The sequence below is a fragment of the Pseudochrobactrum sp. Wa41.01b-1 genome, assembly GCF_019464455.1.
In the GTDB taxonomy this organism is placed as follows: domain Bacteria; phylum Pseudomonadota; class Alphaproteobacteria; order Rhizobiales; family Rhizobiaceae; genus Pseudochrobactrum; species Pseudochrobactrum saccharolyticum.
This window is the reverse complement of sequence record NZ_CP080493.1, coordinates 288,358-519,043: the sequence shown is the minus strand read 5'-3', so window position 1 is coordinate 519,043 and position 230,686 is coordinate 288,358. Positions and strand designations below refer to the sequence as shown.

217 protein-coding genes, 7 tRNA genes and 1 pseudogene (2 of these 225 running past the window's edge) are annotated in these 230,686 nt (G+C 50.2%); 113 read left to right on the top strand and 112 right to left on the bottom strand.

Going from position 1 to position 230,686, the window contains the following annotated elements; all coding sequences use genetic code 11:
* Both K1X45_RS02465 and K1X45_RS02460 read left to right on the top strand, forming a co-directional pair.
* Positions 1-292 carry the 3' end of an AMP-binding protein gene (locus K1X45_RS02465; protein WP_370627057.1) on the top strand. 1,400 nt of this gene lie to the left of the window's left edge, so the window shows 292 of its 1,692 coding nt (coding positions 1,401-1,692); its start codon lies off the left edge, out of view; it ends in the stop codon at positions 290-292.
* Between the two features lie 17 nt (positions 293-309).
* Positions 310-1,221: a hydroxymethylglutaryl-CoA lyase gene (locus tag K1X45_RS02460; RefSeq protein WP_304650887.1), complete on the top strand. Its 912-nt coding sequence runs from the start codon at positions 310-312 to the stop codon at positions 1,219-1,221.
* 7 nt (positions 1,222-1,228) lie between these two features.
* Here the strand turns inward: K1X45_RS02460 and K1X45_RS02455 are convergent, their stop codons facing one another.
* Positions 1,229-2,425 (bottom strand): winged helix-turn-helix domain-containing protein, encoded by a 1,197-nt coding sequence (locus tag K1X45_RS02455; RefSeq protein ID WP_220159720.1) that lies wholly within the window; start codon positions 2,423-2,425, stop codon positions 1,229-1,231.
* Positions 2,426-2,672: 247 nt separating this feature from the next.
* On the opposite strand from K1X45_RS02455, the gene K1X45_RS02450 reads away from it, so the two are divergent.
* Both K1X45_RS02450 and K1X45_RS02445 read left to right on the top strand, forming a co-directional pair.
* A complete protein-coding gene (locus K1X45_RS02450; RefSeq protein WP_022711822.1) occupies positions 2,673-3,521 on the top strand; it encodes a mechanosensitive ion channel family protein in 849 nt (282 codons plus the stop codon).
* Positions 3,522-3,856: 335 nt separating this feature from the next.
* The gene (locus tag K1X45_RS02445; protein WP_116087301.1) at positions 3,857-4,294 is read left to right on the top strand and encodes a PACE efflux transporter; all 438 of its coding nucleotides are present in this window, start codon (positions 3,857-3,859) and stop codon (positions 4,292-4,294) included.
* An 11-nt stretch (positions 4,295-4,305) separates the two neighbouring features.
* Here K1X45_RS02445 and K1X45_RS02440 read toward each other — a convergent pair whose 3' ends face one another.
* From K1X45_RS02440 to K1X45_RS02415, 6 genes are all read right to left on the bottom strand, one after another.
* Positions 4,306-4,785, bottom strand: a complete 480-nt coding sequence (locus tag K1X45_RS02440) for a pyridoxamine 5'-phosphate oxidase family protein (RefSeq protein WP_022711820.1) — start codon at positions 4,783-4,785, stop codon at positions 4,306-4,308.
* Positions 4,786-4,823: 38 nt separating this feature from the next.
* Positions 4,824-5,210, bottom strand: coding sequence for a GFA family protein (locus K1X45_RS02435; protein WP_220159719.1), 387 nt, complete (start codon positions 5,208-5,210; stop codon positions 4,824-4,826).
* Between the two features lie 291 nt (positions 5,211-5,501).
* Positions 5,502-6,131: a hypothetical protein gene (locus K1X45_RS02430; protein WP_220159718.1), complete on the bottom strand. Its 630-nt coding sequence runs from the start codon at positions 6,129-6,131 to the stop codon at positions 5,502-5,504.
* A gap of 269 nt (positions 6,132-6,400) precedes the next feature.
* A complete protein-coding gene (locus tag K1X45_RS02425) occupies positions 6,401-6,880 on the bottom strand; it encodes a BRO family protein (protein WP_220159717.1) in 480 nt (159 codons plus the stop codon).
* Positions 6,881-6,901: 21 nt separating this feature from the next.
* Positions 6,902-8,305 carry a tyrosine recombinase XerC gene (gene xerC / locus K1X45_RS02420; RefSeq protein WP_220159716.1) on the bottom strand — a complete coding sequence of 468 codons (1,404 nt, stop codon included), beginning with the start codon at positions 8,303-8,305 and terminating at the stop codon, positions 6,902-6,904.
* 88 nt (positions 8,306-8,393) lie between these two features.
* Positions 8,394-8,470, bottom strand: a tRNA-Arg gene (locus tag K1X45_RS02415).
* A gap of 367 nt (positions 8,471-8,837) precedes the next feature.
* On the opposite strand from K1X45_RS02415, the gene K1X45_RS02410 reads away from it, so the two are divergent.
* Complete coding sequence (locus K1X45_RS02410) at positions 8,838-10,328, top strand: SLC13 family permease (protein ID WP_255560484.1); 1,491 nt, start codon at positions 8,838-8,840, stop codon at positions 10,326-10,328.
* A gap of 144 nt (positions 10,329-10,472) precedes the next feature.
* On the top strand, positions 10,473-11,657 hold the full coding sequence (locus K1X45_RS02405; protein WP_220159715.1) for a glycerate kinase: 1,185 nt from the start codon (positions 10,473-10,475) through the stop codon (positions 11,655-11,657).
* Positions 11,658-11,775: 118 nt separating this feature from the next.
* Here K1X45_RS02405 and K1X45_RS02400 read toward each other — a convergent pair whose 3' ends face one another.
* Positions 11,776-13,230 carry a S8 family serine peptidase gene (locus K1X45_RS02400; RefSeq protein ID WP_220159714.1) on the bottom strand — a complete coding sequence of 485 codons (1,455 nt, stop codon included), beginning with the start codon at positions 13,228-13,230 and terminating at the stop codon, positions 11,776-11,778.
* 102 nt (positions 13,231-13,332) lie between these two features.
* Here K1X45_RS02400 and K1X45_RS02395 point away from each other — a divergent pair, with 102 nt between their 5' ends.
* From K1X45_RS02395 to K1X45_RS02385, 3 genes are all read left to right on the top strand, one after another.
* On the top strand, positions 13,333-13,875 hold the full coding sequence (locus K1X45_RS02395; protein ID WP_220159713.1) for an RNA polymerase sigma factor: 543 nt from the start codon (positions 13,333-13,335) through the stop codon (positions 13,873-13,875).
* Positions 13,872-14,696, top strand: a complete 825-nt coding sequence (locus K1X45_RS02390; protein ID WP_220159712.1) for an anti-sigma factor — start codon at positions 13,872-13,874, stop codon at positions 14,694-14,696. Before K1X45_RS02395 ends, K1X45_RS02390 begins: the two co-directional genes overlap by 4 nt.
* 78 nt (positions 14,697-14,774) lie before the next feature.
* Positions 14,775-15,245 (top strand): PliI family lysozyme inhibitor of I-type lysozyme, encoded by a 471-nt coding sequence (locus K1X45_RS02385; RefSeq protein ID WP_220159711.1) that lies wholly within the window; start codon positions 14,775-14,777, stop codon positions 15,243-15,245.
* 11 nt (positions 15,246-15,256) lie between these two features.
* Here the strand turns inward: K1X45_RS02385 and K1X45_RS02380 are convergent, their stop codons facing one another.
* Positions 15,257-16,186: a LysR substrate-binding domain-containing protein gene (locus K1X45_RS02380; RefSeq protein WP_255561019.1), complete on the bottom strand. Its 930-nt coding sequence runs from the start codon at positions 16,184-16,186 to the stop codon at positions 15,257-15,259.
* 242 nt (positions 16,187-16,428) lie between these two features.
* On the opposite strand from K1X45_RS02380, the gene K1X45_RS02375 reads away from it, so the two are divergent.
* Together K1X45_RS02375 and K1X45_RS02370 are read left to right on the top strand one after the other, a co-directional pair.
* Positions 16,429-17,070: a hydrolase gene (locus K1X45_RS02375; protein WP_116089418.1), complete on the top strand. Its 642-nt coding sequence runs from the start codon at positions 16,429-16,431 to the stop codon at positions 17,068-17,070.
* Positions 17,071-17,177: 107 nt separating this feature from the next.
* Positions 17,178-17,474, top strand: a complete 297-nt coding sequence (locus K1X45_RS02370) for a putative quinol monooxygenase (RefSeq protein WP_220159709.1) — start codon at positions 17,178-17,180, stop codon at positions 17,472-17,474.
* 87 nt (positions 17,475-17,561) lie between these two features.
* On the opposite strand, the gene K1X45_RS02365 is transcribed toward K1X45_RS02370, so the two are convergent.
* Both K1X45_RS02365 and K1X45_RS02360 read right to left on the bottom strand, forming a co-directional pair.
* On the bottom strand, positions 17,562-18,323 hold the full coding sequence (locus K1X45_RS02365; protein ID WP_022711796.1) for an SIMPL domain-containing protein: 762 nt from the start codon (positions 18,321-18,323) through the stop codon (positions 17,562-17,564).
* 83 nt (positions 18,324-18,406) lie between these two features.
* On the bottom strand, positions 18,407-18,841 hold the full coding sequence (locus K1X45_RS02360) for an NUDIX domain-containing protein (RefSeq protein ID WP_220159708.1): 435 nt from the start codon (positions 18,839-18,841) through the stop codon (positions 18,407-18,409).
* A 443-nt stretch (positions 18,842-19,284) separates the two neighbouring features.
* Here K1X45_RS02360 and K1X45_RS02355 point away from each other — a divergent pair, with 443 nt between their 5' ends.
* The 3 genes from K1X45_RS02355 to K1X45_RS02345 all read left to right on the top strand — a co-directional run bounded on the left by K1X45_RS02355 (position 19,285) and on the right by K1X45_RS02345 (position 21,666).
* A complete protein-coding gene (locus K1X45_RS02355) occupies positions 19,285-20,076 on the top strand; it encodes an amino acid ABC transporter substrate-binding protein (RefSeq protein ID WP_022711794.1) in 792 nt (263 codons plus the stop codon).
* A gap of 133 nt (positions 20,077-20,209) precedes the next feature.
* Positions 20,210-20,890: an amino acid ABC transporter permease gene (locus K1X45_RS02350; RefSeq protein WP_220159707.1), complete on the top strand. Its 681-nt coding sequence runs from the start codon at positions 20,210-20,212 to the stop codon at positions 20,888-20,890.
* The gene (locus K1X45_RS02345) at positions 20,890-21,666 is read left to right on the top strand and encodes an amino acid ABC transporter ATP-binding protein (protein WP_220160358.1); all 777 of its coding nucleotides are present in this window, start codon (positions 20,890-20,892) and stop codon (positions 21,664-21,666) included. Before K1X45_RS02350 ends, K1X45_RS02345 begins: the two co-directional genes overlap by 1 nt.
* A gap of 150 nt (positions 21,667-21,816) precedes the next feature.
* On the opposite strand, the gene K1X45_RS02340 is transcribed toward K1X45_RS02345, so the two are convergent.
* Complete coding sequence (locus K1X45_RS02340; protein WP_370627133.1) at positions 21,817-22,785, bottom strand: hypothetical protein; 969 nt, start codon at positions 22,783-22,785, stop codon at positions 21,817-21,819.
* Positions 22,786-23,156: 371 nt separating this feature from the next.
* Here K1X45_RS02340 and K1X45_RS02335 point away from each other — a divergent pair, with 371 nt between their 5' ends.
* Both K1X45_RS02335 and K1X45_RS02330 read left to right on the top strand, forming a co-directional pair.
* On the top strand, positions 23,157-23,750 hold the full coding sequence (locus K1X45_RS02335) for a nitroreductase (protein WP_220159705.1): 594 nt from the start codon (positions 23,157-23,159) through the stop codon (positions 23,748-23,750).
* Between the two features lie 35 nt (positions 23,751-23,785).
* The gene (locus K1X45_RS02330) at positions 23,786-24,391 is read left to right on the top strand and encodes a flavin reductase family protein (protein ID WP_151159180.1); all 606 of its coding nucleotides are present in this window, start codon (positions 23,786-23,788) and stop codon (positions 24,389-24,391) included.
* Between the two features lie 41 nt (positions 24,392-24,432).
* Here the strand turns inward: K1X45_RS02330 and mazG are convergent, their stop codons facing one another.
* Positions 24,433-25,257, bottom strand: coding sequence for a nucleoside triphosphate pyrophosphohydrolase (gene mazG / locus K1X45_RS02325; RefSeq protein WP_220159704.1), 825 nt, complete (start codon positions 25,255-25,257; stop codon positions 24,433-24,435).
* Positions 25,258-25,380: 123 nt separating this feature from the next.
* Between mazG and galE the strand changes: the two genes are divergently transcribed.
* On the top strand, positions 25,381-26,391 hold the full coding sequence (galE, locus tag K1X45_RS02320) for a UDP-glucose 4-epimerase GalE (protein WP_220159703.1): 1,011 nt from the start codon (positions 25,381-25,383) through the stop codon (positions 26,389-26,391).
* 146 nt (positions 26,392-26,537) lie between these two features.
* Complete coding sequence (locus K1X45_RS02315) at positions 26,538-27,527, top strand: bile acid:sodium symporter family protein (RefSeq protein ID WP_220159702.1); 990 nt, start codon at positions 26,538-26,540, stop codon at positions 27,525-27,527.
* Between the two features lie 75 nt (positions 27,528-27,602).
* Here K1X45_RS02315 and K1X45_RS02310 read toward each other — a convergent pair whose 3' ends face one another.
* Positions 27,603-27,794 (bottom strand): CsbD family protein, encoded by a 192-nt coding sequence (locus K1X45_RS02310; protein WP_220159701.1) that lies wholly within the window; start codon positions 27,792-27,794, stop codon positions 27,603-27,605.
* Positions 27,795-27,907: 113 nt separating this feature from the next.
* Here K1X45_RS02310 and K1X45_RS02305 point away from each other — a divergent pair, with 113 nt between their 5' ends.
* Positions 27,908-28,732 (top strand): methyltransferase, encoded by an 825-nt coding sequence (locus tag K1X45_RS02305; protein ID WP_122095004.1) that lies wholly within the window; start codon positions 27,908-27,910, stop codon positions 28,730-28,732.
* 140 nt (positions 28,733-28,872) lie between these two features.
* Here K1X45_RS02305 and K1X45_RS02300 read toward each other — a convergent pair whose 3' ends face one another.
* Positions 28,873-29,226 (bottom strand): cupin domain-containing protein, encoded by a 354-nt coding sequence (locus K1X45_RS02300; protein WP_220159700.1) that lies wholly within the window; start codon positions 29,224-29,226, stop codon positions 28,873-28,875.
* Between the two features lie 186 nt (positions 29,227-29,412).
* Between K1X45_RS02300 and K1X45_RS02295 the strand changes: the two genes are divergently transcribed.
* The 3 genes from K1X45_RS02295 to K1X45_RS02285 are packed head-to-tail and all read left to right on the top strand — an operon-like array spanning position 29,413 to position 31,256.
* Positions 29,413-30,480 carry a D-alanine--D-alanine ligase family protein gene (locus tag K1X45_RS02295; protein ID WP_220159699.1) on the top strand — a complete coding sequence of 356 codons (1,068 nt, stop codon included), beginning with the start codon at positions 29,413-29,415 and terminating at the stop codon, positions 30,478-30,480.
* Positions 30,481-30,535: 55 nt separating this feature from the next.
* Positions 30,536-30,994 (top strand): GFA family protein, encoded by a 459-nt coding sequence (locus K1X45_RS02290; RefSeq protein ID WP_220159698.1) that lies wholly within the window; start codon positions 30,536-30,538, stop codon positions 30,992-30,994.
* A gap of 10 nt (positions 30,995-31,004) precedes the next feature.
* Positions 31,005-31,256, top strand: coding sequence for a DUF2283 domain-containing protein (locus tag K1X45_RS02285; protein WP_220159697.1), 252 nt, complete (start codon positions 31,005-31,007; stop codon positions 31,254-31,256).
* 35 nt (positions 31,257-31,291) lie between these two features.
* Here K1X45_RS02285 and K1X45_RS02280 read toward each other — a convergent pair whose 3' ends face one another.
* On the bottom strand, positions 31,292-31,615 hold the full coding sequence (locus K1X45_RS02280; RefSeq protein WP_220159696.1) for a hypothetical protein: 324 nt from the start codon (positions 31,613-31,615) through the stop codon (positions 31,292-31,294).
* A gap of 80 nt (positions 31,616-31,695) precedes the next feature.
* Here K1X45_RS02280 and K1X45_RS02275 point away from each other — a divergent pair, with 80 nt between their 5' ends.
* Positions 31,696-32,376, top strand: a complete 681-nt coding sequence (locus K1X45_RS02275) for a YafY family protein (RefSeq protein WP_220159695.1) — start codon at positions 31,696-31,698, stop codon at positions 32,374-32,376.
* A 5-nt stretch (positions 32,377-32,381) separates the two neighbouring features.
* Here K1X45_RS02275 and K1X45_RS02270 read toward each other — a convergent pair whose 3' ends face one another.
* Positions 32,382-33,314, bottom strand: a complete 933-nt coding sequence (locus K1X45_RS02270; protein WP_220159694.1) for a DMT family transporter — start codon at positions 33,312-33,314, stop codon at positions 32,382-32,384.
* The gene (locus K1X45_RS02265; protein ID WP_220159693.1) at positions 33,311-33,919 is read right to left on the bottom strand and encodes a TetR/AcrR family transcriptional regulator; all 609 of its coding nucleotides are present in this window, start codon (positions 33,917-33,919) and stop codon (positions 33,311-33,313) included. The genes K1X45_RS02270 and K1X45_RS02265 overlap by 4 nt, the downstream gene beginning before the upstream one ends.
* 397 nt (positions 33,920-34,316) lie before the next feature.
* Between K1X45_RS02265 and K1X45_RS02260 the strand changes: the two genes are divergently transcribed.
* Positions 34,317-35,765 carry a GGDEF domain-containing protein gene (locus K1X45_RS02260; RefSeq protein WP_255560482.1) on the top strand — a complete coding sequence of 483 codons (1,449 nt, stop codon included), beginning with the start codon at positions 34,317-34,319 and terminating at the stop codon, positions 35,763-35,765.
* A gap of 11 nt (positions 35,766-35,776) precedes the next feature.
* Here the strand turns inward: K1X45_RS02260 and K1X45_RS02255 are convergent, their stop codons facing one another.
* Positions 35,777-36,094: a DUF982 domain-containing protein gene (locus K1X45_RS02255; protein ID WP_022711774.1), complete on the bottom strand. Its 318-nt coding sequence runs from the start codon at positions 36,092-36,094 to the stop codon at positions 35,777-35,779.
* A gap of 517 nt (positions 36,095-36,611) precedes the next feature.
* Here K1X45_RS02255 and proV point away from each other — a divergent pair.
* From proV to K1X45_RS02235, 4 genes are all read left to right on the top strand, one after another.
* A complete protein-coding gene (gene proV, locus K1X45_RS02250) occupies positions 36,612-37,817 on the top strand; it encodes a glycine betaine/L-proline ABC transporter ATP-binding protein ProV (protein ID WP_220160356.1) in 1,206 nt (401 codons plus the stop codon).
* 21 nt (positions 37,818-37,838) lie between these two features.
* Positions 37,839-38,756 carry a proline/glycine betaine ABC transporter permease gene (locus K1X45_RS02245; protein WP_220159692.1) on the top strand — a complete coding sequence of 306 codons (918 nt, stop codon included), beginning with the start codon at positions 37,839-37,841 and terminating at the stop codon, positions 38,754-38,756.
* Between the two features lie 30 nt (positions 38,757-38,786).
* Positions 38,787-39,653, top strand: coding sequence for a glycine betaine ABC transporter substrate-binding protein (locus tag K1X45_RS02240; protein WP_220159691.1), 867 nt, complete (start codon positions 38,787-38,789; stop codon positions 39,651-39,653).
* Between the two features lie 283 nt (positions 39,654-39,936).
* Positions 39,937-40,557 carry a pentapeptide repeat-containing protein gene (locus K1X45_RS02235; RefSeq protein ID WP_220159690.1) on the top strand — a complete coding sequence of 207 codons (621 nt, stop codon included), beginning with the start codon at positions 39,937-39,939 and terminating at the stop codon, positions 40,555-40,557.
* Positions 40,558-40,560: 3 nt separating this feature from the next.
* On the opposite strand, the gene K1X45_RS02230 is transcribed toward K1X45_RS02235, so the two are convergent.
* From K1X45_RS02230 to K1X45_RS02215, 4 genes are all read right to left on the bottom strand, one after another.
* Positions 40,561-41,157 carry an ankyrin repeat domain-containing protein gene (locus K1X45_RS02230; protein ID WP_255560481.1) on the bottom strand — a complete coding sequence of 199 codons (597 nt, stop codon included), beginning with the start codon at positions 41,155-41,157 and terminating at the stop codon, positions 40,561-40,563.
* A 157-nt stretch (positions 41,158-41,314) separates the two neighbouring features.
* A complete protein-coding gene (locus K1X45_RS02225) occupies positions 41,315-41,800 on the bottom strand; it encodes a heme-binding protein (protein ID WP_022711767.1) in 486 nt (161 codons plus the stop codon).
* A gap of 106 nt (positions 41,801-41,906) precedes the next feature.
* The gene (locus K1X45_RS02220; protein WP_220159688.1) at positions 41,907-42,512 is read right to left on the bottom strand and encodes a response regulator transcription factor; all 606 of its coding nucleotides are present in this window, start codon (positions 42,510-42,512) and stop codon (positions 41,907-41,909) included.
* Positions 42,509-44,089 (bottom strand): sensor histidine kinase, encoded by a 1,581-nt coding sequence (locus K1X45_RS02215; protein ID WP_220159687.1) that lies wholly within the window; start codon positions 44,087-44,089, stop codon positions 42,509-42,511. Before K1X45_RS02215 ends, K1X45_RS02220 begins: the two co-directional genes overlap by 4 nt.
* A 161-nt stretch (positions 44,090-44,250) precedes the next feature.
* On the opposite strand from K1X45_RS02215, the gene K1X45_RS02210 reads away from it, so the two are divergent.
* The gene (locus K1X45_RS02210) at positions 44,251-44,748 is read left to right on the top strand and encodes a GNAT family N-acetyltransferase (protein WP_220159686.1); all 498 of its coding nucleotides are present in this window, start codon (positions 44,251-44,253) and stop codon (positions 44,746-44,748) included.
* 2 nt (positions 44,749-44,750) lie between these two features.
* Here the strand turns inward: K1X45_RS02210 and K1X45_RS02205 are convergent, their stop codons facing one another.
* Positions 44,751-45,185: a GFA family protein gene (locus tag K1X45_RS02205; protein ID WP_220159685.1), complete on the bottom strand. Its 435-nt coding sequence runs from the start codon at positions 45,183-45,185 to the stop codon at positions 44,751-44,753.
* A 126-nt stretch (positions 45,186-45,311) separates the two neighbouring features.
* Here K1X45_RS02205 and K1X45_RS02200 point away from each other — a divergent pair, with 126 nt between their 5' ends.
* Positions 45,312-46,367 (top strand): type I restriction endonuclease, encoded by a 1,056-nt coding sequence (locus K1X45_RS02200; protein WP_220159684.1) that lies wholly within the window; start codon positions 45,312-45,314, stop codon positions 46,365-46,367.
* A gap of 45 nt (positions 46,368-46,412) precedes the next feature.
* Here the strand turns inward: K1X45_RS02200 and K1X45_RS02195 are convergent, their stop codons facing one another.
* From K1X45_RS02195 to K1X45_RS02185, 3 genes are read right to left on the bottom strand one after another with little or no spacing between them, the layout of a single operon-like run.
* Positions 46,413-47,345, bottom strand: coding sequence for an electron transfer flavoprotein subunit alpha/FixB family protein (locus K1X45_RS02195; RefSeq protein ID WP_220159683.1), 933 nt, complete (start codon positions 47,343-47,345; stop codon positions 46,413-46,415).
* A 15-nt stretch (positions 47,346-47,360) separates the two neighbouring features.
* The gene (locus tag K1X45_RS02190) at positions 47,361-48,110 is read right to left on the bottom strand and encodes an electron transfer flavoprotein subunit beta/FixA family protein (protein ID WP_220159682.1); all 750 of its coding nucleotides are present in this window, start codon (positions 48,108-48,110) and stop codon (positions 47,361-47,363) included.
* A 39-nt stretch (positions 48,111-48,149) separates the two neighbouring features.
* A complete protein-coding gene (locus tag K1X45_RS02185) occupies positions 48,150-50,597 on the bottom strand; it encodes an FAD-dependent oxidoreductase (protein ID WP_220159681.1) in 2,448 nt (815 codons plus the stop codon).
* Positions 50,598-50,774: 177 nt separating this feature from the next.
* Here K1X45_RS02185 and K1X45_RS02180 point away from each other — a divergent pair, with 177 nt between their 5' ends.
* Positions 50,775-51,704, top strand: a complete 930-nt coding sequence (locus K1X45_RS02180; RefSeq protein ID WP_116089344.1) for a LysR substrate-binding domain-containing protein — start codon at positions 50,775-50,777, stop codon at positions 51,702-51,704.
* Between the two features lie 65 nt (positions 51,705-51,769).
* Positions 51,770-52,639 carry an NAD(P)-dependent oxidoreductase gene (locus K1X45_RS02175; RefSeq protein WP_220159680.1) on the top strand — a complete coding sequence of 290 codons (870 nt, stop codon included), beginning with the start codon at positions 51,770-51,772 and terminating at the stop codon, positions 52,637-52,639.
* Between the two features lie 82 nt (positions 52,640-52,721).
* Here the strand turns inward: K1X45_RS02175 and K1X45_RS02170 are convergent, their stop codons facing one another.
* From K1X45_RS02170 to K1X45_RS02145, 6 genes are all read right to left on the bottom strand, one after another.
* Positions 52,722-53,990 carry an OmpP1/FadL family transporter gene (locus tag K1X45_RS02170; RefSeq protein ID WP_116089346.1) on the bottom strand — a complete coding sequence of 423 codons (1,269 nt, stop codon included), beginning with the start codon at positions 53,988-53,990 and terminating at the stop codon, positions 52,722-52,724.
* Between the two features lie 555 nt (positions 53,991-54,545).
* Positions 54,546-57,278: a valine--tRNA ligase gene (locus K1X45_RS02165; RefSeq protein ID WP_220159679.1), complete on the bottom strand. Its 2,733-nt coding sequence runs from the start codon at positions 57,276-57,278 to the stop codon at positions 54,546-54,548.
* Positions 57,279-57,554: 276 nt separating this feature from the next.
* Positions 57,555-58,451, bottom strand: coding sequence for a PopZ family protein (locus K1X45_RS02160; protein ID WP_220159678.1), 897 nt, complete (start codon positions 58,449-58,451; stop codon positions 57,555-57,557).
* Positions 58,452-58,758: 307 nt separating this feature from the next.
* On the bottom strand, positions 58,759-60,051 hold the full coding sequence (locus K1X45_RS02155) for a TolC family outer membrane protein (RefSeq protein ID WP_022711751.1): 1,293 nt from the start codon (positions 60,049-60,051) through the stop codon (positions 58,759-58,761).
* Between the two features lie 380 nt (positions 60,052-60,431).
* The gene (locus tag K1X45_RS02150) at positions 60,432-61,100 is read right to left on the bottom strand and encodes a protein-L-isoaspartate O-methyltransferase (protein WP_022711750.1); all 669 of its coding nucleotides are present in this window, start codon (positions 61,098-61,100) and stop codon (positions 60,432-60,434) included.
* Between the two features lie 318 nt (positions 61,101-61,418).
* Positions 61,419-61,664 (bottom strand): hypothetical protein, encoded by a 246-nt coding sequence (locus tag K1X45_RS02145; protein WP_220159677.1) that lies wholly within the window; start codon positions 61,662-61,664, stop codon positions 61,419-61,421.
* A 311-nt stretch (positions 61,665-61,975) separates the two neighbouring features.
* Here K1X45_RS02145 and cml point away from each other — a divergent pair, with 311 nt between their 5' ends.
* The 3 genes from cml to K1X45_RS02130 all read left to right on the top strand — a co-directional run bounded on the left by cml (position 61,976) and on the right by K1X45_RS02130 (position 64,503).
* Positions 61,976-63,193 (top strand): CmlA/FloR family chloramphenicol efflux MFS transporter, encoded by a 1,218-nt coding sequence (cml, locus tag K1X45_RS02140; RefSeq protein WP_220159676.1) that lies wholly within the window; start codon positions 61,976-61,978, stop codon positions 63,191-63,193.
* Positions 63,194-63,301: 108 nt separating this feature from the next.
* Positions 63,302-63,697: a cytochrome c family protein gene (locus K1X45_RS02135; protein WP_220159675.1), complete on the top strand. Its 396-nt coding sequence runs from the start codon at positions 63,302-63,304 to the stop codon at positions 63,695-63,697.
* Between the two features lie 110 nt (positions 63,698-63,807).
* Entirely contained in the window at positions 63,808-64,503 is a 696-nt protein-coding gene (locus K1X45_RS02130; protein WP_220159674.1) for a glutathione S-transferase family protein, read from the top strand.
* Between the two features lie 61 nt (positions 64,504-64,564).
* Here the strand turns inward: K1X45_RS02130 and K1X45_RS02125 are convergent, their stop codons facing one another.
* Positions 64,565-64,882 (bottom strand): WYL domain-containing protein, encoded by a 318-nt coding sequence (locus K1X45_RS02125; protein ID WP_139316367.1) that lies wholly within the window; start codon positions 64,880-64,882, stop codon positions 64,565-64,567.
* Positions 64,883-65,144: 262 nt separating this feature from the next.
* On the opposite strand from K1X45_RS02125, the gene K1X45_RS02120 reads away from it, so the two are divergent.
* Entirely contained in the window at positions 65,145-65,360 is a 216-nt protein-coding gene (locus tag K1X45_RS02120) for a hypothetical protein (protein ID WP_022712067.1), read from the top strand.
* A 64-nt stretch (positions 65,361-65,424) separates the two neighbouring features.
* Here K1X45_RS02120 and K1X45_RS02115 read toward each other — a convergent pair whose 3' ends face one another.
* The 12 genes from K1X45_RS02115 to K1X45_RS02060 all read right to left on the bottom strand — a co-directional run bounded on the left by K1X45_RS02115 (position 65,425) and on the right by K1X45_RS02060 (position 79,051).
* Positions 65,425-65,838, bottom strand: a complete 414-nt coding sequence (locus tag K1X45_RS02115) for a DoxX family protein (RefSeq protein ID WP_220159673.1) — start codon at positions 65,836-65,838, stop codon at positions 65,425-65,427.
* A 3-nt stretch (positions 65,839-65,841) separates the two neighbouring features.
* Positions 65,842-67,308 (bottom strand): MFS transporter, encoded by a 1,467-nt coding sequence (locus tag K1X45_RS02110; RefSeq protein WP_220159672.1) that lies wholly within the window; start codon positions 67,306-67,308, stop codon positions 65,842-65,844.
* 197 nt (positions 67,309-67,505) lie between these two features.
* A complete protein-coding gene (soxR, locus tag K1X45_RS02105) occupies positions 67,506-67,964 on the bottom strand; it encodes a redox-sensitive transcriptional activator SoxR (RefSeq protein ID WP_022712071.1) in 459 nt (152 codons plus the stop codon).
* Between the two features lie 71 nt (positions 67,965-68,035).
* A complete protein-coding gene (locus K1X45_RS02100; RefSeq protein WP_220159671.1) occupies positions 68,036-69,787 on the bottom strand; it encodes an amidohydrolase in 1,752 nt (583 codons plus the stop codon).
* Between the two features lie 231 nt (positions 69,788-70,018).
* Complete coding sequence (locus K1X45_RS02095) at positions 70,019-71,038, bottom strand: histone deacetylase family protein (protein ID WP_220159670.1); 1,020 nt, start codon at positions 71,036-71,038, stop codon at positions 70,019-70,021.
* A gap of 130 nt (positions 71,039-71,168) precedes the next feature.
* Positions 71,169-71,993: an MBL fold metallo-hydrolase gene (locus tag K1X45_RS02090; RefSeq protein WP_220159669.1), complete on the bottom strand. Its 825-nt coding sequence runs from the start codon at positions 71,991-71,993 to the stop codon at positions 71,169-71,171.
* Between the two features lie 83 nt (positions 71,994-72,076).
* A complete protein-coding gene (locus tag K1X45_RS02085) occupies positions 72,077-72,853 on the bottom strand; it encodes a TatD family hydrolase (RefSeq protein ID WP_220159668.1) in 777 nt (258 codons plus the stop codon).
* Positions 72,854-72,929: 76 nt separating this feature from the next.
* Complete coding sequence (metG, locus tag K1X45_RS02080; RefSeq protein ID WP_220159667.1) at positions 72,930-74,468, bottom strand: methionine--tRNA ligase; 1,539 nt, start codon at positions 74,466-74,468, stop codon at positions 72,930-72,932.
* 215 nt (positions 74,469-74,683) lie between these two features.
* Positions 74,684-75,757 carry a DNA polymerase III subunit delta' gene (locus K1X45_RS02075; RefSeq protein WP_220159666.1) on the bottom strand — a complete coding sequence of 358 codons (1,074 nt, stop codon included), beginning with the start codon at positions 75,755-75,757 and terminating at the stop codon, positions 74,684-74,686.
* Positions 75,750-76,403 (bottom strand): dTMP kinase, encoded by a 654-nt coding sequence (tmk, locus tag K1X45_RS02070; protein ID WP_220159665.1) that lies wholly within the window; start codon positions 76,401-76,403, stop codon positions 75,750-75,752. The genes K1X45_RS02075 and tmk overlap by 8 nt, the downstream gene beginning before the upstream one ends.
* 100 nt (positions 76,404-76,503) lie before the next feature.
* Positions 76,504-77,718, bottom strand: a complete 1,215-nt coding sequence (locus tag K1X45_RS02065; RefSeq protein WP_255560480.1) for a D-alanyl-D-alanine carboxypeptidase family protein — start codon at positions 77,716-77,718, stop codon at positions 76,504-76,506.
* Positions 77,719-77,851: 133 nt separating this feature from the next.
* On the bottom strand, positions 77,852-79,051 hold the full coding sequence (locus K1X45_RS02060; RefSeq protein WP_255560479.1) for a septal ring lytic transglycosylase RlpA family protein: 1,200 nt from the start codon (positions 79,049-79,051) through the stop codon (positions 77,852-77,854).
* A gap of 634 nt (positions 79,052-79,685) precedes the next feature.
* Here K1X45_RS02060 and K1X45_RS02055 point away from each other — a divergent pair.
* Positions 79,686-80,087 (top strand): MAPEG family protein, encoded by a 402-nt coding sequence (locus K1X45_RS02055; protein WP_220159663.1) that lies wholly within the window; start codon positions 79,686-79,688, stop codon positions 80,085-80,087.
* Between the two features lie 200 nt (positions 80,088-80,287).
* Positions 80,288-81,088 carry a GGDEF domain-containing protein gene (locus K1X45_RS02050; RefSeq protein WP_255560478.1) on the top strand — a complete coding sequence of 267 codons (801 nt, stop codon included), beginning with the start codon at positions 80,288-80,290 and terminating at the stop codon, positions 81,086-81,088.
* Between the two features lie 11 nt (positions 81,089-81,099).
* On the opposite strand, the gene K1X45_RS02045 is transcribed toward K1X45_RS02050, so the two are convergent.
* From K1X45_RS02045 to ade, 6 genes are all read right to left on the bottom strand, one after another.
* Positions 81,100-81,651 (bottom strand): GNAT family N-acetyltransferase, encoded by a 552-nt coding sequence (locus tag K1X45_RS02045; protein WP_022712085.1) that lies wholly within the window; start codon positions 81,649-81,651, stop codon positions 81,100-81,102.
* A 100-nt stretch (positions 81,652-81,751) separates the two neighbouring features.
* A complete protein-coding gene (locus K1X45_RS02040) occupies positions 81,752-82,498 on the bottom strand; it encodes an alanyl-tRNA editing protein (protein ID WP_075655777.1) in 747 nt (248 codons plus the stop codon).
* Between the two features lie 111 nt (positions 82,499-82,609).
* On the bottom strand, positions 82,610-83,653 hold the full coding sequence (locus tag K1X45_RS02035) for a cysteine synthase A (protein WP_220159662.1): 1,044 nt from the start codon (positions 83,651-83,653) through the stop codon (positions 82,610-82,612).
* A 183-nt stretch (positions 83,654-83,836) separates the two neighbouring features.
* Positions 83,837-85,387, bottom strand: a complete 1,551-nt coding sequence (locus K1X45_RS02030; protein ID WP_255560477.1) for a DEAD/DEAH box helicase — start codon at positions 85,385-85,387, stop codon at positions 83,837-83,839.
* A gap of 353 nt (positions 85,388-85,740) precedes the next feature.
* A complete protein-coding gene (ilvA, locus tag K1X45_RS02025; protein WP_220159660.1) occupies positions 85,741-86,997 on the bottom strand; it encodes a threonine ammonia-lyase IlvA in 1,257 nt (418 codons plus the stop codon).
* Entirely contained in the window at positions 86,994-88,733 is a 1,740-nt protein-coding gene (gene ade, locus K1X45_RS02020) for an adenine deaminase (RefSeq protein ID WP_246176091.1), read from the bottom strand. Before ade ends, ilvA begins: the two co-directional genes overlap by 4 nt.
* Before the next feature lie 322 nt (positions 88,734-89,055).
* On the opposite strand from ade, the gene K1X45_RS02015 reads away from it, so the two are divergent.
* The 3 genes from K1X45_RS02015 to K1X45_RS02005 all read left to right on the top strand — a co-directional run bounded on the left by K1X45_RS02015 (position 89,056) and on the right by K1X45_RS02005 (position 91,560).
* Entirely contained in the window at positions 89,056-89,757 is a 702-nt protein-coding gene (locus tag K1X45_RS02015; protein ID WP_220159659.1) for an SDR family oxidoreductase, read from the top strand.
* A 226-nt stretch (positions 89,758-89,983) separates the two neighbouring features.
* Positions 89,984-90,069 (top strand) — tRNA-Leu (locus K1X45_RS02010).
* A 105-nt stretch (positions 90,070-90,174) separates the two neighbouring features.
* Complete coding sequence (locus K1X45_RS02005) at positions 90,175-91,560, top strand: DUF6538 domain-containing protein (protein WP_220159658.1); 1,386 nt, start codon at positions 90,175-90,177, stop codon at positions 91,558-91,560.
* Positions 91,561-91,843: 283 nt separating this feature from the next.
* Here K1X45_RS02005 and K1X45_RS02000 read toward each other — a convergent pair whose 3' ends face one another.
* The 3 genes from K1X45_RS02000 to K1X45_RS01990 all read right to left on the bottom strand — a co-directional run bounded on the left by K1X45_RS02000 (position 91,844) and on the right by K1X45_RS01990 (position 97,835).
* On the bottom strand, positions 91,844-95,455 hold the full coding sequence (locus tag K1X45_RS02000) for an SIR2 family protein (RefSeq protein WP_220159657.1): 3,612 nt from the start codon (positions 95,453-95,455) through the stop codon (positions 91,844-91,846).
* A 107-nt stretch (positions 95,456-95,562) separates the two neighbouring features.
* Entirely contained in the window at positions 95,563-96,660 is a 1,098-nt protein-coding gene (locus K1X45_RS01995; protein ID WP_220159656.1) for an ATP-dependent RecD-like DNA helicase, read from the bottom strand.
* Complete coding sequence (locus tag K1X45_RS01990) at positions 96,657-97,835, bottom strand: RecT family recombinase (protein WP_220159655.1); 1,179 nt, start codon at positions 97,833-97,835, stop codon at positions 96,657-96,659. Before K1X45_RS01990 ends, K1X45_RS01995 begins: the two co-directional genes overlap by 4 nt.
* Positions 97,836-97,873: 38 nt before the next feature.
* Here K1X45_RS01990 and K1X45_RS01985 point away from each other — a divergent pair, with 38 nt between their 5' ends.
* The 3 genes from K1X45_RS01985 to K1X45_RS01975 are packed head-to-tail and all read left to right on the top strand — an operon-like array spanning position 97,874 to position 99,435.
* The gene (locus tag K1X45_RS01985; RefSeq protein WP_220159654.1) at positions 97,874-98,341 is read left to right on the top strand and encodes an HNH endonuclease; all 468 of its coding nucleotides are present in this window, start codon (positions 97,874-97,876) and stop codon (positions 98,339-98,341) included.
* A complete protein-coding gene (locus K1X45_RS01980) occupies positions 98,326-98,637 on the top strand; it encodes a hypothetical protein (protein ID WP_113946222.1) in 312 nt (103 codons plus the stop codon). The genes K1X45_RS01985 and K1X45_RS01980 overlap by 16 nt, the downstream gene beginning before the upstream one ends.
* Before the next feature lie 9 nt (positions 98,638-98,646).
* Positions 98,647-99,435 (top strand): hypothetical protein, encoded by a 789-nt coding sequence (locus K1X45_RS01975; protein WP_220159653.1) that lies wholly within the window; start codon positions 98,647-98,649, stop codon positions 99,433-99,435.
* Between the two features lie 159 nt (positions 99,436-99,594).
* Here the strand turns inward: K1X45_RS01975 and K1X45_RS01970 are convergent, their stop codons facing one another.
* Genes K1X45_RS01970 through K1X45_RS01960 form a run of 3 tightly spaced genes read right to left on the bottom strand, consistent with a single transcriptional unit; the run spans position 99,595 to position 100,711 of the window.
* The gene (locus tag K1X45_RS01970) at positions 99,595-100,044 is read right to left on the bottom strand and encodes a hypothetical protein (RefSeq protein ID WP_220159652.1); all 450 of its coding nucleotides are present in this window, start codon (positions 100,042-100,044) and stop codon (positions 99,595-99,597) included.
* A gap of 24 nt (positions 100,045-100,068) precedes the next feature.
* A complete protein-coding gene (locus K1X45_RS01965; protein ID WP_220159651.1) occupies positions 100,069-100,446 on the bottom strand; it encodes a methyltransferase in 378 nt (125 codons plus the stop codon).
* Entirely contained in the window at positions 100,430-100,711 is a 282-nt protein-coding gene (locus K1X45_RS01960) for a hypothetical protein (protein ID WP_220159650.1), read from the bottom strand. Before K1X45_RS01960 ends, K1X45_RS01965 begins: the two co-directional genes overlap by 17 nt.
* Before the next feature lie 82 nt (positions 100,712-100,793).
* Between K1X45_RS01960 and K1X45_RS01955 the strand changes: the two genes are divergently transcribed.
* Positions 100,794-101,783 (top strand): hypothetical protein, encoded by a 990-nt coding sequence (locus K1X45_RS01955; protein WP_220159649.1) that lies wholly within the window; start codon positions 100,794-100,796, stop codon positions 101,781-101,783.
* 47 nt (positions 101,784-101,830) lie between these two features.
* Here the strand turns inward: K1X45_RS01955 and dnaN are convergent, their stop codons facing one another.
* The gene (gene dnaN, locus K1X45_RS01950; RefSeq protein ID WP_220159648.1) at positions 101,831-102,853 is read right to left on the bottom strand and encodes a DNA polymerase III subunit beta; all 1,023 of its coding nucleotides are present in this window, start codon (positions 102,851-102,853) and stop codon (positions 101,831-101,833) included.
* Positions 102,854-102,860: 7 nt separating this feature from the next.
* Here dnaN and K1X45_RS01945 point away from each other — a divergent pair, with 7 nt between their 5' ends.
* The 7 genes from K1X45_RS01945 to K1X45_RS01915 all read left to right on the top strand — a co-directional run bounded on the left by K1X45_RS01945 (position 102,861) and on the right by K1X45_RS01915 (position 108,797).
* The gene (locus tag K1X45_RS01945) at positions 102,861-103,157 is read left to right on the top strand and encodes a phage major tail tube protein (protein WP_220159647.1); all 297 of its coding nucleotides are present in this window, start codon (positions 102,861-102,863) and stop codon (positions 103,155-103,157) included.
* Positions 103,158-103,182: 25 nt separating this feature from the next.
* The gene (locus K1X45_RS01940) at positions 103,183-103,653 is read left to right on the top strand and encodes a hypothetical protein (protein WP_220159646.1); all 471 of its coding nucleotides are present in this window, start codon (positions 103,183-103,185) and stop codon (positions 103,651-103,653) included.
* A gap of 105 nt (positions 103,654-103,758) precedes the next feature.
* Positions 103,759-105,543: a phage tail tape measure protein gene (locus K1X45_RS01935; protein ID WP_220159645.1), complete on the top strand. Its 1,785-nt coding sequence runs from the start codon at positions 103,759-103,761 to the stop codon at positions 105,541-105,543.
* An 18-nt stretch (positions 105,544-105,561) separates the two neighbouring features.
* Positions 105,562-106,014 (top strand): hypothetical protein, encoded by a 453-nt coding sequence (locus K1X45_RS01930; RefSeq protein ID WP_220159644.1) that lies wholly within the window; start codon positions 105,562-105,564, stop codon positions 106,012-106,014.
* A gap of 332 nt (positions 106,015-106,346) precedes the next feature.
* A complete protein-coding gene (locus tag K1X45_RS01925; RefSeq protein WP_220159643.1) occupies positions 106,347-106,682 on the top strand; it encodes a hypothetical protein in 336 nt (111 codons plus the stop codon).
* 222 nt (positions 106,683-106,904) lie between these two features.
* Entirely contained in the window at positions 106,905-108,164 is a 1,260-nt protein-coding gene (locus K1X45_RS01920; RefSeq protein WP_220159642.1) for a HEPN/Toprim-associated domain-containing protein, read from the top strand.
* A gap of 408 nt (positions 108,165-108,572) precedes the next feature.
* Positions 108,573-108,797, top strand: a complete 225-nt coding sequence (locus K1X45_RS01915) for a hypothetical protein (protein ID WP_255560476.1) — start codon at positions 108,573-108,575, stop codon at positions 108,795-108,797.
* A 2-nt stretch (positions 108,798-108,799) separates the two neighbouring features.
* Here the strand turns inward: K1X45_RS01915 and K1X45_RS01910 are convergent, their stop codons facing one another.
* Positions 108,800-109,699, bottom strand: coding sequence for a LysR family transcriptional regulator (locus K1X45_RS01910; RefSeq protein ID WP_220159641.1), 900 nt, complete (start codon positions 109,697-109,699; stop codon positions 108,800-108,802).
* A 101-nt stretch (positions 109,700-109,800) separates the two neighbouring features.
* Between K1X45_RS01910 and K1X45_RS01905 the strand changes: the two genes are divergently transcribed.
* The 6 genes from K1X45_RS01905 (at position 109,801) to K1X45_RS01880 (ending at position 115,681) form a co-directional block, all read left to right on the top strand.
* Positions 109,801-111,009 (top strand): MFS transporter, encoded by a 1,209-nt coding sequence (locus K1X45_RS01905; RefSeq protein ID WP_255560475.1) that lies wholly within the window; start codon positions 109,801-109,803, stop codon positions 111,007-111,009.
* 54 nt (positions 111,010-111,063) lie between these two features.
* A complete protein-coding gene (locus K1X45_RS01900) occupies positions 111,064-112,407 on the top strand; it encodes an MFS transporter (RefSeq protein ID WP_220159640.1) in 1,344 nt (447 codons plus the stop codon).
* A 390-nt stretch (positions 112,408-112,797) separates the two neighbouring features.
* Positions 112,798-113,505, top strand: a complete 708-nt coding sequence (locus K1X45_RS01895) for a hypothetical protein (protein ID WP_220159639.1) — start codon at positions 112,798-112,800, stop codon at positions 113,503-113,505.
* 180 nt (positions 113,506-113,685) lie between these two features.
* On the top strand, positions 113,686-114,735 hold the full coding sequence (locus K1X45_RS01890) for an LLM class flavin-dependent oxidoreductase (protein ID WP_220159638.1): 1,050 nt from the start codon (positions 113,686-113,688) through the stop codon (positions 114,733-114,735).
* A gap of 98 nt (positions 114,736-114,833) precedes the next feature.
* On the top strand, positions 114,834-115,427 hold the full coding sequence (locus K1X45_RS01885; protein WP_220159637.1) for a histidine phosphatase family protein: 594 nt from the start codon (positions 114,834-114,836) through the stop codon (positions 115,425-115,427).
* Complete coding sequence (locus tag K1X45_RS01880; protein ID WP_220159636.1) at positions 115,424-115,681, top strand: hypothetical protein; 258 nt, start codon at positions 115,424-115,426, stop codon at positions 115,679-115,681. The genes K1X45_RS01885 and K1X45_RS01880 overlap by 4 nt, the downstream gene beginning before the upstream one ends.
* A 58-nt stretch (positions 115,682-115,739) precedes the next feature.
* Here the strand turns inward: K1X45_RS01880 and K1X45_RS01875 are convergent, their stop codons facing one another.
* A complete protein-coding gene (locus tag K1X45_RS01875; protein WP_220159635.1) occupies positions 115,740-116,864 on the bottom strand; it encodes a VWA domain-containing protein in 1,125 nt (374 codons plus the stop codon).
* A gap of 217 nt (positions 116,865-117,081) precedes the next feature.
* Here K1X45_RS01875 and K1X45_RS01870 point away from each other — a divergent pair, with 217 nt between their 5' ends.
* From K1X45_RS01870 to K1X45_RS01840, 7 genes are all read left to right on the top strand, one after another.
* A complete protein-coding gene (locus K1X45_RS01870; protein ID WP_220159634.1) occupies positions 117,082-118,371 on the top strand; it encodes an HdeD family acid-resistance protein in 1,290 nt (429 codons plus the stop codon).
* 173 nt (positions 118,372-118,544) lie between these two features.
* The gene (locus K1X45_RS01865) at positions 118,545-120,209 is read left to right on the top strand and encodes a phosphoethanolamine transferase (protein WP_220159633.1); all 1,665 of its coding nucleotides are present in this window, start codon (positions 118,545-118,547) and stop codon (positions 120,207-120,209) included.
* A gap of 100 nt (positions 120,210-120,309) precedes the next feature.
* On the top strand, positions 120,310-120,972 hold the full coding sequence (locus tag K1X45_RS01860; RefSeq protein ID WP_220159632.1) for a response regulator transcription factor: 663 nt from the start codon (positions 120,310-120,312) through the stop codon (positions 120,970-120,972).
* Positions 120,969-122,297, top strand: a complete 1,329-nt coding sequence (locus tag K1X45_RS01855; RefSeq protein WP_220159631.1) for a HAMP domain-containing sensor histidine kinase — start codon at positions 120,969-120,971, stop codon at positions 122,295-122,297. The genes K1X45_RS01860 and K1X45_RS01855 overlap by 4 nt, the downstream gene beginning before the upstream one ends.
* Before the next feature lie 85 nt (positions 122,298-122,382).
* Positions 122,383-123,078 (top strand): RNA polymerase sigma factor, encoded by a 696-nt coding sequence (locus K1X45_RS01850; RefSeq protein ID WP_220159630.1) that lies wholly within the window; start codon positions 122,383-122,385, stop codon positions 123,076-123,078.
* A gap of 82 nt (positions 123,079-123,160) precedes the next feature.
* Positions 123,161-123,682: a DUF4142 domain-containing protein gene (locus K1X45_RS01845; protein WP_220159629.1), complete on the top strand. Its 522-nt coding sequence runs from the start codon at positions 123,161-123,163 to the stop codon at positions 123,680-123,682.
* Positions 123,679-124,011, top strand: coding sequence for a cupredoxin domain-containing protein (locus tag K1X45_RS01840; protein ID WP_116087990.1), 333 nt, complete (start codon positions 123,679-123,681; stop codon positions 124,009-124,011). The genes K1X45_RS01845 and K1X45_RS01840 overlap by 4 nt, the downstream gene beginning before the upstream one ends.
* 732 nt (positions 124,012-124,743) lie before the next feature.
* On the opposite strand, the gene K1X45_RS01835 is transcribed toward K1X45_RS01840, so the two are convergent.
* The 3 genes from K1X45_RS01835 to K1X45_RS01825 all read right to left on the bottom strand — a co-directional run bounded on the left by K1X45_RS01835 (position 124,744) and on the right by K1X45_RS01825 (position 126,376).
* On the bottom strand, positions 124,744-125,148 hold the full coding sequence (locus K1X45_RS01835; RefSeq protein WP_151159197.1) for a hypothetical protein: 405 nt from the start codon (positions 125,146-125,148) through the stop codon (positions 124,744-124,746).
* Between the two features lie 111 nt (positions 125,149-125,259).
* On the bottom strand, positions 125,260-125,958 hold the full coding sequence (locus K1X45_RS01830) for a hypothetical protein (protein WP_220159628.1): 699 nt from the start codon (positions 125,956-125,958) through the stop codon (positions 125,260-125,262).
* 328 nt (positions 125,959-126,286) lie between these two features.
* Positions 126,287-126,376 (bottom strand) — tRNA-Ser (locus K1X45_RS01825).
* A gap of 217 nt (positions 126,377-126,593) precedes the next feature.
* On the opposite strand from K1X45_RS01825, the gene K1X45_RS01820 reads away from it, so the two are divergent.
* Together K1X45_RS01820 and rirA are read left to right on the top strand one after the other, a co-directional pair.
* Complete coding sequence (locus K1X45_RS01820; RefSeq protein WP_220159627.1) at positions 126,594-127,052, top strand: YbaK/EbsC family protein; 459 nt, start codon at positions 126,594-126,596, stop codon at positions 127,050-127,052.
* A 244-nt stretch (positions 127,053-127,296) separates the two neighbouring features.
* Positions 127,297-127,761 (top strand): iron-responsive transcriptional regulator RirA, encoded by a 465-nt coding sequence (rirA, locus tag K1X45_RS01815; RefSeq protein WP_022712105.1) that lies wholly within the window; start codon positions 127,297-127,299, stop codon positions 127,759-127,761.
* Between the two features lie 162 nt (positions 127,762-127,923).
* Here rirA and K1X45_RS01810 read toward each other — a convergent pair whose 3' ends face one another.
* The 4 genes from K1X45_RS01810 to K1X45_RS01795 form a co-directional block, all read right to left on the bottom strand.
* Positions 127,924-128,715: a heme ABC transporter ATP-binding protein gene (locus K1X45_RS01810; protein WP_220159626.1), complete on the bottom strand. Its 792-nt coding sequence runs from the start codon at positions 128,713-128,715 to the stop codon at positions 127,924-127,926.
* Positions 128,716-128,717: 2 nt separating this feature from the next.
* The gene (locus K1X45_RS01805; protein WP_255560474.1) at positions 128,718-129,884 is read right to left on the bottom strand and encodes an iron ABC transporter permease; all 1,167 of its coding nucleotides are present in this window, start codon (positions 129,882-129,884) and stop codon (positions 128,718-128,720) included.
* Positions 129,885-130,051: 167 nt separating this feature from the next.
* Positions 130,052-130,945, bottom strand: a complete 894-nt coding sequence (locus tag K1X45_RS01800) for a hemin ABC transporter substrate-binding protein (RefSeq protein ID WP_245293603.1) — start codon at positions 130,943-130,945, stop codon at positions 130,052-130,054.
* A gap of 192 nt (positions 130,946-131,137) precedes the next feature.
* Entirely contained in the window at positions 131,138-132,208 is a 1,071-nt protein-coding gene (locus K1X45_RS01795; protein WP_116087995.1) for a hemin-degrading factor, read from the bottom strand.
* 443 nt (positions 132,209-132,651) lie between these two features.
* On the opposite strand from K1X45_RS01795, the gene K1X45_RS01790 reads away from it, so the two are divergent.
* The 4 genes from K1X45_RS01790 to K1X45_RS01775 all read left to right on the top strand — a co-directional run bounded on the left by K1X45_RS01790 (position 132,652) and on the right by K1X45_RS01775 (position 136,653).
* The gene (locus tag K1X45_RS01790; protein WP_220159625.1) at positions 132,652-134,769 is read left to right on the top strand and encodes a TonB-dependent receptor domain-containing protein; all 2,118 of its coding nucleotides are present in this window, start codon (positions 132,652-132,654) and stop codon (positions 134,767-134,769) included.
* A 492-nt stretch (positions 134,770-135,261) separates the two neighbouring features.
* Positions 135,262-135,573, top strand: a complete 312-nt coding sequence (locus K1X45_RS01785; protein ID WP_220159624.1) for a (2Fe-2S)-binding protein — start codon at positions 135,262-135,264, stop codon at positions 135,571-135,573.
* Positions 135,539-136,024 carry a bacterioferritin gene (gene bfr, locus K1X45_RS01780; protein ID WP_022712114.1) on the top strand — a complete coding sequence of 162 codons (486 nt, stop codon included), beginning with the start codon at positions 135,539-135,541 and terminating at the stop codon, positions 136,022-136,024. The genes K1X45_RS01785 and bfr overlap by 35 nt, the downstream gene beginning before the upstream one ends.
* A 164-nt stretch (positions 136,025-136,188) precedes the next feature.
* Positions 136,189-136,653, top strand: a complete 465-nt coding sequence (locus K1X45_RS01775; protein WP_220159623.1) for a DUF1203 domain-containing protein — start codon at positions 136,189-136,191, stop codon at positions 136,651-136,653.
* A 57-nt stretch (positions 136,654-136,710) separates the two neighbouring features.
* On the opposite strand, the gene K1X45_RS01770 is transcribed toward K1X45_RS01775, so the two are convergent.
* The 6 genes from K1X45_RS01770 to pcsA all read right to left on the bottom strand — a co-directional run bounded on the left by K1X45_RS01770 (position 136,711) and on the right by pcsA (position 143,348).
* Complete coding sequence (locus K1X45_RS01770; protein WP_121992570.1) at positions 136,711-137,778, bottom strand: BMP family ABC transporter substrate-binding protein; 1,068 nt, start codon at positions 137,776-137,778, stop codon at positions 136,711-136,713.
* Positions 137,779-137,863: 85 nt separating this feature from the next.
* The gene (locus K1X45_RS01765) at positions 137,864-138,784 is read right to left on the bottom strand and encodes an ABC transporter permease (protein ID WP_075655254.1); all 921 of its coding nucleotides are present in this window, start codon (positions 138,782-138,784) and stop codon (positions 137,864-137,866) included.
* Between the two features lie 3 nt (positions 138,785-138,787).
* Positions 138,788-139,879: an ABC transporter permease gene (locus K1X45_RS01760; protein WP_151159202.1), complete on the bottom strand. Its 1,092-nt coding sequence runs from the start codon at positions 139,877-139,879 to the stop codon at positions 138,788-138,790.
* The gene (locus K1X45_RS01755; RefSeq protein ID WP_220159622.1) at positions 139,879-141,438 is read right to left on the bottom strand and encodes an ABC transporter ATP-binding protein; all 1,560 of its coding nucleotides are present in this window, start codon (positions 141,436-141,438) and stop codon (positions 139,879-139,881) included. Before K1X45_RS01755 ends, K1X45_RS01760 begins: the two co-directional genes overlap by 1 nt.
* A gap of 167 nt (positions 141,439-141,605) precedes the next feature.
* Positions 141,606-142,580, bottom strand: a complete 975-nt coding sequence (locus tag K1X45_RS01750) for a quinone oxidoreductase (RefSeq protein ID WP_220159621.1) — start codon at positions 142,578-142,580, stop codon at positions 141,606-141,608.
* 15 nt (positions 142,581-142,595) lie between these two features.
* On the bottom strand, positions 142,596-143,348 hold the full coding sequence (gene pcsA, locus K1X45_RS01745; RefSeq protein ID WP_022712121.1) for a phosphatidylcholine synthase: 753 nt from the start codon (positions 143,346-143,348) through the stop codon (positions 142,596-142,598).
* 301 nt (positions 143,349-143,649) lie between these two features.
* Between pcsA and K1X45_RS01740 the strand changes: the two genes are divergently transcribed.
* Both K1X45_RS01740 and hspQ read left to right on the top strand, forming a co-directional pair.
* Complete coding sequence (locus K1X45_RS01740) at positions 143,650-144,921, top strand: UbiH/UbiF family hydroxylase (RefSeq protein WP_220159620.1); 1,272 nt, start codon at positions 143,650-143,652, stop codon at positions 144,919-144,921.
* On the top strand, positions 144,918-145,256 hold the full coding sequence (hspQ, locus tag K1X45_RS01735; protein ID WP_022712123.1) for a heat shock protein HspQ: 339 nt from the start codon (positions 144,918-144,920) through the stop codon (positions 145,254-145,256). The genes K1X45_RS01740 and hspQ overlap by 4 nt, the downstream gene beginning before the upstream one ends.
* Here hspQ and K1X45_RS01730 read toward each other — a convergent pair.
* The 4 genes from K1X45_RS01730 to K1X45_RS01715 all read right to left on the bottom strand — a co-directional run bounded on the left by K1X45_RS01730 (position 145,253) and on the right by K1X45_RS01715 (position 148,805).
* On the bottom strand, positions 145,253-145,819 hold the full coding sequence (locus tag K1X45_RS01730) for a hypothetical protein (RefSeq protein WP_220159619.1): 567 nt from the start codon (positions 145,817-145,819) through the stop codon (positions 145,253-145,255). The genes hspQ and K1X45_RS01730 overlap by 4 nt on opposite strands.
* Positions 145,820-145,879: 60 nt before the next feature.
* A complete protein-coding gene (gene thrS, locus K1X45_RS01725) occupies positions 145,880-147,847 on the bottom strand; it encodes a threonine--tRNA ligase (protein ID WP_075655266.1) in 1,968 nt (655 codons plus the stop codon).
* 152 nt (positions 147,848-147,999) lie between these two features.
* A complete protein-coding gene (gene yidD / locus K1X45_RS01720; protein WP_220159618.1) occupies positions 148,000-148,362 on the bottom strand; it encodes a membrane protein insertion efficiency factor YidD in 363 nt (120 codons plus the stop codon).
* A 5-nt stretch (positions 148,363-148,367) separates the two neighbouring features.
* Complete coding sequence (locus K1X45_RS01715) at positions 148,368-148,805, bottom strand: iron-sulfur cluster assembly scaffold protein (RefSeq protein WP_220159617.1); 438 nt, start codon at positions 148,803-148,805, stop codon at positions 148,368-148,370.
* A 371-nt stretch (positions 148,806-149,176) separates the two neighbouring features.
* On the opposite strand from K1X45_RS01715, the gene folE reads away from it, so the two are divergent.
* Both folE and hisI read left to right on the top strand, forming a co-directional pair.
* Entirely contained in the window at positions 149,177-149,788 is a 612-nt protein-coding gene (gene folE, locus K1X45_RS01710) for a GTP cyclohydrolase I FolE (RefSeq protein WP_116088007.1), read from the top strand.
* Positions 149,785-150,195, top strand: a complete 411-nt coding sequence (hisI, locus tag K1X45_RS01705) for a phosphoribosyl-AMP cyclohydrolase (protein ID WP_220159616.1) — start codon at positions 149,785-149,787, stop codon at positions 150,193-150,195. The genes folE and hisI overlap by 4 nt, the downstream gene beginning before the upstream one ends.
* A 162-nt stretch (positions 150,196-150,357) precedes the next feature.
* On the opposite strand, the gene K1X45_RS01700 is transcribed toward hisI, so the two are convergent.
* Positions 150,358-151,035, bottom strand: a complete 678-nt coding sequence (locus K1X45_RS01700; protein ID WP_220159615.1) for an outer membrane protein — start codon at positions 151,033-151,035, stop codon at positions 150,358-150,360.
* Positions 151,036-151,373: 338 nt separating this feature from the next.
* Here K1X45_RS01700 and K1X45_RS01695 point away from each other — a divergent pair.
* The 6 genes and pseudogenes from K1X45_RS01695 to K1X45_RS01670 all read left to right on the top strand — a co-directional run.
* Positions 151,374-152,034: pseudogene (locus K1X45_RS01695) on the top strand (patatin-like phospholipase family protein); the annotation flags it as partial.
* 565 nt (positions 152,035-152,599) lie between these two features.
* Positions 152,600-152,684 (top strand) — tRNA-Leu (locus tag K1X45_RS01690).
* An 86-nt stretch (positions 152,685-152,770) separates the two neighbouring features.
* The gene (locus K1X45_RS01685) at positions 152,771-154,012 is read left to right on the top strand and encodes a site-specific integrase (RefSeq protein ID WP_220159614.1); all 1,242 of its coding nucleotides are present in this window, start codon (positions 152,771-152,773) and stop codon (positions 154,010-154,012) included.
* 253 nt (positions 154,013-154,265) lie between these two features.
* Entirely contained in the window at positions 154,266-154,781 is a 516-nt protein-coding gene (locus K1X45_RS01680; protein WP_220159613.1) for a hypothetical protein, read from the top strand.
* A gap of 58 nt (positions 154,782-154,839) precedes the next feature.
* The gene (locus tag K1X45_RS01675; protein ID WP_220159612.1) at positions 154,840-155,223 is read left to right on the top strand and encodes a hypothetical protein; all 384 of its coding nucleotides are present in this window, start codon (positions 154,840-154,842) and stop codon (positions 155,221-155,223) included.
* Positions 155,220-155,831, top strand: coding sequence for a hypothetical protein (locus K1X45_RS01670; protein ID WP_220159611.1), 612 nt, complete (start codon positions 155,220-155,222; stop codon positions 155,829-155,831). Before K1X45_RS01675 ends, K1X45_RS01670 begins: the two co-directional genes overlap by 4 nt.
* 56 nt (positions 155,832-155,887) lie before the next feature.
* On the opposite strand, the gene K1X45_RS01665 is transcribed toward K1X45_RS01670, so the two are convergent.
* Positions 155,888-156,160 carry a helix-turn-helix domain-containing protein gene (locus tag K1X45_RS01665; protein ID WP_370627056.1) on the bottom strand — a complete coding sequence of 91 codons (273 nt, stop codon included), beginning with the start codon at positions 156,158-156,160 and terminating at the stop codon, positions 155,888-155,890.
* A gap of 605 nt (positions 156,161-156,765) precedes the next feature.
* Positions 156,766-157,311: a recombinase family protein gene (locus K1X45_RS01660; protein WP_220159609.1), complete on the bottom strand. Its 546-nt coding sequence runs from the start codon at positions 157,309-157,311 to the stop codon at positions 156,766-156,768.
* A gap of 653 nt (positions 157,312-157,964) precedes the next feature.
* Here K1X45_RS01660 and K1X45_RS01655 point away from each other — a divergent pair.
* The 3 genes from K1X45_RS01655 to lipB all read left to right on the top strand — a co-directional run bounded on the left by K1X45_RS01655 (position 157,965) and on the right by lipB (position 159,699).
* Positions 157,965-158,049: transfer RNA gene (locus tag K1X45_RS01655), tRNA-Leu, on the top strand.
* A 289-nt stretch (positions 158,050-158,338) separates the two neighbouring features.
* Complete coding sequence (locus K1X45_RS01650; RefSeq protein ID WP_370627055.1) at positions 158,339-158,776, top strand: hypothetical protein; 438 nt, start codon at positions 158,339-158,341, stop codon at positions 158,774-158,776.
* A 179-nt stretch (positions 158,777-158,955) separates the two neighbouring features.
* Positions 158,956-159,699 (top strand): lipoyl(octanoyl) transferase LipB, encoded by a 744-nt coding sequence (lipB, locus tag K1X45_RS01645; RefSeq protein ID WP_151159209.1) that lies wholly within the window; start codon positions 158,956-158,958, stop codon positions 159,697-159,699.
* A gap of 70 nt (positions 159,700-159,769) precedes the next feature.
* Here lipB and K1X45_RS01640 read toward each other — a convergent pair whose 3' ends face one another.
* Positions 159,770-160,702, bottom strand: a complete 933-nt coding sequence (locus K1X45_RS01640; protein WP_075655794.1) for a DMT family transporter — start codon at positions 160,700-160,702, stop codon at positions 159,770-159,772.
* 445 nt (positions 160,703-161,147) lie between these two features.
* Here K1X45_RS01640 and parE point away from each other — a divergent pair, with 445 nt between their 5' ends.
* Positions 161,148-163,346: a DNA topoisomerase IV subunit B gene (gene parE / locus K1X45_RS01635; RefSeq protein WP_220159608.1), complete on the top strand. Its 2,199-nt coding sequence runs from the start codon at positions 161,148-161,150 to the stop codon at positions 163,344-163,346.
* A 285-nt stretch (positions 163,347-163,631) separates the two neighbouring features.
* On the opposite strand, the gene K1X45_RS01630 is transcribed toward parE, so the two are convergent.
* From K1X45_RS01630 to gatC, 4 genes are all read right to left on the bottom strand, one after another.
* On the bottom strand, positions 163,632-164,891 hold the full coding sequence (locus K1X45_RS01630; RefSeq protein WP_220159607.1) for a type VI secretion protein ImpB: 1,260 nt from the start codon (positions 164,889-164,891) through the stop codon (positions 163,632-163,634).
* 64 nt (positions 164,892-164,955) lie between these two features.
* Positions 164,956-165,429 (bottom strand): GNAT family N-acetyltransferase, encoded by a 474-nt coding sequence (locus K1X45_RS01625; RefSeq protein ID WP_220159606.1) that lies wholly within the window; start codon positions 165,427-165,429, stop codon positions 164,956-164,958.
* Between the two features lie 6 nt (positions 165,430-165,435).
* Positions 165,436-166,917, bottom strand: a complete 1,482-nt coding sequence (gene gatA, locus K1X45_RS01620) for an Asp-tRNA(Asn)/Glu-tRNA(Gln) amidotransferase subunit GatA (protein WP_220159605.1) — start codon at positions 166,915-166,917, stop codon at positions 165,436-165,438.
* Between the two features lie 125 nt (positions 166,918-167,042).
* Positions 167,043-167,330, bottom strand: coding sequence for an Asp-tRNA(Asn)/Glu-tRNA(Gln) amidotransferase subunit GatC (gene gatC, locus K1X45_RS01615; protein WP_022712301.1), 288 nt, complete (start codon positions 167,328-167,330; stop codon positions 167,043-167,045).
* 278 nt (positions 167,331-167,608) lie between these two features.
* Here gatC and K1X45_RS01610 point away from each other — a divergent pair, with 278 nt between their 5' ends.
* From K1X45_RS01610 to K1X45_RS01600, 3 genes are all read left to right on the top strand, one after another.
* Positions 167,609-168,073, top strand: coding sequence for a hypothetical protein (locus tag K1X45_RS01610; RefSeq protein WP_220159604.1), 465 nt, complete (start codon positions 167,609-167,611; stop codon positions 168,071-168,073).
* Positions 168,074-168,085: 12 nt separating this feature from the next.
* Positions 168,086-168,571, top strand: coding sequence for a hypothetical protein (locus K1X45_RS01605; protein ID WP_220159603.1), 486 nt, complete (start codon positions 168,086-168,088; stop codon positions 168,569-168,571).
* 75 nt (positions 168,572-168,646) lie between these two features.
* Complete coding sequence (locus K1X45_RS01600) at positions 168,647-169,126, top strand: hypothetical protein (RefSeq protein WP_220159602.1); 480 nt, start codon at positions 168,647-168,649, stop codon at positions 169,124-169,126.
* Between the two features lie 50 nt (positions 169,127-169,176).
* Here K1X45_RS01600 and K1X45_RS01595 read toward each other — a convergent pair whose 3' ends face one another.
* Positions 169,177-169,890, bottom strand: coding sequence for a metal-dependent hydrolase (locus tag K1X45_RS01595; RefSeq protein WP_220159601.1), 714 nt, complete (start codon positions 169,888-169,890; stop codon positions 169,177-169,179).
* A 99-nt stretch (positions 169,891-169,989) separates the two neighbouring features.
* On the opposite strand from K1X45_RS01595, the gene ruvX reads away from it, so the two are divergent.
* A complete protein-coding gene (gene ruvX, locus K1X45_RS01590) occupies positions 169,990-170,469 on the top strand; it encodes a Holliday junction resolvase RuvX (RefSeq protein ID WP_220159600.1) in 480 nt (159 codons plus the stop codon).
* 36 nt (positions 170,470-170,505) lie between these two features.
* On the opposite strand, the gene K1X45_RS01585 is transcribed toward ruvX, so the two are convergent.
* A complete protein-coding gene (locus K1X45_RS01585) occupies positions 170,506-172,248 on the bottom strand; it encodes an acyl-CoA dehydrogenase family protein (protein WP_220159599.1) in 1,743 nt (580 codons plus the stop codon).
* Positions 172,249-172,466: 218 nt separating this feature from the next.
* Between K1X45_RS01585 and K1X45_RS01580 the strand changes: the two genes are divergently transcribed.
* The 4 genes from K1X45_RS01580 (at position 172,467) to dprA (ending at position 176,605) form a co-directional block, all read left to right on the top strand.
* Positions 172,467-173,441 (top strand): aspartate carbamoyltransferase catalytic subunit, encoded by a 975-nt coding sequence (locus K1X45_RS01580; RefSeq protein ID WP_220159598.1) that lies wholly within the window; start codon positions 172,467-172,469, stop codon positions 173,439-173,441.
* Positions 173,441-174,727 carry a dihydroorotase gene (locus K1X45_RS01575; RefSeq protein ID WP_370627054.1) on the top strand — a complete coding sequence of 429 codons (1,287 nt, stop codon included), beginning with the start codon at positions 173,441-173,443 and terminating at the stop codon, positions 174,725-174,727. The genes K1X45_RS01580 and K1X45_RS01575 overlap by 1 nt, the downstream gene beginning before the upstream one ends.
* Before the next feature lie 75 nt (positions 174,728-174,802).
* The gene (gene plsY / locus K1X45_RS01570) at positions 174,803-175,414 is read left to right on the top strand and encodes a glycerol-3-phosphate 1-O-acyltransferase PlsY (RefSeq protein ID WP_116088018.1); all 612 of its coding nucleotides are present in this window, start codon (positions 174,803-174,805) and stop codon (positions 175,412-175,414) included.
* A 3-nt stretch (positions 175,415-175,417) separates the two neighbouring features.
* The gene (dprA, locus tag K1X45_RS01565; RefSeq protein ID WP_370627132.1) at positions 175,418-176,605 is read left to right on the top strand and encodes a DNA-processing protein DprA; all 1,188 of its coding nucleotides are present in this window, start codon (positions 175,418-175,420) and stop codon (positions 176,603-176,605) included.
* A 3-nt stretch (positions 176,606-176,608) separates the two neighbouring features.
* On the opposite strand, the gene K1X45_RS01560 is transcribed toward dprA, so the two are convergent.
* Complete coding sequence (locus tag K1X45_RS01560; RefSeq protein WP_022712310.1) at positions 176,609-176,788, bottom strand: hypothetical protein; 180 nt, start codon at positions 176,786-176,788, stop codon at positions 176,609-176,611.
* Positions 176,789-177,073: 285 nt separating this feature from the next.
* Here K1X45_RS01560 and topA point away from each other — a divergent pair, with 285 nt between their 5' ends.
* The 6 genes from topA to rpmG all read left to right on the top strand — a co-directional run bounded on the left by topA (position 177,074) and on the right by rpmG (position 185,069).
* Positions 177,074-179,761, top strand: a complete 2,688-nt coding sequence (gene topA, locus K1X45_RS01555; protein WP_220159596.1) for a type I DNA topoisomerase — start codon at positions 177,074-177,076, stop codon at positions 179,759-179,761.
* A gap of 146 nt (positions 179,762-179,907) precedes the next feature.
* Positions 179,908-182,307 carry a ribonuclease R gene (gene rnr, locus K1X45_RS01550; RefSeq protein ID WP_220159595.1) on the top strand — a complete coding sequence of 800 codons (2,400 nt, stop codon included), beginning with the start codon at positions 179,908-179,910 and terminating at the stop codon, positions 182,305-182,307.
* A gap of 26 nt (positions 182,308-182,333) precedes the next feature.
* Positions 182,334-182,786, top strand: coding sequence for a DUF983 domain-containing protein (locus K1X45_RS01545; RefSeq protein ID WP_220159594.1), 453 nt, complete (start codon positions 182,334-182,336; stop codon positions 182,784-182,786).
* Positions 182,787-182,827: 41 nt separating this feature from the next.
* Positions 182,828-183,601 (top strand): NUDIX hydrolase, encoded by a 774-nt coding sequence (locus K1X45_RS01540; protein WP_220160350.1) that lies wholly within the window; start codon positions 182,828-182,830, stop codon positions 183,599-183,601.
* 5 nt (positions 183,602-183,606) lie between these two features.
* Positions 183,607-184,800: an MFS transporter gene (locus K1X45_RS01535; RefSeq protein WP_022712315.1), complete on the top strand. Its 1,194-nt coding sequence runs from the start codon at positions 183,607-183,609 to the stop codon at positions 184,798-184,800.
* A gap of 101 nt (positions 184,801-184,901) precedes the next feature.
* Complete coding sequence (gene rpmG / locus K1X45_RS01530) at positions 184,902-185,069, top strand: 50S ribosomal protein L33 (protein WP_022712316.1); 168 nt, start codon at positions 184,902-184,904, stop codon at positions 185,067-185,069.
* Between the two features lie 103 nt (positions 185,070-185,172).
* Here rpmG and K1X45_RS01525 read toward each other — a convergent pair whose 3' ends face one another.
* Both K1X45_RS01525 and K1X45_RS01520 read right to left on the bottom strand, forming a co-directional pair.
* Positions 185,173-185,568, bottom strand: a complete 396-nt coding sequence (locus K1X45_RS01525) for a VOC family protein (RefSeq protein WP_255560473.1) — start codon at positions 185,566-185,568, stop codon at positions 185,173-185,175.
* 27 nt (positions 185,569-185,595) lie between these two features.
* Entirely contained in the window at positions 185,596-185,967 is a 372-nt protein-coding gene (locus tag K1X45_RS01520; protein ID WP_022712318.1) for a response regulator, read from the bottom strand.
* A gap of 235 nt (positions 185,968-186,202) precedes the next feature.
* Here K1X45_RS01520 and K1X45_RS01515 point away from each other — a divergent pair, with 235 nt between their 5' ends.
* The 3 genes from K1X45_RS01515 (at position 186,203) to K1X45_RS01505 (ending at position 190,464) form a co-directional block, all read left to right on the top strand.
* Positions 186,203-186,502, top strand: coding sequence for a DUF3572 domain-containing protein (locus K1X45_RS01515; RefSeq protein WP_220159593.1), 300 nt, complete (start codon positions 186,203-186,205; stop codon positions 186,500-186,502).
* 115 nt (positions 186,503-186,617) lie between these two features.
* Positions 186,618-187,964 (top strand): DNA polymerase IV, encoded by a 1,347-nt coding sequence (locus K1X45_RS01510; RefSeq protein ID WP_116088024.1) that lies wholly within the window; start codon positions 186,618-186,620, stop codon positions 187,962-187,964.
* A 283-nt stretch (positions 187,965-188,247) separates the two neighbouring features.
* Positions 188,248-190,464 (top strand): esterase-like activity of phytase family protein, encoded by a 2,217-nt coding sequence (locus tag K1X45_RS01505; RefSeq protein WP_220159592.1) that lies wholly within the window; start codon positions 188,248-188,250, stop codon positions 190,462-190,464.
* A 51-nt stretch (positions 190,465-190,515) separates the two neighbouring features.
* Here K1X45_RS01505 and K1X45_RS01500 read toward each other — a convergent pair whose 3' ends face one another.
* The 4 genes from K1X45_RS01500 to K1X45_RS01485 form a co-directional block, all read right to left on the bottom strand.
* Positions 190,516-191,571 carry an alpha/beta fold hydrolase gene (locus tag K1X45_RS01500; RefSeq protein WP_220159591.1) on the bottom strand — a complete coding sequence of 352 codons (1,056 nt, stop codon included), beginning with the start codon at positions 191,569-191,571 and terminating at the stop codon, positions 190,516-190,518.
* A 113-nt stretch (positions 191,572-191,684) separates the two neighbouring features.
* Positions 191,685-192,494 (bottom strand): MerR family transcriptional regulator, encoded by an 810-nt coding sequence (locus tag K1X45_RS01495; protein ID WP_220159590.1) that lies wholly within the window; start codon positions 192,492-192,494, stop codon positions 191,685-191,687.
* A gap of 145 nt (positions 192,495-192,639) precedes the next feature.
* Positions 192,640-193,467 (bottom strand): glutamate racemase, encoded by an 828-nt coding sequence (murI, locus tag K1X45_RS01490; RefSeq protein ID WP_220159589.1) that lies wholly within the window; start codon positions 193,465-193,467, stop codon positions 192,640-192,642.
* Between the two features lie 12 nt (positions 193,468-193,479).
* The gene (locus K1X45_RS01485; RefSeq protein WP_220159588.1) at positions 193,480-194,337 is read right to left on the bottom strand and encodes an RNA methyltransferase; all 858 of its coding nucleotides are present in this window, start codon (positions 194,335-194,337) and stop codon (positions 193,480-193,482) included.
* Between the two features lie 340 nt (positions 194,338-194,677).
* On the opposite strand from K1X45_RS01485, the gene K1X45_RS01480 reads away from it, so the two are divergent.
* Both K1X45_RS01480 and K1X45_RS01475 read left to right on the top strand, forming a co-directional pair.
* Entirely contained in the window at positions 194,678-195,892 is a 1,215-nt protein-coding gene (locus tag K1X45_RS01480; RefSeq protein ID WP_075655334.1) for an NADP-dependent isocitrate dehydrogenase, read from the top strand.
* 146 nt (positions 195,893-196,038) lie between these two features.
* Positions 196,039-197,238, top strand: a complete 1,200-nt coding sequence (locus K1X45_RS01475) for a YbfB/YjiJ family MFS transporter (RefSeq protein WP_220159587.1) — start codon at positions 196,039-196,041, stop codon at positions 197,236-197,238.
* Here the strand turns inward: K1X45_RS01475 and K1X45_RS01470 are convergent.
* The 4 genes from K1X45_RS01470 to K1X45_RS01455 all read right to left on the bottom strand — a co-directional run bounded on the left by K1X45_RS01470 (position 197,222) and on the right by K1X45_RS01455 (position 200,085).
* Positions 197,222-198,223 (bottom strand): GlxA family transcriptional regulator, encoded by a 1,002-nt coding sequence (locus tag K1X45_RS01470; protein WP_220159586.1) that lies wholly within the window; start codon positions 198,221-198,223, stop codon positions 197,222-197,224. The two genes, K1X45_RS01475 and K1X45_RS01470, sit on opposite strands and share 17 nt — an antisense overlap.
* A 12-nt stretch (positions 198,224-198,235) precedes the next feature.
* Positions 198,236-198,790 (bottom strand): isochorismatase family protein, encoded by a 555-nt coding sequence (locus K1X45_RS01465; RefSeq protein ID WP_220159585.1) that lies wholly within the window; start codon positions 198,788-198,790, stop codon positions 198,236-198,238.
* 113 nt (positions 198,791-198,903) lie between these two features.
* Positions 198,904-199,404 (bottom strand): GNAT family N-acetyltransferase, encoded by a 501-nt coding sequence (locus tag K1X45_RS01460; RefSeq protein ID WP_220159584.1) that lies wholly within the window; start codon positions 199,402-199,404, stop codon positions 198,904-198,906.
* A 63-nt stretch (positions 199,405-199,467) separates the two neighbouring features.
* Positions 199,468-200,085: an invasion associated locus B family protein gene (locus K1X45_RS01455; protein ID WP_075655347.1), complete on the bottom strand. Its 618-nt coding sequence runs from the start codon at positions 200,083-200,085 to the stop codon at positions 199,468-199,470.
* Between the two features lie 701 nt (positions 200,086-200,786).
* On the opposite strand from K1X45_RS01455, the gene K1X45_RS01450 reads away from it, so the two are divergent.
* From K1X45_RS01450 to K1X45_RS01440, 3 genes are all read left to right on the top strand, one after another.
* Positions 200,787-202,523: an extracellular solute-binding protein gene (locus K1X45_RS01450; RefSeq protein WP_255561015.1), complete on the top strand. Its 1,737-nt coding sequence runs from the start codon at positions 200,787-200,789 to the stop codon at positions 202,521-202,523.
* A gap of 31 nt (positions 202,524-202,554) precedes the next feature.
* On the top strand, positions 202,555-203,229 hold the full coding sequence (locus K1X45_RS01445; protein ID WP_220159583.1) for a DsbA family oxidoreductase: 675 nt from the start codon (positions 202,555-202,557) through the stop codon (positions 203,227-203,229).
* Positions 203,230-203,320: 91 nt separating this feature from the next.
* Positions 203,321-204,130, top strand: coding sequence for a class I SAM-dependent methyltransferase (locus tag K1X45_RS01440; RefSeq protein WP_220159582.1), 810 nt, complete (start codon positions 203,321-203,323; stop codon positions 204,128-204,130).
* A gap of 2 nt (positions 204,131-204,132) precedes the next feature.
* Here the strand turns inward: K1X45_RS01440 and K1X45_RS01435 are convergent, their stop codons facing one another.
* From K1X45_RS01435 to K1X45_RS01425, 3 genes are read right to left on the bottom strand one after another with little or no spacing between them, the layout of a single operon-like run.
* On the bottom strand, positions 204,133-204,945 hold the full coding sequence (locus K1X45_RS01435; protein WP_220159581.1) for an alpha/beta fold hydrolase: 813 nt from the start codon (positions 204,943-204,945) through the stop codon (positions 204,133-204,135).
* A 20-nt stretch (positions 204,946-204,965) separates the two neighbouring features.
* Entirely contained in the window at positions 204,966-208,463 is a 3,498-nt protein-coding gene (gene mfd, locus K1X45_RS01430) for a transcription-repair coupling factor (protein ID WP_220159580.1), read from the bottom strand.
* A 43-nt stretch (positions 208,464-208,506) separates the two neighbouring features.
* Complete coding sequence (locus K1X45_RS01425) at positions 208,507-208,809, bottom strand: succinate dehydrogenase assembly factor 2 (RefSeq protein ID WP_113943233.1); 303 nt, start codon at positions 208,807-208,809, stop codon at positions 208,507-208,509.
* A gap of 111 nt (positions 208,810-208,920) precedes the next feature.
* On the opposite strand from K1X45_RS01425, the gene recG reads away from it, so the two are divergent.
* On the top strand, positions 208,921-211,053 hold the full coding sequence (recG, locus tag K1X45_RS01420) for an ATP-dependent DNA helicase RecG (RefSeq protein WP_220159579.1): 2,133 nt from the start codon (positions 208,921-208,923) through the stop codon (positions 211,051-211,053).
* A 70-nt stretch (positions 211,054-211,123) separates the two neighbouring features.
* On the opposite strand, the gene glmS is transcribed toward recG, so the two are convergent.
* From glmS to K1X45_RS01405, 3 genes are all read right to left on the bottom strand, one after another.
* Entirely contained in the window at positions 211,124-212,947 is a 1,824-nt protein-coding gene (gene glmS, locus K1X45_RS01415; RefSeq protein ID WP_220159578.1) for a glutamine--fructose-6-phosphate transaminase (isomerizing), read from the bottom strand.
* 107 nt (positions 212,948-213,054) lie between these two features.
* The gene (gene glmU, locus K1X45_RS01410) at positions 213,055-214,416 is read right to left on the bottom strand and encodes a bifunctional UDP-N-acetylglucosamine diphosphorylase/glucosamine-1-phosphate N-acetyltransferase GlmU (protein ID WP_220159577.1); all 1,362 of its coding nucleotides are present in this window, start codon (positions 214,414-214,416) and stop codon (positions 213,055-213,057) included.
* A gap of 206 nt (positions 214,417-214,622) precedes the next feature.
* On the bottom strand, positions 214,623-215,369 hold the full coding sequence (locus K1X45_RS01405) for a cytochrome c biogenesis CcdA family protein (RefSeq protein ID WP_022712343.1): 747 nt from the start codon (positions 215,367-215,369) through the stop codon (positions 214,623-214,625).
* Between the two features lie 471 nt (positions 215,370-215,840).
* Here K1X45_RS01405 and K1X45_RS01400 point away from each other — a divergent pair.
* Both K1X45_RS01400 and K1X45_RS01395 read left to right on the top strand, forming a co-directional pair.
* Positions 215,841-215,916 (top strand) — tRNA-Lys (locus K1X45_RS01400).
* A 215-nt stretch (positions 215,917-216,131) separates the two neighbouring features.
* Positions 216,132-216,207, top strand: a tRNA-Lys gene (locus tag K1X45_RS01395).
* 124 nt (positions 216,208-216,331) lie between these two features.
* Here the strand turns inward: K1X45_RS01395 and K1X45_RS01390 are convergent.
* A complete protein-coding gene (locus K1X45_RS01390) occupies positions 216,332-218,440 on the bottom strand; it encodes an autotransporter outer membrane beta-barrel domain-containing protein (RefSeq protein ID WP_220159576.1) in 2,109 nt (702 codons plus the stop codon).
* Between the two features lie 150 nt (positions 218,441-218,590).
* On the bottom strand, positions 218,591-219,394 hold the full coding sequence (locus K1X45_RS01385; protein WP_220159575.1) for a hypothetical protein: 804 nt from the start codon (positions 219,392-219,394) through the stop codon (positions 218,591-218,593).
* A 466-nt stretch (positions 219,395-219,860) separates the two neighbouring features.
* Between K1X45_RS01385 and K1X45_RS01380 the strand changes: the two genes are divergently transcribed.
* From K1X45_RS01380 to K1X45_RS01370, 3 genes are all read left to right on the top strand, one after another.
* Positions 219,861-221,378 carry a VOC family protein gene (locus K1X45_RS01380; protein WP_116088038.1) on the top strand — a complete coding sequence of 506 codons (1,518 nt, stop codon included), beginning with the start codon at positions 219,861-219,863 and terminating at the stop codon, positions 221,376-221,378.
* A 209-nt stretch (positions 221,379-221,587) separates the two neighbouring features.
* On the top strand, positions 221,588-222,817 hold the full coding sequence (locus K1X45_RS01375) for a metallochaperone AztD (protein ID WP_220159574.1): 1,230 nt from the start codon (positions 221,588-221,590) through the stop codon (positions 222,815-222,817).
* Positions 222,818-222,934: 117 nt separating this feature from the next.
* The gene (locus K1X45_RS01370; protein WP_220159573.1) at positions 222,935-223,501 is read left to right on the top strand and encodes a hypothetical protein; all 567 of its coding nucleotides are present in this window, start codon (positions 222,935-222,937) and stop codon (positions 223,499-223,501) included.
* Between the two features lie 53 nt (positions 223,502-223,554).
* Here K1X45_RS01370 and lon read toward each other — a convergent pair whose 3' ends face one another.
* The 5 genes from lon to hfq form a co-directional block, all read right to left on the bottom strand.
* Positions 223,555-225,978, bottom strand: a complete 2,424-nt coding sequence (lon, locus tag K1X45_RS01365) for an endopeptidase La (RefSeq protein ID WP_213597704.1) — start codon at positions 225,976-225,978, stop codon at positions 223,555-223,557.
* Between the two features lie 403 nt (positions 225,979-226,381).
* A complete protein-coding gene (gene clpX / locus K1X45_RS01360; protein WP_075655371.1) occupies positions 226,382-227,656 on the bottom strand; it encodes an ATP-dependent Clp protease ATP-binding subunit ClpX in 1,275 nt (424 codons plus the stop codon).
* A 345-nt stretch (positions 227,657-228,001) separates the two neighbouring features.
* Positions 228,002-228,628, bottom strand: a complete 627-nt coding sequence (locus tag K1X45_RS01355; RefSeq protein ID WP_022712351.1) for an ATP-dependent Clp protease proteolytic subunit — start codon at positions 228,626-228,628, stop codon at positions 228,002-228,004.
* Between the two features lie 182 nt (positions 228,629-228,810).
* Positions 228,811-230,232, bottom strand: coding sequence for a GTPase HflX (gene hflX / locus K1X45_RS01350; RefSeq protein WP_116088227.1), 1,422 nt, complete (start codon positions 230,230-230,232; stop codon positions 228,811-228,813).
* A 263-nt stretch (positions 230,233-230,495) separates the two neighbouring features.
* Positions 230,496-230,686 carry the 3' portion of an RNA chaperone Hfq gene (gene hfq / locus K1X45_RS01345; RefSeq protein ID WP_022712353.1) on the bottom strand. It continues 46 nt past the right edge of the window, so 191 of the gene's 237 nt are visible here — the last part of the coding sequence; the start codon falls outside the window, past its right edge — the gene reads right to left on this strand; the stop codon is at positions 230,496-230,498.

Genomic DNA, 230,686 nt, shown 5'->3' with positions numbered 1-230,686 from the left:
TGAGGAATTTCTGTTTCGCCATCCTGCAATCAGGGATGTGCAGATCGTGGGTGTTCCTGATCGCAAATATGGCGAGGTGGTCTGCGCATGGATTATTCTACGCTCCAATGCCGCGTTGACGGCAGAGGATGTCCGCGCCTTCTGCGAGGGGCAGATTGCCCATTATAAGATTCCGCATCATGTCAAATTCGTCGATCAATTTCCGATGACGGTGACAGGTAAGATACAAAAATACATTATTCGCGAGCGGATGATGCAAGAATTGGGACTTGAGGAAAGCAGAACAGCGTAAGCTGACGGGAGATCACAATGGGAGAGCGTGTCAGAATTGTTGAAGTCGGCCCGCGCGATGGTCTGCAAAATGAAAAGCAGATCATTGGTACAGGTGTCAAACTTGAACTGATCGAGCGTCTGGTCGCGGCCGGTTTGCGCAATATTGAGGTGACGTCTTTCGTATCGCCCAAATGGATACCGCAAATGGCAGATCAGTCGGCGGTTATGAGCGGACTGAAAATCCATGAAGGTGTTTCCTATTCGGTGCTCACGCCTAATTTGCAAGGCTTTGAGGATGCGGTGGCCGCAGGTGCAAAAGAGGTTGCCATTTTTGCTGCGGCTTCGGAGTCTTTCAGCCGCAAGAATATCAATGCCAGTATTGCGCAATCGCTGGAACGTTTCGCGCCGGTGACAGAACAGGCTCTGAAACTGGGACTAAAAATACGCGGCTATGTCTCTTGTGTGCTGGGCTGTCCCTATGAAGGAGAGATTGATCCGCGACGGGTCGCGCAAATCTCCAAAGAGATGTTCGATATGGGCTGTTATGAAATCAGTCTGGGCGACACTATTGGTGTCGGCGTGCCGGATGGTGTTAAACGACTGATCGAAACTGTTGGTGCGCAGGTTCCAGTTACCGCGCTTGCCGGACATTTTCACGATACTTATGGCATGGGCGTGGCTAATGTCGTGGCGGCCTATGCCTCGGGCGTAAGAACTTTCGATGCCTCAGTCGCAGGGCTGGGCGGCTGCCCCTATGCGGCGGGCGCTACGGGTAATGTGGCAACTGAAGATCTGGTCTGGCTGTTTAACCGGACGGGTGTGGAAACCGGTATCGACCTGAAACAGCTGGTGGATTGCGCCGTCTGGATCAGCACGCAGCTTGATCGCTCGCCATCCTCACGGGTTGCACAGGCAATCAGCCGTCAATCTTCTGCAGGAACGGCGTGATGCAGTGCTAATTCCGCAACCAGTCCGGCTGGTAAGATAGTTCTGTCAGCTTCAGAAAGGATACGATGCGTTCCAGTTCGGCCTGTAACGCTGTAATGCGGTTTTTACCCATTTTGATGCTTTGTTCCGGCCAGAATGCCGTAATGACGAGCTTTTTATCCTCCCGCTTCGCATCGATACGGCCAATAAGCCTGTCACCTTGCATGACCGGAAATACATAATAGCCATATTGGCGTTTCGGTGCCGGTACAAATATTTCAATACGATAATAGAACCCGAACAGTTTTTCAGCCCGTGCCCGATCACGCAGGGCAGGGTCAAAAGGCGATAATATCCGCACACGTGATGATGGTTCTGGCAAGTCAGACACGGAACTCAGAAGTGTCTCTGTGGAGTAGCAACGCCGCAGAGAGCCGTCAGCCATTTCGACATCAAGCTCGATGAGACGACCCGCAGCTGTGGCTTCCACGCACCATTGTTTTGCCTCTTCGCGTGTTGCAATGTCAAAGAATGCAGCAAGTTCACCATGCGTTGCAAAGCCCAGACGATCCATCGATGCGGACATTGCCCAGTCAATTATCTCTGCTTCATGCAGTTGCGAGCGTTGAAACGGTTCCGGTATGACCCGCTCCGTCAGATCGTAAAACTTACGAAAACCTTCTCGGTGGCTGATCGACAGCCGCCCTGAACGCCACAAAAATTCCAAAGCGGTTTTTGAAGGATGCCAGTTCCACCAGCCGCCGGATGAGACAGGGGTGTCGCCACGGACATCGGAGGAGGTGGTTGGCCCGTGCTTTTCAACATGACCCAATATTTCATCAAACTGCGAAGCCCAGCCGTCCTGTCGCCAGCTTGACCATCTTTGCTTCATACGGGCTTCGTCACGGGCAAATTTCAAGCGCCACATCGGAAAAAACTGCATGGGAATGATTGCAGCATCATGGGTCCAATGTTCAAATGCATTGCGTTCAGTGGCAATCAGCTTGTTGAGTGCTTCGGGCTGATAGCGGCTGCGGCGCGACCACAAAATAAAATCATGCGCCCGCGCAAGTGTATTCACACTATCGACCTGCACAAAGCCGAGATCTGTTAAAACACCGGACAGATCCGCACCTTTACCCGTTCCGGTTTCACGACATAAAAGCTGATGCCGGTGAAGAAAAAGACGGCGCGCATCACGGTTGTTTAATAATGCGTCAGGCATTGGCTATCCTGTTCACGGAAGATATTCGCAATTTTTAACATGACATGTGCCGTTATTCCATGATGTCTTTTTCCGCGAAATATATTCAGCATTTCAGAATTTCAGGCTGAAACAAATTATGTGCCCGTACTCGCAGTGATTTCCGCGATATTCTCTTGTCTTAAACCTCTGGTGCATTAAATTATTGACGGATAAAGAGCTATTTCACCATTTTCGCTGCTATCAAACATTAAACTGAAGATGACACATGCAGGAACAGACAGCTGAATTTATTCAAAATACCAATGCCCTTGCCATCCAGATTTCCAATCTCGTTTTAAGTTATTCGCTTTCAACAATCGGCGCGATTATCATCCTCAGCGTTGGCTGGATTATCGCAGGGATTTTGCAGCGTTGGACGCGGCAATCCCTTTCCAAATTCAAAGGCTTCGACCAGACGCTCGTTGTGTTTTTCAGCGCATCTGTTCGCTATGGCATTCTGGTTGTCGTTCTGGTGATGGTGCTGGGGCAGTTCGGTATCCAGACTGCTTCAATTCTCGCCGCATTAGGTGCGGTTGGTCTGGCTATCGGCCTGGCATTGCAAGGCACATTACAGAATATTGCTGCCGGTATTATGCTACTGGTTTTGCGCCCTTTCAAAGTCGGTGAATATATTAATGCGGGTGCAATTGCCGGTACTGTTCAGGAAATCGGACTGTTTTCGACAGAGCTGAAAACCTATGACGGGTTGTTCGTTATGGCACCCAATTCGGTTCTCTGGAACACGCCGGTTACCAATTTCACCCGCCACAAAGCCCGTATGCACGATTTTAAAGTCGGGATTGGTTATGAGGATGATGTGCAAAAAGCCTTCACTATTCTCAAAACCATTATTTCCGAACAAAAAGGCGTGCTGAAAACACCAGAGCCGATTTATTTTGTCTCCCAGCTGGCAGACAGTTCTGTGGTTATCAGTTGCCGTTACTGGATTGAAGCGCCGAATTATTTCACGGTCAGCAACACGACAACGGAACGGGTAAAATCCGCATTCAGCGATGAGGGCATTAACATTCCTTATCCGCAGGTCACTTATCATCGTTCCGAGGTGACGAGTTAATTTTGTTGTTTATACGTGTTTGAAGGATGTGCGGGCGATCAAAATTTTGTCCGCACATTACTTTATTCAATTTAGCTTGATCTAATTAGTAACGGCTCATCTGTTGACATATCCGGTTGAGGCTCTTATTTCTCAATTTCGCAGATGGAAAACCGCGATCTGCTGATTTTTTCCCGTTTTTATGAGTGCCGGGGCGTGCCGGCTCACAAGTCAGATTTTCAGGATGTGTCCCCGTTAAACGGATACATTTAACGCTTTGTGGCATGCGCATCCGAGAATCCAGAACGAGCAGAGCGGGCGCAGTGAATGCGACATATTCTGCTCAGGAGCTGTCTATGTTCGTGCTTAAACCGCTTAAGCGGCGTATTGTCTATGTCGGTACTTTTGAACTTATTGCGATCGCCGCTTCAACTTTGCTGCTGATGTTTTTGAGCGGCGGCGATGCGCAGGGCTCTCTGCCGGTTGCTGTTGCCGTTTCTCTCATCGCTGTGACGTGGAATTACACATTTAATCTCATGTTTGAGAAATGGGAGGCACGCCGTCAGTCAACCGGACGCAGTGTCTGGGTACGTATTGCCCATGCTTTCATATTTGAGTTCGGCCTGTTCGTGATTATCATTCCGATTTATATGTTCTGGTATTCTGTCGGCTTCTGGAAAGCCTTTCAGATGGAAGCTGTGCTCTTGCTGTTCTTCCTGATTTATACGTTTGTTTTTACGTATATTTTTGACATGATCTTTACGCTGCCGCAGGCAATGGTTGCCGCTGAATAATTCAGCCATTCTCAGGGCTGGGCTTGATGGCCGGTCGTTTCAAGAACCGATATTCTGAAATATAAAGGTTCTAACGGCCGTTCCTCACCCCGCAAAATGGTTTTGACATATGCGGGTTCCCACCAGTTCGCACCGGCTGCCAGCAGCTCATGTGCGTGATAATACAGGCTGTCTTTGCTCAGGGATTTGGGTATTTCCTCAAAATGACCGGAAATAACCAGACAGCGCCAGTTATTGGAGCCATGAACATCTGAAAAGCTGACGCATACATTGCGGTTGGCTCTCATGAGCTCCATTTTCTTCCCCTCGGAAGTCAGGGAATAGAGATAACCGTTGCTGTGTATGAAACGGAGCGGCACTACATAGGGCTTGTCTTCAACCGAACAGGCCAGATAGCCGATGCCTACATGGCGCAGCATTTCCTCAACTTCCGGACGGGGCATGTCATGGATTAACATCGTGACCTCCGTGAATGTGCGGGTATAATTCAATATAGCACATCCGGAAGTTTACGGCTCAGATTTTATTCTTACTGACGGCGCGTAGAAGTGCGGTTTCGCTCATATTTCCTCTGAAGCGGGAAGGGCGGAAGCCATGCTTCACGGCGAATAGTCCATAATTCATAGGTTGGTATGAATTGGTTCGGCTCATCAAGTGAGCCCAGATTTATTTCAATTTCGTCATCTGATCGCCCGAAGACCGTTGAGCCGCATTGCGGGCAAAAATAGCGCTCCGCATAGCTGCGGGTATCACCGCTGACAGTGACAGCCTCCTGCGGAAAGATTGCTGATGCATGGAAAAGAGCGCCGTGATGTTTGCGACAATCAAGGCAGTGGCAAATACCAACCCGATAGGGCTTTCCCGTAGCGGAAAACCGCAGATTTCCGCAAAGACACCCGCCTGTAAACGTCTCCATGGTTTTTCTCCTTTGGGATAGGCAAGTTATTATTCCGTTTAAGCTCTGCAAAAAGCAAGAACAGGGGGGGCTGAGAGGTGTGATTGTGGGTTTTTGTCAGGTATTTGTCGAGACTTGAAGAGGTCTCAAAGTGGAGCGCAAATATCTCTTGTGCTTCACTTCTGCCAGCCATATCTGATTGTTCTGCAACGTGATTGCAGTATGTTTGAGATAAAAGCGGGGTATCAGGATGACAGTTACTTTTTCGCCGGATGCCGGCGGGCGTAAGCCGGCTGTACACGGAACAGTTTATCAGTTCCGACTGGTATCACTCATGGTGCGAATGCATGGCATACCTACGCCACCTGCATTGGTTTTTTCTGGTTGTTCCATCTTCGCCGCTTCCTTTGGAAAGTCTTTTCGCATCCATGCTGCCATTGTCTTGTGATCTCTGGACAATTCCTTGCCTATCTGCCGATATGATTTAAATCCGTCTTGGCCTTCTTTATGCTGACCAGCGAAGACATAGGCCGCAAACAACCTGCGGGTTTCTTTTGGCTTAAGTTGCAGACCGTGTGTGTTGTTCGCCATTGCTGCCCGATAACGGGCTTCACTGCGACTAAGCTTCACGGCCTTGATATTGACAGTGTTGAATTGCTGCTGACCTTCCACAACCAGCGCCTCCAAGACATTGATACGGTGGTGACCGTCGATCACAACCGGTCTGGGGTCTTCCCCTTCAATGAAGGCAACCGTGATCGGTGGAACATCAGCCCCGCTTTTATATGCAGACCTGAGGCGCTTCTTGTTTCCATCGTCCAGTTTATCCCTGACCTGCATTGTCGGGTCTGTGCGTATGTCTTGAAGGTCGACCGCGAAAGTACCGATTGTGGTTCCGGCTTCCACCTTGTCGAGCTTATTTTTAATGGCTTCTAGTTTCATGATTGCCTCATGTCTACGCCGACCACCTCCCTCAAAGTCGGGTGCATTGGATGATGCTGTGACGGCTGATTAAGTTGTGTATTTATCCAAAGGAAGGGGGCAATCAACTTCACTCAGAGTGACTCGCTGACGGCTTTCTTGACCGTGACGATCAAATTCACCTGCGACTGCCCAAAACTCCTCAGTGACTCGCTGCGGTGATTTCTGGCGCTTCGTGATGACGGGGTGATAATGCTGACAAGATCGCGCACATCTTCCTAATAGCAGGGTCAATCAACCGTACTGCTTGAGGCGTCAACCTTGCCCTGCAAGATCGTCATGGCTCTTAGCACGAACTCGTCCTCATCCATTTCACAGGACGCGACCTTCTCTTCGCCCGTGATGTAAGCACCATCTTTGCGGATAACTGGGAGGACAACACGAGTTACCCAGTTCTGGAAGTCTTGCGCTTCCGGCTTGGTTGAACGTAAGATGAGCTTATAAAGACCACTCTCTGAAAAAAGCGTGGCTTGTTTCATTCCTTTGCCCCCGATAATTCCGTGAGGAACTGGACGCTTCTCGTCACTCATTAAGCGAGACAGATATTTTCCAGAGCCTTTTTCAAGCGGCATTTCTAATGCTCGACAAGTATCAGTCGCCACGAACCAAGGCTGGTCATCAATGGTGACTACGCGAATTTCGTTGCTGTTGAAGTTGAAGGTTGTGAGGGTGGTTGAAGCTCCCCGACAGCTGCGTACAGTAATAATCATTCGTACCACTGAAGGACGAGACTAAGACTTCTCCCTGTTTTCACTAAAGGCCTTATTCATCGCCTTCGTAAGAATTCTTAGCTTGGCGTATTTCCCGCCATAATGCTGTTCGCCAACGCCAGCATTTAAGTGACCGAGTATTGAGTTCTTATCAATGGTCGGTACCTCAGCCAGTGCAAGCCTGTCAGACATGTTGTGACGAAGTGAATGAACAACAAGGCGCGGATTGTCTGTAACGAGCCGGACATGCTTCATCATCGCTGCGGAGGCGCTGGTCGAGCCTGTCGGTTTTATATATCGCTCAAACAAAGCATCACGATCACCGGCAATAACCAACGCCTCTCTCGCGGCTGATAAGGCATCACCAATAAGCGGCACTTCTCTTGAAGATGAAGCTGTCTTCAAACGTCTGTCTGTATGCACTATAATTTTCAAATGCGGCAATTCATCATCAGGAAACACGTCCACGACCCTCAATCCAGTAATCTCAGCAAGACGACAACCAGTACCTTCAAGCAAGCGCCATATCAGTTTTATGTCCTGATTGGACTTATCTAAAATGCGCTGTCGTACCTGCAAAAGAATTTCAGGCGGGAAAGGGTCACGCTCTTCCACGGGGGCATCTACACTCTTTGGCAGTTCAATGCCTTTAAAGGGATTATTGAAATGGGCTTCTTTTTCTTGAATATAGCATGAGAAAACGCCCTTAAGTGTATTGAGTTCCCGTTTGACCGAGGCAGGCTTCAAGCCTTTTTTGTGTATGTAATAGTCGCGCACCTTCTTTGCGTGGTCACGTGTCCACTGATTTAAAGGCGGCACAGTGTCTAAAGCAGTGTTAACGGCCTCAACAATCCGCTCAACGCGTCTGAGCTTCTTTCTAAACTCAAAATCAGTACCACTCAGCCTTTCCTCGACATAAAGCCGCTTGGCATCTTCCAGCGTGGCAGGCGGTGGTGGTGGTGCCTTACTCGCAAGAGATCGTATCAAAAAAGTATCTCGTGATGAGCTGACCATTGGATAGCCGGTTTCTTCATCAATAGGATACTTATTCGCTATACCGTCGATCAAGACTGACCGCATTACGTCCTCAGACTCTGTGGAAGCTCCGCTATGAGGGTCGGAAATGCCTAGTCCTTTAAGTTCGTTAATCAGTTCGTTGTATCGCTCGAGTTTAGTGCTGCCACCATCAACTCCCGACCTGCGCTGATCACGTAATAGCTGCTTTTTAGCTATTTCAATTTCACGCTCAAATGCTGCATGAATAGCCGGATACGCTTTCAATGCCTCTTGGCGGGAATTTCCGAGAACTGCAATTAGTTCTCCTTTTTGTAAATAAGGCTTTAGCGGAGCTTGGACTCGACGGCGGTATCTGTATGACTCGCGCCCCTGATTTGGCTCTTGTACGTATTTCAAAATAAGTCCCACGTGTACCTTCCTGTGTACTCATTTGTGTACCAGACAAGGTGCAATAGCATTGAATTCATTGATAAATAAAGAGAAATAACCAGTGGTATGGCGCACCCGACAGGATTCGAACCTGTGACCTCTGCCTTCGGAGGGCAGCACTCTATCCAGCTGAGCTACGGGTGCGCAGTCGCTTTTGATATAAAGCAAAGCCGTTCTAACCCAAGCGATCTTTCGTATCAATGGGGTATGGCCGAATTGATTGCAGATTATGTGCGTAACTTTGCGGTTGCTATCATTGATTTACAGCGCACTGCCTTATCCCTGTCGGATCTTTTTTATTGTGCAGCATTTATGCGAGCAGATGAGTGATTGCTTTTTCTCAAAGGGTGGAGATCGGGCAGGCTTTGATATAGTTGGAGCCGATAAACCGCGCTTATTGCTGTGTTTTTACGGTGCTTATGATTCTGCACCGATGCGATTTTGAAATAAAACGGAATAATCTCATGCCTCAGCCGTTAGCCCTGACAAGAAACATATAAGGCTCAGACTTATGGCAGAACAATCACTTCATAATATTACAAGACTTACACCGGCTAAACTGGCTGACAATTCATCAAAAGCTGTCGTGCCAGTGACTGCAATGCCGCTGAAACAAGTGAAGCAAATCATTGCGGCACTGATCCTTGGTTTTTCCGCTATTTTGATTTTTGGAGCAATTGACGGACTGACCATGCCAATGCGGGTGTCCGTTGCGGTTTTCGTCGTCACGCTTGTGTGCTGGGTGATATTGGATTTGCCGGAAACGCCGGTGGCGCTCAGTGGGGCAATCGCACTGGCCGTCACCGGAACCGTGAGTAATGAGGCTGTCTATGCGGCGCTTGGCAAAGACATAATCTGGCTGATGCTGGCGGCCTTCATTCTTGCTGCTGTCTTGCAGGCCTCGGGTCTGATTGAGAAGTTGCTGCTGCGTAATCTGACAAGGCTGAAATCCGTCCGGTCGCTATTTTATCTGCTGACATTATTTGTCTTCATGACGGCTTTCATCATTCCTTCCACTTCTGCGCGTGCAGCGATTTTATTACCTGTCTATGTGGCAATTGCCGGTTCGGCAGTCAGCGCCGGTTTTACCCGCGCTTTGGCCTTGTTGTTCCCTACGATTATTTTGCTGTCTGCCGGTGCGTCACTCACCGGTGCAGGCGCACATCTGGTAGCTGCGGATTTCATCAGCCGAACCGGTGGTCGTGAAATGGATTTTCTCAGCTGGATTGCTTTTGCTGCGCCATTCTCACTGCTTATCAGTCTGATTGCCTGCGAGCTTATTCTGCGCTTGTTTTTGAATGCTGAAGAACGCAAGCAATCGCTGCCGCAATGGACGGACAAGCAGGACGAAACAGCACTGACACGTCAGCAGAAAATGCTGTTGCTGATTATCGGCGCAACAGTGGTGATGTTTGCCACTACGGCATTACACGGCATTGATATGCCATTGATTGCCTTGATTGCCGCATTGCTGGTGACATCTGAAAAGCTCTCACCGGTTTCTTTTAAAAAAGCACTGAAACTGGTGGAGTGGAACCTGCTGCTGTTTTTAGCCGGTACTCTGGTAATCGGCGAGGCGCTGCTTACCACCGGTACTGCGGAACTGATCGCACAGCGGATGCTGAGTGCTTTTGGTGCCGGACTGGCTGGATATCCGGCGCTGATTATCGGTTTTGCTGCAATCACGGCGACCTTGGCGCATATTGTCATCAATTCCCGAACCGCCCGAGCAATTGTGCTTATACCTGCGCTTTGTCTGCCGCTGGCCGGTCTCGGAATTGCAGTCACGCCGCTCATTCTGGTGGTTACACTGGCCAGCGGATTTTGCCAGACACTGCTGGTTTCCGCAAAGCCTGTCACATTGTTCGGCACAGCCGATCCGCAGCCTTTCAGCCAGCGGGATTTGCTGAGGCTGGCACTCTGGCTGATCGTGCCATTCATTGGATTGCTGATGATATTCGCCTTGCTGATATGGCCGATGCAGGGAATGAGACTGAAATAATTCAAAGAGTTACATAGCCCCGATGAAAATCGGGGCTTTTTTTATGTTTTATGAAAATAAATAAAATTCTGCGGAATAAACTGCGTTAGCCCCCGTTCTTCCCTTGCAATTCAATTGTCACAATTTGCAAAGGAAACTGTCACAATGTCTATCACTGTTCTGGTTGCCCCATCAGGTTTCAAAGAAAGCCTGTCCGCGGATGAAGCTGCAGATGCGATTGAGAAAGGCATTCGACGGGCTGTGCCGGATGCTCATATTATTAAAGCGCCGATGGCAGACGGCGGCGAAGGTTTTACCAAGGCGCTGATTAATGCCACGCAAGGTACATTGCATGAAGTCATGGTGACGGGGCCGGTCGGCCAGCCGGTTCAGGCACATTTCGGATTTTTGGGCACGCGCGGTGCCAATGGTGACGCCAAGCGCACGGCCGTTCTGGAGATGGCTTCGGCCGCAGGGTTGAGCCTCGTACCCCGTGACCAGCGCAACCCGTGCCTGACTACCAGCTATGGTGTCGGCGAACTGGTCAAAGCCGCACTGGATGCCGGTGCCGAGCGCATTCTGCTGGGCTGTGGTGACAGCGGTATTAATGACGGTGGTGCAGGTATGGCGCAGGCACTCGGCATTAAACTGCTCGACAGTGCAGGGCGCGTGCTTGATGCCGGTGGCGCTGCTCTTGGCAAACTTGCCGCAATTGATATCAGCAATCGCGATCCGCGTCTTGAAACTGTGCAGATTGATGCGGCTGTGAACTGGCATAATATGTTGCTGGGAGAACGTGGCGTGGCTCGTGTTTTTGGCCCGCAGAAAGGCGCTACGCCGGAGCAAGTGGAAATACTGGCGCACGCCATGGAGAATTATGCACATCACATCGGTCTGGCGACCGGTATAGATGTCGGTTCTGCGCAAGGGGCAGGGGCTTCCGGCGGCTTGGGTGCTGCGGTGCTGGGTCTGCTCTGCGGCAAGCTGCATCCGCGCTATGAGATCGTTATGCAATATCTCGATCTTGACCGGTATCTGACGGATGCTGATCTGGTGATTACTGCTGAAGGCAGTCTGGACGGGCAGACACCATTCGGCAAAGTTCCTGCAGAAGTGGCCTTACGCGCCAAAAAACGCGGTACTCCGGTGATCGCGCTGGCGGGCACAATCGGGAAGGGTGTACGCCTCAATCTCGATCATGGTATTGATGCTTTTGCATCTATCCTGAGCCGCCCCTGCTCACTGGAAGATGCGATTGATGCCGCCCCTAAACTATTGGCACATGCCTCGGAAGATGCCGTACGTATGGTGATGATCGGTATGTTGATGAACCATCGTATGGCCGCCTGAACAAAACAAGTGCCTTAATTATAAGCCCTGAAACTGATGTTTCAGGGCTTAATTTTTATCAGAGCATAATTTTATAGTGTTAGAGCGACCTTTGTGCGCCAATGGGGCGCACGGCGCTCTAGCTAGTACAAAGAGACTGCGCATTAATCAGCCCCCAGCCGAAGACAGGATCATGACCTGGTTTTCCCATATCTTTGGCCTGACGGCTCAGCTCTTCCGCAATTTGCCGGTTATCCAGATCGGGATTTTCAGCTTTCAGCCTTGCAGCTGCGGCAGTGACAAATGGTGCTGCAAAAGATGTACCGGTCTTTTGCCGTGCGCCGGATATGGAAGCTGCCGTCCAGACACCGACACCCGGTGCGGCCAGATCAATATGCTCGCCGCGCACAGCACGTCTGTACGGATTGCCGTTGCGGTCAACCGCCGTGACCGCAATCACATTCTGATAGGCGGCAGGATAAACCGGTTTGGCATGAGGACCTTCATTGCCCGCAGCTGCAACCAGTGTAATTTTACGTTGTGCCGCCGCCTCAACGGCCTTTTGAAGCAATAAATTATCCGGTCCTGAAAGGCTCATATTGATGAGCGGCACCTGTTTTTCCGCCAGAAGATCAATTGCGCGGATCAGGTCATAGGTAGTGGCACGGTTATTATCGCCTTTGGTGCCGTGAAACACATCCACTGCAATCAGCTCTGCCTGCGGAAGTAAGCCCGGTGCACGGCTGTTTTCAGCCCCGACAAGCAGAGCGGCAACGGCTGTGCCATGCTGCGTGCCTGATTGCGGCAGCTCATCATCACTGAGGCGGATGATTTCCAGACGCGCCTGTTTGAGGGATTCATGATCCGGATTAACTGCCGTATCAATCAGACCGATCTTTGGCAGTGTGGTGCAGGTTGCTGCACCGGCTTTCGGCTCATTCCAGCCGATCAGATCACGCATCAGCGTGCAGTCTGTGCCGTTGCAGGCTGCGCGCGCCGGTTTCACTTCTGTTTCCGGAGCACTTGTCTGTTCCGGCTGGTAATAATGGTTGAAATCAACCACCGCATCCGGCACGAGCGCGGATACGCGCTGGCGTGCAGTTTGCAATGACATTTTTGCCGGTATTTGTAGGCGCGTGAGCTGTGCTCCTGTCAGGCGCATTTCCACTCTGTCAGCCACAGAGAAACCCTGTTGCTGCAATTGTGCAATATTTTCATCGCTGAGACCGAGTGCCACAAGCCTGCGGGGCTCGTAAACAGGTGCCGCCTGCTGACGTTTCTTTGCCGTGCTGCGGGTTCTGGGTGCCTGCGCTTTGCGGCGGTTGTCCAGATAGTCCATCAGCGTCTGCGGCCCGCGAAAGCGTTTGCCGCCGTCACTGCCGGAGCGCCCGCTATTGCCAGCACTCCCATTGTTACCCCCGTCATCACTGCCACCATCATCGCCGTCATCATCATCTGCATAAGCGGCACTGACGACAGAGAACTCAGCGGAAAGCATCAGCGACGGAGCGGTTGTTACAATACCCGTCGCAACAAATAAAAGACTGGCAGAGCGAAGAAGCCTGCCGGTATGCCTGTATAGACAATTTAACATTGATCTGTTCCAGTTTTCTGTTGATGGGCTTTATCGTAAGATTGCCCAAATGCAGAACGTATGGCTCGGTGTTTTATTCGATTTTTCGGACAGAATCCTCTTATGACAGATGACGGACTAAGTTTTTCACAGCGTTTAATAGGTTTTTTACCGAATTTACGCCGTTTTGCTATCGCTTTGTGCCGCTCCCGCGAGTTAGCGGACGATCTGGTGCAGGCCGCCTGTGAAAAAGCACTGGCCGCAGAACACAGTTTTCAGCCCGGCACGCGCTTTGATGCATGGATGTTCCGCATCCTGCGCAATATCTGGATTGATACATTACGCAGGCAGAAAACTGCCGGTATCAACGATGATATTGCCAATCATGAAGATATCAGCACACCATCAGGTGAAGATGCGGCTATTGCCCGTATGACCCTGCAAAATGTGTCGGAAGCAATCGGGCATTTGCCTGACGAGCAGCGCGAGGTGCTGCTTATGGTCTGCGTGGAAGAGCTTTCCTACAAGGAGACTGCGGAGCTGCTTGAGATACCGATAGGTACTGTGATGAGCAGACTGGCGAGAGCGCGGAAAAATCTTGCTGAACGAACGGGAATAGACAAGGATCCCATGCGTTTATCCCCTGTGAAAGGCGGTAATCAATGACACAATCCCAACCGCATAAAGATTTCAGCGATGAAGAGCTGATGGCCTTTGCCGATAGCGAGCTGGATGAAGAGACAACGGCGCGCATTGAAGCAGCTATGGAGCATGACGATGCGCTGATCTCGCGCGTGGCGCTGTTTATGGAAACCCGCGCGGCTGCACAGGACGCTTTGCGGCCGATGCTGGATGAGCCGGTGCCGGAGGCATTAATGGCTGCTGTGCAGGGCATGGTTGCGCGCCACGAACAGGAAAAACAGCAGAAAACTGCTGAGGTGGCAGAGCCAGTTTCAGCGGATGCAGAGCGCGAGAATGTCATTGTTCCGTTTCGTGCAAAGCCGCGCAAACCGCTTTTTGCAGCCAGCTGGTCGGCAGCGGCTGCAGCTGTTTTGCTGGCTGCAGTTACCGGTTTCAGCGGTTATTTCATGGGGCAGAGCGGCCTGCAAAATGCACAACCTGAAGGTGCAGGTCTTGCTTCGCTCACAGCATCTGCGGTGCAGGTACAATTGCATAAAGTGGCTTCCGGCGAGACTGTCAATCTGGCTGAACAGAATGCCTCTATGCAGGTGATTGCCAGTTTCCGTGACGGGGAAAATCATCTCTGCCGTGAGTTTCGTCTGAACAATGCGGGGCAGTCCGGCTATGTGGCTGTGTCTTGTCTTGAGCAGGAGGATTGGAAATTGCGTTTTGCTCTGGCTTCCCAACAGGATACGCAAAATTATATTCCTGCCTCAGCACAGGAAACTGTCGATATTTATTTGCAGTCCATTCAGGCCGGTGCGCCGCTGTCAGCGGAAGAGGAAAGGGCGGCACTCAAGCAGTGATGCATCACAGGAAAGTCTTATTGTGCGGGCATCTTTGGGAAATTGCTTAAAGATTTTTCAAAGATGTCAGGAAAAACAATGCGATATTCAAAGCAGATTTTAACCGCGGCCCTGGTCTCAACACTGCTGGTTGCGCCTGCATCCGCCAGAAATGCGGTGATGATGCCACTGCCGGATAAACGGATTGCAGTGATTTCAGAAGGTGATCTGGAACCTGCATCCATCGGCAGTTACACGGTTGCGCTCTATAAAGATGACGGGCAGATTGACTATCTTGGCGGCGGAATTTTTGCACGCGACGGCTCTGTTTTTGGTGACAAGGGCGAGCCGCGTGTCAGTTTCGCGGATATTACAGGCGATGGTAATCCCGAGATGATTATCGCCAAACTAACCGCAGGTTCCGGCAATTATCTGGATGTGGATGTGCTGAAACTCGGTGATAGCACGGTTGAGCGGGTATTGAATTTTGCAAGCGACACCAAGAAAGACCTGCTGATTGAAGCCAAACGTGCTTATAGCCAGCAGGAACAGAACCTGAAGAAACCATAAAACGGTTTTTATTACCGGCTCAGGCTCAGTGACTCTAACAGATAACCGACAAGAGCTCGGACATTGGGTGCCTGCGCTTTGGTTGAGGGATATACAGCATGAATTACCGGCTCATTAAGCCGGTAATCGGGAAGCAACTGTATCAGCTGTCCTGTTTTTATATCCCCGCTAACAATCCAGAGCGGTAATTGTGCTATACCCAGGCCGCGTATCACTGCATTGCGCAATGTTTCATGGCTGTCTGTTATCAGTCGCGGCACATGTCTGATGCGCTGCGCACGACCGCGTTCATCACGGAATGACCATTCATAGTGAGGACGGCCGGCGCTGACAGCACGTTCAATTTTGGGAAAGCCAAAAGCAAGGGTCGGAAATCCTGCCAGATCTTTCGGTTCTGCCGGCGGAGACGCATCGCTGAATAAATCCTTGCCGGCGACGAGACATTGCGGATTTGCGCCAATCACACGGGTCACAAGCGCATTATTCTCCTGATATCCGTTATTGTCCTCGCGAATAACGAGATCATATCCTTCGCCGATCACATCAACATTTCTGTTCATGCATTTGAGATGCACATCAATCTTGGGAAAGTGCTGCATGAATTCTGTAATCAAATCGCTGATTTTATAATTGAGCGGCCCGACGGGGCAGACAATGCGGATGGTGCCGTTTGGCTCTTCATAATTGCGGTCGATGATACGCTGTGCGGCCTCAATATTTTCGATCACAACAAGACATTGGCGGTAATATTCAGCCCCGACCTCAGTGAGTGCAAAACGGCGGCTTGACCGGTAAATCAGCGTTGCCTGCAGAAATTCTTCCAGATTGGTGATGTGTCTGCTTAAGGTCGATTTTTGCACGCCCGTTATCCGTGCCGCAGCAGCATAGCCGCCGTGCGTGACCACTTGGACAAAATAGAACAAGTCGTTCAGGTTCTGCATCGTTGCAAATATAGAATGCTGCGTTTCAGTATTCAAATCTTTTCTAATAAAGGCACCGATGTTACTATTTCACCGCGTTGTTGTTTTTTCAGAAAACAACGGTCGGTAAATTTCGTCACCCGCAAGTAACTATCATCTTATCTGCTTGAAATTAAATCAGAATTGCGTTTCGGCTGAGGCTTTGATGCTCTCGGTTCGGGACGTTGTGGAATTGTTTTCCCTGTGTTCGAGGAGACTATGCAATGACAAGCGAACCCATTCGTGATCCTGTAAAAGACCGGCTGCTCAGCCCTAAAAATTCAGCCTTTATCATTATTGATTATCAGCCTGTGCAGGTGAATTCCATTGCCTCCATGGACAGGCAATTGCTTATCAATCATATCGTTGGCGCATCCAGAGCTGCACGCGTTTATGATTTGCCGATTATTCACTCAACCGTGAATGTAAAAACCGGTCTCAATAAGCCTCCTATTCCGCAAGTCCGCAAAGCCCTTGAAGGAATTCCGACGATTGACCGCACCACAATCAATTCCTGGGAGGATGTCGAGTTTCGTAAAGCCGTAGAGCAGGCCGGACGCAAGAAACTGATTATGACAGCACTCTGGACTGAGGCCTGTCTGACATTTCCGGCGATTGATGCGCTTGCTGAAGGCTATGAAGTCTATGTTGTGGCTGATGCTGTGGGCGGTACTTCGGTACAGGCGCATGAAGCTGCATTGCGGCGCATTGAACAGGCGGGCGGCAAGATGATCAGTGTGGTTCAGCTGTTCTGCGAATTGCAGCGCGACTGGCAGCGCAAGGAAACAGTTCCGCAATTTATGGATCTGTTCATCCAGACCGGCGGTACCGCAGGCATCCAGTTCTCCTATGACAAAGCCGAGTAAGCTTTGCTTTCAATGCGGGCAGAGAACATTTCCGGTTTATTCTTAACCATTGGAAATGCTCTGTCCGGATTGAACAGGCAGGGATTTCAAATGAGAGGAGCATGTTTATGGGCGATCTCTTCGTTGTTGTCAGCCTGCGCGCCAAGGCGGGTAAAGAAGGAATATTACGGCGCGATCTTAAGGCGATCGTCGATCAGTCACGCAAAGAAGAGGGGAATATCAGCTATGATCTGTTCATTGATCGTGCCGATCCGTCCCGCTTTGTTTTCATAGAGCACTGGGCATCACAGGAGCATCAGCACAAACATCATAATGAAGGGCCGCATATTCAGTTTTTCCATGAAAACGGGGCGCAAAATGTCGAAAATACAGAATTCGCCTATTTTCTTGACCGCCTGGAATGACACGGCGCGATTTTCCCGTACAAGCCCGCGCATAATAAAAAACCCTGCCGCAAGGGCAGGGTTCTGATTGTTATATGACCGGTTCTATTATTGTGTGATTTCGAACTTTACGGTCACATTCACATTGTAGCTGTTTTCACCGGCTGAAACCGGTACTGAATCAGCCATTGCTTCCTGAGCCATTGCGACCATTTTGGTGCGTGCCATTGGCATCGGGCGCGGATTATTGCCATATTCGGTGATTTCAAGCACGCGGCCGAGCTTTGCACCGGCAGTTTCGGTCAGGACTTTTGCCTTTTCCATGGCATTTTCCATGGCTTTTTTACGGGCATCCATCAGCACTTTTGACGGATCATCATTGACGAAACGCAGGCCGCCGCTCTGGTTGACGCCGAGATCAATGGATTTATCCAGCAGGTCGCCGACTTTATCGAGATCACGCACACGCACGGTCAGGCCGTTGGTTACGTTATAGCCGATGATTTTCGGTGCTTTCAGGCCATTTTTATCGCTCGGATAAGTGTAGGTCGGCTGAATATTGACGCCCGAGGTTTGCAGATCACGGTCTTCAATACCGGCTTCTTTCATGGCAGCCAGTACCTGAGACATTGCCTTATTGTTGTCGGTCATGGCTTCACGGGCGGTTTTAGCTTCCCGCAAGACGGTCAGGTCGAGAATAGCCATATCCGGAGCGGCCTGAGCTTCACCTTCACCGGTGATGACAATGAATGCCTGCTGTTTTTCTGACACATTTTTCTCCTGTGCAAAGGCCGGTTGCGAAAGCGCACTGGCAAAAGAAACCGCAAGAAATGCTGAAGCGAAAAGGGCGGCTGTTTTACGGTGTGTCATAGTTTCTCCTGATAATGAAATCGGTTTAACTGCTATATTTCAATGAATTACGGATGTTTTTAGGCTAAAAGCAGGCAATCTGATTATAGTTTTGCGACAGGCATAAATTCCTTGCATAGCGGCAGCAAATAATTCTCCGTCAAAGGTGCCAGCGGCAGTTCCACTTTTTGCAGCGGATCAACCCAGACAATTTCTTCAATTTCTGCGGCCTTGGCGACCGGCTGGGTGAGGGCAATGCGAAATACCTCAGCTTCAACCGTATAGCCCGGTTCATTTGCGGCCGGTGCCGAGAATGCCCCGAGATAATGCGCCTGATCCTGATTGATCGTAAGTCCCAGTTCTTCACTAAGCTCACGCTGCAATGCTGCGACCGGTGTTTCTCCGTTTTCAATCTTACCGCCTGCCTGCATGAATGCGGTTGTACCCGCCTTGCGTACCAGCAAGATCCGGTTGTCCGGTGCCATCAGAATTGCAGCTGCAATGCGGATACGGTTTGTCGGGGTAGTTTCTGCGGACATGAGAAAAATTCCTGAGGGCAGTGTTAAAAGGAACTTCAGACAAGCGACGGCTTCTTATAGCGACGCAAATATGAAGCCTGGATGAATGATTTTCTGCAATATAGTCTGATTTGAGCAAAAATCTTCGTCTATCAGGCAACAAAACACCGGTTCATGCATTATTCAGAAAATCAGTGGGTAGAATAAACGTTTCTGTAGAATGTGTTTTTTCATTCTGTCAGCCTGAAGATTATGATTGGTATAAAATTCTACAACAGGACAAAATTAGGAATTTATTTTTGCATAATAAATTGCAGGACGTGGAATTATATCTGTGATGGTTTGAGTGGCCGTGACATCTTATTTGCAACACGGACTGCACCACAGCAGCTCCGCCCGGAAAGCTTTTATAAGATGAGAATAACCTTTTCAGTGAAAAGGTTGCGTTTAAAAGGACAAGGTATATGAGCTGGTTTAAGTCTATTGTTGCAGTTGGTGTGTTGCAGTCAGCCGTTCTGGCTTCGGGCGTTATGACCAGCCAGTCTTTCGCTGATGCTGCTCTGGATCGCATCAAAGCGGAAGGCGTTCTCAAGATTGGTACAGAAGGCACTTACGCGCCGTTCACCTATCATGACAAAGACGGCAAGCTGGTCGGTTTTGACGTTGAAATCGGTCAGGAAATTGCCAAGCGCCTTGGCGTTGAAGCCAAATTCCTTGAAGGCAAATGGGACGGCCTGATCGCCGGTCTTGATGCAAACCGCTATGATGCGGTTATCAATCAGGTCGGCATTACGCCGGAGCGCCAGAAGAAATATAATTTCTCCGAGCCTTATATTGCTTCAAAAGCCGTGCTGATTGTGAAAACCGGCAATACGGATATCAAGAAATTTGAAGACCTGAAGGGCCGCAAAGCCGCACAGTCGCTGAGCAGTAATTATGGTAAAATTGCCCGTGAATATGGTGCGGAAATTGTTGCCAATGACGGTTTTGACCAGTCGGTTCAGTTGGTGCTGAGCGGCCGTGCGGAAGCAACCGTGAATGCCAGCCTGTCCTTCCTCGACTTCAAAAAGCAGAAGCCTGATGTGCCGCTGGAAGTTGCTGCCGAGCTTGAAAATGCTGATCGTTCCGGCGTGTTGCTGCGCAAAGGCGAGGAAGATTTGCTTGCCGAAGTCAACAAGGCGCTTGAGCAGATCAAAACCGACGGCACTTATGCCAAAATCTCCGAAAAATATTTCGGCGCAGACGTCTCTAAATAAGTTATCCTCCCGGAACTTTGATACCGGCGATATATTATCGCCGGTTTTCCGTTGCGCAGGCAACGGGGCAGGAACCATTTTCAGCCTCAGCAATTCCGTCTGAGGGGAAACAATTATGACGGGGACGCATTCAATGTCTGACGTTTTATTGCTTATGCTTGAATCTTTGGGGCCGCTGTTGTGGGCAGCTCTGGTTTTCACTATTCCGCTGACATTATTGTCATTTCTGTTCGGCACAACACTCGGTCTTTTTGTGGCTCTGACCCGATTGTTCGCGCCGCGTCCCGTTGCAGCAATCGTCAATTTTTATGTCTGGCTGATCCGCGGCACACCGTTGCTGGTGCAGCTGTTCCTGATCTTTTACGGGTTGCCGAGCCTTGGTATCACGCTGGATGCATTTCCAGCCGCGCTGATCGGCTTTACTTTGAGTATCGGTGCTTATTCCTCTGAAATTTTCCGCGGTGTGATTGTTGCTGTGCCAAAAGGACAGTGGGAAGCAGCCTATGCAACAGGTATGAGCTGGGGGCAGGCAATGCGCCGTACAATTCTGCCGCAAGCTGCACCCAATGCCGTGCCGCCACTGTCCAACAGCTTCATTTCTCTGGTTAAGGACACATCTCTGGCCGCCGCAATTACCGTGCCTGAAATGTTTCAGGCGGCGCAGCGTATCGTTGCCGTTACCTATGAGCCGCTGATCCTTTATGTGGAAGCCGCGCTGCTTTATTTGGCACTCAGCTCCGTGCTGTCTTATCTGCAAACCCGTCTGGAAGCACGTCTGAAGCGTTATGGCGGCTTTCTGGAGGTCCGTTCATGATGATCGAACTCAAAAATATCGTAAAAAAATTCGGCGACCATACCGTACTCGACAATATATCCCTGTCGATTGCCGAGGGCAGTGTAACAGCCTTTATCGGGCCGTCCGGTGCCGGTAAAAGCACACTGCTGCGCTGTCTCAATCTGCTGGAAGTGCCGACTTCCGGTGATATTGAAATTGCGGGTGACAGGCTGAGTTTTTCCCCTGACCGCAAAGTCAGCCAAAAAGAAATCCACCTGATCCGCCGCCATTCCGGCATGGTCTTTCAGAATTTTCAGCTGTTTCCGCATCGCACAGTCACCGAGAACATCACCGAAGGTCTGATCACAGTTCAGAAATGGCCGAAGGAAAAGGCGAGGGAGCGGGCAAAGCAATTGCTTGAAAAGGTCGGACTGTCACAAAAGGCCGATGCATGGCCTGCAACCCTTTCCGGTGGTCAGCAACAGCGTGTGGCGATTGCCCGTGCGCTGGCGCCGTCGCCTAAAATTCTGCTCTGCGACGAGCCGACTTCGGCACTTGATCCGGAATTGTCCGGTGAAGTGGTGGATGTTCTGGCGCAGCTGGCCAAAGAGGGCACCACAATGATTATGGTGACCCATGATCTGCGGCTGGCATCGAGAATTGCCGAGGATGTGCTGTTTATCGATAATGGTGTGATTGTTGAGCGCGGCACCGCACAGGCCATCTTCCGCTCGCCGAAGGAAGAGCGTACCCGCCGCTTCGTGAATACGCTGACCCATGAAGGTCAGGGTTTCAGTCAGGGGGCAGGTATTTGATTGAGTATGTTACGTTAATAAATATATACAAGACATTGTTATAAATAGAAAAACCTGCAATCAGATGATTGCAGGTTTTTTATTGCTGTGTGAAATTAGTTTGGAAATGACAATGATACTTCAGAGCATTTTCCATTTTTGGGAAATGTTTTAATCAACCTGATCGCTGTCGACTTCGTTCTCGGCTTTGGCAAATACGTCGACATCTTCGTTCTTGCCGGATTCTACTGTAAATTCACGCTGATAGAGGCGGTCTTTGTTTTTGGCCACAGCGATATAATCACCGGATGCAAGCACCAGTGATGCATAGGCGCTGACGCTTTCATAGACGATATCACCATTGGTATTGACGATATTCCATGATGTATCGGCAAGCGCTTCCCCGCCGACATCGCGCAGCAATTTCAGGGTGACTTCCGCCGCATTATGCTCAACAGTTGCCTCCGTCAGTTTACCGGCGCTGACCACAATTTCAGCGCGAATTACGGCATTGGCATTGCCGTAATTGGAAACCACGTGATAGGTGCCGCTATTCAGGCGCACCACCGTATCCGGTTTGATATTCGGTACGATCAGCGAGCGCTCATTGCCTTCATCGTCATTTTCATAAATCGAGAAGCGCAGGAATTTGTCAGAAATTTCCTTGCCGTCCGGCAGTTTGGCGCTGAGTTTCAGGCCGCCTGCATCAAGGATCAGCTTTTCATGGCGGCTGGCATTGCGCACGGTAATGCGTTTGGTGGCTCCGGCGCGGCCAAAGCTGACATGCACGAGATAGCTGCCTTCCGGCAGAGAAAAGCTGGCAGTGCCGCCCGTTGCTGTTGCAATCAGCGGCAGCTTGTCCTCGCCATTCGGCTCCGGTGAGAATACACGCCATACCAGCCCCTGGCTCAGGGCAGGGCCGTCCGCTGTCAGCTGTGCTTCCAGCAGCAACTCATTTTGATTGGCCAGCGGTGAGTTCTGCAGGCTGCGCGGATCAGCGTAAGGAGTAATGCCTGCTGCCGGAGCTGCCGGCGACATAATTGCACCGGTCGGCGGTGTATTGTCCGGCGTTCCGCCTTCCGGCACTGAAATTTTCGGTAATTGCAGCTTGTCGAATTGTGCACCCGGCACAACGCGCATGGAGAACCCGTCCTGCGGTTGAGGCAGTTCCTGAGCTGACGCTGAACCACTGATCATCAGACCCGTCGAAACCAATGCAGAAGCGCAGAGATTGCGGCATTGCTTTACACGCCGTGTGTTCTTGGCTGATAAGTTTCTGGCGTGCAGAACAGGGCTGAATTTCATAAGCCGGTACTCATTTGAATTTCAAAGTCTCAAGTCTTTATTGTTTGACCGCAGTGTAAAGGCATTTTCAAGGCTGCGCCCAGCAAAATATCGCCAGTTTGCATTATAAACACATATTACTGCATATGCGCTCTGTCATTGCAGAGCAGAATTGGCAATAAAGACGGTCATAATGACGGAATCGAACAGAACAGGCAGGAAATAACGTGTCAGATCTCATTGATTTTTTGAAAACCCGCAGCTCCACACCGATTGTCGGCCTGATTGAGCCTGCACCATCGGCAGATGAACTGGCGCAGATCCTGACCATTGCCTCCCGCGTGCCGGATCACGGCAAGCTTAATCCGTGGCGCTTTATTATTTATCGCGGTGATGCCCGTATCCAGATCGGTGAAATGCTGGCAGAGCGGGCAGCACAGCGCGCGCAGCAGCAGAATGAAGAATTTAACGACAGCCATCGTGAAAAAGAGCTGAAACGCTTTTCCCGTGCTCCGCTTGTTATCGGTGTGGTTTGCAGCCCGCGTGATACAGACCGTATTCCTGAATGGGAGCAGTTCCTGTCATCGGGTGCTGCGGCGATGCAGCTTTGCAATGCTGCCAATGCGCTGGGCTATGGCAGCAACTGGATTACCAACTGGTATTCCGATGACGAGGAAGGCAAGCGCCTTCTCGGAGTTGCGCCCCATGAAAAAGTAGCCGGTTTTGTGCATTTGGGTACGCCTAAAGCTCCGGCACCGGATCGTCCGCGTCCTGAGTTGCAGGCAATTGTTTCGGATTATAGCGGGCCATATCAGGGCTGAACCGGCTTGCCTGAACGGAAAAGCAGAGTAATTTGATGTTTTATGAACCGCAAAACGGCCATGGACTGCCGCACAATCCGCTCAAGGCCATTGTTGCGCCGCGTCCGATCGGCTGGATTGGCACGCGCTCGAAAGAGGGGGCGTTGAACCTCGCCCCCTATTCCTTTTTCAATATTGTCTGCGATACGCCGCCTTTGCTGATGTTCAGTTCATCAGGCTACAAGGACAGTGTGGCTTTCATTGAGGAAACACGGGAATTTACGGCCAATATGGTCGGTGAGCATCTGGCAAAACAGATGAATGCAACATCCGTCAATGCGCCGCGCGGTGCCAGCGAGTTCGACTATGCAGGCCTGACTGCTGCTGCCTGTGAGCAAATTGCTGCGCCGCGTGTGGCGGAAGCCTATGCATCGCTGGAATGCGTTGCCGTGGATATTCGGCAGTTACAGGGCAGGGATGGCCAGCCGACGGATTCCTATATGGTGATCGGCGAGGTGGTCGGTGTGCATATTGATGAGGCTATTCTCACCGATGGTCTGATTGATATCAGCAAATCCAGACCGGTAACCCGTCTTGGCTATATGGATTTCGCCACAACCGACACGGTTTATCAGATGTTCCGCCCCAAATGGGGCGAATAATCTGTTCCATAATCTGGGGGCAGGCCGGAGAATTGTAAATTCTATTTTCCGGCCTGTTTCGCTTTATTCCAGAGTGCTTCCATCTCATCGAGAGTGGCTGCTTCCAGCGAATGACTGTCACTATTCAGTTCGTCTTCAATGAAGTGAAAGCGGCGTTTGAATTTCTCATTGGCTGCGCGCAGCGCCATTTCCGGTTCCAGTTCAAGATGGCGCCCGAGGTTGACCATGGCGAAGAGCAGATCACCATATTCTTCCGCAATATTGGCCTTGTCCTGATTGTCCATCGCCTGACGCAGTTCCTGCGTTTCTTCCGCGACCTTATCCAGAATAGGCGCGGCTTCCGCCCAGTCAAAACCGACGCGCGCAGCTTTCTGCTGATATTTCAGTGCACTGACCAATGAAGGCAGATAAGTGGGCACGTCATCGAGAAAGCCCTTTTTCTCAGTGGTTTCAAGACCAAGCGCGGTGCGGCGGGCAATGCGCTCATCTTTTTCAATTTGTTTGATACGGTTCCATGAACCTTTGGCCATACCAGCCGAGCGCGCCTCGTCATCGCCAAAGACATGCGGATGGCGGCGGATCATTTTAGTGGTGACAGCCTCAACAACATTTCCGAAATGGAAGCCGCCTTTTTCTTCGGAAATACGGGAGTGGAACACCACTTGCAACAGCAGATCTCCGAGCTCTTCACGCAGGTCGTCCATATCATCGCGCTCAATGGCATCAATGACTTCATAGGCTTCTTCAAGCGTGTAAGGCGCGATAGTGCTGAAATCCTGCTCCACATCCCACGGGCAGCCGGTTTCAGGATCACGCAGCGCCACCATAATGTCTAAAAGGGTCTGAATATCGCGGGAAGGCTGCATGTCTGGTTCCTGTCTGAACAGCGGCCGGAAATAATTCCGGTTTATGATATGGCAATTTAAACCTACTGGTGCCATAAAATCGGGCACAAGAAAACCGTCTGTAAACAAATCAGCGAGAGACGAATGACAATTCTGGTAACCGGCGGTGCCGGCTATATTGGCTCGCATACTTGCGTTCGCCTGCTTGAAGCCGGCCATGATGTGGTCGTGGTCGATAATTTCGACAACAGCCATCCTGAAGTTTTTCAGCGTATTGAGCAGATCACCGGAAGAATGCCGAAGCGCGAAACCGGCGATATCCGTGACCGCGAGTTTCTCCAGAAAGTCATTCAGACCTATCAGTGTACATCGGTGATCCATTTTGCCGGTTTGAAAGCTGTCGGTGAATCGACACAGAAGCCGCTTTATTATTATGACTGCAATATGCTCGGCACTTTGCGCCTGCTGCAGGCCATGCGCAGTACCGGCGTGAAAAAGCTGGTCTTTTCTTCCTCAGCCACTGTTTATGGTGATCCGCAGCATCTGCCGCTGGATGAAAATCATCCGCTATCCGCGACCAATCCTTACGGCCGCACTAAGCTGATGATCGAGGAAATGCTGCGCGATCTCTATAATAGTGATCCTGAGTGGAGCATTGCCATTCTGCGCTATTTCAACCCTGTCGGCGCCCATGAAAGCGGGCTGATCGGTGAGGATCCGAAGGGCATTCCGAATAATCTGATGCCGATTATTGCGCAGGTTGCCACCGGCCGTCGTGAAAAACTGAGCATCTGGGGTAATGATTATCCGACACCGGACGGCACCGGCGTGCGCGATTATATCCATGTGACCGATCTTGCCGAAGGGCATCTCAGAGCACTTGCAAAGCTGGATGAGCCAAAATGCATGGCTATCAATCTCGGCACAGGCGAGGGCTATAGCGTGCTCGATGTTATCAAAGCCTTTGAGCATGTTTCCAATCAGCAGATTCGCTATGAAATTGCACCGCGCCGTCCCGGTGATGTTGCATCCTGTTATGCGGACCCTGCTCATGCCAAAGAGCTGCTTGGCTGGAGTGCCAAGAAAACTCTGCGTGAAATGTGCGCAGATATGTGGAACTGGCAGTCAAAAAATCCGAACGGATATGCGGATTAAGATTGCCTGAAAGATATTTGCTTTGCATCACGCTGATGGTGCAAAGCAACAATTATATCTGCCGTAAAATCATTTAATTATAATGATATATGTCATTATTTTAATTGATTACATCAGATTCAGAATACAGAAATGAGTTTGGATATATGCGTTTTCTTCCCGATAAATTTATCTCGACTCTCATTCTGGCTATTCTGGTCGCTTCGCTCTTACCCGTCAAAGGTGAGGCTGCTTACTGGTTCGGACTGGCGACGAAATTTGCAATCGGATTGCTGTTCTTTTTGCATGGGGCAAGATTATCGCAGCAAGCCGTTGTGCAGGGCATTGTGCACTGGCGGCTGCATCTCGTCGTATTGGCGGTCACTTTTGTTGTATTTCCGCTGATCGGGCTTTCGCTTGGCTGGGCTATTCCGGGTTTCGCAAATTCGGCATTTTATGCGGGAATTCTGTTTCTCTGCGTTCTGCCATCTACTGTTCAGTCATCCATCGCTTTCACTTCCATCGCCAAAGGCAATGTACCTGCCGCGATTGTTTCCGCTTCCGCATCCAATATTCTCGGCATGTTTCTGACGCCGCTGCTGGTTGGGTTGCTGTTCACAACACAGGGTGAGGCGGGCATTTCGCTTGATGCATTAGAGTCCATCCTGCTGCAGTTGCTGGTTCCTTTTGTTGCCGGACAGATTTTGCAGCCATGGATCGGGCACTTTATACGCCGTCATAATAAAGCGCTGGGGCTTGTCGATCGCGGCTCTATCGTGATGGTCGTTTATCTCGCTTTCAGTGAAGCGATGGTGCAGGGATTGTGGGCGGAAGTTTCCGGTCATGATCTGGCGATTATGATTGCCGTGAATATTGGCCTGCTGGCTTTCATTCTGTGGTTCACCGGCTTTATTGCTAAAATGCTTGGCTTCTCGCGTGCAGACCGGATTACAATCATTTTTTGCGGGTCTAAAAAAAGCCTTGCGAGCGGCGCACCAATGGCCAGCGTGATCTTTCCGGCTGCGATGGTGGGCGGAATTGTACTGCCATTGATGATTTTTCATCAGATACAGCTGATGGCTTGTGCTGTGCTTGCCAGAAGATATGCGGCACAGGCGGATGCGCTTGAAAACAGTCAGGCAGAGCAGGGACTTTGACAGAACAAGAGAAGAGGGTGCATCACCCTCTTCTCTTTAAACTTATGATATATCTTGATAATTTATACGTAGCCATCAGGCCTTATCGACGAATTTTTTGATTGTATCTTTGGCTTTGCCTTTGACCTGCTGGGCTTCACCTTTCAGCTCCTGTGCACGGCCTTCAGCCTCGAGTTTTGCAGAACCGGTAGCCTTGCCAACTGCCTGCTTGACATTACCGGCGGCTTCGTTAGCAAGGCCTTTGATTTTATCTGTTGTGCTGTTCATGATAATCTCCCTTGAGGGTGTGATGTGAAATGACTTCACCGGATCAACGTATAAGCAGCGCAACGGTTCCGGTATTTGTGCAGCGTATTCCTAAATACAGAAAGTTATACAACATGTCTGAGACGCCGATATTTGATGAAGACGCGCTGGAACAAGCCTATAATGAAGCGCTGAAACTGGAAAAATCCGGTGATTTTGACGGTGCTGCAAAAGCCTATCAAAAGGCGCTGGAGATTGATCCGGCAGACCATGGCGGTGCTGCTGTAAGACTGGCCAGTATGGGACGAGGCGCTGTGCCTGTGAGCGCGCCTCCGGCCTATGTCGCCACTTTGTTCGATCAGCATGCAGAGATGTTCGACACGATCCTCGTAGACGAGCTGGGTTATGATGTGCCGCTGCAGCTGGCCGATCAGCTGGAAGAAATTGATCCTGATGCACATTATGCCCGTATGCTCGATCTGGGCTGTGGTACCGGTCTTGGTGCTGATGCCTTGTTTGAAATGACCGAGCATCGCACCGGCGTTGATATCGCTGAAAACATGATCGCGATTGCGGATGAAAAAGGCGATTATAATGCGCTCTATGTCGGCGAAGTTGTGAACTTCCTTGACCAGACAACTGCACCGGCATGGGATATTATTATCGCAACGGATGTGCTGCCATATATGGGTGAGCTGGAGTCGTTTTTCTCGAAAATTCCGCTGAATTTGAACCGCAACGGCATTTTCGCATTTTCAAGCGAAACGCTGGCAGACAAGGATTTTGCCGGCCGTGATTATACCGTCGGGCCGCATCAGCGTTTTGCGCACAAGCGGGATTATGTTGAAAAGCTGCTGCTGAGCCATGGCATTAAAATGCTGCGCGTGACGGATATCACTGTGCGCAGCGAACAAGGCAAGCCTGTTCCTGGCCATTTGTATATTGCCCGTAAGGTTTAAGCCTTAAAATCCAAGGATTAGAAGAACGGCAGATATAACATCTGCCGTTCTTTTATATAGTATTTAGTTCCATAATCTATCTTATGTGATTTAAACATGCGACTTTGACGATTGGCAGTGAGCCGCCTGACCGACTCGGATCAGTCCAGATTTTCCTGTTCGAACTTGTCGGTGACATGAATATCCGTCATCTCCAGACTATGCGGGCCGAGATTGACATATTTATGCGGAATGTTGGCTGGTCCGAAGATGATCTGTCCTGCTACAGCCTCAAACTGCCGGTCACCGACTGTGAACAAAGCGCGGCCCTGACGTATGATAAAGATCTCATCATAAGGATGTTTGTGCAGCCTTGGTCCGCGCCCGATATGCTCAGTCGTATAAAACATCACTGATACATTCGTGCCAAAGTGCTTTCCTTCAAACTCTCCGTGCCAGACATCAGGCTTTTCAGCCCATTCTGCACGCTCGAGAATTGCTGCTTGTTTTTGCATGTGGTTCACCTCAACCTCATTCTGAATGCAGTCTTTATTTACCATAAAAACGCAAAAGCCGCGGCTTTCAAGATTGTGCATCTTTGCAACTTAATATGGCCGGATTTCCGGAAAATGATCCGGTTGAAAAATGATATTCATTATCTCCCACATCTTATTGAAAATATTGATATTACGGATGGTGTCATGACCGGAAAACAAAATAAATTGCGTATTGCTGTGCTGTTTGGCGGCCGCTCGCCGGAGCATGATGTTTCTGTGCTTTCCGCGACTAATGTAATGCAGGCGCTGGATGCCGATAAATACGAGGCCGTACCGGTTTTTGTGACCCGCGAAGGACAATGGTTGCTCAGCAGCTATGAGCAGGGACAATTGGCGAAGCCCTCCTCCGGTACTGAAATTTGCCTTGTTTCCGGCGGTTACGGTCGGATTATCGGTATCGATGCACAAAAAGGGCTTCAGGAATTGCCGAAAATTGATGCTTTATTTCCTGTTTTGCACGGGCTTCATGGTGAAGACGGTGCGGTACAGGGATTGGCTGAAGTTGCCTGTGTTCCGCTGATTGGCTGTGGTATTCTTGGTTCTGCTGTCGCACTTGATAAGGACATGACCAAACGCGTTAACCGAGAGGCTGCAGTTCCTGTTGCCCATGCTGTGACGCTCCATTCGGGAAATGTACCGGAATTTTCAGAGGTCGAAAATGCGCTCGGCCTGCCCTTTTTTGTGAAGCCTGCACGGCAAGGCTCATCGGTGGGTGTCAGTAAGGTTGCAACGCCGGCAGATTACAGGCTGGCGCTGGATGAAGGTCTCCGGCACGACAATAAACTTCTCGCAGAAGAGTTTATCCGTGGCCGCGAGATTGAATGTGCTGTGCTTGAGGATGCTGACGGTACGCTTTTCGTTTCCCGTTGCGGCGAGATCACACCGGCTGAAAGTCATGGTTTCTACAGCTATGATGCGAAATATACGGATGAGAACGGTGCGGCTTTAAAAGTACCGGCCGACTTGCCGGTATCCGTTGAAACGCAGATCCGTGAGATGGCGAAAAAAGCATTCCGCGCTACCGGCTGCGATGCAATGGCGCGCGTGGATTTCTTTGTGACGGATGATATGCGTATCATACTCAACGAAATTAATACGATTCCGGGCTTTACCGATATCAGTATGTATTCGAAAGTAATGGCTGTGAGTGGCGTCAGCTATGCTCAAATTCTCGACCGGCTCATAGCTCATGGTCTGAAACGCGGCAGCTGATGAAGAATATGACTTATAAAATCAATGAAATGCCTGTTTTATAAGGAAATCAGTGATGAAAACACCGCAACTCCCTTTCAGCGGGCAATGCCGCTGCGGAAAAGTCAGGATTGAGGTCAGTGCCGCACCAATTATGACGGCGGCCTGTCATTGCACAGGCTGTCAGACAATGAGCAGCAGCGCGTTTTCGTTGACGGCGATGATCCCCTCTTCCGGCTTTAAAGTTACGGAAGGTCAGCCGGTGATCGGTGGCCTGCATGGCCCGCAACAGCATCATTATTTCTGCGCCTATTGCATGACATGGATGTTCACGCGCATTGAAGGCGTTGATGCTTTCGTCAATGTCCGGCCATCACTGTTTGATGACCATAGCTGGTTTGTACCTTTCGTGGAGACCATGACAAAGGAGAAGCTGTCCTGGGCACAGACACCGGCACTTTATCACTATGAAGCATTTCCGCCTTTGGAAGATTATGAAAAGCTGATGGGTGAATTTGCACGGCAAATGAAATGAAACTGCCCGTTTGTCTGAAATTTTATCCGGTCGGGGTGGGGTCATGAAGTTGACTTACGATGCGGCCGCTGATGTTGCTTATATTCAGTTCAAATCAGATGAAGATGAAACTGCCTTCGGCTTTACATATTGCTGTGATCCGCACGAAACGGACGGGGAAATCAATCTGGATTTCAATAGCGACGGGCGGCTGATAGGGATTGAGATATTGCAGGCCAGCAAGAAATTACCTGCATATTTGCTTGCATTATCGCAATCCTGATCTGTTCACCCGAGAGCGTCGAAACCGGACAAGTTTTATAAAATTGTTCCGAATTCCATACTCTCAGGCTCAATCAGTGCCAGAAAAGCATCACAAACGGGTTGATTACGCCAGCTTGCACAAATTGTCTTTGCATGATCCTCAGTCAGCGCAAAAGCAATATCAAGAAAAGCACCATCGCCAAGCTTTACCAGATGCTGGCTGCACCAGCCATTCTGTTTGGACAAGTGGCTTGCAATCATCAATTCATAGGCAGTGTGCATATCCGCTTCATTGACACAGTTTTTAAGACGGAACCGCCCCAATTCAAGACCGGATATTTTTGCCTGAAGAGATGTCTGGTTTTTAACTGACTGCATTGCATTAACTCCTTGTTTGAGGAGCGTTGCATACAATAATTCTCCTGACAGTTTCTGTCAGGATGCTGTATAGATACACCATGCGCACACTTCGCCTTTTTGCTCTCCTCGATCATTTACGGGGCCGAACAGAGCCGGTTTCAGCAGAAATGCTGGCACAGGAACTGCAGGTTTCAGTTCGCACAATCTATCGCGATATGGTAACTTTGCAGGCTATGGGAGCGCCCTTGCGCGGTGAGGCCGGCATTGGCTATCAGCTGGAGAAGGGGTATTTTCTGCCCCCTCTTCATTTCGATCCTGATGAACTGGATGCTTTGATGCTCGGAACCCGCCTGATCGCTTCCCGCGGTGATGAAGCGCTGGCAGCTGCTGCCCGTCGTGTCTCGGCCAAAATCAGTGCTGCTATTGGTTACGATAAAGGTGAAGCCTATACGCGCCTGCCATTACGCGCTGTTGCAAGACAAAATTCTGAGAGTGACAAGGCATCCGGACATCTTACAATCCTGCGCACTGCTTTACGCGATAAAGCCGTATTAAATATTACCTATTGCGATTTGGAGAATAAACGCAGTCAGCGAAGCGTTCGCCCGCTTGGCCTGACGATGTTTGAGCAAGTCTGGCTTCTGACTGTCTGGTGTGAGGGCCGCATGGATTTCCGTAATCTGCGCGCAGATCGTATTGAAGCCATTCAGCTTGCAGACAGAGTATTCCAAGATGAAAAAGGCAAGCGTTTTGAAGACTATCTCAAAACGCTTGCCTGACGAATTTACTGCGCTTGCTCTTTCTTCGGAGCAGAGAGAATAACAAGGCAGGATATTACCAGCAAAGCACCAAGCCATCCGAGCAGCGACAGATTTTCACCAACGATTACAACGGCCAGCAAAGCGGCAATCACAGGCTCTGTGAGTGTTATTGTTGTTGCCGTACTGACGGAAATACGCGCCAGCGCATAACCAAATAAGACATAGCCGGTAAACATCGGTATGACGGCCATATAGGCACCGACAAGTGCATTATTCCATGAGGCCAGTAATGCCCCGCCGGTCAGCAGCAATACCGGCATCAGCAACAGGCCACCTGCTCCGAAAATCGATCCCATGGCAGCTTTTGAGGAAATGCCTTTACACATCAACCGGTGTGCCGCCCATGCATAAAGGGCATAGGTCAGTCCGCCGACAAGACCCAGTAATACGCCTGCCGCAGTCGCTCCCGCAGAAAATGCAACTGATGCTGTCTGATGGTCGCCGCCACCGAAAAAGCAAAGCAGAACAATGCCGGAAAGCCCGAGAGCGGCACCGAATATCCATTGCTTGCTCAGGGTTTTGCGATCAATCACCCATTCAATCAGTGCGGAGAATAAAGGTGCGGAACCGATCGTAACAACCGTGCCGACTGTGACGCCCGCCAGATACATCGACGAGTAAAAGGCGAGCGGATAGACAGCTACAGAAACCGCGCCGAACAAGACGAGAAGCCATTGTTGCTGTAACTTGCTGTAATCGCGTTTCAATGCCCGCAAAGCGAGCAGGGCTTGCAAAAGCCCGCCTACCCCCATGGCAACCGCGCCGATGGCCATGGGTCCGACTTCGGGTGCAAAAGTTGCGGCAGTGCCGGTGGTGCCCCACAGAAAGGACGCGATTAAAACGCAGACAATGCCAAGCCCTGCACTATCCGTTTTGATAACTGATACATTGCTCATAAACCGGCCAAAATACTTTCTGCAAGACGTCTTGCATGTTGAACACGCTTACTATCGCCTTCAAGACCGGCGCGAGAGAATGAGCCTTCCAGCAGAAATGCCAGATGCTCTGCGGTCATTTCCACCTGCTCCGCAGTCAATGCTTCACCTGTTTGAGTGCGCCATTCCTGCAGGTGCTGAATAAGGAAATGCTCTACTTCTTCCTTATGGCGGCGCACAGCCTCCCTGCCCTTATCGCCTACGGTGAGTTCAGCCGCGGCATTCAACAAGCCGCAGCCGCGAAAACCGTTCTCATAATCATATTCAGCATGATCTCTGTAGGCATCAAATACGGCCATAACCCGCTCTTTCGGGCTGGCGGCAGGTGCTAAACGCGCAGCATATAAATCAAGCCACTCCTGATGCCTCAGCTCAATAAAGGCGGCGACCAGCTCTGATTTTGATGCGAAATTATTATACAGGCTCATTTTGGCCACGCCTGCTTTTGCGGTAATCATATCAATGCCGGTTGCGTTAATCCCGTAATTATAAAACAGGATACCCGCCGCATCGAGCAGACGATCACGCACAGATTGAGCTTTGGACGGCTTTGCAGAGGCAGACATAATTTCTCTTTTCAGTATTAGGTAGGTCAGTCTACATAATTAATTTTCAGCAGACAAGTGGTAATATATTTGTGAACGGAGTATTCATTTAAAAACAGCTATTTAAGCGTATCATTCATCAACAAGACATAATAATGAGAACACTTGGCGGGGCTTAAGCCGGTATAATTATGATCTCTGACTGACAGCAAACAGCGCGCAATCTGCGCGTTGCAGGGAGATTTGCATCTGCCGGAATGAACGGTTTGATACCATTATCGGGCATGCTCTTTAACAGAGTTTAAGGCATTTTCAGTTAGGGGAACTTATTGGAATTGCTTTGGTTTTTGAAATTATGCGCATTCTTAAAGCCGGAAACAGATCAAAAGTTTCGGGTTTTTAATATGCGCTCCAGCATATGAGTGATGAAGCTATGACGGTTATGAATGTCCCTGCTCTGCCTACAGAGATGTCCGGTGATGATATCCGTAATCCTCATATCTGCCTGACGCCTTCCGAAAGCGAATGGGTTCAGCTCATTCATAGTTTGCCTGATAATCTTGCAAAGCAGCTTGCCTGTCTGATTGAGGCGGATAAAGACCGTCTGGTTGGTGTTTTCTACGACCGGCTGCTGCAAAATCCGGATGCAAGTCCGTTTCTCTCTCAGGATGTGGTTCACGACCGTTTGCAACATTCAATGCGGGGCTGGCTACGCCGCCTTTTTGTTGAGCGAACCATGGATGTTGTGGTGTTCGTGGCCGAGCAGCGCAAGATCGGCGAGGTTCATGCGCGTATTCAGGTGCCTATTCATGTAGTTATGCAAGGCGCGCGCCTGCTGAAAAACGAGATTGTTTGTCAGCTGCAAAGTCAGGCAATCAGCCTTGGTGACTTTGCTGTCATGGCCGATTATGTCGGCAATGCCATTAATATTGCTATTGAATTTATGAGTCAGGCTTTTGTCAGCAATACCAAAAGCGATGCACAGACGGATGAAGCCTATCGTGCTTTCGCACTCAGTCAGGATGTGACGCTGGAACGTGAAATCCAGCGTGCCAGCCTCATGGAGTGGAGCCAGTCAGTTCTGTTCAGTCTCTATGGTAACAGACGTGAGGCTGTGCTGCCCCTGCTCTCCAGTTCTGATTTTGGCCTGTGGCTGCATCATAAAGGCGATATGATTTTTCATGGTTCGCCGGTTCTGGAAAATATTCGTGCGGATATGAAATATATCGACACCGTTTTGCTGCCGGCCATTGCCGGTGCCGATGCGGATCAAAATCTAACAGAACTGATTGAATCCTTTAAGAATAAAACCGGAGAAATCAAATTTCTGCTGGCAGAACTCTTTCAGGCCGCTGCGGCGATGGAAACCGGTCGCGATCCGCTGACACGCACACTGAACAGGCGTTTTCTGCCTTCCATTCTGTCGCGTGAGGTCAAAATGGCTTCACAAAACCGGATGGAGCTGAGCGTTATGATGGTCGATATCGATAATTTCAAACGTATCAATGACACTTACGGCCATGGCGGCGGGGATCATATTCTCCAGCAGGTGGCAGAAAGCATTTTCACGCATTCCCGTGCCAGCGATTTTGTCTTCCGTTATGGCGGCGAAGAATTTCTTGTGGTGCTGATTGAAGCAAGTGCAAAGACTGCTTTGGAAACGGCTGAAAAACTACGACTGAAAATTGCCGGTCAGCAATTCTCGCTGCCGGATGGCGGGTCGCAAAATATTACGCTGTCGATTGGTGTTTCCACATTCAATGGTCATCCTGACTTCAGCCATTTGATTAAAACCGCAGATCAGGCGCTGTATCAGGCCAAGCAAAACGGCAGAAACCGCACGGAAGTTGCTATTCCTCTGTCCTGAGGAATAGCAGTTTACTCGCTAATGGCGGTGGCTGATATGCCTGTCGGGATTGCCGGTACTATTGCATCAGCTATATGCTTGTCTGTTTTGAAGTAATAGGGAATTTTTGCTTCATTGAGCGCAGCAATGAAGTGTTTAATAATGAGTTCAATATTGGATTTCTTGTAATAATTCTGTGATAAAGTACATACTGCCACAGTATAGGATGTTCCGTATTTTACCGGCCAGTGGCACAGCAAAAACACCGATAAATCGGTCCAGCAGGATATTTTAAATACCTGCCCTTGCACCGGCTCGACAATAATAAAGAAGTTCCAGTCTTTCTCCATGTATTATCCATCGAAGATTGCGATATGCATGATGATACTTCATTTTTGCAAATATTAAAGCGTATATTTATAAAATTTAATATTGAATATTTAACAATAAAAATTTCATCTGTTTTGCGAAGTTTTTGATCTTTTACTTCATACTCAATCAATATTGCAGATTTTTCATCTGCTTTTGTATCATGGATATGGTGAGAATCTCCCCTGCATCAAACGCAGTTTCATAGGCTCATGGGGGCTTGTTTTATAGTTGCGCTACCTTTTTCTGATTATGCGCTACGCCCTGAAAACATAGGGGTTTGCAGCAATTCCCATATGTTGGGTGGACTTTTTTCGATATTTCTATATATTGTTGAATATCAGTTTAGATTTATCTGCAATTTCTAAATGAAATTTAAAGCATAATCTTTGCATTAATTTCGCAGATATTTCTCTTATTTAAATACAAAAGGAGAATAGGTCTGCCATTATGGCAGGGTTAACTTATTATATGGCTGTTTATACAATTAATGAGAGTATGAATGAGCCGAAGTCTGTAAAACTATCTTTAAAAGATGTTTTTAAAGTCTTTGGTGAAAAGCCGGAAAAAGCAATGAGCCAATTGCGTTCCGGAAAAAGCAAAACAGAGATCCACAAGGATACGGGCTGCACTATTGGCGTTGACGGTGCGAGCTTTGAAATTATGGATGGCGAGATTTTCGTCATTATGGGATTGTCCGGCTCCGGCAAATCCACACTTCTGCGTCTGCTGAACCGGCTGATCGAGCCGACCGCCGGCACCATTGCCGTTGACGGGCGCGACATTACCAAAATGTCCAAAGGCGAGCTGATCGACCTGCGTCGTCGCGATATGAGCATGGTTTTCCAATCTTTCGCATTGCTGCCAAACCGTACAGTTCTCAACAATGCTGCCTTCGGCCTTGAAGTTGCCGGCATGGCTGAGGCCGAGCGCCATGAGCGCGCAATGCAAGCGCTCACGGCCGTCGGTCTGGAGCCCTATGCCCAGAGCATGCCTGACCAGCTTTCCGGTGGTATGAAACAGCGTGTCGGCCTTGCCCGCGCTCTGGCCAATGAGCCGACAATCCTGCTGATGGATGAGGCGTTTTCCGCGCTTGATCCCCTCATCCGCACGGAAATGCAGGATGAACTGATCCGCCTGCAATCGGAGAACAGCCGCACGATCATCTTCGTGAGCCACGATCTGGACGAAGCCATGCGCATCGGCGACCGTATTTGCATCATGCAGCACGGTAAGGTTGTGCAGGTTGGCACGCCGGATGAAATCGTTTCTGCTCCGGCGAATGACTATGTGCGCTCCTTCTTCAAAAATGTTGATGTGTCTCATGTGTTTTCTGCCGGTGATGTGGCGCGTAAAACCCTGCTGACGATCTTTGACCGTCAGGGTGTTTCTGCCGCGTCCGCATTGGAACAGATGGAAACAACGGGACGTGACATTGCCGTTATTGTCGGTCGCGACCGCAGCTATCATGGCATGATCAGTCAGGACGGCCTGATTGAGAAAGTCAAAGCCAAATCCCCGCATCCGTACAGGGAAGCGTTCTTAAGCGATATCACTCCTATTGAAGCAAGCGAACCGCTTTCCAACGTGCTCGGCCGCGTTGCGGAAAGCCGCTGGCCGGTTCCGGTTGTTGATGAAAAAAACAGATATGTCGGTGCGATTTCCAAGTCGGCACTTCTGGAAACGCTCGACCGCGCCGGTTGAGCTGAAACGATTGGTATAAAAATGGATATGAATTTTAGTATCGGCAAAGGTGCCGATATCACTGTGAATTACATTCTCGACCATTTCACACCGGCGCTGGATATGATTGCTGCGGTTATCGGCTTTGTTACCGGCGGTATTCAGGGCGGATTGCTGGCAATTCCGGCTGTTGTGGGTATTGCCATTCTGACATTGCTGTCGCTGTGGCGTGTCGGCTGGAAATTTGCAATCTTCACTGCTCTCGCGCTGGCACTCGTCCATCATATGGGACTGTGGTCGGGCACGATGGAGAGCCTGTCTCTGGTGCTGGCCGCAACAATCATTGCCATTGTCATTGGTATTCCGCTGGGTATTGCCATGGCGCGCAGCGAGTTGCTGGCATCTTTCATCCGTCCTGTGCTCGACCTGATGCAGACTATGCCTGCCTTTGTGTATCTCATTCCGGCGGCCATGTTCTTTGGTCTTGGCGCCGTGCCCGGTACAATCGCGACTGTGATTTTTGCCATGCCGCCGGTTGTGCGCCTGACCAATCTCGGTATCCGGCAGGTTCACGGAGAGTTCGTTGAAGCCGGTCTGGCCTTCGGCTGCACGGCAAAACAGCTGCTGTTCAAAGTGCAGCTTCCCAATGCCCTGCCCTCCATTATGGCTGGTATCAACCAGACCATTATGCTGTCGCTGTCGATGGTGGTGATTGCCTCGATGATCGGTGCAGGCGGTCTGGGGAATACAGTGCTCACCGGTATTCAGCGTCTTGATGTCGGCACCGGTTTTGAAGGCGGACTTGCCGTGGTCATTCTGGCCGTTGTGCTTGACCGTATCACTCAGAGTTTCGGCAAACCGCAACCAGGCCTGTTCAAGCGCTTTGCAGCGCTGCGTAAACAGCCGGAAGCGGAAACCGGAACCAAGAAAACAACATCCCTGCGCAAGCAGGAAGCTTAATTCACCTATAGAAACCTTAAAGGAGAAGATATGTTCGGGAAACTGACACGTCTAAGCCTGGCGGCATTGCTGGCGGGAACCATGGCAACTTCAGCATTGGCTGCAGGCGATGCCAAAGTGGTCAAACTTGGCTGGGCACCCTGGTCCGATGCTGAGTTTGTAACCAAACTCGCGGCTAAACTTATTCAGGATAATCTGGATCAGAAAGTTGAGCTGGTGCAGACAGATGTTGCACCGCTTTATCAGGGCGTGAGCCGTGGTGATCTTGATGCGATGATGATGGCTTGGCTGCCTGCAACACATGCGGATTATTACAAGCGTGTTGAAGGTAAAGTCGAAGATCTGGGCCCGCTCTATGAAGGTGCAAAACTTGGCTGGGTTGTGCCTGCCTCCGTGCCTGAGAGCGATATCAAGTCGATTGAAGACCTGAAGAAAGCCGATATTCACGAGAAGCTGAAAGGCCAGATTCAGGGTATTGATCCGGGTGCCGGTCTGACCCGCCTTTCAGAAGAAGCGATCAAGAAATACGGCCTGAATTATAAGCTTCAGATTTCCAGTGAGGCAGCGATGCTCACGACGGTTGACCGTGCAACCCGCTCGGACGGCTGGTTTGTGGCCACAGCATGGAGCCCGCACTGGATGTTCGGCAAATACAAGCTGCGCTATCTGGAAGACCCTGAAGGTGCGCTTGGTGCCGCAGAGCATGTGAATGCCCTCGCCCGCAAAGGCTTTAAGGATGACAATCCGAAAGTCGCCTCTCTGCTGGAAAAGATGAATATCCCGCTGGAAGACCTCGAAAAAGCGATGTTTGAGGCGCAAGAAACTTCTTATGATAAGGCCGTCGATAAATATATTGCCGACAATCCTGATCGTATCAAAGAATGGCTGGCTGAATAATTTCAGCCTGAAGAGCATAAAGCGGCGGTGCGCAAGTGCCGCCGTTTTTTATTCCGGCTTGTAATATTGCTGTTTTAAAATGCTGACATCGCCACGGGGGAGTGATAAAGCACTGCGCAGATCATATTTTTCCTGCAATGAAAAGGTGATGTTATGAGTATGATACAGTGGGTATTTCTTATTCAGGGTATTATCACTTTCGGTCTGGCCGGTTGTGTTGCCTATGTTGTCCTGAACCGCAAACGCTGAGAACAGCCCTGTGCCAGTCGCATTCTTAAAGCAAATGAGTGACGGCACCCGCAATTTCAGCGGCTTAATATGTGACGGGGCTGATTTATCCGGTCAGGATTTATCTGACTGTATTTTCACAGAATGCATATTTACAAACTGCAATTTCAAAGCCGCAATCATCACTGAAACGCAATTCAACAAATGCCGTCTCAGTGGTGCGAACCTGTCCAATATTGATGGCAATAGCGCACAATTTTACGATTGCGATCTCTCCAATACATTGTGGAGCCGGTCCAATCTCAATGGCGTGAAATATTCACGCTCCAAACTTACCGGTGCGGATTTCACTGATTGCAGCCTGATCGGCACTGATTTTGAAGAATGTTTGCTGATTGCAGCTTTTCTGCCGCGCGCATCGTTTCGCAATAAAACTCTGACAAATATGGATTTCAGCGAGGCTGATCTCAGAGAATGTGATTTCCGCGATACAGTCTTTCACGATTGCCGGATGCGCGGTGCCACTTTACGGCTGAGCAAATTCAAAGGCGCTGATCTGCGTGGCTGCGATCTGGGCAGCCTGACATTTCACGATGCCGCTGTACTCAAAGGTGCCATCATTTCAAAAAGTCAGGCAACGGATATTCTCAGCGGCATCGGTCTGCTGGTTCTGTAAAGACTATTTCTCAAGCACTGCAACAATTTCAGCAAAACCGCGCTTTTTAGCGTGCTGAAGTGCTGTCACACCTTCATTATCCGGGATAGAGAGATCGGCACCGGCCGCTTTCAAAAGCTTTACAATTTCTACATGAGCAGGCCCGCCATCGCTCAGGATTACGGCTTCAATCAGCGCAGTCCAGCCGAGACGATTGACGTGATCGACATCAACACCGGCCTCAATCAGCGTGCGCACCGTTTCCACATGGCCTCGCTCGGATGCCGGAATAAGTGCCGTGCCGCCAAAGCGATTGGTGCTTTTCAAATCAGCACCATGCGAGAGCGTCATTTTCAGAATTTCCAGATGGCCGCGTGCTCCGGCATAGAGATACGGGCTGTCCTGTATCATATCCTTGGCATTTACATCGGCACCGGCATCAATCAGAATTTTAGCCGCTTCAACTTGATTATTATGAGTTGCAACCAGCAAAGCAGTCTGGCGGTGGTCGTTGCGTGTATCGGCAGTGACGCCATCTTTCAGCAGGCTCTGAATAGTTGCGACATCACCGGTGGCCGCAGCATCCAGTAATTTGCGTTCTTTGCTGGCTGAGGCGGACATGGCAACTCCCGTGATTGTCAAAATAAAACCGGCAATAAGCAGAGTGTTTCTGAAAATATTCCGCAGGGACAATAAATGTGACATGTCTCTCTCCTCATTGAAAATACATCATGCGTGAACCGCCACACTGAGACAACAGTGCGGCGGTTGGGAGCAATTATTTAAGCTGGTCTTTGACCTTGTCGAGTGCAGCAACTGCACAGGCTTCGTCCAGATGACCACCCGGTGCGCCGCCGACGCCGATTGCGCCAATGGTTGCATCGCCAACTTTAACCGGCACACCGCCAGCAAGCACGAGGAAGCCCGGAATATTGGCCAGTTCTGCCGCTGCCGGATTTTTCTGGATATTTTCAGCCATGACACCGGTTGGAGTGCGGGAAGAAGCCGAGGTGAAAGCCTTGGCGGTCGCTGCCGCTGGTGTATGAGCACCGGCATTATCAGCGCGCATCAGAGTGCGCAGCACGCCTGCACGGTCAACAACAGCTACGGCTACATTGTAGCCTTTGGCAGAGCAGGCAGCGATTGTTTCATTGGCAATGTTTACCGCAAGATCGAGCGGCATGTTCTTTTCCTGCAAAACCTGCGCGGAAGCAGCTGAGGTCAGTACAAGTGCCGCAGCACCGGCAAACAAAATGCGTTTCATGATCGTCTCCTGAGTGTTGGTGAAAGCAACCGGCTTTCTGACACTCAATCTAGTGAAACACTCATTTTGCGTGAATCCGCGATACCGCTGAAAGCTCTAGGTAGAATTACGGATGTCTTGTATTGCTGCCGGATAATTGCAGCCGCACAAAATCCACCACCGAACTGGTTTCCAGTTTTTCGGCAATATTGGCGCGATGCGCATCAATGGTGCGCACGGAAATATTCAGCGCAGAGGCAATCTCTTTGCTACCGAAACCTTTGCAGATCAGATCGAAAATCTCATATTCGCGGTCGGTCAGTCTGGCGATCAGTTTCTGTGCCTCCGCCCGTTCCAGAATTTTATCAAGCTCCTGAGAAGCTGTCTCCAGTGCCTCCAGCAAAACCTGCTCATCCACGGGCTTGGACAGAAAGTCGAGAATGCCTGCCTTGAAAGCACGACGGCAAGCATTGATATCCCCGTGACCGGTAATCATAATCGCCGGCCAGTCGATCCCGCGCTCCAGTAATTTTTGTTGCAGTTGCAAGCCGCTTATCATCGGCATACGCAAATCGAGTATCAGACAACCGGGCTTTTGCGGATCAACATGCGCCAGAAATGTCGCCGGATCACGAAATGTCTCCACATGCATGCCATAGGTCTGCAACAACAGCGATAATGCTTCGCGCACGGCTTCATCATCATCAATCAGATAAATTTTGAGATTTTTCATTCTGCTGCCTTTGAATGCTCAGGCTCAGCCATTGGAATGGTAATTGTAAAGATTGCACCGCCGGATGGTGCATTTGATGCCGATATTTCCCCGTCAATCCGCTCAATCAGGGTTGCGCAGAGTGAAAGCCCCAGCCCCATACCCGCTTCACGGGTGGTGAAAAACGGCTCGAACAAACGCGGCAGAATATCATCGGCAATGCCGCCGCCATTATCAGCGATGCTCAGGACAAGCTGCCCGCCTCTGGCCTCAGCCGTCACAGTAATGCGTTTATCGCTGATCTCACTCTGGCTCAGGCTGTCGGCAGCATTGCGGATCAGATTATACAGCACCTGCTCCATCTCAACCGGATCAGCAGTAATCAGCGGCGATATTTTCTCGGTTTGCTGATGCAGACTGATATTGCGTTGCGCTAGATCCGTGCGCAACAATTCCGCTACATCGCGGATAATCTGGTTGATTTCTACAGATTTACGCTGTGGTTCATGATTGCTCATATAATTGCGCATACGCTGTAAAATCTCACCCGCACGCGATGCTTCGCGCACATTAGCCGCCAAAGCCTGCTTCAATAATTCAGGACGCTCACCGGAAGCTTCAAGGCGCAATGCGGCCTGACTTTGGCTCAGCAAAGCTGTCAGCGGCTGGGTCAGTTCATGGGCAATGCCTGAAGCCAGTTCCCCCATAGAGTTCACCCGCGCCGCATGAGCAAGCCGTGTTTCATGTTCCGACAACTGTGCTTTCTGCTCGGCCTCTCTGGTCGCTTTTTGAAAACGCCAGAGCGCATAAGCACCGGTCAAAGCAATTAATGACAAAACCGCGAATAATATTGTGCGCAGCGGATCAATCACATCTGACAGCGCCATCGGGCGACTGAGACGCAGCAAAAGCGGCTGGTTCTGACTATCGATTTTCTGCGAAAAGACCGGTTGTTCCAGAAAGCGCGATGCCACTGTTTGCAGACCGGATTGTTGTTCAAGAATAATCTTATCATTGATGGACAGAGTCAGATCTGCCCAATCCGGCCGCTCATCCGGTTCAATCATCAGAGCCGGATTGATAGCCATGAAAATCGCATAACCGGGATTGGCATTGTCGGATTTTTTGCCAAGATAATAACGGTCTGCCAGCTTGTCTGACAGATAAGTGCGCACCTCGCCCGGTTTTTGTTCTGCGACCTGCGCGGCAAAATCAACGGCGAGATTATCATGCTCAGTCTCATCAACCATAAGCACAGGCTCAGCACTAACCTTGGAGCCGGTACGGTTCAGCAGCATGACATCTATTACGCTGATGCGCGGGTAAAAGCGGATAATATTGCGCGATACCTGCCGCAAAGCATCCACCGGTGCCGGACTGGCAGAGAGGATCAGCGCATTCAAACTGGTGAGGTGAGCATCATGCTGTGCAGCACGTTGTGACAGCACACGATGCAGCGCTGTGCCGGTTTGTTTCACCTCGTCACGCGCCTGATTAATGCTCTGGCGCGCTGTGAAAGCAACAAACAGCAATAGCAAGATCAGCCAGATAACCGATATTGTCAGATAGGATTTCCAAATCTGTTTATTGCCCGTCAAACGCTTCACCCATACACAATATTGTAATTACACTTGAATATCGCTGACATAATATAGTGCAACACGCAATGCACAGGCCGAAAAACTTCTTCATCACACAGGTTTGGGCTTGTCAGCGCGCTGTACTAAACGGCATAAAACGCATCCGGCCGGAGGATGAAATGATTAATTTGCAACCCGTCAGAAGAACAGATGCAAGCGAACTGATTGCGGGCAATCTTGCGAGCCGCAATCATCATCATCCATGGATGCGCAATTTTACTGATCTCGCCGGTTTTGAAGACTGGTTCGGTAATCTGCAAGGCAGTGCTTCTCAGGCGCTTGTTGCGCGCGATACGGAGAGCGGCAAAATTGCCGGTGTTTTCACCTTCAGCCAGATTTTTATGAAGGCGTTTTGTAGCGCCTATTTGAGCTATTACAGCATAGTGCATCTGGCCGGTCGCGGATTGATGACCGAAGGCCTGAAGCAGACGGTGGCTTATGGCTTCAGGGAAATCGGCCTGCACCGGATTGAAGCCAATATCCAGCCGGATAATCTGCGCTCCCTCGCCCTTGTCGAACGTGCAGGCTTTCACAAAGAAGGCTTTTCACCGCGCTATTTGTTTATCAACGGCGACTGGCGTGATCATGAACGCTGGGCGATTATCAACGATCAGTAGTATTATTCGCAGCGGATATATTTCAATACGCCGACATAGGGCGATCTGTTTGCGGATTTGTCATCAGACGGATGATTAATGCCGTCGGTGACAAGAACCTCGTCAAAATCAAACGGACTGACACCCTCAAGGCAGGCGGCATTAATGCCATATTGCTGCGGATTGGAACGGCGCTGATGATGGGTGTAAATCCCGCACATTGAGCAGAAATAATGTTTCGCCGCCTTGGTATTGAACTGATAGAGCGTCAGCGCATCTTCACCGCTGATAATCTCCAAACAGCCAAGTTGCGCTGAGACAGCGACAGCACCGCGCATCCGGCAATAGGAGCATGTGCAACGGCGCGCGGTGTTCAGCCCGTCGGACAGCTTCACCCGAAACCGCACTGTCCCGCAATGACAGGCACCGTTTACGGAAGTGGCATCAGTGATAGTCATAACAACCCCTGCTTTATGTTTAACTAAATTACAAAGTACAAATCTATTTTAAATTTATAATAATAGTTGAACAAAAAAACTATCTATATAACTCTTAGGCAAATATTCTTTGCGGGAGTTTTCGAATTGAGTACAATTGAAGAGAATATCAGGATTTTGTCTGATCGTGTTAAAACACAAGCCACTTCTCTCCTTACGGAAGAAGCAGCCAAGACAGCTATAATTTTACCTTTTCTTCGAGCCTTAGGCTATGATGTTTTTAATCCGGAAGAGGTTATTCCCGAATTTACCGCTGATGTTGTTGGTAAAAAAGGCGAAAAAGTTGATTATGCGATTAAGTTCGACGGTGACATTCGCATTCTGATTGAATGTAAACCAATTACGACAAAGCTTGAGAAAAATCATCTTGCACAATTGTACCGTTATTTTTCAGTCACAACAGCCAAGTTTGCTATTTTGACAAACGGAAAGATTTTCCATTTTCACACAGATCTGGAAGAGCCGAACAAGCTGGATACGAAGCCTTTTTTAACATTCGATATTAGTGATTTGCAAAATAGCGCAATTTCAGAGCTCAAAAAATTTGAAAAAACCAATTTTAATATTGAAAATATTTTAGCAACGGCAGAGCGCTTAAAATATACATCTGGCATTAAGAGTGCCATCAATCAGCTTCTCGAAACTCCATCAGAGGATTTTGTCCGGATTGTTTGTTCGGGCGTGTATGAAGGTCGCTTAACTGCTGCCGTCAAAGAGATGCTCACAAGTGTAACAAAATCAGCTTTTCAGGAAGTTATTAAAGATAACGTGCAAAATCGTTTATCAACGGCACTGGCGGCTACTGAGCAACCAACTTCAAACGAAACTCAACAGGTTGCGATCATTGAGGATGACATTGTTACAACAGATGAGGAAGTTGAAGGCTATATGCTTATTAAGAGCATAGTGCGCGATATTATCCGGCCTAATCGTGTGTTTATGCGTGATGCAAAATCTTATTGTGCAGTTTTAGTGGACGATAATAACAGAAAACCGCTGGCACGCATGCATTTCAACAGAACTATAAAATATATTGGATTGTTTGATGGTGAGACTGAGGAGCGGATAGCGATTGAAAGCCTCGATCATATTTTCGACTATAGTGACCGATTAAGAGAAACAGCACAAAAATACGCTGTATGATGAAAACAGCCCGCTGTCACAAGACAGCGGGCTGTTTTTAAAAGCTTAGCCGAGCGCTTTTTCCAGTTCCGGAATGATTTCAAACAGATCGCCAACGAGTCCATAATCGGCAACCTGAAAGATCGGTGCTTCTTCGTCTTTGTTGATTGCCACGATTACTTTGGAATCCTTCATCCCTGCCAGATGCTGGATGGCACCGGAAATACCCGCAGCGATGTAAAGATCTGGTGCGACCACCTTACCGGTTTGTCCGACCTGCCAATCATTCGGCGCATAACCGGCATCCACTGCTGCGCGGCTTGCACCAACGGCAGCGCCGAGCTTATCAGCCACCGGTAGCATGACTTCCTGAAATTTCTCTGCGGAGCCAAGCGCACGGCCACCGGAAACAATGATCTTCGCCGAAGTCAATTCCGGACGGTCACCGCCGGAAAGTTTTGCTTCAATAAATTTCGACAATTGCGGGTCATTGGCATAAGCAATATTTTCAACTGCAGCCGTCCCGCCTTTGTCTGCCGCAGCAAAACCGGCGGTACGCACGGTAATCACCTTTTTCGCATCCAGTGCCTGCACGGTCTGCAAAGCATTGCCGGCATAAATCGGGCGCTTGAATGTATCTGCCGAGATTACCTCGATAATGTCCGACACCTGCATTACATCCAGTAATGCGGCCACACGCGGGAGCACATTTTTGCCTGTGGTTGTGGCAGCGGCGATAATCACATCATAATCCGCGCTCAATGTCTGAATGAGATCGGCCAGTGGTTCTGCGAGCTGGTTTTCAAGCGCTGCATTTTCTGCAAGCAACACTTTGCGTACACTTTTGAGGCTTGCTGCTGCATCAGCCGCAGATTTGGCATTCTGCCCTGCAACCAGCACATCCACATCACCGCCAATTGTAAGTGCTGCGGTCAGCGCCTTTGCTGTCTGGTCTGACAGGGTCTGGTTGTCATGTTCCGCTAATAGTAAAATTGCCATGATCTTATTTCCCTATCAAATCAGCCCGGCTTCGTTTTTCAGTTTCGCAACCAGTTCCTGCACATTCTTAACTTTAATACCTGCCTGACGGCTTTCCGGTTCTTCGGTTTTCAGAACTTTGAGACGCAATCCAGTATCAACACCAAGTTCTGCCGCGCTTTTTTCATCAAGCGGCTTTTTCTTGGCTTTCATAATATTCGGTAGAGAGGCATAGCGCGGCTGGTTGAGACGCAGATCAACTGTCACCACCGCTGGCAGTTTCACTTCAATCGCCTGCAAACCACCATCGACTTCGCGGGTTACACCGGCTTTGTCGTCACCGAGCTCCAGTTCGGATGCAAAGGTCGCCTGCGACCAGCCCAGCAGTGCCGAGAGCATCTGGCCGGTTTGGTTGGCATCATCATCAATTGCCTGTTTACCGACGATCACCAGCTGTGGCTGCTCTTCCTCAACCAGTTTTTTCAGGATTTTAGCAACAGCAAGCGGCTCAACAGCATCATCAACTTTCACCAGAATGCCGCGATCAGCGCCCATCGCCAGCGCTGTACGTAGCGTTTCCTGTGCCTGTGTGGGACCAACTGAAGCTACAATCACTTCCGAAACCTTGCCCGCTTCTTTGAGGCGCAACGCCTCCTCCACGGCAATTTCATCAAACGGGTTCATCGCCATTTTGACATTGGCAAGATCAACGCCGCTGCCATCGGCCTTAACGCGGATTTTCACGTTGTAATCAACAACCCGTTTAACTGCGACCAGAACTTTCATGATTTTATCCTGTCAATTCAATGTATCAGACTGTTAAAATTACATTTTGCAACGTGCATTGGTCGGATCGTAGAGCGACTCTTCAACGACTTTTGCTTTGCGCCATTCACCCAGCACCTGAACTTCCAGTTCCAGCCCAACCTGATTGCCTAATTCCGGCGGCAGCAGAGCAAGGGCGATATCATGGCTGAAATGGCAGGAGTAACCGCCGGAGGTAATACGGCCAACCAGTTTGCGATTGTGATAAACGCCCTCATTCATCTGCACACTGGCACCATCTGTGGCGATAGTGATGGTGCAAATACGACGCTTCAGCCCCTCATCGCGCTGGCGGATGAGAGCATCGCGGCCGATAAAGTCACCTTTATCGAATTTGATGAAACGGTCGAGACTGCTTTCCAAAGCCGTCAGTTCGGCATTCATATCTCGATACATAGCGCGATAGGATTTATCGAGACGGCAGCATTCCAGTGCGGCCAGACCAACCATGCGGATACCAAATTCCTCACCGGCTTTGAGAATTTCATCCAGAAGATGACGCTGATAACCGATAGGATGATAGAGTTCCCAGCCAAGCTCGCCTTCATAGGTCACGCGCAGCATCCGCACATCGCTGGCCAGACCGATTGTGCCGGTCTGCATGCTCATCCACGGGAAAGCCGTATTGTTCAGATCAACCTCGGTGATTTGCTGCAAAACATCACGCGCCTTTGGCCCCACAAGTGTAAAAGCACCGCGTTCCATGGTGACATTGGTTAGCGTAACGCTGCGGTCATCCGGCAGGATTTTTGATAATTCATCAAAGTTCAGGCGTTCGCCACGCGGTGTGGAGATCAGATAAAATGCATCCGGCTTGAAGCGGATAACTGTATATTCACTGACCACACCGCCGTTTTTATTCAGATGATGACAAAGACCGATACGTCCGAGTTTTGGCAGTTTATTGGCGAGAATGCCGTCCAGCCAGCTTTCAGCCCCCGGCCCCGAAACCTCAAATTTGGTCATCGGTGTCATTTCGATCAGGCCAACGCCTTCACGCACCGCAGTCACTTCTTCACGGATATATTTAGCCGCACGCTGGGTGTGGCGGAAGCTCAGGTCAGGAATGGCTTCCTCTTTGCTTGGCGCAAACCATTGCGGCATTTCCCAGCCGTTCAGCACATCCCATACAGCGCCCATTTCGGTGAGGCGGTCATAGGAAGGCGCGGTTTTCTGCGGACGGGATGCAGGCATGGTCTGACCCGGAAATTTAATATCCGCGTGTGTGCCCCATGTTTCCTGCACCTTGTGGCGCGTCCAGGTTTTGTTGGCGTAATTGGAGAAACGACGCGGGTCGAGTTCCGACATATCTTTGGACGGCGCACCGTCGATGATCCATTCTGCCAGATGGAAGCCCAGTGTGCCGCCCCAGAGAATGCCGCCCGGCACACCTTCCGCCAACCATACATTTGGCAGATCCCATGCAGGGCCCGCCAGCGGCAATTCATCAGCAGTCATCTGGAATGGCCCGCGCACATTGGCTTTAATGCCGGTGCGGGCAAGAGCAGGCACATAATCTGTGGCTACTTCCCAGTTCCATTCAACCGCATCGAAATCCTCTTCCACCAGATCAGCGCCGAACCATTCCGGCACACCGTCCACGGCAAAGAGTTTCAGATGTTCGGTGCGCTCATAAGGGCCGAACATCAATCCGTCACCCTCTTCGCGCAGATATCCGGCAAAGCCCTCATCACGCAGGATCGGCATTTCCGGCAGACCCTGTTTTTTACGCTCAATAATTTCCGGCACCGCATCGGTGATCCAGTATTGATGCAGGATCGGGATTGCCGGAATATCAATACCGAGCAATGCGCCGGTCTGGCGGGCATAATTGCCGGTCGCGGAAACAATATGTTCGCAGATAATATCGCCGTTATTGGTTGAGACTTTCCACTCGCCGTTTGGCAGGCGCTCAAAACTGTTGACCTGCGTATTCTGATAGATTTTCTGCCCCATATCGCGGGCGCCTTTAGCCATCGCCATCGTCACGTCAGCCGGTGCGATATGTCCGTCATCCGGATGATAGAGCGCGCCGATCATATGTTTGTTATTTTCCAGCAGCGGCCAGAGTTCCATAGCTTCTTTTGGCGAAACCAGACGGGCATTGGTGCCTTGCGCTTCGGCCACATCCATATAGCTCTTATATTCATCCATACGGTCGCGCGTATTGGCGATACGCAGCTGGCCGCATTTATGCCAGCCGACATTCTGGCCGGTTTCAGCTTCCAGTCCTTCATAAATCTCAATGGTTTTTGCAATCATGCGGCCAACATTATTGCTGCGTGCATAAGAGGGAATAAGCCCTGCCGCATGCCATGTTGAGCCTGCTGTCAGCGATGTGCGTTCCAGCAGCGCACAATCTGTCCAGCCGCGTTTGGCCAGTGCATAGAGAACGGAAACCCCGACACAACCGCCGCCGACAACCACAACCCGTGCATAAGTTTGCATAATTCCACCCGATTTATTTTTATGAAAGACCGGTGCACCTCTCCTTAGTGCAATGATCTCAGACTGTTTTCATGTTTTCTCAGCGCGCAAAATTACGGCTGATTTTGATCTCACAATAGGATGCGGCAGATGCTTTGTGATCTTGTAAAAAAATAGTCCGAGGTATAACTTCAGATTATGCACAGACTCCGTAATCTCATTCCTTCCGCCAATTACCTGTTTGCCTTTGAGGCCGCAGCACGGCGTTTAAGCTTCACCGCCGCGGCCAAAGAGCTGAATGTCAGCCAGCCCGCGGTGAGTAAAACCATACGGTTACTTGAAGAATCGACTGGATTGAAATTGTTTCGCCGCGAGAGTGCGCGGCTGGAGCTGACGCCGGAAGGACAGCGGCTCTATCAGGAAGTGCAGGCCTCTTTTGATCATCTGCATATGGTGATTTCGTCCCTGCAGCGAAAATACCAAAAGGATATTGTGCGCGCCTCATTCTCGGCGGTGTTTATCTCGCTATGGCTGCTGCCGCGTCTTGCCGACTTCAAAAACCGCTATCCGGAAATTGCGCTGCATATTGAGGAAAGCCCGAAAGATTATATTGATCTCGGCGAAGAGGATATTGACCTCTCCGCCCGTCTTGGTAATGGCGAATGGCAGGGCTTGCGCTCATGGCAGCTGTGTCTGGAAGAAACGGTCTGTGTGTGCAGTCCGGAATATCTGGCCGCGCACGGCCCGATTTATGCGCCGGCCGATTTACTCAATCATCGCCTGCTGCATTTTGAAGAAAAGCACCGCTCCCGTATCGGCTGGCGTGAATGGCTTGAATATCAGGGGGTTTCCAGTGCCAAACTGCCTCATGATGTGGTGTTCAGTGATAATCTTGCTTCAATGCAGGCGGCAATTCACGGTCAGGGTATTTCGCTCGGCTGGCGGCATCTGATCGGTAGCTATCTGGAAAGCGGCAAACTGGTTATACCGCTGGAGAATTCCTACAAGGCCGGAAAGAGCATTTTTCTGGTGGCTCCGGCATCGCGCCAGATTAAATCCGGCACAGAGAAATTCCGTGACTGGATTTTGGAGCAAATGCATCGGGAGTTGCCGCTTAACAATCCGTAGCGGGTTTCTCTTTTAGAAATTACTTTATCCAACATCTTTAGAGCATTGATTAAATGGGAGTTACTATGGCTAAAGTTGCGTTTATCGGCCTCGGTGTTATGGGCTATCCGATGGCTGGCCATCTCAAAACACGCGGCGAACATGAAGTAACCGTCTATAACCGCACCACGGCTAAGGCACAGGCCTGGACGCAGGAGTTTAAAGGCAGTTTTGCGAGCACGCCGGCCGAAGCTGCCCGTGGTCAGGATTTTGTGTTCTGCTGTGTCGGTAATGACGATGATCTGCGCTCAGTCACCCTTGGCGAAGACGGTGCGTTTCAGAGCATGGGCAAAGACACTATCTTCATCGACAATACCACAGCCTCCGCTGAGGTTGCCCGTGAACTCGACAAGGAAGCCCGCAAGCGTGGTTTCCACTTCATCGATGCGCCGGTATCCGGCGGACAGGCCGGTGCTGTGAATGGCGTGCTGACAGTGATGTGCGGCGCTGATGAGGCTGTTTTCGATAAAGCCAAGCCGGTTATTTCCGCTTATGCACGGTCAGTCGGTTTGATGGGCGCTATTGGCAATGGCCAGCTTGCCAAGATGATGAACCAGATTTGCATTGCCGGTATTGTTCAGGGACTGGCTGAGGCCATTCATTTCGGTAAATGTGCAGGGCTGGATATTCAGACCGTGATTGATGTGCTGTCCAAAGGTGCTGCCGGTTCATGGCAGATGGAAAACCGCACACCGACAATGATTAAAGGCGAATATGAATTCGGCTTTGCTGCTGACTGGATGCGCAAAGACCTGAAAATCTGCCTTGAAGAAGCGGATCGCAATGGTGCCACGCTCGCTCTGACTGCCCTCGTGGATCAATATTACAAGGATGTGCAGAAGCTTGGCGGCGGTCGCTGGGATACATCGTCCCTGCTCGCCCGTCTCGAAAAATAAACCGCTAAAGTGCTGTTTAGGTACATAAAAAGGCGCTGCGATCACCACAATCGCAGCGCCTTTTCTTTATCCGATCATGCGATCAGAAACGGTATTTGGCAGAAAGTGTCATACCGCCGACAACATCGGTGCCAAAATCAGCCTTGGAACCGAACTGGCTGCCGCCATTAGGGGCACTTGTTGTGTTATCCAGAGTACCGGAGGTCAGGATACCGACAGCACCTGCAAGACGGAATTCCAGATGTTGCGTTGCCTTGTAATTTGCACCGAGACCCAGCAGCCAGACATCGGTCTGTGAGGTCAGACCAGTTGTTGTGCCACGATCCCAGGTAACAGTTGCCGCACCCGACCACTTGTCGTTAAATTTGTGACCGATACCACCCATAACAGTCCAGCCGTCTTTGTAGTAAAGATCAAGTGACGTTACTTCGGCGCCTACAGGGAAACGGCCACCCAAAAATGGTGAATCACCGGAATTGTTAAAGCCGATCTTGGTAATGCTCTTCCAGTCTGTCCATTTGATGGAAGCGAGCGCCAGCCAATCCGGAGCAATACCGGTCTGGAATTTGAACTCAACAGATTGTGGCGTGGCTACACTGCCGCTAACCGGTGTAAGGAAATTCAGAGGCGCACCAATCAGAGACACGCCAACGGTGCCATCCAGATCATAATTGACCTTGGACTGATAAACCAAACTGGCGCGCAGAGCGATTTCAGGAATTTCATAAGCTGCACCCAAGCGCCAGCCAAATGCACTGTCGTCAACATCCAGTGTACTATTTGCGAAAGTCAGGTTTCTTGGATTGTTTGGATCCAGCGGTACGCCGGAGATTTTTGTCTGCCGGCCTTTAAGTTCCTGATAGCTTACACCACCGAGAATACGGAAAAAGCCTTTTTCACCGGCAGAGAAACGATAGGCGCAGTTCAGACCATAATCGCGCGAAGAAATTTCCTGCTCAATAGCGCTGAACATACGGGCATTGTTGATGCCTGAATCTGTATCAATACCCCATGGTTCACGATACTGAACCGCACAGCCCAGTTCATCAGTCAGCTGGATTTTTGCCGAAAGCTTCGGAACCCAATAGGTCTTACCTTCGTCAACTTCTGTGTCGAAAGGTTTGCCGAAATTCTGATTTGGAACAGGATTGGCAGGAAAAACACTGCCGCGAATGTTCTTCAGTTTCCGCTGCGGCGCAACAAAAGTCGCACCGGTTTCAACCACATTGCCTTCTTCAAATAAAATATCGAAATCCTGAGAACTGCGCTCCAGACCACCGGCATGAGCGGTCAAAATTCCCCCCGACAATGCCAGCGACACGGCAGATAATTTCAAGGCAGTTTTAAGCATATTGTCCCTCAATTTTTATACTTAATTTTGACGTGAGCGTAACATGCCGAATGGGTTCTGCAAGTACAAGAAAGTTGAAAACGAACCACCGGTTCGTCACAGAGTCGGCCGAAAATCCGATTTTTGATCGTCTTACTTAGTTTTTTTGTGAGTTGCCGTATAAATTCACATCCAAAACGTGAGTTTTGACCTGATTTTGCCTTCAAAACGTGCGCTGTGCCAAATATGTCACGCAAAAAAGACAATCGTTTTTGACCTCTTGAAACCTATACTACGTCACCGGTCCTGCGCATTTTAAACATGATGTAGCAGATCAGTTTCAGCATCATTGTTTGTAAAAATGCTGCATTCGCATTAAAGAATTTCACTTCAAAACTCAATAAACATAGAAAAATCAGTCGGTTGCAAGATTTGCGAATAAACCACAGAATCAATCTGATTAACCCGCAGCCTGATTTGCCGGTTACTGTTTGAATGAGACATCAAAAGAAAGCGCCCTCAAATCAGTGTGATTTGAGGGCGCTTTCGTTCTTTAGGTATCTCTAAAAGGCCGGTTTATTCGGCATCCTTCAGGCGCTGCATGGCAACGGCAATTTTGCCCTGTGCTTCCTGCAATTCAGCGAAACGGGCACGGTCTGCTTCCACGACTTCCGGCTTGGCATTGGCAACGAATTTCTCATTCGAGAGCTTCTTGTCAATTTTCTCCATTTCGGCTGTGAGCTTGCCGCTTTCTTTTTCAAGACGCAGCATTTCCGCACCAAGATCAATCAGGCTGCCAAGCGGCATGCAATAGGTCGCCTCGCCTACAACCAGCTGTGCAGAGCCCTTTGGCGCAGCATCAGACAGGCTGATATCAGCAACACGGGACAGACGTTTGATTGCCGCATCATGATGCGCCAGACGTTCTTTGGTCAGCTCATTGGCTTCAAGAACCGCAAGCGGTGCCTGTGCTGACGGCGGAACATTCATTTCCGAGCGAACGGAACGGATACCGCTGACCAGTTCGATCAACCAGTTGATATCATCAGCAGCGGATGCATCTTCGAAGGACAAATCAGGCCATGGTGCATGGGCAAGCAGCGTCTCGCGGCTCTGGCCCTCACCGGCTGTCAGGCTCCAAAGTTCTTCCGTCATAAACGGCATGAACGGATGCAGCAGCTTGTAGATTTCATCCAGACAATAAGCTGCACAGGCCTGCGCTTCACGCTTTGCATCTTCATCATCGCCCATGAAAATCGGCTTGAGAAGTTCCAGATACCAGTCACAGAACTGGTTCCAGACAAAACGGTAGGCTGAGCTTGCCGCATCATTGTAGCGGTAAGTTGTGATGCCCTCAGTGATGGCTCTGGTCGCGCGTGTCAGCTCGGTCAGAATCCAGCGGTTAACCGCCAGTTTTGCATCTTCTGGTTTGAAGTCCGGCTGACGGCTCACACCATTCATCTGCGCAAAACGTGTCGCATTCCAGAGCTTTGTGCCAAAGTTGCGGTAACCGGCAATACGTGCCGGATCGAGCTTCACGTCGCGTCCCTGTGCGGCCATGATCGCCAGCGAGAAACGCAGCGCATCGGCACCATATTCATCAATCAGATCAAGCGGATTGATAACATTGCCTTTGGACTTCGACATTTTCGCGCCGTTCTTGTCACGCACCAGAGCGTGAACATAAACGGTGTGGAACGGCTCTTCTTTCATGAAGTGCAGACCCATCATCATCATACGGGCAACCCAGAAGAAGATGATGTCAAAACCGGTTACCAGCACATCTGTCTGATAATAGGTGTCGAGTTCCGGAGTTTTATCCGGCCAGCCAAGGGTCGAGAACGGCCACAGCGCTGAAGAGAACCATGTATCCAGCACGTCGCAATCGCGGGTCAGCGATGTCGGTTCACCATAATGTTTCTGAGCGGCAGTCAGAGCTTCTGCTTCGCTCTTTTCTACGAAAATTGTACCGTCCGGACCATACCATGCAGGGATCTGATGACCCCACCACAGCTGGCGGGAAATACACCATGGCTGAATGTTTTCCATCCAGTCATAATAGGTCTTTTCCCATGTTTTCGGTACAATCGCTGTGCGGCCTTCGCGAACAGACGCGATGGCCGGCTTGGCCATTTCCGCAGCATTTACATACCACTGGTCAGTCAGCAGCGGCTCAATCGGCACACCGCCGCGGTCGCCATGCGGCACCATGTGGGTGTGATCTTCGATTTTCTCGAGATAGCCACCTTCTTCCATCATCTCAACAATGGCTTTACGCGCCTTGAAGCGATCCTGATCGTGGAAGCGTTCAATCAACGCATCCAGCTCAGCAGATGGTGTCAGGCCTTCCGCAAAGTCCTCATTGTCCTGAAGCAATATGGTAGCAACAGGCGACATAATGTTGATTTTACGTAAGTTATTACGTTTTCCGACTTCCGCATCATTAAAGTCATGCGCAGGCGTAATTTTAACCGCGCCGGAACCGGATTCAGGATCGGCATAATCGTCACCAACAATCGGCAGCGCACGGCCAACCAGTGGCAGCACAGCATTTTTACCGATACGGGACTGATAGCGCGGATCTTCCGGATTAACCGCAATGCCGCTATCGCCCAGCATTGTTTCAGGGCGGGTTGTTGCAACAACTATATAAGTGTCCGGATTTTCCGCATCAAAAGCCACGCCTTCCAGCGGATAGCGGAAGTGCCACAAATGACCTTTGATTTCACGCTGTTCAACTTCAATATCCGAGATTGCTGTCTGCAATTTCGGATCCCAGTTGACCAGACGCTTATCTTTATAAATCAGGCCTTCTTTGTAGAGCGTGACGAAAACTTCCAGAACGGCTTTGGACAGACCTTCATCCATCGTGAAGCGTTCGCGCGACCAGTCACAGGACGCACCAAGGCGACGCAGCTGATTGAAAATCAGACCACCGGATTCTTCTTTCCACTGCCAGATGCGCTCAACAAATTTCTCACGCCCCATTTCATGACGGTTCGGCTCCTGCCGTTCCATCAGCTGGCGTTCAACAACCATCTGCGTTGCAATGCCGGCATGATCCATGCCCGGCTGCCACAGCACGTTTTTGCCGCGCATGCGCTCAAAGCGCACCATAATATCCTGAATGGTATTATTGAGGGCATGGCCCATATGCAGAGAACCGGTGACATTCGGCGGCGGGATCACCACAGCAAACGGATCCGCACCCGGCTTGGAACCTGCACCGGCTTTAAAAGCCTGCGCTTTTTCCCAAATATCAGCAATTTTTGGCTCGGTAGCCGCGGAATCGTAGGTTTTCTCTAACATAAAAAACTCTGTCTCTTTATATGAAGGCAGGCGCAACGAAAGAAGTGATCGTTCAATCCTGCCTTAGCAGCAGCAGATCCGACCACCTATCCGGTACAAACAAGTCTCAGTGATATGTTTCAAAGCAAGTTTGAAACAAAGAATCAAGGAAAACTGCGTGCCTCACACTGCAAATCACGGTATTTCCGTATTCTATATAGGATGGCTTTAAACATAAAAACAGCCCCGTTTACAGTGGTAAAGGGGCTGTAAATCCGCAATTGAACATTCTTTCCGTCAGCCGCGGCGGACGACGCGCTCGATTTCTTCACGCACCAGTCGTTCGACAAGCGGCGGCAGATTGGTATCAAGCCATTCCTGCAACATCGGGCGCAGCATAGCTTCCATTTTCTCATTAAGCAGACGCTTCTGCTCTTCGATAAGAGCCTGACTGAGACTGCCGAAAGATGCTGCAACCTGCTTTTCCGCTGCCTCTGAAATCAGAGACTTGTCCTGTGCAGGAGCGGATACAGTTTGCGGAGCGGTTTCAAATGCTTTTTCAGACACAGGGGCAACCTCTTCTTTTGCGGCTGGCTGGGTCATCGACACAACCCGCTTTTCTGCAACCTGCATAAGAAGCGCCTCTGACATTTTTATGGCATCACTCTTAGGTTGTTCGGCCGCAGCCACAACAACCGGCGGCACCGGCGGATTGACCGTCGCAATACGCACATGAGCAACATTGCGCTCATGCATTTCAGCCCGTGTCAGTTCCGGCTTTTGTGCTGGGGATGCCTGTTCCTGAATGCTGCCACGCAAGATCGCATCCAGCGTGAATGAAGGTGTGACAGGCTGAGTTTCAGCAATTGTGGCTGCGCCGGTAGTGGTTTCTGACGAAACAACAGCATTATTAGTTGGCGCTGTTTCTGGCGAAACAGCGTGGTTACTTGTTTGTGCTGTTTCCGAAGAAACAGCACGGGGAAACTGGGCAACCTCCCCGCGTTTTTCTTCTGCAGGCGGTTCTGAGGTTTTAACTGTTTCAGCGCGGTTTTCAGGCTGTGCTTTTGCAGCCGGAGCTGATGTCAGATCAGCTGTCGCCTGTTTCGTGACATCGCTGTCTTCAATAATTCTGCGAATGGAAGCCAGAATTTCTTCCATGGACGGTTCACGTGTTGCGCTGGAAGTCTGAGCCATATCGTGCAGCATCCTTTGGCTGTCGCTTATCTGCGGAAACGGCTTGCTTAGCCTTAGGTTTTCTCCGGCAGAATAATGCGTAAAATTCTTCAGTCTGAAAATTCAACGAATCTTAGCTCTAAAGTACAGAACCATTGCTGATTTGAGAATCCCTGCAGACCTCGCTGCAGCGTAAAACACAGATTTCTTAAGTGATTTTTAACTATTGCCGGAATTCTGGCCGTATAACCCTCGCGGAAATGTCAGCTGAAAACAAAAAAGCGGCGCATGATGCGCCGCTTTTTTAAAAACTTGAATCTAATCCTGATTAGCGGCCGTCCGGTGTACGCAGACCGATCCACTTATCTTTCACAGCGTCATAATGCTGTTCAGGCTTATATTCTGCAACCTGCAGACCGATCTGGCGTGCTGTAAGGCGGCCAACGGATGAAAGCACGGCATAGCTTGCCACAACAACATCGCGTTCAGCCTGAACCTGCTGGATCTGAACATCGACCAGATCATTCTGGGCGTTCAAAACATCAAGTGTTGTACGCTGACCAACATTGCGCTCCTCAATCACGCCGTCCAATGCGAGACGTGCTGCGGAAATACCGTCGCGATAAGCAGAGAGAGATGCTTTTGCGGCTTCAAGCTGCGACCATGACGAGGCCACGGCAGCACGCACCTGATCCTGCACAACATCAATCTGAATGCGTGCCTGACCAAGCTGTTCTTTCGACTTGCGAACAGTTGCAGATGTTTTGCCGCCCGAATAAATCGGAACAGTAACGCCAACGCCGATCGAAGCGGAATTGCCGTTACCAGCCATTGGCAGACCGGAATAAACCGATGAATGCGAAGCGGAAGCTGTTACGCCGACAGTCGGCAGCAATGCACCTTCTTTAGCTTTCACATTATGACCGGCAGCATCCATGGCAAATTGCATTGCCTTAACACCAGGGTGACCGGCTTCAGCAATCGCATAGGCCTGAGCAATGCTCTTTGGCAGCGATTTACCGGCAGGCTTGGCGGCCTGCAATTTATCCGGAGCAGAGCCGGTTACCTGACGGTAGACTGCTTCTGCCGATTTAACATTGGCAAGAGCGGCGTTGAGCTGCGCAACAGCAGCGGAACGCTGCGCATCGGCCTGCGCTACGTCAGTACGAGTGCCTTCACCAACATCCAGACGGGCTTTGGCTGCACGAACCTGCTCGTTCAATGCGGCCAGATTTTTCTGGCGCAGAGAGGCGATCTGGCGGTTCTGATAAACATCCATATAGGCCTGAACAGCTTCGAACAGACGGTTCTGCTCGTCATTGCGAAGATTTTCGCGCTGGGCGTATACGTTACTTTCGGCCGCCGCCACGCTGTTTTTTGTTTGGAAACCATCGAACAATGTCTGGTTCAGCTGAATGCCGACCTCGCCTGTTGTCGAATACATATCAGTCGTGCCGTTACGGCTGCGGCCATATTTATATGTGCCGCTCAATGTCGGGCGGTAGCCTGATTTGGCAATTGCCACATCTTCATCAACTGCGCGCAAACCGGCGCGGGATGAATTGAGCGAAGCATTATTGTGATATGCTTTTTGCATTGCTCCGAACAGCGTTTCCGCCATGACAGGAGCCGGTGCGAGTACCGTGCTCGCTAATAGTGCAACAGCTAAAACCTGTTTGCGTAAATTGACCACGGTTTACCCCATACAATTCGAATCAAATTTCCCAAACTCATTCGGGCATTTGCTAATAACGGGTAAAAATCGGATTTTCCACCCATCAGCTTAATTCATTAATAAACAAATTGTTATTGTTGCCAAAACAACAATTTCTGGTCTGCCACAATTTTTACCCTTTTGTAAGCGGTGGGCTAAAAATAGTGGTTTTCAACGAGTGTGACAATATCAGGTTACACAGAGATTTTAAGCTTAAATATCGGTAATAAACAAAAAGCCTGCCGCGGAGATCCGTGACAGGCTTTCTGAAAAGAATTTATTGCGTATCAGAATACGAATTCGGCCGCATGACGGAAGCCCGGCAGCAGTTTCACCGCAGCATTAAATACGCCGCGACGGGATACGATACCGTCTTCTTTCACATAAATATGCGCAACGCCCATATTGCCCTGCCCTTCGATAGCAACCAGACGGCCGCCGTCTCTGAGCTGTGCCTGCAGAGCTTCAGGAACAAAATCAACCGCACCTTCAATGATGATCACATCAAACGGGGCTTCTTTAGGGTAGCCGGCAGTCAGTTCACCGCTGACAACCACAACATTGTCGCAACCCAGTGCCTGCAGCTTTTCCGAAGCCGTGGCAGCGAAATCCGCATTGCTTTCAAGAGCGATCACCGAGCTTGCAAGCTGCGACAGAACCGCTGCCAGATAGCCTGTGCCGCAACCGATATCGAGAACCACATCCTGCTTTTTCACCGATGCGAGCTGCACCAGACGGGCTGCCGGTGATGGTTCCATCAGATAGCGTGCACCTTCCGGTGTTTCTGCCAGCAGCTGATCTTCATCAATATAGGCCAGCTCACGACGGTGCGCCGGTACAAATTCTTCACGCGGAACTGCCAGAAAAGCATCCAGAACAGCAAGATCCGTCACATCCGTCGTGCGGATCTGCGTATCAACCATATTAACACGAAGCTCGCGGAAATCGGCTGTCATAGCCCTAAACCTTTCCTGTGCGTTTGACGCACGTAATAATCTCAATCTCACATTGCAGCTTACCTGACCGCGGCAGCAATGCCTGATCGGGATTTGAAATTTGCTGCAACATTCTGCAATAAACACAGAAGCATTATACAGGCAGAAACCTGCACTTCCATGAAAATCATTTTCGCTGATTTGGCAAAAATACACCGCGCAGTCAATCAAAGACCGACATTCCTACCGCGCTCATAGTGCCGCATGGCTGATAAACCGCTCACATTTGCGTTTATCAGCGGCAAGATACAGAAATTTATCTTATAAAATTATAGTGCGTCAGTGCTGCAAAGAGATCACGACTTTTTTGTTTTGGCGGTTTTCACGAATATCCAGAACCGTCTCATAAGGCTGGCCGATACGGCTGGCAGCACAGACTGCCGGAAGATCAATCCCTTTTGCTTTTAGCTGGCTCAGCGCTGCATCCGGTAAAATACGTGCAGCTATCCGCACCAGCGGAAGCGGAACATTCGTCTTCTTCCCGAGCTGACCTTCGGTATATTTTTCAATAACCAGTTTTGCCATTGCAAACCCTCTCATTTTCGCCTGCCATATCCGGCAGGCAATCAAGCAAGTGCAATTTATATACAGGGATCGACAGCGGCAAACTGATACTTGGTTTCAGACAGAACAGAGACAGTGCTTTGACAATATGCTGACAAATATCTAAACAATGCGCATCATGAGTACAGTCGAATCCGCAACCCGCTCAGCCGTAAATTTCATCATCTGAAGAAAATTTACGGCGTAACATTCAGAAGCCACACTCTGCCGGTCGCTTAAGCGCCGCTGCATGATTGCTTTTGTATGCACGCCTCACAGCGTGGATTCGACATATGTCTTTCTATAAAAACAAGTCTTTGCAACCCGCAGAGGGCATTCTGCCGGTGCAATGGAATTTTAGTCTTGCAGCGGCACTGGTTCTCATGGCGCCGTTTGATCTTCTGGCATCTATGGGAATGGATATTTATCTGCCCGTTATTCCGCATATGTCGGAAGCGCTGCAGACCAGCCCTGAAATGGTGCAACTGACACTCAGTCTCTATCTGGGCGTTCTTGGTACAGGTCAGCTAATTTTCGGCCCGCTCTCGGATAAAATTGGTCGCAAACCGGTTTTACTGGGTGGTGCGCTGATCTTTACCTGTGCCTCTGCCGGACTGGCGATCACCGGTTCTGCGCCGGTCTTTCTGGCATTGCGTTTGCTGCAATCCGCAGGGGCTGCGGCAATGCTGGTGGCAACTTTTGCTACGGTGCGCGATGTTTATGCGCAACGTGCAGAAAGTGCGGTCATCTACAGCCTGTTCAGCTCCATGCTGGCTTTTGTGCCTGCACTTGCACCGCTGCTCGGCGCTTTGCTGGATATTCAGTTTGGCTGGCGCAGTATTTTCTGGGTGCTGGCAGTGCTTGGTGCTTTTGCAGGTTTGCATGCCGCATGGCGCTGGCCGGAAACCCGCGTGCCAAGCCTGACAAAGCCGCAGGGAAAGCTGCGTTCCATTCTCGGAAGCAAGCCGTTCTGGACCTATACAACCGGCTTTAGTGCCGCAATGGGCTCGTTCTTTGTTTTCTTCTCCACGGCACCGCTCTTGCTGGTCAACGGGCTTGGTCTGTCTTCGGTCACGTTCAGCCTGTGTTTTGCCAGTATCGCCATTGTTATGGTGGCTTTCGCCCGTTTCGCCGGTTTTTATACGCAATGGTGGGGACTGCGCGGCACATTAAGACGCGGTATGCTTCTGATTATGTGCGGTGGCGGGCTGTTGTTGCTCTTCGGCGGAGTTATGCAATTGTCTGTGCCAGCCTTCATGGTCGCCATGTGGGTGGTCGCAGCAGGCATTGCCCTCACCTGCTCGGTAACAGCGAACGGAGCGCTGAAGAGCTTCGATGACTATGCAGGCACGGCAACGGCCATTTATTACTGCATTGAAAGCCTGATCGTCAGCATTGCCGGAACGCTTGTGGTCGTACTGCTTGGCGGCAATACAATTCTGCCTCTGGTTGTTTTCACCATCACATCAGCACTCCTTACTCTGGTGCTGACAAAAACCATCAGCGCATAAAAGTCAGGATATGGCACCGGTACCATTTGTTGACCGGTGCCATATTGCGGCAGGCTGTAATCCGGCGTAGATCAGCGAAAACGGATTAAAGACTGACTGGTATCTGACATGCTCCGCCTGTTTAAAATTTCACTTCTTGCTTTTTGTTTGTCGGCACCGGCGACAGCTCAGGCGGAAGGCGACATCAAGAACGGCGAGAAAATTTACCAGAAATGCCGCTTCTGCCATATTCTCAACCAGCCGGCCAATCGCATGGGGCCGCATCTGATGCAATTGCAGGGGCGCAAAGCAGGCACGATTGAAGGTTTTCAATATTCTGCCGCTATGAAACAGGCCGGTGATAATGGTCTGATCTGGAATGATGCGACGCTCAAAGAATTCCTGACAGCGCCTAAAACCATGATCCCCGGCACAACAATGCGTTTCTGGGGGCTGTGGGAGGGGCAGATTGACGATTTGCTGGCCTATCTTAATGCGCAGGCAGAAGCTGCGCCCAAGCCATAGTTGCCGGAACTGTTTCTTTTGACCTGAATAGCGAAAAAATACGCTGTTCCTCTGTACCGGAAAGCTATTTCATGGAATGACTGTTGCATCAGCATCAGGACGGATATTTCATGTACACGCTCTATATTGCGAATAAAAATTATTCCTCATGGTCACTCCGGCCATGGCTTCTGATGAAGCAGCTGGATATTCCGTTTGAAGAAATTTTGATCCCTTTTGGCAGCGCGGACTGGGATAAAAACCCGTCTCCGACAGGGCAGGTTCCCTGCCTTTCAGAAAAACAGGCTGACGGCAGCTTTATCTCAGTCTGGGATTCGCTCGGTATCACCGAATATCTGGCGGATAATCATCCGCAAATCTGGCCGAAGGATAAGAAAGCCAGAGCCTGGGCACGTTGTGCGACAGCAGAAATGCATTCCGGTTTTCACTCTCTGCGCTCAATATGCACCAATAATATCGGATTGCGGATTGATGTCAGCGCGCAGACAACACCTGCCCTGCAGAAAGATATCAGCCGCATTGACCAGCTCTGGAATGAAGGGCTGGATGATTTTGGCGGACCATTTCTGGCGGGTGCTGAATTCAGTGCTGTTGATGCATTCTTTGCGCCGGTTGCTTTCCGCTTCCAGACCTATGGTATCAGGCTCAGCGATAAAGCCGCAGCCTATGCTGCCCATTTGCGTGAACTGCCAGTGATGCAGGACTGGTATGCTGATAGTCTCGCGGAGGTCTGGCGCGATGAGGCGCATGAGGTTGAAGCGCGCAATGCAGGACCATGGCTGCAGGATCTCAGAGCCGCCGGATAAAGAAGATCATTCCATACAGCGGTCACGCAGGATCGCTGTATGGAGATGGTTTCAATTGATCTTAATCCGTATCAATCGAGGTGTTGAAGCTCTCAAAACGCCAGACTACCTGAGCAACGGATTCATCATAGGGATTATAATCCGCCCTTGCCCGCAGAAAGCGTTTTTGGGACAGCGCAACATTCGAGATCAGCGGAACATGAAACTGCTGCCAGCCGGCCTCGCTGCGATGCGCGATAACCCAGCCATTCAGAACCATGTTTCCCTGTGCGGAATAGCCGAGCAAATATGGCTCGATGATCCAACGAAATGATTTATAAATAAAACGAACTTGTCTTCTCTGCCGGATTGCGTCGCAGAGTATTGGAAATGCCAGCATGCGGTACCCCTCCCGCGTTTGGGCGTGCAATGACAGAAGTCGGGGACAATTTCAATAAAAACCACACGAATATAGACTATAGTCGCAAATAAAATCGAATATCAATATAAGTAATATAATTAATGCCTAATATTGAATGTTTAATATATGAAATATATTCAGCAACATAGGCGGATATCATGATTCATTATTGCAATTGATGCAAAGGCCTATAGATTGAAGCTGTTGTTATTAAACAGAAATGGAAAATCAGGAGTATGAGATGATTTTCAAGGCAACCACGCTCATTGTTTCTCTTCTGTTTATCGGGCTGCCGCTGTCGGTTGTCATCGCAGCCTTTGCTGAAAAAAAATATCTTGAGGCAAAATCCGGCTCTCAATATGCGGAAATCAAAGCTTTCGGTGTCTGGGTTATTTCCCTGATCGTGATTTTCAGCATTATTCTGTTCTTCACCAATATGGTTGCGGCCTATATCTGATTGAATCAGGTATTTCAGATACAGTCACTCCCCTTAAAAGGAGTGACTGTTTGTTGCATATTACTCACCAGCAATTGCTGGCTCTGTAGCGGGAATAGAGGGCAAATATTGCCAAGCCGCCGATAACTGAGGCATGTTCCAGAGCGACAGTCATGTCGCGGAATGCCTCTTCTCCTTCCTTCGCCCAGAACGGGTGCGCAACTGGTATCGTCAGCACCGTAAAGACCGCCAGTGCGCCGGTTGCCAGCCAGACACCTTTGTTACAGATAATCATCAGCGAAGCACCGATTTGCAGGATCAGTGTCACGAGATTATAAGCCCAGCCCGGTTGCAGGCCGAAATCATCCATAATCCCTGCATTGGCAGTGAAATCGAATAATTTTGCCAGACCGCTTGTCCAGAAAACCAGTGTGAGCAGAACTCTCGCCAGAATATCAAACCAATAGGAATCCAGTATTTTTTCGATGATATCCGGCATGGCTTATCCTTTGCCTCCGGTGAGGCGCACGACTTTCATCGCCACAAATATAGCCAGAACCGGAGCCGCTGCAAAAAGACCCGCCAGCCATAGCGAGGCATTGGACGCACCGGCAACATCACCCGCATCCGATATACCGGCAAAATTGGCAATCATACCGGCGCAGGCTGTTCCGAATGCAATGGCGAATAATTGCACTGTGGTCATACCTCCGGAAGCAAGATCCTGCTCGGTTGCCGGTGCACTCTGATAAACCCGCGTGACCAGACCAGGCCATGCCAGACCAATGCCAAAGCCGATCAGAACCAGCCCGATGCAGAGAGGCAGCAAATATGTCCAGTCTCCGCCACCATGAACCGGCATGAAAATGGCAAGCAGGATTAACCCTGTCAGCACCATAACGGGACCTGAGAAAATCAGGAAACCGCCGCTCTTCTGCCAGCGTGAACTGAGAAATGATGCCGCTGTCCAGCCGATTGCCATCAGTGCTGCAAGATAGCCTGCCCAGAGCGGAGTCTGACCATGCAGTTTCTGCAACAGATAAGGCACATAAATTTCCGGCTGCATGCTCATCATCAGCAGAGCAATCATCAGATAGAGCGCCCCCAGCGGTGTGGAAATATTGAAAGCATTGCGCGGCAACAGGCGGGATCTGGCATTCATATCCACGAGAGCTATGGCGACAACCATAGTCAGCGCTCCGGCCAGACCGATCATGTTCCATGACAATTCTTTTGACAGGCTGCCGGCTGAAACCGCCAGTACTGCACCGGTCAGCAGAATAAGCTGTAAAACCGGTATGGAGGATTGCTCATTCTTATCCCAGCTGCGCTTTGGTAAAGTTGTGAAAGCTAACACGGCAAACAAAGCAGCAAAGGGCAGTAAAGACCAGAAAGCCGCACGCCATGCGCTATACTCGGCGAAAACGCCACCGATTGCGGGGCCAATCAGAGTTGCCACACCAAACATAGCCGAGATCAGGCCAATCGCCCGCCCCCATAGGCGCTCCGGCAGCACGATCCGTGTCAGGCCATAGGCAAGCGCATAGAGAAAGCCGCCGCCCAGTCCCTGTACCGCACGTCCGAGCAGCATAACCGGCATATTGATCGCCAGTGAACAAATCAGCGTGCCGGTGCCAAATAACAATGTGGCTACCAGATAGGCACCGCGCGGCCCTGTGCTTTTCAGTAATTTAGCGGTCAGAGCCGCGCCCAGAATTGAGGCAACCACGAATAATGTTGTTGTCCATGCATAAAAATCGAGCCCGCCGATTTCAACGATCACGGAAGGCATAACCGTCGTGGCGATATACATATTGACGGCATGCAAGGTTACGCCACCGGCAAGGGCAAGCGCATAGATTCCGTTTTTTCCGCTGAATAATTCACCCCAGCCGGCCGGAGCATTATCTCTTTTTACCATGGCGGCATCAGCACCGGCTGATACTGCGCCCGTCGTATCATTTCTCATGTCGGCTCTCCAAAATGCGTGTGAACGCAAAGATTCCTTTGCCGCCGCAGGCTTCACCGGATTTTCACGGAGAAATTCATGCAGCATCTCAAAAGAATGCCGTGACAACCGGCCAAAAATGACAAGTCGTCGCAAGCACCGACACGCTTATAAAACCTCAACCAAAGTTGAGGTCAAGCCGTATTTGTATTGTTGTGTTAAAGTTTTTTTCTCAGCAGGCGGCGCGGCCCTGCCCCTTGCTCACCAAGCTCATCATCCGGATTGCGCAACGGACAATCCGCCAGAGAAAGACACCCGCAGCCGATACAGGTGGCAATCTGATCACGCAGCTGCATCAGGCTGACAATGCGCTCCTCCAGCATATCTTTCCATGCATTGGTAAATTGCCGCCAGTCCCGTGCTGTCGGCACATGGTCATGCGGGAGATCTTCCAGTGCATCACGGATAATCGACAGGGAAATTCCGGCACGCTGAGCAATGCGGATAATAGCAATACGGCGCAGAACCGCACGGTGGTAGCGCCGCTGATTACCCGCGGTGCGCCATCCGGCTATCAGCTCTTTTGCTTCATAAAAATGGATAGTGGAAACAGGAACACCGCTGCGGCGGGCAACATCGCCCACCGTCAGCGTTTCTTTGAGTTTACCCGATGACATAATCAAACCTCAAGAATGGATGAGGTATGGTAAATCAGGCTGCGCAATAAATACAGGCACTCACGAAAATGTCAGGCTGTATAGCGCTGCTCGCCTGCCATCCATGTTTCGCTGACTTTGATTTTGCCGATATCTTTCACGCCGCTAGTCGGGTCCTGTTCCAGAATGGCGAAGTCCGCATATTTTCCGGTTTCAAGGCTGCCAACCTTATCATCCATATGACAATGCCATGCAGCGTCAATGGTTACAGCACGCAATGCGGCTTCTGCCGGTATGCATTCGTCGGAGAAGAAGACACCGCCGCCCTCATTCATCACACGGGCAACCGCATCCTGTACATAGCGCAGAGGTTCAATCGGCGTTACGCTCCAGTCGGAATGCAGCGAAATACGCAAACCGGCTGCCAGAGCCGAGGCGCAAGGGTCATAATATTTCGCCCGTTCCGGCCCCAGAATGCGATCACGGAAGGCCTTGCCCCACCATCGCACATGGCCGATGAGGAATGACGGTGACAGGCCAAGCCGTACCATTTTCTCCATCTGCTCAGGATGCAGAACACTGCAATGCTCAATCCGGTGGCGCAGGTCATTCGGTGCCGAGCCTTGCAGCACGGTCTGATAGGCTTCAATCACCGTATCAATTGCCCCGTCACCATTGGCATGGACACCGACCTGCCAGCCGCCATCATGCGCACGCTTTATGACTTCGGTGATTTGCTCAAGGCTGTAATTCAGTGCCCCGCGGCTATTGCTGCCCAGATAATTCTCGCGCTGATAGCCGGTTTCTGCCTGATTGGAGCCATCCGCCCAGGCTTTGATACCATCAATACGGAACAGGTCATTGCCATGACCGGGTTTGATACCAAGCTTGTCCCATTCATCCATCAGGGTTGAAATCAGCATCCCGCGATAGCGCACCGGCGGATTATCAGCCATCACGGCATCAAGAAGCGCAATATCATTGACGCCGGACAACATGCCAATGCTGCAATCATGCAGGCTTGTGCAGCCTACTGATGCCGCATGATCGAAAAGTCCGCGAATGCGCTTCTGCACTTCCGCTGCCGTTGGCTGCGGCATCTTCTCGATAAATGGTTCCTGCGCCGCGCTCTCTTCAAGCCTGCCGCTGAGTTTGCCATTTGCATCACGCACAAAGCGTGCACCGGAAGGGTCTTTGGTGTCTTCCGTAATGCCTGCCAGTTTCATGGCAGCACTGTTTGCATAGGCAATATGTCCGTTACTTTCCATCATGAAAAACGGATTATCCGGCGCCAGAGCATCAAGCTCTGCCATTGTCGGCGGGCGGGCATCTTTGGTGATGCTGGGGTCAAAATTCTTCGCCCGAATCCATTCACCTGATTTTGCCTTCTCCACACCAGCCTTCAGCTGAAGCCAGACATCCTTAAAGGTCGGTGTGGCCATCGGACTGACGTCAATCCAGTCATCCAACACCACAAAGGTCGAATGCATATGCGGATCAATCAGACCCGGCATTAATGTGCGGCCGCCAAGATCAACAATACGCGTCTTAGAACCGCTTAAAGCCTGCATATCCTCAGCCGTTCCGACACCGAGAATAGTATCGCCGCGAATGGCAATAGCTTCAGCGCGGGCATTCTCCTTATTCATGGTGAGGATAGTGCCGCCCTTAAAGATCACATCAGCGGATCCGTCAGCAGAAGCTGCGGCCAGCGCTGTTCTGCTTTCCATAACTGAGGCGGCGAAAACAGAAGTGGCCGCCACTCCCATATATTTCAAAAAATTACGCCGTGATGCGGCGTTTCTCAGAATGGCTGTAACTCCGGGATTGCAGGCTAAACACATCGGATATTTCCCCTGTAAGGATTATTTGATGTCGGATTATTCCTGAATGCACATATATGTAAGATCAAATAAAACTGAAAATAATAATAATTTCAAAATCACAATAAATACAAATGAATTTTATATAAAACAGCTTTGAATATACACAAAATCAAGTTCGTTTAAACAATTTTATTGAAGAAGCAGACGGTTTCTTAACCGTCTGCTCAGTCAATATTCATTGAGTGCAGATTATCCGCCGAAGCCGCGCAGAAAATGCGTGAGATTTCCGCCCAGCTGATCGCAGATATAACCACCTTCCTGCACAATCACTGTCGGCAGATTCAGACTTGCGCATTTCTGGGCAATGCTGGTGAAACCCTGCTCATTGACGGTAAAACCGCCAAACGGATCATGCTCGGAAGCATCAAGCCCAAGCGCCAGAACCAAAGCACCCGGCCGATAGGCGCGGATGCGATCCAATGCCAGATCCAGCGCATCGAGAAATTCCTGATTGCCGGAACCGCGTGCCAAAGGCAGGTTGTGATTATAGCCAAGGCCTGCGCCCTCACCGCGCTCTGAGGCATGCCCCCAGAAAAACGGATAGAAAACCGCCGGATCAACATGGATGGAAACAGTCATCACATCGGCACGATGATAGAAAATGCCCTGCGTACCATTGCCGTGATGCAGGTCCACATCGAGAATAACCACACGGTCATGGCTCTCGCGCAGAACTTGCGCAGCAATCGCGGAATTATTCAGAAAGCAGAAGCCGCCCGCCATATCGGCATAGGCGTGATGTCCAGGCGGGCGGCACAGAGCATAGGCCGCAGGCTCGCCATTCTGCACCAGTTTGGCTGCTTCGATTGCCGTCTGCGCACTCCAATAGGCAGAATTCCACGTATCCGCAGCAATCGGACAGGCCGTATCGGCCATATGATAGCCCGCACGGCCGACCGGTGATGTCGGATAGGAAAAATCGCGGCGGTTCGGATGGATATTCGGAATGACCTCATCGGACGCACCGCTTATCGTCTGCCATTGCCTGTAAATGACCTGCAGGAATTCCAAGTATTCAGGGCTGTGCACGGCGCTGACCGGTGCCAGACCGTGATCCTGCGCTGCAATCATTGCAAGTCCGGCATCATTGGCGCCGGTTAAAAGCCGCTGTATGCGCTCAGGCACTTCCGGATTGGGTTTGCGGGCACCGGCGGATAAAAACATGGCCGGATTATGCGCGCGCTGAGGCTCAGCAAATGTAAATTTCATAAATCAGTTTCCTCCTCATGCTGCAATTATTGCTCCATATCTGCGGATATGGCCTCCTGAAATAACTGCACGACAGGAAACTACGGAGAGGATTGCCCGATTGCAAATAAAAACAACAGGCTGAGCTAAATCAGTGATTTGCGGGAACTTCAAAAACCATACCGTCATAGGCTGGCTCAACATTCTCGGGTACAAGAGCGCGCACTTCATCATAATCCAGCGGCACATGCATATGGGTGAGAATAGCACGGTGCGGTTTCAGGCGTGAAATCCATTCCAGCGCCTCATCCAGACTGAAATGGCTCGGGTGCGGCCTGTATTGTAACGCGTCAATCAGCAAAACATCCAGATTTTCAAGAGATGCTGCTGTTTCCGGCGGAAATTCATTCACATCCGAGCAATAGGCTACATTTTCAATACGAAAGCCGAGACTGGTAATATCGCCATGCACCATCGGCATAGGTTTAAAGCGGATTGGACCGCCTGCCCCGTTAATGGTAAAACTCTCGGTATTGCCGATTTCATTGGCTTTAAGAATTGGCGGATAGCTTGAACCGAAGGGCGTGGCGAAACAATAGCCGAAAGCCTCATAAAGCCGGTTGAGCGTCAGACGGTTTGCATAAATCGGCATCAGGCTCTTGCTGTCGAGCACAAAACTGCGCAAATCATCAATACCGTGAATATGGTCGGCATGAGGATGCGTATAGATCGCCGCATCGATATGCCGGTCGGTTTTGCCTGCCAGCCCGTCAATGATTTGTGCGCGAAAATCCGGCCCCGTATCGATCACCACACGCGTTGTGCCATGAGGGCTGACACGCTCCACCAGCAGCGATGCACGACGGCGGCGGTTTTTCGGATTGTCCGGATTGCACTTACCCCAATCGCCATTCGGACGCGGCACACCCGGAGATGAGCCGCAACCAAGAACCGTAAAGCGATAGAAGTCAGACATGTGCCAGTTCCGCTTTTATACGCCTTTTAATAATTAAATATCAAAAGGTTGAAATGATTATCTGATAGTTTGAACGAATATAATCAGCGAGGTATTTTGGTAAACAGACGCAGTACATTCTCACCGGTCATCCGGCGGATATCCGCATCACTCACACCAATGACATCCGCCAGAACCGCAGCTGTATGCGCAACATAGGACGGCTCATTGCGTTTTCCGCGATGTGGCATCGGAGCCAGATAAGGCGCATCCGTCTCTACCAGCAAACGATCATGCGGCACGATTTTTGCGGCTTCACGAATTTCGGCAGAGTTTTTGAAGGTGATAATACCTGAGAAAGACACATAGCCGCCAAGCTCAACGCCGGTGCGTGCCAGTTCAATGCCGGACGAGAAGCAATGGAGAATAAACGGGAACGCGCCTTTGGCGGTCTCTTCACGCAATAATACTGCCATGTCCTCATCCGCACTGCGCGCATGGATCACAAGCGGCAATTGCGTGCGGCGTGACGCTTCAATATGTGTCAGCAGGCCTTGGCGCTGCGCTTCCGGCGTTGAATAATCATAGTGATAATCTAAGCCAGCCTCACCAATTGCCACAACTTTTGGGTGCTGTGCCAGACGTACCAGCTCATCAGCGGTTACATCCAGTTCTTCATGGGCATTATTCGGATGCGTGCCGACCGAGCAATAAACCGGATCATAGCTCTCCGCGAGCGCTAAAATCTGATCAAACTTCTTAACGCGGGTGCAGATGGTGATCATCTTTTCGACACCGGAATCGAGAGCACGCTGAATAATCGCGTCACGCTCTTCTGCAAAATCAGCGAAATCGAGATGGCAATGGCTGTCTACAAGCATAATAAAAGTCCTGCCCGAGGCTTAGCACTCGGGAAAATGATACGGGCGATAATTCGCCCGTATCTGATATAAGATATTACTCTTCAGTTTCCACATAACGCGGGAAGATCGGCTCCGGCGCAGGCAGTTCAGCACCGCTGATCAGCACATCACCGAGATCAGCAAAACTGCGCTTATCTTCTGCAACACCCAAAATATTCAGCAGTTTGGCTGAAGATGTCGGGATATAGGCCTGAGTCATAATTGCAACGCGGCGCAGCACTTCTGCGGTCGTATACAATACTGTGCCCATACGTACCGGATCGGTCTTGCGCAGTGCCCAAGGTTCCTGAGCGGCAAAATAACGATTGGCTTCTGATACAACATTGAAAATTGCTGCCAGCGCCTGATGAATGGCCTGAACCTTCATCGCATTACGGGCAAGTTCAATTGCTTCTTCAGCCAGTTTCAGAATAGCCGTATCTTCCTCATGGAAGTTGGCTTTTTCCGGCACTTTACCTTCGCAGTTCTTGGCGATCATCGACAGTGAGCGCTGTGCCAGATTGCCCAGATCGTTGGCCAGATCGGCATTGGTGCGGTTGACAATCGCTTCGTGATTGTAGCTGCCGTCCTGACCGAAAGGCACTTCACGCAGGAAGAAGTAGCGCACCTGATCCAGACCATAACGGTCGATAAAGGCAAACGGATCGATCACATTGCCGACCGACTTCGACATTTTCTCGCCGCGGTTGAACAGGAAGCCGTGTGCAAAAACACGTTCCGGCAGAGGCAGACCGGCAGACATCAGGAATGCTGGCCAGTAAACCGCATGGAAACGCACAATGTCCTTACCCAGAATATGGGCAGTTGCAGGCCAGAACTGTGCCTTCTCCGCATCCATATCCGGATAGCCGATAGCGGTGAGATAGTTGGTCAGCGCATCTACCCAGACATACATCACATGCTTGTCATTGCCCGGAACCGGCACACCCCAGTCAAAGGTGGTACGGGAAACAGACAGATCACGCAGGCCGGATTTGATGAAGCTCAGCACTTCATTGCGGCGCTCAGACGGGCCGACAAATTCCGGATGTTTTTCGAAATAATCGATCAGCGGCTGCTGGTATTTGGACAGACGGAAGAAATAGCTTTCTTCTTCATGCCATTCCACTGGTGAACCGATAGGCTCACGGCGAACGCCATCTTCACCGACGGTTGTTTCGCTCTCGTCGAAATAAGCTTCCTGACGAACCGAATACCAGCCGGCATAGCTGTCGAGATAGATATCGCCGTTAGCGACCATGCGCTCCCAGATATCCTGACAGGCTTTGTAATGACGCTCTTCTGTGGTGCGGATGAACTGGTCATGGCTGGAACCGATTTTCGCCAGCATTTCGCGGAACACGGCAGAGTTCTTATCAGCCAGTTCAAGCGGCGTAATGCCTTCCTTCTCGGCGGTCTGCTGCATTTTCAGACCATGTTCGTCTGTACCGGTCAGGAACAGCACATCCTTGCCGTCCAGACGCTGGAAGCGCGCCATGGCATCTGTAGCAATCGATGTATAAGCATGACCGATATGCGGTGTGCCGTTCGGATAGAAGATCGGGGTAGTAACGTAAAATTTTTCGCGGCTCATGTCGGATCCGTCTTGTCGAGATATTTTATCTCATGAAGTCAATATGATGATAACTGATAAAACCGGCATATCGCATGTCAGACCGTAAGTCAGCAGTAAATGCATCGAATTCAGAAACTCATGCTTGTTTATGCGGTTTCTTGATCCTGTGAATGGCATATTTCTGCCCTTTTACAGTGACCGGTTCGCTCGGCGGCATCAGCCGGTCTCAAACCTCAGACCGGCATGCCGCTGCGCATAGCGCGGTGCATCTTTTCCATCATAATCAGTGCCGCCTGTTTGCGGTCAAGATTATAGCTTTCCGTTTCCATCGCCTCGCGGCGCAGATCATCCCAGAATTGCGACCACTGACTGGCTTGCACCGCCTGCCCTTGTTCAGCAAGACTAAGTGCCTGCGCGGCAGCTTTATCCAGCAAATATTCAAGGAAAAGCTGGTTCTGCACATCGGCTTCACGGCCGCCGAGAACAGAGGCAAGCGCCTGCGCCTTTGGCAGATCAAAATGATTGCCGCTCAGCACAGCGTCAACTGTATCGGTAATTTCCAACCCGCCATGGGCAACCAGCAACAGAGCTTTACGCACAGAACCTTCCGCCCGCGCACTGAGTGCAGCGAAATAAGTCTGATCCTGTACATCAATGCCGACATCTCTGCCTGCAACTTCCAGCGCGCGCTTCAGCTCATTATCATTCAGCGGTTTGAAAGCCAGTGACTGGCAGCGCGAACGGATCGTCGGCAGCAAACGGCCCGATGAATGGGAAATCAGAATAAACAGCGCCCGTGCAGGTGGTTCTTCCAGAGTTTTCAGCAAAGCATTGGCAGCATTACGGTTCATATCATCCGCAGGATCGATAATAACGATGCGCCATGCGCCATCACCGGAAGTACGGCTCAGAAAATGCGTGATACGGCGAATTTCCTCAACGGTAATTGCCGTGCGGTATTTGCCGGTTTTCGCATCAAACGGTCGCGTAATATGCAACAGCGCAGGATGCATTCCCTGCGACATTTGACGATACGGCGCGGCATCCAGATCCGGCGTGCTCAGCTGCTGCGGTGCTGATGCACTGTCGGGAAATTTCAGCATATGTCCGGCAAGATGAAAGCCGGTTGTCGCTTTGCCTATGCCCTGCAAACCTTCAAACAGCAGCGCATGATGCATGCGGCCTTCCTGATAGGCCTGCGCGAGAAATGTGCGCACTTCCTCATGCGCAGTCAGAAAACTGGTCGCATTGGGTGCAGGAACACCATCAATCGCATCATAGGTACTGTTGGGTGTCTGTTCAGCCATGGGCAGACACCTCTTGCGGGCTCAGAGCAGCATCGGTGAGTGCTGCAATTTCAGCGCTGATTTCATGTACCGAGCGGTCTGCATCAATCACCTTGCAGCGTTGCGGCTCCTCGGCAGCGATAGCCAGAAATGCCTGACGGCGTGCTTCGTGGGTGGCAATGGTTTCTTTTTCAAAACGATCTGCCACTTCATTGCCACGACGCAAGCCTGCTCTGGCTAAGCCCTTATCTGCCGGAATATCGAGAATGAAAGTCAGATCAGGCATGGTACCATCAATGGCAATACGCTCAACCGAGCGCATGAATTGCGGGTCAAGATTGCCGCTGATGCCCTGATAAACACGGCTTGAATCAATAAATCGGTCGCAGAGTACAATCTGTCCGGCTTCAATCGCAGGGCGGATTTTCTGGTCAATATGATCGCTGCGGGCGGCGGCGAATAGCAGTGCCTCCATCGCAGGGCCGTAAGTTTCTGCCGCACCGCTCAGGATGACATGGCGCACAGCCTCTGCACCGGCTGAACCGCCCGGTTCACGCGTGACCACAACCTCATAGCCTTGAGCGCGCAGATGATCAGCCAAAGCAAGAATCTGCGTGGATTTCCCCGCGCCTTCTCCGCCTTCAAATGTGATCAGCAATCCTGACAAAGCTCTGATTTTCCTACGCTGTACACCGTTAATAATTATAAGTTTAATGAGGGATAGGCATGGCTTTGTCAAATAAAACTGACAAAGGAAACAAGCACTCTTATTTCAGCAAACGACGTATCCAGCCTGTCGCCAACTCATAGAGCGCATCCATCGACTTGTTGCGCAAAGTTCCCTCACTCACATCCTGCGCTGCAAAGACAGGGCGTTCGAGCAATATCTCCTTATCCCGCAGCACTTGAATCCGGCCGATTTCCTGTCCTTTGGAGACCGGTGCCGATACCGGCCCCTGATAAATCACTTGCGAGCGCAATTTGCCTTTATCCTGAACAGGCACAAGCACGGAAACCGCATCATGAACCACAAGCCCGACTGATCCTTGCGTTCCGCCATAGAGCGAGCCCTGAGCTACTTCTGTACCCGCAGTAAAAACCGGTAGTTTAACGAAATCATTCATCGCCCAGCGGATCAGCTTTTCAGCATCTTCTGTTCTGTCCTGAATGGTTTTGGCTCCGTTCAGCCCGATAAATAAACGTCGTCCGCCGGATTCAGCTGATGCGACAAAAGAAAAACCGGAATCCTTGGTGCCGCCCATGGCCAGCCCATCAGCACCCAGATTTAACCGCAGCAATGGATTGCGGTTGCGCTGCATAATATTATTCCACGTAAAGCTTTCCTGTGCATAAAGCGGATAATATTGCGGATAGGTTTTATGCAGATGCTGCGCGAGTTTCACCATATCGTTCAGCGTTACTTTTTGGGTAGCACCATCCAGTGGCAAACCGGTCGGATTCGCAAAAACGGAGCTTTTTAATCCCAGTTCCTGCGCCCGTTGGTTCATCAGCACGGTGAAAGCCTGCTCACTGCCGCTCATGCCCTCTGCCAGTACAATCGCACCGTCATTGGCGGATTGCACTGTAATGCCCTGTATCAGGTCATTCACGGTCAGCTGCGATTTGATTTTGGCAAACATTGTCGCTGTGCCAGATGGTGCGCCACCGGTACGCCACGCATGTTCACTGACTGTAAAACTGGCTTCCGGCTGCAATTTTCCGGTTGTCAGCGCATGAAACGCAACTTCCGCAGTCATCAGCTTTGCCAGAGAGGCCGGAGGAAACGGTGCATCGGCTTTGCGGGCGAATAAGACGCTGCCTGTATCGGAATCGAACAGCAAAACCTGTTCGGACTTCACCGTAAATGGCGGCTCGGCGCTTTGCGCATGAGATATAATAAACTGGCTCATGATCAGCACAGCAGCAAAACGCAGCTTCCCTGCAGATTTTGTCTTTTCATATGTGCCGGTAAAGCAGGCCACCTTGTTCTCCGGTTGTGATTTCTCTCTGTAACAGACTCAAAAATAGTTCACGATGATTGACGATCAATGAAGCTGAAACAAAAACGTCCGGCGTAGCCGGACGTTTAAACACGATATATCACGCTGTAAAAAATTACTCGGCACGCACCACAAAAGCATCATTTGCACCGGCAGCCCATGCGGCCTGCAACAGCGCGTCATTATTGCCGCTGCGTGATTTTGCAGTCAGGCTATATAAATCGCCCTGAGCCTGCGGGGTCATGCTGCTGCTGATTGTTCCGATATTTTTAAGCGCCGAGGCGATACGATCTGCCTCATCCTTGCTGCTGAAAGTACCGAGATCAACAAACTCACCCTGCTCCGCACTGGCCTGCAGATATTTTGCGGCCTGCGCATTGCGCCATTCGGCAGAGGCTGCATCCGGCATCAACACTTTGGAATAGATACCCTCATTGGCTTGAGCGATACGGTTTCCGGCATAGGCACTGACCAGAATATCATTCTGCGCAGATGCATAGAGACCATATGGCTTATCCAGCGGTACAGGAATAACAGATGGCAGCACAGGCGCTGCGCCGTCAGCATAACCGAAAGGCAGCTCCGGCTGTGCGGAAATCTGCTCAAATGCGCTGGCCGCCCCCTGTTCTGCACGGTTTGGCGCAGATGTCGGTGTCGGGCCGTTCATGGCCATCATCACGCCTGTCGCAGGCTGGCCGATGCTGTCACCGCCCGCCGGACGGTAAGAAGCGAGTAGGAATGCATCATCCTGACCATGCAAAGGCGCACGGCCAACATATTCGACTTTAACATTCGCGGTGCCGTGATGCTTGTAATCCAGCATTTCAGCCGCTTTTTCCGACATATCAATGATACGCTCGTTGGAATAAGGGCCACGGTCATTCACGCGTACGATCACTGAACTGCCATTGGCGGTATTGGTGACTCGGGCATAGCTTGGCAGCGGCATGGTCGGATGCGCGGCTGTCAGATGGGTCATGTCATAGACTTCGCCATTGGCGGTCAGACGGCCATGAAAGGCCGAACCATACCAGGAAGCGCGGCCGACTTTCACATAATTCGGGTCTTCCTTCGGCTTATACCATTTGTCTTTGACTTTATAAGGCTTGCCGACCTGATTGCGACCGCCACCGCGCGGGATTTTCTTACCGTTGGCTACACGCGGGCTGGCTTTTACGCCATAGACGGATTCTGCAAAATATTCCTTAGAGCGCTTTTTCTTCTTCACTTCCGGCTGGGGGGAAGCACAGGCTGTAACCAGCAATCCCACCACACCAAGACAAAGAATATGTTTCACCCGAGAAGAATGCAGCATCCGGCCCCCGCTCTTGTTCATTGCAACAGGCCCATGCGGCTGTTTCTGAAATGACTTCATTACGCTACTCAAACCCATTACAAACAACAACATTCAGTCTGCAACAAAACCGGCATTTCCCCTGTCATTTATACCAGTCAGACAATGCCAGCCTGTTACTTGTAAAACGAAACAGTTTCCAAACCTTTATCCCCGCCTTTGTTCAGAGCGGAAAATGCACAACATTTGGCGACTGTTCGCAAGAATTAATTGATAGAATCTTAAAAATCCGCACAAAGCAAATCCCCAAACCTTGCCCGCCCGTTTTTTCGCCTACATATTTAAATCAGATCTTTCATTATTTATGTGTATTTCGGGGGATGATTTCTTTTTTGATAATCTGCAGAACAACAAACCCTATTTGATTAACTCGCTTTATTAACAATGGTTTATTGCCATGAAGAAACAAACAAATATCTGCCAGCAGCTTTATCCGCCCCAAAATCGCTGTGCCGGATTTCTCTTGATGTGCCCGCGTTAACCAAGTTTATATTTCGCTGGGGACAGATGAAATTCCATTTTGATCTTTTCCTGAAATAAACCGCTGTCAGAAATGCTGCGGACATGCATCTGCCTCCGATGAAGGAAGAAGAGTTTGAGTACAGAACTGAACCTTGCTGTCGTCATGCTTATTGTAGCAATTATTCAGGTTTTGCTTCCCGCGTTTTTCCGCAACGGTGAGACAGGTCTGGACTATAATGCCGGACCACGTGATGAGGCGGGGCCACCTGTCGGCATTATCACCGCACGGCTGCAACGGGCGCAGCGCAATCTTTATGAAACCCTGCCCCTGTTTCTCGCAGCCGTGATGATTGCCCATATTGCCGGTCGGGAAAGCGGGCTCACTATTGCAGGCGCGTGGATCTATGTTGTCGGGCGCATCTTTTATATTCCCGCTTATGCTTTCGGGATTCCTTATGTACGAAGCCTGATCTGGGTTGTCTCTCTGGCCGGACTTGGCATGATAATTTTGGCACTAACGGGGCTATTCGTATAATGCAGGTTTATGTATCGCTAAAATAAAAAGCTCTTATTTATAAAGAATTTACGTCAATTCCTGATTTTAATAGGCTTGAAAGAACTATTCCTTTATGTGGAGGAGAATATCGGGTTGGCCAGTAATTTCTATTCAGCATTTCCAGTCATTAACTGAAATATTCAGACTACAGCATATGCTCAGGGATATTTGAACAGACTATGAAATCAGCTCTTATAAAAGCCTTTATTGTTTCTGCTGCGGCTGCGCTGCTTTGTGTTGCAATCAACATGATTGTCGGGCTTATCCGCAATGAGCCGGTTGGCACGCTCAGCATCAGCCTGAGTCTGATCCTCCCCCTGATTACCGCTTTTCCGGCAATGACGGTGGTGTTTCACCGTAATACGCAGCTTTCAAAAGCATTTTCCGATCTGGAGAAAGCCCATCATGAATTACAGGCGCGTTCAAAGATCGATTATATGACCAACCTCTATAATCGAGAGGCTTTCTTTGAAATGATGCGCACTGTCCGCTCCCGTCAGGATGCAGGCGCGTTACTGCTTATTGATGCGGATCACTTTAAGAATATCAATGATAAATACGGCCATACAGTCGGTGACCGCGCCTTAAAGCTGATTGCCTATGCTTTGCAGAATGTGACCCGTAAGGGTGATCTGGTTGGCCGTGTCGGCGGTGAGGAATTTTGCGTTTACCTGCCCAATGCCAGCCGCGCTGCCGCTATCAGCGTTGCCGAACGCATTCGTGTGGAAATAGAGAACACGCCGTTTTATATATCACAGAGCCATGTTGAACCGCTGACAATCAGTGCGGGCGGTGCCCTTGCCTATAAAAGCGACAGTAATTCGCAGATTTTCAGCCGTGCCGACCATTGTCTTTATGAGGCGAAAAATCAGGGGCGGAACTGTATTGTTTTTGAACCGGCAGAAGCAGCTGAAACAGATGCCAGGAAAATTCACCTGATTTCAGATGCGGAAGAAAGCCGGGACCGGCGCAATTTCTGACGGATTACGCTCTATTTCCAGAGCGTAATCACGTCCTCAGCTGTGGAAACCGGCGAAAAGCCCATGCGCTGATAGAGCTGCAAAGCACGGGGGCTATCAAGCGTATTGGTTTCAAGGCGCAGTTTTTCCGGATTATGTGACCATGCTGCCGCCAGAGCCTCGGCAAAGAAGAATTTTGCCAGACCCCGCCCCTGATAATCCGGCACCAGCCCGAAATAGAGCAGATCGACGCTCTCCGGCAGATTGAGCCGCATTTCAGCAAAACCTGCGGGACAACCATCCACATAGAGCAGCAGAATGCGGGTTTCTTCGGCCTGAATGATCGAGGTAACAGTCTCGTCATTCTGCATACGGCGCAGCATCCAGTGATGCGGCTTGCCGATGACCTCATAAAGATAGCGATAGAGATGCACCGGCATATTTTCTGCCAGCATGATTGCCAGCCGGAGACCCGCAGGCAAAGGCACCGCAACATTTAACGGCGCAGCCATTTCCAGCCGGGTAATATTAACGCTCACTTCATCAGCGAGCGTTTTATCGTCGTTATCCGTAGGATCGCTCATAGGGTTCCGATCTTCATTTCAGGGCATGCATATTTCATTATGCACGCCGGATCGCTCAACTGCTTTGTTTTCCTGATAATGACAAGGAAAAGCAGCGATATTATGCCGGAGCCTTACCGAAACGGATACGATAGCGGCGGTTTTCTTTGCCTTTTTTCTCAACCTTGCCGATATGAATCTCGCCGATTTCGGAGGTATTGGCCACATGCGTTCCGCCGCATGGCTGGGAGTCGACGGAGCCATTGTCGCCGATCAGCACCAAACGGATACGTCCCTGCCCGACCGGCGGGCGCACATTCTTGGATTTTACCAAATCAGGATTGGCAGCCAGTTCTTCATCGCTGATCCAGTTTGTAGTCACCGGCGATGCGGCATTGACCATTTCCATCAGCTTTTCACTGACCTGCTCTTTTGTCAGGTCATTGCCCTGCATGTCGAAATCAATGCGACTGTCATCAATATTGACCGAAGCGCCGGTCACCGGAAACGGACAAATCACGGAAAGCAAATGGCAGGCTGTATGCATTTGCATCAGCTTGAAACGGCGCTCCCAGTCGATCTCTGCAATCAGCTCTTCTCCGAGCTGTGGCAGTGTTTCACCTTCAGCAGGCACATGAATGAAATCATTCTTGGTCGCGCCGTTAACAGTGGTGGCAATCTGAATGATGCTGCCGTCTGCACGGCGCAGCAAACCGCTGTCGCCGGGCTGACCACCGGATGTGGCATAGAACACAGTCTGATCGAGAATAACGCCGCCTTCATCCGTGAGACCGATCACCTTGGCCGGTGTCGCTTTCAGATAAGCATCTTCGCGGAAAAGCGGATTGGTTTCCAGACTCTGTGTCATCATACCCTCATGCAAACATTTAAGAAAAAGTCTTTTGCGAGAGGTTTAAAGCAGTTTCAGGAAAAGTAAAACCGCTTTTCCTGAAACTATGATAACAACAAAGAGACTAGGTTATGCCTCGTAAGGAACTGCAATGTCTGAACGTGTCAGAAGCCATTGCGGTACCGGCAGGCCACGCTCTTCAAGGAAGGCCGGATTATACATTTTTGACTGGTAGCGATTACCGTAATCAGCCAGAATTGTCACAATCCGTGCGCCTTTGCCAAGATCTTTCGCCATGCGGATAGCACCGGCAATATTGATAGCTGATGAGCCGCCAAGGCAGAGGCCTTCTTCCTGCACCAGATCAAAAGCGATTTTCAGAGCATCTGCATCGCTGATCTGATAGGCGAAATCCGGCTTGAAACCTTCGAGATTACCGGTAATGCGTCCCTGCCCGATACCTTCCGTGATGGAGGATCCCTCAGCCTTCAGTTCACCCGTGGTGTAATAGGAATAGAGCGCCGCGCCTTCCGGATCAGCCAGCCCGATTTTGATATCTTTGCTGAAGCCGCGCAGACCCTCTGCCACACCGGCCAATGTGCCACCGGAACCGACCGCACAGATGAAACCGTCAATTTTACCTTCTGTCTGCTGCCAGATTTCCGGTGCTGTTGTCTCAATATGCGCCTGACGGTTGATCTGGCTGTCAAACTGGTTTGCCCAGATCGCGCCATTCGGCTCGATTTTGGCCAGTTGCTCGGCCAAGCGGCCGGAGAGCCGGACATAGTTATTCGGGTTCTTGTAAGGAACAGCCGGAACTTCAAGCAACTCTGCACCCAGCAGACGCAGAGCATCTTTCTTTTCCTGACTTTGTGTTTCAGGGATAACGATAACAGTGCGATAGCCAAGTGCTTTGGCCACCATGGTCAGGCCGATACCGGTATTTCCGGCAGTGCCTTCCACAATCACGCCGCCTTTTCGCAAAAGCCCGCGTTTTTCCGCATCGCGGATAATATAAAGCGCTGCACGGTCTTTGACGGACTGTCCCGGATTGGCAAATTCGGCCTTACCGAAAATCTCGCAGCCGGTGAGCTCTGAAGCTTTATTCAGGCGGATCAGCGGCGTGTTGCCGATCGCCTCGATCACAGAATTTGTTACACCTGACTGCACCATTATATTTGTCCTTTAATTCTGCGCAGAAATACGCATTGCTGCGCCGAACCTATTGTTGCTGAACAGCTTATTCAAGGTACAGTTTTCCGGCAAGCCTGCATCTGACAAATAAAAACACCGCCGGAAAGCGTTCCGGCGGTGTTTTATTTCACTATTATGCAAGGTTTAGAACAGGCTTATAAATTAGCTGTTCCAGTCCTGACCCGCACGTTTCTTGTTGCGGTGGAAGGTCTTTTTATTCGCAGGCTTGCCGCTATTGGCCTGACCGGAATTATAACCGGCGCCCTGAGCGGAGCTTTTACCGCCACGACCGGAATGATTGCGGTTCTGACGGCCACGTTCGCCCTGTGCAGGCTTTGCTTCGCGTGGCTTGGCAGGTGCGGCATCATCATAAAGCTCACGCACATCGGAAAAACCAGTGGTGCGCTGTGGTGCTTTATCCAGATTTTTATACGGGCGCGAGGTTTTACGCTTGCCGACAGCACGCGGATCAGGCTTTGGCCATTCGTGCTCGAAGGTTGGCTTTTCTGTGCGCTCAGGCAAAGGACCAAACTGCGGCGGCAGGTCTTTCAGTGTCAGCTTATTGCGGATAACACGCTCAACAGCCTTTAGCTTTGCATGTTCTGTACCGCCGTCATAAAGCGTAATCGCTGCACCGGAAGCACCATTACGACCGGTACGGCCGATACGGTGTACATAGCTTTCCGGCTCATCCGGCAGGTCATAATTGATGACATGGCTGATGCCCGGAACGTCAATACCACGCGCTGCAATATCAGTAGCAATCAACACACGCACGGAACGGTCTTTAAAGCCGTTCAGCGCACGCTGACGGGCGTTCTGCGATTTGTTGCCGTGAATGGCTGCAACGGAATAACCGTCTTTTTCCAGCGTGCGTGTCACCGCATCCGCGCCATGTTTGGTACGGGTAAAGACAATAACGGTTTCCAGCTTAGGATTGGTCAAAAGGCCGGACAGCGCCTTTTTCTTATCCTTGGTCGGAACGGTATAAACAACCTGTGTAATTTCAGCCGCAGTTGTACCGGCAGGCGAAACTTCAACACGCACCGGATTACGCAGCAGGCCTTCAGCCAGTGCCACGATTTCCTTAGGCATAGTAGCCGAGAACAAAGCAGTCTGACGGTCAGAACGTGTTGCTTTGGCAATGCGCTTCACATCATTGATAAAGCCCATATCCAGCATACGGTCGGCTTCGTCCAGCACCAGCCATTTGGTGGCGGACAGATCAACGCATTTATCACGCACCAGATCGGTCAAGCGACCCGGTGTTGCCACCAGAATATCCACGCCCGGCACCATTTTGCGCACCTGAGAGGCGCGGGAAACACCGCCCAAAATCAATGCGGTCGAAAGATGTGCGCCTTTGGTGAGCACACGAACGGTTTCTTCAATCTGCACAGCCAGTTCGCGGGTTGGCGCGAGGATCAGAGCACGACAGGTCTTTGGCAGGCGCTTATCGCCAAGTGCCAAAATCTGCTCGATGATCGGCAGGGAGAATGCTGCAGTCTTGCCGGAGCCGGTCTGCGCGATACCCAGAATGTCTTTGCCCTTAAGCTGGGCTGGCAGGGATTGCTGCTGAATTGGCTTTGGCGAAGTCATGCCCGCGGCATCCAGATTTTTCAGCAAAAGACCGGTAATGCCCAAAGCGGCAAAGCCAGAAGTTTCCTGAATTTCCGCAACTGCGGTCAGGTCGGTTTCATTTTGATTTGTCAAAATATAAGCTTTCGATATGCGCCGCCGGTCGGGAGAACCGGGCACACGCATCATCAGACCACCATGCGCAGCTGGCAATCCGGAAACAAATTTTTATACGACGAAGCGCCGGAACATTGATGTTCTCACGCGACTTGCGCTGCCGTATCCGGTACGGAATGACCGGATTATTTCACCTCTTCATGAGGCAAAGTTTCAAGACGCAACGAAGTCCAGCATGGAAAGCCCTAATGCAATATCTCGCATCAGACCCAAGCGCCTGACCTGCATATGGGCGCTTTCGTTTTAAAAAGCAAATGAAATAAACAGTAGTGTCCTATGCAAATAAACATAGGACACTGTTTAAACCTTCATCAGATGATGAAATCAGCCAGAACCTGATTATCGGTAATATCCTGATAAGCCCAGCCCGCTTCCTTGAATTTCTTATCAAGAATAGCGAAGTTCTTGGCGTCTTTCGTTTCGATGCCGATCAGCACAGAACCGAAATTTCGTGCCGATTTCTTCAGATATTCGAAACGTGCAATATCATCTTCCGGCCCGAGTAAATCAAGGAACATGCGCAATGCTCCCGGACGTTGCGGGAAGCGGAAAATGAAATATTTCTTCAGCCCTTCATAGCGCAGAGCGCGTTCTTTCACATCCGGCAGACGTTCAAAGTCGAAATTACCACCGGAAACCACTAGAACAATGGTTTTGCCTTTGAGCTCGCTCTTCTTGAAATCTTTCAACGCATCAATCGCCAAAGCACCGGCTGGCTCCAGTACCACGCCTTCAACATTGAGCATTTCCGTCATCGTGCCGCAAAGACGGTTCTCCGGCACATTAATAACGGATGATGCCGGATAGGTTTTGAGAATTTTGAAATTCTCTGCGCCCAGCTCACCAACAGCCGCACCGTCAACAAAATTATCAACAGTCTGCAGCTTGACGCGCTTGCCTGCTTCAAGGCTGAGTTTGAGGCTTGGCGCACCCTGCGGCTCGACAAAGCGAAACTCTGTCGGCCAGCCCAGTGCCTTCACATAAAGTGTAACACCGGCAGAAAGACCGCCGCCGCCAACCGGCAGCATCATCAGATCGGGGATTTTGCCTTCCGGCAATTGCTCGGAAATTTCCTGCGCAACCGATGCCTGACCGGTGATGATGCCCATATGATCGAATGGCGGCACCATCACTCCGCCTTCGGCCTTGGCATAATCCTGCGAGGCGGCATAGCACTGGTCAAAAATATCGCCGACCAGACGAATTTCGATAAACTCGGCACCGAAAGCGCGGGTCTTGTCGATCTTCTGTTGCGGTGTTGTCACCGGCATAAAGACCACGCCCTTGCGGCCGAAGTGGCGGCAGACATAGGCGAAACCCTGCGCATGATTGCCCGCAGACGCGCAGACAAAAACCGCATTCGGATCGGCTTTTTTAATCGCGGCAGAAATAAAGTTGAATGCACCACGGATTTTATAGGAGCGTACCGGCGTCAGGTCTTCGCGTTTCAGCCAGATATCCGCACCATATTTGCGCGACAGATAATCATTACGTAGCAAAGGTGTTTCGCCGAACAGGCTGCGCATTTGCTGCGTAGCCTGTTTTACCGATTGTATAAAATCACTCATAGGAACAAATCAACTTTCTCGAAGCTACGCACATCCACCAAACCGATATCGGAAATGCGCAGTTCCGGTATCACCACAAGAGCCAGCAGCGAATGCTGCATATAGGCATTATTCAGCGTGCAACCCATCGCAGCCATGGCCTTCACCAGCTTGTCTGCTTTTGCTGCAACGATCTCGGCACGTTCATCGGACATCAGTCCGGCAATCGGCATTTCCACACATGCCAGTTCCCTGCCCTTGGAATAAAGCACCACGCCGCCACCGATCTCACCCAGACGATTAACGGCTTTCGCCATATCTTCCTTATTGGTGCCGACAGCGATGATGTGATGGCTGTCATGGGCAACGGTTGAAGCCAGCGCGCAATCCAGCGTATAGCCAAAGCCGGACACGAAAGCATTGGTAATCTGTCCTGAACCGCGATGACGCTCAACCAGAGCAATCTGGCAAACATCATTACGACGATCCATCTGCACAATGCCGTCACTCACGGAAAGCTCGGCTTCCAATGCGCGGGTCGGCGCCTGATTTTCAATCACGCCGATAACGCGCGCCGTTACATTTTTAGTTGGCTTTGGTGATTGAATATCAAAGTCTTGTGCCGAGAACTTACGACCAAGCTTTACCGTGTTCTTCGCTTTTGCCGGATATTTATATGGTGCAATTTCCGCAACCAGTTTGCCCTGCTCGGCCAGCAACACACCGCGTCCGTAAACGCGCTCAATTGTCAGCGCAGAGAGATCAGACACGATCAGGAAATCCGCACGGCGCCCCGGTGTAATAGAGCCGATTTCACGCTCTAAGCGAAAATGCTGAGCCGTATTAATCGTCGCCATCTGGATCGCGGTGACAGGTTTTAGCCCTTGCGCAATTGCATGGCGCACAACACGATCCATATGGCCTTCATGCACCAGAGTGCCGGAATGGCTATCATCGGTGCAGAGCACAAAATTACGAGAATCCAAACCCTGCTCGGTAATCGCTTTGACCTGTGTTGCCACATCGAACCATGCGGAACCAAGGCGCAGCATTGCGCGCATCCCCTGACGCACACGGGCAATCGCATCTTCCGCGCGTGTGCCTTCATGGTCATCCTCAGGGCCACCGGCCACATAGCCGTGGAACGCACGGCCGAGATCAGGCGAAGCATAATGGCCGCCGACCGTCTTACCGGCATTCATGGTGGCATCAATCACGCCGCGCATGGTCGGGTCATTATTGGCAACGCCGGGGAAGTTCATCACTTCACCAAGACCGATAATATTCGGCCAGCTCATGGCTTCCAGCACTTCTGCCGCACCGATTTCCGCACCGCCATTTTCCAGCCCCGGTGCAGAAGGCACACAGCTTGGCATCTGCACATAGACATTGACCGGCATAGCCATGGCTTCATCATGCATCAGCCGCACGCCTTCAAGCCCAAGCACATTGGCGATTTCATGCGGATCAATAAACATGGAGGTCGTGCCATGCGGAACAACCGCACGGGTAAATTCTGTGACTGTCACCATGCCGCTTTCGACATGCATATGCGCATCGCACAGACCCGGCACCAGATAACGGCCTTCGGCATCCACAACCTTGGTTGTCGCACCGATGCAATGGGTTGCATCATGGCCGACATAGGCAAAACGCCCTTCGACAATAGCGATATCAATGCCCGCAACAATCTCGCCAGAGTAAACGCTGACCAGACGACCGTTGCGCACTACCAGATCAGCCGGTTTGCGCCCCATGGCAACATCAACCAGAACAGGCGCAGATGCTGCCCATGATTTGATTTCAGTTTTTGACTTTTTAAGATCTGATGATGACAAGATAGCCTCCATGGCATGACCGGTCATAAATATCCGGCGCAGGCAAAAATCAGTTTTGCCAAGTTTAGCCGGAAATTACCAGTTTGTTTTGATTGTTTAAGCAATTATCTCATCGGATTACACAGCTAAGCCGCGTCTCTCAAACGGCACAATAATTATTATAACACTGACTATATAATACTTTACAGCAAAAGCATTTTCATGGCAGCTTCAGGAAAATTCAAATCGGGAGCGATAGAATATGGACGGAAAAGTAGCGATTATTACTGCCGGTGGTTCAGGCATGGGCGCAGCGGCAGCACGCAAACTGGCGGATAACGGCTATAAAATTGCTGTTTTATCCTCATCTGGCAAAGGTGAAGCGCTGGCAAAGACCTATGACGGCATCGGCGTAACCGGCAGTAACCAGTCCAATGATGACCTGCAAAAACTTATCGACAGCGCGCAACAGAAATGGGGTCGCGTAGACGTATTGGTGAATAGCGCGGGACATGGTCCGCGCGGCGGTCTGCTGGATTTTTCTGATGAAGACTGGCATCGCGGTATGGATGTGTATTTGATGAATGTGGTGCGGTCTGTGCGACTGGTAACGCCAATCATGCAGGCGCAGAAAAGCGGTTCGATCATCAATATCTCGACATTTGCAGCCTTTGAGCCGGATCCGGCTTTTCCGGTTTCCAGTGTGTTCCGTGCAGGCCTCGCCTCCTATACCAAGCTGTTTGCCGACAAATATGCCGCCGACAATATCCGCATGAATAATATTCTGCCGGGCTTTATCGACAGTCTGCCGGAAAAGCAGGAATTTAAAGACCGTATTCCGATGCAGCGCTACGGCACCGAGCAGGAAATTGCCGAAACCATCGCATTTCTAGCGTCTGACGGTGCGGGTTATATTACCGGCCAGAATATCCGCGTTGACGGCGGCATTACGCGTTCAGTTTAAGATTATCTTGCCGCGGCCGGTATAGTCCGGCCGCTGCCACTCTTATGTGATGTGAGTTACATGAAACTAAATTATTGATTTCAATCAATATTGATTTTTGCAAAATATATTTATGCCGAGTGATATTCCGGCAGATTTTTCACTCAGCACACAATCTGCGCCTTGACTTCCGCCAGCAAATCACGGATCAAAAGGCAGGTTTCAGGTGCATAAATCATCTTGCACTGCGGACGTGGAGAAATCGGTAAACTCAGCAGACTTAAAATCTGCCGCTCTTAGAGCTTGCGGGTTCAAGTCCCGCCGTCCGCACCACCCCTCCACCTGCATTTATTGTTTTTATTGAGCTTTTTCATTACGATTTGACAAAGCTATTTCATTCTGCAATTTTCTGTACCGGATTTCGTACCGGAAACTGTGATGGAAATGCAGCGGATGAAGACTCTGAAGGCGCGCTATAAAACTGGCAATCATCCTGATCGCTATCTGTCACAGCGAGGCGGGAAGTATCAATATAAACGGCATGTGCCGGAAGAAGTGAAGCACCTTGATACCCGTGCGCCAGAGATTCGTATCTCATTAAGAACCAGTGATCTGGCTAAAGCGAGAGCATTGCGCGATGTCCACGAGGAGGCAGACAACATCCTTTGGGCTTCACTAACGATGAATGCGGATAGTCCGTGGGAGAAGCATGAGGCGCGTATACGCCTTGCACGGGCTATGGGCTTCAGCCATCGACCGGCTACCGAAATTTCAACCGGTTCGATCGAATCTATTCTTGAGCGCATTGAGGCTTTACCAAAGGGTTCACAGTCAAAGCCCGCCATAGAGGCCATCCTTGGGGATGAGGATACGCCTTGCGTATCCGTGCGTGATGCATTCGATATCTATGTTGAAAAAATTGAGGCGCATAAGTTGCGCAGTAAAAGTGCAAACCAAAAGATCCGGTGGCGCCAGAGTAAGCTGCAGTCAATCCTGAATTTTATAGAGGTATGCGGGAACCTCGACATTCATCTGATCACCAGGGCTGAGGCTCGTAAATATTACGACCACTGGATGCAAAAAATTGCTCCTATGGATGGCCAAGGCACGCACTCACCAGATACTGGCAATCGTCGCCTCGGTGATATGAGTGAGCTTTACAAAGCCTATTTCACATACATTGAAAATCCGGACAAAGAGAATCCATTTGAGGCTCTCAGATTTAAGCGAACCGGTAAACTGCGTCGTAAGCGCCTTCCCTTTTCTCATGAATGGATAACAAACAAACTGCTGAAGCCGGGAGCATTGGCCGGCTTGAATGATGAAGCCAGAGGGATATTCCTCGTCATGGCCAATATCGGCGCGCGCCCAAGTGAGATCGCCAACCTCTCGACTGAGAGGATCATACTGGATCATGAAGTCCCTCACATTAAAATTGAGCCTGATGATGATCCGGATGATCCTCGTGAAATTAAAACGGAAACGTCGATCCGCATCATCCCACTTGTTGGACTGGCACTTGATGTAATGAAAAAGTATCCAAACGGGTTCCCGCGTTATCGCGACAAGGGTGACACTCTCTCAGGCGCCGTTGGAAAATATCTGCGTGAAAATAAATTATTCGAAATGCCGCGGCAAACATTCTATTCGCTGCGGCACTCCTTTGAAGATCGAATGAAGAACGCAAAGATTGATGCGGAAGTACGTAAAATTTTGATGGGGCATTCCATCGATCGGCAAAGCTATGGCGAAGGTGGATCACTCAAACTTCGTCAAGAGGCTATGCAAGCAGTGAGCCTGCCTTACGATCCCGTGATCGTTTAAGTCTGTCATGTACTGCTGACATTTTATTTTCAGCAGTACGCAAATGCTCCAGTTCCTGTTCTAGCCGCTCATATATTGGGAGATAAATATGACCTTTATCTCCCATGAAAACCATGATCTCGGCCAAACGATCGAGCGCATTGTCTATCCGCTCTGGTGTTACAATCATCTCATAGGTTCCATAATTGGAGGGGGTATTTAACCAAAGTATGCTGGTAAATATTCCAGTCAGAAAAGGTGGACTTTGCTTACAGATAAAACAAAGCCCAAGATGCCATTTGGATTATTTATATTGTGTGGTACGTCGTTCTAAAGACTGAAATCTTCGATCAATTTTAATATTATTATCTGCAGCATAAATACGATCAAGTAACTCTGCTACATGATAATTAGTTTCTCCTTCTGTCCCACAGACTAACCAAAGCAGGTCAAGAACAGATGCAGGGAAATTCTCTGGCACTTTACTCTTTATAATCCAGTGAAGTCCCGCCAACTCACCTGAACCAACATGAAAGTATGGTCTTAATCTAGCGCAAGCTTCAGGAAAAATTTGACCTGCATATGCCACTAAATAAAAAAAATGACGATTATGAGCCTTATCAATATAGCGACGCTCCTTTGGCCATATGAGGTCAAAGAATGGGAATATAGTTTTCTCCCAGACCTTGGCTGGTTCATGTTTCAAATTCTGTATCCATCGCACAAATGCATCAAGCATACCGGAGCGGATATAATTAGGAGCTTCTTTTAACGCTTGCCTTACATCAACAAAGTTAATACCCCATCCATCAGAATTATCGCCGTGTAGTGTGTGAATGGCTGGTCGCAACACACTTAATGCAGTCTGCGTAGAGAGGTTTGAATTTACTCCTCCTTCAACAACTCCAAGCAACACAACATCACGCGCAAATTTAGTTATTTCAGGTGTGATATTGCTATGAGAAACTAATACTGCGCGCAATGCACGCGCTTCATCAGTATTTTGATTAAGCAACGGTATCAGATATTTCACAGCCAACGCTTCATCAGCGTGCAGTATAAATGCAAGATCATGAATTAAAGCCGAACGGGCGATTACTCCAACTTGGCTTTTGTCCAGAGATATAGAAATTAACCGTTCACACTGACGTTTCAGGTTCGGTCCACTGTTCTTAATTGTATGATTTAACTCGGAAAGGAGTACGTGAACGAGCCTACCTGCCGAACAATTTATGGCACGCTCATAAATATTTCGCTTAAAGTCGACCTGCTGGTCAGTTTTTTTGATTGCAGCCCAAAGCCGATCACACCAATTCTCTAAGTTAGAGATATCTCGTCTCGGCCCTGAGACTAAAGTTTCTACAATATTGCTTGCAAGGATTTCAAGAGAGGAATCATCAAGCTTTTCAAGGTGAGCCAGAGCTTGAACAATCAAAACGCGACCTGTATCCTCTTGTTTTGGATCATTTTGATACGCTAATAATGGAAGAAAAATATTCCACAATTCGAGATTAGAGCCTTCTAATGAAGAGCCCTTCAGTACTTGAAACGCCCCCTGTAGGTCAGAACGACAATAATTTTCCCACCCCATTTTCTCATGTATATTAGGGCTACGAATTAAATCTGTTGCAACTTTTAGACGATCCGCAGGTTCAGCCTCAATAATTTGACTGCTATCACCTTCAACAGTGGTGATTCCACTACTGTAAGAATTGAAAAAATCGCTATCCTCAACCTTTCGATTTAGATATGAATGTCGTATTACTATTGCTTCAAGCTCCGCACGTCCTTGCTCAGAGAGTACCTCGGCCTCATCGAGCATGTTGAGATGTAACCACACTTTAATATCTAGAGAGTGTTTTCGCCAATCAACCTCTCCTTCAGCTATTGAATAGCGAGAATAGTAGTCTTCACCAGTACTTAAAATACGCCTTACAACAGCATCTAGAATTTCGGGATCGGCCTCAGCAGCTCTGTCACGTAGCAGCAAGGCGAACTCCCGGCGGATGGTCCAAAAATCAGTTTCGTTCAGGTCAAGTAAGAGCTGTAACGCTTCATCTGCAGAGCACGTCTGTGTATTACGAGCAGCATGAAGCATTAGTCGTTTACCCAAACGGCCCGGTAATGAGCGCCATTGCGATATCAAGTCTTTAGTGCGGTTTTGATCCACAGCAATAGCTTTTGGTAGACCTTGCACTATCATACTAAGAAGAAAAAGCATTCCATTGTGATGCTGATTTTGTTTATGCCTCTCAATAGAAGGCACTGTATAATCAGTGATATCGTAATCTTGTAAGATTAACTCAATCTCTACTGCCTGGTACAATGTAGATCTTAGGGATTCAGTGCATAGTTCAAGGACGCGCAACATATGTTCTTCGCGTTCAATCAAAGTCTCAATAGTTTGGTTCGCGTCATATTCATCAGTAACTATTAATTCTAACGATACATATTTTGAAATACGCAAGTTGGAACTGTGCACATCCTCTGGTGTAACATAGGGCCGCCTTGCTCTTAGCACAGGTGTAAGAAGCGCTATAGCTTGTGTTAATTCACGATCTAGAATCAAACCACTTCCAAATGCATGCTTAAACTCTAGAGCTCCACGATCGAATATGCGATGTCCAACGTGACTATCTGGTTTCGTTAAAAATAAAAGGCGCCATAACTTAAGCCAGAAAGGTGAGACTGAAGGAGTTTGCCTTAAAAACTGATCGAGCTTTGCAAGAAAATCACGTTCAAGAATATTACTCCACTCAATGGCAACCATATAACGTTGCCGGTCTTCAAAATTGCGGGCAACCCAAGAAGCGATCACCCTGGATGCATCTGTTTTGGTCCATAATTTATTCTCATTAAGTAAGTGAAACCAGCTTGGATCGGTCACAGCTGTAATAACAACCGGCCAAAGATCGTTGTGATCTGATAAAAGCCAAGAAAGTTCCCTTAACTGTTGAGGGGAGATATCAGCATTTTCCCTGGAGAGCATTTGCTTTGTGCGCTCAGCACTCAATAGCTGTGGAGTCTCAACAAGGTCTGCTAGTTGCGCAAGATCTTGCCATAGCGGCGAATGATCTTCTCCTCCAGTCTGGGGATTGCGTTTACAATATGCTAAGGGGGTAACTGCTAATGTACCCCACCTCGCTTCTGCTTCACTAGGATCATGCTCGAAGGTATCGAACGCATAAACCGGTTTCAAATCGGGAAAGCGTGCTCGATCAGATTCAAGTACATTGAGAAAATAACGTACCGGAGCATCGTTAGCACTATAACCAATCAGAACAATTGTTTTGCAACGGGCAAGGTCAAAGAGAAAACGGGAAGCCCAGCCTGATCGCATATAAGCATCACCGTAATCTGCACTAGTCAGAATGAGTGGCGTTGAATCCAGATCAAGCTGCGTGTCTTCTAACCTACCGTGAATGTGAATGACGCCAGAAAAACTTGCTCCTCCTGGGGCAGGCAATGACTGCCCTGCATAACTGGGTGTTCGAATATTCTCTGCTAAACTCTCAGAAGCGCGCTCAAGCAAAGTGTCGAAATTGGTAGTAACAACGACAATTTTGTTATTAATATCACGTGAAAGTCTTAATACAATGTTGTGTTGATTGAGGTTTATATTATCTGGAACCGCGAGTAATTCTGAGACGGTGCTGATCATGTTCTCAGGCTCAGCTAAACGGCGGCTAAGTGATCCTAGAACCTCTTCATATCGTCCTCCTATGAAAGAGCTTTCCTCAGAAGGATTTTTGTCGATTCCTAGTTTGCTATATGTATCTGCAACCAATGTTGCAAAACCTGGCAGCTGCGGCGCACTAATACCTGCACCACATAAAAATACTACTTCACCAGCCTTTAGCGCCTGAATAAAAGGACGAGGGAATTCGGGGCCAAGATTAGAAAAGCGCAAAGCCATAACGAAACCTTTCAATAATTCGATTATCTAAAGCGAATTCACACTGCGATTTATTGTTTTTACTCATAACTGATTCACAGGATTTTACTTCAATCATAAGGCCGACTTTAAATAACAAGCGTTAGGTGTTCGGCTGCCCGTGTGACTGCGGTGTAAAGCCAGCGTGCTCGGTCATCACGAAACACGGAGGATTCATCGAACACACAGACGTTGTCCCACTGAGATCCCTGTGACTTGTGGCAGGTAATGGCATAGCCGTAGGTGAACTGTTGAGTTCCGCGGAGCTCTGAATATGGAAGCTGAAGAGCAGCAGCTTCATCTTGAAAAAACTCTTTTCGGACTTGAACCTTAAACGCTCTACGATCTGAGTCCGGATCATCAAGCAGCAGGTTAACCTTGGTTTTATGAAGCCGACTTTCCTGCACTCGTAGAATGTCGCCATTGAATATCTTGACGAGCTTATCGTTCCGAAGACAGATCAATGGTTCGCCCTTATCGGGTGTGCTTTTCGTGTGGCCTGCCAGTTCTCTGAGCCGGTCATTGTACCTTTGCCGCGTATCATTACGGCCTACGATAACCATATTGGCATGGGTGACAGCATGGGGATCTAGGTGTTTCCGCTCGGTGACAATCAAGCCATCGGTCTGCATTTCATCAAATTTCGTAGTACCGGTTCTGATTTGAGTAGCGAGCCAGATGATAGGTGACTCCGCCGCTTGGCGATGCACTTCTGTCAGCATGTGATCGGGCTTGCCTGATGTGAAATAACCACCGCCAGTTACAGGTGGAAGCTGTGCTGGGTCACCAAGGACAAGAACGGGGATATTAAACGCGAGCAGATCTTTACCAATCTCCTCATTCACCATAGAGCACTCGTCAATCACAATAAGACTGATATTCGACAAGTCAGATGAAGGACGGCGCTGGAAACGCACTTCCCCATCTTCCATTTCCTGCGGCGAATAGATTAACGAGTGAATTGTTCTTGCCCCAACACAGCCTTTGGACTGCATCACTCGTGCGGCCTTGCCGGTGAAGGCAGCAAAAGCCACCTTCCCTCTGGTATTTCTTGCAAGGTCGATTGCAAGTGTAGTTTTACCTGTGCCGGCATAGCCGGCCAGATAAAAGACAGGTTTGGAACGCGTGCGCATCCATGCACTACACTTAGCAAGCGCGCTCTCTTGTTGTGGAGACCAGCTTCTCATGATGGATCCCTCCACCCTTTGAAGCCTTCCATCTCTTCACCTAACGCATTAAGTTTGCGGATGGAGGTAATGCGGGTATAAAAGCCCCCCCTGATGTACTTGATGGCCTCTTCCATACACTCAGAAAGTTTGCTCATGTAATGGCGATTGTATTTGTCTGCCGCCAGATTGTTGGCGTTGGCCTTACGCAAGAGCACCACTTCATCTTGTAATCTACGGAGTTCGCCTTTCATGCCACCCGACATAGTGACATCAGGAAGTGGGGCGTAATCCTCATCAACCTTAGGCAGAACATTTGTCTTTACCGGTTCCTGTTTCTGCTTTTGCGCATGGGCTTTTTTGCCGGATTGTTCCTGCACCGGCTGACCATTTTCAATAGGCTGCATTTCCTTGGCCTGAGATGCAGTGAACGGCAGAGCTTCAGATTGCTGATGCGAAATAGAGCGTGCTGGTTCATGCTCAAGGACTTGTCCAGTAAACGGATTTACCCGTTCGGCAACACGTTGCTGACTGTAATCAAACATCTCATCCTGACGCTCAATTAATGCACGGATCTTGTCGTTGTTAATTGAGATGTACTTTGCGCCACGACGAAGTACCGACTTACGATACATTTCGGTTGGCCAAGTGGTCCATGCCGGACTATTCGGCGCCTTTGATGCTTTTCGCACTGCCTCAAAGTCAGCCATTGTCATAACTTCCGTGTGCATTACACGGCGCAGATTGTCACGAAACACTGCGTAACCACCAATGATAGCTCCACGTTCTTCAATTGAGGCAAAGCGATCTGGCTTATGGCTCAGCGCATCTGGATCCGCCTCGTCATAAATAAACTCGTCATTCTTATGAACGACACTACAAGCAATCGAGAATACCCCACCAAGTTCTTTCATGCGTTTGATGATGCCCATTACCATTGGTTGGTAGTTGGCCAAGAAAACGCCGCTGGAATTTTTATAGGGTAAGATAACGGCTTCTTTTGAATCTGGAACAAGACCATCAGCTGCACATTTTGAAATCTCGCGGCGAAGGCTTTCCTCAGAGCATTTCAAAATGTCAGGGTTTTGCTGAACAGCAATCAAGAAGACCGATTTAAGCCTGTCGAATGTCTGACCATTATCAATGACAAGCGGCTCAACGACGGCGCGGATGTTGTCAAGTATGCGTCCACGCAATGCACGAATTCGATCTCTGACATTGAGACGGTGATCTCATGTCATGGGGCCGCTTATCGAATTACCAGCAGCGTAAATTAAACAAAGCCTTTGAACGTGCTGACAAAGAAGCAGCACTGAGAGAACAGAACGGTCGGTGCAAATACTGCCTTGACCCTCTCTCTGTTAAAGCAGCCACCCGCGATCATGTAATCCCGCGGGTGGCAGGTGGTCTAAACCACAAAGAAAACATCGTCGCCGCATGTGCGCCCTGCAATCAAGCCAAACCCATCATGAGCAAAGGTGGGCGCCCGGAATTGTTTCCAAATAAGTTGGCAGCAGTTGAAGCTGTGATGTTGCACCTCGTACGGTATGTGAACGGCCATCTTTACCGGCACGGTGAGGTTGCCGGCGAGACAGCCGCGACAGCAGATGCTGCGTTCAATCAGGTACTGAAACAAAAAGGTAAGACGCGGGTCATTACCGTTGCATACAGGGGGAAAAGCTCCAGATGTCAACGCAAGTAAATGGCAAAGGCAAACACTCAGAACGCGATCTCTATGTAGCTTGGGTGCTGTGGCTCATAGGAATGTCGGAGCCCAAAATTGCAACGGTTCTTATGAAGCGACCAAAGCAGATTTCTGGGATCATCAATAGATCACCCTACGCCAACCGCTCTGCGATGAGTGATGATGAACGTCAAGACAAGCTCAATGAGCTGCTGCTGATCAGAATAGATAGTAGCGGTCAGCCGGTCGATGGTGGCCTCCTGGACCGAATACCAATGCAGGTTATTCAACTCCGAGGCAGGCAAAAGAAATAAGGGATTGATATGACTGTAAACAAAAGACTTATCGACCGGCTGAGATTAGTAAAGGAGCAGGCGGCAGCTGAACCAAAAGCTGGCGTTCTGCCCTTGGTCGCGTTCTACGGCCGTGATCCGGCATCGGAAGTAACGCGTACCAAAATGTACGATATGATGTCGCGAGCTATGGCTGCAGACATGATTATTGCTCCTCCTTTGGCACAGCAAAACAATTACCTGTACCTTGACATGCAAGATGCCATCACCATCCTCAACGCCAAGGCCAGCCCGATTGAATTTTTAGTATCCAATGGAGAGATGGAACTTGGCGAGGATGAGGATGGTATGGGCGGTGTCAGATTTCACACAGCAATCCGGTTCCGCGATCTTGTTAATGGAGCGCAGATCAAGGGATTGAAGTCAGCAAATCTGGATGGTGTTGGCGGCGGCGGTTCTGCTCCGATCGATATCATGGCGTACCAAGTAGACTGCAGAAAGATACTGCGAAGGTTACGCGAAATCGTCAGAGAAGAATGGGTTTACCGAATGCTCGAAGCTGTTGTCGTCATGGATGAATGGCTGGACTTATGGCCAGAAGGACGCAGCTCGGACAAGCGTGGTGTGAAACGTAAGCAGAGATTGAAGACAATCATTGCTTTGCACTACGGATTAGATATCGCAGCTAAGGCGTTGGGGTATATGAATGAAGAAGCATTCATTCAGAGGTGGCATCAGGGGCCGCCCGTGATACCGCAGTCAGTACGTCATCATATGCGGGATCCCAGGGTTGCAAACCAGCTCGCACTGCTGACATAGCGAGACGCTCGGTAAGTGTAAGCTCTCGCTTTCCTCTATATGTAAGGCTGGCCGTGGTGGTATTTTTGATACCAATCTTCTGGCCAGCCATCAGAACCTGCTTGTTGTGAAAGCCCATGCGTGTAGCCCAAGCTCGAAATAGCGGTTCAATATAAGCCATTATGTTTCCTCATAATCTTCTGTGATCGCTTCAGCGATTTTAAAATTCTCGTCGTTACGAGCAATCAATTTAGCCAGAACGTGAACGGAATGCGGAATGTCCTGTTCACCATCCAGCCACTTCATAACCCGATGCTGTGGCACGCCGGCAATTTCAGCAAAGTATGTCGGGGTGATGTTGATATCGTTCAGAACATTGGCAAGTTCAGCACCGGTCAGTCGGCGGTATCCGCCTGCCTTACGGGTATCAATTGTCCGGCTGTTGTAGAGACGAATAACTGCCTCCATTGCGGCAATCTCTGCAGAACGCTCATCATTGAATAGCTCAATGCCCCCGTCCCTTGTCCGCACCAATGCTGGTACGAGGCCTGGCAGAGAAAACTGACCCGCAAATTTATCATTACGAGGCAATGCCTTAGCGATTAGTTTTGAAGATGGTTTCTCTGCCATAATATGTACCCTATGAGCTATAGTTTAGCCGACGGCCGGCCAGGTTGGGCGACCGTAACGACTGCCCTTTGTTCCATTCTTACTGACAACGATGAAGCCGGTATTAACATTCGTTCCAACAGACGAGAATGAGTTCGGCGGCAAGTCGTTCCAATTAGCCCCCATGTCCTCCATTATCTGACGGAAAGCAATCGACTTTTTGGTTTGTCGAAACTCAGTACCGGCAGACATAATCGCTACAAGCTGGCCATCAGGCTTGAGAAAATTAAGAGCATGCACAACGTGATCAATGTCTCGCTCACGATCAAATGGAGGGTTCATTACGATTAAATCATATTGCCCTGTCGTTACAGGATCTATCTGGAGAAAGTCGGCATTGATTACCTTACCAAGCCCACACATTCAGATCAATGATCCGTTGTCGTTCCTTAATGTAATCATCGAAAGGAACCTTGCTGATTGGAGTCATCGCGATACGTGTCGATACTGTGTGTGCAGCGTTGTAAGCATTAGTGTTTGGAAATGCTCGGCGTGCCATGGCGATGGCTTCCACTTCCATTTCATATGCCTGTTCAATGGCGGAATGTGCAGTCTTAAACATTTCAATTGCTTGATTACGAGCAGTAACGATCTGCTCAATGGTATCTCGTGGAATAATAGCGTTCATGTTTTCTCCAGTGTGCCATATGTGGCGGATTTATTTTGTCCTATGTATTAAAAATGAGCTTTAGATTCGGCGGGGTAATAAAATGACTAATCAAAAATCAAACAACGTAAAAAGAGAAGAGATGAGCAACATCATTACAATTTTCTCGTTGCTTTTCTTTGCCATGCTGCTTTGGTTTGCAAAAGATTATTTCGCAAATATATTTAAGATAGACTCAACATTATTATTCCTTTTTGGAATGTTTACAGTACTAATGATGTACTTAGTATACATCAGAAATACAATTCCTTTGGATGAAGATGAAGTTCTAAGAGCAAGTGCTGATGAAATAGAAAACACAGAAAGGCGAATACTCTCCTCTGCGGAATCTATGATTCAATCTGCAATTGAGGAGAAACTTAATAATAAAAATATCCTTAGTCCAACTATCAAAGAAATAGTGAATGAAGATTTAATATTATCAATCGACCATTCATTGCGTGAACGGATAACAACAGAAGCTAAGCCTATGAGACTGTTGTCTTACATGGATAAAACAACTTCTGAAATGAGAATACGTTTAGAGGCGGCAGGTCACAGAGAAGAAAGACAAGCTGCTCGCGCAAGAACATATGCATTTATAGCAGCATATACGGGGATATTTTTCGCCATCATTAGAGTCGGTTTAAGCCTCATTGATAAAACGACTTTGCTACCGCTGTTTAACATTATTTCCCCTAATTTCTCTGTATGGCCATACATATTATCAAGTGCGGCTCCCTGGGTTGGGGTAATTCTAGTTTGCGAATTCACAGCAATACTGCTTTTTAAAGACAGCAATGGGTGTAGCAGGCGTCAGAGATACTTCAGTGAAGCCTATGTCGAATTACGAGATCGTCACATGGCTTTAAGAACGATAATCGAATATGGCACACCCGAGCAAATTACTGCCTCAGCACGATCAATGATTATTTACAACGCACATACCAATGAGGCTGTTAAAGATACCGAAACTATATCCGCTTCAGCGAGGTTCATAGAATCTTTGACCGGCCTTTTTAAAGAAACGGCGGATAAGCTCGGTTCCAAATAAATATGTGTAGCGTGGCTGAAATCATGACAACCACGCTACACATAACTTCATACACGTACCGGCATGAGTACGTACGTTACTGCATCGTCCTTCGTGTCCTTAAATAACGCAGGTGTACCCGCATCACCGAAGAGCATTTTTACATCACCATCGATTAATGAGAGCATGGCCAACAGGTAGTCGCAGTTAAACCCGATGAGCAAATCAGTCTTATTGAATGCAACAATCTCTGTTGTTGCCGATCCGAAATCCTTATCGGTGCAAGTGAATGATAAAGCTTCGGGTTTGAGGTGAAGATTGACCTGCTTGCTTTCAGAAAGAATTGCAGACGCCTGCTTAATTCCGGCGATCATATCCGAAGCCATAGCAGCGGCCGGATGATCATTGCCGGTTGGGACGACACGGATATAATCAGGGAACTTCCCATCAATCACCTTGGACTCCAAAACTTCATCCTCTCCAACAAGGAATGAAACTCCGATATCCGCGACGGTGATGAGCGTACTTTCTGGGCAGGACTTTCGACTTAATAGCCGCAATAGCTCAATGATCGTTTTACGCGGAATGATCACACCAGTATCAGGCATAGCCTCACTTCCATCCGGCGCAGGCAACTCATAGCGTGCTAAACGGTGACCGTCGGTCGCAGCGAATGTCAGCTCATTACTGTGGTCTGGGGTGTGCATATAGACCCCGTTCAAATAATAGCGTGTCTCCTCTGTGGAGATTGAAGGAGCCACCTTTGACAAAGCCTTATGCAACTGCATTGAGGAAATTTTGAAAGAGCAATTTGATCTCTCAATTGCATACCGGAATGACCCTTCCTGATCAGCGACGGGAAAATCGCTGGTATCATGATCATGCTTGAGGTCGAGGTTCAGCCCGCCAATTACAGCGACTACCCTGCTGTCCTCTTTGACAAGCATCACATGAGATGATGCTTTTACTTTCTTGATTGTATTGAGAAACTTATTTGCATCGATGATACATTCGAAATCACGGGTGACATCGCCAGGGACAAACTTTGCAGTATAAATATCAAGGTCTGTTCCGGTTAACCCTGACATCATGAAACGTATGGCACTTGCCCCGGGCAAGACCACGCGTGTTTTCTTTCGCGGCGGTGTTCTGCGTGAGCTTGACGGCGGCATTGCTCCACACGTCTGTGTTGTCGAAGGGGCGATCAATGGTGGCACGCGCGATCGTTGGCAGCGCGGTGAAAAATCAGGCATCGAATTCGTCATGAATAGCCTGAAATATTTTCGCTATGAAGCTGATTCAGATGTCATTCATGAGCTTCAGGCATGGCCGCCTAAGCGTATCATCGATGGCGTAAACCAGCTGGCCGATCTTAATCGCGCACTCGGCTACTAACATACATTTCTGATTGGAGACTGGAATGAACCGGGTCACGAGAGCCTTGACGGCTGAGGAAATCGCGAGGGTGGAAGCTCGTACAACCAAACAGAACTATGTGGGAGAGGAACAGAAAGCCTCTCCCACATTTGTTTCCAATGATGATAACGCGCGAAAAATAACTATCCCTCTGGAGTTTCCAGTCAAATACGAAGGTGTCACTTACGAAGAGATCACTGTTCAACGACCAATTCTTAAGGTCTGGAAGCAGTATTTGCTCGACTGTGCAGAAGCTGTGCAAAAATACGGGCTTGGCGCGGATGATGACATTGATCAGCCTTGGGTCAGCGCACCCGCGTGGGTAATCAACCATCTCGATTTTGTTGATGGCAGCCGTGTTGAGGCGGCACAAGAAGGTTTTTTCGCTGCACTTCCTTCATCACAAGCGGTGGAGGAAGCACGGCTATCAAATTCAATGCCAGATATCACTGGCGAGAACTCGCCTTCCGGGTGATGCGCGAAAGCAAAGGCGGCATAACCTATCTGGCAATCCTCGATATGACATTTCATGAACTCGTCTACCTCTGGGAGGAGACAGTTAAATTCAAGTAGGTGAGCGATGGTTACGCGTACAGCAGCACTCCGCCTGCAGTTAATTGACTCCGCATCAGGCCCTGCCAAAGGTACAACAGCTGCACTGAAAGGTCTGGAGAAGACGCTTTCCAATCTTGGTAAATCTGGGACTCCTGAAGTCAGGAAACTTGGCAAAGAGTTTGACTATCTCCAGCGTAAATCAAAAGCTGTCGGTGAGTTTCGTGAGCTTCGTAGAGGCTTAAAGGACACCTCCCGCGAAATGCAGGCTGCTCAGGCGAATGTCCAGCGGCTTGAGCGTGCATTACAAGCCGCCACGAAACCCACAAAAAAGATGGAAGCTGATTTACGATCAGCTCGTTCAGCCCTCAAGCTGGCGACCTCTGCTTTTCGCGAACAAGGCGCAGCAGTGCGCAATGCAGAAAACGCATTGCGTTCTTTCGGACTTGCAGGACGGACGGGCATCGCTCGTTCTCAGCGTGAAATCCGGAGTCAGCTGGCTCAAACCATCAGAAAGATGAGAGAGCTTGACCGCGAGGCACGTAAACCTCGACCGCAACGCGGTGGCGGAGGACAGCGCTCAGTCGCGGTTGAATCCGCTATCGCTGCTGGTGGTGCGGCAACCGTTCACACAAGTAAACGTGCTGCAGCCAAAGGCTTTAATGATGCGGTCGAATATAACCGTGCCAAGGCTTATCGTGATGCGTTGGGTTATGACGTGTTTAACCCCAGCGGCATCAACAGCATGAACAAGCAGGCTGAGCAGATCGGTAAGGACACACGTTTCACAAACAGTGACGTTGTCTTGGCGCAGACAAGCGTCCTGCAGGGCGGTGTACGTGATGCAAAACTGATCATGAACATGGTCGGTCCTATTACCGATTACGCACTCGCCATGGGGGTAACCCTCGAAGAGGCTGCTGAAACGATCCGCTCTTCATCTCAGATCCGAAACATCCCTATGGAGGATATCGAGGGGATCAAGTCTTTCGTGGACCAGATTGTATGGATGGCTAAGAACGCCGGTATGAACGACTCCGACGTACGTCAGTACATCCGTTATGGCGGCGGTGCTATGCGATCAGTTGGCCTCTCAGATCCTGTGGCAAACGCAATCGGCGTCATCATGAGGCGCTCTGGTTATGCCGGCGATGAAGCTGGTGTTTTCACACGTACCGCAGCTGCGAAACTCGGTGCTCCAACAAACCCTGGGCGCTTAGCATTGCAGGCAATGGGTCTTAATTTCGATGATTATGTAACTCAGCCAGATGCTTTCAAAGTACGCGGCATCGATAAAATGATGCAAGAAAACTTTGGCCTCCGGATTGACAAGGCATTGCAGGACAAGATCACACAGTATCTTGATAATGCTACTTACTTCAACGACGAGCTCAATGAAGATATGCCTGTCGGTAGTGACCGAGGTCAGTTTACTACTGGTGTCATGGATTTAATGGAGCCCGTTCTCAAAGGAATGACTCCTAAAGACCGAGCCGCAGTAGCCAAGAAGCTTGGTGATTTCCATAAATTCAGCGCGGAGAGCGTGGATTCTGAACAGTTATTGATGGACATCATTAAGTCCAGTCCAACACTTGCTCAGCTCAATGCGTTCTTTACACAGAGACAGGGTTCACGAGCCAACATCTTATCCCAAAGATTCCCTGAGTTCTTGCAAGCCATTGAGCTGATGAAGAACACGCCCGAGGGTATTACCAATAAGATTGGTACCAAAGCCAATGAAGGCCTGTATGGGGATTATACCCGTGCAACCGGCGCCATCGAGAATGCGCTTAACCTTTGCCGTAATCGCTAATTCATTTGGAGTATAAAAATGTACAGTAAGCTCTTCGCCTGTGCGGTACTGGTTCTTGCGGCAGTTCTGCTCGTTCCATATTTTGCGATGGCTCAGGATATCGGCACGCAAGTCAGCCTCGATCCGCTGATTGACAGCTTGTATCCATACGTTCTCACCATCGTCAGTGCGATCATTGCTGCTGCAACGGCATGGATTACAAAGAAGATCAATGAATGGACAGGGATTTCAATTGAAGCCCGGCACCGTGAAGCTCTGCAATCCGCATTGATGAACGGCGCACGATACATTGCTGCCGAACATAAGCCCACCGGTGTATCGGTCGATTTAAAAAACAGGCACCTTGCGGCAGGTGTACGCTTTGTTCGGGACTCCGTACCCGATGCCATCAAGCATTTCGGTCTCACAACTGAAGATATTGAAAAACATCTGATCCCTAAAATCAGTCAGCTCGTGGCCGAAAGCAAATGAGCGCACTCTCAATCCTCACAGTCCTCCTGAAGCTCGCTGCATTTTTCGCGCGGCGAGCTGAGCGACTGGATATTGAAAAGGCAGTCCTCAATGAAATTGAGAGCATCCATTCCAAGCGCGTCGATCGCGCTGTCAGCGCTCGTGATGACGTCAATGCTGGTCGGGTGCCAGTCGATAAGCCTGACCCCTACCAAAGGGACTGAGGCGGCTATCGCAAATGATGTCTGCCGTGCGTGGCAACCAACAACCTACTCCAGCCGCGACACTCCCGAAACACGGCAGGAGGTAAAAGCAAATAACGCGGCAAGAACCGCTTACTGTGGGGACATGAAATGAGCTGGCAAGATCTCCTTCGCGACTTCGGAGTTAATCCGGAAGTCTTCATTGCCGGTGGTGCCGGTGGTGTCCTTCGAGCACTATCCCGCAAGAAGATTAGCCTCGTTGAACGAATACTGTCTCCACTATCGGGAGCTCTGGCTGCTGCCTATCTTACAATTCCGGTCGTGCATTATGCTGTGAAACTCGGCTTCCCTACACCAGATGACCCACAACCTGCTGTACTGGCGACAGGCTTTCTTGTCGGTACCAGTGCAATGTGGATTAGCGACATTGTCTTCGCAGTGATCACCCGGCGCTTAGGGCTGAGAGAAATTAAAATAAATAATTGATTTATGCCCCGCTGCCATTATTGGTGGCGGGGCTTTTTTGCGTTTTTGATACTTCAATTATTAAGCTGGATACATAGCATAATTCATTATTAAAAAAACAAGTTCATTAGTATTCTAGGATAAAACAATTCTGATAAACATTTTAGGTTACTGACTATTAAACGATAAGTATTTTTTGATTATAACGACAAATAGCAACATTAGAGAATCTGGGAAAAACTTGTGGGAACTTTAATCGAGTTAACGGTTGGCGGTTTAGGTATTGATTGGTCAAAGAACCGTCTTGGCAATGATCATGGTCCACTATTTCAGGATCGTGATAATGCTTTATATAATTCTGAAGACGGCTCATCGTTTAGTGGCGACATCCAAACATCTGAATACACAGCATTTATTCGACCATTATCTCAAGTAATACCGAGACTGAATTTATTAGGTATCACCATCGATACAGCACGACATGCCTATAATGCTAACATAACTCAGTTGAATCAGTTCAATTTAGATAACGAAGAAAATGAAGTAAATTATTTAAGCTTTGATGATTATTGTGAGTTAATTAAAAAATTCCCTATAAAATCATTAGACACCAAACCTAATAGTGATGATGAAAAATCTAAAAAACGCTTTCTGAAATATAAAAAACAATTAGAACGAATACCGTATGATGATCGTGATGATTCATACTGGTCGGAATTAAGTTATTTTGGAACTGTATTCAACATTCTACCTCCTTATGAAATGTTACAAGTTTACAATACATGTAAAGAAAATCACGATACACCAGTTGCGTGGGAGTATGGTCCCATCGTTGAGGCAGGTTATGTGCTCCCGGAGGAAATCAAAAGCGGCGCTGGACGTAAGAGTAGAATACTGATTGTTACTGAAGGGTCTTCAGATGTTCATATATTACAGCACGCCTTGAAATTATTACGACCGGACATTGTTGATTTTTTTCATTTCATAGATGTTAAACAAAGGCACCCGTTCTCAGGAACAGGAAACTTGGTCACCTTTGCTGAAGGTCTAGTAAAAATTGATATCGAAAATAAAGTGATTTTTATATTGGATAATGATGCTGAAGGTTACAGCACGCTTCTAAAAATGGAAAAGCTTAATTTCCCATGCAATATGCGTGCGATGATATTACCAGAAATAGAGTCTTTCAAAGATTTTATAACTTATGGGCCTGACGGTATTTTTAAAAGCAATATCAACAAGCGCGCGGCAGCTATAGAATGTTATCTTGATTTAAATCTAAAGTCTTATCCGGAAGCACATGTTGTATGGAGCAACTTTAAGGCAGACATCAAAAAATGGCATGGTGCGTTGGCACATAAAGATAGCTATTCAAAAAAATTTCTAAAACTCAGAGCCTCTGATTTAGCAAATAACTCATATGATATCTCTAAACTGGAAATACTGCTTGCAGCAATTACGCATGAAGCAATTTTGATTGCTTCACATAGCCAAGAACTCTAACTCATCTTCCTCCCCGCCTGTTATAAATGGCGGGTTTTTGTATTTTATTGGCTGATCTGCGTAGTAAAATTGTGATGGAAAACGTACTGGAAATTGTACCGGAAATAATTGAATGCAATTCCGTAACCATTTGATTTTATTTACGTACATTATCAGGTTTAGGTCGCGCCGTCCGCACCAGCTGTTTCAATGATTTAGCTGGTGCTATTATTTAAGCGTTCCTATACGCCTGTTCTGCGTACGTTTTCTTAAAGTTATCCCCGCGAATCCCTATGAAATATTTTTGCTGGATTAAGTGAATTGACTTTCACTTCAACTTAGAACATTTAATGAACAAACTATAAGATTTCGGCAAAAGGGAATATCTGAAACTTTGCGCACTCGTTTGCGCCACGGATTTGTTGTGCCATGCGTAAGCCAGAAACGATTGAACGCCTATACCTCGACTTTGACGGCTTCTTCGCCAGCGTTGAACAGCAATGCGACAAGCGCCTGCGCGGCAGGCCGGTCGGTGTTGTACCGTTTGTCTGGACAGACCGCACGGCAGTTATTGCTTGTTCGAAAGAGGCTAAGGCTTATTTCGTGAAAAACGCCATGCGAATTTTGGCCGTTAAAGCGCTTTCAGATTTTTGACACTAAACTTCTGCCTGTACTTCTCTGCCTCTTGCCATATCCAGAAAGCCGGCGAGGTAATCAATCTTTTCTTCACCGTCCCGAACACCGAGATGAATGTTTTTCATGATGCCTTTTGGACCGAGGCGAATGGACTTAAGTGGAAGCTCTGCTCCCTCCTCGCGCAACAACCAATCGGGAACCACACTAACACCGCGTTTGGCAGCGACCAGTTGTAACATCAACTCAGTAGTTTCCGCAGTCCTGTGGCGGCGCGGGCGGCAATGGCCGGGAACGAGGAACTGTGTGTAAATGTCCAGCCGCTCAAAGCTCACTGGGTAAGTTATCAACTCCTCGTCCGTCAGATCATCGGGAAGTGCAATCCTCTGCGTTGCGAGACGATGGTCAGCATGAACCGCTAACACAAGCTCATAACCGAACACCGGCGTGTAACGCAGACCGGGCAGTTCAATCGGATCAGGCGTAATCAGCACATCAATCTCGTAATTGACGAGCGCGTTGATACCATTGAGGGGAAAGCCGGTGCGTAGTTCGAATTCCACATCCGGCCACGCTGTCAGATAAGGGGCTGTTACTCGCATCAACCACTTCTGACATGGATGACATTCCATACCGACCCGCAACACGCCACGCCTTCCGGATGCATAATCCGCAAGAACCCTCTCCCCTTGTTCAATCTGGGGCAGCACGCGCTGAGCCAGTGCAAGAAGATATTCCCCAGCCTGCGTGAGACGTAAATTGCGCCCGTGTTTCATCCAGATTTTGATCCCATGCCGCTCTTCCAGCTTGCGGATGAGATGACTCAACGCCGGTTGAGTGACATTCATGCGCTCGGCAGCGGCTGTCAGACTGCCGAGGCGGTCGACCTCCCGAAGAATGGTAAGGTGTTGACGGTCAAGCATTTATTATTCCTGCTAATGGAAACATGAGTTTTGAACATTTCTGTTTATGATAAAATATCGGTAGAGCTATTGCTAATCATTAGTTTCTTTAAGGTATCAATATGATCGGCAAATCCATGATGCATCGGCAAGTCTTCCTGCTTGCTGTCGCACAAGCCTTGTTCCAAACAGTTTCCGTGCTCGTCATGACCATTGGCGGTCTGGCTGGCAGCTTGATTGCACCACGTCCGGAGCTGGCGACAATGCCCATCGCCGCCATGTTCCTTGGAACAGCAGTGGTCACTTTCCCAGCCTCGATGTGGATGACCCGTGTTGGCCGGCGTACCGGCTTCATAGCGGGTGCTTTGATGGGGATCGCGGGCGGCCTTATCGCAGCGCTAGGCATATGGTTCAGCTCTCTGCTCGTCCTCTCCCTAGGAACCTTCTGTGTTGGCGCATATCAAGCCTTTGCACAATTCTATCGCTTTGCCGCAAGCGAGGTCGCCGATGAAGCGTTTCGGCCACGTGCAATTTCACTCGTGCTGGGGGGCGGCGTGCTCGCGGCGCTAGCAGGACCTTTGCTCGGCCGGCTTGGCGGCCCCTTGCTCAGCCCGGAATATCTCGGCTCCTTCCTCCTGCTGGCCTTGGTTTCGCTAGCGGCAACCGGCATCTTGTTCGGCCTGCACATTCCGAATTCAACAGTCAGCACTCATGCCAATACAGAGAAAAACCGGTCTTGGAAGGAGATCGTTATCCAGCCGACCTATCTCGTAGCATTATTCGGGGCTCTGACCGGATATGGCATCATGATTCTTGCTATGACAGCCACCCCGCTGGCTATGACCCATCATCAGCATGATCTGACGGACACGGCTACCATCATCCAGCTCCATGTACTTGGGATGTTTCTGCCATCTTTCTTCACCGGATCGCTGATCGCCAGATTTGGCGTGCTAAAGATTATGATGACAGGGCTGCTATTGTTCGCCGGACATGTCACTATGTCACTGACCGGAACTAGCTTTGGCTCTTTCGCAGGAGCGCTCATCCTGCTTGGGATCGGCTGGAACTTCCTCTACATTGGCGGCACTGCCCTGCTAACGAGCACCTATACACCAGCCGAGAAGGGCAAAGCACAGGCCATTAACGATATGACCATATTCATGGTGGGTCTGGCCTGCTCCTTCAGCGCCGGCGCTTTATTGCAGACACTCGGCTGGCAAATGCTCAATCTTGTACTCCTGCCGTGGATGGCAGCGGCAGCGATGGCACTTCTCTGGTTTGGCTGGAAGCAGCGCAAGACCATCAAAATTGCACAGGTGGCTGAGTAAATGTGATAAACAGACAATCTAACATCACGGCACAAAGACCTGAAGGCTTCAAGCATGTTAAAGATACTAGAGAACCGTACGTATCGGCACTTATTTTTAGCCCAGGTCATTGCTCTTATTGGTACAGGGCTTGCCACTGTTGCTCTCGGCCTGCTGGCATATGATCTGGCTGGGAATGAAGCCGGTGCAGTACTTGGCACCGCTCTCGCAATTAAGATGATTGCCTATGTAGGTGTAGCGCCGGTAGCCGCAGCATTTGCGGATCGCCTGCCTCGTCGTACCATGCTTGTATGTTTGGATCTCGTACGTGCATCCGTAGCTCTGCTTCTGCCTTTCGTTACAGAAATCTGGCAGGTTTATGTTTTGATATTTGTACTGCAATCTGCATCGGCAGGCTTCACGCCAACTTTTCAGGCCACTATTCCGGACGTGCTTCCCGATGAAAAAGAATATACCAGAGCCCTCTCACTATCGCGTTTAGCTTATGACCTTGAAAGCGTTGTTAGTCCGATGCTGGCCGCTGTGTTATTGACAGTCATCAGCTTTCACAATCTCTTTGCCGGCACCGTGATTGGCTTTCTTGTTTCTGCTGCTTTGGTCGTCTCAGTTATTCTGCCAACCCCTAAGCCTGCCGAAAAACGTGGCGTTTATGATAGAACAACGCGGGGCATGAGAATCTATCTGGCCACGCCACGTCTGCGCGGCTTATTAGCACTTAATCTGACCGTGGCTGCTGCCAGCGCCATGGTCATTGTAAATACCGTGGTTATTGTTCAGGGGATATACGGCCTTGATCAGAGATCGACGGCCATAGCTCTTGCAGCGTTTGGTGGTGGCTCAATGATCGCAGCATTTGCGCTACCAAAACTACTCGACAACATACCGGATCGTAACGCAATGTTCGCCGGTGCTTCTATTCTGATTATTGGCCTGATCGCAGGAACAATCGTCGCAAACTACTGGGCGTTATTACCGCTTTGGTTTGTTCTGGGTTTTGGATACTCGCTGACACAAACGCCTTCAGGACGCTTATTACGCAGATCGGCTCATGCCGAAGATCGTCCGGCGATCTTTGCCGCACAATTTGCCTTATCACATGCATGCTGGCTGATTACATATCCTGTAGCCGGATGGTTCGGTGCCAAAGCAGGAATGCCAGCAACATTCGCTATTCTTGCTGTCATAGCAACTGCCGCAGTGATACTGGCATCCCGCGTCTGGCCGTCTGCCGACCCGGAAGAACATGAGCATGAACACAAAAATTTAGACCCGGAACATCCGCATCTAGAAGGTGCACACCTCCATAACGGAGTTTATAAACATTCACACGTCTATGTTATAGACAGCTATCATACACGCTGGCCCAGCTCTGCTATGAGAGACGATGCTGTTCATTGATTGATATTCAGAACCTTGGTTACGAACACTATTGCTGAACCATCGAAGAAAAGTTCCTATCTTGACTAAGGTGCTACCCCTTTTCAGGGAATGTTAAACCCGCCCCTGAGCATAAATCCAAAAAACCAATACTCCGGTAATGAGACGGACAACTCAGACCAGTGTGTCGCTTAACCGGAGATTTTTTCAGAGTAAGAAGAAACGGGGCGAAAATCGAAATTATTCTCTATTTGTGACATCATCAGCACTTTACCCTTCTGCCAGTCCGTACAATTGCCCGCACTGATTGCGCAGCCCGTTAAGCTCAACACACCGAGCAACACTCCCTGTTCTTATGAAGTGACATAATCTCACTCAAAGTAATATGTTTTACCCAAGCAGGATCCTGAGATGATGAATAATGAGCTGCTTCAATTGGCGGTGGATGATAATACTGAATGGTGCACAGCTATATGTGAAAGCCATCAGGCAGATATACATCTCTCAAAAAGCACATGGATTAACTGCCAACCATCACCCAGATACTACCCCAATATAATCACGCGCGTACCACGGGCGCAGGCGGCGACATTAAAAGCTATTAATCAGTTTCAAACGCTTCACCCTAGCCGCAGCTTCGGCATCAAAGACAGTTTTGGCGATATTGATCTGACACCCCAAGGGTTTCGCTGTGTTTTGGGTGGTACGTGGTATGGGGGATATTTTTCAAACACCAAGCAAACAACTATCAATGACTGGCAAGCCGTTCAGTCTGCCGATGAACTTGCACTCTGGGAGCTTGCTTGGGGTGGGAATATTGAGAACCGTATATTCAAAGATAGTCTCTTATCAGACACTCGAATAAAATTCTGGTTTGTTAAAGAAAATGAAAATATTCATACGGGTTTCATCTCATTTCACTCAGAGAAATGTATCGGGATATCTAACTGGTTTTCCAATAAAAACTCTGTTTTTGAACTAAGTATTTCTGAAGATAGTGCACCAGTTTTCCGTGATTTGCCTGTTGTGTTCTGGCAAGCGGACAATGAAGCGATCAATGCAGGCACAGCAATATCCCCTCTCGGATCAATGCGAGTATGGCTGGCGCCTGAAACCTGACGCTGAAATCGCGTGTCTCATGCAGACAATGGCAAGAATGCTTCACTAAATCATATCAGATATCACTATAGGTCACATGATGAACACAGTGTCCTATTTGCAAGCTTTGCGCCTCTTCCACCCGCATACTATATCAAGACCAATTGCTATTGAAACCGCTTGAGCGGCAGGAGTAACTCTATGAGAGCCTTTGGTTTTTTAAGTTTTGGTCACTATGTGAATGCACAGGGTTCGCAGGCTCGGACAGCCAGTGACATGCTGAAACAAGCCGTTGATATCGGCGTTGGTGCGGACGAGCTTGGTGTGAACGGCGCTTATTTCCGCGTGCATCACTTTGCCCGTCAGCAGGCATCGCCAATGCCATTGCTGGCAACGATTGCAGCGAAGACAAAACATATCGAAGTCGGTACCGGTGTTATCGATATGCGCTATGAAAACCCGCTATATCTGGCTGAAGAAGCTGCTGCTCTCGATATTCTCGCAGACGGACGTATTGCACTGGGGATCAGCCGCGGCTCACCGGAAACAGTGGTGCGCGGTTACGAAACCTTTGGCTATACCGGCTCAACCGATCCGCGCGGTGCTGATATTGCACGCACCAAATTCGATTTGTTCATGCGTTCAATTGAAGGCGAACGACTGGCACCGGGCGAACGCAGCACGACCGGCGGTCAGATGATGCCGATTGAACCGCGTTCTTCTACGTTGCGCGATCATATCTGGTGGGGTTCTGCGACCCGTGAAAGTGCTGAATGGACAGGACAACAAGGCCTGAACATGATGTCGTCTACTTTGTTGACGGAAGATGCGGGAATGCCTTTTGACGAGCTTCAGGCGGAACAGATTATTCGTTTCCGCGAAGCCTATCGTGCGGCAGGTCATACCGGCGCTCCGCGTGTTTCTGTCAGCCGCAGCATCTTCCCGATTGTGAACGAACAGGATGCCGCTTATTTTGGTAATGCATCTGAAAGATATGACGGTGTTGGTATGATTGACGGTTTCCGTTCAACATTCGGTCGTACCTATGCTGCCGAACCGGACCGGCTGATTGAAGAGCTGAAGAATGATCGCGCCATTGCACTGGCTGATACTCTTATGCTGACAATTCCGAACCAGCTTGGGCCGGATTATAACCTGCATATGCTGGAATCTTTTGCCAAATATGTAGCTCCTGCCCTTGGTTGGAAACCGAACTGGGAAGGCCCTGTCACCGGCGATATAATCGGCTAAAAAACTATCCCTCAAGCCAGCGATGGTTTGAGGGATTATTTTTGAGTATTCTCATCACTGCGAAAACTAAACAGCCTTGGACTCAGGAGCAAAGCAGCGTGATTTATTTAGTTCGTCACGGCCAAACGATTTTCAATGCTGCCGCACGCTGGCAGGGACAAGTCGACTCTCCGCTAACCGCGCTCGGATTGCGTCAGGCTGCTGCTGCAGGTGTAACTCTTCGCAAAAACATCATCTCCGATGATATTGCGCTCTTTTCCAGCCCGCTAGGCCGTGCACATAGCACTGCAAAAATAATCGCTGAGAAACTGGGAAAACCGGATGACATCATACTCGACCCGCGCCTGATGGAAATTGGTATGGGTTCATGGGAAGGTCTTACGGATTACGAGATAGAGCAGGAATGGCCGAATGCCCGTGATGGATTGGAACGCCACGAATGGTTCTTTCACTCTCCTGACGGTGAAAGCTTTGAAGATATGTCCGCCCGCGTTCAAGACGTGCTGACTACTATTGAAGAACATCAGGCTCAGATCAAAATCATTGTTTCGCATGGTGTGACCGGCCGGATAATTCGCAGTATTTATGCCAATATCCCGAGAAATGAAGCGCTGAAACTTGAAGTGCCTCAGGATGTTCTGTTCGGATTATCCGGTGACGGGGCTATTGAGCGGATTGCTTACGACATATGAGCCAGCAAACATCCTCCCGCAAACAAAACTGGTGCCTGTCTGCAATCATATCTGTGATTTTCGGCGCACTGACGGCCTTTATATTCTATTATCTGGTCTTTTTCGGTGCGGGAAATGACGGTTATGCCATCATATATTGCGTTTTTACGGCGCCAATCGCTTTAGTTACCGGCCTGTGGGGCGTGTTTTACTGGCGCAGCAGTATCGCCGTTGCCGGCCTGCTTCTGGGGCTTTCACCGCTTATATATTTATAAAATGTCTTACGGCATGAGGCACCCTGCCCGCTATGAACAGAGTGCCAAAATCAGAGTATTATTTCAGCTGTTCAACCAGAGTTTCCTTAACAACAGTATCGAATGAATCTCCGCCACTGTCTTTGCTCAGCTCAGCTGTTTTCTTGGCTATGTAATCATCACGCTTGCTGATGAGACCTGCCATTTCCCCTTCAAGCTTCGTGCGTTCCTGTGCATTGCGGTCGAGAATTGCCTGTTTCTCCTGACCGGATTTGCCGCGCATATTTTCCGGCAATTCCTCATCTTTAACAGCATCCAGTTTTTGTTTGCCGTTTTGCACATCCGCCACAAGATCGCCGCCGCCGGTTACAACCTCTTTAGCGCCGCCTTTTTTCGAGTAATAGCGTGAATTATCAACCTTTACAGCTGCAGGAGCGGCAGATTTTGCATCCATCTTGCTGAAAAGCTCAGCCTGAACTTTTGAACTGCCATAGGCAATCACAGTCTTATCGAGATTTTGCTGAACAACGATAATTTCGTTGTCAAACGGCGTCTCCATAACAGTGATATTACCGCCGTCCTGCGGAATTTCTATATATCGCCCGTGCCCAAGCTGCGCGATTTCCCGCCAGACTTTGGTCGTGTCAGGATCATCACCGGCCTGAATTGTATTGACGGTGATTTTATCTTCTTTCGCACGTTTCAGAATTTGCGGATATTGCCATGTATTCGGATAATCCATATGCGGCGGTGCATCTCCGACAAGGAAGATGATCCGTCTGGTATTATCATTTTTAGTCCATTGCAGCTTGCGGACAGATTCATCCAGCGCTTCATTCACCGATTCTGGTGTATCGCCGCCGCCGTCTGCCTCAAGCTTAATCAGCTTGCCGTATAGTCCCTGCACATCCGCGCTCATATCATAGGATTTAACGACATATTCATCGCCCTGGTCACGATAGGCCACCAGTGCCATACGGATATCCGCATCGGGATTCACATCAATGATGGTATTGGCAATCGACCAGATCTTCTTTTTGGCCCCGTCAATAAGGCCGGCCATTGAGCCGGTTGTATCGAGTACAAAAGCGACCTCAATACGTTGGTTCTGGTCATTACCGGCTGCAAAAACCGGTGAGGCCAATGCAGTGACAGCAAGACCGGCAGCAAGTGTTTTTCCGAAAGCGCGCAAAGAACGAACCATTATTTTCCCCGAAGAATAAACGATGCCTATGCTTTGCGGCAGAATGAGGCATAATTGGGAGCCTGACCGGACAATATTATGACCCGCAGTTTTTTATTCTTTTTTGCAATATTTATTTAGCTGTCTGTACAATTTTAAATGTAATAGTAAATTCTTCGCGCTTAACTGAATAAAAGCGCCGCTATGACAATTACAAGAGAACAACCGAGATCAACGCATGATACGTATTCTGTTTCTTTTTCTGGGTCGTGAAATCATCCAGAGACATTGGAAAACACTGTTCGTCATCGGCGTTGTCTGGCTTCTTGTCGGCCTTGCTATTCTGATTGATGCACTGGACGGAGATACCCTGCTCCGCCCGTATCTTTTTGCTTATTTTCTGGTGCCGGAAGCCGCTCTCAGCCTGCTTGCCGCAGCCGGTAGCGAAGGCACAGCCAGACAGATGCGCATAGTGCAAGGGATTGCATTATTCGCTGTCGGTATTCTTATTTACACTTCCAGTGCCGCCAGCAATTTCTTTCTGGCCATGGTGTTTGGCCTGTGTTTTCTCGTTGACGGCAGTATGCGTATCGCCAGCGCGTGGGTTGTGCGCTATCCGCGCTGGAAGGCCGGTATTGCGGGTGGTGTGCTGGAACTTATTCTGGCCGTTGCAACCTTGCAGCCATGGCCGACCTGGTATGAAGGCACTGTCGGCGCCAATGTCGGCGCTGTTATCATGCTCACCAGCTTCGGTATTATCCATGTTGCGCTTCGCATTCATAGTCTTGAGGCCGGTGCGCCGCTTTCACGTCTTTTCGGGCGCAGCAGCCTGCTCTCGGCAATGACCGCGCATCATGAGACGGATGAGCAAAACCCTAAACGCGGCGAATTAATCGTTCATGTCTGGACACCAACCGGCACGGCCATGACACCGCTGCGCCAGCGCGCGATCAGCCGTTATATCGCTGCCGTTGATGCCAATGGTGTCATCTCCACCGGCCATGCGGCTCTGGAGCTGGTGCCTGATGTTTATATCAGCCACTATCCGGCGGTAGAGATTGACCGTTCTCCCAATGAGTTCAGCCGCACTTTGCGCGCCACAGCCGATAATAATATCGAAGGCAGATTTTTACCTGATTATAAATCGGAAGCCGCAGACTGGTGTGAGTCTACGGTACAGGTGGTTATCAATAATATTGATGAAGATAAGCTGCGTGCTTTCTGGAAGACCTACAAGGCCGACAATACCTATAACCTGACAAACCGCAATTGCTCCAGCGCAGTGGCTGATGCTCTGGATGCCGCATTGGAAGGTGTATACCGGAATAAACGCTGGCCGGTCTTCTCAGCATTCCGTGCGATTGTTTATCCGGAACTCTGGGCTGCCAGCATGATGCGCAAGCGCGCAGAAACCATGGCATGGACACCGGGTCTCGTTCTTGATTATGCCCGTGCGCTGAGTGCCATCGTTGACCCGAAACCCGGTTTCTGGGTGCCTAAAATATTCCTGAAAACAAGATCGGAATAAAACGCAGGCATATATTGGATATGCACGCGCCGGAGCAAACGCACCGGCGCGTTTTATTTTTTATATGCAGATCAGGCTTTCATATAGCGATCAAGGAAAGCCGCGTTCAGGTTCCTGTCAGGAAAACCATTCACTCGTTTGTCCAAAGTACAGAACTTCAAGGACGACGAGTCATGGCATTGAATATTCCGGCAGAGTTGCGCCGCCCGCATATCGAGAGCGTAACCTTAAGCATCATCACAGCCGGCTATCTTACCGCAGTAAACAATGCAACATTCTGGCACCGCTCAGAGGAGTTGCTGCCAACCGGCGCGCTTCTGGCTCTTGTTGCGGGCATATTCTGCCTGTTAACAGCGCTTTGCATCACTGTTTCCGTGAAATATCTCACCAAACCGCTGTTTATTTTTCTCATTATGGTTTCGGCTACGGCATCATGGTTCATCGATCAGTTCGGAACCATCATTGATGTGGAAATGCTGCAAAGTGCCATCGACACAACCAATGCCGAAGCGGGACATCTCATCAGCTTCGGCTTCATACGCCATGTTGTTATATTTGGTATTCTGCCTTCCCTGCTGATTTTATGGGTAAAAATCGAGCACCGTTCATTCCTGCAAAAAGTGAAGCAGAATTCTGCTTTTATCTTTCCTGCGCTTTTTGTTGCTGTGGCGCTCTTTATGCTGATTGCCAGCACTTTTACCTCGCTGGGGCGCGAACATAAGGAATGGATTGCAACGCTCAATCCGGTGATGCCGATTGGCAATGCTGTCAAGCTGGGCATCCGCTCCGGTAAAAATCAGAATATTATCGTGCAGCCGCTTGGCACAGATGCCAAGGTTGCCAATGCCGGTTCTGGTAATAGAAAACCACGCCTGACGATTGTTATTGCAGGTGAAACTGCCCGTGCGGAAAGCTTTTCCCTTGGAGGCTATAAGAAAAACACCAATCCTGAACTTGCCCGTCAGGACATCACCTATTTTTCCGATACCAGCAGTTGCGGCACCATCACAGCGGTGTCCCTGCCATGTATGTTCTCTGTCTACACGCGCGATGAGTACACCCATGAGAAAGGCCTGGAGACGGAAAACCTGCTCGATGTGCTGAAACATGCCGGTGTGCATGTAGAGTGGTGGGACAATAATACAGGCCACAAATCTGTTGCTGATCGTGTGACAAGTGAAGCGCTGTCGACATCAGACAATCCGAAATATTGTAAAAACGGAGAATGTCTGGACGGGATTTTTCTGGATAAGCTTGATACATGGATGTCCGGCATAACACAGGACACAGTGCTGGTGATGCACCAGCTTGGCAGCCACGGACCGGCTTATTATCTGCGCTATCCTGATGAATATCGCCGTTTTACACCGGATTGTCAGAGTGCTGAATTTTCAAAATGCAGCCGCGAAGAAATTCTCAATGCCTATGATAATAGTATCGCCTATACGGATCATATTATTTCATCGGTTATCGACCGGCTGCGCGACAAGCAGGACAAGCTCGATACTTCGCTGATTTACATGTCAGACCATGGTGAATCCGTTGGTGAATTTGGCCTCTATCTCCATGGTGCACCCTATTTTGTAGCACCGTCACAGCAAACTCATGTGCCTTATGTGCTGTGGCTCGGAAAAGATGCCAAAGCCACAATCAGGCAGGATTGTCTCGCGAAAGAAGCAACCGAGCCGCAATCTCATGACAAGCTGTTTCACACAGTGCTCGGTCTGATGCAGGTGAAAACACAGGTTTATTCTCCGGCTCTAGATACGCTCTCTTCATGCCGCATGAACGCTAAGGCAGATTTGCAGGTTGCTAATTCTGTGGCTGTGCGCAGATAAAAATCACATTATATACTTGCAACAGGTTACAGGGTGACGGATTGTCCGCTGACACTTCATCACCCTGCCTGTTTTCAGACTATCCGCCGGAGATTGCTGCTTGAGAGTTCTTCTTGTTGAAGACGATGATACACTTGGTCAGGCCGTGCGCGATCATGTTCTGGCAAGCGGTCATGCAGTTGACTGGATGCAGACGGCTGAAGATGCGGCACTGGCTGCAACAAGCGTTGCTTATGGCCTGATCCTGCTTGATCTGCGCCTTCCTGACGGCAGCGGCCTCACTATTCTCAAAGATTTGCGGAGCGCCAATAATCCGGTGCCAGTTATCATATTAACGGCGCATGACCAGATATCAGACCGTATTGAAGGCCTGAATGCAGGCGCAGATGATTATCTGGTGAAACCGTTCAATCTCGATGAGCTGACTGCACGTATGCTGGCCGTGTCACGCAGATATGGCGGCAACAGCGCATCGGTTCTGCATGTCGGTGATCTCGAAATCAAAATCTCCGAGCGCAATATCCTGTCCCCGCAGGGTGAAATTATCCTCTCGGGACGCGAATGGGCAGTGCTGGAATGTCTGCTCCACCGCTCCGGTGCTATTGTTTCCAAAGCCCAGATTGAAGAAGCGCTTTATGCATTCGGCTCGGAAATTGAAAGCAATACGGTCGAGGTCTATATCAGCCGCCTGCGTAAAAAGCTCGGTCATGACCGAATAAGTACGGTGCGTGGTGTGGGTTACAAAGTTGAGGACAGAACATGAAGTCTCCCAGCCTGATCGGACGTCTCATGTTTTCTGTAACCACGGCTGTGGTGTCGTTCTGGATCGTTGCTGCTGTCGGTGGCATATTGGTGATGCGGGACGAATTTGCTGAAATTTTTGACAGCGCTTTGCAGGAAACCACCGAGCGGCTGACACCGCTCATCGTCGACGACATTATGCATCGTGACCAATCCGGTGCAGTTCTGTCGCTGGACAACGGCGCTCAATCCTCATCCCGCCAATATCTGACCTATCAGGCCAGAGACGCCAGCGGCAAAATCCTTGTTCACTCCTCGGATATTATAGACGGTGCCTTCCCTGCACCATTGGCTGAGGGTTTTTGGGAAGATGATACTGCGCGCTACTATACTGTAGCAGCAGTCGATAATACGATCTTTGTTCAGGTCGCAGATCAGATGAAAAACAGGCGCGAAGCCATCAATGAAGGTGCGCTTGCCCTGCTGCTGCCGATCCTCGTGCTTGTGCCGCTCAGCCTCTATATTATCCGCCTTGTTGCACGGCGTTCGGTTAATCCTATCGGCGATTTGCGGCAGGCAATATCCGAAAAAGACAGCGGAGATCTGACACCGATAAAAGCTGAAGGACTGACGATCGAGCTTCAGCCGATCGTGCATTCGGTCAATATTCTGATGGGACGCGTGCAATCCGCTCTTGAAGCAGAGCGGGCATTTACCGCAAACAGCGCCCATGAATTACGCACGCCGATTGCCGGTGCATTGGCACATACGCAATTGCTGATGACAGAAGTGAAAAGCGCACCGGGCAAAGCGCGGGTCGAACAGATCGAAGCATCGCTGCAAAAACTGAAACGACTGGTTGAAAAACTGATGCAGCTGGCACGCGCAGAAGCCAATATAGCGCTTGCGGATAAGCCGGTGAATCTCCTGAGCGTCCTTGATCTTCTGGTGGAGGAATTTCAGCGTAAAATGGCTTCCAATGACCGGATTATTTATCAGCGCCATGCTGAAGCCAGTCTGATGAAGCCGGTCAATGAAGACGCTTTTGCTATTGTTATAAGAAATCTGCTTGAAAATGCATTGCTTCATGGTGCGCAGAATGAACCTGTTATCATTCAGGCTGATAGAAACGGTACGATCCGTATCATAAATAGTGGCAAGAACCTTACTGCGGAAGAATTACTGCGTGTTCAGAAAAGATTTGGCCGCGGGACAACCGCAGCACCGGGTTCAGGACTTGGTATTCCCATTGCCACTGAAATTGCCGGTCAGATGCACGCCCGCCTGCAATTTTCCTCCCCGCCAAGCGGGCAGAAAAACGGCTTTGAGGCTATACTCAGTTTCTGACAAGCTGAATGATGTTTAAATTTGTAAAAACTGCGGAACCTTATGGAACAACCGGCATCTAATAGTCTCTAAGAGGAGAAAATTCATGTCTGTTTTGCTGCCCGCCGCCGAACCGCAAGAAGCGGCTCTCGTTTCCCGCGCTGCCGCCGGAGAAACGGAAGCCGTCCGTCAGATCATCAAGACGCATAACCAACGCCTCTACCGGCTCGTCCGCGCGGTGTTGCGCAATAATGCAGATGCCGAAGATGTGCTTCAGGAAGCCTACCTGAACGCCTTTACCCATCTTGATACATTTGAAGGCAGTGCTTCGCTCTCAACATGGTTGTCGCGCATCGCGCTCAACGCGGCACTGATGCGACTTCGGGCACAAAAGCGCCTGAAGCGCACAGCTGCCACTGTGCCAGCTCCAACAGCGGGACACATGGATGCAGAGATTATCCCCTTTCCGCTTTCCCATTCCACCACTGCCGATCCGGAGCGTATCATGGCGCAGCGCCAGCTTCTCACTCTCGTCGAGGAAGCCACCGATGCGCTTCCTGAAAGCTTCCGCCTTGTCTTTGTCGCCCGTATCATTGAGGGGCTTAGTGCTGAGGAAACTGCCGCTGTGCTCAATATTCCGGTCGCCACGGTCAAGACCCGCCTGCACCGTGCCAGAAAACTTATCCGCACGCGGCTTGAAGAACAGATCGGACCGATATTGATCAACGCCTTCCCATTTGCCGGCACGCGTTGCGCCCGGCTGACTGAAGCCGTGATTACAAAACTAGCTCTCGAAAAATAACGGGAACCTCTCCGGCGGGCTGACATCAAATGTAGTGTCAACCAAAACAGGCGCTGAGCAAAACGGCGCCAAGGAGAGTCCGATGAAAACTCTGATCGCTGTACTCGGCACTGCCGCCCTTGCATTCACCAGCTCACTGGCGATGGCAGCTGACAAACCGACCGATCCTCAGATCGCCCATATCGCCTATAGTGCCGGTGCCATTGACATTGAAGCGGCCAAGCTTGCCCTGTCAAAAACGACGAATCCCGAGGTTAAAGCCTTCGCGGAATCGATGCAGAAAGACCATGCGGCCGTCAATGAAATGGCTCTGGCGCTCGTCAAAAAACTCAATGTAACGCCGGAAGATAATGCCACCAGTCAGTCACTGGCCAAAGCGGGTGAAGAAGAGCGCGCCAAATTGCATAAACTTCAGGGAGCGGCCTTCGACAAAGCTTATATTGATAATGAAGTCGCCTATCACAAGCAGGTGAATGGCGCACTGGAAACGCTGCTGATCCCTTCTGCTCAGAATGCAGAGCTGAAAGGCCTGCTGGAAACCGGTTTGAAACTGTTTCAAGGCCATGAACAGCATGCCGAACATGTTGCGGCCAGCCTGAAATGACCGCGCTCCTTCTCAACCGACGGCAGCTACTCGCTGCCGGTGCGGCGACACTCGCCGCAACACAATTGGCTCGCGCCCATAACGGCACTGTCCACGTGGTCATTGAAAAGCTGGCCTTCGTGCCAGCCACGATCACAGTAAAGGTAGGTGAGACCATTGAATGGACAAATAAGGATCCTTTTGCCCACACTGCCACTGTAAAAGGCGGCTGGGAGGTGATGATCCCGCCCGGCAAAGTAGCAACTCACATCGTTACCGCTGACGATACGGTTGATTACTACTGCCGCTTTCATCCCAATATGAAGGGCAAGATTACGGTATCGGGTTAGAAAAATACCCCTGCCGGAATAAAACCGGCAGAGTCATTGCGATATGTACTGGCAGTGGCTGCACTGCTTGGCGGCCACTGCCATAACTCTTAATGTCTTACAGGCTCTTGGAGGGTTATGGCCTGATCCGGCCAATACTGCGTTTGAAACCAATCTCACCATAAGTCTGAGCTCGAAAAACATGGGAGATTTGTAGCCATATCGAAAAATGGCTGCGGGAGCGCAAGAACTGCTCTCTGGTCCTCAACATGGCCCCTGAGCAGGCGCGAGAGCGTGTCATCCTCCCTCTTTCTGGGAAAACCGGTCTGCGGCTGACACGCTCCATGCTTTCGATTATTGTCTGCACGGAGATTTGCAGGGCCTGAATTGGGGCAGTAATTGCTCGAATGTGGATTAGCTAGTCACTAGTCAAGAATGAGATCCAGGCCGTCTCGTACTTCGCCATTTGGAAGATGGCAGTACACCTCCTTCGGTTGGACCTCCAATCGCCCACCCAAGCGCGTGCAGTCCGCTCTGTCCTGATCAAGGGTTGTCATGCGATGTTGAGTATTGGCACAAGAGGTAACGATCAAAACAACAGAAATAGCCATGACTATTCTCATATTGACCTCATCGACAAACAACTACCGCCAGGACGGCGCAGGAAGTGAGCACACAAGTGTTACACAGGATGCGGACAGTTATAACCGCAGGGAGCTTTCTGGAAAGGGCAATTAATGAATTGCAATCTAGCTAAATCCCGCTGGCTTCGTGCACGAGGGTGCCATCAAAGCTGCAACTTGCGCCATGATAAAAGGTACAGCCGGAACCCTCTTCGATTTGCAACGTATACTTATCGCTGAATTTGAAGTTCACTTTGCAGAGTTTGCTGTTCAGTACGGATTCAGCTTCTGATGCGATGAAACCCTCATTGGGAATCGATAGCGTTCCTGCACCGGCCTCGATAGCGAGCTCCCCCTTGAGACCGCCGCCGCAACCGGGCCGCTCGCCACTGATGGGGACTGTCGTGGAAAGTTCGACCGAATAGCGATTGCCAGAGAGATGGGTCAGGTCCGCTGTGAGGGACTGCCCCCCTTCGCTTTCATAGCGCCCCGCGTGATTGTTTTCTTCGTTCTGAGCAAGAGCCGGTATGATCATGAGCGCCAGCGATGTCGCTATTACAGTGCATTTAAACATAGAACCTCCAATGATAATGATCTGCCAGACTGATGTTGATTCAGTGCCAGAGGCATCGGGTTGTAAAGGGATTCAATCCAGCTCGTAGGGCATTTGCGCGGATATCTTTTTTGCTGACATTGTAATCGAAAAAAACTCATCTCCATGCTCACGCCTGACAGCCTCTTTAAGGGAATCGTCACCGAAGTCGCGAAAGCGTTCCATTTTGGCGCGAGGGTAGTAACCCTCCCAAAAGTACCGGGTATCTGTGCCTTCAGCGGTAATGAGATTCGCAGGAAGGCTCATAATATAGGTTGTACTGACATTGTCGGCATTCGCCTTGAACGATGCACTGACATTCGTTAGTTTCCAGTGGCAGACATCGCGGCCGTAATAGCTTTCATCAATGAGCTGGTCGGCATAGACGATGCCTCGATAGGTCGTGTCGGATATTTTTGTCAGCTTGATTTCCTGATGGCTGGTAGCACGGGAGATTGTGCCAGCCAGAGGAATTAATTTGCCGCAGCGGGCATAGTTTTCAGCATCATATTGAGCGCCGGCGGTGACGACTTTGAATGGACCGGGAGCTTCAGCAAGGGTGACTGTGAATTCATAGCCTTGCGACGGTGCCGGGTTGAGTGCGGGCTGATCCGAGCCTGCGGCTTGGGCCGGTGTAACGACAGAGACTGCCACAAGAGCCAAGGCAGCCGCGTAGGTGACGCGGACAATAAATCCAGCATCGGCGATATGGTGGCGCGCAGACGAAATAGCGTTGATCGAAATTACAGCCAAACTCTTACAGCTCCCGCTAAGTGCATGCAGCACATCGAATACTTATCGCAACGGACCACAAAAAAAATGTTAGCGCAACGCAAAAGCGATGGCAGGCACTATCGCTACTATGCTTGTTCGATCAAGGCGCGGCAGTGCTCGACCGCAGGCAAGAGCGCTGCGAGCATATCACCGCGATCATCTGCACGCTTTCGCGCAGCGCGTCGAGATTGTCGAGCGCGAGGTGTTCATGAGGTGTTCATAAAGGGATCGAAAGACGAGTTATTGCGGATATTTGTTGTAGTAGACAGCGGGAAATTGGCTGGCTCAGGAGTGTTCTGCATTGAAATGGCGGAGGGGGTGGGATTCGAACCCACGGTACGGTCTCCCGCACGCCGGTTTTCAAGACCGGTGCCTTAAACCACTCGGCCACCCCTCCTCAGGCAAATCAGCCTGAAACGCACTGTGATGGCGAATGAAGGCTACATACAGGCACTCTTGTCGTTTCGTCAATTGCCTCCGCTTAAATTATTGTGCTTGTTTGCAAATAATTGTTGAGACTGGATGATGTTCTGTACCATCATGCGAGCAATCCCGAAATTCAGAACCATTCCCCTTTGATGTGACTGTTCTGACGAAAGCGCACAGGAAATCTCATGAGCCTTGAAACTGTGAAAGCCTTTTTCGCTGAAAAAGCACCGGATGTGCAGGTTATTGAGATGGAAACCAGCACTGCAACTGTTGCTGAAGCGGCTGCCGCTCATAATGTGGAGCCGGCACAAATCGCCAAAACACTTTCACTCAAACTTGGTGAAGATATCATCCTGCTTGTTGCCCGCGGCGATGCACGGCTCGACAACCGCAAGTTCAAAGATCAGTTTCAGAACAAGCCGCGCATGCTGGATTTTGATTCTGTTTTGGAGGCCACAGGCCATCCTGTCGGCGGGGTCTGCCCTTTTGGTGTTGCTGAACATCTGAAAATCTATTGTGACGTTTCGCTGAAAGCTTTTGAAGAGGTTTTGCCTGCGGCCGGTGCTGTTAACAGTGCTGTGCGCATTAATCCGCATCGTCTGGCTGAACTGACCAATGCAAAATGGGTGGATGTGTGTCAGTAAGCCTCTGACAGATATTGCAACTCACTTGCGGAATCAGCAGTTTCGATTTGGCTGAAGTCAAAATTACGGCCTGTAAACGCTCACCAGAATGTGACTTTAAAACAAGGGCTGTGCAAAATCACTAAAACATGATTAATTTTAGTGACTTTAATTTCAAAACAGGACTTCATATTTATTCAGAATAGTTCTAAACTGCGCTCATGTTTTTAGCAGCGCCCTGATGCGCTGCGGGAAAGGACCTGAAATGCGTCTTACCAGACAGACCAATTATGCTATTCGGATGCTGATGTATTGTGCAGCAAATGAAGGCAGTCTCAGCCGTATTGCTGAAATCGCCAAGGCCTATACGGTCTCGGAATTGTTTTTGTTCAAGATTTTGCAGCCGCTCGTTGAAAACAACATTGTCACAACAGTACGCGGACGCAATGGCGGTGTGAAACTCGCCCGCCCTGCTGCGGAAATTTCGCTGTTTGATGTGGTGCGTGTGACTGAAGATAATTTTGCGATGGCAGAATGCTTCGACAGTGACAGTGAGTGCCCGCTGATTGACAGCTGTGCGCTAAATTCTGCTTTGCGCGAAGCACTGAATGCTTTCTTCACAGTGCTTGGCAAATACAGCATTCAGGATCTGATTGATGCACGGCCGAATGTACGCAAGCTGCTGGGTATTGATGAGCTGGAAGTCCGCGCAGTCGCTGCGGCACACTAGAGCATTTCACAGTCAAGTTGGATCAACTTGACGCCCGTGATAATGCGACCAAATAAAGAATCTAGAGCGAGCACTATGATTCAATCCGGACGTAAACCGCTCTAAACCCGTTTATCCATGAATTTTAAAAGCCCTGAAACTAAAGTTTCAGGGCTTTTTATTTTAACCGAATACCGAATGCGGCAGCACAAAAGGCTGACCGGCAGGCGGCGCGACACCGACCTGCAGCGGACATTCATAGACCCGCAGCAAACGCTCATTGGTCAATGTTGTTGCCACGGAGCCGCTGGCATCTATTTCACCATTATGCACCATCACAACATGATCTGCATAAAGGGCTGTCAGATTAAGATCGTGCAGAATCGTAATGACGCCGCCGCCTTTGGCCGCAAAATTACGGGCAATATCCATCACCACGATCTGATGGCGGATATCAAGACTGGAGACCGGTTCATCCAGCAGCAGGAAGCGTGGCTGACCATCGAGCACCGGTTTCCATACCTGACACAGCACGCGCGCGAGTTGCGTGCGCTGCTGCTCTCCGCCGGAAAGCTCCTGATAATATCGGCCGCCAAAACCGCTCAGATCGACCAGCTCCAATGCCTGATCCGGCAAACGGATTTCTTCCGCTGCTGTCAGGCCGGAGCGGCCGCCTGTCAGGCCGAGATTAACAATCTCACGTACCGTAAACGGAAAAGACAAAGCGCTGTTCTGAGGAAGCACTGCGCGGCGTTCAGCCATTTGCCAGGGCTTATAGGTTTCAAACAATGCGCCATCAAGCAGCGCCTGCCCCGTATAAGGCAGATCGCCTGAAAGTGCACGGATCAGCGTTGTCTTGCCGGAGCCGTTCGGCCCGACAATGGCTGTCACCTCACCGGGTCTGGCAGTGATATTGACATTTTTCAAAATGGTTTTGCCGCTGAGCTGAACGGCCAGATTTTTTGTTTCTATCATAATTATAAGTCCAGCAAACCACGGCGACGCAGCAAAATCCAAAGGAAGAACGGAGCACCGACAAATGCAGTGACAATGCCGATCGGGATTTCAGCCGGAGCAACAATAGTACGGCTGACAGCATCCGCCAGCAGCAGCATCGAAGCCCCCAGCAATGCAGAGGCAGGCAGCAAATAGCGGTGATCGGGCCCGATGGAGAGGCGCAGCAGATGCGGCACCACAATGCCGACAAAACCGATACCGCCACTGACTGCAACTGAGGCACCGGTGGCTGCGGCCACAAGAATGATTGCTGTGTTTTTAATACGCTGAATTGGCAAGCCCAGATGATTGGCTGTCGCCTCCCCCAGAGCCAGAGCATTCAACCCGCGTGCCAGAAACGGAGCAGCAAACAATGTCAGCGCAATAATCGGTCCGGCAGTCAGAATTTTAATCCATGTAGCACCGGCCAGCGAACCCATTCCCCAGAAAGTGAGATCGCGTAACTGTCTGTCATCCGCAATATAAACCAGCACTCCGCTGAAAGCGCCGGTCATGGCACCAAGCGCAATACCGGCAAGCAGCATTGTGGCAATTGAAGTTCTGCCTCTGCGCGTGGCAACACGATACAGGATCAATGTTGTCGTCAAGCCGCCGATAAAGGCTGCCAGCGGCAATGTATACATGCCGAGAAATCCGAGTACCGGTGCAAGGAAAGTGCTGCCTAAAACAATAACGACAATCGCACCAAGGCTGGCGCCGGAAGAAACGCCAACCAGTCCCGGATCAGCCAGAGGATTGCGGAACAGACCTTGCATAACCGCACCGGAAACAGCCAGTGAAGCGCCGATCAGAATGCCGAGAATGATACGCGGCAGGCGGATATCCATAATGATGATATGATCGCGCTGCGCTGTAATATCATCCGGATTGATCTGTGATGAGAACAGAGATTTCAGTACCGACCAGCTCGACGCTTGCGAAGCACCGGCTGTCAGGCTGAACAATGCAACAGCCACCAGCAGAACTGCGAGAAGTGCTATCAGAATACGCGCCTGACGCGAGCGGTCACCTTGCAGGGCAGCTGCGCCTTTGCCGCTCTCAGCAGGCTTTATCACATTTGAGGATGCCGCGACTGTGTTGCGTTTGGCAAAGTGGGAAGCAGGCATATCGCCAACAGTATCAGTCAAAATCTTATGCTTTCCGTTTCAGCCATGCAGCAGGCAGATCGAAAAGCTGCTGCAAATGTGAAATTTGATGAAAACACATTCCGGCAGAAGACAGCTTCATACCTTTTCAGAATGCGTTACCCGCTGCCGTATAATTTTCCGGCAACGGGCTGAACCAATTCAATGTCTTATTGAACAGCCTTGCCATAAAGGCCTTCTGCCAGATCACGCGCGGCTTCTGCAGCGCGCGGTCCAAAGCCGAGCAGATAGAGCCCGTCCATGGCCAGAATAGCTTTGTTGCGACCTGCCGGTGTGGCAGCCAGCGCCGGATTGGCAAGCAGATCCGAATAATCATTCGACGCTTTGTCAGGACCGGTATTCATCAGCAGGATCATGTCCGGAGCAGCTTTATCAAGCGCTTCATCGGTCAGCTGTTTGTAGCCCTGAAATTCGTCAATCGCGTTGATGCCGCCGGCCATTTTAATCATGCCGTCAGCCGCAGTCTCCCGCCCTGATGCCATGAGACGTCCGCCCTGACGGGACAGAATAAACAGGACACGCTTTTTCTCAGTGATTTTGCTGGTGGCGGCCTCAACAGCCTTCAGATCAGTGCGGACTTTTTCCGCCAGAGCCTCGGCTTTATCCTGAGCACCTAATGCCTGCCCCACAGCATTGATTTTATTGGTAATGCCTTCGGCGGTATATTGATCCTGCACAATAATCATCGGCACAGAAGCGCGTTTCAGCACATCCATAGTTTCCGCAGGGCCGCTGCCTTCAATCACCAGCATGGCTGTCGGTGCAACAGACAAAATACCTTCGGAGGAAAGCTGACGCATATAACCGATATCAGGGAGCTTTTTGACTGTTTCCGGATAAATACTGGTACGGTCGCGGGCAATAAGCTTGTCTTCAAGACCCAGCGCATAGATGATTTCTGTCAGCGCGCCGCCAACACTCACCAGCCGTGTTGTATCCGTAAAGGTTTTGACCTCTTCTGCCTGTGCAGGTGAGATCATACCGGCGACCGGCAAAACGCCTGTGGTGGCAGTAAGCAGACCGGCAGCAAAAGCTGCAACCAAACGATAAGACCTGATCCGGGATGAAAAAAGAGTGCTGCGGGCAAAAGACATTGGTCAATCCGAGACTGTTCCGGCCAAAGATAACTATCCTGACCGTCATTGATGATATTCACCGCCAAGGGAGACAGCGGGCAACTTTAAAAGTGAACCATGCAGAGCGGCATAAACCGCCCTGCATGGCTTTCAGAGTTTTCAGGCTGCTGCGGAGCGTGCCAGACGCGGCAGCGCTTCAACCAGTTCACGCCAGTCTGTGCGCTCTGCTTCACCTTCGTGACGCTCGCCGAAGAACTGGGCAATCATTTCGCCCTGCTCGTCATAGGCTTCCAGCGATGTTACATGGCCGTCTTTGGTAGGCTTACGGACAGCCCAAACGGTGTGAACATGGTCGGTGCGGAAATGCATGTGGAAAGTCGGATCCATAACATTGAGCCACGGGCCCATCATTTTGATCTCTTTAACCGGACCGGTATGGATCTGAATGCAGCCGTTATTGCCGACAAAAACCATGATCGGCTGGCCGGTTTCGGAAACCGTATTCATCATGCTTTCAACTGTACCGGCTTCCAGTTCCCAGGCAAATTCTTCACCGGCAAGCTCAACAGCCTGTTTGCGGCTGACAGCGTAATCACGCAGGATCATCACGAACTGATGTACGTCAGTCATGTTTGTCCAGCGTTCACGGAAGCCGTTTACATCAACTGTATCAATGTCTGTCGGCTCTTTTTGCGCTGCAGCTTTGGTTTCAACTGTCTGGCTCTGATCGTCTGAGCGCAGCTGAGCAACCAGTGTTTCATAGGCGGCCAGATCGGACGCATCGCGCAGATGGATTTTGTGAACCGCATCACCCGCCTTGTTGAAGAACTGCAGTGAGCGGCGGATATTATTTTCGCTGTCAGTTTTCTCTACAGCAAAACCATAGGCCCATGCTTTCGGAAAAATACGCAGATCGATCTGCTTGCCGAGCACGAGAGACGCATGCGGTCCGACGGATACTTTTTCATAAGGTCCGATTTTTTCGTGCACAACGCTTTCATTGCGGGTCAGCGCCATAACTTCGCCGAGTGTGGTTGCGCCGTTCAGAATTGCAGCAATGTCCACATTCAGGCGAATAGCAGATGTGCCGACATGGGCAGCAACATAATCAGCCTCGGTAATGCCATGAGCCTGAGCAAAGTCCCTCTCACGGGATTTCGGATTTTCACTGCGCAGACGCAGGATATCTTGCGGTGTCAGGGACTGAGAATGTGTTTGCGTTGCAGTCATTATTATACGCCTGTACCGACCACATCCCCCGGATGCAGTCTATTAGTGTCATCGTCAAATCCGGCTTTTCAGCAAAACTGCCGGATCAGTTTATCGGCGCCTTCTGGCCCCCGTTGCATCAATGCAACCATCCTGTTTATTTTCAGGAAGTTTTCTTGACACAAAATATCATATTAATTATTGGAAGCAATAGTGGACTTTAAACGTCATATTAAAAATCACGTGATTGTCCATAAACTTGTGTGGAAAAACAGAGGATATCTGGCCTCCGCATAGTACAGAATTGAACCTGCATCATCGGGAACAGGGAACTCGCAGATCAGTACGGAAAAGCTGCTGATTGTTGCTGAGAACATTTTTCCGGTGCAAGCGCCAAGGTTCCGAACGCAATTTTAATGCCTTGCTTGCCCCGCCCATAAGCGGCAACGATGCGGAGACTTTCAATGCAGCAGCCTTCCAACCTCTCCAGATATCTTAAAATCGGTCTCGGCAGCACGGCTATCAGCCTTGTGGTAATGGCTGGCGCAGCCAATGCCCAGCAGGCACAGGCTCAGACTGCAAAACCGGCTGCGGAAAACGCATCCGGCGATGTTCAGCTCAACACAATCAACGTTAAAACCGTTAATCCTCAGGATATTACATCCCGTCCGGCACCGGTCAGCACAATTTCCAAAACAGAGATCAAGCTGAACGGCCGTGAAAAACTGGATACGGTTCTGCGTGAAACTCCGGGCGTATTCACCCGTATTAACGGTTCCAATCCGGGTGTTGCGGTCAATATTCGCGGCTTTGAAGGCTCCGGCCGCGTGAATATGATGATCGACGGTGCACCGCAGACTTTCCGCACCACAGCACATGATGCTCAAGGGTACAGCTATATCGATCCGAATCTGCTGTCCTCCGTTGATATTACCCGCGGTGCAGTGACGACTGAAGGCGGCAGCGGTCTTGCCGGTAGTGTTAACTTCAAAACACTCGGCGTTGATGATGTATTGATGGAAGGCAAGGACAAAGGCGTTCTCGGCCGCGCATCATGGGGCAGCAACGGCGTCGGCTTCTCTGAAATGCTTGCCGGTGCGATGCGCGTGAATGAAGTGGGCATTGTTGCCGCTCTCAGCCGCCGCGATTCCAATGATTATAAAAACGGTGACGGCATTACCCAGAATAAAACCGGTCAGGAAATGACTTCCGGCCTGTTCAAAACAGAATTCGGATTTGCCGAAGATCACAAGCTGACACTTGGCGGCGTGATTTATAATAATAAATACGGCACTTCACAGACGAATTTCATGCCTGTGCCGCCGACAATTGATTATGATCTGCTGCTGCAGAACCGTACATTTACAGCCAATTACGTCTACAAGCCTGTCGATAATGATCTGATTGACCTTGCGATCAACGGTTATTTCAACAGCACAAAACTGACCTATGTCGGTGGCAATAGCCCTACTCTGTCGAGCCTTGGCCGTGAAATTAAAAATGAATCCATCGGCTTCTCGGTCGCCAACACTTCCCGTTTCACAGTCAATGATCTGTATATCGACTGGAAATACGGCGTTGAATACAATCACGATAATACCGGCGGTGTGAAAGTCGGCGTTAATCCGGTTGATTCAAGCATGAACCGCGGTGCAGCCTTTACTCAGGTTGAGTGGAATTACGACCGCCTTCAGGTTCTGACCGGTCTGCGTTATGACTTCTACAAGCTGGACGGTACAGCCGATAGCGGTATTCCGGGCTTTGAAGATAACGGGATGTATTCCGCCAATCAGTCCAAAGGCCTGTGGAACCCTAAAGTTACACTCGCTTACAATGTAACCGACTGGCTCCAGCCATATGTGACCTATTCGCAGTCAATGCGCGCGCCAACATTGCAGGAAACAATGATCGGCGGAACGCATCCCGGCGGAACAGCATCCAGCTATGTGCCAAACCCTTATCTCGCGCCTGAAGAACAGCGCGGCTGGGATATCGGCCTGAACATGAAGCATGATGATCTGATCACAGCAGGCGACACAATCCGCTTCAAAGCCAATTACTTTGATATGGATGTTAAAAACTATATCGCAGCGCAGCGGAATACGACTTTCAACAAGCTGCAGTTTGTTAACCTGCCGGGCACATCCCGCGTGAAAGGTTTTGAACTCGAAACACATTATAACTCCGATTATGTGTTCGGCAGCCTTTCCTACACCCATAACAAGTCTGACCTGCCGTCACAGACACCGGGTCTTGGTGCAAGCCAGTATCTGCCGGATGATGTTTTTGCGGCGACCCTCGGCGGCTATTTCTTTGATAAGAAGCTCTCTGCCGGTGTGAAATATTCCTATGTTTCCAGCGGTCTGGTTGCGGCAACAGATGCACGGGGTAATCTGCTGCCTCCGACAAAATCCGACTCTTATGATCTGGTAGACATTTTCGCGACCTATAAATTCAATGAAAATGTTGACCTGTCGCTCAAAGTCACCAACCTGTTTGATAAAACATACACACCGGCACTCAGCACTTCGGGCTCCGGTCAGGGTCGTACATTCGTTGTCGCCACTCAGTTCCAGTTCTGAGTTGAACCGGACATAGAAGATGATGCAGCGCGCCCTTCGGGGCGCGTTATTTTTTTCAAAATCTTGTTGAAATTCCGTTTTTATGTGCGGTGTGACAACACGCCACAGTGGTATGATTTTACCGCAAATTTCCTGTTCTACTGTTTTTTTCGTACCGAATAGTTCAATTAATATGGGTATTTAACTCAGGTTTAAAATCATTCTAAATTGTTGATTTTTAGAATGGTTTTAATCTGCACAATTTGACAAGCCCGCCTCTGTGAAGCATTAGAAAATCAAACAGTTACAGTGCAACTTTAAATGTTTGGCCTTGACCCATTCATTTGGAGGAATGATGAATCAGTATAATTTTATGAATGCAGCCATGGTTGCTTTCTTTTTCAGCGACCATGATGAAAATCAGAACATGATTTCTTCAGGTCATTTGCATATTTCAAATTCATTTTCCGTATTTTCCGGCTTAAACACCGCTTTTTCTATGCATGGTGCAGCATGCTAGTCTGCCATTGCAATGTAATTACTGCCAAAGAAATCGAAAATACTATCATCCAGATGCTGGATGAAGATTGCTGGCAATTGATTGTTCCTACCAAGGTCTACCATGCTATGAAGAAGCGTGGCCGGTGCTGCGGCTGCTTCCCAAATGTTGTTGAAACGATCATAAGAGTGACTGAAGAATATCATCTTCGGCGCGAGCACAATGATTCTGAGTTCATTGTCTATATTGATCGCGTTCGTGCGTTACGTGAACAATTCGGGAGCAAATGGAATGAAGGGCGACAAAAAGGTCATCGAGCGGCTTAACGAGGCACTTTTCCTCGAACTCGGCGCAGTAAACCAATATTGGCTGCACTACCGCCTCCTGTCTGACTGGGGTTATACCCGTCTGGCGAAAAAGGAACGCGAAGAGTCGATTGAAGAAATGCAGCATGCAGACCGCCTCATCGACCGCATTATTTTCCTTGAAGGCCATCCGAACCTGCAGACTGTTGCGCCGCTGCGTATCGGACAGACTGTAAAAGAAGTTCTGGAAGCTGATCTGGCCGGTGAATATGACGCCCGCGCTTCTTACAAGAAATCCCGCGAAATCTGCGATGAAGCCGGTGACTATGTCAGCCGTCAGCTTTTCGACGAATTGCTGAAAGATGAGGAAGGCCATATCGACTTCCTCGAAACCCAGCTCGAATTGCTCGGAAAAATCGGCGAAGAACGCTACGGTATGCTCAATGCCGCACCGGCAGATGCTGCTGAATAAATTCGCTATTGTGATTGCAATGAAAGGCTCCGCTATGCGGGGCCTTTTTTATTGCCGAATACACGCCGTACCAATCTTACAAATCAGAATTTGAAAAGCAGAATTGCAGTGTTTCCGCTTTGTATCTGCAATTTAATCCTCCTGTTATTTACAGGAGACTCTCTATGGATTTTCGCATCACAGGGCTTTCACCGGAGCCGTTTCGCCACCTATTTGGCTTACCCGATCATGAACTGAAACAGCATCGTGCACTACGCGTGATTGCTGAAGACAGAGGCTATCCTGACCGTATTGAGATGTGTGAGGCTGAAATAGGTGAAAGCCTGCTGCTGCTCAACCATGTCTGTCAAAGCGCCGAAACACCCTATTTTGCAACTCATGCGATTTATATACGCGAGAATGCAGTAGCAGCCTATGACCGGATCAACGAGGTTCCTTCAGTCATGCGCACGCGGCTCCTGTCTTTGCGTGCCTATAATGCTACAGGCATGATTATAAGAGCTGAAGTTGTGCAGGGTACGGATATTGAAGCGGCAATTGAACGCCTCTTCAGCGATCAGAACGCCGCCTATATTCATGCGCATAATGCCGGACGCGGCTGTTATTCCGGTCGTATTGACCGCGCCTGAACCATATAAAAAAGGCTCCGCATTTGCGGAGCCTTTTCATTTCTTCATGCAAGCAGCTTATTGCGGCAGCTTGTCATCAATGCCCTGAACATAGAAGTTCATACTGACGATTGCTTTATCATCGGCGGTTTCACCGGCTTTGAGCCATTCAGAACCATCCTGCTTTTTCAGCGGGCCGGTAAACGGCTTCAGCTCACCGGAGGTCAGCTTCTTGATGGTTTCTTCAGCCATTGCTTTCACATCGTCTGGCATATTGGTTAGTGGTGCCATGGCAACCAGACCGGTATTCATGCCGTTGAATGTGTCCTGCGACTTCCATGTTCCATCGAGAACAGCCTTGGTGCGCTCGATATAATATGGCGACCAATGGTCGATTGTCGCTGTCAGCTGGGTTTCAGGGCCGAATTTGATCATGTCCGAAGCCTGACCGAATGCCTTGATACCGCGTTCTGCCGCAACCTGAATTGGCGCAGTGGAATCTGTATGCTGGGTGAGAATGTCAACGCCCTGATCAATCAGCGCCTTGGCAGCATCTGCTTCTTTGCCCGGATCAAACCATGAGTTTGCCCAGATGATCTTGACCTTGAAATCCGGATTAACGGACTGCGCCCCGATCATGAAGGAATTGATAGCCTGCACAACTTCCGGCACCGGCACGGAGCCGATGAAACCAGCCATACCGTTTTTCGACAATTTGGCAGCAATCTGACCCTGCACATAACGGCCTTCATAGAAGCGCGCATTATAGGCAGATACGTTTTCTGCTGTTTTATAGCCGGTTGCATGTTCAAATTTCACGTCAGGAAATTTTTTCGCAACTTTGATGGTCGGATCCATATAGCCGAAAGATGTTGTGAAAATCAGCTTATTACCTGCACGCGCCAGACGCTCAATCGAACGCTCGGCATCAGCACCTTCCGGCACGCTTTCCAGATAGCTGGTTGTGATCTTATCACCCAGTTCTTTTTCAAGCTCTTTGCGGGCTTCGTCATGCTGGTAGGTCCAGCCGAAATCACCCGGAGGGCCGATATAGATAAAGCCGACTTTCAGCTTTTCTTCAGCCATGGCGGTGCCAGCCATGGCAATCGTTGCCGCAGTGGCAAGAATTGTTAGCGTTTTCTTCATTGTCCCCGTTCTCCTGTTAAGGTCCGTAATCAAAAAACTGTAAAACGACTTTGTATCAGCGGTCTGATACAAATAGGCCGCCGGATTATCTATCCGGCACGAAAGGCTTGCCGAGCGATGCCGGTGTATTCATCATTGTCAGGCGGCGGTTACGCGAAATAATCACCAGTACAATGATTGTTGCCAGATATGGCAATGCCGACAACAGTTGCGGCGGCAGACCGATGCCGAATGCCTGCGCATGGAGCTGACCGATCGTCACTGCACCAAAAAGATAGGCGCCGATCAGCACGCGCCAAGGCCGCCATGAAGCAAAAACCACCAGAGCCAGCGCAATCCAGCCACGGCCAGCCGTCATATTCTCAACCCATTGCGGCACATAGACGAGGGAGAGCTGCGCACCGGCAAGACCGGCACAGGCACCACCAAACATCACAGCCAGATAACGCGTGCGCACCACATTGATACCGAGCGCATGGGCGGAGCCGTGATTGTCGCCGATAGAGCGCAGTTTAAGCCCTGCCCGTGAGCGGAACAAAAACCAGCTCACGCCAATAACCAGCAGCAATGCGATATAGAAAATCGGGTCTTGTCCGAACAGCAATTTACCGATCAGCGGAATATCGCTCAGATAAGGAATATAGATCGCGCCAAGGCGCACACCCGGAAGACCGACAAAGCCCTCTCCGATCACTGCTGATGCCCCCAGCCCCAGAATAGTCAGAGCCAGACCTGTTGCCACCTGATTGGTGACCAGTGTCAGTGTCAGAAAACCGAACAGCAATGCACAGGCTGCCCCTGCAAAAATTGCTGCGATCATGCCGAGCCATGCATTGCCGGTCAAATGAGCGATACCAAAACCGGTGACCGCGCCCATCAGCATCATGCCTTCAACACCGAGATTAAGCACACCTGAGCGTTCAACGACCAGCTCGCCGATGGCGGCAATCAGCAAAGGTGTGGCCGCTGTTGCAATGGTCAGCATAATTGCCTGTGTCATATCCATGGCTCAGGCCTCCCCGCGCAGATCATGCTGACTGCGACTGACAAAACGAATGCGGTAGTGAATGAAAGTATCGCAGGCCAGAACGAAAAACAGGATCATCCCCTGAAACACGCGCGCGGATTTTTCTGAGATACCGATAGAAAGCTGTGCTGCCTCACCGCCGAGATAGGACAATGCCAGCACCAGACCGGCCGCAATAATACCCAGCGGATTAAGCCGCCCGAGAAAGGCAACAATGATCGCCGTAAAGCCGTAGCCCGGTGTAATTGTCGTGCGCAGCTGACCGATAGCGCCGGACACTTCGCTGATACCGGCAAGACCTGCCAGTGCACCGGAGACCAGAAAGGCAAAGAATGTAATCTTGCCCGCACTGAAACCGGCGAAGCGCGCTGCACGCGGGCTTTGCCCGACAACCTTGATCTGAAAACCTTTTAGAGTGCTGTGCAGCATGAACCACAGCAGGAATGCAGCGATAATGGCGAAGATGAAGCCCCAATGCGCACGTCCTGCAGCCGACCAGATTTCCGGCAACACAGCATATTCATGAAACTGACGGCTTTCCGGGAAATTATTGCCTTCCGGATTGCGCCATGGCCCGCGCACAAGCCAGTCCAGAAAGAACTGCGCCACATAGACCAGCATCAGGCTGGTCAGGATCGTATTGGCATTAAAACGGGTTTTTAAAAGCGCCGGTACCGCACCATAAAGCGCACCGCCAATCATCCCCATCAGCAGCATCAGCGGCAGAACATACCAGCCCTGAACGTCCGGATATAATATCGGCAAGATCGAACCGGTAATCGCGCCCATGGTCAGCTGACCTTCGGCACCGATATTCCAGTTATTCGACAAGTAGCAGACGGAAAGCCCGACAGCGATCAGGATCAGCGGCGCGGCTTTGACCAGCAATTCATGGATCGACCACATATCCAGCAGCGGCTCAATGAAAAAAGCATGGAGTGCAGCAAAAGGATCTTTCCCCATCAGCGCAAACAAAATGGCGCCGCAAATCATTGCAAGCGCCAGTGCTAACAGCGGAGAAATTGCACTGAACCAACGTGAGGGTTGTGGTCTTTTAATCAGTTCAATACGCATCAGACTGCCCCGCCCATCATCAGGCCGATTTTTTCAGCCGTTACAACATCGCGCGGCATGGCTTCGGATAACTGACCATGATGCATCACTGCGATACGGTCACAAATTTCAAATAATTCATCAAGGTCCTGACTGATGACCAGCACCGCAGAGCCCTGACGTGACAGATCCACCAAAGCCTGACGAATACGCATGGCCGCACCGGCATCCACGCCCCATGTCGGCTGATTAACGACAAGAACAGACGGGTTGCGATCCAGCTCACGGCCGATAATGAATTTCTGCAAATTGCCGCCGGACAGCGCACCGGCCACCGGATTTTCCGCATTTTTGCGCACATCCATCATCGCATTGATGCGCTTGGCAGCGGAAGACAATGCAGATTGCGAAATGATTTTGAGCCAGCCGCCCTTCAGGAACATTTTTGCATCGGTACGGTAACGCGACAGAAACATATTATCCGTCAGCGGCAGTTCCGGCACGGCGCCATGCCCCAGACGTTCTTCCGGCACAAAACCTGCACCCAGCATCCGGCGTTGCGTGATACCGGCGAGACCCGCCTGCTGCCCGCGAATACGGATGGTTGATGCCTGCTCCTGCCGCAACTCGCCGGATACAGCTTCAAAAAACTCGCTCTGGCCGTTACCGGCAACACCGGCAATGCCCACGACCTCACCGGCAGCGACATTCAGGGAAATATTACGTAAGGCCGTTGAGAATGGTCCGCGCGGTGCCTGTGAAAGCCCGTCAATCTCCAGCAATGTCGCTCGTTCCGCTGACTGCAACTCAGCTTTCGGACGTTCAACCAGTGCCACATCCTCACCGACCATCATACGGGCAAGCGACGCTGCGGTTTCCTGCGAAGGCGTGCAATGGGATACGACTTTGCCATGGCGCAGCACGGTTGCGCGGTCGCAAATCTGCTTCACTTCTTCCAGCCGGTGACTGATATAGAGAATGGATTTGCCTTCGCTTTTCAGGCGATTGAGCGTGATAAACAGCTTGTCCGCTTCCTGCGGGGTCAAAACTGATGTCGGCTCGTCGAGAATAATAAGTTCCGGCTCCTGCAACAGGCAGCGGATAATTTCGATGCGCTGGCGCTCCCCAACCGATAAATCACCGACAAGCGCATTGGTATCAACGGGCAGGCCATAAGTCTCACCGATCTGCGAAGCTTTTTGCGCAACTTCATTGAGGGAGAGACCCGCATCCAGTGACAGCGCGATATTTTCTGCGGCGGTCAGACTGTCAAACAGAGAGAAATGCTGAAAAACCATACCAATGCCGAGCTTGCGGGCATAGGCCGGATTATTCATGCGGACTTTGCGTCCCTTCCAGAAAATCTCGCCGTCCTGTGGCTGCAAAGAGCCGAACAACATTTTAACAAGCGTGGATTTTCCTGCGCCGTTTTCCCCCAGCAGCGCGTGAATTTCGCCATGTTCAATCGTCAGATCAATCTGGTCACATGCTTTCAGCGCACCAAACTGTTTGGTTAAACGCCGTACATCCAGTAATTGCTCAGCCAGTAATTGTTGAGGTTTTGCGGAAGGTTCTGTCATGTGTCCCCTAGACATTTCTTCCGCCCACCTTATGCCACAGTCAAAAAAATAGGAAAGCCGAAAAGTAATTTATAACAATTCTATGAACACTTTTTGCAAGATGCATAAAGAAATTCCGGCGAAATCAGATTTCGCCGGAATATTGTTTTTCAAATCTGAAAATGATTTTACGGGATCAGTATCGTTGTGCCGGTGGTTTTGCGCGCTTCGAGATCACGCTGTGCCTGTGCGGCATCCCGCAATGCATAGGTCTGATTGACATTGATTTTGACTGCACCGCTGGCAACCACATCAAACAGCGCCTGCGCCGCACGTTCCAGCTCTTCCCTTGTAGCAATATAAGAACCAAGCGTCGGGCGGGTTGCATAAAGCGAACCATATTGATTGAGCAGTGCCAGCTCGAATGGTGGTACCGGCCCCGATGCATTGCCATAGCTCACGAACAAGCCACGCGGCTGCAGAACTTGCAACGATGCCGGGAACGTATCTTTACCGACACTGTCATAGACCACCGGCAGGCCCTTGCCGCCGGTGATTTCCTTCACCTTCTCGACGAAATTATCTTCACGGTAATTGATAACATGGTCATAGCCGAGGGACAGTGCGAGGTCGATTTTCTCCTGCGATCCGGCAGTGCCGATGACCGTTGCACCAAGATGCTTCGCCCACTGGCCGGCAATTTGCCCGACACCGCCGGCGGCGGCATGGATCAGGATCGTATCGCCCTTCTGCACCTTGTAGGTCAGGTTAATCAGATAATAGGCTGTCATGCCTTTCAGCATCATGGATGCGGCAAGGCGCAAATCCATATTATCCGGCACTTTAACCAGACGATCCGCAGCAATCAGCCGTTCATCCGCATAAGAGCCCATGGCGCCTGTATAGGCCACACGATCACCGGCCTTCACTTTCGTCACGCCTTCACCGACAGCAACGACCGTGCCTGCACCCTCCTGCCCCGGAATGAAAGGCAGTTGCGGCGCCTTATAAAGACCGGTGCGGAAATAGACGTCGATAAAATTCAATCCGACCGCTTCATGGCGGATACGTGCCTCGCCTGCTTTAGGCTGCCCGAGTTCGACCTGTTCATATTTCAGAACATCAGCACCACCGGTTTCACGGATCAGAATTGCATTTATCATTGTCAGAATTCCCTGTTATTTCGCAGCAGTTTTAAGACCAAGATTAGGCAGGAACTGCATCACGATACCGATGCAGTAGAGATAAATACCGGTGACGGAGATACCGATGCGCACCCAGAGCGGCGCATCCATCTGATAGAAAATACCCGCCACACCGAAAACGCACCACAGCAGAAACACTGTGAGATTGAGCGGACGCAAACGCACCACGCGCACCGGATGCAGAAAATTCAGCGGCATGAAAGACAGGATCGCCGAGACAACCACAACCGCAAAGGCTGTCCACTCACCTGGGCCAACGATGAACAGGGTGAAGACCACCATATTCCAGACCACAGGGAAACCCTTAAAGAAGTTTTCTTTGGTCTTCATGCCGGTATCAGCATAATAAATTGCACTGCTGATAACGATGATCGCACCGGACAGGAATGACAAGCCGTGTCCCATGAAGCCGCTCTGATAGAGCGCAAAGGCAGGGATCAGCACATAAGTGACATAATCGATGATATTATCAAGAAGCTCGCCCGACCAGTTCGGCAGCACATATTTCACTTCCAGCTTGCGGGCGATCGGCCCGTCAATACCATCGACGAAAAGTGCCAGCCCGAGCCAGAGAAACATTGCCGTCCAGTTTTCTTCACTGGCAGCAACCAGTGACAGAAAGGCCAGAAAGGAGCCGGAAGCCGTTAACAGGTGAACAGAAAAAGCCCTGACCTGAGGCAGAGTGACTTTTTTAGCTTTCAGTTTGTCTGTCAGTTTCGCTTTCAAGATCTTTGCCGATTCTGTTACAAAAAATTAATGAATTATCAGTCCTGACAGCTTTTGTCGAAAAACACCAAAAGTGCAAGAAAAGCTGACTTGAAAAACAGACAAAATGTCGCTCATCCAAAGAAGTTACCTGCTATTCGTGACTATCTCCGCTTTAAGCATATGTTTTTAGTGTCGTAACGGCGACTTATGGCCTAAAAGAATGAGCAGGCAAATCTGCTTATGGTTTTTAAAAATTAGCAGGATATTCCGGTGATTTGACTGTTTGATTGTCAAAAACCGGATAACATAGAGGTGCATTATGTCAGGCTCCGTTCATTCATCAGAGTTCACTTCGGCGCGCATTCTTGTGAGCGGCAGCGGCCCTGCGGGAATGATTGCGGCACTGGCGATGGCGCAGGCGGGCTATGATATTCTGCTTGCGGGTCCGGTAAGCGATCAGGATGACCGGCGCACCACAGCACTGATGATGCCTGCTATTGAATATCTCGACAGTCTCGGCGTTTGGGAGACGATCCGTCCGGATACAGCCGCCCTCGCCTCCATGCGCATTGTTGACGGCACGCGCAGACTGATCCGCAGCCCTGCGGTGACATTCCGCGCTTCCGAAATCGGCACGGAAGCTTTCGGCTATAATATTCCCAATCTGGTGCTGAACCGTGTGCTGCATGAAGCTGTAACCGCGCATCCGCGCATTGCCCGTAATTTCAGCAATGCTACCGCCTATCAGCACAATAGCGACAATATTTCTGTCACTTTCAGCGACGGACAGGTTGTGACCACTCCACTGGTCGTGGCAGCTGACGGCCGCAACAGTTTAGCGCGTGATGCAGCCGGTATTCAAACCCGCCGCTGGCGCTATCCGCAAACGGCAGTTGTGTGCTCGTTTAGCCATAAAGTACCCCATCAAAATATTTCAACCGAGTTTCACACCGAGGACGGCCCTTTCACGCAGGTACCGCTACCCGGCAATCGCTCCAGCCTCGTTTGGGTTGCCAATCCGCGCCACGCTGAAAAGCTGATGGCACTGGACAGCGAGCAGCTTGCCCGTGAGATTGAAACAAAAATGCAATCCATGTTGGGGCAGATTACAGTTAATACCAAACAGCAGGCATGGCCGCTCTCCGGTCTGGTGCCGCTGAAATTTGCAGCCAAGCGAACCATTCTGATCGGCGAAGCAGCGCATGTTTTCCCGCCAATCGGTGCACAAGGCCTGAACCTCGGCACTCGTGATGTAGAAACACTGATCTCCGCTTTGAGCAAAGACAAAGAGGATGCCGGTTCTGATCGCGTTATCCGCGCCTATGACAGCGGTCGCCGCCCTGATATTCTGGCACGTACCGGCTCGGTCGATGTGCTGAACCGCACGCTGCTGTCAGACTTCCTGCCTGCGCAGATCATTCGCGGCACAGGACTGGAAGTCCTGCGTGTTGTACCGCCGCTGCGTGCTTTCTTCATGCGTGAGGGGCTGCGTCCCGGTGGCGGCTTCAAAGCCCTGCTGCCGTCTTTCTCCGCAGCAAATAAGAAGACGACACTGCCAACTGTCACGCCACATCACGACGGATCACAATGAGTGCTTTTGAAGTAAAATATGCACGTTTCCAGATCGGACAGGTGGTGCGTCATCGCCTGTTACCGTTTCGCGGTATCATTTTCGATGTTGATCCGGAATTCGCCAATACGGAAGAATGGTACATGTCCATTCCTGAAGCCTCACGTCCGAAACGTGAGCAGCCGTTTTATCACGTGCTCGCGGAGAATGAGGAAACGGATTACGTGGCCTATGTTTCCGAGCAAAATCTGGAAGAAGATGAAAGCGGTGAACCGCTGCGTCATCCGCAAATCGGTGACTATTTCGACATCGACAGTCAGGGCGAATATCGCTTTAAAGCTGCACCTCTGAATTAAAGTCCGCTTAAAAGCGGTGAGCGCCATTGTTCAAACCGCTCTTTGAGGTGATTGAGTTGCAGACTATCCGGCAGGATGACATCCATTCCGCCGTCATAAACATAAAATAGCTGCGCTTTTTGATTTACAAACAAAATGCCTGATATTTTCCCATGAAGAATGAGAGGAAATAGCTCGTCAAATGCGCCGCTTTTCCAATGATCTTGTTTATAGAGAAAACGGGATTTGCACTTATCTCCATCATTGTCAAAATATGTTTTTATACCTGAACTTTTAAAGCCCATCCTGAGAAAGCTTAAAGTTTTACTGGTTGCGGATTTTTCAGTTTCAGTATCAGACACCAACCAAAGTGGTTCATTATCAGTGAAAATTGCAGAGGCAATGCTGTTAAATCGCTCTAAAATCTCCTGCTGCTCAGCAACATTAGAAGGATAGCGCTTTCCTTCAGGTAATGCGTAAAAACGTACCCATTGCTGCCGTTTTTCTTCCCGCAAAAGATACATCAACGGCAATGAACCTGACAGCAGGCTATTCCAAAACTGTGAAAACGGGGTGCTGCGCATGGATACCTGCTTTAAACAATAAACAAAAAGGCCGGATTGCTCCGGCCTTTTTTATATCGATTATGCGCGGCGAAGATCAGGCGGTGTTGCCTCTTCGCGCAATGAGCTCAGCGCTTCATCCAGCGACATAGGTGTCTGATCACGGGAGCCAAGGCGACGCACATTCACTGTACGCTCTTCTGCTTCACGCTTACCAAGCACCAAAATGACCGGCACTTTCTGCAGCGAGTGCTCACGCACCTTGTAGTTGATCTTCTCGTTGCGGAAGTCGGTTGTCACCTGCAAGCCTGCTTTTTTGAACAAGTTAGCGACTTCCTGACCATATTCATCCGCTTCCGAAGTGATCGTTGCCACAACAACCTGAATTGGTGCGAACCACAACGGCATATGACCGGCAAAGTTCTCGATCAGAATACCGAGGAAACGCTCCATCGAGCCGCAGATAGCGCGGTGGATCATAACCGGCTGCTGCTTCTCGGAATTGTTGTCGATATAGAATGCACCGAAGCGTTCCGGCAGATTGAAATCAACCTGTGTTGTACCGCACTGCCATTCACGACCGATCGCATCTTTCAGCGTATATTCGAACTTAGGACCGTAGAACGCGCCCTCGCCAGGCAGAATACCGGTTTTGATGCGGCCGCCGGAATTGGCTTCAATTGTCTTGAGCACTTCGCCCATGACGCTTTCCGCACGATCCCACAGCGCATCATCACCCACGCGTTTTTCAGGACGTGTGGAGAGTTTCACGGTGATCTGATCGAAGCCGAAATCGGCATAAGTCGAGAGGATCAGGTCGTTAATGCGCAGGCATTCATCGGCCATCTGCTCGTCAGTACAGAAGATATGCGCATCATCCTGCGTAAAGCCGCGAACACGCATCAGACCATGCAGTGCGCCGGATGGCTCATAACGATGCACATTACCGAATTCCGCCATTTTGATCGGCAGATCACGATAGGATTTCAAACCATGTTTGAAAATCTGCACGTGACCCGGGCAGTTCATCGGTTTCAGCGCGAAAACGCGGTCATCTTCAGTGTCATCACCGGCAGTGGTGACCTTGAACATGTTGTCTTTATACCAGCCCCAGTGACCGGATGTTTCCCAAAGAGACTTATCCAGCACCTGCGGTGCGTTGACTTCCTGATAGCCATGATCGTCGAGACGCCGGCGCATATAGCTGACAAGGCTCTGGAACATGCGCCAGCCCTTGGAATGCCAGAACACAACGCCCGGACCTTCTTCCTGAAAATGGAACAGATCCATTTCACGGCCAAGACGGCGATGATCGCGCTTTTCAGCTTCTTCCAGCATTGTCAGATATTGCTGCAGATCAGCATCATTCGCGAAAGCTGTGCCGTAAATACGTGTCAGCATCGGATTGTTGCTGTCACCGCGCCAATAAGCACCGGCAACTTTCATCAGCTTGAACGCATTGCCGATCTGGCCTGTGGACGCCATATGCGGACCACGGCAGAGATCGAACCAGTCGCCCTGATAATAAATCTTGAGATCCTGACCTTCAGGGATCGCGTCAATCAGCTCAACCTTATAGGATTCACCCTTATCGGAGAAAACCTGCTTGGCTTTTTCGCGTGTCCAGACTTCGCGTGTGAACGACTTGTTACGGGCAATGATTTCACGCATTTTCTTTTCGATAACCGGCAGGTCATCGGGTGTGAAAGGCTCATTGCGGGCGAAGTCATAATAGAAGCCGTTTTCGATAACCGGTCCGATTGTGACCTGCGTGCCAGGGAAAAGCTCCTGCACTGCTTCAGCCAGAACGTGTGCGCAGTCGTGGCGGATCAGTTCCAGCGCACGCGGATCTTCACGGGTGAGAATCTCGACTTTGCCTGATGCGCCAAGCGGCTCGGACAAATCACGCACGGTGCCGTCGACCGCATAGGCGACAGACTTCTTGGCCAGTGATTTGGAGATGGATTCGGCAAGCGCCAGACCGGTCATGGCCGGATCATATTCGCGCTGTGAGCCGTCGGGAAATTCGAGAGTAATAAGATCAGACATTGTCATCCTCATCCAGTCCCGCCAACGATTGCGGGTGGTTATTTAGAGCAAAATAAAAGCTTTCCGGCTCCTGCAAAACGAAGTGCAGATGCGACCGGCAGCGTCTCTATAATCAATCTAAACGGGGAAATAAACCTTTCCACCGTAAAAGCTTAGTCATTATCGGGTTTTGCAGCGGAAATGTGCCAATAACGCCACGGAAAATACCATTTATAGCGTGGCTCCAGCGCTTCCGGCACGCGATCTATGCCGCAGGTGCCGAATGGTCCGCAGCGCATAACCCGAAACAAGCCCATCCAGCCGCCGGTCCACAAACCGTAACGGGCAATAGCCTCATAGGCATATTCGGAACAGGTAGGCATATGGCGGCAGGAATTACCGATGAAGCCGGATAAAGTCAGCTGATAAAGCCGCACAAGCCCTGTTCCCAGCAAACGATCCGGTGTTTTACGCCATGCGCCCTGATAGTTACGGCTGTATTTTTTACGGGATTTAGTTTCAGACTGCGGGCACATATCGCTTACACGGCAGCTTTGGCGGCAATCTGATCCAGACAGTCAACTACAGCGTCAAATGTCAGCAAAGTGGATGCATGACGGGCTTTATAGTCACGCACCGGCTCGAAAAAACGCAAATCTTCAAAGCGGCCTTCGGGTGGTGCACCATTGTCTTTCAGCATTGCAGTCATTTGCACTTGCAAAGCGCGTAATTCCGCTTCTGTGGAGCCGATAATATGGCGTGCCATCACCGAGGATGTCGCCTGTCCCAAAGCACAAGCCTTTACCTCATGCGCGAAATCCACGACAATGCCGTCTCTGACTTTAAGATCGACAATCACGGTAGAACCGCACAGTTTTGAATGCGCCTTCGCTGTTGCATCCGGCGACTGAAGACGACCAATATGCGGAATGTTACCGGCAAATTCGAGAATCCGGGCATTATACATATCATTGATCATCCGGTTTCTCCTTCAGCATGTTCCGGCGCATTGCCGGACATGATTGTATAAGTGGCTATATAAATATTTCATTTCAAGCCGCTATAGAGAATAGCACAACCGAAATACGACATAAATCGGCTGTCTTTGCTCTTTTAATATCTTCGACATACTTTATATAGGACAGGCATTTGCCTTTTGCGGATATTTCCGCGACAGTCAATGCAAACAGGCAGAGCAGGCCTTTGGCTGTATTCTGCAAAACGCCAGATAACTGCCCCGACATAAATGCCAAGCCTTCAGCGGTACAGCTAAGATTACCGCCTGAGCAAGCTTCGTAACAGTGTCCGTTTAACTCGTCTCTCCACAGAGAGAGACTACGGGAGCTCGATATGAACAAGCACATTTCCGATTCACAGACCAGCAATGTTGCACGCCCGACAAAGGCTGAAGCAGAGGCCGCTGTAAAAACATTGCTGCTCTGGATGGGAGAAGATCCGTCGCGCGAAGGGTTGCTTGAAACCCCGAAACGCGTGGCAAAAGCCTATAAAGAACTGTTTTCCGGCTATCATCAGTCACCGGAAGAAGAGCTCGGCACTGTTTTTGAAGAAGTTGCCGGCTACAAAGACATGGTTCTGATCAAAGACATCAAGTTTTTCTCGCATTGCGAACACCATATGGTGCCGATTATCGGCAAGGCGCATATCGGCTATCTGCCGAATGGCTCTGTTGTCGGCCTGTCAAAAATTGCGCGTGTCGTTGATATGTTTGCCCATCGTCTGCAAACACAGGAAAGCATGACTGCGCAGATTGCTCACAGCATTCAGAATATTCTCAAGCCCCTCGGCGTTGCTGTCTTGATTGAAGCGGAACATATGTGCATGGCTATGCGCGGCATTCGCAAACAGGGATCAACCACATTGACGACCACCTTTACAGGCGCTTTCGAGCAGGATGTTGCCAATCAGGTTCGGTTCATGACCATGCTGCGGAGCGGTTCATGACCCGATTGCCTGCCGATTTCCCTGCGCAAACCGACAAGCACAGCACCGAGGAAGGTGCTGTCTTTGCGCCCCGCTTTGACAGTTCAGGTCTGATAACCGCAGTTGTAACAAGTGCGGATGACGGCGAATTGCTGATGGTTGCGCATATGAACAGCGAAGCCCTGCGGCTGACACTGGAAACCGGCATTGCCCATTACTGGTCGCGGTCACGCAAGTCGCTTTGGAAGAAAGGCGAAACCTCCGGTAATCTGCAGACTGTTATTGAGATGCGCACAGACTGCGATCAGGATGCCCTGTGGCTCAAGGTCAGAGTTGCCGGTAATGGCCCGACATGTCACACTGATCGTCACTCCTGCTTTTACCGCACGGTAGATATTTCAGGCAACAACGTCATTTTACATAAATAAATCAAACTATTAGGTTTGTTTATTAACATGAAACACAAAAGCCCTGCGCAATATTAATTACGCAGGGCTTTTTGTCTGGAGGACGGCTCTTTCGCCAAATATCAAATCCGGCGAAAGAAATTTTGAAGACATAAGAGGCGTCCTTCACCTCCCGTCAGACTATCAGAACTTGTAGTTTACACCAACGCGCACAGTGTGGAAGTTGGTTTTAACTTTGGATACATCTGCACCGTCGCGGAACTTAACTTTGCCCAGGTCAGTGTAGAGATATTCTGTCTTCAGAGTTACATTGTCAGTGAAGGCGTGTTCTACACCGGCACCGGCAGTCCAGCCAGCGCGGGTCTTGGAAGCGCTTGCAGACACATCCTGAGCAGCATCATAGCCTTCGATCTTCACTTTACCGTAAGCAAGACCGGCTGTACCGTAGAGCATGGTGCGTTCAGCAATATCTGCACCCAGACGACCACGAACTGTACCGAACCACTGGACTTTACCTTTTACAGTGCCTTCGTAGGCGCCGGCTGCATCATAGAAATCAACCGATTTCTTCATGGTCGAGCCCTGGAAGTCGGCTTCGATACCGGCAACAACCTGATCGAACTGCCAGTTGTAACCAGCCTGCACACCACCAACAAAGCCACGTGGCTTGATGCTGACGCCGTCTTCTTTCATCTTACCAAAACCGTAACCGGCATTGGCACCAACATAACCGCCTTCCCAGCTGAAGGTATTCACTTCAACGGCTGGCGCAGGTTCGTTGTAAACGATAGCGTCTGCAGCCATTGCAGTGCCGGAGAACAGAACAGCTGCTGAAGCAGCGAGGATGACTTTATTAAACATGGGAGAACCTCAAAATCTTTCTTGATCTTGTTTTACACCAACCGGATAAAAATGCTGTAACAATATTGCAACATGTATATTCAGAAGAGCTTATGGTTACTATTGCGTTAATTTGAAAAATAAAAGTAAATACAAATAAACATCAATAAGATTACTTAAAAATCAATTAATAATAATTAAAATTACATTAAATTTACATAATTCATATTGTTTTATGCGTTTTCTGCAATTTATAACTGCATGAATTGCCTTGCACTGCCATCGCATGAAAGCCATAGTCTGAATATACTTGTTCCTGTATTCTGGTTGCAAACACAGGTATATTCGGGAGATATTGCATGCTTTCATGGGTACCGCGCCGCCGCACAACTGCTGCTGCCAATGCACCGGCTCAGGCGGAAATTCCCAAACCTGTTATTCTTAAAACACCCCAGCCAATTGCTCTTGCTTTAGGCGGCGGTTCGGCACGCGGATGGGCACATATCGGCGTATTACGCGCACTGAATGAAGCCAATATCAAAATATCTATGATTGCAGGCACCTCAATAGGGGCGCTTGTCGGCGGCTGTTATCTGGCAGGAAAACTGGATGAGCTGGAAGAGTTTGCACGCTCCCTTACGCGCAGACGCATGTTCAGCCTGATGGATATTACATTTCGTGGCAGCGGATTATTCGGCGGCATGAAACTGGATCGCAAATTGCACCAGCATCTCGACGGATTGAATATTGATGACTTGCCCTGTCCTTATGTGGCCGTCGCCACTGAATTACGCACAGGGCACGAAATCTGGCTCTCCACCGGCTCACTTATTATGGCAATGCGCGCCTCTTATGCATTGCCGGGCGTTTTTGAACCGATCCGTTACGACCACCGGCTGCTTGTGGACGGCGCATTGGTCAATCCGGTTCCGGTTTCCGTATGCCGCGCCTATGAGCAGCAATTGGTTCTGGCCGTCAATCTCAACTATGACCAGTTCGGCCGCGCAGCCGTTGTCAAATATACAAGCCCAGCACGCGCCGGACAGGAAGACACAATCAACCCTGCTCAGGCAGGGGTAATAAGCCATGAATCACGCTTGGGCATAACCGGCGTAATGATGGACGCTTTCAATATTATACAGGACAGAATCTCGCGCGCCCGTATGGCCGGCGATCCGCCGGACATCGCTTTGATGCCAAGCATCGGCCATATCGGCCTGACCGAGTTTCACCGCGCGGCTGAAACTATTGATATCGGCTATCAGGAAACCCGCAAACAGCTGGAAAATATTGAAAGATTGCAACGCGTCATCTTTTGAATCAAAAATTCCGGCTCAAAAGACGAATCTTTTCAGTTTTTTGACAATTTGATTCCGGAAAATATAGCTGACTAAGCGTTCAGTGAAGAAAATAACTCCGGTTCATCCTATTGAAGGGATTATAAAAACGCGGTTTTGCGGGAGAAAAACGGGCTTCTGTGAATTAGTTTTAAAAAAATGCAATGAAACGAATAATTTGGCTTGTCACTGCAATAGTGATTTGCTACATCGCCCTCACCGAAGCAGTTCGGTTTCTACCACACAGTGCGGTCGTGGCGGAATTGGTAGACGCGCAGCGTTGAGGTCGCTGTGGGGCAACCCGTGGAAGTTCGAGTCTTCTCGACCGCACCATTTGGCTTTCATTGCCCCTTATATTTCAATAACATAACAGTTTCAGCACTTCTTAGGTACACATTCGAGTACACAGGAAGTACACAATGGGTTTGTCGCTGAAATACGTAGTCCTGACAAATGCTGGCACTTGGCATTATCGCCGTAGGGTTCCCAAAGCAGCTCGGACAACCTTCCCTCAAAGTGAATTTAAAAGACTTCTTGGTGATACTCGACGCGAGGCTCTGCGTAACTGGCCGCATGTCCATGCTGAATTTGAACGTCTGACCTCGAATCACGCAGCACAACAACGCCCTGTCCTAAGTGCTACCGACCAACTGCGCTCTATGGATGTGTACACAGGCTCTCATACAGAAGCGACTGTCAGCACCTCACCACCGGAACAAGCAAAGAGCAGTCACCACAAAGTCAAAGCGCACAGACCAACTTTGGCAGATGCAAAACAGCTCTACCTACATGAGCGCATTATCGGGGATATTAACGAGCGCCATAAGACTGCCCGTATTGAGCGCGTTATGACTCACCTTCATGCAGTGATTGAGCCTGACTGCTTGCTGTCCGACCTCACCCGCAGTCATGCTCGTGAAGTCCGCGACCGTATGTTAAACAAGCTGGAAATGACACCTATCACGGTCAAGCGCTATCTGTGTGATGTGAGCGCTATGGTGAATCTTGGTCTCAGGGAGTACGATATACGGGACGCAATAAATCCGTTTCTCAATTTACCTATCAAGATTGATACAGTAGCCAGAGAAGAGAGAGACCCGCTCCCTGCTGAAGTTCTAGATGCGATGCAGGAACGACTTGCTATCCATGCAGCACCTGACATAAGGAACATATGGCAGATTGTTGAAGGCACCGGTTGTCGCCTTGGTGAAGTGACTGGCCTACTCAAATCGGACGTTCGACTAGATGGTGAAATTCCCTATATTGATCTGGTTTTTCACGACCACCGACGACTCAAAACAAATGGTTCAATCCGTAAAGTGCCACTTGTCAGAGACGCATTAATTGCAGTCAACAGCGCCCTCAAAGAAGCCGGAGATAACACCTTTCTGTTTCCCCGCTATGGTCGTGTGCGTGGTGCTGACAGTGCATCAGCCGCCCTCATGAAGCATCTCAGAGTTGTTTCAGACAATCCAAAACACACCGTCCATTCACTGCGTCACGGCATGGAAGACAAGCTAACTCGCGCTGATGTTTCTGAATTTGATAGGAACCTTGTTCTCGGACACTCAAGCGGCGGTATGAGTGAGCGATACGGTGGCGCTGAGGTGAGATTGGAAATGGCACATAAGGCATTGGCGAAAGCAGCCGAGATTAGTTAGATCACCTTAACCATGCATCATCCACAATTACAGCACCATGCAGCACACTTCTCATCAAACCCCAACATATAAGCCATCATAGCGAATATTATATTCATGATATCATATGGATAAAGGCACATCTCTGCGAATTAATTAGAATAGCATTATATTATATTACGCAATAAAATTATATTTTCATTTATGAAAACTATAAATCATAGTTATATTAATTTCATGCAACGGTGAAATTTAGATATGTAAGGAGACTGCTTTGAATATTGGTACAGTTGTATTTGATTATGATGTAAACACGAAGCGGCTAACAGATGCATTATTTAGCGAGGACGAAATCGGCTCAATAATACGCTGTCATTTTGAGGTGGAGCAAGCAATCGAACATGTGCTTGCAAAATTCACAGATGGAAGAACTAAACGAAAAGCCAATAATTGGAATTTTGCACAAAAGTTAGAACTATGTCGAATTATTGGTATTCATGACAATTTTCTCGTTCCATTTAAAACATTAAATGATCATAGAAACGATTTTGCACACAACGGAAAAATTACAATAAGTGACAAAGATGTTACCGATCTTATTATACAAGTTAGACGAGCGTGCCCGCAGTTTACAGATCAACTTCAGTTAGAAATTATTGGAGAAAGAAAATTTATGAAGAGCGTTATGGAATGCACGAACAAAGAAAAATATATTTTGGCTGTATCTATGGTTCTTAGTATTTTTTGCGCACTCCCACATATTAACATCAAGATAACCAATAGTATTTAATGTTAAATAATATTTAATTAATACTTATAATTATTTCACGAAAGGAAATTAAAGTGCAATGATAATGGCGGCTAACAATCGGCTGTTGGAAGTATTCTTTATTCGTTCACGTATGTGTAATAATCACAGGGGAAACTTAAGAGAAAGCTTCTCTGACGCTGAGCCTACGCTGGAGTCTATGGACTTTAAAACTAGCACATTGCATTACTCCCTGTATTCATCGGGCAATGCTTTTATAGCGTCCAGCCATGTTTTATTACTAGGTATCGGTAAGTTAGCGATAGGCGAAAATGCAGGTTTCGCGATTGAACTGTCACCTATTTTAGATTGTGTGGATGCAGTTAAATTGCCTGCGTCAACTGCAATGAAGGGCACGCTAGCAGCGCAACAATCAAAAAACCAAAGTCAACCCATGATGAATATAGTCAGGCTCATGTCATGAATTGGCATATTCAATTAAATGAAAAAATATTTACAGCGAGTAGAGAAGCAGTTGCAGAGCTAAAATACTTATATATCGGGAACAATGAACTGGCCTCCCGTATGTCAGAGCTTTTTTGGGTCGAAATGTATATGTTAGCTCACGTATACGGAATAGCCCCCGAAGAGGTATTACAGTCTGTGTATGAGTTAGAGTCGAACTCCACTACTAGCGGGACGAAGACTGCCACCCAATTTCGCAATCCGCCATTGCGTGGCTTGTGGCACAAGCATTATTTCACAGCAAGGTTCTATGCTAGCAACCTCTTATTAGGATTAGGCAAGAATGGCATGTTAAAAATGGCGGAAGAAATATTTAACCCTCAAGTTTCAAACACCATTACTCGCGAGATGGTGTCAGAATTTGCTCGACGCCTCTCAACTGAACCATATGAAAACCGTTATCGCCAAGGAAAGCTAACAGGGGAATGGATAGTGTTTGCCAGACATAATGACAAAAATTACTATCTTAGTCTCAGCACACATAAGACGGACGATCAAATCATATATGAGAATATAATTTCGGCTTGTACGAAAGAATTTCCAGATTTACCTCGATGGTTCGGTTAGCTAAACGTTTACCTTTATTGCTCCCCCTACGAAAAAACATAATCACCCCATAACAATCACAGTCCCCACATTGCCAAGGCTTTCTCTACCGCTGCGGGTTCATCCTTAATGCGGTAGATGGTTTGGCGTGTGAGGCCTGCCTCGGTTGCCGCCTGAGTGACGGAGGCACCTTTGCCCAGTAGATCAATCACTTGATCGTATTTGTCACGGCTGTAGCTTGGCTTCCTGCCCTTGTAGTCGTTCGCATCAGCCTTGGCCTTAGCATTGGCAATACCGGCCTTCTGAGCTTCTTTCGTTGCTTCCGCCTGTGCCTGTGTGTTGCCAACCATGAACGCTATCAGCGCGTCTCTTACGGCCATTTGAATGACACGGTATTTAAATGAATTGATTTGTCGCAGTTAAAATCAAGGATAAATAAAATAATTAATTATTATATAATTATAACTCTTGATGAAGTCTTTTATGCCGAGTAGATGCTGTTTATAAATATTCACTCATTCCACAGGGCTTTAAAGACAATGAAATTTAGAACCATCTTAATGGCTATGACGGCCGTTATTTTTACTTCATCAGCAATGGCAGATACATATACTCGCGGATACACGCGCAGCAATGGCACATATGTAGCACCGCATTATCGTACTAGCCCTGATCGAAACACATACAATAACTATTCCACACGCGGGAACGTCAATCCCTATACAGGCCAGAGAGGTACTGTATCGCCTTCTTACCGCCCTCGTAACAACTATGGTTCATATAGCTATGGTAGCCGCAGCACTACCCGTAGCAATAGTTATGGCGGTTATAACTCAGGTAGACGCAGTTACGGCTCTCGTTACTGAGACAATAATAGCCCAACGACATAAATTGTATGGGGTGGCTATGGTCACGAAAACACATAATCACCCCATGAAAAAGATGAGCGCAATTATTACACCTTATCGCTCAATGCCCGATAGACGGCTGCACGACTTACACCGGTGATCTTAATAATCTCAGGCACGGACTTGCCTTCTGCTTTGAGTGTCCTTATTGCGGCTTCATCCACAGTCTTAGGACGACCGCCTGTGTCGCCTCTTTCCTTCGCCTTGGCAATACCTTCAAGCTGCCGCTCTTTGCGTAAAGCCGTTTCGAACTCTGCCATAGAAGCCAGAATACCGAACATGAGTTTGCCGGTTCTGGTGGTTGTGTCTAGGGCTGCATCGTCCAGCACCTTGAACCCCACACCTTTCTTGTCCAGCAATTCAAGTATCTGGTGAAGGTGGGCGGCTGAACGGGCAAGGCGGTCGAGCTTGGTGATGATAAGCGTATCACCTTCACGCACAAAGTTAAGCGCCTCAGCGAGTTGTTCCCTGTCTTTGTCTAAGCCTGATTGCTTTTCGCTGAATATCTTCTCAGCACCTGCCACCTGTAAGCGTTCAATCTGGCCGCTGTGGTCTTGTCCAAGGGAACTAACACGAGCATAGGCAACAATCATCTTCCGTCTCCAAATCTCTAAGACTGTTTGTAGACTAGTGTTTAGAGACTGTTTTGAGACAGGTCAATAGACTTGTCCCAAAAGTTTAGATTTGAGACATGGAAACTAATAGGGGTAGATTCATCAATGAGCTAAGTTCAGCTTAGGTCAACCATTAGGCGCGGCAAGAATTTTAAAAACAGCCACTGTTGAGCCTGTTGCTTCTAAACATAACTCAGCCAATTGCTGAGTTGCTGTTCGCCTGTGCTGTAGATTAAGGGTCAGATCAATTGAAGCTTTAGCATGCGCTCGGACTTCCTTGAAACTCGCGCCTGAGAATGAGTAATGCAAGAATGCTTCCAACATACGTTTGGCATCGGTTTCCCTACAAGTACTGCTAATGGTTCAATCAGAGGTACACATTTTGAACCACACGAGGTACACAATGGCCGACTTCTAACTATTTACCTTTGAATGGCTTGTCTGCGCTTTTCTCTTAGCTGACATTCAAGACGGCCAAAGGGTACAACACAAAGACTGAAAAACAATCATTCGAGTGTCACCTTAAGGAAACTCTGAAACCGTTTGAAATTATTGAATATAAGCCCCTTGTCACTGCAATAGTGATTTGCTACATCGCCCTCACCGAAGCAATTCGGTTTCTACCACACAGTGCGGTCGTGGCGGAATTGGTAGACGCGCAGCGTTGAGGTCGCTGTGGGGCAACCCGTGGAAGTTCGAGTCTTCTCGACCGCACCATTCTCTCCTTACAATCAGGAAGAAAAAGCAACAATAGCAAGGACCTATTGAAGCTTATTAAATGCTTTCTCCCTTATCTTCTATTCTAAAGTACCTATTGATTTTACTTTCTAATTTGAAACAAGCCCCTCACCTTGTCAGATTAGTTGAGATGGCCTTTTTATAAAGAAACATACTTTACCCCTCCTCTGCATATGCTTGAGCACTAAGCCTCTTCGATAATTACCAATAAGAAGATCGTTGACACCGTCGCTGATACAGGCCGGCGACAGCGGCCTTTACGGGCAAAATGACTCGCTTTACCGAAGCGCTGGTGATCGATAAGGTGCGGCACAATTTCACCATCCGCATATTTTATGACTTGATTATCACTATTGTACTTTCAGCTAAGGAAGCCCCTTTGAGCACAAGCAACTCACTGACACCTTCAATGGAAGAGAAATACTCCGACATCAAAGCACAGAATGAGCACAGGATGATGCTTGCGATCAAGAAATCTCTCAGTGATGCCTACGTACAAACGGCGAATGAATTAAAAGCAGCCGGAATCGACGAAGATGCACCGCCACAGGATTATTATATCGCCTTAGCGCATCAGCAGTTATACGCACTTCTGTGTGGAGCTGATCCTGAAACATTTGAAGGCGGAGACCCACAAATTGCAGAATTCGTGATTAAAAACGCTCAAAATATTCGTGAGCACTATTGGCTAAAGGATACAGAGTAAAGCCTGCACAACACCCGTGTCCCATTGCTGTAGTTTCGTCATTTACACAGCGACATGGCGATAGTGATGTTGCTCTTGCCATTACGACATCTGATGCGCACAGAGTAGAGCCTTTCAAATAAAGGCGGTCAATTTGCCATCTGGATTTTTTGAGCTGTAATCTCTACCTGAATGCCATCATGACAGAAAATTCCCCTGCACAGAGTCGCCCAGCGACAAACCGTAATGATCTATCTGCACGTTTTCAGGCTGCTGACGGCTCTCCGCCTGTTGAATGGCTGGTTGCTGACGGCCTCACAGCCTATCCGGATGCTGAAGCGTTTATGGAAGCCCGCGTCGCAGCCATTCGTGACGGTACGGCCAATGAGCTGGTCTGGCTTGTGGAACACCCGCCGCTTTATACTGCAGGCACCAGTGCCCGTGAAGAAGACCTGCTGTCACCTGATCGTTTCCCGGTTTACAAGACAGGGCGCGGCGGTGAGTTTACCTATCATGGTCCGGGGCAACGCGTAGCCTATGTCATGCTGGATCTGAAACGACGTCGCGAAGATATTCGTGCCTTTGTGGCCGCGCTCGAAGAATGGATTATCCGCACGCTTGACAGCTTTAATGTCAAAGGTGAGCGCCGCGAAGACCGCGTGGGTGTCTGGGTTATGCGCCCTGAAAAACCTCGTCTCGCCGATGGCTCAATGGCTGAAGACAAGATTGCTGCAATCGGTATTCGTTTGCGTCGCTGGGTCAGCTTTCACGGCATTTCAATCAATGTAGAACCGCAGCTTGAAAATTTCGGCGGTATTGTTCCCTGCGGCATTGCCGAACATGGCGTGACCAGCCTTGTTGATCTGGGATTGCCGGTCTCCATGGATGATCTGGATGTGGCGTTGAAGCAAAGTTTCAATGATGTTTTTGGTGATGTGAAATAATAAAAACATCAAACAACATATTATTTTAAAATGATAAAGGCGGCTTTTGAGCCGCCTTTACTTTTTTCACTCATGCGGAAAGCATTGCCTTCTCCGCTTCAGCACTGCGCTTTTGCTCGCGGATGAAAACATAAATACCGGAGCCGATAATAATGGCGATGCCGAACCACTTTGACAGGCTTGGGAAATCCCCGAAGAAGATCAGACCAACGGTCACTGCCATAACGATTTCAACATATTGAAACGGTGCAAGAATAGATGCCGGTGCCAGCTGAAATGCCTGCACTACCAGCAAATGGCCGCTGGCTGCAAAGACACCGATCATGATCAGCATGAACCACGGGAACAGCGAGGTAGGCAGTACAAATTGCAGATCGGGAATAGCCGCAGCTTCACCGAAGATCATAACAGCAAGCCCCATGATACTGCCGCCGATACCGGCATAAAGCTGCATGACGACGGGACGTTCATTGAGGCCGAATTTACGGTTTAGCACCAGATATACCGCAAACAGAAAAGCTGAAATCATCGGCAGAACCGATACCCAGCCAAACACGCTCCAGCTTGGCTGAATCACGATCACGGTTCCGAGCAGACCAACCAGCACGGCGCTTAGACGACGCCAGCCCACCTTCTCATTAAGAAAAATCATCGAAAGAACTGTGAGAATGAGCGGTTCAACAAAGAACACGGCCAGCGCATCGGCCAACGGCATATATTTTACCGCCGTGAAAAAGCACAGGCTGCCGAGAGCAAGCAGACAGCCACGAAACAGATTACCCCAGAGATGCTCTGTTTTAAGGCCAAGTCCGCGACTGAACAGGACAATTGCACCCAAACTAATCAGCCCCTGCACAAAGAAACGCATGAAGCTGATGGTGGCAGGCGGAATATTCTCTTCCATTGCCAGCCATTTGCCGGTTGCATCCATAAGCGGCACAATAAGCATGGCACAGATCATCGTAATCATTCCGCGCACATGCGGCTGTAACCGGTCTTGCATTTTCATTCCCCTGCGGCAGAGCCGCCTTCATTTCATTCTCTGTTCTCATCACGGCTTATATGTTTAAGCAACCACTCTCTCCCGCCCCCTGTCTGATTGTGCTAAACCGTCACCATAAGGACACAGAGCCCGCTATGCTGTCGCGGATTGGTTGCGGCATGATTTGACAATTCCGATATAATTGTTCAAACAAAATAAATCTGCGGAAAAGTCAGGATTACCGGCATTTAAACAGGAACGTAAAGGGAACCTTTATCGCTTTAGCGATATAAACATGCCAAACTATCTGTGATTCGATTTTCCGTAATTCCGAAGCGGTTCTGGTTTTCCTGAAACAGAAAATCCGTTTCGTAACTTTGTTTTCCCGCATTTCTGCGAAGCTGAAGCATTCTTTCAGCCGCAAAATGCTCCGTATCTATTTGAACGAACAGGCCAGCCATTTCACATGGATAATAGCGACGATCTTTTTTCGAATATTCTCAGCAATGCACGCGGACGTCAGGCGATACAGTCTGAATCTCCGGTCAGTGTTGCCGAAACTGTTTCGTCCCCTCTTGAGCCTGCACCTGTTGCAAAGTCGGCAGCAGAGTTGCGCCCTGCTCCTGCCAAACCTGCTGTCGTTGAGCCTGCTCCAAAACCAGTCGCAGAGCTTCGCCCCGCTCCGACTTCTGCACCTGTCGCTGAACTCCGTTCAGCTCCGGCAAGTTCCGATGGCAGCGATTATAACGCTTCCGCCATTCGTGTTCTTGAAGGGCTGGAGCCGGTACGTTTACGTCCGGGCATGTATATCGGCGGTACCGACGAAAAAGCACTGCACCATTTGTTTGCCGAAGTCATCGACAATGCGATGGACGAAGCTGTTGCCGGTCATGCCAATTTCATTGATGTTAATCTCGATGCTGAAGGCTTCCTGACTGTCAGCGATAACGGACGCGGTATTCCGGTTGAAAACCACCCGCAGGTGCCGGGCAAATCCACGCTTGAAGTGATTATGACCAAGCTTCACGCGGGTGGTAAATTTGACGGCAAAGCCTATGAAACCTCCGGCGGTTTGCACGGCGTGGGTGTTTCGGTGGTCAATGCACTGTCCGACCTGTTGGAAGTCGAAGTGGCGCGTGCCCGTCGTCTCTATCGTCTGCGCTTTTCGCGCGGCCTGCCATTGGGCGATCTGGAAGAACTGGGCGAAGTGCATAACCGTCGCGGTACGCGTGTGCGTTTCCATCCCGATCCGGATATTTTCGGTAAGAATGCAAAATTTGATCCTGAGCGTCTGTACCGCATGGCACGCTCAAAAGCCTATCTGTTCGGTGGCGTAGAAATTCGCTGGTCCTGCGACCCGTCTTTGCTCGATCCGAAAAAAGGCATTCCGGAAAAAGCCGTTTTCCATTTTCCGGGTGGTCTGAAGGACTTTCTCGCCGCCTCACTAGGCAAAGAATTTATGGTCACCAGAGAGATTTTCTCCGGCAAGACCGAAAAACAAGGCGGTCACGGTGCCGTTGAATGGGCGATTGCATGGTATGGCGGCGACAGTTTCGTCCACTCCTATTGTAACACCATTCCGACCGGCGAAGGCGGCACGCATGAAGCGGGTCTGCGTCTGGCGCTGACACGCGGTCTCAAAGCCTATGCGGAACTGACCAATAATAAACGCGCTTCGGTGATTACCACTGATGACGTGATGATTTCTGCCGCCGGTATGATGTCGGTCTTCATCCGCGAACCGGAGTTTGTCGGTCAGACCAAAGACAAGCTGGCAACGGTTGAAGCGCAGCGTATCGTAGAAAATGCGATCCGTGATCCGTTTGACCACTGGCTGGCTGCTTCGCCGCAGGAGGCTTCCAAACTGCTCGACTGGGTTGTTGAGCGTGCGGAAGAGCGTCTGCGTCGCCGTCAGGAAAAAGAAACCACCCGTAAGACTGCAACACGCAAATTGCGTCTGCCGGGCAAGCTGGCTGACTGCTCGCAGAATTCGGCTGCCGGTGCGGAATTATTCATCGTTGAGGGTGACTCGGCGGGCGGCTCTGCAAAACAAGCGCGTAACCGAACCAATCAGGCGATCTTGCCGCTGCGCGGTAAAATCCTCAACGTGGCCAGTGCCGGTCGTGACAAGCTGACAGCCAACCAGCAGATCGGCGATCTGGTGCAGGCACTAGGCTGTGGTACGCGCAAGAATTATCGTGAAGATGATCTGCGTTATGACCGCATCATCATCATGACGGATGCTGACGTTGACGGTGCACATATTGCATCGCTGCTCATCACTTTCTTCTATCAGGAAATGCCGCATCTGATTACCGGCGGGCATCTCTATCTCGCTGTGCCACCGCTTTACCGCCTCAGTCAGGGTGGCAAAGTTGCTTATGCCCGCGATGATGCGCATAAAGATGAGTTGATGCGCACCGTGTTTACCGGCAAAGGCAAGATCGAAATCGGCCGCTTTAAGGGTCTTGGCGAAATGCGTGCCGACCAGCTTAAAGAAACGACCATGGATCCGAAGAAGCGCACCTTGCTGCGCGTGGATCTGGTGGAAGATGAAAACGGCTCGACCAAATCTACGGTAGATGACCTGATGGGCACCAAGCCGGAAGCCCGCTTCCGTTTCATTCAGGAAAATGCTGAATTCGTTCAGGAGCTGGACATCTAATGAAATGAAAAAGCCGGTGACAACACCGGCTTTTTTTATGGAACATTTCCGGTTCGTTCTGAAACAGAAGAAATGCTCTATTATTTTATCCGTATTTTTCTCAATGAAAAACAAGACAAGAACTCAGTCTGGTAACCTGATTTCTAAGTGTAGACGCTTTCCACTTTTGGGAATGCGCACGGTGTCTGATAGCAGGACATATCAGCCAATAAATCGCCTTGGTTATTCTCTTCCTTGAATACTAACCGCAATGGGTATTTGAGCTATTTCAAACTTCAATAACGCTCAATAATCATCCAAATCAGGAATACGGCCGAAAGCGATTTTACCGCCGATATAAGATCCGGGGGCAATAGATGGTCCGAGGCTCAGAACATCCGAACCGAATTGCTTGCGCACGCGGTCAAGCGTATCTGAAACCTGTTCCCAGCGCTGCTGACGCTGCTTGTCTTGCGGCTCATCAAACAGGTCGTGACTGTCGACCACTTCACCGGACAGATGATGCAGATAAATATGCACATTCTTGACCTGCCGGAAATCAGCCTTGCGGAATGCCGGATGCATGAGCAGTCGCCGGTGCAACTGCGAGAGACAGGTGAGAAAACAATGATCATCTCGTGACGGCGGGAACACACCTTCAACCGATACGGATTCCTGCCCCTTGATCCGCCAGCCATAGACCAGAGCACCGGCGCGATAATGTTCTTTACGCAAACGACGCGAGGCACTCATACAGAGCAGCCGCGCGCATTGCAGTATCTTATCCGGCTGACGCCAGTCCCGTGGCAGCACACGGCCATGGCCGAACATACGGCGATGCGTTTCCTGTTTCTCCACCGCATAGCCATGCAATCCGGCGATGAAACGCTCCCCCTCAACACTATTCCAGATCGCCCGTCCTTGTTTCGGGCTGATCTTCCAGAGCTCTTCAACCGTCGCAATACCGGAGCGCAGCAGGCGCGCTTCCACACCGGCGGCAATGCCCGGAAGGTCACGCAATTTCAGCTCCAGAAAGCGATGCGGAATATCTTCCGGCCGCACAATCACCAAGCCGTCCGGCTTGTCGATTTCCGCAGCAATTTTGGCCAGTAGCTCATTGGGCGCAACGCCTATAGAACAGGTCAGTGCCGAGCCGAGTTTCTCACGCAATGCCGCTTTAATTGCCAGCCCCAAAGCCTCTGCCTGTCGGGACTCCGACGGCAGTAAGCGGCAAACCAGTTCATCAATTGAGCGCACGCTGCCTATCGGCAGCACCGTATCAATAATATCCAGTATTTTGTGATGAAGTTTGACATATTCATCCGGCCGCGCTTCCACAATCGCAATCTCAGGGCAGATTGCCCGCGCCTCACGCACCGATGTGCCGGTTTTCAGGCCGAGTTTCTTGGCCTCTTTGCTGGCCGCAATCAGGCCGGTAAATTCACTGGCATGAGGCACAACGCCCACTGGCCTGCCCTGCAAAGCAGGATTCATCTGCTGCTCGGCACTGGCAAAAAAACTGTCAAAATCGAGATAAAGCCGTTCCGGCAGATCAGGTTTACGCATGGTATTTGTTCCGCAACTATCGCAGAACAAAATAGGAACATTAAATGATTTTGGCAAGCCTGAATTACAAATCAGCCTGCATTTTCACCTTTTCCACAACCCGCGCCAGACTGTCTGACCATTCTTCATAGCGGCGGATAATCCGGAAACCGCATTTCTCATAAAGCTTTATGGCAGGTAAATTGCGTGCATGGGTGCCGATTTCCGCAGTCTGAAATCCGAGCATAACAATCTGTGCCAGCAATGCATCAACCAGCAATGTGCCGATGCCTTGTCCGTGATGCGCCGGATCGACCCAGATATCAGATATATAGTTCTGATTGGTATCGCGTGCGCCCCAGCCGCAAATCACACCATCCTGTTCAGCGACGAGAATATAATCCAGATAATCCTGCGCTGAATGCAAAAAAGCCAGTTCAGCGCGTCTGCGCTGATCCGGCTCTTCTGTTTCATAACTGAATATATGGGAAGCCCATGCATCAGCTCCGATGCGGGCAATCATCGCCAGATCAGCGGTTGTTGCCTGCCGGAGCTGCATGCGGTGTTACCACCAGCGTTTAGGCGCAAACTGACCAGCAGCCTGTTCGATCACATGGGCAGCCTGAAACAGTGCTTCTTCTTCAAACGGACGGCCAATCAGCTGCAGGCCAAGCGGCAGACCATTTTCTGACAGACCGGCAGGTACAGATATACCCGGCAGGCCAGCCATGTTTACTGTCACAGTGAAGATATCATTGAGATACATTTTCACCGGATCAGCGGCCAGCTCCTTGTCGCCCAGCTTGAAGGCAGCCGACGGCGTTGCGGGTGTCAAGATTGCATCCACACCGGCAGCAAACACATCTTCAAAGTCTTTCTTGATCAGTGTGCGGATTTTCTGCGCCTTAACGTAATAAGCGTCATAATAACCGGCTGACAGCACATAAGTGCCGATCATGATGCGGCGTTTGACTTCCTTGCCGAAACCTTCCGCGCGGGTGTTTTCGTACATTTCAACAATGTCTTTACCCGGTACGCGCAGACCGTAGCGAACGCCGTCATAACGCGCGAGGTTCGACGATGCTTCGGCCGGAGCCACGATGTAATAAACAGCCAGTGCCTGCTCGGTATGCGGCAGTGAAATATCAACAACTTCCGCACCGGCATCTTTCAGCCACTTAACGCCCTGCGCCCAGAGCTTTTCGATCTCCGCAGGCATACCGTCAATGCGATACTCACGCGGAATACCGATTTTCATGCCTTTTACGGATTTGCCAAGCGCGGCTTCATAATCAGGAACCGGCAGATCGACAGAAGTGGTATCTTTCAGATCAACAGACGCCATTGATTTGAGCAGAATTGCGCTGTCACGCACATCACGGGCAATCGGGCCTGCCTGATCGAGCGAAGATGCGAAAGCAATTGTACCCCAGCGGGAAACACGGCCATAAGTCGGCTTGATACCAACTGTACCGGTGAAAGCCGCAGGCTGACGGATCGAGCCGCCAGTATCAGTTGCTGTTGCACCGGCGCAAAGACGTGCAGCCACAGCCGCAGCAGAACCACCGGAAGAACCACCCGGAACCAACTTCTCTTCCGAGCCTTCTGCGCGCCAAGGGCTGACCACAGGGCCATAATAGGAGGTTTCATTGGATGAGCCCATTGCAAACTCATCCATATTCAGCTTACCGAGCATAACCGCACCGTCTGCCCAAAGATTGGAGGTAACAGTCGATTCATAATCCGGCTTGAAGCCATCGAGAATATGCGAGCAGGCCTGCGTATGATCGCCTTTGGTCGCGAATAGGTCTTTCACGCCGAGCGGAATACCTTCCAGCGCACCGGCCTCGCCTTTTGCCAGACGTTCATCCGAAGCCTTAGCCATCGAACGGGCTTTATCATGGGTAACGCTGACATAGGCGTTGATCGCACCATTCGCTTCATCAATCGCCTTGAGATAGGCATCGGCCAGTTCGGTTGCGGTAAAGGCTTTGGCCTTCAGCTTGTCACGCGCCTCGGCAATGGTGAGTGCGGTTAAATCAGTCATTCTATCAATCCTGTTCAGGGCTTTTCATGTGCTGTCCGCACCATTTCAAAAACCGGACTTCGCGTCGGGAGCAGTTACAGCTCATATTGAAACAGTGAACAGCAGTCGGATGGATCAGGGCGGGATTATTCGATAACTTTTGGCACCATGAAGAAGTTTTCTTCCGTGATCGGTGCATTAGATACGATTTCCGAAGCGATATTGCCGTCAGACACCTTGTCTTCACGCAGACGCATGGCGGTCGGAATAACTGAGGTCATCGGCTCCACGCCATCGACATTCACGCTGTCGAGCGATTGCACAAAGCCCAGAATAACATTGAGCTCACCGGTCATTTTCTCGGCTTGTTCTTCATTGACCGCAATACGGGCAAGATGCGCAACGCGCTTGACTGTAGTTAAATCGACGGACATGTCGTTCTCCGATAAATGCGAAAATGCGGTGATCGCTGCCGGTCGTCCGGCATGAATACAGCCCGCAAGGAATTTCTCTTATTCCGGCTATAACCCTGCACCCGCTCAAGTGCAATATTGGTGATGCATTAAAGCACTCACCATGATGCGAATTCATCCCCCTGCGCCAGCTTAGCTCACCTCAGAAAAGAGGAGTGAGACCTGTCAAATAAATCAGGCGATACATCTGAAAATGTAATTTAATATCATTGAAAATAAATTCTTCCCGAGGAAGTCGTATGTTTTTGTTCACTCTAAGCCCTAAAAATGCAGAAGATTTTTACATAAAGGCACAAGCAACAATTGAGAATGACAATATATTTTCACTTATATTAGCTCCAATACCAAATTCTTCAGAAATACTTAGCAGCCACACTTTATTTACTCACTCTGCACGTCGTCCGCGAAACGACCATCCAGCTCCGGAGAGCTTTGATGCCTCCTTATTTTATCATGCTGATAGCAACGGTTTTCTCGCCTTAGGAAATAACAATGACCATGCTCCAGCTGCAATCAACCGCGCCCTCACCCCACAAAAAGCTCCGCAATTTCACATCATAAAAACAACAGACAATTACTACAAGATACACACAACAAAAGAAAATATAAAATATTACCTATATTTCAACAACTTAAACAATGAGATAAATTTTTTAAATTACATCAATGATGATAAATATTTATGGATTACAAATCATCATTAGAAGAGGTAACTTATGTTAATATTTAGTATACGTCCAATGTCCTATCCAAATAAATACCTCTCTGTAAATACAGATAGACCATTTTTTGGCGGATATTATTTAACTGTAGCAAAAACAAAAGATCAAAAATCTATATCCTTCACATCAACTCAGTCAATTATAAACAATGAAATTACAGAAACTCCATCCTTGCACTACAATCCTGGAGAAAATTCATTTTTATATTTTAAACCTGCCTTAGATGCATACGGAGCACTAATTGCCGTTGCAGAAAATTCAGTCGAACCATCTATACTTTCAAAACTTTACATCAATATGATTAATATAAGCACATGCTATATTTACGTACACACAGCAAACAGTGACCCAGCAATTGATTACCCAAACACATACGTCTTATCCTATCATGCAGCAGAGGATAAAGTTTATTTTTCTAAAAGCCCTCTTTATCCAAATGAAAAAATCTGGCTCATAGATATATACCCGCAACATGACTAGCACTGAAAAAAATAACAGCTAATAATATTTTTTAAATATGCCAAAATAAAAACGCAACATTTGAAAGGATGTAAGATGTTTTTATTTAGCTTTAAACCATTTTCATACAACAATCCAAATATAGTTACAGATACAACAAATCCAATTACAGATCCAGTATACAGCGGATACAAATTAACCACAAATCCAACACTGGATTACAGTACTATTGACTATACAAATGCAAATAATATTACAGACATAACAGCTACAAACGAGTTTACATCAGTATTTTACAGTCCGAAGTATGAAGGCTTTATACAAGCACTCGCCGCAACAGCAACCCCAGGCGGCAGTATTGATGTTGGATTGGTTACGAATGTCACGCCGGCACTCGCAACGAAATTTACCATTAAGAGAAAAAGCGCAACAATTTTTAAAATTTCAACTACAATAAATAATAACAAATTTAATTTATGCTACACATCTGATCTTGGTGTATTTCTTAGCAACGACATAGATTATGACGTTGAATCTGTCTGGGCTGTTAGTTTTTATATTGAAAATCCATCTTAACATCAATGATCAAGCTCCCCATTAACTTGATAAATGGGGAGTATTTGCTATCAAACTGTCAAACTACCGCCGACCTCCAGAACTTTAACTTCCGTTGAGGTCTTTTCCATACCGTGTACAAAATCATCTGCGATTGCATCCAGCAGGCCGAATGTACCGAAATGGCATGGAATGGCTGTTTTAAGCGCGGGGAAATAACGCTGACAGGCCAGTGCGGCCACTGCGCCACCCATGGTAAAGCGGTCACCGACCGGCACCAGAGCAATCTCCGGCTGATGCAATTCATTAATCAGCGCCATATCGGAGAAAATATCCGTATCCCCCATATGATAAAGCACCGGCGCGCCCTCATCATCAAAATGGAACACCAAGCCATTGGCATTACCAAGCGAATGGGAAATACCGTCTTCCGTCAAGCTTGCGGAAGAATGCAGCGCATTGACGAAAGTCACAGAAAATCCGTTGTGAAAGACTGTACCGCCGGTATTTGTCGGATCGACTTTCGCGACACCACGATGCTCCAGCCAGTCACAAAGATCAGCATTGGCGATAACCGTTGCACCTGTTTCTTTTGCGATGCGAATTGTATCGCCGACATGATCGCCATGGCCATGGGTCAGGGCAATATGCGTCACACCTTTGGTCACTTCAGCAAAATCCAAACCTGAGCCGGTCGGGCTCTGACTGATAAAAGGATCGATCAGAATTACCGCCTGCGAAGTTTCAACGCGGAAAGCAGAATGGCCGAGCCAGGTGATTTTCATGATATTCCCTTTGCCGATGCATATTGTTATAGGCACAGTTAGAATGCACTGCGCTGTCTTTGCAATATAGTATGACATTACCGGATCAGGAAACGAGATATGGCTGTATCAACAATTGAAGAGCTTGCGGCAAGCCTGAGCTATGGTCAGCTGGTTGCCGGTCTTGATCTGGGTACCAAAACCATCGGCATCGCTGTCTCTGATCTCGGACTTTCCTTCTCCCATCCACGCCCTGTTCTGAAACGACGCAAATTCACGCTGGATGCGCAGGAACTGCTGGAACTGCTCCAAAAAGAAAAGATTTCAGCCGTGGTTATCGGCCTGCCGGTCAATATGGACGGCACAGAAGGCCCGCGTGTGCAGGCCACCCGCGCTTTTGTGCGCAATATGGAAAAGCTCACCGATATTCCGTTTATCTATTGGGATGAACGGCTTTCAACGGTCGCTGCAGAGCGCGCTTTGATCGGCATGGATGTTTCCCGCGCCAAACGGGCAGAGCGGATTGATTCCGCTGCTGCCTCGTTCATTTTACAGGGTGCACTTGACCGGCTGCATATGCTGCGTCGTGACAATGAGTAGGATTAGTCAGCCGTCCGTCAATAAGCCGGTTGCAGCTTATCCTTGCGGATAAAGCGCATTGATAATGCCCAGCGCATCATGGCGGGCATCGATCATACCATAAGTCGTACGCCATTGGCCGCCAAGGCGGGTCTCAATAAAAGCATCGCCGATATCATCGGCACCAAGCTCTTTCAGGCAGGCCGCACTGGCAGCCAGTGCCATCTGCTCGGTGAGCATACGTGCAGCACCTTCATCGGTCATGGTCACCTGCATTGCAGCCCGCAACACGGCAACAGTACCCTGCCCGCGACGACCAAGCTGTGTGCCGATCCATTCCAGCACATCGTCAAACAAACGTGGTGCGCGGTGAAGAACACGCACAATATCCAGCGCCATCACATTACCGGAACCTTCCCAGATCGCATTGACCGGAGCCTCGCGATAAAGCCGTGCCAGCGGATTTTCTTCGACATAGCCATTGCCGCCGAGACATTCCATCGCTTCATAGAGCAGCGCCGGTGCAATTTTTGCCACCCAATATTTGACCACAGGTGTCATAACACGGGCAAAAGCAGCTTCCATACGATCATTGGCCGCCATGTCAAAAGCACGGGCAAGGCGCAGTGACAGAGCAGTAGCAGCCGCCACATCAAGCGACATATCTGCCAAAACACGCTGCATCAGCGGCTGATTAATCAGCGGCACGCCACCAACCTGCCGGTGGCGGGCATGGTGAACAGCTTCACTCATACCGGCGCGCATCAGACCGGCGGAGGCTACTGCACAATCCAGACGGGTCAGTGTCACCATATCAATAATAGTCTTCACACCCTGCCCCGGCTCTCCAACCATCTGGCCGAGCGCATTTTCAAACTGTACTTCGGAAGAGGCATTGGAGCGGTTGCCAAGTTTGTCCTTCAAGCGCTGGAAACGGAAACCATTGCCGCTGCCATCAGACAATAAACGCGGCACAAGGAAACAGGACAGGCCGGACTTATTGTCACCGGCAGCCTGACCAGTGGCCTGCGCCAGCACCATGAAAGCATCGGACATTGGCGCAGACATAAACCATTTATGGCCGTTGAGACGATAGACGCCATTGCCCGCATGATCGGCGCGGGTGGTATTGGCACGCACATCGGTGCCACCCTGCTTTTCTGTCATACCCATACCAAGCGTCAGACCGGCTTTTTTAACCGGCGGCTTGTTGGACGAGTCATATTTGCGGGTGAGAATGCGCGGTGACCATTCATCATAAAGCGCCGGAGAGGTCATCAGCACTGCAAGTGATGCGCTTGTCATGGTCAGCGGGCATAGATGACCACATTCAAGCTGCGCAGTCAGATAAAAACGTGTCGCACGCGCCTGATGGCGACGACCTGCCTCAGGAGATTGCTGCGGGCTGTTTTCCCAGATGGATGAGTGCAGGCCATGCGCAACGGAACGGCGCATCAAAGCATGATAGGCCGGATGATATTCCACCTGATCAATGCGGTTGCCCTGACGGTCATGGGTTTGCAGGCGCGGCACTTCGGAATTGGCAAGGCGCGCCATTTCCTGCGCATCGGCAGATAAAACAAAACGGCCGGTCTGTTCGAGCTCTTTTTGCAGGCTTTCCGGAAAACGCGCTGCACATTGCAGCAGCAGCGGATCACTCAGATAAGCATTATATTGCGGAGCAGCCTGCCCGTTGAGATTTTTGATCACGGAATATGGAGACGTATCCGGCGCATAATTGGTGCGCTGCGGCGCCTGATTAGTTACTTCAGAAACGTCTGCAGGAGTGTTAACCGACATATTCCATCCATTTAGCCGGAGATTTCAGCCGCCGGTTTTAGTATTTAAAATCTATACACGAATCTCTAATATCCGCCTTGTGTCATTGTTTGCGGCAAAATTATAAATATCCCCTCAATAATCCGTTTTTCTCCACACTGTTTATTCGACAAAGCCGCAAAAGCATATATAAGGCCGCAAACAAGTTTCTCTGCAAACATTATATGGGAATAGCTGTGATGACAGAACAATCTCCCGCGCCTCTTTTTCCCCACCGCCATTTGCTCGGGATTAAAGGTCTTTCTCCTCTCGATATTACCACATTGCTGGATCTGGCCGACAGTGAAGTTGCTGTCTCCCGTCAGCCGGAAAAAAAGAAAACAATCCTAAGCGGTCGCACGCAGATTAATCTTTTCTTTGAAAACTCCACCCGCACCCAATCTTCCTTTGAACTAGCCGGTAAGCGCCTCGGTGCCGATGTGATGAACATGTCGGTCGGCAGCTCGTCGGTTAAAAAGGGTGAAACGCTGATTGATACGGCGATGACGCTCAATGCGATGCAGCCGGATATTCTGGTAATCCGTCATGCTTCTGCCGGCGCTGCGGCGCTTCTGGCGCAGAAAGTCGGCTGCTCGGTGGTCAATGCCGGTGACGGTGCGCACGAACATCCGACACAGGCCCTGCTCGATGCGCTGACCATTCGCCGCGCCAAAGGCAAAGTCGGTCGCCTGATCGTGGCAATCTGCGGTGACGTCCTGCATTCACGTGTTGCCCGCTCCAATATTCTGCTGCTCAATGCGCTGGGCGCGCGGGTACGGGTGATTGCACCGTCTACCCTGCTGCCATCCGGCATTGAACAAATGGGCGTTGAAGTTTTCAACTCCATGAAAGAAGGCCTGAAAGACGCCGATGTGGTGATGATGCTGCGTCTGCAGCGCGAACGCATGAGCGGCTCCTTTGTGCCGTCGGTACGCGAATATTTCCACTTCTACGGGCTGGATAAAGAAAAGCTCAAATATGCCAAGCCGGACGCTTTGGTGATGCATCCGGGCCCGATGAACCGTGGTGTAGAGATTGCCTCGGATATTGCAGACGGCCCGCAAAGCGTGATCCAGCAGCAGGTGGAAATGGGTGTTGCCGTGCGCATGGCCGTGATGGAAGCTTTGCTTGATCCCCGACGAAATCCTGAAAACGTTGATGGTATTGGAGCCTGATGATGAACACTACAGTTTATACCAATGCCCGCATCATTGATCCTTCGCGCAATCTCGATGAAACCGGCACGCTGATCGTTCAGGACGGCATTATCGTCGCCAGCGGTGCGGATGCAAATAATCAGGGTACACCGGAAGGTGCGGAAGTCATTGACCTTAACGGCAATGTGCTGATCCCGGGTCTGGTCGACAGCCGCGTTTTTATCGGTGAACCGGGTACAGAACATCGTGAAACCATTGCCTCGGCCAGTCAGGCTGCTGCTGCCGGTGGCGTAACCTCGATGATTATGATGCCGGATACCGATCCGGTGATTGATAATGTGGCTCTGGTGGAGTTCGTCAAGCGGACTGCCCGCGACACTGCTATCGTCAATGTCCATCCGGCTGCTGCCATCACCCGCGGCTTGCTGGGTGAGGAAATGACCGAAATGGGCCTGCTGCGCGAAGCAGGTGCGGTTGCCTTTACTGAAGGCCGCAAATCACTGGCGAATACGCTGCTGCTGCGCCGTGCGCTGACCTATGCCAAGGATTTCGGCGCAGTGATTGCCCATGAGACAATCGACCCTTATCTCGGCGGCGGTGCAATGAATAGCGGGCTTTATGCCAGCTGGCTCGGTCTTTCCGGTGCGCCGCGCGAAGCAGAAGTTATTCCGCTGGAACGTGACCTGCGCTTAGCAAGCATGACTGGCGGCAATTATCACGCTGCGCAAATTTCCTGCGATATGTCGGCTCAGGTTCTGCGCCGCGCCAAGGAAACCAATGCAAAAGTCAGCGCTGCTGTTTCGATCAATCATTTATCGCTGAATGAAAATGATATCGGCGAATATCGCACATTCTTCCGTCTTTCGCCGCCGCTGCGCAATGAAGATGACCGTCAGGCGATGATTGAAGCCGTGCGCAACGGCACGATTGATGTGATTGTCTCCGCGCATAATCCGCAGGATGTTGATACCAAACGTCTGCCTTTTGCCGATGCGGAAGCCGGTGCAATCGGACTGGAAACCCTGCTCGGGGCAGCGCTGCGTCTCTATCACAATGACTCATTGAGCCTCTTGCGTCTGATCGAAGTGCTTTCCACCGCTCCGGCCAAACTCTATGGTCTGGATGCAGGCACTCTGAAAGTTGGTGCAAAAGCTGATTTCGCCGTGGTTGATCTTTATGAACCATGGGTCGTAAAGGCTGAAGAATTGCACTCACTCTCGAAAAACAGCTCTTTTGAAGATGCTAAATTTCAGGGTCGCGTGATCCGTACCGTGGTCAGCGGCAAAACAGTCTTCGCATTATAAATATTGTTTTGGTGCGGATTTTATGCCTAATTTCTGCTGTCCGGTTGCGCGGACAAATCACTCTGAGGGGACTTCATGCTTGAACCACTGATTATCACCGGCAGCGCGGCTGGCATTTTTGCAGCGCTGGTCTTTGGCTATCTGCTCGGTTCAATCCCCTTTGGTTTGCTGCTCACCCGCATGGCAGGTCTGGGCGATGTGCGCTCCATCGGTTCCGGCAATATCGGCGCAACCAATGTATTGCGCACCGGCAATAAGAAAATTGCCGCTGCTACCCTGCTCTGCGATATGCTTAAAGGCACGATCGCCGTGCTGGTTGCGGCCTATTTCGGCCGTGATTACGCGCTTGCCGCTGGTCTCGGGGCTTTTCTTGGCCATCTCTTTCCGGTCTGGCTTGGCTTCAAAGGCGGCAAAGGCGTTGCCACTTATCTCGGTATTTTGCTGGGTCTGGCATGGCCGGGTGCACTGGTTTTTGCAGCTGTATGGATCGTTATCGCGCTTCTCACACGCTATTCTTCGCTCTCTGCGCTGATCGCCTGTATCATTGTTCCGCTTTCCATTCTCTATCTCGGACTGACGAAAACAGCACTCCTCTTTGCAGTTCTGACGCTGATAATTTTTATCAAGCACCGTGCGAATATTGAACGGTTACTGAGCGGCACAGAAACCAAAATAGGATCAAAATAAATGATCGCAGAGACGGGTTCGCAGTCAAAAGGAATTCGTCTCTCAGATCAGCAGAGACTCAACTGGTTGCGGCTGATCCGCAGCGATAATGTCGGGCCTGCCAGTTTTCGCGATCTGATCGCCTATTGCGGCAGCGCTGCTGCCGCACTTGAGCGCCTGCCGCAACTGGTGCGCTCCACCGCCAAACGCCCGCTGCGTATTCATACAATTGATGAAGCCGAACAGGAACTGGAAGCGATAGAACGCGCCGGTGCCAAACTTATCGGCATGGGCGAGCCGGAATATCCGCCCTATCTCAGACAAATCCTCAATCCTCCGCCACTGGTAACTGTGCTTGGAGATACAACGCTGTTCAGCAAACCGCCGGTGGCGATTGTCGGCGCACGAAATGCTTCTGCCACGGCCTGTGCCTTCACAAGCCAGCTGGTTCGTGATCTCGGGCAATCCGGTTGCGCCATCGTTTCCGGTTTTGCGCGAGGCATTGATGCGGCTGCCCACAAAGCCAGTCTCGAGACCGGCACGATTGCTGTGCTGGCTGGCGGCTTAAACCGCCCTTATCCGCCGGAAAATATTCCTCTTCTCGATCAGATCATTGATAATGGCGGGGTCATTATTACTGAAATGCCGATGGGGTGGGTGCCACGCGCGCAGGATTTTCCGCGTCGTAACCGCATCATCGCCGGTCTGTCGCTCGGACTTGCGGTGATTGAAGCGGCACAACGTTCCGGTTCGCTCATCAGCGCACGACTGGCCGCAGAAATGGGCAGGCTGGTATTTGCCGTACCCGGTTCGCCGCTCGATCCGCGTGCGAATGGCGCCAATAGCCTCCTCAAGAACGGCGCTATCATGCTCACCGAAGCCCAGGATATTTTGGTTGCGCTGGAGCCGATGCTGCGCACAAGTGATGCGGCACCAATGCAGGCCGGAACATTGTTCAATCAAAACACAGCACAGATTTTGATGAAACAACCGGCAAGCACCGGTTTTGATGCCGGTCAAAGTCCGGTTTCTGCGCAAAATGATTATGAGCGTATCCGCAACGCTCTCAGCAATACTCCTGTCTCGGCGGATGTGATTATCCGCCACACAGGGCTGAGTGCTTCCGCCGTGCATCTGGCATTATTGGAGCTTGATCTCGCGGGGCAGTTGCAACGCAGTGAAAATGGTCTGGTTGCGCTTTTGCCCTCATAATAATCAGTTTTTCGTCATCCGGCCTGACTGGCTACGCAAAACATCTGATGCCTCAACCCATGCCATTTCTATGAAATAAGCCAGCATCGGATAGTGGTTGGACTGAGCAATATGACGTAATTCCAGTAGTTTATCATGAACATAAATGATTTCATGATAGGACTTCTCTTTATCTGCCTTCATGAGCCCGCCTTAAGCCTAAATATATAAATTAAAGAACCAAATAAAATGTCATTCTATTGAAACCGGAACAAACAAATTTGATATGTACAATGCCCGAAATCAACCTATGATTACAAAATAAACAATGTCAACCTGTCGTTGTTTTGCGTAAAAAACAGTGGCTTGCTCTTGACCAATCTGATTTCGCTGTTCATTTGAATGACAAATATCCTGCCAGCCTGATGATTTTCAATACTGGCGCAATCCGGGCATATCCGGCTGTGTACGTTAATCTGGACCCGCAATATGAATGTCGTTGTCGTTGAATCGCCCGCCAAGGCCAAAACAATCAATAAATATCTAGGCTCAGGCTATAAGGTTCTGGCCTCTTTCGGTCATGTCCGCGATTTGCCTGCAAAAGACGGCTCTGTTCGTCCTGATGAAGATTTTGCCATGAGCTGGGAGGTCGATGCGGCCTCCTCCAAGCGCCTTTCCGAGATCGCCAAAGCGGTCAAGGAAAGCGACGAACTGATTCTGGCAACTGACCCTGATCGCGAAGGGGAAGCAATTTCATGGCACGTTCTGGACGTGCTGCGCCAGAAAAAAGTGCTCGGCTCCAAGCCGGTCAAACGTGTGGTCTTCAACGCCATTACCAAAAATGCGGTTCTGGAAGCGATGGCCAATCCGCGTGAAATCGACGTGCCGCTGGTCGACGCCTATCTGGCGCGCCGTGCGCTCGACTATCTGGTAGGCTTCACCCTGTCGCCGGTTCTGTGGCGCAAATTGCCGGGTTCGCGCTCGGCTGGCCGCGTGCAGTCGGTTGCACTGCGCCTCGTTTGTGACCGCGAAACCGAGATCGAACGCTTCATCCGTGAAGAATACTGGAATATTGCCGCCCTGCTCCAGACACCGCGCAGCGATAATTTCACTGCCCGCCTGACTGTTGTTGACGGCAAGAAACTCGGCAAGCTCGACATTAAAAATGAAGAGCAGGCAAGTGCCATCCGCACCATGCTGGAAGGCGCGGCCTTCAATGTCATGAGCGTTGATGCCAAGCCGACCAAGCGCAATCCGGGCCCGCCATTCACCACCTCCACCTTGCAGCAGGCAGCCAGCGGTCAGCTCGGCTTCTCCGCATCGCGCACTATGCAGGTGGCGCAGCGCCTTTATGAAGGTATTGAACTTGGCGGTGAAACCACCGGTCTGATCACCTATATGCGTACTGACGGTGTGCAGATGGCGCCGGAAGCGATTTCCGCAGCGCGTAAAGCAATCGGCCAGACATTCGGCGATAATTACGTACCGGAAAAGCCGCGCTACTATTCCACTAAAGCGAAAAATGCTCAGGAAGCGCACGAAGCGGTACGTCCGACCGACTTCAGCCGCCATCCGAAAGAAGTGCGCAAATATCTCGATGAGGATCAGGCTCGCCTTTATGAGTTGATCTGGAAACGCGCTATTGCCAGCCAGATGCAGCCTGCTGATATTGAGCGCACAGTCGTTGATATTGAAGCCAAAAACGGCTCCCGTTCGGCTGTATTGCGTGCCAATGGTTCGGTTGTTCGCTTCAACGGCTTCCTCGCGGCCTATACGGATCACCGCGAAGAAGAAGATGAAGACGAGGACAGCGCACGTCTGCCGCAGATCAATGCCGGTGAGACACTGAAGCGCGAGAAAATCGACGCAACCCAGCATTCAACTGAACCACCGCCGCGCTATTCCGAAGCATCGCTCATCAAGCGCATGGAAGAGCTCGGCATCGGCCGCCCGTCGACTTATGCGGCAACGCTGAAAACTCTGGGTGACCGCGATTATGTCACGATGGATAAGCGCAAGCTGATCCCGCAGGCCAAAGGCCGTCTGGTCACCGCATTCCTTGAGAGCTTCTTTGAGCGCTATGTGGAATATGATTTCACCGCTGCGCTGGAAGAAAAGCTCGATCTGATTTCCGATGGCAAACTGGCGTGGAAAGACGTGCTGCGCGACTTCTGGCAGGATTTCTCCGGCAATGTCGACAGCACCAAAGAACTGCGCGTTACCAATGTGCTGGATGCGCTCAATGAGCAGCTTTCCGCCCTTGCCTTCCCTGATCGCGGCGACGGTATGGATCCGCGTATCTGCCCGACCTGCGGCACCGGCAATCTCTCGCTGAAGCTCGGCAAATACGGTGCTTTCGTCGGTTGCTCAAACTATCCGGAGTGCAAATTCACCCGTCAGCTTGGTGGTGAAGGTGAAGGTGATGCAGCAGCTGCATCTGATGAACCAAAAGTACTTGGTCAGGATCCGGTAACCGGTGAAGATATCTCTGCGCGTACCGGCCGTTTTGGCCCTTATATCCAGCGCGGCGAAGGTAAAGAAGCCAAGCGTTCCAGCCTGCCAAAAGGCTGGTCACTAGCTGAACTTGATCTGGAAAAAGCCTTGCAGCTTATCAATCTGCCGCGTGATGTGGGTCCGCATCCGGAAAGCGGCAAGATGATCACCGCAAGCCTCGGCCGTTATGGTCCATATATTGCCCATGACGGCGCTTTCGCCAATGTGGACAGCATTGAGGATGTGTTTGAAATCGGCATCAACCGCGCTGTGACTGTGCTGGCAGAAAAAGCAGCTAAAGGCGGTCGTACCCGTGCAACACCGGCTGCGCTTGCCACACTCGGCGATCATCCGGATGGCGGCTCCATTACTGTGCGTGACGGCCGCTACGGCCCTTATGTTAATTGGGGTAAGGTCAATGCCACGCTGCCAAAGGGCAAAGATCCGGCAACGGTAACAATGGAAGAAGCGCTGGAGCTGATTACGGCGAAAGCCGGTTCTGCCAAGAAAACCACGAAGAAAGCCGCACCGAAAAAACCGGCGGCTCCGAAGAGGACAACCAAAGCCAAGGCTGCGGATGATGAAGCCAAACCGGTGAAAAAGGCAGCAGCCAAAAAACCGGCTGCAAAAAAGACTGCGACTAAAGCAGCCGCTAAACCTAAAAAAGCGGATGCCGCTGAATAAGCAGCACAAAGCACGTAAAACAGAGGGCACCATAGTTACTATGGTGCCCTTTTTATTTGCATCAGCGCAGGCACAGCAAATGTTTCCATTCTGTGCTGAAATGCTTTAAAGAGTTTTCAGGACTTTATGAAAAGTAAATATTAAGGATGACCGGATTGGCTCGCAGAATAGACCCTTCTTCTGACCGTAACAGCGGCTCAGGCAAACAAAAAAACCAGAAGGGCACAAAAAACAACAAGAGCTTTTCCGGTAAATCCAAAGTGAAGCCGCTCTCGGAAGCCTATCTTCCGACGAAGGAAGATATCCTCACTTTCATTACTGAAAATCCGGATCGCGCTGCCAAGCGTGATATTGCCAAGGCGTTCAATCTCAAGGGTGATGCGCGCATCTATCTCAAAGATATTTTGCGCGAACTGGCCGATGACGGACAGGTGGAAAAACGCGCCAAGAAACTATCCCGTCCGAATACCCTTCCGCCAATTGCTCCGCTGACCATTACCGGTCGCGACAGTGATGGCGGCCTGATTGCACGTCCGATTGAGTGGAATGGTGAAACAGCAGCGCCGCTGGTACTGCTGCGCCGGACACACAAGGATAAAGGCCCGACAGTTGGCGTCGGCGATCAGGTTCTGGCCAAAATCTTTGCCAGTTCCGATAAAAGCGCTGCGCCCTATACAGGCCGCGTTATCAAAAAACTGGAAAAACGCGATAATGCTGTTCTGGGTGTTTTACGCCAGCTGCAGAGCGGCGAATACCGTCTTGAGCCGGTCAACCGCAAACAGAATGAAATCAGCATTGATGCGCAATATCTGAACGGCGCTGAACCGGGTGATCTGGTTGAGGTGATCCCGCATCAAAAGAGCCGCTTTGGCCTGCCGCAGGGCAAGATTGAACAGGTAATCGGTTCTATCGGCAGTGAAAAAGCGCTGTCGATGATTGCGATCCACGAATATGAAATTCCGCATATCTTCCCTGAAAGAGCGATTGAGCAGGCGGAAAATGCCAAACCGGCAACAATGGCGCATCGTGAGGACTGGCGCTCACTGCCGCTGGTCACCATCGATCCGGCTGACGCTAAAGACTATGACGATGCGGTTTTTGCCGAACCGGACACTGATCCGGCCAATGAAGGCGGCTTTGTCATTGTCGTGGCGATTGCCGATGTCAGCCATTATGTGCTGCACGGCTCCTCGCTCGACCATGAAGCACTGAAGCGCGGCAATTCGGTCTATTTCCCTGACCGCGTGGTGCCGATGCTGCCGGAACGCATCTCCAATGATCTGTGCTCGTTGCGTGAAGGTGTTGACCGTCCGGCCATGGCGGTGCGCATTATCATCGGTGCAGATGGCCGCAAACGCTCGCACAGCTTCCACCGCATCATGATGCGCTCGGTTGCCCGTCTCGCCTACCAGCAGGCACAGGCGGCCATTGACGGCGCTCTGGATGAGAAGACCGAACGCGTTATTGATATCAGCCTGAAGCCGCTGTGGAAGGCCTATGCGGCGCTGAAAAAAGCCCGCGACAAGCGCGAGCCGCTGGAACTTGATCTGCCGGAGAAGAAACTGATCCTCGACGATCAGGGACAGGTGCTGAAAGTTATCGTGCCTGACCGCCTCGATGCACATAAGCTCATCGAAGAATTTATGATTCAGGCCAATGTCGCCGCCGCTGAAACACTGGAAGCCAAGAACCAGCCGCTGATCTATCGTATTCATGATTTGCCGTCGCTGACCAAGCAGGAATCCCTGCGTGACTTCCTCAAGACACTGGAAATCAGCCTTGCCCGCGGCGCGGAACTGCGCCCGAGCCAGTTCAACGGCATTTTGTCCCGCGTTCGGGGTACAGACCATGAAGAACTGGTCAATCAGGTGGTGCTGCGCTCGCAAAGTCAGGCCGAATATAATACCGACAATATCGGCCATTTCGGCTTAAATCTGCGCCATTACGCGCATTTCACCTCGCCGATCCGCCGTTATGCTGACCTCATCGTCCATCGTGCGCTGATCCGCGCGCTCAATCTGGGGCCCGATGGTCTGAGCAATGACGAGATCGGCGAATTGCCTGCCATTGCGCTCAGCATTTCCCAGACAGAACGCCGCGCCATGCTGGCCGAGCGTGAAACGACAGACCGTCTGATCGCCCATCATCTGGCCGAACAGGTTGGCAATGAGTTTCAGGCGCGTGTGCAGGGTGTGACCAAAGCCGGTCTGTTTGTCACCCTTGCGACATATGGTGCCGACGGCTTTATTCCCATTTCCACTTTGGGCCGGGAATATTATCACTATGATGAAGCCGGTCATTCTGTCGCCGGTGAAAGGTCTGGCAAAGGCTATCGTCTTGGCGACAGTGTGGAAGTACGACTGGTTGAAGCGCAGCCGGTTGCCGGAGCACTGCGTTTTGAAATGCTGACAGAACCGCGTTTGCTGCCTGCATCCTTGCAATCGCACCACAAAGCTACCAAATTCAGCCGCAAGGCGGGAAAATCCCGCACCGGCGGTCCGGCCAGAGGCAAACCAGCCCATATTTCGCGTAAAAGCAAAAGATAACCCCGACACAGCATTGGGAGACGATGATGAGCAGCGATCAGACCCTGACACAGACGGAAACGCAAGTTTTCGGCGGCGAGAAGACAAAACCCGCCCGCACCCCGCGCCCGTTGGGACAAGCCATGCAGCGCGGTTTTCTCTCCCGCTGCCCGCATTGCGGTGACGGCAAGCTGTTCCGCTCATTCCTGCGTCCGGTCGCTAATTGCTCTGTCTGTAATGAAGATTACACACTGCAGCGCGCCGATGATCTGCCTGCCTATCTGACAGTGCTGATTGTCGGCCACGTCGTGGTCGCGCTGTTCATGATGGTGGAGAATATGGGCGGCCTTTCCCTTTGGGGGCATCTGGCCATCTGGGGGCCGGTGACCATTCTGATGTCACTGGTGCTGCTGCAACCGATCAAAGGTGCCACCATCGGCCTGCAATGGGCGCTTTATATGCATGGCTTTGATAAAGAAAGTCAGCAGGAATATATCTGACGCAAATGTCAGGACATAAAACAGACCACGCTTTACAGGATATGCACCGGCCGGATGATGCGGCAGCCCTGAACAATCAGGGCGCCGCAGCATCCCGCATTATCCGGCCGCGTGATGCTGCCTCACTCATCCTCATCGACCGCAACGGCAATGAGCCGCGTATTCTTATGGGGCGGCGCGCCCGTGCGATGCATTTCATGCCGGATATGTTTGTCTTCCCCGGCGGCGGTACAGAAGCGCAAGACGGCAGAATTAATGCTGCCAACAGCCTCAGGCCGCAGGATGAAGCAAAATTGCTGGCAGGGCTTGGCAAACGTGCCAGCACACAGCGCGCGCGTGCGCTTGCCATGACTGCGATACGCGAAACCTATGAGGAAACCGGCCTGTTACTCGGTACGCCGCATGATGATGCGGAAACGCATCCGTGGACAGGTTTTGCACGTTGCAATCACCTGCCCGATTTATCGCAGCTGCGCTATGTGGCGCGCGCGATCACCCCGCCCGGTCATGTGCGCCGCTATGATGCGCGTTTCTTTGCCAGTTTTCTGGATGAAATCAGCACAGAGCTCCCTGCCAGAAACAGCAATCCGGCTGACATAAGCGCTATAGAATCATCTGCTTATAATGAGCCGGAATTGTCTGATTTGAAATTTGTGAGCTTTTCCGAGGCCTTTAATCTCAATATTGCAGCGATTACGCGCATTATTTTACGGGATATCGAAAAACTCCTGCTCGAAGACAGGGATTTGTCCTCTATATATCCGGTTCCGTTCTATCGTAAACGGCATGGCCGTCATGTCCGTGAGGTGATTTAAGTTTCATGCAGCAAGACCATCTTTCAACTGAACCCGCATCAGAGGTACTTCAACCAACGCAATGGCGCTCGCTGGGCGCAGCCATTGCCACGATCAGTGCCGTTGGTGCAGCGATCGGCCTTGGTATTCCGCTGCTGAGTGTACTTCTGGAAAGCCGTGGCTATTCAGCCAGCACCATCGGCGCCAATACGGCTGTTGCCGGTCTTGCATCGCTGTTTGGCGCAGCGCTATCCGCGCGTATCGGCTCCTATCTGGGCGTTGCCCGTTCGATGATGCTGATGCTGTTCATCAGCGGTCTGTCCTTCCTCGGTTTCTATCTGTTTCCGAATATTATTGCATGGTTTGCACTGCGCGTTTCCTTGCATTTCGCGCTCACAGTGCTGTTTGTGCTGTCTGAATATTGGGTCAATACCTCTGCCCCGCCGGCCAAACGCGGACTGGTGCTTGGTATATACGCGACCTGCCTTTCGCTCGGCTTCGCGGTCGGCCCGTGGTTATTCTCAATCATCGGCAGCGGCGGATTCATGCCGTTTGGTATCGGTATCGTCATTATTGCGCTGGCAGCCTTCCCTGTGATGATTGCCAGTAAAGACAGCCCTGAATTTGAAGAAGGGGAACACGTTCCCTTCATGCCTTATATTTTCGCGGTTCCGGCAGCGACAATGGCGGTCTTTGTCTATGGTGCGGTGGAAACCGGCGGCTTTGCCCTGTTTCCGGTCTTTGGCACGCGTGTCGGTCTCAATGAAGGCGATGCGGCGCTGCTGCTGACCATGGTCGGTCTCGGCAATGTGCTGATGCAGATTCCGCTCGGCCTCGTCTCCGACCGCATCGGCGATCGCCGTATTCTGCTGTTGATTTGTGCTATTATCGGTTTCGCCGGTATGGTGCTGCTGCCTTATGTTGTCACAAACTGGTATCTGATGGCAGTTCTGCTGCTGATCTGGGGCGGTGTGGTTGCCGGTCTTTACACTGTCGGCCTCGCCCATCTTGGTTCGCAATTGCAGGGACGTGAGCTCGCTTCGGCCAATGCCGCGTTCATTTTCTGCTATGGTATCGGTATGCTGGCAGGCCCTCAGGCGGCCGGCGTCGGTATGGATTTGCTGGGAGCAACAGGTTTCCCGGTCACTTTATCACTCTTTTTTGCAGCATTTATCATAATTCTGCTTATCAGACTGGTAGTTCGTAAACAGCGGGCTTGACTTTTCGGCGTGTATCCGTAGTGTCGCGCCAAATTCCCGCACCCGGATGAAATCGCCGGACAAGCAGGCGGTTTTATTATTTAAAAGAGCAGGATATCGTTATGGCTAAGGCTACAACAATTAAAATCAAGCTGTTGTCGACCGCAGACACAGGCTTCTTCTACGTAACCAAGAAGAACAGCCGTACAATGACTGAAAAAATGACAAAGCGTAAATACGACCCAGTTGCTAAGGCACACGTCGAATTCAAAGAAACCAAAATCAAATAATTCTGGTTTCGGTTATTAAAAAACCCGGACTGTTATCAGCCCGGGTTTTTTTGTTGTCTGAATGCAGAGCATTTCTGATTGGTAATTTGTGTCGGAACCGTAATTAAGGCGCCCAATCTGTCTGCTGCAAAACAATACGGTAACCGTCCGGATCTTCGAAAGTTACCCCCTTCTTGTCCCAATAGGGATTGAAGGCGCTCACAGGCACAAAGCCGGTCGCTTTCATACGCTCAACAGCATTTTCCCACTCGGCATGATCCGGCAAATAAAAAACCAGCAGATTCTCTTTGGTTGGTGCTTTACCGGCCTGATGCTTATCGGTGCGTGTAAACGCAAAATGATAGGGCACATTTTCACGCCCCATAATGATTGCGTCAAAACCGTCATGATCCTGAAAACTATCAAGAACTGTCAGTCCTAAACCATCCCGATAAAAGGGAAGCAGCGCATCCGGATTATCTGTCGGCCTTACAATGCGGAACGCAGGAATTTTCATCATTCACCTCAGTAAGGCGAAATCCTGTAACTACAGGTCGCCAAGATAGGACTTGATCGTCTCAATAAAGCGCGGCACGGAGATCGGCTTGGAAATATAGGCTTCGCAACCGCCCTGACGAATACGCTCTTCATCGCCCTTCATAGCAAAGGCTGTGACGGCAATTACCGGAATGGCTTTAAGGTCGTCATCTTCTTTCAGCCATTTGGTGACTTCAAGACCGGAGACTTCCGGCAGCTGAATATCCATCAAAATCAGGTCGGGATGGTGGATTCGAGCCAGATCCATAGCTTCAAGACCATTGCGCGTACGGATGGTTTCATAACCGCTGGCTTCAATCAGATCGCGGAAAAGCTTCATATTCAGCTCATTATCTTCAACGATCATTACTTTTTTGGTCATGAAAAAATACCTTATTACTCAGAACATTGTCTGAATATATCCGCGTGCTGGCCGCAGCATTTCGTAGTTTTCGGCTCACGTCAATTACCACGCACGGGTACAGCACACAGAGACCATGATTATTCCAACCCCATCAGCATAGCATTGAACAATGACCAAAATGCTCCTAAACAGCTTTCATACAGCTAAAGATGCAATTACAGTTGCCAAAACGTAAAAGCCAGCCGGATATAAAATGTTAAAAACCATCTTGAATCAAAGCGATGCTGAAAATCTGGCCATTGAAGCTCTGGTCTTTCTGGCGCAGCAACCGGATCTGATGAATCGCTTTCTGTCCCTCACCGGCATTGAAGTCTCATCTATCCGCGAAGCCGCAGGTGAACCGGCTTTTCTGACCGGTGTATTACAATTCTATCTGGCACATGAGCCAACGCTCATGCAGTTTTGTGAAGCCACCGGCCATAAGCCGGAGAGCATGAATCAGGCGCTGCGCTTTCTGCCCAACGGCGACAGTGCTTACGACCAATCCATGTAAGTGCGACCTCCTGCATCGCTGCAGATTGTGTATAAAATTCGCTGGCACTTGAAACCATCTGCCTGTATTGTGCAAATGTTCCGCTTATGTTCGGATCATGATACAGGTTTTTACGATGGTCAACGGTGTTTCCGGTTATTTTGCTGAGGCCGATCCGCAGGCAGGTTTCTGCCGCGATTGCCTGACTGTGCAGAAAAAACGCCGTAGTGAACCGAGACCACGCTGCAGCGCTTGCGGCAGCCCGCGTCTGGTACGTCATGAAGAGCTATATGATTTAAGCTTTGCACATATTGATTGCGATGCTTTTTACGCATCAATTGAAAAACGCGACAATCCTGAACTGCGTGACAAGCCGGTGATTGTCGGCGGCGGCAAGCGTGGTGTGGTTTCCACCTGCTGCTATATTGCGCGTATTCACGGCGTGCGTTCTGCCATGCCGACTTTCAAAGCCATTGAACTCTGCCCGCAGGCCATATTCGTTAAGCCGAATATGGAGAAATACCGCAAGGTCGGGCATCAGATTCGCCAGATGATGTTTGATCTCACGCCATTGGTCGAACCGCTTTCGATTGATGAGGCGTTTCTGGATTTGCGCGGTACGGCCAAACTGCACCGTGCGCCTCCTGCCCTTGTACTGGCAGAATTCGCCCGCCGGATTGAACAGGAAATCGGCATCACGGTTTCTGTTGGCCTGTCCTATTGCAAATTTCTGGCAAAACTTGCCTCAGACATGGAGAAGCCGCGTGGTTTCTCGGTGATCGGGGAAAAGGAAACGCTGGATTTTCTGAAGCCTAAGCCGGTCGGTATGATCTGGGGTGTCGGCAAGGCGCTCAATGCCAAACTCAATGCTGATGGTATTCAGACCATAGGACAGCTCCAGCAAATGGAAGAATCTGCGCTGATGAAGTCCTATGGCGTGATGGGGCAGCGTCTCTACCGCCTCTCCCGCGGCATGGACACACGCACCGTCCAGCCTGAAAGTGAGATGAAGAGCATCTCCAATGAAACCACATTTGATATTGATATCGCCAAGGCTGAGGAACTGGTGCCGGTACTGCGTGCATTGTCGGAAAAAGTTGCCGGACGACTGAAGCATGGCGAGATTGCCGGTCATACAGTGGTGCTGAAGCTCAAGACCAAGGATTTCCAGAGCCGTACCCGTAATCACCGTCTGAGCGATCCCACGCAGCTTGCAGACAGGATTTTCCGCACCGGTCTTTATATGCTGCAAAAGGAAATTGATGGCACAAAATATCGCCTGCTCGGCATCGGCGTGACCGACCTCACAGATCCGGTAAAGGCTGATCCGCCTGATCTGGTCGATATCAAAGCCGGTAAGCGTGCGGCGGCTGAAACTGCCATTGATAAGCTGCGCTCAAAATTCGGCTCGAAGACAGTGGAAACCGGCTACACATTCGGCAAAGGCAACCTCGCCCGCCCGCAGACACCGTCAGATAAATAGGTTTGGCCTGACTTCGGTTTTCCCGCGAATAAATTGCTAATAAAAGCCATGTCATCATTTCTTCATGGAAGTGACATTTGTCTGAAACAGAGAACGGCGAAATCTCCCCTCAATGTCTGAATCAAAAAGTGGCAGGCCATAGCGAAAATGGTGATTTCGAGCACCGGAACGCAGCGTACATATAAGTACGTGAGTACCGGAAGTATAGAAATTGCCATTTGCAGCAAGGCATGGCTGCTTTTGGATCAGAGATCCAGAATTTATGCAACATTCGGGGATAATCATGTCGCGCCGTTCTATGAGACTTTCTCTCATCACCGCTCTTACTGCCACTCTGGCAAGTTCCGTTGCTTTTTCCGCTTCGGCTGAGCCGGTTTTCAACCGCATCGCCAGCTTTGCAGTCGCCGATAACCTGCCGAAAGATGCGGATGCAAAAGCGGCAACCTCCTCCGAAATCATCACGGTTTCCGAAGACGGCAATATGCTGATCTATTCCGACAGCCCGTACGGTGGCATCGGTTTTGTTGATATTACCGACCCTAAAAACCCTAAAGCCGGTGGCGTCCTGAAAGTTGAAGGCGAGCCGACATCAGTTGCCGTTGCAGGCAAGCGCGTTTTCGCCGGTGTCAACACATCTGAAAGCTATGTGAAGCCATCAGGCCGTCTGGATGTGATTGATATTGCATCGCGCAAGGTTGAAATGAGCTGCGATCTCGGCGGTCAGCCGGATTCCGTTGCCGTTTCACCGGACAAGACATTCCTCGCCGTTGCTATTGAAAATGAGCGCGATGAAGAGCTGAATGATGGTGAGCTGCCACAGCTGCCAGCCGGTAATCTGGTTATTCTCAATCTCAAAGACGGCACACCGGATTGCAAAACCATGAAAGTGGTTGATCTGACCGGTATTGCAGAAGTTGCACCGGAAGATCCGGAACCGGAATTTGTTTCCATCAACAGCAAGAATGAAATTGCTGTTACCCTTCAGGAAAACAACCATATCGCGATCGTCGATGCTGCTTCCGGCAAGATCACCGCGCATTTCTCCGCCGGTACTATTGATCTTGATAAGATCGACACCAAGAAAGACGGCCAGATCAAATTTAACGGCGAGATGAAAAATGTCGCCCGCGAGCCGGACACTATCAAATGGGTTGGCGATGACCGCCTGCTGACCGCCAATGAAGGCGACTATAAAGGCGGCTCCCGCGGCTTCACGATCTTCGACAAGACCGGCAAAGTGACTTATGAATCCGGCAACACGCTGGAGCACAAGATTGCTGCACACGGCCATTATCCGGAAAAGCGCAACAAGAAAGGCGTTGAGTTGGAGGGTGCCGAATTCGGTCGTTTTGGCGAGACCAACTATCTCTTCGTTGCCAGCGAGCGCGGCTCGATGGTCGGGGTTTATAAAGATACCGGTAAAGATCCTGAATTCGTTCAGCTGCTCCCATCAGGCATCGGCCCTGAAGGTGTTCTGGCGATCCCGTCACGCAACCTGCTGGTCACGGCGAATGAAACTGATCTGGGTGAAGACGGCGCCGCCCGCTCCCATGTGATGATTTATGAGTTGCAGGACAAAGCCGCTGATTATCCGCAGCTGGTTTCCGAACTGACGGAAGAAGGCACACCAATCGCCTGGGGCGCGCTCTCCGGTCTGGTTGCTGATGAAAGCAAAGACGGCATTCTCTATGCAGTCTCTGACTCTGCTTATTTCTCTGCGCCGACAATCTACACGATTGATGCGAACCAGAAGCCTGCGAAAATCACCTCTGCGCTGCTCGTCAAACGCGGTAAAGATGCGGCGCAAAAGATTGATCTTGAAGGCATTACGACCGATGGCAAAGGCGGCTTCTGGCTGGCTAATGAAGGCGACCAGAAGAAACTGGTGCCGCATGCCATTCTCAATGTGAATGACAAAGGTGAAATCAAAAAAGAAATCGCTTTGCCTGAAGACCTGCTCAAGCATCAGACCCGTTTTGGTCTTGAAGGCATCACCCGCACCGGTGAAGGCGACAATGAAACGCTCTGGATGGTTGTACAGCGCGAATGGGCTGATGATGACAAAGGCACTGTCAAAATTCTCAGCTACAATCTGAAGAGCGAAGAATGGGCTGCCGTTTCCTATCCGCTGGATAAGAAAGAAAAGGGTTGGGTCGGCCTGTCAGAAATCACGGCCCATGACGGTCAGCTCTATATCGTTGAGCGTGATAACCTGATCGGCAATGAAGCTGTCAACAAGCGCCTCTACAAAGTGGCAATGGCTGATCTGAAGCCAGCGAAGATCGGTGAGAAACTGCCGCTTGTCAGCAAAACACTGGTCTATGATTTCATTCCGGACCTCAAGAAGCTCAACGGTTTTGTACCGGATAAACTTGAAGGCTTCGCCATCGACAAAAACGGCATCGGCTATGTTGTGACCGATAATGACGGTGTGGATGACTCCAATGGTGAAACCCAGTTCTTCACCGTCGGCAAAGTCAGTGAGTTGAAAGCTAAGTAAGCCTCCCAAGGCTCTCAAAAGAAAGGCCGCTATTTAGCGGCCTTTTTTACATCATTTTGCAGGTAATGATTTCGCCAGAAAGGCAATAATCATATCAGCGACTTCACGATGTATTGCCTTACGGCTGCGCTCTCCTCCGTCTTTACAGACAATACCGTCACCCGGGGTTTCTGCCTCGATAAGTTCTGCCGCACCGGCCTTGCATATCTGCATGAAGCTGAAATGCATGGCATCCGCAATCTCAACATATTGCGCGGTTTTTGCTGACATATTGGTAGCGACATAGCCGGATTCCAGTTTTGCAGGCAGATCACCAATATCAACGCCTGCCCCAAAAATCAGTGCCGGTATAGTAATGCTGTTCAGGCTCTCCGGAGTGAAACCACGCGCCAAGCCCAGATCGAGTGAAACAATCGCACCAACACGCGGATCGGCCTTCATTGTTTTCAGCTTTTCAGCTGCCACTTCGCCTCGTGGCGTAATCAGCTCACTCGCCAGACCACAAGTGCGCGGATTGGGTTGCTCTGTGCAATCCCTGTCAAATCGCGCAGGGTCAAATTGTGCGCCAGCCAGAGCCACAACCGACCAACCTCCGAGTGAATGACCAATCGCAGCAATGCGGTTTGGCTCAACCTTGCCCGCTAAGGCGCTGTCAGTGGTCACAGCATCAATCACACGACTAAGGTCATACGGACGTTCCCAGAGCTGCGCAGCCTGTTCCTTATCGCGATTAAATGTCGTTGTGCCCGGATGATCCGGCGCGGCAACGATATAGCCCTGCCCGACCAGCTCACCTGCCAGCCAGTTCAGGTTACGCCAGCTACCGCCATAGCCATGCGACAACACCACAAGCGGATGCGTTTTGCCGTCAGGCGCAGCATCCGGCATTGCCTGAATGCCTTTAAAGACCGGATTTTCACCAACAGTCTCGGCTGCTTTTGTGTCGGATGCCGGATACCAAAGCGCGACTTTCAAGTCACGCTTGCCGCTCTTATCTGCCAGTTCGGTTTGCCGGAAACCCACCTGCTCATTTGCAGAGGCCAAACTGCCTGTCAGCGTCAAAATACCAAGCCCTGCCGCCAATACAGCCACTGTCTGTTTCATCATTCCAATCTCCGCTGATATTCTTTTTCGTTACCGGCAGTACAACGCAATCATAAAAAGAGCGACCTGAAACATGATCAAGGTCGCTCATTTATCACTTCATTTTTGAATGCCGATTATTTCAGCGGAATATAAATCTCGGTCACGCTTTCAGGATTCATCGGCCCGAGAAAACGCGCGCCGCTATATTCAAATTCCGGCCCTTCATCAGGCTGCATACCTGCACTCGGCAGCCATTCCGAATAGGCCGCGCGGAATGTTTCCGGCAAGGTCGTCACTTCACCCTGATGCTCAACTTTCGCGTAATAGCGTCCCGGAATTTCCATAGCGACCAGTCCTTCAGGAATGGTTGCATCTGCGCCAACCGGCAGACCCGCAATATAACGCCACTGGCCGTCTTCCAGCGGCTGGCAAATGCCGAAAGTGCCGACGGGTTCATTCAGGCGTTCAATCTCATGCTCACGCGCTTCAAAACGATCCCACATTTGCGCGATGCTGCCCTCATCCTCAGGATACCAGCACATGCCGATAATCCGTTGAGCAGCGAAAAAAACACGTTCAGGCTTTTGTAATTCAGGCATTTTACGCTCCGGTTGTGCGAGATAGCGATAAAGATGATCGAGGGTTTTCTGACGGCGGTTAATGTCAGCCTCAAGCTGCACTGCATGATTTTGCAGGCTTGCATGCATCTTCTCCACACTGTCCAGACCGCCGCTGGCAGCCAGTGTTTTGATCTCATCCAGCGCCATACCAAGCTGCCTCAGCCAGACAATGCGCCCCAGTGTTACAATCTGCTCCGGCCGGTAATAGCGGTAGCCATTATCCTGCCCGCTCAGGCAGGGGCTGAACAGACCGATACTGTCATAATGGCGCAGTGTTTTTGTCGTTACCCCTTGGGAGCGCGCCATTTGTCCTATTGTGAGCATGCTTTCTCCTTGTGACTATCATCGCACAAGTTATGCAGGCTTGCCCTTAGGTTAAGGTCAAGTGCTTTCTTTTAAAAAAGATTTTATCCGCAGGAATAGTGAAGATTGTTCCCCGGAAGCGGGCATAGCAATTTGCGGCTTTGCTCTAGTTCCGCAGGCCAAAGCCCTGCAGAAGCCGACGGATCGCATAATCCGGTTTTCCGGATGTAAACACCGCCAGATCATCATGATGATGGAGAATCTTGTCTTTATTCTCAGGCAGCAGCGACAACATACGCCTTGCAATCGCTTCAGCCGGATCAAGCCAGTCAACCGGCCACGGTGCCAAACGGCGGAATACATTGGCGAGAAACGGATAATGCGTGCAGGCAAGTACAACGATATCCGTACGCTTGCCATCTTTCTCAATGAAGCATGGCGTGATTTGCTCAAGCACCAGCTCATCATCAATCTTTTCGCCGCGAATATGCGCTTCGGCCAAAGTGGCAAGCCGGTCAGCGCCGACAAGACGCACATGACATTGTGTGGCGCAAGACTGGATCAGATCACGCGTATAGGCACGTTTAACCGTGCCCGGCGTTGCCAGAACCGAGACAAGACCGGAACTGGTGCGCTCAGCAGCCGGTTTAATCGCAGGAACTGTGCCGACAAAAGGCGTATCCGGAAAAGCCTGCCGCAGATCATCGAGCACCAATGTGGATGCCGTATTACAGGCAATCACGCAAAGCTGAGGATGAAACCGGCGGATCAAATCAGCAAACAGGCTGACGATGCGCTCGCGCAAGGCCGGTTCTTCCCATGAACCATAGGGAAAACCCGCATCATCAGCCACATAGATAAAATGGCGATCGGGCATCAGCACCCGCGCCTCGCGCAACACAGTCAGACCGCCGATACCGCTGTCAAAAACGATGACCGGCGCATCCTGCCTGCTGGAAATATTGGTTGCTGTATATTGCGCGAGATGGTGCATCGCAAACCTGCCTCAGGACTTTTCGTCCGGTTTATCCTGCTCAGTATTCTGTGTCTCGTCTTTATGCACTCTGGCGCGGCCTTCAGGCGCGCCGGAGCCTCGAGGGCTCTTCGGTGAGAAATAATCCAGCGAGGTCAGCACACCACGCAGCAGGCGGATTTCAGCTTCCGCAAATGCCGGACGGGTCAGCACTGCCCGCAGATTATTCACCATGATCTCCTTGCGCGCTTCAGGGCGGAAATAACCGCGCGTATCCAGAGCTTCCTCCAAATGATTAAAGAAACCGTGTAGATATTCTTTATTGGCCGGTTGCAGTTCAGGCCCGCGGAAAACCGTATCTGTTTCATTTTCCAGACCGGACTTCATCCACTCGTAAGACATCAGCAGCACAGCCTGCGCGATATTGAGCGAGGCAAATGCCGGATTGACCGGAAAAGTCACCAGTTCATCAGCCAGACCGACTTCATCATTTTTCAGGCCGACGCGTTCACGGCCGAACATGATGCCGGTTTTCTCACCGGTACGGAATTTCTGGCGCAGGATTTTACCTGCCTCCACGGGACCGCGCACCTGTTTGAAACCGTCACGCTCGCGTGCGGTCGTGGCATAGACAAAATTCAGATCAGCCAGTGCTGACGGCAGATCATCATAGAGAACCGCACTGTCAATAATATGATCGGCCTTGCTGGCGGCAGAGCGGGCTTTATCATTCGGAAAGGCTTCACGCGGATTGACCAGACGCAATTCGCCGAGGCCGAAATTCGCCATAGCGCGTGCCACCATGCCGATATTTTCCGGCAATTGCGGCTCCACAAGAATGATTGCTGGGCCTTCTGAAATCATCGGGCGCTGTTTGTCTGTACCGGCCATTATCTTCTCAAAACTCAAATTTCGCGCGCAAAACGAGACATTCCGCATGCGCTTTTCGCGCTTTTCTTAAACGGAAGAGTGGTGAAATTCAAATCATGCATGATAATTAAACAGGTATCAGCTTAAAAAACTGAATCGCCAGCAACCTGTACCGGCTCTGTCATGCAGCGAAGCGAAGCAAATCTCACACCATCGTGAACAAATAAATTGCCCTCTGACAGTATAAAAACCCGTTATCTCCGGCGTTTTTTATTATTCCTGTTCTCAAGGCGTCGTTAGCACTTTGCCTCTCGCTTAAGCAGTGCTATGAGAGGCGCAACTTCATGAAGGAGAGGTTTTAATGGCAAAGATCAAAGTTGCAAATCCCGTTGTTGAGCTTGACGGCGATGAGATGACCCGCATCATCTGGCAGTTTATCAAAGACAAACTCATCCATCCATATCTCGACATCGATCTGAAATATTATGATCTGTCGGTAGAACACCGCGATGCAACCAATGATCAGGTTACCATCGACGCAGCGAATGCTATCAAAGAGCACGGCGTTGGTGTGAAATGCGCCACCATCACCCCTGATGAAGCCCGCGTTGAAGAATTCAAACTCAAGAAAATGTGGAAATCGCCAAACGGCACCATCCGCAACATTCTCGGCGGCGTAATTTTCCGCGAACCAATCATCTGCAAAAACGTACCACGTCTGGTGCCGGGCTGGACTCAGCCGATCATCGTTGGCCGTCATGCTTTCGGTGACCAGTACCGCGCGACTGATTTCAAATTCCCGGGCAAAGGCAAGCTGTCGATCAAATTCGTTGGTGAAGACGGCGAAACCATTGAACACGAAGTCTATGATGCACCATCCTCCGGTGTAGCTATGGCTATGTACAATATCGACGAATCCATCCGTGAATTCGCACGCGCATCGCTGAACTACGGCCTGCAGCGCGGTTATCCGGTTTATCTGTCGACCAAAAACACCATTCTCAAAGCTTATGACGGCCGTTTCAAAGATATCTTTGAAGAAGTGTATCAGGCTGAATTTGCTGAGAAGTTCAAAGAAGCCAAAATCTGGTACGAACACCGCCTGATCGACGACATGGTTGCTTCCGCTCTGAAATGGTCCGGCGGTTATGTCTGGGCTTGTAAGAACTATGACGGCGACGTGCAGTCCGACATCGTGGCACAGGGCTTCGGCTCGCTCGGCCTGATGACCTCGGTTCTGATGACACCGGATGGCAAGACCGTTGAAGCAGAAGCTGCTCACGGTACTGTAACCCGTCACTATCGCCAGCATCAGAAGGGTGAGGAAACCTCAACCAACTCGATCGCTTCGATCTTCGCATGGACCCGTGGTCTCGCGCACCGCGCCAAGCTCGACGACAATGCCGAGCTGAAGCGCTTTGCCGATACACTGGAAAAAGTCTGCGTAGATACCGTTGAATCCGGCTACATGACCAAGGATCTGGCTCTGCTGATCGGTCCGGATCAGCCTTGGCTGTCAACAACAGGCTTCCTCGACAAGATCGACGAAAACCTGCAGAAAGCAATGGCTGCTTAATCAGTCATGATTTGTAAAAAGCCCCGCCTGAATAATCAGGCGGGGCTTTTTCTATTTGAACACGCTCTCTCATGCGGATTAATCATCACCGCCAAGCTGTGAATCCGCTATAAGTTATACTGTAAAACAATACCGGAATGCCTGTAATGACCACCCAAAACCCGTTCGGAAAAAGTGAAAATGCCTTAGCCGTTGTGCTGGCCTTAGCAATGGTTCCGGCACTGGGATTGGGGTTTGCGCGTTTTGCCTATGCGCTTGTGCTGCCGGATATGCGTGCTGATCTGCACTGGTCCTATGCGGATGCAGGCTGGATGAATACCAGTAATGGTATCGGCTATCTGTTCGGCGCTTTGCTCGCATCGCGCCTGCTGCGCTATATCAGTGCCTATAAAATGATGATCATCAATATCTGGCTGGTTGTCGCTTCACTGGCACTCTGCGCGGTCTTCCGCGATGTGCTTATTCTTAATCTACTGCGATTTATTGCCGGTCTCAGTGCAGGTCTGGCTTTTGTGGCCGGTGGCCTGCTGACAACCGGTCTTGCACAACGCCATCCTGAACGCAGTTCGGTTATTCTCGGTATTTTCTATGCAGGACCGGGTATCGGTATTTTCCTGTCCGGTCTCGTCATTCCTTATCTGATAGCCTATTTGGGTGCAGGCTCATGGCCTTATGCATGGGCCTTGCTGGCGCTGATCGCCGCCCCTCTGGCTCTGTTGCTGATCGGCGCACGCGGCCAGCATGTAACGCTCTACAAGCCGGATCAGAAAAACAAACCTTACCGCGTTGATTACAAAGCCATGAGCGGCATTCTAGCGGGATATCTGTTTGTCGGTGCCGGTTATATTGCTTATATGACCTTCATGATCGCATGGGTGCAGAATTCCGGCGGCGGCGCGATGCTGCAATCGGCCTTCTGGTTTGTGATCGGGCTTGGCGCAATTTCCTCACCATGGGTTTGCGCAGGTATTCAGAAAAAAGTGCTGCATGGTTATGGTTTCGCCCTGCTCTCGCTGATTACATTGATTGCATCACTGCTGCCGATTTTCTCATCAGGCACGCCCCTGCTGATGATTTCTGCTGCCGGTTTCGGTTGTGCGTTTTTCGCGGTTGTTGCCTCAACCACAGTCTATGTGCGCCGCAATCTGCCTCCGGAAGGCTGGGCAGCAGCAATCGGCATGATGACTGTCATGTTCTCAATCGGGCAGATTGTCGGCCCCGTGCTGATCGGCTTTATCAATGACCTGACGCACAATCTCTCAAGTGGTCTGTGGGCTTCTGCCGGATTGTTGTTGCTGGCAGTGATTTGCGGTCTTGTGCAACGTGATCTTACACCTGTCCGGTAATCCGGCGATAATGGCTCGGCGGCACCGCATTATATTTCGACCAGACACGGCGCAGATGGCGGGCTGAGGTAAAGCCGGTTTTCTCGGCGATATTCTCCATATCCAGCGGCGAATTGGTCAGAATATCTTTGGCCAGTGTTACGCGGATCAGATTGACATATTCCGTCACCGTCAGTCCCGTATGCTCCTGAAACAGACGCGACAGATTGCGAATACTCATAAAACCGGTATCGGCCAGTTCTGCCAGAGACCAGCACCGCGCCGGATCAGCAATAATCGCATCCTGAATACGATGAATTGCCGGATGAATATGATTGCGTCCGCTCAGCCACGGCGAGAATTGCGGCTCGCCACCGGTACGCCGGATATAGACAACCATGTAACGGGCAATATTCAGCGCCACGACCGGTGATGTCAGCTTTGCCACCAGATGTAGCATAAGGTCAGTTCCGGTGGAGATACCTGCACTCGAATAACGTGAGCCATCTTCCACATAAAGCCGGTTATCCAGTACACGCGCCGCCGGAGCAATTTCACGCAATTCATCGACGGACAGCGCATGAGTAGTGCAGGCATAACCATCGAACAAACCGGCACGTGCAGCGATCAGAGCACCGGAGCAGATCGTTACCAGATGCATTGATGGCCGGAAAACCGTTTTCAACCATGATGCCAATTGCCGGTATTCCAGCTCAGGATCAATTGCCTCTGCCGGTGCAGTTATGGTGCCGCAAACAAGGATATAGGCATCATCCGGTAACTGTGCAGGCAATGGTTCAAGCCCTGCAACAGCCAGCCCGATTGAACTCACCTGCTCCGTTTGCGTTGAGACAAAATGATAATCAAACAAAATGTCCTGCTGCTCCGCATTGGCACGGCGCAGCACTTCTACCGGCCCCGCCACATCCAGCAGCAGGATATGCGGCGGCACAACAACATAGACAGGTATGACCTTAGGAGCCGTTGCACCGCTTTGCTTATTCACAACCAAATTTCCTTATACTGAGGCAGCCTGAAGTGCTTCTTCAACCGTAGCAATGCGCGCAAAACGCCCTGCCAGAACCAGCTCCGTGCGCATTTTGATATCCTCAACGGAGAAGACCTGCCCTGAAGGATGCTGCATCGGAAAAGTCAGCGTGGCTTCCGTTACATAATCCACCTGATAGCCCAGATCAGACGCATGACGCGTTGTCGTTTCACAGCATTGTTCGGTTCTGATGCCGCAGATAATCAGCTTGCGAGTACCGCGCTCCGTCAGCCAGATATTCAGCCCGCTTTCTACCAAAGCAGAGTGACGTTGCTTGTAAAACTGTACGGTTGGCTCAATCTCCACGCCTTCCAATGTGCGTACAAAACCGCTTTCCAGCTGAAACACATCATCATTATCCGTGTGCAAAATCTGCACAACGGGAATCTTGCGCTTTGTAGCACCATCAATCAGCGTCTGCACATTCCGGATAAAAGGTCGGGCGATATCATCCTGCCATACGGGACGCTGGCGAAAAGATTCCTGAACATCAATAACGATCAGAGCAGTATCATTGTCGGACATTTTAGGTAACTCCTGTAAAGTGGTATAACAGAAATTACCGCGCTAAAACATAGTGAAAAAGTCAGCATCAGGACAATAACCGGACATATCCGGCCATTATTATCATGAAATTTTCAAGCCGGAATGTGATAAGTCACAGCCATATATTTCGGCTTCTGCTCCGAGGAGACAAGCTTGCCGCCCAGAGTTTCGGCAATCTTGCGACTTGCCTGATTTTCTTCGGCCACCGGATAGACGAAATAGTCTGCCTGTAAGGCTTCCTTTGCCCAACCGAACACAGCTGTGACCGCTTCTTTACCGAAGCCCTGCCCGTGTACGTCCTCGCACATCCAAACGCCGAATTCCGGTGTAGTCGTTGTTGCCCGATGCACACCGACAATACCGATATAGCGCCCGCTTCGGATATCTCTGGCAACAAAGTGGTAATCCGTCCCTTTCAGGAAACGTTCCTCCCATAGAGGTTTGTTCTCCAGAAACTCTTCATAGGATGCAGGCGGTTCCCACGCCATAAAACGGGTCAGCGTCGGTGTGATATGGCTGTACATTTCAGCAGCATCCTGCGGTGTATATATCCGCAGTTTCAGACGCTGCGTCGTCAGTTCAGGTCTTGTCATTTTTCCTCCAATAAAAAAGGGCGCCTGAGGCGCCCTTTAAAATCTGTTTCCGGATGTTCCAGATCAGTTACCGGCTTTCGCCTTTTCCTGTTCTGCTTTCATCTTGGCTTCAAATTCTTTCTGGCGCTTCTGAACTGCGTCCTGAAGTTCTTTCTGGCGCTGTTCAAGTTCGTTCTGCTGCAGACCCTTGCCATTCAGAGCATCGGAGAAACCGGTGAGCTGAACAGTGATCGGATTTGGCTTATTCTGGAAGTTTACGGATGTAAGGGTCAGTTTGCCGCCTTTTTTCAGCGCATTGACCATTTCATCTGTCAGCGGAGCTTCTGCAATGCAGCGATCCGGGAAGCAGATACCGTATTCAACCTTGGTGGTTTTGTTCGCATCAATCTGCATGCCGATACCGGCAGGGATCAGACGACCGGTCGGAACGGAAACCTGAAAAATCTTACGATTAATCTTGCCTTTGATTTCGATCAGGTTGATCGCGGTCAGCAGCTGACCGGAATCTGCAGTCACGATATTCTGTGTATTGCAAATATCATTATCTTCCTGCTTCGAGCAGACCTTGAACCATCCCTGCGGCGGCAGCTGTTGAGCTGTGGCCGGAAGGGTCGCGGTTGCAAGCAGGGCAACGGCGCCGGCAATTGCGGATGCGGCAGCGAATGTCTTCGTGCTGGTCATGATCAACAGGTTCCTTTCAACACTCTGATCTGAATTCTGGCTATGCTGTTTCAGAGAAATAAACAGCCTGTATTTTTTACGGGAATTATCATCGAGACTGGCAAGACAACATTTTCCCCTTGCGGATCAGCAAGTGAACCGAATTTTCGCAACCATGACTGCGGATAAAATACGGCAACAGCGTGACCCTGCGTTATTTGCGGTGTTACACTGACTGTAACGCATTATCCAGTGCCGTTTTATTAACCATAGTTTTTTAACGTCGATTTGCGCTATAAAAACAACGCATTTCCCGCCTGACTTATCAGAAAACGAAAACCGGCCGGTCAATATTTCATATTATAATTCTGTGGCTTGCTGCATATTCCCGCTAAAAAAGCGGTTTATACAGTGCATCCGATACGAATCAAATATGGTACCGGAACGGTATAATCCTCAAACATTCTCAAAATTAATCAAAAACACGCAAAATTCTGACAAATCAGAGCATTCTTATAATTTTACCGGATAGTGATTGACCAATGACACAGCCGTTCCAGCCCTTCCCGCGCATCATCAACAGGCGTCATCTGCTTGCCATGCTGGGAACCTCCGTTCTGGCAATCGCATTTGGCACAACCGGCCTGCCCTTTACTCATGATACAGCACAGGCGCAGACTGTAGCTACCGCACAAGACAGCGTGCCATCCTACGCATTGTCCATGCATGGCGACATTGCGCTGCCAGCCGATTTTAAACATTTTCCTTATACCAATCCGGCAGCACGTAAAGGCGGCAATATCACCTATGGTGTGGTCGGTACCTTTGACAGTCTCAATCCGTTTGTTCTGCAAAGCATGCGCACCACAGCGCGCGGCATGTTCAATGATGCGGATTTCGGCAATCTGATGTTTGAAACGCTGATGCAGCGTTCTGCCAATGAACCTTTCACGCTTTACGGCCTGCTGGCAGAGCGTGTTGAAACAGATGATGCGCGCAGTTTTATTGAATTCACACTGAACGAACAGGCAAAATGGTCGGACGGCAAGCCGGTGACACCGGAAGATGTGATATTCACCTATGAAATTCTGACGGAAAAAGGCCGCCCGCCCTATAATGCCCGTATGAACCGCATTGCCAAAATCGAGAAAACCGGTGAACGCGGCATCCGTTTTACCTTTAATGACAAGGCTGACAGGGAATTCCCGTTACTGCTGGCCAGCACTATGCCGGTGCTGCCGAAACATGCGGTTGATCCGGAAACTTTCGGCAAAGCTTCTCTGAAGCCGCCGATCGCCAGCGGCCCTTATATTATTAAGACAGTTAAACCTGGTGAGCGCATCACCTATCAGCGCAATCCTGATTACTGGGCAAAAGACCTGCCAAGCCGCAGCGGTTTCAGCAATTTTGACACCATCACCATCGAATATTTCCGCAATGAAACCTCCTATTTCGAGGCTTTCAAGAAGGGAATCGTTGATGTTTATGTTGACGGTTCACCTAATCACTGGAGCAAAGCCTATGACTTTCCTGCGGTAAAACAGGGAAAAGTCATTAAGGACACTTTTGTCAAAGGCACACCAGCCAATATGCTCGGCTTTGTCTTCAATACGCGACGCGAAAAATTTGCCGATGTTAAAGTGCGCCGCGCGCTCTCCGAACTCTTTGATTTTGAATGGGCAAACCGCTCACTGTTCTCCGGTCAATATGACCGTATGGCAAGTTTCTGGCAGGGCTCGGAATTGTCATCCGTCGGTCGTCCGGCGAGTGAAGGTGAAAAGCAGTTACTCGCGCCCTATCAGGATAAGATTCTGCCGGAAACAATGGACGGCACATGGCGCCCGACCACAACCAATGGCAGCGGTCATGACCGTGCGCCTGCCAAAAAAGCCTATGATCTTCTGGAACAGGCAGGCTTTACTTTTGAAAACGGCGTAGCGCACACACCGAAGGGCACGCGTCTGAGTTTCGAAATTATGACCCGCTCGGTCGACGAGGAAAAGCTGGCACTGGCCTATAAGCGCAATCTGGCACGGCTTGGTATTGTGGCGGAAATCCGTAGTGCTGATGATGCACAATATCAGCAGCGCTTGCAGAATTTCGATTATGATATGATTATCGGTGCGCTGACAGCCTCGCTCTCACCCGGCAATGAACAATGGATGCGCTGGGGTTCCGGCTCCCGTGATGCATCCGGCAGTTTCAACTATCCGGGTGCGCAGGATCCGGCTATTGATGCGATGATTGAAGCTATGCTTGCCGCAAAAGACCGCCCTGCTTTTACCGATGCAGTGCGCGCCTTTGACCGGTTACTGATTTCCGGCAGCTATTATCTGCCACTCTATTATTTGCCGAAACAGCAGGTTGCACGGTGGGAACGGATAAAAATTCCACAAAAAACCTCGCTTTACGGCTATCAATTCCCTACATGGTGGACTGAAACCACCTCTGTGAACTAATAATAACTGGCAAATGATGACAGGTAATTTCATGACTAATAAACAAATCACAATCGATGTTATTTCCGATGTCGTCTGCCCGTGGTGCTTTCTTGGGGCTAAGCGTCTGAAAGCCGCCCTTGAAATGTTGCCGGAACTGAATGTTGAAGTGCGCTGGCGTCCATTTCAGCTCGACCCGACACTTCCGGCAGAAGGCAAAGAGCGCAAACGCTATCTGGTTGAAAAGCTCGGCTCCCAGAGCCGCGTAAATGAAGTGCATGACCAGCTGATCGCCATCGGCAAAGAAGAAGGCATTGAATTCGACTTTGATGCGATTGAAGTCGCACCAAATACGCTGGATGCTCATCGCCTGATCCGCTGGGCTGGTGAAGTCAGCGCGGAAGTACAGGATCGCGTTGTAGGCGAATTGTTCTCACTCTATTTTGAACAGGGCGAAAATATCGGCAGCCATGAAATCCTGATCGAAGCCGCAGAAGATGCCGGTATGGAATATACCATTATCGAAACCCTGCTTGAAGGTGACACGGACAGCGACAATGTTCGTGCGGAAATCGCCGTTGCCGGGCAGATGGGCGTGACCGGTGTGCCATGCTTCATTCTCGATCAGAAATATGCGGTCATGGGTGCACAGAGCGCCGAGGCCATGGCTGATGCTATCCGTCAGATTGCGGAAGGTTATGAGCCGGGTCTGAGCGAAGATCGCTGATCTTTAAACCACTGCAACAATACTATTCTAAGGCTCTTTGGTGCTCGCCAAGGAGCCTTTTTCGTCTTTCCTTCCATTATAAAGGTGCTCTATGGCCGATCAGTCCACAAATGATGCATTGAAACGCTCAGTATCAGAAAATTGGGAGGCCAATGCTGCGACATGGACGAAGCTTGTCCGCGCCGGTTATGATACTTACCGCGATGCGCTGCACACACCGGCTTTTCTGGAAATGCTGCCGGATATCAAAGGCTTGAACGGATTAGATGTCGGCTGCGGTGAAGGTGCCAATACGCGCGCTCTGGCACGCGCCGGTGCGAAAATGACCGGCATTGATATTGCGCCGACCTTTGTGCACCATGCTTCCGAATATGAAGAAAACGAGCCGCTTGGTATCCGTTATCTGACGGCGGATGCCCTGCACCTGCCGTTCGATGATGCACAATTTGACTTCGCCAGCGCCTTCATGTCGATGATGGATATGCCGCAACAAGGCGATGTGCTGAAAGAAATATTCCGCATTCTTAAACCGCAGGGTTTCTTCCAGTTCACCATTCTGCATCCGTGTTTTGTGACGCCGTTTCGTAAGAATATTCGTGATGAGAATGGTAAAGTAACCGCGGTTATGGTTGCAGATTATTTTGAGAATATTGACGGCAGTCTTGAGACATGGCTGTTCTCAAGCGTTTCGCAAACTGAGCGCGAGCAGCATAAACCGTTCAATATTCCGCGCTTCCACCGCACTTTAAGCGAATGGATCGGCATGATTAACGCTGCAGGTTTCATTCTCGAGGCCAGTGTTGAACCAATGGCCTCGGAAGAACTGGCGGCACAAGAAGAAGTCGTTGCCGATACACGCGTTACGCCGATTGCATGGATTGTGCGCCTGCGCAAACCATAAGATTAGCCGCGCAGAAAGCGTTCCAATATGCGGTTAAACAGCTGCGGTTTTTCCAGAAAAGCCGCATGGCCGACCTGTGGCAGCAGGAAGATCGTTTCTTCCCAGAGGTTCTTGTAGTTCAATGACGCGATATGCGCATTATTGATGAAATGATCCTCAGCGCCATTGAGAATGGCCAGCGGCACGGGGCAATTCTCAGCCATATGCTGCTGGTCGGCAATATTCTCCGCCAGAATATTTTCGAACATTGTCTGGCGTGTCAGTCCGTCAGTTCTGCGCACGGCATCCGCCATAAAAGCCGGTGTCGGTTTATCCGGATGCACCACATGGCGCGCATAGGATTGTGCCTCCGCATCGTCCAGATCACGCTGGCCACCATATTTCAGTGCTTCACTGGGCACAAAAGCCTGACCTACCGCATCCGCATCTTTGGCAAATGGCGGCGTGCCGGTAATCATCAACCGGTTGACCGGTGCTTGCTGAGCAATCATTTCCAGACCAATATGTCCGCCAAGCGACCAGCCGAACACGGCAGCAGATGACACATCTAGCGCTTGCAGCACATCGGCTGCGGCCTGCGCATAGCCATGCAATGTATAGGACTTTTGCGGATCAGCAGCATCCGCAGAAGCGCCATGTCCCGGAAGATCAAAAGCGATCAGTCGGAAATCATGCGCGAGTGAGGATTCAAACTGCTTGTGAAACACTTCTTTGCAGGCCGAATTGCCATGAATAAACAAAACCGGTGCGCCCTTGCCTGCGCTTATCATGACTTCAAGACGGCCATGTCTGGTTTCAACAAGCTGTTTTTGCATTCTATTCCCCCCTGTTTTACTTATTCTCCGGCGATTTTTGCCAATTGTGTCATGATAACGGCTGAACCGGTCAGGCGTTTTTCAGCGGTCGGATAATCGCGGATAAACACAATACTCTGATCCGGCCGGATCTTTGCCAGCGAACCCTGTGCTGCAATCATCTGCACCAGACCTGCCGGATTAGGGAAGGTCTTCTCACGGAACTGAATAACAATACCCTTCGGCCCTGCATCCAATTTCTCGACATTGGCCTTGCGGCACAGCGCCTTGATAAACACGATCTTGAGCAGATGCTGCACTTCTTCCGGTAACGGACCAAAACGGTCGATCAGCTCGGCACCAAAACCGTCGATCTCCTGCGTTGTTTCCAGATCGGCCAGACGGCGATAAAGCCCCAGACGCAATTGCAGATCCGGCACATAAGTTTCCGGTATCATCACCGCTGTGCCAACCGCAATTTGTGGCGACCAATGGCTGTCCACCACAGGGCCTTCGGATTTCAGCTCGGCAACCGCCTCTTCCAGCATCTGCTGATACAGCTCGAAACCGACCTCTTTGATATGACCGGACTGCTCATCACCCAGCAAGTTACCCGCACCGCGAATATCCATATCGTGGCTCGCAAGCTGGAAACCAGCGCCCAAAGTATCCAGCGATTGCAGCACTTTGAGACGACGCTCGGCGGTCTGGGTCAGAGTTTTGCCTGCAGGCAATGTGAACAGCGCGAATGCACGCTGCTTGGAACGGCCAACGCGGCCACGCAACTGATAAAGCTGCGCAAGACCAAACATATCCGCACGATGCACGATCATTGTATTGGCAGTCGGAATATCCAGACCGGATTCCACAATGGTTGTGGAGAGCAGCACATCATACTGCCCGTCATAGAAGGCATTCATAATGTCTTCCAGCTCACCGGCAGCCATCTGGCCATAGGCGACAGCAACTTTCAGTTCCGGCACATGCTGGTCGAGGAATTCTTTGATCTCGGCAAGATCGGAAATACGCGGGCAGACATAGAAACTCTGACCGCCGCGATAGCGTTCGCGCATCAGGGTTTCGCGGATGACCAGCGCGTCAAAAGGTGAAATGAAGGTACGCACTGCCATACGGTCAACCGGCGGCGTGGTAATCAGCGACAATTCACGCACGCCTGTGAGCGCCAGCTGCAAGGTACGCGGGATCGGCGTTGCCGTGAGTGTCAGCACGTGAATATCGGATTTCAGGTCTTTCAGACGTTCTTTATGCTTCACGCCGAAATGCTGCTCTTCGTCAATAATCAGCAGACCGAGATTTTTGAACTTGATCGAATTGCCAAGCAGCGCATGGGTGCCGACAACAATATCCACCGTGCCTTCTTCAACGCCCTTCTTAGTCAGTGCCAGTTCTTTGGCACCGACAAGGCGTGAGGCATGGGCAACATTGATCGGCAACCCGTTAAAGCGCGTCGAGAAGGTTTTGAAATGCTGGCGTGACAGTAGTGTGGTCGGCACCACAACAGCCACTTGATAGCCGTTAAGCGCAGCTACAAAGGCCGCACGCAACGCAACTTCGGTTTTACCAAAGCCGACATCGCCGCAAACCAGACGATCCATTGGTTTGCCATCGCCAAGATCATCAAAGATAGCATCAATCGCGCGTTGCTGGTCTTCTGTCTCATCATAAGGGAAACGGGCGGCAAATTCGCCATAGACGCCCTCCGGCGGGGTCAGCACCGGCGCACCACGCATTGCGCGTTCTGCGGCAATACGAATAAGCTGTCCGGCCATTTCCAGCAGCTGTTTCTTGAGCTTGGCTTTACGCGCCTGCCATGCGCCGCCGCCGAGCTTATCCAGAACAGCAGATGAGCCTTCCGAGCCATAGCGCGACAGCAGTTCGATATTTTCTACGGGTAAGAACAGACGGTCGTCACCGGCATAATGCAGCTCAAGGCAATCATGCGGCGCACCGGCAGCGGTGATCGTACGCAAGCCCACGAACTTACCAATACCGTGATCGACATGCACCACGATATCGCCTGCGGTGAGACTACCGGCCTCAGAGATAAAATCCGCATCGCGTTTGCGTTTCTTCGTGCGGCGGATCAGGCGATCACCGAGAATATCCTGCTCGGCCACCACAACCAGATCACCGGCATCAAAGCCGCTTTCAACCGCCAGCACAGTCGCCGTGATTTTGTCACGCGACAGGGCTTTGACCGTACGCAGGTCTTTGACCGTCTCGATCTTTTCAAGACCATGTTCGTCCAGCACCTGCAACAGACGGTCAAGCGAGCCTTCTGTCCATGCGGCGATCATGATCTTTTTGCCGTTCGCCCGCAGCTCAGCGATATATTTGGTTACGGCCTCGAACAGATTGATGTCTTTAGCGGCGCGTTCCTCAGCGAAGCTGCGGCCTTTATGGGCATCCGCATGGATAATATGCCGGCCACTGGCCTCAGGCGCTTCAAAAGGCGTGAGGTCATAGCGCTTGCCATTGGCCTCAGCCGCCTCTTCCACCTTGCGCAGCGACATATAGAGCTGGCTTGGCGCTACAGGCTTATAGGGAATAGCATCTGCGGCTTCTTTGCCTTCTGCTTGCTTCTGGCGGGCATCATAATGGTCAAGCACCAGCTTGTGACGCTCGGCAATGGCTTCCGGCACCAGATGATCGAATACCACCGGCATTGCGCCTGTGTGATCGAACAGCGTTTCCATCTCGTCATAGAACAGCGGCAACCAGTGCTCCATACCGGCGAAGCGACGACCTTCCGAGATCGCAGCATAAAGCGCATCATCACGTGACGGCGCACCAAAGGCCGCAATATAGTTCTTACGGAAACGGCTGATCATATCCGGCGAGAGCGTAATCTCGCTCATCGGCTGGAGTGTAAACTCCTTGCGTGTCTCGGTGGTACGCTGCGAAGCCGGATCAAAAGCGCGGATGCTCTCCAGCGTATCACCGAAGAAGTCGAGACGCAGCGGTTCTTCCGCACCCGGTACAAACAGATCGAGAATACCACCGCGTACAGCAAATTCACCGACATCGCGCACTGTCGGCACACGTTCAAAGCCGTTGCGCTCAAGGCGCTGGGTCAGTTCATCCATATTCACGCGGTTGCCGGGACGCGCAGAGAAGCTCTGCTCGGCCAGCACGGCGCGTGGCGGCAGTTTCTGCAACACCGCATTGGCGGTAGCAATAATCAGCGCCGGATGTTTCTGCTCCCGCAAAGCGCTCAGCTGGCTCAGTGCACTCAGGCGTCTGGCCGAGACTGTTGCACCGGGGGAAACGCGGTCATAAGGCAGACAGTCCCATGCAGGAATATGCAGTACCGGCAATTCCGGCATGATAAAGCCGATAACCTGTTCAATATCGGCCACGCGCTGCCCGTCGCGTGCGATAAACAGTACAGGCCCTTTATCACCCGCCTCTTCCAGAATCTTGGCCAGCACAAAGGCTTCATAACCATCGGCTACACCGTCAATCAGCACATGATTGACGAGAACCGGTTTCAGACCAAGTTTGGAAAATACGGGCATAGGATGTCTCTGCTATATTACTCGAGCTTCTGATTGAGAAAAATCAATAGTCGATTTTATCGCGGAACAAAATAAGATCACGGAACAAAATCGTGTCAAAAGCCTCCGGTGTTTTGTCTTCACCGGTAATCCATTTGAACAGATCGCGGTCGAGCACTTCGAGCAATCGTTCAAATTCATTCAAAGTATCTTCGTCCATTGTTGCAATATGCTGATCTGCATATTGACCAAAGATCAGATCCATTTCTTTCATACCACGGTGCCACGAACGGAACAGCAGCTTACGGCGACGCGGATCCAGCTGTGCGCCTGCTTCGGTGCCCGATAATTTACTGCCTGTGCTCATAACATTCTCCGGATTAACATCTGTGCATTCAATAACATTACCAGCCATATAACGCGGGATGAACGCGATGTCAGCCTTGCAAGTCAATAAGAAGCGGGTAAGTTAGTTTTTATGCGTCCTAGTCTGCTTGACCCCCTGTTTGCATCCGTCCGTACCCTCACCGGTATCGGGCCTAAAGTCTCTGCTTTGCTGCTGAAACTGCTCGGCGCGGAAAGCGCTGCGATGCTTGAACCGCGTGTAGGACAATTGCTGTTTCTGGCACCAAACAGTGTGATCGACCGGCGCAACCGTCCGGGTGTAGCTTTTGCGCAGGAAGGTGCCGTGGTTACGCTGGAAGTGACAGTTGATGAATATCAGTTCTCACCCTCCACAGCCAAATCAGGCGCCTTTATGCGCGGCTCCGTGCCCCATCGCATTTATGCCCATGATGATACAGGCGAAGTAACACTGGTTTTCTTTCGTGCCCAGCGCCCATGGCTGGAAAAAAGCCTGCCGCTTGGCGAAAAGGTTATCGTCTCCGGCAAGGTGGAATGGTTCAACGGTCGCGCCTCGATGGTGCATCCGGATCATATTGCGCCGATTGACGGCAGCGATGATCTGCCATTGATTGAGCCCGTCTATCCGCTGACAGCCGGTCTTTCACCCAAAACACTGGCACGCGCGATGCGCGATGCTCTGACACACATTCCCGATCTGCCGGAATGGCAGGACAAGACGCTGATGCAGCGGGAGGGCTTTCCGTCTTTCACGCAAGCGCTGCATCATCTGCATCTGCCGGAAGAGCCGGAAGATATTGCGCAGGACAGCCCTTCACGCCGCCGCCTCGCCTATGATGAATTTCTCGCCGGACAAATGGCACTGGCACTGGTGCGCGCCAAGACCAAGCGTCTCTCCGGTCGCCCGCTCAATGGCACAGGCAAAATCACCGCGCAAATATTGGCCCACCTGCCCTATAACCTGACGAAAGGTCAGGAACAGGCGGTTAAAGACATTATCGGCGACCTCAAGCAACCGGAGCGCATGCTGCGTCTGCTGCAAGGTGACGTCGGTGCCGGTAAAACCGTGGTCGGCTTGCTGTCTATGGCACATGCGGCCGAATCCGGCGGGCAATCGGCTCTGATGGCGCCAACAGAAGTGCTGGCGCGACAGCATTTTGCCACCATTGCACCGCTGGCTGAAAAAGCCGGATTGAAAACTGCGCTGCTGACAGGGCGTGAAAAAGGCAAAGAACGCCAGCGCATTCTGGATGAACTGGCGGATGGTACAATTCATATCATCATCGGCACCCATGCGCTGTTTCAGGATAAGGTCGAATATCATGATCTGGTGTTTGTGATTATTGATGAGCAGCACCGTTTTGGTGTGCATCAACGCTTGCAGCTTACCGCCAAGGGTACTGCGCCGGATATGCTGGTGATGACTGCAACGCCGATCCCGCGCACGCTGGTTCTGACCGCTTTCGGCGACATGGATGCTTCCAAACTCACCGAGAAACCGGCTGGCCGCCAGCCGATCACCACCGCAATTGTGCCGAGCGAGCGGTTGAGTGAAATTGTTGACCGGATGCGTAAGGCAATTTCCGAGGGGCAGAAAATCTACTGGATCTGCCCGCTGGTGGAAGAATCAGAACATGTTGAGCTAACCTCTGCCGAAGAGCGCTTTCAGTCCTTTCTGCCCGTATTTGGTGACAAGCTTGGCCTCATTCATGGCCGCATGACCGGACAGGAAAAAGACGATGCCATGCTGGCTTTCAAGCGCGGTGATACAAACCTGCTGATTGCCACCACGGTGATTGAGGTTGGCGTCGATGTGCCGGATGCAACTGTAATTGTGATTGAACATGCCGAGCGTTTCGGCCTGTCGCAATTGCATCAGCTGCGCGGCCGTGTCGGGCGTGGTGATAAGCCATCCACCTGTCTGCTGCTCTATAAAGGCCCTCTGGGAGAAATTGCCAAGGCGCGTTTGCAGGTAATGCGCGAGACGGAAGACGGCTTCCGTATTGCCGAGGAAGATCTGAAACTGCGTGGCGAAGGCGAATTGCTCGGCACCCGCCAGTCCGGCACGCCGGGCTTTAAGCTCGCCTCGATGGAAGCGCATACCGATCTTCTGGAAATCGCTCGTAAAGATGCCCGTCTGATGCTTGAGCGCGATATTGATCTGCAATCTGAGCGCGGTCAGGCACTGCGGTTGTTGCTCTATATTTTCGGGCGAGATGAAGCGATCAGACTGCTGCGTGCGGGATAAAAAAGGCGACCAGATCTGGTCGCCTTTCTCTTATTTTACATTAAATTTACGATGTAAACTATTGAATTTATTATTCAACAGTCACTGATTTTGCCAGATTACGTGGCTGATCCACATCCGTCCCCATGAAGACGGCGGTGTAATAAGCCAGCATCTGGATCGGCAGAGCATAAACCAGAGGTGCAATGAATTCCGGCACATCCGGCATAATCAGCACGGAATGGGCATCCACATTAGCGTGTTTTGCACCTTCCTTGTCAGTGATCAGAATGATGCGGCCGCCACGGGCTGCCACTTCCTGCATATTCGACACGGTCTTTTCATAGAGACGGTCGAATGGTGCAATCACAATCACCGGCATGGTTTCATCAATCAGGGCAATCGGTCCGTGCTTCAGCTCACCGGCTGCATAGCCTTCTGCGTGAATATAGGAGATTTCCTTGAGCTTCAGCGCGCCTTCAAGAGCCAGCGGATAGGAAGTACCGCGACCGAGATAAAGCACATCTTTGACATTCATCAGATCACGGCAGATCGCTTCGACCTTTGGTGCCAGTTTCAGCGCTTCATGCAGCACGCCGGAGAGATTGCCAAGTTCACTGACCAGCTGCTTCTCTTCTTCCGGTGTAATGGTTCCGCGGGCTTTGGCAGCAGACAGCGCCAGTGAAGCCAGAACCGAAAGCTGACAAGTGAAAGCCTTGGTCGATGCCACGCCGATTTCAGGTCCTGCCAATGTAGGCAGAACAATATCGGACTCGCGGGCAATGGTGGATTCACGCACATTGACCACAGCGGCAATCGGCAGACCCTGTGAACGGCAATAGCGCAGCGAGGCCAGCGTATCGGCGGTTTCGCCGGACTGTGACACAAACAATGCCAGCGTATCGGTTGAGAGCGGCATTTCGCGATAGCGGAATTCCGATGCAATATCGATTTCCACCGGCAGACGCGCATAGCGCTCCAGCCAATATTTGCCGATTGTTGCAGCATAATAAGCAGTGCCGCAGGCGGAAACGGCCATGCGGTTGATCTTCGACCAGTCGATATCATTGACATCGGTGCGGATCGACGAGGATGCGAAATCCAGATAATGCGCCAGCGTGCGGGAAATCACTTCCGGCTGTTCATAGATTTCCTTTTCCATGAAGTGCTTATAATTGCCCTTATTGACAACATAAGCGCCACTGGCCGACTGCTGCACAACACGGCTAACCGCATTATTCCCTTCATCATAGATGGCAACGCTGTCACGGGTCAGAACTGCCCAATCACCATCTTCCAGATAGGTCACTTTATCGGTGAACGGTGCCAGCGCAATCGCATCGGAGCCGAGGAACATTTCCCCTTCACCATAGCCGATGGCCAGTGGTGAACCGCGGCGTGCTGCAACCAGCATTTCATTTTCGCCGGTGAACAGGAAAGCCAGCGCAAAAGCACCGCGCAAACGGCCAAGCACATTGCGTACGGCTTCAACAGGCGCATCGCCGGAGCGGATATTGCGTGCAACAATCTGAGCAACAGTTTCTGTATCCGTATCGCTCTGGAACTTTACACCTTCAGCTTCCAGTTCAGCACGCAGTTCAGCAAAATTTTCGATAATGCCGTTATGGACAATCGCAACCTGCTCGGTGGCATGCGGATGCGCATTGCGTTCTGTCGGCGCACCATGGGTTGCCCAGCGTGTATGCCCAATACCGATTGTGCCGCTCAGCGGTTCTGCCGCCAAACGGTTTTCCAGATTAACCAGCTTACCTTCGGCACGGCTGCGGGCAATCTGATTGTCCACCAGAGTCGCAATACCGGCTGAATCATAACCGCGATATTCAAGACGCTTCAGCGCATCCACAAGCCGCATTGCGACCGGCTTTTTACCGACAATACCAATAATTCCGCACATGAGTGTCTGTTCCTGTTGCGTCTTTGTTTTAAGGTCTGACCTATAGGCTTTAAGACCACACAATTCCTATCATCACTTTAAATTTAAAAATGATGATTTTATGATAATTATTTGTTTTTATTTGCCTTAATGGCTTTATATTTTTCGCGCAAAACCTCTGCACGGCCTTCTTTATTAACCTGACGGGCGCGACCGAGCGCCAATGCATTTTCAGGCACTTCATCGGTAATCACACTGCCGGAAGCCACATAAACACCGTTACCAATTGTCAGCGGTGCAACCAGAGCAGAGTTAGAACCGACAAAAGCATTGCTGCCAATCGTGGTTTTAAACTTGTTATAGCCGTCATAATTGCAGGTGATGACACCCGCTCCGATATTGGTTTCCGCACCTACAGTTGCATCACCGATATAGGACAGATGATTGACCTTGGCACCGGCACCGATATCCGCATTTTTCACTTCGCAGAAATTGCCGACCTTGGCTTTCTCGGCCAGCTTTGCGCCCGGACGCAAGCGTGCAAACGGCCCCACACTGGTATTGGCACCGATATGTGCACCTTCAATATGGGAAAATGCATGGATAACGGCACCGCTCTCAACGGTCACCTTTGGACCAAAAAACACATTCGGCTCAATCAGCACATCGGCCTCAATCAGCGTATCATGCGCAAAGAAAACCGTTTCAGGTGCAATCAGCGTCACGCCGGATAGCATGACATCACGTCGTTTACGTGCCTGCCACAGAGCTTCAGCTTCGGCCAGTTCAGCACGATTATTAATGCCGATGACATTCTCAACCGGCACATCAATGGCAATGACATTCAGCCCCTGTGCATGCGCCAGCTTCACCACATCGGTGAGATAATATTCGCCTTTGGAATTATCGTTCTTCACGGCAGAGATTAGCTGCAACGCATGTTTGCCGTTCAGCGCCATCAATCCGCCGTTGCAGAAGGTGATTTTGCGCTGCTCGTCCGTCGCGTCTTTTTCTTCGACGATTGCAATCAGTTTGCCATCTTCTTCAACCAGACGGCCATAGCCTGTCGGGTTTTCCGGACGGAACCCCATCACTACAATATCTGCGCCTTCCGCCAGCTTGTTACGTGCAGCGCGCAAAGAGGTTTCTTCAATCAGCGGCGTATCACCAAACACGACCAGCACATCATCATAATTTTCGGCCAGTGCTTCACGCGCAGCCAGAACTGCATGGGCAGTCCCCAGACGCTCGGTCTGTTCATAGAAACGTGCCGTATCACTGATTTTGCCAACAGCCTTCTGCACATCAGCCGCGCCGCGACCGACAACAACGGCCAGATCAGCCTGATCATCCGCCCCCTGCACGGCCTTAACCACATGCCCCACCAGCGGCAGGCCGGCAATCTCATGCAGTACTTTGGACATGGAAGACTTCATGCGGGTACCCTCACCGGCAGCGAGGATGATAGTCAGGCAGGATCTGGAAGCCATATTAATTCCGTGTTTCATAACTGGCAAAGAGGTCTGAATTATCAGAACCACTTTAAAGGCAAAACGTATAGATTCATTTACACAAAACAAGCAAGGTGCCGATGATTTTGCATGAATCGCGGTATTATTCTGTTTTTAAACAGTTTCCTGTTCAGGATTTATGGTTGAGCCGGTCACTTTTCAGAAACAACCGGTACGTATCGTGATTAGCCGAGCTTACCCAGCACAGGGAATGTCTCAAGCAGCCAGAAAGCAAAAGCTTCCATACCGCCGGTGAGGAACAGGATACCGGCAAGCACCAGCAAAATACCCATTACTTTTTCGACCTTGCCCATATGCACGCGGAAACGTGACAGGAACCGCATGAAACGGCCGGAAAACAGCGCCGCCAGCATAAACGGAATGCCCAGTCCCAGCGAATAAACAGCCAGCAGCGATGCACCATCCAGCACAGAAGCTTTGGAACCTGCAAGTGTCAGGATCGGCCCTAATACCGGTCCGATACATGGTGTCCAGCCGAATGCAAAGGCCAGCCCCATAATATAGGCACCCAAAGGTGTGGCCGGTGCGGAATTTGCCTGAAAACGGGCTTCCCGTGACAGCAACGGAATGCGGATCAGTCCGAGAAAATTCAACCCCATCACAATAATAACAAGACCGGCGGCAATCGCCATTTCCTGCTGCCATTGACGCAGAAAGTGACCGATTGACGATGCACCGGCACCAAGCGCCACAAATACGGTGGTAAAGCCGAGAACGAATGCAAATGACGTCACCAGCAACCGGATACGGTTACGTGTGGCCTGCGAGGCCTCTCCGCCATTGCGAAAATCATCCACACTCACACCGGCCATATAACAGAGATAAGGCGGCACGAGCGGCAGAACACAGGGAGAGAGAAAAGATAAGGCACCGGCACCAACAGCTGTCAGATAAGAAATGTCGATTGCCATATTATTTCCCTGTCAAATTACGAAATCCGTGACTTTCAGCAACCACCAGTCTTGCCTCGCTGATTCAGTGCGAGCTCACGGGCATGGTGCTGCTTATAGTCGTGCGGGTCTTATAGCCAGAAATGTTCCGGATAGGAACTGCAGGTGCAAATATCGGTAAATTTTCAGGAATCAGTCACGCAAACAATGGCTTGCCGGAATCATTCTTTAGAAGAATCTCATTCGGAGGCGTGAATCGCCTCTCTGATTTTTTATTCAGAACACACAAATCATCAAATATGCATGATATAAGCGCGATTTCCGCACCTCAACATGGGGAAAAACCGAGAAAAACTTCAAAAAATCCGCTCTCACTTCAAAAACAATGATTTTTGGTGTTGACGATAGCGATATCGGCACCTATGTATCGCCGCACTTGCAGAGCATTACCGAGATGCTCCTGACAGAGACTTCCAGTCTCAGAAATTGCAAGAGCGCGTAGCTCAGCCGGTAGAGCAACTGACTTTTAATCAGTAGGTCCACGGTTCGAACCCGTGCGCGCTCACCACTTTCTCCCCTTATAAAATCCTCTTAAATTTGAGCAGCTTGTTTGTCTGCGCTTTAAATCTGTCTTTGTACCTGTCTTGTGTATAAACTTAAGATTTTGAATTTAAACAGTGATTTTAGTGTTGACGATGGCGCCAAACCGCCTTATGTATCGCCCCACTTGCAGAGCATTACCGAGATGCTCCTGACAGAGACTTGCTGTCTCAGAAATTGCAAGAGCGCGTAGCTCAGCCGGTAGAGCAACTGACTTTTAATCAGTAGGTCCACGGTTCGAACCCGTGCGCGCTCACCACTTTCCTCTCAAATAGCTTACAGATATTTTCTTTAATCGCCTCGCATTATCAAATGCTTGCTGTATAAAAAAAGCCCCGGATGTCTCCAGGGCTTTCAATGTTTTTAAAAGATCTTCAAGCTTGTTACCATTTGACGTGAAGTCCGATGGTTCCTTTATAGGCGTAGCTGTCTCCGAAATTATTGAGACTGGTATTTACCGATCCCTCGCCATAGATGGAATATTTATCATTATCCCAATTATAGCTGCCACCCAGTCCAATTCCGCCCCAGAAACGGTCATTACGGCTGGCAAAACGCACAGACGATACGTCAACTGCTGAGCCATTGAGGAATTCGTAATACAGATTGGCAATACCGTAGACATAAGAACGGTTTATCATGCCTTTATCATTGTACCAGGAGTTCTGATAATCTGCGGAAATACCGATACGTCCCTGAAGACTGTCGCCCTTGCGAAGGGAAACAGCACCACTATATTGATCGGTAAAATTATCAAAATCGACATTGGAATAAACGAGCTGCGCCTGCGGTGTAACCGACCACCGGTCATTCAGCGTAATCCGTTTACCGGTTTCGGCAGATAAAGCATAACCAAAGCCGTTATTACCATCGACAAGAGAGACAGCACTTCCGCCTCTCGTGCTCAGATCACTGTCATACCAAGTTGCCTGTGCCTGTGTATCGATATAGAAACCGTTATTTCCATACCAGGTCAGCGTGCCGCCAAAACCATAACCGTCTGTCGAGATCTTACCAAGACCATGTTCAGAACGGGTATCCGCCGATGCATGACCATAATGAACTGTGATACCGCCAATCAGCAGACCATTGTCAGTCTCTGTTAAAACGCCATCAAGACCGGCCTGCATTTTAAAGATGTCAGCATCATATTGCGTGCCTGATGTGGTGACGGCCGGCTTGGACTTCAGGTGCTGACCTTCAATGCGTCCCCAAATGCCATTACGTTCGGTAAAACTTCCGGCTTCAGCCGCTGGAACAGCCGGAGTACCGATCACGTCTGCGCCCTGCTCAATCATAATATTACCGGCATTGCTCCAGTAACGATTACCGACGCGCTGCTGGAGTGTCGGCAGACTGTTCAAAGCCAACAGAACCTGCGGATAAGCCTCATAGACAGGCACGCCTTGTGTAAACTGCGGATCGACTGGATCTACCGGATCGACTGGATCTTTCTTGTCGAGCTGAGAACGTAAATACCAGTCATCCGCAATCTCACTGTCTGAATAGTCATCAGCTACGGAGGAGGATTTGGTATTTGGGCCTTTATATAAGGAATAGGCATAGGCACCGGCACCAACAACAGTCTTGCCATTAAACTGATAGGCATTGGCTGCACTTGCATCAAGCATAAAAGCATCAGCTGTTGTTGTGCCACCATTCATGGAATTTACAAGTTTAATGCCATGCCCCGGCTCAGTATCTGCCCCATCAGGATCAGTCCCTGTATTTTTAATACGCAGCAAAGTCTGTCCGGAAATTGCACCACCATCATTCACAATCATATCAGAAGCTGAGCCGCTGGCGCCAAGGAATGTATCCAGATGGGCAACAGCCCCCTGTGAGCCCATATATTGCCCCTGCAAAATCAGCTGATCGCCGGTTTTACCATCCGACAGGTTGAGAATACCGCCAATGCTGTTGATGTCTCCCTGCAATGTAAAAGCAGCGAGAGCGCCGCCTGATCCGTAAGCTACAACTTCGGAAGCATTTTTAAGATCTAGCTTGGTGAATACAGCCGTCGTTGAAGGCGCAGAACCGGTTTTCTCCTGCAAAACCCATTTTGCCTTCTTATCGAGATTCAGATTCAAAGTTGATACAGCTGCCTTATTGGTCAGGCCAAGCATTGTACCTTCTGAAAAATTGAATGTGGTCATACTTGGGGCAAGAGCAGTTCCGCCGACATTAAGCAGATATCCGCCACTGGCAGCGGTCAGCAAACTATCCGCGCCACGCACAGTCAGCAAATAATTTTGTTGATTGCTCGCAACTTCAACAAGGTTTGCTGTTGTTGAAGTTGTAGACGCAACAAGATTATTAAACATCGTGTCGGTCTGTGCATTGGATTGGTTGAAATTACCACTGATACTAATGGCTTCACGGCCTGCTTTAATGGTCGTACTTGAAGTATCGGTATTGGCGTCCAAAACAGCCCCTTGCCAGATAACAGCGATGGCGGAACTGTTGGCGGCAGCCGTTGTATCAATTTCCATGTGACCAAGTGAGGTCAGGCGGCCTTCACCTGTGCCAACATTAGCAGTTTTACCCAGACGGATTGCATTGGCACGACCGGATGTACTCTTAATTTTAATATTGCTATTGTTTAGCCTGACTTCCGGTACCCTGCCGTTTTGCTCTGAACCTCACACATAAATACCGATAGCATCATTTGATGCCGCATCAATATCGATTGCCAGATCGCCCTTCACTTCCACATAACCGGCAGATCCGTTCCCGCTTTGCTGATACGCACCCTGTATGACACGAATCCCGTTTAATAACGGATATCCACCCAAATTTGCTGTCGACTGCATTTTGATAGACAGATTATCAAAAATTGCCGACGACCTTTTACCATTGAAAGTTGCGTCTTCTGCCGCATTAACAGAAGATCCAGCGACTACACCATAATGTTCAAAGAATTGCCCAACACCAAATCTCGAGCCATCAGCACCGTTTGGCAGGTTCTGCATTGTCAGGTTGAGCGTACCGATCATTAATAGCCCGCCATCACTCACACCGACGCCAGATTTCGCAATATTATCACCGATAGGTTTTGGGGCGTTGGCATCTAGATTTTCAATCGTCAGATTGATAGTTTTGCCACGCGCATCAAATATGGCCTGAGCTGCAGCAGAGCCATCCCCTACAGCAATACCTGCACTGCCTTTCAGAATTGTTGTCAGATCATTATCGACTGTTAATGTCCGGTTACCACCAGCAGCAACGCCATATTGGTCGACGACAATACCCAGATTCCAAATACTGGTATTCCCGATGACTGGTGGAAGTGTTGAAATTGTACATCCAGGTCTGTTTGCCGCATTACCAATATTACGGGCATCAATGGTGCCGTTCACATTGGCTACGCATGGTGCAGCATTCGCAGCGGAACTGAAAATAAATGCACCGCTAAGTACTGTACTTGCTAATAAGAGCTCTTTCATAAGCATCTCCACATTTATCATGTGCGAATATACTTATATCAGAACATAAAAAGTAAAGTACGTAACGTGCAGTACGCGCTCAAACAATATCATAAGTTGTATTTTTCACACACTTACGATGATTTCATAAAAATCAGAATGCTAAAATAACAACAATTTGCCAGTCTTATATTGGACTATTTTAATATGCACTCATGCGTATAGTTGGACTGTCAACAGATGATATTTTCACAAGTTGATCTCCTCATGATACCTACTCGATATCTGCCCCGTATTGCTCTGCAATGCGGGGTCTTTTTATGCCATCTGAGATAAATCAACTTTTCGGGAATTGAACGGTGTTGATACAGTGTTCACCCTGCCCATATTACAAAAATACAAATCTGCGATAATATGATGCAAAACACAGAACAGTTCGGCAGAGATTGATTTCATTCTCTGCTTTATCAGTCTCAGAAAGGCCAATATGACCTCCGGTATCCATCATGTGACCCTCATCACCCGCAATGTGCAGGCCAATATTGATTTTTATGCAGGTTTTCTGGGGTTGCGTCTGGTCAAGCAAACCGGCGGCTTTGAGGACGGCGAGCAGCTCCACCTGTTTTACGGCGATGCGCTTGGCTCACCGGGTTCATTGATTACATTTCTTGTCTGGGAAGAAGGCGCGCGCGGCCGTGTTGGCCATGGTCAGGTAGCGGAAATTGCACTCGCTGTCCCGCCGGAATCAATCGGTGACTGGCTGACACGCGCTCTGTCCCGGCAGATTCGCGTTGAAGGCCCAAAGCGTGAATTCGGTGAACCGGTATTACGCCTCAAAGATCCGGATGGCGTTACCGTTAAACTGGTCGGTCATGACATGCCGGCTGCGCATCCGTGGAATTCTGCCCCCACCCGTCTGCACAGCGTTACCCTTTTCACTGAAACTCAGGAAGAAACCGCCGCGTTCATCAAGCGCTTCGGTTATAGCGAAGGTCAACGGGAAGAAACTGTGTTGCGCATGGTTTCCGACACGGATTTCGTAGATGTTCGCAATGTCAGCGGCTTCGTGCCGGGCATTCCCGGAACCGGCATTGCCGACCATGTGGCATTCCGCGCCAAAGATGTTGATGCAGTCAAAGCGGCTGAAGCAGAATTGTCACGCCTCAATTCGTCGATCACCAATTTCCATGACCGCAAATATTTCACCTCTCTTTATGTGCGTGAACCGGGCGGAACGCTGATTGAGCTGGCAACCGACGGACCGGGTTTTACCATTGATGAAACACCGGAGCATCTGGGCGAAACACTGTTTGTACCACCGCATAATCAGGAGCGCGCGCAGGATCTGAAAGTGATAATGCCGCAATTTTCTATGCCCGGAGAGGAAAGAATTGCTATGCGTGACCTGCCCTTTGTGCATCGCTTCTACACACCGGAAAATCCCGATGGCAGTGTTATTCTGCTATTGCACGGTACCGGCGGCAATGAAGCTGATCTGATGCCGATGGCGCATCGCATCAACCCGCGCGCTACCCTGCTCGGCGCGCGCGGACGCAGCCATGAGGAAGGAACTGCCCGCTGGTTCCGCCGCTTTGGCGCCACGCAGTTCGATCAGGCGGATATCCGCTCGGAGGCTGAGGCATTTAACGCCTTTTTTGAAGGGGCAATTGCCTCCTATGGCCTGAAAGCTGAAGATATCACCGTGCTCGGCTATTCCAATGGTGCAAATTTTGCTGCTGCAGTGATGGCGCTTTTCCCGAAACTGATCCGCCGCGCTATTCTGTGCCGCCCGATGCATGTGCTGGAAGATGTACCGCAGGCTGACCTGTCCGGCACAGAGGTACTGACTCTGGCCGGCAAATCTGATCCTTACGGCAAATATGCTGAAGCGCTGAATACATGGCTCAGCAAGAACGGCGCGAGTTTAACGGCAGAGACACTCAATGCAGGTCATCAGCTCTCGCAGGACGATATTACCCGTGCAAAGGAATGGCTGCATTTATAAACGCAGCCATAAAAGCATTTCCAGCAAAGTGCGAAGCGGTTTGTGTCGGACAATGTGAGGATAAAAAAGATAGAGCGGTTCTGACGATTCAGTTTCAATCAAACCGCTCTATTTATGTTATAAAATTACAATAATTTCTTTTGCGGCATAGACATGTCAGATAAACGCATCTATCAATCGTAATGTTATTACATTTCGACTTGAGGTTTATGATGCTAAAACAGCTAAAATGCGCAACCGCGCTCGGCATAATAGGTTCCCTACTGATTGCCGGTCATGCCGGTGCAGATGAGGAACACAAACAAGTCTGGCGTTTATTTATTGCCGATCATACCAAACCGGTGGTTCGGGCGATTGATCTGGAGAGCGGCAAAGAACTCGGAAAATTTGATATTAAAGGCTATGCCGGTCTGACGGCGAGTGCATCCGGTGAAACTGTATTCGCCGTGCAATCCGATGCCGATCAGGTGAATGTCATTAAAACCGGCATCAGCCTTTCCGATCATGGCGACCATCGTGATCTAGAAATTTCAGACACAGCTTTGCTGGATGAGAAATTTGAAGGCAAACGTCCGGTTCATGCGGTGATGCATGATGACAGTGTTGTGCTGTTCTTCGACCGCGAAGGCAAAGGCCATGAACTGTCTGAGCAGGATATTCTGAAAGGCAAGACGCAGGCAAAAATCATTGATGCCACTGCGCCGCATCATGGTGTGATTGTGCCTTTCGGCAATCAATATCTGGCTTCCGTGCCAAATCTGGAAGCAGAAACCAAGCCCGATGCCCTGCCGCCACGCCTCGGCCTGCGTGTTCTTGAATCTGACGGTACGCAAACCGGCAATGTTGCAACCTGCACAGCCTTGCATGGCGAAGCCTTCTCCGCCAGTCTCGCTGCGTTTGGTTGTGAGGAAGGCGTGCTGATTGCCAGCCCGTCCAAAGACAAAAAAGCCGAGCTGAAAATGCTGACCTATGGTGCCGATCTGCCAAAGGGCAAAGTCAGCACGCTCATCGGCAGCAAGGCGATGCAGTTCTTCCTCGGCAATTATGGTGAGGATAAGATTGCTCTGATCGATCCGGAAAGCGACACGCCTTATCGCTTGGTTGATCTGCCGACCCGTCGTGTGGATTTTGCGCTCGACCCTGCCCGTCTGAAAAACGCCTATGTACTGACAGAAGACGGCCAGCTGCATCTCATCAATATTCTGGATGGCACAATCACCCGTTCTGCGAAAGTGACCGAGCCTTACAGCAAAGACGGCCACTGGCGTGATCCGCGCCCGCGTCTGGCCGTTGCGGGTGACCATATTGCGATTACCGATCCGCGCCACAGTCTGGTACGCCTGATTAATATTGAAAGCTTTAAAGAAGACCGCACCATTCCTGTGGCCGATCAGCCATTCAGCATTGTTGCTGTCGGCGGCTCAGGCGCAGAGCATTAAAAAGTATCAAGCCTCCCAAGAAGAAAAGACCAGTTTGATACTGGTCTTTTTTATATTTGCCATTCATATCCCAGCTGCTTAAGGCAGAGATATCTGTTTCAAGAATGGTACTCTCTCATGAGAAAAAACGCATTGTTCGCCGCCCTCGGCCTGACGCCACTGTTACTGGCAGCGGCTCTGTTCACCGGCATTGAGGTGAAATATCGCGAGCATGACACGGATTATACGTTTTTCGTCAAGCAACAACCCTCTCTGCAACTTTTCTTTGTTAATCCGATTGTTTGCGGGGAATGTGATGTTGAGGCTTTTGAAAAGCTGTCGCTGGCTCGTATTGATGACATTCGCATCTATTGCCGTCAGCGTTTCGGCCTCGATAATCTGCGTATGTGTCATGCGATTTTTGCTGAGCACCAAAGGCAGGTAAATACAACCATGCAAGATCCTGATGAGATTGCCGCCGTTGCCGCGCGTTTTATCAATCATCAAAACATAGAACAGAACAGCAATTGGGCATTTCCTGTTGTTAATGCCAAGGTGGCTGTACCTGAATGTCTGCTGCCACTGGATACAACATGGCGCGATGATGCGGATCAGGCAAAACGCATCAGTGTCAGTTGCGCTGATACCGGACGCCCTGTCCCGCAAGATCGCTGGAATGTAACTTTGCCGATCTATCCAAATTAAAAAAGCCCCGCAAGTCAGACTTGCGGGGCTTTTTAATATCTCAGATCAGATGATTAGTGAGCCATGCCCACAACTGCATCATCTTCACCGGCTTTGGCGATTGCCGGTGTTTCCGGTTCAACCCATTCGATCGGCTCCGGCTTGCGGATCAGTGCATGTTCAAGCACCTCACCGACATAAGAAACCGGAATGATTTCCAATGCGTTTTTCACATTGTCCGGAATTTCAGCCAGATCCTTGGCGTTTTCTTCCGGAATTAGCACCTTCTTGATACCGCCGCGCAGAGCTGCGAGCAGTTTTTCCTTCAGGCCACCGATCGGCAGAACACGACCGCGCAATGTAACCTCACCGGTCATAGCAACGTCCTTGCGTACCGGAATACCGGTCAGCACAGAAACAATTGCGGTTACCATTGCTGTACCGGCAGACGGTCCATCCTTCGGTGTCGCACCTTCCGGTACGTGCACGTGGATGTCGCGCTTGTCGAACAGCGGAGGCTCGATGCCGAAATCCACCGCACGGGAGCGGACATAGGATGCCGCAGCCGAAATGGATTCCTTCATCACATCACGCAGGTTACCAGTCACAGTCATACGACCTTTACCCGGCATCATCACGCCTTCAATGGTCAGCAATTCGCCGCCCACTTCCGTCCATGCCAGACCAGTTACAACACCAACCTGATCTTCGCCGTCGATCTGTCCGTAACGGAACTTCATGACGCCGAGATAATCAGAAATATTATCCTTAGTCACATGAACCGACTTGGTCTTCTTACGTGCGATTTCCGTGACAGCTTTACGCGCCAGTTTCATCATTTCACGCTCAAGACTACGCACGCCGGCTTCGCGGGTATAGTGCTGGATCACAGCAAGAATGGCTGCTTCATCAACCGAGAATTCATTCGGTTGCAAAGCATGTTCCTTGATTGCCTTTGGCAGCAAATGCCGCTTGGCAATTTCAAGTTTTTCATCCTCGGTGTAACCGGCAATGCGGATGATCTCCATACGATCAAGCAGAGGGCCCGGAATATTCAGCGAGTTTGCAGTCGTCACGAACATTACGTTGGACAGGTCATATTCGACCTCCAGATAATGATCCATGAAGGTTGCATTCTGTTCCGGATCCAGCACTTCCAGCATTGCCGATGACGGATCGCCACGGAAATCCTGCCCCATCTTGTCAATCTCATCGAGAAGGAACAGCGGGTTGGACTTCTTGGCTTTCTTCATCGACTGCACAACCTTGCCCGGCATGGAGCCGATATAGGTTCTGCGGTGACCGCGGATTTCAGCCTCATCACGCACGCCGCCAAGCGACATACGCACATATTCACGACCGGTTGCCTTGGCAATCGAGCGCGCCAGCGAGGTCTTACCAACCCCCGGAGGGCCTACGAGACAGATGATCGGGCCTTTGATCTTGGCAGCGCGTGACTGTACCGCGAGATACTCGACAATGCGCTCCTTGACCTTATCCAGACCGAAATGTTCTGTATCCAGAACTTCCTCGGCAAAAGCCAGATCGGTTTTGACCTTGGACTTCTTGTTCCACGGCAGGGACAGCAGCCAGTCGAGATAGTTGCGCACCACTGTGGCTTCCGCCGACATCGGGCTCATCGACCGCAGCTTCTTCATTTCAGCCTGCGCTTTTTCCGCAGCTTCCTTGCTCAGCTTGGTCTTGGCAATGCGTTCTTCCAGCTCGGCCAGTTCATCCTTACCGTCTTCACCGTCGCCCAGTTCCTTCTGGATCGCCTTCATCTGTTCGTTCAGATAATATTCGCGCTGGGTCTTTTCCATCTGGCGCTTAACACGCGAGCGGATGCGCTTTTCAACCTGAAGAACCGAGATTTCGGATTCCATATATTCCAGAGCTTTTTCAAGACGCTCACGAACCGACAGGATCGAAAGCATTTCCTGCTTTTCAGCAATCTTGATCGCCAGATGCGAGGCTACCGTATCGGCCAGTTTCGAATGGTCGTCGATCTGACTGGTCGCACCAACAACTTCAGGCGAAATCTTCTTGTTCAGCTTTACGTAATTTTCAAAGTCGCTCATCACCGAGCGGGACAGCGCTTCGATTTCCACCGGCTCTTCTTCCGGCAGTTCGAGAATGTCAGCATAGGCTTCGTGATAATCTTCACGGTCGCTGAATTTGGAAATCTTGGCGCGTGCAATACCTTCGACCAGCACTTTTACAGTGCCGTCCGGCAGTTTCAGCAGCTGCAGCACATTGGCAACTGTACCGATTTCATAAATCGCGTCATTGGCCGGCTCATCGTCGGCAGCATTTTTCTGCGTGGCAAGCAGGATCTGCTTATCAACGCCCATCACTTCTTCAAGCGCACGGATTGATCTTTCGCGGCCGACAAAAAGCGGCACAATCATATGCGGGAAGACAACAATATCGCGCAATGGCAATACGGCATAGAGCCCGTCCTGACCACCCACCGATGTCTTCAACTCTGTATCCGTCATTTTAGGTCCTTTCCCGGGTTAACCACCCGATCGCCACACAATGATCCCCGTTTCATCAGCAAATCACTGTGTGCATCGACTGTATAATTGGCCACCCGTTGCCGCTATTTCAAGCACTGTTTATGCTTCATACAGCAGAATAAATCAGCGCATTTATGACCACCGGATCAAAATGCAATTTTCATGCTCATCTTTTAAAGCGGTTTCGCGGTTAAAGAAACGCCTAAAGTGCCGGTTTCGCCGTGTTTCCCCTATCGTCCACAATCCAGCACAATAAAATATGATATTTTAACTCATAAATATAAAAACATGGACTCTATAAGTATGTCATCAAACGAAAAACGCTCAGGATTGCTCCTGAGCGTTTTTGATTTTCGTCACAGCTGACAGGCTGTTTGTTTCCTTAAGCGGAAACCGTACCTTTTTCTTCCTTACGATCACCGTAGATGTAAAGCGGCTGCGCTTTGCCATCCACGACTTCGCCGGAAATAACCACTTCCTGAACACCTTCCAGTGTCGGCAGGTCAAACATGGTATCAAGCAGGATTTTTTCCATGATCGAACGCAGACCACGGGCACCGGTCTTACGCTCTACCGCACGGCCTGCAATTGCAAGCAGCGCATCTTCATGGAATGTCAGCTCAACATTTTCCATCTCGAACAGGCGCTGATACTGCTTCACCAGAGCGTTTTTCGGCTCAGACAGGATCTTGACCAGAGAGGCCACATCCAGATCTTCCAGTGTCGCAATAACCGGCAGACGACCAACAAATTCCGGAATAAGACCGAATTTCACCAGATCTTCCGGCTCCAGCTCATGGAAAATCGCACCGATACGGCGTTCATCCGGCGCTTTTACAGTCGCGCTGAAGCCGATGGAGGTCTTTTCGCCACGGGACGAAATGATCTTATCGAGACCGGCAAATGCACCGCCGCAAATGAACAGGATATTGGTTGTGTCCACCTGCAGGAATTCCTGCTGCGGATGCTTGCGTCCGCCCTGCGGCGGTACGGAAGCCACAGTGCCTTCCATGATCTTCAGCAGGGCCTGCTGTACGCCCTCACCGGATACGTCACGGGTAATCGACGGATTATCGGCCTTACGGCTGATTTTATCCACTTCGTCGATATAGACGATACCGCGCTGCGCACGCTCGACATTGTAGTCGGCAGCCTGCAACAGCTTGAGAATGATATTTTCAACATCTTCACCGACATAACCGGCTTCGGTCAGTGTCGTGGCATCAGCCATGGTGAACGGCACATCAATGATGCGCGCCAGTGTCTGTGCCAGATAGGTCTTACCGCAACCGGTAGGGCCAACCAGAAGAATATTGGATTTTGCCAGTTCAACATCACCGCTCTTTGGCTGGTTAGCCAAACGCTTGTAGTGATTATGAACCGCAACCGACAGAACACGCTTGGCATGGCTCTGACCGATGACGTAATCATCGAGAACCGCCATAATTTCCTGCGGGGTCGGAACGCCTTCACGCGACTTCACCATCGAGGATTTGTTTTCCTCGCGGATGATGTCCATGCAAAGCTCGACGCACTCATCACAGATAAAAACGGTCGGCCCCGCAATCAGCTTGCGCACCTCATGCTGGCTTTTTCCGCAAAAGGAGCAATAGAGCGTATTTTTGGAATCGCCACCGCCGTTGCTGACTTTGCTCATCGCAGTTTCCTTTCAGTAATGGCCGCCCGCTGTCCGCAACAGGCACCAAGTTCTAACCGTTATGTCTTCCCGACCGAAACCGACATGAACGGCAGTCGTCTTTTTAGGCACAAGACCCAAACAATCACTTAACACAGCATTCAGCATAAACAGGCAAAAGACAGTTTTACAACCTGTCTACCGCACTGTTTTATGCGACAGTACAGTAAAAGCGGTAATGGCAGAAAAAATGTGGCTAAAATTATACAATGCCGAAGATTTCTGCCGGAAAACCACTTGTCACGAAATTCCGGTCTTCAGAAAACTGATCCGTTTTTCAGGCAAAACGGATCAGAATCCGGTTTATCAGTCTTTCTTTTCGCCGAGATCGCGTGATTCGATCACTTTATCGATCAGGCCGAATTCGAGCGCTTCCTGAGCAGTCATGAAATGATCGCGGTCGAGTGTACGTTCGATGGTTTCATAATCACGGCCGGTATGTTTAACGTAGATTTCATTGAGGCGGCGCTTCATCTTGATGATATCCTGCGCATGACGCTCGATATCGGAAGCCTGCCCCTGAAAACCGCCGGATGGCTGGTGAACCATGATACGCGCATTCGGCAGTGCCAGACGCTGACCGGTTGCACCGGCTGTCAGCAGCAGCGAGCCCATGGATGCCGCCTGCCCCATGCAGAGCGTGGAAACCGGAGGCTTGATGAACTGCATCGTGTCATAAATTGCCATGCCGGAAGTGACCACGCCACCTGGCGAATTGATGTACATTTCAATCGGCTTGTTCGGGTTTTCCGCTTCAAGGAACAAAAGCTGCGCGCAGATCAGCATAGCCATGCCGTCTTCAACCGGACCGTTCACGAAAATCACGCGTTCTTTCAGAAGACGCGAGAAAATATCATAGGCCCGCTCACCGCGTGCAGTCTGCTCAACCACCATCGGGACCAGATTCATAACGGTTTCAATTGGATCTCTCATCATTAACTGCCTTTGGCTATCGGAGAACGGAGCGAAACACTGCCGTCAGGATTCGTAATACTCAATACATAGGGCGAGGCGTACCCGTTTCGCAAGGTGTTGCGCTATAAACGCCCTATTCCGCCCCTGTCTAATCTTTCATGCTTACCGAAATCTAAATGACGGCAGACTGCTGCACATCCTTAGCTGCGTTTGGTTACGGAAGCATATTTATCGCGGAATTTCTGTGCGGAACCGGCGGTCATATCCACATCGATAATCACCGAACCGTCTTCCTCATCCTGACGGCGCACATTGCTGCCATGGCGGTAAATCCAGTCAATCAGACCAAACTGATCCGGCTGCAGGCTGACCTGCACCTTTTCCATCGCACCGGAAATACGGCTTTCGATCAAAGCCAGCAATTCAGGCGTACCCTGCCCCGTCAGCGCAGACAGCGGCAAAGGCCGTGCATCTTCATGACTGCCGCTGCTCAGATTTTCCGCGCTGTCCTGCATCGGCTCGCTCAAACGGTCGATCTTGTTCCAGATCTCAATGACACGCTCATCGCCTTTTTTAATGCCGAGACCGCTGAGAATTGTCTCCACATCCTCAGCCTGCGCCGCATTGTCAGGGTCAGACATATCACGCACATGCAGGATTAGATCTGCCTCAATCACCTCTTCCAGTGTCGCCTTAAATGCGGCAACCAAATGGTGCGGCAGGTTGGAGATGAAGCCAACTGTATCGGACAGGATAATCATATCGCCATGCGGCAGGCGCAGACGGCGCAAAGTCGGATCAAGCGTCGCGAAAAGCATATCTTCCGCCAGCACATCAGCACCGGTCAGACGATTGAACAAAGTAGACTTGCCCGCATTGGTATAACCGACCAGTGCAATCACCGGATGCGGCACCTTACGGCGTTTCTGGCGGTGCAGCTGGCGGGTACGTACAACCGTATCCAACTCGCGTTTGATCCGCAGGATTTTCTCCTGCAGCATACGCCGGTCGGCCTCGATCTGGGTTTCACCCGGACCGCCCATAAAGCCCCCGCCACCACGCTGACGCTCCAAGTGCGTCCAGCTGCGAACCAGACGGCCTTTCTGATAATTCAGATGTGCCAGTTCAACCTGCAGACTACCCTCACGGGTCTGCGCGCGGCGGCCGAAAATTTCCAAAATCAGACCGGTACGGTCAATAACCTTAACCTTCCATTCGCGCTCAAGATTGCGCTGCTGCACCGGTGTCAGCGGATGATCGACAATCACCAGCTCGATTTCTTCACGCTCGATGCGTTCGGCAATATCCTCAACCTTACCCGTGCCAAGCAAAGTGGCCGGACGCGGCTGGGAGGTCTGCACCAGAAAACTGTCGATAATTTTCAGATCAATCGCCCGTGCAAGTCCCGCAGCTTCTTCAAGCCGCGCCTCATCACTCCGGCGATATTTCGGGCGTTCGCTCTCATCCTGATCGACGACCAGCGCGTAACGTTCCGGCAAAATCGGCACGACAACAAAAGCCCGTGTATCTTCTACTTTTGTTGTGAAAGGCTTTCTGCTGCTTTTCTGTTTGGCGCCGTCATCATAATTATCATCGGATGATAATTCATATGTTTCTGGCATCTCTGTTTCTGGCGTCAGATCAGCTGCCGGATCATTGCGTTTTTTCAAATGTGTATCCTGATTTATGTATCGCCTTTACCGGTCATCTTTGTCCGGAACGGCTTCTGTTCCCATCAGATAATCATCAGGGCTGCCTGCATCAATGAGCGCGCCTCAGATAATTATTCCCGTATTTACAAACAAATATATCCGCAGGCCTTGAGGCACTGCGGATATAAAAACATTCCGAAATTTCAGCAAACAGTCGTAATGACTTGTAATACTTACTCTTCTTCGCCTTCAAACATCTGCACAGGCTGACTTGGCATAATGGTTGAGATGGCATGTTTATATACCAGCTGTGAATGTCCGTCACGGCGCAGCAAGACACAGAAGTTATCAAAGGATGTGACAATACCTGTCAGCTTAACGCCATTAATCAAAAAGATCGTCAGAGAGATTTTTTGCTTACGTA

Excerpts from the sequence above, each read along its gene's own strand:
- K1X45_RS02460 (WP_304650887.1), top strand. The coding sequence starts at position 310 with ATGGGAGAGCGTGTCAGAATTGTTGAAGTCGGCCCGCGCGATGGTCTG.
- K1X45_RS02455 (WP_220159720.1), bottom strand. The coding sequence starts at position 2,425 with ATGCCTGACGCATTATTAAACAACCGTGATGCGCGCCGTCTTTTTCTT.
- K1X45_RS02450 (WP_022711822.1), top strand. The coding sequence starts at position 2,673 with ATGCAGGAACAGACAGCTGAATTTATTCAAAATACCAATGCCCTTGCC.
- K1X45_RS02445 (WP_116087301.1), top strand. The coding sequence starts at position 3,857 with ATGTTCGTGCTTAAACCGCTTAAGCGGCGTATTGTCTATGTCGGTACT.
- K1X45_RS02435 (WP_220159719.1), bottom strand. The coding sequence starts at position 5,210 with ATGGAGACGTTTACAGGCGGGTGTCTTTGCGGAAATCTGCGGTTTTCC.
- K1X45_RS02430 (WP_220159718.1), bottom strand. The coding sequence starts at position 6,131 with ATGAAACTAGAAGCCATTAAAAATAAGCTCGACAAGGTGGAAGCCGGA.
- K1X45_RS02425 (WP_220159717.1), bottom strand. The coding sequence starts at position 6,880 with ATGATTATTACTGTACGCAGCTGTCGGGGAGCTTCAACCACCCTCACA.
- K1X45_RS02410 (WP_255560484.1), top strand. The coding sequence starts at position 8,838 with ATGGCAGAACAATCACTTCATAATATTACAAGACTTACACCGGCTAAA.
- K1X45_RS02405 (WP_220159715.1), top strand. The coding sequence starts at position 10,473 with ATGTCTATCACTGTTCTGGTTGCCCCATCAGGTTTCAAAGAAAGCCTG.
- K1X45_RS02400 (WP_220159714.1), bottom strand. The coding sequence starts at position 13,230 with ATGTTAAATTGTCTATACAGGCATACCGGCAGGCTTCTTCGCTCTGCC.
- K1X45_RS02395 (WP_220159713.1), top strand. The coding sequence starts at position 13,333 with ATGACAGATGACGGACTAAGTTTTTCACAGCGTTTAATAGGTTTTTTA.
- K1X45_RS02390 (WP_220159712.1), top strand. The coding sequence starts at position 13,872 with ATGACACAATCCCAACCGCATAAAGATTTCAGCGATGAAGAGCTGATG.
- K1X45_RS02385 (WP_220159711.1), top strand. The coding sequence starts at position 14,775 with ATGCGATATTCAAAGCAGATTTTAACCGCGGCCCTGGTCTCAACACTG.
- K1X45_RS02380 (WP_255561019.1), bottom strand. The coding sequence starts at position 16,186 with ATGCAGAACCTGAACGACTTGTTCTATTTTGTCCAAGTGGTCACGCAC.
- K1X45_RS02375 (WP_116089418.1), top strand. The coding sequence starts at position 16,429 with ATGACAAGCGAACCCATTCGTGATCCTGTAAAAGACCGGCTGCTCAGC.
- K1X45_RS02370 (WP_220159709.1), top strand. The coding sequence starts at position 17,178 with ATGGGCGATCTCTTCGTTGTTGTCAGCCTGCGCGCCAAGGCGGGTAAA.
- K1X45_RS02365 (WP_022711796.1), bottom strand. The coding sequence starts at position 18,323 with ATGACACACCGTAAAACAGCCGCCCTTTTCGCTTCAGCATTTCTTGCG.
- K1X45_RS02360 (WP_220159708.1), bottom strand. The coding sequence starts at position 18,841 with ATGTCCGCAGAAACTACCCCGACAAACCGTATCCGCATTGCAGCTGCA.
- K1X45_RS02355 (WP_022711794.1), top strand. The coding sequence starts at position 19,285 with ATGAGCTGGTTTAAGTCTATTGTTGCAGTTGGTGTGTTGCAGTCAGCC.
- K1X45_RS02350 (WP_220159707.1), top strand. The coding sequence starts at position 20,210 with ATGTCTGACGTTTTATTGCTTATGCTTGAATCTTTGGGGCCGCTGTTG.
- K1X45_RS02345 (WP_220160358.1), top strand. The coding sequence starts at position 20,890 with ATGATCGAACTCAAAAATATCGTAAAAAAATTCGGCGACCATACCGTA.
- K1X45_RS02340 (WP_370627133.1), bottom strand. The coding sequence starts at position 22,785 with ATGCGCGTTGTGCCGGGTGCACAATTCGACAAGCTGCAATTACCGAAA.
- K1X45_RS02330 (WP_151159180.1), top strand. The coding sequence starts at position 23,786 with ATGTTTTATGAACCGCAAAACGGCCATGGACTGCCGCACAATCCGCTC.
- mazG (WP_220159704.1), bottom strand. The coding sequence starts at position 25,257 with ATGCAGCCTTCCCGCGATATTCAGACCCTTTTAGACATTATGGTGGCG.
- galE (WP_220159703.1), top strand. The coding sequence starts at position 25,381 with ATGACAATTCTGGTAACCGGCGGTGCCGGCTATATTGGCTCGCATACT.
- K1X45_RS02315 (WP_220159702.1), top strand. The coding sequence starts at position 26,538 with ATGCGTTTTCTTCCCGATAAATTTATCTCGACTCTCATTCTGGCTATT.
- K1X45_RS02310 (WP_220159701.1), bottom strand. The coding sequence starts at position 27,794 with ATGAACAGCACAACAGATAAAATCAAAGGCCTTGCTAACGAAGCCGCC.
- K1X45_RS02305 (WP_122095004.1), top strand. The coding sequence starts at position 27,908 with ATGTCTGAGACGCCGATATTTGATGAAGACGCGCTGGAACAAGCCTAT.
- K1X45_RS02300 (WP_220159700.1), bottom strand. The coding sequence starts at position 29,226 with ATGCAAAAACAAGCAGCAATTCTCGAGCGTGCAGAATGGGCTGAAAAG.
- K1X45_RS02295 (WP_220159699.1), top strand. The coding sequence starts at position 29,413 with ATGACCGGAAAACAAAATAAATTGCGTATTGCTGTGCTGTTTGGCGGC.
- K1X45_RS02290 (WP_220159698.1), top strand. The coding sequence starts at position 30,536 with ATGAAAACACCGCAACTCCCTTTCAGCGGGCAATGCCGCTGCGGAAAA.
- K1X45_RS02280 (WP_220159696.1), bottom strand. The coding sequence starts at position 31,615 with ATGCAGTCAGTTAAAAACCAGACATCTCTTCAGGCAAAAATATCCGGT.
- K1X45_RS02275 (WP_220159695.1), top strand. The coding sequence starts at position 31,696 with ATGCGCACACTTCGCCTTTTTGCTCTCCTCGATCATTTACGGGGCCGA.
- K1X45_RS02270 (WP_220159694.1), bottom strand. The coding sequence starts at position 33,314 with ATGAGCAATGTATCAGTTATCAAAACGGATAGTGCAGGGCTTGGCATT.
- K1X45_RS02265 (WP_220159693.1), bottom strand. The coding sequence starts at position 33,919 with ATGTCTGCCTCTGCAAAGCCGTCCAAAGCTCAATCTGTGCGTGATCGT.
- K1X45_RS02260 (WP_255560482.1), top strand. The coding sequence starts at position 34,317 with ATGAGTGATGAAGCTATGACGGTTATGAATGTCCCTGCTCTGCCTACA.
- K1X45_RS02255 (WP_022711774.1), bottom strand. The coding sequence starts at position 36,094 with ATGGAGAAAGACTGGAACTTCTTTATTATTGTCGAGCCGGTGCAAGGG.
- proV (WP_220160356.1), top strand. The coding sequence starts at position 36,612 with ATGAATGAGCCGAAGTCTGTAAAACTATCTTTAAAAGATGTTTTTAAA.
- K1X45_RS02245 (WP_220159692.1), top strand. The coding sequence starts at position 37,839 with ATGGATATGAATTTTAGTATCGGCAAAGGTGCCGATATCACTGTGAAT.
- K1X45_RS02240 (WP_220159691.1), top strand. The coding sequence starts at position 38,787 with ATGTTCGGGAAACTGACACGTCTAAGCCTGGCGGCATTGCTGGCGGGA.
- K1X45_RS02235 (WP_220159690.1), top strand. The coding sequence starts at position 39,937 with ATGAGTGACGGCACCCGCAATTTCAGCGGCTTAATATGTGACGGGGCT.
- K1X45_RS02230 (WP_255560481.1), bottom strand. The coding sequence starts at position 41,157 with ATGTCCGCCTCAGCCAGCAAAGAACGCAAATTACTGGATGCTGCGGCC.
- K1X45_RS02225 (WP_022711767.1), bottom strand. The coding sequence starts at position 41,800 with ATGAAACGCATTTTGTTTGCCGGTGCTGCGGCACTTGTACTGACCTCA.
- K1X45_RS02220 (WP_220159688.1), bottom strand. The coding sequence starts at position 42,512 with ATGAAAAATCTCAAAATTTATCTGATTGATGATGATGAAGCCGTGCGC.
- K1X45_RS02210 (WP_220159686.1), top strand. The coding sequence starts at position 44,251 with ATGATTAATTTGCAACCCGTCAGAAGAACAGATGCAAGCGAACTGATT.
- K1X45_RS02205 (WP_220159685.1), bottom strand. The coding sequence starts at position 45,185 with ATGACTATCACTGATGCCACTTCCGTAAACGGTGCCTGTCATTGCGGG.
- K1X45_RS02195 (WP_220159683.1), bottom strand. The coding sequence starts at position 47,345 with ATGGCAATTTTACTATTAGCGGAACATGACAACCAGACCCTGTCAGAC.
- K1X45_RS02190 (WP_220159682.1), bottom strand. The coding sequence starts at position 48,110 with ATGAAAGTTCTGGTCGCAGTTAAACGGGTTGTTGATTACAACGTGAAA.
- K1X45_RS02185 (WP_220159681.1), bottom strand. The coding sequence starts at position 50,597 with ATGCAAACTTATGCACGGGTTGTGGTTGTCGGCGGCGGTTGTGTCGGG.
- K1X45_RS02180 (WP_116089344.1), top strand. The coding sequence starts at position 50,775 with ATGCACAGACTCCGTAATCTCATTCCTTCCGCCAATTACCTGTTTGCC.
- K1X45_RS02175 (WP_220159680.1), top strand. The coding sequence starts at position 51,770 with ATGGCTAAAGTTGCGTTTATCGGCCTCGGTGTTATGGGCTATCCGATG.
- K1X45_RS02170 (WP_116089346.1), bottom strand. The coding sequence starts at position 53,990 with ATGCTTAAAACTGCCTTGAAATTATCTGCCGTGTCGCTGGCATTGTCG.
- K1X45_RS02165 (WP_220159679.1), bottom strand. The coding sequence starts at position 57,278 with ATGTTAGAGAAAACCTACGATTCCGCGGCTACCGAGCCAAAAATTGCT.
- K1X45_RS02160 (WP_220159678.1), bottom strand. The coding sequence starts at position 58,451 with ATGGCTCAGACTTCCAGCGCAACACGTGAACCGTCCATGGAAGAAATT.
- K1X45_RS02155 (WP_022711751.1), bottom strand. The coding sequence starts at position 60,051 with ATGGCGGAAACGCTGTTCGGAGCAATGCAAAAAGCATATCACAATAAT.
- K1X45_RS02150 (WP_022711750.1), bottom strand. The coding sequence starts at position 61,100 with ATGACAGCCGATTTCCGCGAGCTTCGTGTTAATATGGTTGATACGCAG.
- K1X45_RS02145 (WP_220159677.1), bottom strand. The coding sequence starts at position 61,664 with ATGGCAAAACTGGTTATTGAAAAATATACCGAAGGTCAGCTCGGGAAG.
- cml (WP_220159676.1), top strand. The coding sequence starts at position 61,976 with ATGTCTTTCTATAAAAACAAGTCTTTGCAACCCGCAGAGGGCATTCTG.
- K1X45_RS02135 (WP_220159675.1), top strand. The coding sequence starts at position 63,302 with ATGCTCCGCCTGTTTAAAATTTCACTTCTTGCTTTTTGTTTGTCGGCA.
- K1X45_RS02130 (WP_220159674.1), top strand. The coding sequence starts at position 63,808 with ATGTACACGCTCTATATTGCGAATAAAAATTATTCCTCATGGTCACTC.
- K1X45_RS02125 (WP_139316367.1), bottom strand. The coding sequence starts at position 64,882 with ATGCTGGCATTTCCAATACTCTGCGACGCAATCCGGCAGAGAAGACAA.
- K1X45_RS02120 (WP_022712067.1), top strand. The coding sequence starts at position 65,145 with ATGATTTTCAAGGCAACCACGCTCATTGTTTCTCTTCTGTTTATCGGG.
- K1X45_RS02115 (WP_220159673.1), bottom strand. The coding sequence starts at position 65,838 with ATGCCGGATATCATCGAAAAAATACTGGATTCCTATTGGTTTGATATT.
- K1X45_RS02110 (WP_220159672.1), bottom strand. The coding sequence starts at position 67,308 with ATGAGAAATGATACGACGGGCGCAGTATCAGCCGGTGCTGATGCCGCC.
- soxR (WP_022712071.1), bottom strand. The coding sequence starts at position 67,964 with ATGTCATCGGGTAAACTCAAAGAAACGCTGACGGTGGGCGATGTTGCC.
- K1X45_RS02100 (WP_220159671.1), bottom strand. The coding sequence starts at position 69,787 with ATGTGTTTAGCCTGCAATCCCGGAGTTACAGCCATTCTGAGAAACGCC.
- K1X45_RS02095 (WP_220159670.1), bottom strand. The coding sequence starts at position 71,038 with ATGAAATTTACATTTGCTGAGCCTCAGCGCGCGCATAATCCGGCCATG.
- K1X45_RS02090 (WP_220159669.1), bottom strand. The coding sequence starts at position 71,993 with ATGTCTGACTTCTATCGCTTTACGGTTCTTGGTTGCGGCTCATCTCCG.
- K1X45_RS02085 (WP_220159668.1), bottom strand. The coding sequence starts at position 72,853 with ATGCTTGTAGACAGCCATTGCCATCTCGATTTCGCTGATTTTGCAGAA.
- metG (WP_220159667.1), bottom strand. The coding sequence starts at position 74,468 with ATGAGCCGCGAAAAATTTTACGTTACTACCCCGATCTTCTATCCGAAC.
- K1X45_RS02075 (WP_220159666.1), bottom strand. The coding sequence starts at position 75,757 with ATGGCTGAACAGACACCCAACAGTACCTATGATGCGATTGATGGTGTT.
- K1X45_RS02060 (WP_255560479.1), bottom strand. The coding sequence starts at position 79,051 with ATGCTGCATTCTTCTCGGGTGAAACATATTCTTTGTCTTGGTGTGGTG.
- K1X45_RS02050 (WP_255560478.1), top strand. The coding sequence starts at position 80,288 with ATGAAATCAGCTCTTATAAAAGCCTTTATTGTTTCTGCTGCGGCTGCG.
- K1X45_RS02045 (WP_022712085.1), bottom strand. The coding sequence starts at position 81,651 with ATGAGCGATCCTACGGATAACGACGATAAAACGCTCGCTGATGAAGTG.
- K1X45_RS02040 (WP_075655777.1), bottom strand. The coding sequence starts at position 82,498 with ATGACACAGAGTCTGGAAACCAATCCGCTTTTCCGCGAAGATGCTTAT.
- K1X45_RS02035 (WP_220159662.1), bottom strand. The coding sequence starts at position 83,653 with ATGGTGCAGTCAGGTGTAACAAATTCTGTGATCGAGGCGATCGGCAAC.
- ilvA (WP_220159660.1), bottom strand. The coding sequence starts at position 86,997 with ATGAGTGATTTTATACAATCGGTAAAACAGGCTACGCAGCAAATGCGC.
- ade (WP_246176091.1), bottom strand. The coding sequence starts at position 88,733 with ATGGGGCGCAAACCGGCTGATCTGGTAGTGCGCAACGGTCGTCTGGTC.
- K1X45_RS02015 (WP_220159659.1), top strand. The coding sequence starts at position 89,056 with ATGGACGGAAAAGTAGCGATTATTACTGCCGGTGGTTCAGGCATGGGC.
- K1X45_RS02005 (WP_220159658.1), top strand. The coding sequence starts at position 90,175 with ATGGAAATGCAGCGGATGAAGACTCTGAAGGCGCGCTATAAAACTGGC.
- K1X45_RS02000 (WP_220159657.1), bottom strand. The coding sequence starts at position 95,455 with ATGGCTTTGCGCTTTTCTAATCTTGGCCCCGAATTCCCTCGTCCTTTT.
- K1X45_RS01995 (WP_220159656.1), bottom strand. The coding sequence starts at position 96,660 with ATGAGAAGCTGGTCTCCACAACAAGAGAGCGCGCTTGCTAAGTGTAGT.
- K1X45_RS01985 (WP_220159654.1), top strand. The coding sequence starts at position 97,874 with ATGTCATGGGGCCGCTTATCGAATTACCAGCAGCGTAAATTAAACAAA.
- K1X45_RS01980 (WP_113946222.1), top strand. The coding sequence starts at position 98,326 with ATGTCAACGCAAGTAAATGGCAAAGGCAAACACTCAGAACGCGATCTC.
- K1X45_RS01975 (WP_220159653.1), top strand. The coding sequence starts at position 98,647 with ATGACTGTAAACAAAAGACTTATCGACCGGCTGAGATTAGTAAAGGAG.
- K1X45_RS01970 (WP_220159652.1), bottom strand. The coding sequence starts at position 100,044 with ATGGCAGAGAAACCATCTTCAAAACTAATCGCTAAGGCATTGCCTCGT.
- K1X45_RS01965 (WP_220159651.1), bottom strand. The coding sequence starts at position 100,446 with ATGTGTGGGCTTGGTAAGGTAATCAATGCCGACTTTCTCCAGATAGAT.
- K1X45_RS01960 (WP_220159650.1), bottom strand. The coding sequence starts at position 100,711 with ATGAACGCTATTATTCCACGAGATACCATTGAGCAGATCGTTACTGCT.
- K1X45_RS01955 (WP_220159649.1), top strand. The coding sequence starts at position 100,794 with ATGACTAATCAAAAATCAAACAACGTAAAAAGAGAAGAGATGAGCAAC.
- dnaN (WP_220159648.1), bottom strand. The coding sequence starts at position 102,853 with ATGATGTCAGGGTTAACCGGAACAGACCTTGATATTTATACTGCAAAG.
- K1X45_RS01945 (WP_220159647.1), top strand. The coding sequence starts at position 102,861 with ATGGCACTTGCCCCGGGCAAGACCACGCGTGTTTTCTTTCGCGGCGGT.
- K1X45_RS01940 (WP_220159646.1), top strand. The coding sequence starts at position 103,183 with ATGAACCGGGTCACGAGAGCCTTGACGGCTGAGGAAATCGCGAGGGTG.
- K1X45_RS01935 (WP_220159645.1), top strand. The coding sequence starts at position 103,759 with ATGGTTACGCGTACAGCAGCACTCCGCCTGCAGTTAATTGACTCCGCA.
- K1X45_RS01930 (WP_220159644.1), top strand. The coding sequence starts at position 105,562 with ATGTACAGTAAGCTCTTCGCCTGTGCGGTACTGGTTCTTGCGGCAGTT.
- K1X45_RS01925 (WP_220159643.1), top strand. The coding sequence starts at position 106,347 with ATGAGCTGGCAAGATCTCCTTCGCGACTTCGGAGTTAATCCGGAAGTC.
- K1X45_RS01915 (WP_255560476.1), top strand. The coding sequence starts at position 108,573 with ATGCGTAAGCCAGAAACGATTGAACGCCTATACCTCGACTTTGACGGC.
- K1X45_RS01910 (WP_220159641.1), bottom strand. The coding sequence starts at position 109,699 with ATGCTTGACCGTCAACACCTTACCATTCTTCGGGAGGTCGACCGCCTC.
- K1X45_RS01905 (WP_255560475.1), top strand. The coding sequence starts at position 109,801 with ATGATCGGCAAATCCATGATGCATCGGCAAGTCTTCCTGCTTGCTGTC.
- K1X45_RS01900 (WP_220159640.1), top strand. The coding sequence starts at position 111,064 with ATGTTAAAGATACTAGAGAACCGTACGTATCGGCACTTATTTTTAGCC.
- K1X45_RS01895 (WP_220159639.1), top strand. The coding sequence starts at position 112,798 with ATGATGAATAATGAGCTGCTTCAATTGGCGGTGGATGATAATACTGAA.
- K1X45_RS01890 (WP_220159638.1), top strand. The coding sequence starts at position 113,686 with ATGAGAGCCTTTGGTTTTTTAAGTTTTGGTCACTATGTGAATGCACAG.
- K1X45_RS01880 (WP_220159636.1), top strand. The coding sequence starts at position 115,424 with ATGAGCCAGCAAACATCCTCCCGCAAACAAAACTGGTGCCTGTCTGCA.
- K1X45_RS01875 (WP_220159635.1), bottom strand. The coding sequence starts at position 116,864 with ATGGTTCGTTCTTTGCGCGCTTTCGGAAAAACACTTGCTGCCGGTCTT.
- K1X45_RS01870 (WP_220159634.1), top strand. The coding sequence starts at position 117,082 with ATGATACGTATTCTGTTTCTTTTTCTGGGTCGTGAAATCATCCAGAGA.
- K1X45_RS01865 (WP_220159633.1), top strand. The coding sequence starts at position 118,545 with ATGGCATTGAATATTCCGGCAGAGTTGCGCCGCCCGCATATCGAGAGC.
- K1X45_RS01855 (WP_220159631.1), top strand. The coding sequence starts at position 120,969 with ATGAAGTCTCCCAGCCTGATCGGACGTCTCATGTTTTCTGTAACCACG.
- K1X45_RS01850 (WP_220159630.1), top strand. The coding sequence starts at position 122,383 with ATGTCTGTTTTGCTGCCCGCCGCCGAACCGCAAGAAGCGGCTCTCGTT.
- K1X45_RS01845 (WP_220159629.1), top strand. The coding sequence starts at position 123,161 with ATGAAAACTCTGATCGCTGTACTCGGCACTGCCGCCCTTGCATTCACC.
- K1X45_RS01840 (WP_116087990.1), top strand. The coding sequence starts at position 123,679 with ATGACCGCGCTCCTTCTCAACCGACGGCAGCTACTCGCTGCCGGTGCG.
- K1X45_RS01835 (WP_151159197.1), bottom strand. The coding sequence starts at position 125,148 with ATGATCATACCGGCTCTTGCTCAGAACGAAGAAAACAATCACGCGGGG.
- K1X45_RS01820 (WP_220159627.1), top strand. The coding sequence starts at position 126,594 with ATGAGCCTTGAAACTGTGAAAGCCTTTTTCGCTGAAAAAGCACCGGAT.
- rirA (WP_022712105.1), top strand. The coding sequence starts at position 127,297 with ATGCGTCTTACCAGACAGACCAATTATGCTATTCGGATGCTGATGTAT.
- K1X45_RS01810 (WP_220159626.1), bottom strand. The coding sequence starts at position 128,715 with ATGATAGAAACAAAAAATCTGGCCGTTCAGCTCAGCGGCAAAACCATT.
- K1X45_RS01795 (WP_116087995.1), bottom strand. The coding sequence starts at position 132,208 with ATGACTGCAACGCAAACACATTCTCAGTCCCTGACACCGCAAGATATC.
- K1X45_RS01790 (WP_220159625.1), top strand. The coding sequence starts at position 132,652 with ATGCAGCAGCCTTCCAACCTCTCCAGATATCTTAAAATCGGTCTCGGC.
- K1X45_RS01785 (WP_220159624.1), top strand. The coding sequence starts at position 135,262 with ATGCTAGTCTGCCATTGCAATGTAATTACTGCCAAAGAAATCGAAAAT.
- bfr (WP_022712114.1), top strand. The coding sequence starts at position 135,539 with ATGAAGGGCGACAAAAAGGTCATCGAGCGGCTTAACGAGGCACTTTTC.
- K1X45_RS01775 (WP_220159623.1), top strand. The coding sequence starts at position 136,189 with ATGGATTTTCGCATCACAGGGCTTTCACCGGAGCCGTTTCGCCACCTA.
- K1X45_RS01770 (WP_121992570.1), bottom strand. The coding sequence starts at position 137,778 with ATGAAGAAAACGCTAACAATTCTTGCCACTGCGGCAACGATTGCCATG.
- K1X45_RS01765 (WP_075655254.1), bottom strand. The coding sequence starts at position 138,784 with ATGGATATGACACAGGCAATTATGCTGACCATTGCAACAGCGGCCACA.
- K1X45_RS01760 (WP_151159202.1), bottom strand. The coding sequence starts at position 139,879 with ATGCGTATTGAACTGATTAAAAGACCACAACCCTCACGTTGGTTCAGT.
- K1X45_RS01755 (WP_220159622.1), bottom strand. The coding sequence starts at position 141,438 with ATGACAGAACCTTCCGCAAAACCTCAACAATTACTGGCTGAGCAATTA.
- K1X45_RS01750 (WP_220159621.1), bottom strand. The coding sequence starts at position 142,580 with ATGATAAATGCAATTCTGATCCGTGAAACCGGTGGTGCTGATGTTCTG.
- K1X45_RS01740 (WP_220159620.1), top strand. The coding sequence starts at position 143,650 with ATGTCAGGCTCCGTTCATTCATCAGAGTTCACTTCGGCGCGCATTCTT.
- hspQ (WP_022712123.1), top strand. The coding sequence starts at position 144,918 with ATGAGTGCTTTTGAAGTAAAATATGCACGTTTCCAGATCGGACAGGTG.
- K1X45_RS01730 (WP_220159619.1), bottom strand. The coding sequence starts at position 145,819 with ATGCGCAGCACCCCGTTTTCACAGTTTTGGAATAGCCTGCTGTCAGGT.
- thrS (WP_075655266.1), bottom strand. The coding sequence starts at position 147,847 with ATGTCTGATCTTATTACTCTCGAATTTCCCGACGGCTCACAGCGCGAA.
- yidD (WP_220159618.1), bottom strand. The coding sequence starts at position 148,362 with ATGTGCCCGCAGTCTGAAACTAAATCCCGTAAAAAATACAGCCGTAAC.
- K1X45_RS01715 (WP_220159617.1), bottom strand. The coding sequence starts at position 148,805 with ATGATCAATGATATGTATAATGCCCGGATTCTCGAATTTGCCGGTAAC.
- folE (WP_116088007.1), top strand. The coding sequence starts at position 149,177 with ATGAACAAGCACATTTCCGATTCACAGACCAGCAATGTTGCACGCCCG.
- hisI (WP_220159616.1), top strand. The coding sequence starts at position 149,785 with ATGACCCGATTGCCTGCCGATTTCCCTGCGCAAACCGACAAGCACAGC.
- K1X45_RS01700 (WP_220159615.1), bottom strand. The coding sequence starts at position 151,035 with ATGTTTAATAAAGTCATCCTCGCTGCTTCAGCAGCTGTTCTGTTCTCC.
- K1X45_RS01685 (WP_220159614.1), top strand. The coding sequence starts at position 152,771 with ATGGGTTTGTCGCTGAAATACGTAGTCCTGACAAATGCTGGCACTTGG.
- K1X45_RS01675 (WP_220159612.1), top strand. The coding sequence starts at position 154,840 with ATGATAATGGCGGCTAACAATCGGCTGTTGGAAGTATTCTTTATTCGT.
- K1X45_RS01670 (WP_220159611.1), top strand. The coding sequence starts at position 155,220 with ATGAATTGGCATATTCAATTAAATGAAAAAATATTTACAGCGAGTAGA.
- K1X45_RS01665 (WP_370627056.1), bottom strand. The coding sequence starts at position 156,160 with ATGGTTGGCAACACACAGGCACAGGCGGAAGCAACGAAAGAAGCTCAG.
- K1X45_RS01660 (WP_220159609.1), bottom strand. The coding sequence starts at position 157,311 with ATGATTGTTGCCTATGCTCGTGTTAGTTCCCTTGGACAAGACCACAGC.
- K1X45_RS01650 (WP_370627055.1), top strand. The coding sequence starts at position 158,339 with ATGACTCGCTTTACCGAAGCGCTGGTGATCGATAAGGTGCGGCACAAT.
- lipB (WP_151159209.1), top strand. The coding sequence starts at position 158,956 with ATGACAGAAAATTCCCCTGCACAGAGTCGCCCAGCGACAAACCGTAAT.
- K1X45_RS01640 (WP_075655794.1), bottom strand. The coding sequence starts at position 160,702 with ATGCAAGACCGGTTACAGCCGCATGTGCGCGGAATGATTACGATGATC.
- parE (WP_220159608.1), top strand. The coding sequence starts at position 161,148 with ATGGATAATAGCGACGATCTTTTTTCGAATATTCTCAGCAATGCACGC.
- K1X45_RS01630 (WP_220159607.1), bottom strand. The coding sequence starts at position 164,891 with ATGCGTAAACCTGATCTGCCGGAACGGCTTTATCTCGATTTTGACAGT.
- K1X45_RS01625 (WP_220159606.1), bottom strand. The coding sequence starts at position 165,429 with ATGCAGCTCCGGCAGGCAACAACCGCTGATCTGGCGATGATTGCCCGC.
- gatA (WP_220159605.1), bottom strand. The coding sequence starts at position 166,917 with ATGACTGATTTAACCGCACTCACCATTGCCGAGGCGCGTGACAAGCTG.
- gatC (WP_022712301.1), bottom strand. The coding sequence starts at position 167,330 with ATGTCCGTCGATTTAACTACAGTCAAGCGCGTTGCGCATCTTGCCCGT.
- K1X45_RS01610 (WP_220159604.1), top strand. The coding sequence starts at position 167,609 with ATGTTTTTGTTCACTCTAAGCCCTAAAAATGCAGAAGATTTTTACATA.
- K1X45_RS01605 (WP_220159603.1), top strand. The coding sequence starts at position 168,086 with ATGTTAATATTTAGTATACGTCCAATGTCCTATCCAAATAAATACCTC.
- K1X45_RS01600 (WP_220159602.1), top strand. The coding sequence starts at position 168,647 with ATGTTTTTATTTAGCTTTAAACCATTTTCATACAACAATCCAAATATA.
- K1X45_RS01595 (WP_220159601.1), bottom strand. The coding sequence starts at position 169,890 with ATGAAAATCACCTGGCTCGGCCATTCTGCTTTCCGCGTTGAAACTTCG.
- ruvX (WP_220159600.1), top strand. The coding sequence starts at position 169,990 with ATGGCTGTATCAACAATTGAAGAGCTTGCGGCAAGCCTGAGCTATGGT.
- K1X45_RS01585 (WP_220159599.1), bottom strand. The coding sequence starts at position 172,248 with ATGTCGGTTAACACTCCTGCAGACGTTTCTGAAGTAACTAATCAGGCG.
- K1X45_RS01580 (WP_220159598.1), top strand. The coding sequence starts at position 172,467 with ATGACAGAACAATCTCCCGCGCCTCTTTTTCCCCACCGCCATTTGCTC.
- K1X45_RS01575 (WP_370627054.1), top strand. The coding sequence starts at position 173,441 with ATGATGAACACTACAGTTTATACCAATGCCCGCATCATTGATCCTTCG.
- plsY (WP_116088018.1), top strand. The coding sequence starts at position 174,803 with ATGCTTGAACCACTGATTATCACCGGCAGCGCGGCTGGCATTTTTGCA.
- K1X45_RS01560 (WP_022712310.1), bottom strand. The coding sequence starts at position 176,788 with ATGAAGGCAGATAAAGAGAAGTCCTATCATGAAATCATTTATGTTCAT.
- topA (WP_220159596.1), top strand. The coding sequence starts at position 177,074 with ATGAATGTCGTTGTCGTTGAATCGCCCGCCAAGGCCAAAACAATCAAT.
- rnr (WP_220159595.1), top strand. The coding sequence starts at position 179,908 with ATGACCGGATTGGCTCGCAGAATAGACCCTTCTTCTGACCGTAACAGC.
- K1X45_RS01545 (WP_220159594.1), top strand. The coding sequence starts at position 182,334 with ATGAGCAGCGATCAGACCCTGACACAGACGGAAACGCAAGTTTTCGGC.
- K1X45_RS01540 (WP_220160350.1), top strand. The coding sequence starts at position 182,828 with ATGCACCGGCCGGATGATGCGGCAGCCCTGAACAATCAGGGCGCCGCA.
- K1X45_RS01535 (WP_022712315.1), top strand. The coding sequence starts at position 183,607 with ATGCAGCAAGACCATCTTTCAACTGAACCCGCATCAGAGGTACTTCAA.
- rpmG (WP_022712316.1), top strand. The coding sequence starts at position 184,902 with ATGGCTAAGGCTACAACAATTAAAATCAAGCTGTTGTCGACCGCAGAC.
- K1X45_RS01525 (WP_255560473.1), bottom strand. The coding sequence starts at position 185,568 with ATGATGAAAATTCCTGCGTTCCGCATTGTAAGGCCGACAGATAATCCG.
- K1X45_RS01520 (WP_022712318.1), bottom strand. The coding sequence starts at position 185,967 with ATGACCAAAAAAGTAATGATCGTTGAAGATAATGAGCTGAATATGAAG.
- K1X45_RS01515 (WP_220159593.1), top strand. The coding sequence starts at position 186,203 with ATGTTAAAAACCATCTTGAATCAAAGCGATGCTGAAAATCTGGCCATT.
- K1X45_RS01510 (WP_116088024.1), top strand. The coding sequence starts at position 186,618 with ATGGTCAACGGTGTTTCCGGTTATTTTGCTGAGGCCGATCCGCAGGCA.
- K1X45_RS01505 (WP_220159592.1), top strand. The coding sequence starts at position 188,248 with ATGTCGCGCCGTTCTATGAGACTTTCTCTCATCACCGCTCTTACTGCC.
- K1X45_RS01500 (WP_220159591.1), bottom strand. The coding sequence starts at position 191,571 with ATGATGAAACAGACAGTGGCTGTATTGGCGGCAGGGCTTGGTATTTTG.
- K1X45_RS01495 (WP_220159590.1), bottom strand. The coding sequence starts at position 192,494 with ATGCTCACAATAGGACAAATGGCGCGCTCCCAAGGGGTAACGACAAAA.
- murI (WP_220159589.1), bottom strand. The coding sequence starts at position 193,467 with ATGCACCATCTCGCGCAATATACAGCAACCAATATTTCCAGCAGGCAG.
- K1X45_RS01485 (WP_220159588.1), bottom strand. The coding sequence starts at position 194,337 with ATGGCCGGTACAGACAAACAGCGCCCGATGATTTCAGAAGGCCCAGCA.
- K1X45_RS01480 (WP_075655334.1), top strand. The coding sequence starts at position 194,678 with ATGGCAAAGATCAAAGTTGCAAATCCCGTTGTTGAGCTTGACGGCGAT.
- K1X45_RS01475 (WP_220159587.1), top strand. The coding sequence starts at position 196,039 with ATGACCACCCAAAACCCGTTCGGAAAAAGTGAAAATGCCTTAGCCGTT.
- K1X45_RS01465 (WP_220159585.1), bottom strand. The coding sequence starts at position 198,790 with ATGTCCGACAATGATACTGCTCTGATCGTTATTGATGTTCAGGAATCT.
- K1X45_RS01460 (WP_220159584.1), bottom strand. The coding sequence starts at position 199,404 with ATGACAAGACCTGAACTGACGACGCAGCGTCTGAAACTGCGGATATAT.
- K1X45_RS01455 (WP_075655347.1), bottom strand. The coding sequence starts at position 200,085 with ATGACCAGCACGAAGACATTCGCTGCCGCATCCGCAATTGCCGGCGCC.
- K1X45_RS01450 (WP_255561015.1), top strand. The coding sequence starts at position 200,787 with ATGCATGGCGACATTGCGCTGCCAGCCGATTTTAAACATTTTCCTTAT.
- K1X45_RS01445 (WP_220159583.1), top strand. The coding sequence starts at position 202,555 with ATGACTAATAAACAAATCACAATCGATGTTATTTCCGATGTCGTCTGC.
- K1X45_RS01440 (WP_220159582.1), top strand. The coding sequence starts at position 203,321 with ATGGCCGATCAGTCCACAAATGATGCATTGAAACGCTCAGTATCAGAA.
- K1X45_RS01435 (WP_220159581.1), bottom strand. The coding sequence starts at position 204,945 with ATGCAAAAACAGCTTGTTGAAACCAGACATGGCCGTCTTGAAGTCATG.
- mfd (WP_220159580.1), bottom strand. The coding sequence starts at position 208,463 with ATGCCCGTATTTTCCAAACTTGGTCTGAAACCGGTTCTCGTCAATCAT.
- K1X45_RS01425 (WP_113943233.1), bottom strand. The coding sequence starts at position 208,809 with ATGAGCACAGGCAGTAAATTATCGGGCACCGAAGCAGGCGCACAGCTG.
- recG (WP_220159579.1), top strand. The coding sequence starts at position 208,921 with ATGCGTCCTAGTCTGCTTGACCCCCTGTTTGCATCCGTCCGTACCCTC.
- glmS (WP_220159578.1), bottom strand. The coding sequence starts at position 212,947 with ATGTGCGGAATTATTGGTATTGTCGGTAAAAAGCCGGTCGCAATGCGG.
- glmU (WP_220159577.1), bottom strand. The coding sequence starts at position 214,416 with ATGGCTTCCAGATCCTGCCTGACTATCATCCTCGCTGCCGGTGAGGGT.
- K1X45_RS01405 (WP_022712343.1), bottom strand. The coding sequence starts at position 215,369 with ATGGCAATCGACATTTCTTATCTGACAGCTGTTGGTGCCGGTGCCTTA.
- K1X45_RS01390 (WP_220159576.1), bottom strand. The coding sequence starts at position 218,440 with ATGGAAATTGATACAACGGCTGCCGCCAACAGTTCCGCCATCGCTGTT.
- K1X45_RS01385 (WP_220159575.1), bottom strand. The coding sequence starts at position 219,394 with ATGAAAGAGCTCTTATTAGCAAGTACAGTACTTAGCGGTGCATTTATT.
- K1X45_RS01380 (WP_116088038.1), top strand. The coding sequence starts at position 219,861 with ATGACCTCCGGTATCCATCATGTGACCCTCATCACCCGCAATGTGCAG.
- K1X45_RS01375 (WP_220159574.1), top strand. The coding sequence starts at position 221,588 with ATGATGCTAAAACAGCTAAAATGCGCAACCGCGCTCGGCATAATAGGT.
- K1X45_RS01370 (WP_220159573.1), top strand. The coding sequence starts at position 222,935 with ATGAGAAAAAACGCATTGTTCGCCGCCCTCGGCCTGACGCCACTGTTA.
- lon (WP_213597704.1), bottom strand. The coding sequence starts at position 225,978 with ATGACGGATACAGAGTTGAAGACATCGGTGGGTGGTCAGGACGGGCTC.
- clpX (WP_075655371.1), bottom strand. The coding sequence starts at position 227,656 with ATGAGCAAAGTCAGCAACGGCGGTGGCGATTCCAAAAATACGCTCTAT.
- K1X45_RS01355 (WP_022712351.1), bottom strand. The coding sequence starts at position 228,628 with ATGAGAGATCCAATTGAAACCGTTATGAATCTGGTCCCGATGGTGGTT.
- hflX (WP_116088227.1), bottom strand. The coding sequence starts at position 230,232 with ATGCCAGAAACATATGAATTATCATCCGATGATAATTATGATGACGGC.